Source organism: Virgibacillus tibetensis (genome assembly GCF_036026595.1).
Classification (GTDB): Bacteria; Bacillota; Bacilli; order Bacillales; family Amphibacillaceae; genus Virgibacillus_P; species Virgibacillus_P tibetensis.
Map to the genome: position 1 here is coordinate 403,700 of NZ_JARZFX010000002.1, position 230,686 is coordinate 634,385.

195 protein-coding genes, 11 pseudogenes and 1 other annotated feature (1 of these 207 only partly in view) are annotated in these 230,686 nt (G+C 37.0%); of the genes and pseudogenes, 47 read left to right on the plus strand and 159 right to left on the minus strand.

Annotation, left to right across the window (positions count from 1 at the left end; genetic code table 11):
- Both QGM71_RS06735 and QGM71_RS06740 read left to right on the plus strand, forming a co-directional pair.
- Window positions 1-1,016 carry the 3' portion of a mandelate racemase/muconate lactonizing enzyme family protein gene (locus QGM71_RS06735; protein ID WP_327606758.1) on the plus strand. 91 nt of this gene lie to the left of the window's left edge, so only the last 1,016 of its 1,107 coding nucleotides appear in the window; its start codon lies beyond the left edge, outside the window; it ends in the stop codon at window positions 1,014-1,016.
- 2 nt (window positions 1,017-1,018) lie between these two features.
- On the plus strand, window positions 1,019-1,726 hold the full coding sequence (locus tag QGM71_RS06740) for a GNAT family N-acetyltransferase (RefSeq protein ID WP_327606759.1): 708 nt from the start codon (window positions 1,019-1,021) through the stop codon (window positions 1,724-1,726).
- A 220-nt stretch (window positions 1,727-1,946) separates the two neighbouring features.
- Here the strand turns inward: QGM71_RS06740 and QGM71_RS06745 are convergent, their stop codons facing one another.
- From QGM71_RS06745 to QGM71_RS06810, 14 genes are all read right to left on the minus strand, one after another.
- Complete coding sequence (locus QGM71_RS06745; protein ID WP_327606760.1) at window positions 1,947-3,581, minus strand: M20/M25/M40 family metallo-hydrolase; 1,635 nt, start codon at window positions 3,579-3,581, stop codon at window positions 1,947-1,949.
- A 47-nt stretch (window positions 3,582-3,628) separates the two neighbouring features.
- A complete protein-coding gene (locus tag QGM71_RS06750) occupies window positions 3,629-4,501 on the minus strand; it encodes a dimethylarginine dimethylaminohydrolase family protein (RefSeq protein ID WP_327606761.1) in 873 nt (290 codons plus the stop codon).
- 121 nt (window positions 4,502-4,622) lie between these two features.
- The gene (locus QGM71_RS06755; RefSeq protein WP_327606762.1) at window positions 4,623-5,384 is read right to left on the minus strand and encodes a dimethylarginine dimethylaminohydrolase family protein; all 762 of its coding nucleotides are present in this window, start codon (window positions 5,382-5,384) and stop codon (window positions 4,623-4,625) included.
- 205 nt (window positions 5,385-5,589) lie between these two features.
- Complete coding sequence (locus QGM71_RS06760; RefSeq protein ID WP_327606763.1) at window positions 5,590-7,068, minus strand: alanine/glycine:cation symporter family protein; 1,479 nt, start codon at window positions 7,066-7,068, stop codon at window positions 5,590-5,592.
- 318 nt (window positions 7,069-7,386) lie between these two features.
- The gene (locus QGM71_RS06765; protein ID WP_327606764.1) at window positions 7,387-8,130 is read right to left on the minus strand and encodes an IclR family transcriptional regulator; all 744 of its coding nucleotides are present in this window, start codon (window positions 8,128-8,130) and stop codon (window positions 7,387-7,389) included.
- A gap of 119 nt (window positions 8,131-8,249) precedes the next feature.
- On the minus strand, window positions 8,250-8,744 hold the full coding sequence (locus QGM71_RS06770; protein ID WP_327606765.1) for a hypothetical protein: 495 nt from the start codon (window positions 8,742-8,744) through the stop codon (window positions 8,250-8,252).
- 743 nt (window positions 8,745-9,487) lie between these two features.
- A complete protein-coding gene (locus tag QGM71_RS06775) occupies window positions 9,488-10,408 on the minus strand; it encodes an aminopeptidase (RefSeq protein WP_327606766.1) in 921 nt (306 codons plus the stop codon).
- Window positions 10,409-10,429: 21 nt separating this feature from the next.
- Window positions 10,430-11,194: an IclR family transcriptional regulator gene (locus QGM71_RS06780; RefSeq protein WP_327606767.1), complete on the minus strand. Its 765-nt coding sequence runs from the start codon at window positions 11,192-11,194 to the stop codon at window positions 10,430-10,432.
- A 146-nt stretch (window positions 11,195-11,340) separates the two neighbouring features.
- Window positions 11,341-12,606 carry a M20 family metallopeptidase gene (locus QGM71_RS06785; protein WP_327606768.1) on the minus strand — a complete coding sequence of 422 codons (1,266 nt, stop codon included), beginning with the start codon at window positions 12,604-12,606 and terminating at the stop codon, window positions 11,341-11,343.
- Window positions 12,606-13,553, minus strand: a complete 948-nt coding sequence (locus tag QGM71_RS06790; RefSeq protein ID WP_327606769.1) for a DUF1177 domain-containing protein — start codon at window positions 13,551-13,553, stop codon at window positions 12,606-12,608. The genes QGM71_RS06785 and QGM71_RS06790 overlap by 1 nt, the downstream gene beginning before the upstream one ends.
- On the minus strand, window positions 13,553-14,542 hold the full coding sequence (locus QGM71_RS06795) for an ABC transporter ATP-binding protein (protein ID WP_327606770.1): 990 nt from the start codon (window positions 14,540-14,542) through the stop codon (window positions 13,553-13,555). The genes QGM71_RS06790 and QGM71_RS06795 overlap by 1 nt, the downstream gene beginning before the upstream one ends.
- Entirely contained in the window at window positions 14,517-15,548 is a 1,032-nt protein-coding gene (locus tag QGM71_RS06800) for an ABC transporter ATP-binding protein (RefSeq protein ID WP_327606771.1), read from the minus strand. Before QGM71_RS06800 ends, QGM71_RS06795 begins: the two co-directional genes overlap by 26 nt.
- Before the next feature lie 19 nt (window positions 15,549-15,567).
- On the minus strand, window positions 15,568-16,461 hold the full coding sequence (locus QGM71_RS06805) for an ABC transporter permease (protein WP_327606772.1): 894 nt from the start codon (window positions 16,459-16,461) through the stop codon (window positions 15,568-15,570).
- A 1-nt stretch (window position 16,462) separates the two neighbouring features.
- Entirely contained in the window at window positions 16,463-17,428 is a 966-nt protein-coding gene (locus QGM71_RS06810) for an ABC transporter permease (RefSeq protein WP_327606773.1), read from the minus strand.
- 243 nt (window positions 17,429-17,671) lie between these two features.
- On the opposite strand from QGM71_RS06810, the gene QGM71_RS06815 reads away from it, so the two are divergent.
- Both QGM71_RS06815 and QGM71_RS06820 read left to right on the plus strand, forming a co-directional pair.
- The gene (locus QGM71_RS06815; RefSeq protein WP_327606774.1) at window positions 17,672-19,288 is read left to right on the plus strand and encodes an ABC transporter substrate-binding protein; all 1,617 of its coding nucleotides are present in this window, start codon (window positions 17,672-17,674) and stop codon (window positions 19,286-19,288) included.
- A gap of 215 nt (window positions 19,289-19,503) precedes the next feature.
- Window positions 19,504-19,965, plus strand: coding sequence for a DinB family protein (locus QGM71_RS06820; RefSeq protein ID WP_327606775.1), 462 nt, complete (start codon window positions 19,504-19,506; stop codon window positions 19,963-19,965).
- Between the two features lie 115 nt (window positions 19,966-20,080).
- Here QGM71_RS06820 and QGM71_RS06825 read toward each other — a convergent pair whose 3' ends face one another.
- The 3 genes from QGM71_RS06825 to QGM71_RS06835 all read right to left on the minus strand — a co-directional run bounded on the left by QGM71_RS06825 (window position 20,081) and on the right by QGM71_RS06835 (window position 22,570).
- Window positions 20,081-20,395: a DUF3892 domain-containing protein gene (locus tag QGM71_RS06825; RefSeq protein WP_327606776.1), complete on the minus strand. Its 315-nt coding sequence runs from the start codon at window positions 20,393-20,395 to the stop codon at window positions 20,081-20,083.
- 133 nt (window positions 20,396-20,528) lie between these two features.
- Window positions 20,529-21,458, minus strand: a complete 930-nt coding sequence (locus QGM71_RS06830) for an LCP family glycopolymer transferase (RefSeq protein ID WP_327606777.1) — start codon at window positions 21,456-21,458, stop codon at window positions 20,529-20,531.
- 200 nt (window positions 21,459-21,658) lie between these two features.
- The gene (locus QGM71_RS06835) at window positions 21,659-22,570 is read right to left on the minus strand and encodes a DMT family transporter (RefSeq protein ID WP_327606778.1); all 912 of its coding nucleotides are present in this window, start codon (window positions 22,568-22,570) and stop codon (window positions 21,659-21,661) included.
- A gap of 418 nt (window positions 22,571-22,988) precedes the next feature.
- Between QGM71_RS06835 and QGM71_RS06840 the strand changes: the two genes are divergently transcribed.
- Together QGM71_RS06840 and QGM71_RS06845 are read left to right on the plus strand one after the other, a co-directional pair.
- A complete protein-coding gene (locus QGM71_RS06840; protein WP_327606779.1) occupies window positions 22,989-24,347 on the plus strand; it encodes an MATE family efflux transporter in 1,359 nt (452 codons plus the stop codon).
- Between the two features lie 110 nt (window positions 24,348-24,457).
- Window positions 24,458-24,910, plus strand: coding sequence for a hemerythrin domain-containing protein (locus tag QGM71_RS06845; RefSeq protein ID WP_327606780.1), 453 nt, complete (start codon window positions 24,458-24,460; stop codon window positions 24,908-24,910).
- Window positions 24,911-25,242: 332 nt separating this feature from the next.
- On the opposite strand, the gene psiE is transcribed toward QGM71_RS06845, so the two are convergent.
- Window positions 25,243-25,689: a phosphate-starvation-inducible protein PsiE gene (gene psiE, locus QGM71_RS06850; RefSeq protein WP_327606781.1), complete on the minus strand. Its 447-nt coding sequence runs from the start codon at window positions 25,687-25,689 to the stop codon at window positions 25,243-25,245.
- Between the two features lie 571 nt (window positions 25,690-26,260).
- Between psiE and QGM71_RS06855 the strand changes: the two genes are divergently transcribed.
- Genes QGM71_RS06855 through QGM71_RS06865 form a run of 3 tightly spaced genes read left to right on the plus strand, consistent with a single transcriptional unit; the run spans window position 26,261 to window position 28,815 of the window.
- Window positions 26,261-27,517 carry a M20/M25/M40 family metallo-hydrolase gene (locus tag QGM71_RS06855; protein ID WP_327606782.1) on the plus strand — a complete coding sequence of 419 codons (1,257 nt, stop codon included), beginning with the start codon at window positions 26,261-26,263 and terminating at the stop codon, window positions 27,515-27,517.
- A 24-nt stretch (window positions 27,518-27,541) separates the two neighbouring features.
- Window positions 27,542-28,333, plus strand: coding sequence for a DUF3100 domain-containing protein (locus tag QGM71_RS06860; RefSeq protein ID WP_327606783.1), 792 nt, complete (start codon window positions 27,542-27,544; stop codon window positions 28,331-28,333).
- Entirely contained in the window at window positions 28,330-28,815 is a 486-nt protein-coding gene (locus tag QGM71_RS06865; protein ID WP_327606784.1) for a hypothetical protein, read from the plus strand. Before QGM71_RS06860 ends, QGM71_RS06865 begins: the two co-directional genes overlap by 4 nt.
- A gap of 257 nt (window positions 28,816-29,072) precedes the next feature.
- Here QGM71_RS06865 and QGM71_RS06870 read toward each other — a convergent pair whose 3' ends face one another.
- Window positions 29,073-29,639: a DUF7686 domain-containing protein gene (locus tag QGM71_RS06870; protein ID WP_456119840.1), complete on the minus strand. Its 567-nt coding sequence runs from the start codon at window positions 29,637-29,639 to the stop codon at window positions 29,073-29,075.
- Between the two features lie 354 nt (window positions 29,640-29,993).
- Between QGM71_RS06870 and QGM71_RS06875 the strand changes: the two genes are divergently transcribed.
- Window positions 29,994-30,437 carry a DUF2663 family protein gene (locus tag QGM71_RS06875; RefSeq protein WP_327606786.1) on the plus strand — a complete coding sequence of 148 codons (444 nt, stop codon included), beginning with the start codon at window positions 29,994-29,996 and terminating at the stop codon, window positions 30,435-30,437.
- Window positions 30,438-30,574: 137 nt separating this feature from the next.
- Here the strand turns inward: QGM71_RS06875 and QGM71_RS06880 are convergent, their stop codons facing one another.
- The 8 genes from QGM71_RS06880 to QGM71_RS06915 form a co-directional block, all read right to left on the minus strand.
- Window positions 30,575-32,341: a TcaA NTF2-like domain-containing protein gene (locus QGM71_RS06880; protein WP_327606787.1), complete on the minus strand. Its 1,767-nt coding sequence runs from the start codon at window positions 32,339-32,341 to the stop codon at window positions 30,575-30,577.
- 14 nt (window positions 32,342-32,355) lie between these two features.
- Complete coding sequence (locus QGM71_RS06885) at window positions 32,356-33,204, minus strand: Yip1 family protein (RefSeq protein WP_327606788.1); 849 nt, start codon at window positions 33,202-33,204, stop codon at window positions 32,356-32,358.
- Between the two features lie 583 nt (window positions 33,205-33,787).
- Window positions 33,788-34,483, minus strand: a complete 696-nt coding sequence (locus tag QGM71_RS06890; protein ID WP_327606789.1) for a type 1 glutamine amidotransferase — start codon at window positions 34,481-34,483, stop codon at window positions 33,788-33,790.
- 42 nt (window positions 34,484-34,525) lie between these two features.
- The gene (locus QGM71_RS06895) at window positions 34,526-35,857 is read right to left on the minus strand and encodes an aspartate aminotransferase family protein (protein ID WP_327606790.1); all 1,332 of its coding nucleotides are present in this window, start codon (window positions 35,855-35,857) and stop codon (window positions 34,526-34,528) included.
- A 27-nt stretch (window positions 35,858-35,884) separates the two neighbouring features.
- Window positions 35,885-37,249, minus strand: a complete 1,365-nt coding sequence (locus tag QGM71_RS06900) for a glutamine synthetase family protein (RefSeq protein WP_327606791.1) — start codon at window positions 37,247-37,249, stop codon at window positions 35,885-35,887.
- A gap of 37 nt (window positions 37,250-37,286) precedes the next feature.
- Window positions 37,287-38,477, minus strand: a complete 1,191-nt coding sequence (locus tag QGM71_RS06905) for a M20 metallopeptidase family protein (protein WP_327606792.1) — start codon at window positions 38,475-38,477, stop codon at window positions 37,287-37,289.
- Window positions 38,478-38,492: 15 nt separating this feature from the next.
- On the minus strand, window positions 38,493-39,854 hold the full coding sequence (locus QGM71_RS06910; protein WP_327606793.1) for an APC family permease: 1,362 nt from the start codon (window positions 39,852-39,854) through the stop codon (window positions 38,493-38,495).
- Between the two features lie 31 nt (window positions 39,855-39,885).
- Complete coding sequence (locus QGM71_RS06915) at window positions 39,886-41,040, minus strand: amidohydrolase family protein (RefSeq protein WP_327606794.1); 1,155 nt, start codon at window positions 41,038-41,040, stop codon at window positions 39,886-39,888.
- A gap of 198 nt (window positions 41,041-41,238) precedes the next feature.
- Here QGM71_RS06915 and QGM71_RS06920 point away from each other — a divergent pair, with 198 nt between their 5' ends.
- Window positions 41,239-42,972 (plus strand): sigma 54-interacting transcriptional regulator, encoded by a 1,734-nt coding sequence (locus QGM71_RS06920; RefSeq protein WP_327606795.1) that lies wholly within the window; start codon window positions 41,239-41,241, stop codon window positions 42,970-42,972.
- A 327-nt stretch (window positions 42,973-43,299) separates the two neighbouring features.
- Here QGM71_RS06920 and QGM71_RS06925 read toward each other — a convergent pair whose 3' ends face one another.
- The 4 genes and pseudogenes from QGM71_RS06925 to QGM71_RS06940 all read right to left on the minus strand — a co-directional run bounded on the left by QGM71_RS06925 (window position 43,300) and on the right by QGM71_RS06940 (window position 47,611).
- Window positions 43,300-44,292, minus strand: coding sequence for an LLM class flavin-dependent oxidoreductase (locus QGM71_RS06925; RefSeq protein WP_327606796.1), 993 nt, complete (start codon window positions 44,290-44,292; stop codon window positions 43,300-43,302).
- A 255-nt stretch (window positions 44,293-44,547) separates the two neighbouring features.
- A complete protein-coding gene (locus QGM71_RS06930) occupies window positions 44,548-45,819 on the minus strand; it encodes a diguanylate cyclase domain-containing protein (protein ID WP_327606797.1) in 1,272 nt (423 codons plus the stop codon).
- Between the two features lie 377 nt (window positions 45,820-46,196).
- Entirely contained in the window at window positions 46,197-47,036 is an 840-nt protein-coding gene (locus QGM71_RS06935) for a pirin family protein (RefSeq protein ID WP_327606798.1), read from the minus strand.
- Between the two features lie 196 nt (window positions 47,037-47,232).
- Window positions 47,233-47,611, minus strand: a pseudogene (locus QGM71_RS06940) (winged helix-turn-helix transcriptional regulator).
- A 301-nt stretch (window positions 47,612-47,912) separates the two neighbouring features.
- On the opposite strand from QGM71_RS06940, the gene QGM71_RS06945 reads away from it, so the two are divergent.
- From QGM71_RS06945 to proC (QGM71_RS06955), 3 genes are all read left to right on the plus strand, one after another.
- The gene (locus tag QGM71_RS06945) at window positions 47,913-48,059 is read left to right on the plus strand and encodes a DoxX family protein (RefSeq protein WP_327606799.1); all 147 of its coding nucleotides are present in this window, start codon (window positions 47,913-47,915) and stop codon (window positions 48,057-48,059) included.
- A gap of 225 nt (window positions 48,060-48,284) precedes the next feature.
- Window positions 48,285-48,902, plus strand: a complete 618-nt coding sequence (locus tag QGM71_RS06950; protein WP_327606800.1) for a nitroreductase family protein — start codon at window positions 48,285-48,287, stop codon at window positions 48,900-48,902.
- 260 nt (window positions 48,903-49,162) lie between these two features.
- Window positions 49,163-50,005 (plus strand): pyrroline-5-carboxylate reductase, encoded by an 843-nt coding sequence (gene proC / locus QGM71_RS06955; protein ID WP_327606801.1) that lies wholly within the window; start codon window positions 49,163-49,165, stop codon window positions 50,003-50,005.
- Between the two features lie 36 nt (window positions 50,006-50,041).
- Here the strand turns inward: proC (QGM71_RS06955) and QGM71_RS06960 are convergent, their stop codons facing one another.
- A complete protein-coding gene (locus tag QGM71_RS06960) occupies window positions 50,042-50,341 on the minus strand; it encodes a type II toxin-antitoxin system RelE/ParE family toxin (protein ID WP_327607054.1) in 300 nt (99 codons plus the stop codon).
- 5 nt (window positions 50,342-50,346) lie between these two features.
- Complete coding sequence (locus QGM71_RS06965) at window positions 50,347-50,469, minus strand: hypothetical protein (RefSeq protein ID WP_327606802.1); 123 nt, start codon at window positions 50,467-50,469, stop codon at window positions 50,347-50,349.
- 540 nt (window positions 50,470-51,009) lie between these two features.
- Here QGM71_RS06965 and QGM71_RS06970 point away from each other — a divergent pair.
- From QGM71_RS06970 to QGM71_RS06985, 4 genes and pseudogenes are all read left to right on the plus strand, one after another.
- Window positions 51,010-51,216, plus strand: coding sequence for a helix-turn-helix transcriptional regulator (locus QGM71_RS06970; protein ID WP_327606803.1), 207 nt, complete (start codon window positions 51,010-51,012; stop codon window positions 51,214-51,216).
- The gene (locus QGM71_RS06975; protein WP_327606804.1) at window positions 51,213-51,527 is read left to right on the plus strand and encodes a hypothetical protein; all 315 of its coding nucleotides are present in this window, start codon (window positions 51,213-51,215) and stop codon (window positions 51,525-51,527) included. Before QGM71_RS06970 ends, QGM71_RS06975 begins: the two co-directional genes overlap by 4 nt.
- A 123-nt stretch (window positions 51,528-51,650) precedes the next feature.
- Window positions 51,651-52,079: pseudogene (locus tag QGM71_RS06980) on the plus strand (NUDIX hydrolase).
- 247 nt (window positions 52,080-52,326) lie between these two features.
- Entirely contained in the window at window positions 52,327-52,836 is a 510-nt protein-coding gene (locus QGM71_RS06985) for a YfiT family bacillithiol transferase (RefSeq protein WP_327606805.1), read from the plus strand.
- Window positions 52,837-53,404: 568 nt separating this feature from the next.
- On the opposite strand, the gene QGM71_RS06990 is transcribed toward QGM71_RS06985, so the two are convergent.
- The 37 genes from QGM71_RS06990 to gabT form a co-directional block, all read right to left on the minus strand.
- Entirely contained in the window at window positions 53,405-54,160 is a 756-nt protein-coding gene (locus QGM71_RS06990; protein WP_327606806.1) for an IclR family transcriptional regulator, read from the minus strand.
- Between the two features lie 41 nt (window positions 54,161-54,201).
- Window positions 54,202-55,506 carry a hypothetical protein gene (locus QGM71_RS06995; RefSeq protein ID WP_327606807.1) on the minus strand — a complete coding sequence of 435 codons (1,305 nt, stop codon included), beginning with the start codon at window positions 55,504-55,506 and terminating at the stop codon, window positions 54,202-54,204.
- Between the two features lie 59 nt (window positions 55,507-55,565).
- Window positions 55,566-56,648, minus strand: a complete 1,083-nt coding sequence (locus QGM71_RS07000; protein ID WP_327606808.1) for a tartrate dehydrogenase — start codon at window positions 56,646-56,648, stop codon at window positions 55,566-55,568.
- Window positions 56,649-56,659: 11 nt separating this feature from the next.
- Entirely contained in the window at window positions 56,660-57,454 is a 795-nt protein-coding gene (locus QGM71_RS07005) for an SDR family oxidoreductase (protein WP_327606809.1), read from the minus strand.
- Window positions 57,426-58,400 carry an NAD(P)H-dependent flavin oxidoreductase gene (locus QGM71_RS07010; RefSeq protein WP_327606810.1) on the minus strand — a complete coding sequence of 325 codons (975 nt, stop codon included), beginning with the start codon at window positions 58,398-58,400 and terminating at the stop codon, window positions 57,426-57,428. Before QGM71_RS07010 ends, QGM71_RS07005 begins: the two co-directional genes overlap by 29 nt.
- On the minus strand, window positions 58,397-58,876 hold the full coding sequence (locus QGM71_RS07015) for a PaaI family thioesterase (protein WP_327606811.1): 480 nt from the start codon (window positions 58,874-58,876) through the stop codon (window positions 58,397-58,399). The genes QGM71_RS07010 and QGM71_RS07015 overlap by 4 nt, the downstream gene beginning before the upstream one ends.
- Window positions 58,815-59,816: an NAD(P)-dependent oxidoreductase gene (locus QGM71_RS07020; RefSeq protein WP_327606812.1), complete on the minus strand. Its 1,002-nt coding sequence runs from the start codon at window positions 59,814-59,816 to the stop codon at window positions 58,815-58,817. Before QGM71_RS07020 ends, QGM71_RS07015 begins: the two co-directional genes overlap by 62 nt.
- A 660-nt stretch (window positions 59,817-60,476) precedes the next feature.
- Entirely contained in the window at window positions 60,477-61,664 is a 1,188-nt protein-coding gene (locus QGM71_RS07025) for a thiolase family protein (protein ID WP_327606813.1), read from the minus strand.
- A 5-nt stretch (window positions 61,665-61,669) separates the two neighbouring features.
- Window positions 61,670-62,827, minus strand: coding sequence for an acyl-CoA dehydrogenase family protein (locus tag QGM71_RS07030; protein WP_327606814.1), 1,158 nt, complete (start codon window positions 62,825-62,827; stop codon window positions 61,670-61,672).
- 14 nt (window positions 62,828-62,841) lie between these two features.
- Window positions 62,842-63,621: an enoyl-CoA hydratase/isomerase family protein gene (locus QGM71_RS07035; protein ID WP_327606815.1), complete on the minus strand. Its 780-nt coding sequence runs from the start codon at window positions 63,619-63,621 to the stop codon at window positions 62,842-62,844.
- A gap of 12 nt (window positions 63,622-63,633) precedes the next feature.
- Complete coding sequence (locus QGM71_RS07040) at window positions 63,634-64,479, minus strand: 3-hydroxyacyl-CoA dehydrogenase (protein WP_327606816.1); 846 nt, start codon at window positions 64,477-64,479, stop codon at window positions 63,634-63,636.
- On the minus strand, window positions 64,479-66,455 hold the full coding sequence (locus QGM71_RS07045; protein WP_327606817.1) for a TRAP transporter permease: 1,977 nt from the start codon (window positions 66,453-66,455) through the stop codon (window positions 64,479-64,481). Before QGM71_RS07045 ends, QGM71_RS07040 begins: the two co-directional genes overlap by 1 nt.
- 36 nt (window positions 66,456-66,491) lie before the next feature.
- A complete protein-coding gene (locus tag QGM71_RS07050) occupies window positions 66,492-67,493 on the minus strand; it encodes a TAXI family TRAP transporter solute-binding subunit (RefSeq protein ID WP_327606818.1) in 1,002 nt (333 codons plus the stop codon).
- 19 nt (window positions 67,494-67,512) lie between these two features.
- Window positions 67,513-68,163 carry a 3-oxoacid CoA-transferase subunit B gene (locus QGM71_RS07055; protein ID WP_327606819.1) on the minus strand — a complete coding sequence of 217 codons (651 nt, stop codon included), beginning with the start codon at window positions 68,161-68,163 and terminating at the stop codon, window positions 67,513-67,515.
- Window positions 68,150-68,836, minus strand: coding sequence for a CoA transferase subunit A (locus QGM71_RS07060; protein WP_327606820.1), 687 nt, complete (start codon window positions 68,834-68,836; stop codon window positions 68,150-68,152). Before QGM71_RS07060 ends, QGM71_RS07055 begins: the two co-directional genes overlap by 14 nt.
- A 404-nt stretch (window positions 68,837-69,240) precedes the next feature.
- A complete protein-coding gene (locus QGM71_RS07065; protein WP_327606821.1) occupies window positions 69,241-70,185 on the minus strand; it encodes an L-lactate dehydrogenase in 945 nt (314 codons plus the stop codon).
- A gap of 69 nt (window positions 70,186-70,254) precedes the next feature.
- On the minus strand, window positions 70,255-71,658 hold the full coding sequence (locus QGM71_RS07070; protein WP_327606822.1) for an NAD-dependent succinate-semialdehyde dehydrogenase: 1,404 nt from the start codon (window positions 71,656-71,658) through the stop codon (window positions 70,255-70,257).
- A 97-nt stretch (window positions 71,659-71,755) separates the two neighbouring features.
- A complete protein-coding gene (locus QGM71_RS07075; RefSeq protein ID WP_327606823.1) occupies window positions 71,756-73,135 on the minus strand; it encodes an aminotransferase family protein in 1,380 nt (459 codons plus the stop codon).
- A 24-nt stretch (window positions 73,136-73,159) separates the two neighbouring features.
- Window positions 73,160-74,746, minus strand: coding sequence for an amidohydrolase (locus tag QGM71_RS07080; protein WP_327606824.1), 1,587 nt, complete (start codon window positions 74,744-74,746; stop codon window positions 73,160-73,162).
- A gap of 13 nt (window positions 74,747-74,759) precedes the next feature.
- A complete protein-coding gene (locus tag QGM71_RS07085) occupies window positions 74,760-76,043 on the minus strand; it encodes a TRAP transporter large permease (RefSeq protein ID WP_327606825.1) in 1,284 nt (427 codons plus the stop codon).
- 12 nt (window positions 76,044-76,055) lie between these two features.
- Complete coding sequence (locus tag QGM71_RS07090; protein WP_327606826.1) at window positions 76,056-76,529, minus strand: TRAP transporter small permease; 474 nt, start codon at window positions 76,527-76,529, stop codon at window positions 76,056-76,058.
- A gap of 110 nt (window positions 76,530-76,639) precedes the next feature.
- Window positions 76,640-77,653 (minus strand): DctP family TRAP transporter solute-binding subunit, encoded by a 1,014-nt coding sequence (locus tag QGM71_RS07095; protein ID WP_327606827.1) that lies wholly within the window; start codon window positions 77,651-77,653, stop codon window positions 76,640-76,642.
- A 30-nt stretch (window positions 77,654-77,683) separates the two neighbouring features.
- The gene (locus QGM71_RS07100) at window positions 77,684-78,376 is read right to left on the minus strand and encodes a FadR/GntR family transcriptional regulator (protein ID WP_327606828.1); all 693 of its coding nucleotides are present in this window, start codon (window positions 78,374-78,376) and stop codon (window positions 77,684-77,686) included.
- Between the two features lie 21 nt (window positions 78,377-78,397).
- Window positions 78,398-80,029, minus strand: a complete 1,632-nt coding sequence (locus tag QGM71_RS07105) for a M20/M25/M40 family metallo-hydrolase (protein ID WP_327606829.1) — start codon at window positions 80,027-80,029, stop codon at window positions 78,398-78,400.
- A gap of 15 nt (window positions 80,030-80,044) precedes the next feature.
- The gene (locus tag QGM71_RS07110) at window positions 80,045-80,992 is read right to left on the minus strand and encodes a D-2-hydroxyacid dehydrogenase (protein WP_327606830.1); all 948 of its coding nucleotides are present in this window, start codon (window positions 80,990-80,992) and stop codon (window positions 80,045-80,047) included.
- A gap of 304 nt (window positions 80,993-81,296) precedes the next feature.
- On the minus strand, window positions 81,297-82,760 hold the full coding sequence (locus QGM71_RS07115) for a sodium:solute symporter family protein (RefSeq protein ID WP_327606831.1): 1,464 nt from the start codon (window positions 82,758-82,760) through the stop codon (window positions 81,297-81,299).
- A 13-nt stretch (window positions 82,761-82,773) separates the two neighbouring features.
- Window positions 82,774-82,938: a hypothetical protein gene (locus QGM71_RS07120; protein ID WP_327606832.1), complete on the minus strand. Its 165-nt coding sequence runs from the start codon at window positions 82,936-82,938 to the stop codon at window positions 82,774-82,776.
- 29 nt (window positions 82,939-82,967) lie between these two features.
- Window positions 82,968-83,732: a LamB/YcsF family protein gene (locus QGM71_RS07125; protein ID WP_327606833.1), complete on the minus strand. Its 765-nt coding sequence runs from the start codon at window positions 83,730-83,732 to the stop codon at window positions 82,968-82,970.
- An 11-nt stretch (window positions 83,733-83,743) separates the two neighbouring features.
- The gene (locus tag QGM71_RS07130) at window positions 83,744-84,691 is read right to left on the minus strand and encodes a 5-oxoprolinase subunit C family protein (RefSeq protein WP_327606834.1); all 948 of its coding nucleotides are present in this window, start codon (window positions 84,689-84,691) and stop codon (window positions 83,744-83,746) included.
- 38 nt (window positions 84,692-84,729) lie between these two features.
- Window positions 84,730-85,458 (minus strand): 5-oxoprolinase subunit PxpB, encoded by a 729-nt coding sequence (pxpB, locus tag QGM71_RS07135; protein ID WP_327606835.1) that lies wholly within the window; start codon window positions 85,456-85,458, stop codon window positions 84,730-84,732.
- Window positions 85,459-85,850: 392 nt separating this feature from the next.
- The gene (locus tag QGM71_RS07140; RefSeq protein WP_327606836.1) at window positions 85,851-86,660 is read right to left on the minus strand and encodes a carbon-nitrogen hydrolase family protein; all 810 of its coding nucleotides are present in this window, start codon (window positions 86,658-86,660) and stop codon (window positions 85,851-85,853) included.
- 24 nt (window positions 86,661-86,684) lie between these two features.
- On the minus strand, window positions 86,685-87,935 hold the full coding sequence (locus QGM71_RS07145) for a Zn-dependent hydrolase (protein ID WP_327606837.1): 1,251 nt from the start codon (window positions 87,933-87,935) through the stop codon (window positions 86,685-86,687).
- A gap of 38 nt (window positions 87,936-87,973) precedes the next feature.
- Window positions 87,974-89,413: a sodium:solute symporter family protein gene (locus tag QGM71_RS07150; RefSeq protein WP_327606838.1), complete on the minus strand. Its 1,440-nt coding sequence runs from the start codon at window positions 89,411-89,413 to the stop codon at window positions 87,974-87,976.
- A 5-nt stretch (window positions 89,414-89,418) separates the two neighbouring features.
- Window positions 89,419-91,062 carry an amidohydrolase gene (locus QGM71_RS07155; protein WP_327606839.1) on the minus strand — a complete coding sequence of 548 codons (1,644 nt, stop codon included), beginning with the start codon at window positions 91,060-91,062 and terminating at the stop codon, window positions 89,419-89,421.
- Between the two features lie 680 nt (window positions 91,063-91,742).
- Window positions 91,743-95,753, minus strand: a complete 4,011-nt coding sequence (locus tag QGM71_RS07160) for a gamma-glutamyltransferase (protein WP_327606840.1) — start codon at window positions 95,751-95,753, stop codon at window positions 91,743-91,745.
- A gap of 426 nt (window positions 95,754-96,179) precedes the next feature.
- Complete coding sequence (locus QGM71_RS07165; protein ID WP_327606841.1) at window positions 96,180-97,571, minus strand: NAD-dependent succinate-semialdehyde dehydrogenase; 1,392 nt, start codon at window positions 97,569-97,571, stop codon at window positions 96,180-96,182.
- Between the two features lie 65 nt (window positions 97,572-97,636).
- Window positions 97,637-98,938 (minus strand): 4-aminobutyrate--2-oxoglutarate transaminase, encoded by a 1,302-nt coding sequence (gabT, locus tag QGM71_RS07170; RefSeq protein ID WP_327606842.1) that lies wholly within the window; start codon window positions 98,936-98,938, stop codon window positions 97,637-97,639.
- 107 nt (window positions 98,939-99,045) lie between these two features.
- On the opposite strand from gabT, the gene gabR reads away from it, so the two are divergent.
- From gabR to QGM71_RS07190, 4 genes are all read left to right on the plus strand, one after another.
- Window positions 99,046-100,461 (plus strand): MocR-like transcriptional regulator GabR, encoded by a 1,416-nt coding sequence (gabR, locus tag QGM71_RS07175; RefSeq protein WP_327606843.1) that lies wholly within the window; start codon window positions 99,046-99,048, stop codon window positions 100,459-100,461.
- Window positions 100,462-100,783: 322 nt separating this feature from the next.
- Window positions 100,784-101,212 (plus strand): DinB family protein, encoded by a 429-nt coding sequence (locus tag QGM71_RS07180; protein WP_327606844.1) that lies wholly within the window; start codon window positions 100,784-100,786, stop codon window positions 101,210-101,212.
- A gap of 230 nt (window positions 101,213-101,442) precedes the next feature.
- Window positions 101,443-101,655, plus strand: coding sequence for a VOC family protein (locus QGM71_RS07185; protein WP_327606845.1), 213 nt, complete (start codon window positions 101,443-101,445; stop codon window positions 101,653-101,655).
- Window positions 101,642-101,824 carry a VOC family protein gene (locus QGM71_RS07190; RefSeq protein ID WP_327606846.1) on the plus strand — a complete coding sequence of 61 codons (183 nt, stop codon included), beginning with the start codon at window positions 101,642-101,644 and terminating at the stop codon, window positions 101,822-101,824. Before QGM71_RS07185 ends, QGM71_RS07190 begins: the two co-directional genes overlap by 14 nt.
- A gap of 332 nt (window positions 101,825-102,156) precedes the next feature.
- Here the strand turns inward: QGM71_RS07190 and QGM71_RS07195 are convergent, their stop codons facing one another.
- The 5 genes from QGM71_RS07195 to QGM71_RS07215 form a co-directional block, all read right to left on the minus strand.
- Window positions 102,157-103,470 carry a sigma-54 interaction domain-containing protein gene (locus QGM71_RS07195; RefSeq protein ID WP_327606847.1) on the minus strand — a complete coding sequence of 438 codons (1,314 nt, stop codon included), beginning with the start codon at window positions 103,468-103,470 and terminating at the stop codon, window positions 102,157-102,159.
- 70 nt (window positions 103,471-103,540) lie between these two features.
- Window positions 103,541-104,764, minus strand: a complete 1,224-nt coding sequence (locus QGM71_RS07200) for a Zn-dependent hydrolase (RefSeq protein WP_327606848.1) — start codon at window positions 104,762-104,764, stop codon at window positions 103,541-103,543.
- 12 nt (window positions 104,765-104,776) lie between these two features.
- The gene (locus tag QGM71_RS07205; RefSeq protein ID WP_327606849.1) at window positions 104,777-106,369 is read right to left on the minus strand and encodes a sodium:solute symporter family protein; all 1,593 of its coding nucleotides are present in this window, start codon (window positions 106,367-106,369) and stop codon (window positions 104,777-104,779) included.
- 24 nt (window positions 106,370-106,393) lie between these two features.
- On the minus strand, window positions 106,394-106,567 hold the full coding sequence (locus QGM71_RS07210) for a hypothetical protein (protein WP_327606850.1): 174 nt from the start codon (window positions 106,565-106,567) through the stop codon (window positions 106,394-106,396).
- A 16-nt stretch (window positions 106,568-106,583) separates the two neighbouring features.
- Window positions 106,584-107,855: a peptidase gene (locus QGM71_RS07215; protein WP_327606851.1), complete on the minus strand. Its 1,272-nt coding sequence runs from the start codon at window positions 107,853-107,855 to the stop codon at window positions 106,584-106,586.
- A gap of 371 nt (window positions 107,856-108,226) precedes the next feature.
- Between QGM71_RS07215 and QGM71_RS07220 the strand changes: the two genes are divergently transcribed.
- The gene (locus tag QGM71_RS07220) at window positions 108,227-108,577 is read left to right on the plus strand and encodes an FAD-dependent oxidoreductase (protein ID WP_327607055.1); all 351 of its coding nucleotides are present in this window, start codon (window positions 108,227-108,229) and stop codon (window positions 108,575-108,577) included.
- 220 nt (window positions 108,578-108,797) lie between these two features.
- Here the strand turns inward: QGM71_RS07220 and QGM71_RS07225 are convergent, their stop codons facing one another.
- The gene (locus QGM71_RS07225; RefSeq protein WP_327606852.1) at window positions 108,798-110,150 is read right to left on the minus strand and encodes an alkaline phosphatase; all 1,353 of its coding nucleotides are present in this window, start codon (window positions 110,148-110,150) and stop codon (window positions 108,798-108,800) included.
- A 285-nt stretch (window positions 110,151-110,435) separates the two neighbouring features.
- Window positions 110,436-110,633, minus strand: coding sequence for an abortive infection system antitoxin AbiGi family protein (locus tag QGM71_RS07230; RefSeq protein ID WP_327606853.1), 198 nt, complete (start codon window positions 110,631-110,633; stop codon window positions 110,436-110,438).
- Between the two features lie 272 nt (window positions 110,634-110,905).
- Here QGM71_RS07230 and QGM71_RS07235 point away from each other — a divergent pair, with 272 nt between their 5' ends.
- Window positions 110,906-111,964 (plus strand): alpha/beta fold hydrolase, encoded by a 1,059-nt coding sequence (locus QGM71_RS07235; RefSeq protein WP_327606854.1) that lies wholly within the window; start codon window positions 110,906-110,908, stop codon window positions 111,962-111,964.
- A 203-nt stretch (window positions 111,965-112,167) separates the two neighbouring features.
- Window positions 112,168-112,362: a PucR family transcriptional regulator gene (locus QGM71_RS07240; protein ID WP_327607056.1), complete on the plus strand. Its 195-nt coding sequence runs from the start codon at window positions 112,168-112,170 to the stop codon at window positions 112,360-112,362.
- Between the two features lie 307 nt (window positions 112,363-112,669).
- On the opposite strand, the pseudogene QGM71_RS07245 reads toward QGM71_RS07240, so the two are convergent.
- Window positions 112,670-113,466: pseudogene (locus QGM71_RS07245) on the minus strand (aldehyde dehydrogenase family protein); the annotation flags it as partial.
- A gap of 255 nt (window positions 113,467-113,721) precedes the next feature.
- Here QGM71_RS07245 and QGM71_RS07250 point away from each other — a divergent pair.
- On the plus strand, window positions 113,722-114,975 hold the full coding sequence (locus tag QGM71_RS07250; protein WP_327606855.1) for a SulP family inorganic anion transporter: 1,254 nt from the start codon (window positions 113,722-113,724) through the stop codon (window positions 114,973-114,975).
- Window positions 114,976-114,999: 24 nt separating this feature from the next.
- Here the strand turns inward: QGM71_RS07250 and QGM71_RS07255 are convergent, their stop codons facing one another.
- The 5 genes and pseudogenes from QGM71_RS07255 to QGM71_RS07275 form a co-directional block, all read right to left on the minus strand.
- A complete protein-coding gene (locus tag QGM71_RS07255) occupies window positions 115,000-115,209 on the minus strand; it encodes a hypothetical protein (RefSeq protein WP_327606856.1) in 210 nt (69 codons plus the stop codon).
- A 290-nt stretch (window positions 115,210-115,499) separates the two neighbouring features.
- A pseudogene (locus QGM71_RS21790) lies at window positions 115,500-115,672 on the minus strand (gamma-glutamyltransferase); the annotation flags it as partial.
- Between the two features lie 21 nt (window positions 115,673-115,693).
- Window positions 115,694-117,214: a tripartite tricarboxylate transporter permease gene (locus tag QGM71_RS07265; RefSeq protein ID WP_327606857.1), complete on the minus strand. Its 1,521-nt coding sequence runs from the start codon at window positions 117,212-117,214 to the stop codon at window positions 115,694-115,696.
- An 80-nt stretch (window positions 117,215-117,294) separates the two neighbouring features.
- On the minus strand, window positions 117,295-117,759 hold the full coding sequence (locus tag QGM71_RS07270; RefSeq protein WP_327606858.1) for a tripartite tricarboxylate transporter TctB family protein: 465 nt from the start codon (window positions 117,757-117,759) through the stop codon (window positions 117,295-117,297).
- 84 nt (window positions 117,760-117,843) lie between these two features.
- Window positions 117,844-118,839 (minus strand): Bug family tripartite tricarboxylate transporter substrate binding protein, encoded by a 996-nt coding sequence (locus QGM71_RS07275; protein WP_327606859.1) that lies wholly within the window; start codon window positions 118,837-118,839, stop codon window positions 117,844-117,846.
- 435 nt (window positions 118,840-119,274) lie between these two features.
- Here QGM71_RS07275 and QGM71_RS07280 point away from each other — a divergent pair.
- Window positions 119,275-119,442 (plus strand): annotated as a pseudogene (locus QGM71_RS07280) (transposase); the annotation flags it as partial.
- A 376-nt stretch (window positions 119,443-119,818) separates the two neighbouring features.
- On the opposite strand, the gene QGM71_RS07285 reads toward QGM71_RS07280, so the two are convergent.
- The 11 genes and pseudogenes from QGM71_RS07285 to QGM71_RS07340 all read right to left on the minus strand — a co-directional run bounded on the left by QGM71_RS07285 (window position 119,819) and on the right by QGM71_RS07340 (window position 134,424).
- A complete protein-coding gene (locus tag QGM71_RS07285) occupies window positions 119,819-122,305 on the minus strand; it encodes a tetratricopeptide repeat protein (RefSeq protein ID WP_327606860.1) in 2,487 nt (828 codons plus the stop codon).
- 11 nt (window positions 122,306-122,316) lie between these two features.
- Entirely contained in the window at window positions 122,317-123,300 is a 984-nt protein-coding gene (locus QGM71_RS07290) for a Gfo/Idh/MocA family protein (RefSeq protein ID WP_327606861.1), read from the minus strand.
- A 209-nt stretch (window positions 123,301-123,509) separates the two neighbouring features.
- A complete protein-coding gene (locus QGM71_RS07295; protein WP_327606862.1) occupies window positions 123,510-124,193 on the minus strand; it encodes a hypothetical protein in 684 nt (227 codons plus the stop codon).
- Window positions 124,194-124,691: 498 nt separating this feature from the next.
- Window positions 124,692-125,519 (minus strand): energy-coupling factor transporter transmembrane component T family protein, encoded by an 828-nt coding sequence (locus QGM71_RS07300; RefSeq protein ID WP_327606863.1) that lies wholly within the window; start codon window positions 125,517-125,519, stop codon window positions 124,692-124,694.
- Complete coding sequence (locus tag QGM71_RS07305) at window positions 125,510-127,222, minus strand: ABC transporter ATP-binding protein (protein ID WP_327606864.1); 1,713 nt, start codon at window positions 127,220-127,222, stop codon at window positions 125,510-125,512. The genes QGM71_RS07300 and QGM71_RS07305 overlap by 10 nt, the downstream gene beginning before the upstream one ends.
- Window positions 127,223-127,261: 39 nt before the next feature.
- Window positions 127,262-127,816 carry an ECF-type riboflavin transporter substrate-binding protein gene (locus tag QGM71_RS07310; protein ID WP_327606865.1) on the minus strand — a complete coding sequence of 185 codons (555 nt, stop codon included), beginning with the start codon at window positions 127,814-127,816 and terminating at the stop codon, window positions 127,262-127,264.
- 62 nt (window positions 127,817-127,878) lie between these two features.
- Entirely contained in the window at window positions 127,879-128,736 is an 858-nt protein-coding gene (locus QGM71_RS07315; protein ID WP_327606866.1) for an SAM hydrolase/SAM-dependent halogenase family protein, read from the minus strand.
- Between the two features lie 93 nt (window positions 128,737-128,829).
- Window positions 128,830-129,099, minus strand: a binding site (T-box leader).
- Window positions 129,100-129,615: 516 nt separating this feature from the next.
- Window positions 129,616-130,944 (minus strand): annotated as a pseudogene (locus QGM71_RS07320) (D-serine ammonia-lyase).
- 73 nt (window positions 130,945-131,017) lie between these two features.
- Window positions 131,018-132,622 (minus strand): N-acyl-D-amino-acid deacylase family protein, encoded by a 1,605-nt coding sequence (locus QGM71_RS07330; RefSeq protein WP_327606869.1) that lies wholly within the window; start codon window positions 132,620-132,622, stop codon window positions 131,018-131,020.
- A gap of 15 nt (window positions 132,623-132,637) precedes the next feature.
- On the minus strand, window positions 132,638-134,137 hold the full coding sequence (panF, locus tag QGM71_RS07335; RefSeq protein ID WP_327606870.1) for a sodium/pantothenate symporter: 1,500 nt from the start codon (window positions 134,135-134,137) through the stop codon (window positions 132,638-132,640).
- The gene (locus QGM71_RS07340; protein WP_327606871.1) at window positions 134,134-134,424 is read right to left on the minus strand and encodes a YhdT family protein; all 291 of its coding nucleotides are present in this window, start codon (window positions 134,422-134,424) and stop codon (window positions 134,134-134,136) included. The genes panF and QGM71_RS07340 overlap by 4 nt, the downstream gene beginning before the upstream one ends.
- A gap of 469 nt (window positions 134,425-134,893) precedes the next feature.
- Here QGM71_RS07340 and QGM71_RS07345 point away from each other — a divergent pair, with 469 nt between their 5' ends.
- A complete protein-coding gene (locus QGM71_RS07345; protein WP_327606872.1) occupies window positions 134,894-135,745 on the plus strand; it encodes a MurR/RpiR family transcriptional regulator in 852 nt (283 codons plus the stop codon).
- Window positions 135,746-136,630: 885 nt separating this feature from the next.
- On the opposite strand, the gene QGM71_RS07350 is transcribed toward QGM71_RS07345, so the two are convergent.
- The gene (locus QGM71_RS07350) at window positions 136,631-137,566 is read right to left on the minus strand and encodes an LCP family glycopolymer transferase (RefSeq protein ID WP_327606873.1); all 936 of its coding nucleotides are present in this window, start codon (window positions 137,564-137,566) and stop codon (window positions 136,631-136,633) included.
- Window positions 137,567-138,104: 538 nt separating this feature from the next.
- Between QGM71_RS07350 and QGM71_RS07355 the strand changes: the two genes are divergently transcribed.
- The gene (locus QGM71_RS07355) at window positions 138,105-141,419 is read left to right on the plus strand and encodes a glycosyltransferase (protein ID WP_327606874.1); all 3,315 of its coding nucleotides are present in this window, start codon (window positions 138,105-138,107) and stop codon (window positions 141,417-141,419) included.
- Window positions 141,420-141,798: 379 nt separating this feature from the next.
- Here QGM71_RS07355 and QGM71_RS07360 read toward each other — a convergent pair whose 3' ends face one another.
- Complete coding sequence (locus QGM71_RS07360; protein ID WP_327606875.1) at window positions 141,799-143,457, minus strand: M48 family metallopeptidase; 1,659 nt, start codon at window positions 143,455-143,457, stop codon at window positions 141,799-141,801.
- Window positions 143,458-143,575: 118 nt separating this feature from the next.
- Window positions 143,576-143,725, minus strand: coding sequence for a hypothetical protein (locus QGM71_RS07365; protein WP_327606876.1), 150 nt, complete (start codon window positions 143,723-143,725; stop codon window positions 143,576-143,578).
- Between the two features lie 274 nt (window positions 143,726-143,999).
- On the opposite strand from QGM71_RS07365, the gene QGM71_RS07370 reads away from it, so the two are divergent.
- Entirely contained in the window at window positions 144,000-145,211 is a 1,212-nt protein-coding gene (locus QGM71_RS07370; protein ID WP_327606877.1) for a DUF4317 domain-containing protein, read from the plus strand.
- Between the two features lie 1,274 nt (window positions 145,212-146,485).
- Here the strand turns inward: QGM71_RS07370 and QGM71_RS07375 are convergent.
- The 5 genes from QGM71_RS07375 to QGM71_RS07395 all read right to left on the minus strand — a co-directional run bounded on the left by QGM71_RS07375 (window position 146,486) and on the right by QGM71_RS07395 (window position 151,292).
- On the minus strand, window positions 146,486-147,376 hold the full coding sequence (locus tag QGM71_RS07375; RefSeq protein ID WP_327606878.1) for a lysozyme inhibitor LprI family protein: 891 nt from the start codon (window positions 147,374-147,376) through the stop codon (window positions 146,486-146,488).
- 36 nt (window positions 147,377-147,412) lie between these two features.
- Complete coding sequence (locus QGM71_RS07380; protein ID WP_327606879.1) at window positions 147,413-147,787, minus strand: hypothetical protein; 375 nt, start codon at window positions 147,785-147,787, stop codon at window positions 147,413-147,415.
- Between the two features lie 169 nt (window positions 147,788-147,956).
- Complete coding sequence (locus tag QGM71_RS07385) at window positions 147,957-149,210, minus strand: hypothetical protein (protein ID WP_327606880.1); 1,254 nt, start codon at window positions 149,208-149,210, stop codon at window positions 147,957-147,959.
- Between the two features lie 53 nt (window positions 149,211-149,263).
- Window positions 149,264-149,809 carry a hypothetical protein gene (locus QGM71_RS07390; RefSeq protein WP_327606881.1) on the minus strand — a complete coding sequence of 182 codons (546 nt, stop codon included), beginning with the start codon at window positions 149,807-149,809 and terminating at the stop codon, window positions 149,264-149,266.
- A 637-nt stretch (window positions 149,810-150,446) separates the two neighbouring features.
- Window positions 150,447-151,292 (minus strand): MBL fold metallo-hydrolase, encoded by an 846-nt coding sequence (locus QGM71_RS07395; RefSeq protein WP_327606882.1) that lies wholly within the window; start codon window positions 151,290-151,292, stop codon window positions 150,447-150,449.
- A 250-nt stretch (window positions 151,293-151,542) separates the two neighbouring features.
- Between QGM71_RS07395 and QGM71_RS07400 the strand changes: the two genes are divergently transcribed.
- Complete coding sequence (locus QGM71_RS07400; protein ID WP_327606883.1) at window positions 151,543-152,079, plus strand: ribonuclease H-like YkuK family protein; 537 nt, start codon at window positions 151,543-151,545, stop codon at window positions 152,077-152,079.
- A 524-nt stretch (window positions 152,080-152,603) separates the two neighbouring features.
- Here the strand turns inward: QGM71_RS07400 and QGM71_RS07405 are convergent.
- From QGM71_RS07405 to QGM71_RS07440, 8 genes are all read right to left on the minus strand, one after another.
- Window positions 152,604-153,359, minus strand: coding sequence for a putative hydro-lyase (locus QGM71_RS07405; RefSeq protein ID WP_327606884.1), 756 nt, complete (start codon window positions 153,357-153,359; stop codon window positions 152,604-152,606).
- 15 nt (window positions 153,360-153,374) lie between these two features.
- A complete protein-coding gene (locus QGM71_RS07410; protein WP_327606885.1) occupies window positions 153,375-154,649 on the minus strand; it encodes a TRAP transporter large permease in 1,275 nt (424 codons plus the stop codon).
- Window positions 154,646-155,098, minus strand: coding sequence for a TRAP transporter small permease (locus QGM71_RS07415; RefSeq protein ID WP_327606886.1), 453 nt, complete (start codon window positions 155,096-155,098; stop codon window positions 154,646-154,648). The genes QGM71_RS07410 and QGM71_RS07415 overlap by 4 nt, the downstream gene beginning before the upstream one ends.
- Window positions 155,099-155,171: 73 nt before the next feature.
- Complete coding sequence (locus tag QGM71_RS07420; protein ID WP_327606887.1) at window positions 155,172-156,164, minus strand: TRAP transporter substrate-binding protein; 993 nt, start codon at window positions 156,162-156,164, stop codon at window positions 155,172-155,174.
- 21 nt (window positions 156,165-156,185) lie between these two features.
- The gene (locus QGM71_RS07425; protein ID WP_327606888.1) at window positions 156,186-156,983 is read right to left on the minus strand and encodes a carbon-nitrogen family hydrolase; all 798 of its coding nucleotides are present in this window, start codon (window positions 156,981-156,983) and stop codon (window positions 156,186-156,188) included.
- Between the two features lie 11 nt (window positions 156,984-156,994).
- Entirely contained in the window at window positions 156,995-157,690 is a 696-nt protein-coding gene (locus tag QGM71_RS07430; RefSeq protein ID WP_327606889.1) for a DUF2848 family protein, read from the minus strand.
- A 36-nt stretch (window positions 157,691-157,726) separates the two neighbouring features.
- Window positions 157,727-158,395, minus strand: coding sequence for a GntR family transcriptional regulator (locus QGM71_RS07435; protein WP_327606890.1), 669 nt, complete (start codon window positions 158,393-158,395; stop codon window positions 157,727-157,729).
- Between the two features lie 396 nt (window positions 158,396-158,791).
- Entirely contained in the window at window positions 158,792-159,673 is an 882-nt protein-coding gene (locus tag QGM71_RS07440) for an AbaSI family restriction endonuclease (protein WP_327606891.1), read from the minus strand.
- A gap of 189 nt (window positions 159,674-159,862) precedes the next feature.
- Between QGM71_RS07440 and QGM71_RS07445 the strand changes: the two genes are divergently transcribed.
- Window positions 159,863-161,196 (plus strand): IS3 family transposase gene (locus tag QGM71_RS07445; protein WP_327606892.1). Its coding sequence is split into 2 segments (ribosomal slippage): window positions 159,863-160,247 and window positions 160,247-161,196, totalling 1,335 coding nucleotides; the frame shifts between segments, so codons are not numbered across the junction.
- Between the two features lie 333 nt (window positions 161,197-161,529).
- On the opposite strand, the pseudogene QGM71_RS07450 reads toward QGM71_RS07445, so the two are convergent.
- The 10 genes and pseudogenes from QGM71_RS07450 to QGM71_RS07490 form a co-directional block, all read right to left on the minus strand.
- Window positions 161,530-161,796: pseudogene (locus QGM71_RS07450) on the minus strand (DUF4062 domain-containing protein).
- 132 nt (window positions 161,797-161,928) lie between these two features.
- Complete coding sequence (locus QGM71_RS07455) at window positions 161,929-163,560, minus strand: DUF6119 family protein (protein ID WP_327606893.1); 1,632 nt, start codon at window positions 163,558-163,560, stop codon at window positions 161,929-161,931.
- Window positions 163,561-164,466: 906 nt separating this feature from the next.
- On the minus strand, window positions 164,467-165,042 hold the full coding sequence (locus QGM71_RS07460) for a 4-carboxy-4-hydroxy-2-oxoadipate aldolase/oxaloacetate decarboxylase (protein WP_327606894.1): 576 nt from the start codon (window positions 165,040-165,042) through the stop codon (window positions 164,467-164,469).
- A 170-nt stretch (window positions 165,043-165,212) separates the two neighbouring features.
- The gene (locus QGM71_RS07465; RefSeq protein ID WP_327606895.1) at window positions 165,213-165,446 is read right to left on the minus strand and encodes a hypothetical protein; all 234 of its coding nucleotides are present in this window, start codon (window positions 165,444-165,446) and stop codon (window positions 165,213-165,215) included.
- A 47-nt stretch (window positions 165,447-165,493) separates the two neighbouring features.
- Window positions 165,494-166,849 carry a TRAP transporter large permease subunit gene (locus QGM71_RS07470; protein WP_327606896.1) on the minus strand — a complete coding sequence of 452 codons (1,356 nt, stop codon included), beginning with the start codon at window positions 166,847-166,849 and terminating at the stop codon, window positions 165,494-165,496.
- A 67-nt stretch (window positions 166,850-166,916) separates the two neighbouring features.
- Window positions 166,917-168,119, minus strand: a complete 1,203-nt coding sequence (locus QGM71_RS07475; protein WP_327606897.1) for a CaiB/BaiF CoA transferase family protein — start codon at window positions 168,117-168,119, stop codon at window positions 166,917-166,919.
- Window positions 168,109-169,062: an HpcH/HpaI aldolase/citrate lyase family protein gene (locus tag QGM71_RS07480; protein WP_327606898.1), complete on the minus strand. Its 954-nt coding sequence runs from the start codon at window positions 169,060-169,062 to the stop codon at window positions 168,109-168,111. Before QGM71_RS07480 ends, QGM71_RS07475 begins: the two co-directional genes overlap by 11 nt.
- A gap of 11 nt (window positions 169,063-169,073) precedes the next feature.
- Window positions 169,074-169,754: a FadR/GntR family transcriptional regulator gene (locus QGM71_RS07485; protein ID WP_327606899.1), complete on the minus strand. Its 681-nt coding sequence runs from the start codon at window positions 169,752-169,754 to the stop codon at window positions 169,074-169,076.
- Between the two features lie 601 nt (window positions 169,755-170,355).
- A pseudogene (locus QGM71_RS21795) lies at window positions 170,356-170,400 on the minus strand (hypothetical protein); the annotation flags it as partial.
- Window positions 170,401-170,869: 469 nt separating this feature from the next.
- On the minus strand, window positions 170,870-172,525 hold the full coding sequence (locus QGM71_RS07490; RefSeq protein ID WP_327606900.1) for a sigma-54-dependent transcriptional regulator: 1,656 nt from the start codon (window positions 172,523-172,525) through the stop codon (window positions 170,870-170,872).
- 247 nt (window positions 172,526-172,772) lie between these two features.
- On the opposite strand from QGM71_RS07490, the gene iadA reads away from it, so the two are divergent.
- Both iadA and nhaC read left to right on the plus strand, forming a co-directional pair.
- Window positions 172,773-173,921, plus strand: a complete 1,149-nt coding sequence (gene iadA / locus QGM71_RS07495) for a beta-aspartyl-peptidase (protein ID WP_327606901.1) — start codon at window positions 172,773-172,775, stop codon at window positions 173,919-173,921.
- Between the two features lie 26 nt (window positions 173,922-173,947).
- Window positions 173,948-175,366, plus strand: a complete 1,419-nt coding sequence (gene nhaC / locus QGM71_RS07500) for a Na+/H+ antiporter NhaC (RefSeq protein WP_327606902.1) — start codon at window positions 173,948-173,950, stop codon at window positions 175,364-175,366.
- Between the two features lie 1,072 nt (window positions 175,367-176,438).
- Here the strand turns inward: nhaC and QGM71_RS07505 are convergent.
- Both QGM71_RS07505 and QGM71_RS07510 read right to left on the minus strand, forming a co-directional pair.
- Complete coding sequence (locus QGM71_RS07505; RefSeq protein ID WP_327606903.1) at window positions 176,439-177,572, minus strand: M20 peptidase aminoacylase family protein; 1,134 nt, start codon at window positions 177,570-177,572, stop codon at window positions 176,439-176,441.
- The gene (locus QGM71_RS07510) at window positions 177,547-178,392 is read right to left on the minus strand and encodes a MurR/RpiR family transcriptional regulator (RefSeq protein WP_327606904.1); all 846 of its coding nucleotides are present in this window, start codon (window positions 178,390-178,392) and stop codon (window positions 177,547-177,549) included. Before QGM71_RS07510 ends, QGM71_RS07505 begins: the two co-directional genes overlap by 26 nt.
- Before the next feature lie 156 nt (window positions 178,393-178,548).
- On the opposite strand from QGM71_RS07510, the gene QGM71_RS07515 reads away from it, so the two are divergent.
- The 6 genes from QGM71_RS07515 to menC all read left to right on the plus strand — a co-directional run bounded on the left by QGM71_RS07515 (window position 178,549) and on the right by menC (window position 185,411).
- Entirely contained in the window at window positions 178,549-180,135 is a 1,587-nt protein-coding gene (locus QGM71_RS07515; RefSeq protein WP_327606905.1) for an ABC transporter substrate-binding protein, read from the plus strand.
- A 106-nt stretch (window positions 180,136-180,241) separates the two neighbouring features.
- The gene (locus QGM71_RS07520) at window positions 180,242-181,192 is read left to right on the plus strand and encodes an ABC transporter permease (RefSeq protein ID WP_327606906.1); all 951 of its coding nucleotides are present in this window, start codon (window positions 180,242-180,244) and stop codon (window positions 181,190-181,192) included.
- A 16-nt stretch (window positions 181,193-181,208) separates the two neighbouring features.
- A complete protein-coding gene (locus QGM71_RS07525) occupies window positions 181,209-182,114 on the plus strand; it encodes an ABC transporter permease (protein ID WP_327606907.1) in 906 nt (301 codons plus the stop codon).
- Between the two features lie 59 nt (window positions 182,115-182,173).
- Window positions 182,174-183,190 (plus strand): ABC transporter ATP-binding protein, encoded by a 1,017-nt coding sequence (locus QGM71_RS07530; protein ID WP_327606908.1) that lies wholly within the window; start codon window positions 182,174-182,176, stop codon window positions 183,188-183,190.
- Window positions 183,171-184,172, plus strand: a complete 1,002-nt coding sequence (locus QGM71_RS07535) for an ABC transporter ATP-binding protein (protein WP_327606909.1) — start codon at window positions 183,171-183,173, stop codon at window positions 184,170-184,172. The genes QGM71_RS07530 and QGM71_RS07535 overlap by 20 nt, the downstream gene beginning before the upstream one ends.
- 114 nt (window positions 184,173-184,286) lie before the next feature.
- Window positions 184,287-185,411 carry an o-succinylbenzoate synthase gene (gene menC / locus QGM71_RS07540; protein ID WP_327606910.1) on the plus strand — a complete coding sequence of 375 codons (1,125 nt, stop codon included), beginning with the start codon at window positions 184,287-184,289 and terminating at the stop codon, window positions 185,409-185,411.
- A 17-nt stretch (window positions 185,412-185,428) separates the two neighbouring features.
- On the opposite strand, the pseudogene QGM71_RS07545 reads toward menC, so the two are convergent.
- The 3 genes and pseudogenes from QGM71_RS07545 to QGM71_RS07555 all read right to left on the minus strand — a co-directional run.
- Window positions 185,429-185,638, minus strand: a pseudogene (locus QGM71_RS07545) (IS5/IS1182 family transposase); the annotation flags it as partial.
- 193 nt (window positions 185,639-185,831) lie between these two features.
- Entirely contained in the window at window positions 185,832-186,650 is an 819-nt protein-coding gene (locus QGM71_RS07550; protein WP_407702997.1) for a nitrilase-related carbon-nitrogen hydrolase, read from the minus strand.
- Between the two features lie 24 nt (window positions 186,651-186,674).
- On the minus strand, window positions 186,675-186,866 hold the full coding sequence (locus tag QGM71_RS07555) for a hypothetical protein (RefSeq protein ID WP_327606912.1): 192 nt from the start codon (window positions 186,864-186,866) through the stop codon (window positions 186,675-186,677).
- A 505-nt stretch (window positions 186,867-187,371) separates the two neighbouring features.
- On the opposite strand from QGM71_RS07555, the gene proC (QGM71_RS07560) reads away from it, so the two are divergent.
- The 3 genes from proC (QGM71_RS07560) to QGM71_RS07570 all read left to right on the plus strand — a co-directional run bounded on the left by proC (QGM71_RS07560) (window position 187,372) and on the right by QGM71_RS07570 (window position 190,836).
- The gene (gene proC, locus QGM71_RS07560) at window positions 187,372-188,238 is read left to right on the plus strand and encodes a pyrroline-5-carboxylate reductase (RefSeq protein WP_327607057.1); all 867 of its coding nucleotides are present in this window, start codon (window positions 187,372-187,374) and stop codon (window positions 188,236-188,238) included.
- Window positions 188,239-188,423: 185 nt separating this feature from the next.
- Window positions 188,424-189,557, plus strand: a complete 1,134-nt coding sequence (gene proB / locus QGM71_RS07565) for a glutamate 5-kinase (RefSeq protein ID WP_327606913.1) — start codon at window positions 188,424-188,426, stop codon at window positions 189,555-189,557.
- 19 nt (window positions 189,558-189,576) lie between these two features.
- The gene (locus tag QGM71_RS07570) at window positions 189,577-190,836 is read left to right on the plus strand and encodes a glutamate-5-semialdehyde dehydrogenase (protein WP_327606914.1); all 1,260 of its coding nucleotides are present in this window, start codon (window positions 189,577-189,579) and stop codon (window positions 190,834-190,836) included.
- Between the two features lie 54 nt (window positions 190,837-190,890).
- On the opposite strand, the gene QGM71_RS21800 is transcribed toward QGM71_RS07570, so the two are convergent.
- From QGM71_RS21800 to QGM71_RS07585, 4 genes are all read right to left on the minus strand, one after another.
- Complete coding sequence (locus QGM71_RS21800; RefSeq protein ID WP_407703003.1) at window positions 190,891-191,055, minus strand: TRAP transporter large permease subunit; 165 nt, start codon at window positions 191,053-191,055, stop codon at window positions 190,891-190,893.
- 572 nt (window positions 191,056-191,627) lie between these two features.
- On the minus strand, window positions 191,628-192,839 hold the full coding sequence (locus QGM71_RS07575; protein ID WP_327607058.1) for a dicarboxylate/amino acid:cation symporter: 1,212 nt from the start codon (window positions 192,837-192,839) through the stop codon (window positions 191,628-191,630).
- Between the two features lie 112 nt (window positions 192,840-192,951).
- Complete coding sequence (panD, locus tag QGM71_RS07580; protein ID WP_327606915.1) at window positions 192,952-193,344, minus strand: aspartate 1-decarboxylase; 393 nt, start codon at window positions 193,342-193,344, stop codon at window positions 192,952-192,954.
- A 1,038-nt stretch (window positions 193,345-194,382) separates the two neighbouring features.
- Window positions 194,383-195,843, minus strand: a complete 1,461-nt coding sequence (locus QGM71_RS07585) for an APC family permease (RefSeq protein ID WP_327606916.1) — start codon at window positions 195,841-195,843, stop codon at window positions 194,383-194,385.
- A gap of 253 nt (window positions 195,844-196,096) precedes the next feature.
- On the opposite strand from QGM71_RS07585, the pseudogene QGM71_RS07590 reads away from it, so the two are divergent.
- A pseudogene (locus tag QGM71_RS07590) lies at window positions 196,097-197,444 on the plus strand (IS1182 family transposase).
- 113 nt (window positions 197,445-197,557) lie between these two features.
- On the opposite strand, the gene QGM71_RS07595 reads toward QGM71_RS07590, so the two are convergent.
- From QGM71_RS07595 to QGM71_RS07660, 14 genes and pseudogenes are all read right to left on the minus strand, one after another.
- Window positions 197,558-198,286, minus strand: a complete 729-nt coding sequence (locus QGM71_RS07595; RefSeq protein ID WP_327606917.1) for a GntR family transcriptional regulator — start codon at window positions 198,284-198,286, stop codon at window positions 197,558-197,560.
- 150 nt (window positions 198,287-198,436) lie between these two features.
- On the minus strand, window positions 198,437-200,092 hold the full coding sequence (locus tag QGM71_RS07600; RefSeq protein WP_327606918.1) for an amidohydrolase: 1,656 nt from the start codon (window positions 200,090-200,092) through the stop codon (window positions 198,437-198,439).
- A gap of 9 nt (window positions 200,093-200,101) precedes the next feature.
- Window positions 200,102-201,571: a sodium:solute symporter family protein gene (locus tag QGM71_RS07605; RefSeq protein ID WP_327606919.1), complete on the minus strand. Its 1,470-nt coding sequence runs from the start codon at window positions 201,569-201,571 to the stop codon at window positions 200,102-200,104.
- Between the two features lie 445 nt (window positions 201,572-202,016).
- A pseudogene (locus QGM71_RS07610) lies at window positions 202,017-202,898 on the minus strand (AbaSI family restriction endonuclease).
- 629 nt (window positions 202,899-203,527) lie between these two features.
- A complete protein-coding gene (locus tag QGM71_RS07615) occupies window positions 203,528-205,501 on the minus strand; it encodes a sodium:solute symporter family transporter (RefSeq protein ID WP_327606920.1) in 1,974 nt (657 codons plus the stop codon).
- Window positions 205,502-205,537: 36 nt separating this feature from the next.
- Window positions 205,538-206,296, minus strand: coding sequence for a cyclase family protein (locus tag QGM71_RS07620; protein ID WP_327606921.1), 759 nt, complete (start codon window positions 206,294-206,296; stop codon window positions 205,538-205,540).
- 37 nt (window positions 206,297-206,333) lie between these two features.
- Window positions 206,334-207,143, minus strand: a complete 810-nt coding sequence (locus tag QGM71_RS07625; protein WP_327606922.1) for a BKACE family enzyme — start codon at window positions 207,141-207,143, stop codon at window positions 206,334-206,336.
- Between the two features lie 111 nt (window positions 207,144-207,254).
- The gene (locus QGM71_RS07630; protein ID WP_327606923.1) at window positions 207,255-208,070 is read right to left on the minus strand and encodes a TrmB family transcriptional regulator; all 816 of its coding nucleotides are present in this window, start codon (window positions 208,068-208,070) and stop codon (window positions 207,255-207,257) included.
- Between the two features lie 397 nt (window positions 208,071-208,467).
- Window positions 208,468-209,280 carry a creatininase family protein gene (locus QGM71_RS07635; RefSeq protein ID WP_327606924.1) on the minus strand — a complete coding sequence of 271 codons (813 nt, stop codon included), beginning with the start codon at window positions 209,278-209,280 and terminating at the stop codon, window positions 208,468-208,470.
- 17 nt (window positions 209,281-209,297) lie between these two features.
- On the minus strand, window positions 209,298-210,695 hold the full coding sequence (locus tag QGM71_RS07640) for an APC family permease (protein ID WP_327606925.1): 1,398 nt from the start codon (window positions 210,693-210,695) through the stop codon (window positions 209,298-209,300).
- Window positions 210,696-210,914: 219 nt separating this feature from the next.
- Window positions 210,915-211,988 (minus strand): tartrate dehydrogenase, encoded by a 1,074-nt coding sequence (locus QGM71_RS07645; protein WP_327606926.1) that lies wholly within the window; start codon window positions 211,986-211,988, stop codon window positions 210,915-210,917.
- 45 nt (window positions 211,989-212,033) lie between these two features.
- On the minus strand, window positions 212,034-213,296 hold the full coding sequence (locus tag QGM71_RS07650) for a TRAP transporter large permease (RefSeq protein ID WP_327606927.1): 1,263 nt from the start codon (window positions 213,294-213,296) through the stop codon (window positions 212,034-212,036).
- A 2-nt stretch (window positions 213,297-213,298) separates the two neighbouring features.
- The gene (locus QGM71_RS07655) at window positions 213,299-213,778 is read right to left on the minus strand and encodes a TRAP transporter small permease (RefSeq protein ID WP_327606928.1); all 480 of its coding nucleotides are present in this window, start codon (window positions 213,776-213,778) and stop codon (window positions 213,299-213,301) included.
- An 88-nt stretch (window positions 213,779-213,866) separates the two neighbouring features.
- Window positions 213,867-214,886, minus strand: coding sequence for a TRAP transporter substrate-binding protein (locus QGM71_RS07660; RefSeq protein ID WP_327606929.1), 1,020 nt, complete (start codon window positions 214,884-214,886; stop codon window positions 213,867-213,869).
- Window positions 214,887-215,224: 338 nt separating this feature from the next.
- On the opposite strand from QGM71_RS07660, the gene QGM71_RS07665 reads away from it, so the two are divergent.
- Window positions 215,225-215,929: a FadR/GntR family transcriptional regulator gene (locus tag QGM71_RS07665; RefSeq protein WP_327606930.1), complete on the plus strand. Its 705-nt coding sequence runs from the start codon at window positions 215,225-215,227 to the stop codon at window positions 215,927-215,929.
- 437 nt (window positions 215,930-216,366) lie between these two features.
- On the opposite strand, the gene QGM71_RS07670 is transcribed toward QGM71_RS07665, so the two are convergent.
- From QGM71_RS07670 to QGM71_RS21805, 6 genes are all read right to left on the minus strand, one after another.
- Entirely contained in the window at window positions 216,367-216,534 is a 168-nt protein-coding gene (locus QGM71_RS07670) for a hypothetical protein (protein ID WP_327606931.1), read from the minus strand.
- The gene (locus tag QGM71_RS07675) at window positions 216,534-216,815 is read right to left on the minus strand and encodes a hypothetical protein (RefSeq protein ID WP_327606932.1); all 282 of its coding nucleotides are present in this window, start codon (window positions 216,813-216,815) and stop codon (window positions 216,534-216,536) included. Before QGM71_RS07675 ends, QGM71_RS07670 begins: the two co-directional genes overlap by 1 nt.
- Complete coding sequence (locus QGM71_RS07680; RefSeq protein WP_327606933.1) at window positions 216,785-218,290, minus strand: tripartite tricarboxylate transporter permease; 1,506 nt, start codon at window positions 218,288-218,290, stop codon at window positions 216,785-216,787. The genes QGM71_RS07675 and QGM71_RS07680 overlap by 31 nt, the downstream gene beginning before the upstream one ends.
- A gap of 24 nt (window positions 218,291-218,314) precedes the next feature.
- A complete protein-coding gene (locus tag QGM71_RS07685) occupies window positions 218,315-218,797 on the minus strand; it encodes a tripartite tricarboxylate transporter TctB family protein (protein WP_327606934.1) in 483 nt (160 codons plus the stop codon).
- Window positions 218,798-218,880: 83 nt separating this feature from the next.
- The gene (locus QGM71_RS07690) at window positions 218,881-219,855 is read right to left on the minus strand and encodes a Bug family tripartite tricarboxylate transporter substrate binding protein (RefSeq protein ID WP_327606935.1); all 975 of its coding nucleotides are present in this window, start codon (window positions 219,853-219,855) and stop codon (window positions 218,881-218,883) included.
- 386 nt (window positions 219,856-220,241) lie between these two features.
- Entirely contained in the window at window positions 220,242-220,388 is a 147-nt protein-coding gene (locus tag QGM71_RS21805) for an AMP-binding enzyme (protein ID WP_407702998.1), read from the minus strand.
- 205 nt (window positions 220,389-220,593) lie between these two features.
- On the opposite strand from QGM71_RS21805, the gene QGM71_RS07695 reads away from it, so the two are divergent.
- Window positions 220,594-221,376: a hypothetical protein gene (locus QGM71_RS07695; protein WP_327606936.1), complete on the plus strand. Its 783-nt coding sequence runs from the start codon at window positions 220,594-220,596 to the stop codon at window positions 221,374-221,376.
- Window positions 221,377-221,649: 273 nt separating this feature from the next.
- Here QGM71_RS07695 and QGM71_RS07700 read toward each other — a convergent pair whose 3' ends face one another.
- The 3 genes from QGM71_RS07700 to QGM71_RS07710 form a co-directional block, all read right to left on the minus strand.
- Window positions 221,650-222,255 carry an exodeoxyribonuclease VII large subunit gene (locus QGM71_RS07700; protein WP_327606937.1) on the minus strand — a complete coding sequence of 202 codons (606 nt, stop codon included), beginning with the start codon at window positions 222,253-222,255 and terminating at the stop codon, window positions 221,650-221,652.
- Window positions 222,256-222,392: 137 nt separating this feature from the next.
- The gene (locus tag QGM71_RS07705) at window positions 222,393-222,680 is read right to left on the minus strand and encodes a nuclease-related domain-containing protein (RefSeq protein ID WP_327606938.1); all 288 of its coding nucleotides are present in this window, start codon (window positions 222,678-222,680) and stop codon (window positions 222,393-222,395) included.
- Window positions 222,625-222,792: a hypothetical protein gene (locus QGM71_RS07710; protein WP_327606939.1), complete on the minus strand. Its 168-nt coding sequence runs from the start codon at window positions 222,790-222,792 to the stop codon at window positions 222,625-222,627. The genes QGM71_RS07705 and QGM71_RS07710 overlap by 56 nt, the downstream gene beginning before the upstream one ends.
- A 529-nt stretch (window positions 222,793-223,321) precedes the next feature.
- Here QGM71_RS07710 and QGM71_RS07715 point away from each other — a divergent pair.
- Window positions 223,322-223,582, plus strand: coding sequence for a hypothetical protein (locus tag QGM71_RS07715; RefSeq protein WP_327606940.1), 261 nt, complete (start codon window positions 223,322-223,324; stop codon window positions 223,580-223,582).
- A gap of 151 nt (window positions 223,583-223,733) precedes the next feature.
- Here QGM71_RS07715 and QGM71_RS07720 read toward each other — a convergent pair whose 3' ends face one another.
- The 7 genes from QGM71_RS07720 to QGM71_RS07750 all read right to left on the minus strand — a co-directional run bounded on the left by QGM71_RS07720 (window position 223,734) and on the right by QGM71_RS07750 (window position 230,027).
- A complete protein-coding gene (locus QGM71_RS07720; protein WP_327606941.1) occupies window positions 223,734-225,008 on the minus strand; it encodes a TRAP transporter large permease in 1,275 nt (424 codons plus the stop codon).
- Between the two features lie 2 nt (window positions 225,009-225,010).
- Window positions 225,011-225,454, minus strand: a complete 444-nt coding sequence (locus QGM71_RS07725; protein WP_327606942.1) for a TRAP transporter small permease — start codon at window positions 225,452-225,454, stop codon at window positions 225,011-225,013.
- Window positions 225,455-225,498: 44 nt separating this feature from the next.
- Window positions 225,499-226,206 carry a cysteine hydrolase family protein gene (locus QGM71_RS07730; protein WP_327606943.1) on the minus strand — a complete coding sequence of 236 codons (708 nt, stop codon included), beginning with the start codon at window positions 226,204-226,206 and terminating at the stop codon, window positions 225,499-225,501.
- 22 nt (window positions 226,207-226,228) lie between these two features.
- The gene (locus tag QGM71_RS07735; protein WP_327606944.1) at window positions 226,229-227,215 is read right to left on the minus strand and encodes a TRAP transporter substrate-binding protein; all 987 of its coding nucleotides are present in this window, start codon (window positions 227,213-227,215) and stop codon (window positions 226,229-226,231) included.
- A gap of 71 nt (window positions 227,216-227,286) precedes the next feature.
- The gene (locus tag QGM71_RS07740; protein WP_327606945.1) at window positions 227,287-227,613 is read right to left on the minus strand and encodes a DUF4387 domain-containing protein; all 327 of its coding nucleotides are present in this window, start codon (window positions 227,611-227,613) and stop codon (window positions 227,287-227,289) included.
- Window positions 227,614-227,615: 2 nt separating this feature from the next.
- Window positions 227,616-228,974, minus strand: coding sequence for an acyclic terpene utilization AtuA family protein (locus tag QGM71_RS07745; protein WP_327606946.1), 1,359 nt, complete (start codon window positions 228,972-228,974; stop codon window positions 227,616-227,618).
- A gap of 15 nt (window positions 228,975-228,989) precedes the next feature.
- Window positions 228,990-230,027 (minus strand): LacI family DNA-binding transcriptional regulator, encoded by a 1,038-nt coding sequence (locus QGM71_RS07750; RefSeq protein ID WP_327606947.1) that lies wholly within the window; start codon window positions 230,025-230,027, stop codon window positions 228,990-228,992.
- Window positions 230,028-230,686 lie beyond the last annotated feature (659 nt).

Sequence of the window (230,686 nt, forward strand, 5' to 3'; positions counted from 1 at the left end):
CAGTAATTGTTAAACTTACAACAGATGACGGCACAATCGGTTATGGCGAGGGTGTAGCTGATGAACATGTTACTGGCGAAACAGTAGATAGTATCTTTCATACAGTAACGAAAACGCTTGCCCCACAGATGATCGGCGAGAATCCGATGAACATGGAACGGATTCATGATGTCATGGACAAGGCTATTTATGGCGCACCTACCGCTAAGGCTGCTATCGATATTGCCTGCTATGATGCAGTTGGAAAAGCACTCGGGGTTCCAGCCTACGTTTTACTCGGAGGTCGTTACCATAAAAAATTTCCGATCACACATGTTTTGAGTATTGATTCACCGGAAAAGATGGCTGACGATGCGGAAAAACATGTAAACAAAGGATATACTTCTTTTAAAATGAAAGTCGGCTACAACGTTGATGAAGATGTCGAACGCATCAAAGCAGTAAAGAAACGGGTAGGAGACAAAATTGCTATTCGTGTGGATGTTAACCAGGGCTGGAAATCAGCAGCAGCTACATTACATGCTTTACATAAGCTGGAAAATGTAGCACTGGATTGGCTTGAACAGCCAGTTGTAGCCGATGACATCGATGCCTTGGCAGAGATTAAAGTAAAAGCAGCCATGCCAATTATGGTCGATGAAGGTCTTCGTGGTTTTAAAGAAATGCGTGAGATTATAGCTAAACGAGCAGCAGATAAAGCAAATATAAAACTGATGAAATGTGGTGGAATGTACCCTGCTGCAAAGCTGGCAGCAATGGCTGAAATGGCTGGAATTGACTGTCAGGTCGGCTCGATGGTCGAGTCATCCATCGGCTCTGCAGCAGGATTCCATGTAGCATTTTCCAAAAAGACGATTACAAGTGTGGAATTAACTGGCCCATTGAAATTTTCAAAAGACGTCGGTAACCTGGCGTACGATGTTCCATTTATTGAATTAAATGAACAGCCGGGGTTGGGAATTGATATTGATGAGTCGGTATTGAAAGAATTAACCGCTTATTCAAAGAAGGTGTAAAAATGAGTGATACTATTATAACAACAGGAAAACTTCAGGTATCCGGACAACCTTTTGACATCAGATTTCTGAAAGTCAGTGATATTCCTGAGATTCTGGATCTTCAGCAATTAGTAGACAAGAAAATGGAAGTTCCTGCATTTCTCCAGCCATTGAGTGAGAAAGAATACCAGAATATCCTGTCAGGGAATGGCTTTATGATAGGCGTCTTCGTCAATGAAAAAATGATCGCATTCCGGGCCATGCTCATTCCAGAAATCGATGAAGACGAACATCTGGGAATAGATGCAGGCCTTTCGAGAAATGAACGCGGGAAAATGATCTATTCGGAAATTTCCAATGTCCACCCTGATTTCCGTGGTAATCGGCTGCAAACGTACATGGGCGAACTCGTTATGGAACATGTTGACAAGGAACGTTTTCACTATGCAGCAACCACTGTCGCGCCACTCAATATACCCAGCATCAAAGACAAGCTCGTACTGGGTATGGAGATTATTGAACTGAAGGAGAAATATAACGGAAAGCTGCGATATATCCTGTTTCGGGACTTTACAGAAGATAGGAAGCCACCAAATGTTGCTGAACAACAAACCATCAGCATGGACAACATCGAAGAACAAGTAAAACTACTTAACCAAGGCTACAAAGGAGTAGCCCTTCAAGAAAAAGACGGTAAATGGCACGTTAAATACGTGGGCGGTGCTTAGTGCCTGTCAATTCCCGGTTTTTGTCGAATAATATTAGTTATCCCTTAAGTTAACAGGGGGTAGATATCCAATAAAACAAAAAATCGTTACACTGAGCGGGATGCTTGGTGCAACGATTTTTTGATACACAGATTTATTTAATGCTTCTTAAAAGTATATAGACATAAACACATTCTAAAGTGGAGTTACTCGAAATATAGTTGACAACTAAACTGGCAAGCTATTCGACAAAATCTGCCAAATGTCGGGGAGTGACAGGCACCCCCAGTATCAGCTCTTCTAATAGTGTGGGTATTTCTTCAAAGGCGTTTTTTATGTGCAGCCGCTCGGTTCGTTTATGTGCATCTTTTCCGTATGGTCCGATATTTAATACGGGTGCGTTCAATTTTTGCATTCCTTCGAATGGAATGGTGTAGCTGTCATTCCAAACAGGTGTATTTTCTTCAAACGCAGTCCACCCATCGCTTGATCCACTATAATTCACATAACTCAAATCACACAGCCCGTTAAAATAATGAATTCGTTCCATCGTAAGCCCATATTTTTCTTTCGCTCTTTCCATAACAAACTCAATGCATCCTTCAACTAGTTCATTCCCAGTTGAATTGACTGCAGGATAGTATGGCGGAGCAAATAATAGGACGATGGAAGGAGCCAATTCCTGGCATTGAATCATTAATTTATCAGCGATTCGCAACGATTTCTCACGCTCATCCCAATCTTCACGAAACTGAATATCCGCTTTAACCGTCTCAATAAATTCCGCCCCGAATTTGTTTCTAGCATAGTCAAGCAGATCATGATAGCGAATTACTTTAACACTCCCGATAGGTTCCACTTTATTTTTACGGCACACTCGAAGATAATCTTCATTACACTTTTCTGCTGCAACATCAGCGGTTCGTTCAAAAAGGTCAAAAATTTCAGAGGCGCTTTGCTTCAATAAAAAAACATTATAGAGCGCCACTGATCGGTAAGGTGTTTGTGTGGAATATTCCAGCCTCAAATCCCTTTGCTGTAATGTTACGGGAAGAGGTGTTGTTTCACCAAGCTCGGTTTCCTGAAAAGTATCGTTCCACTCCATTTCCTGTGTTAAAAAAGAAGCAATATAAGGGGAAGTCATCCCACTTAGAGGCTCCCCCGCATGTGTTTCTTTTCCATAAAAAAGGGCAGCAGGCATAATTTTACCCATTGTACCTGTATAAATATAATGACTCTCATCCTTAGGTTCTTGCGTAAAAACTGGTTCACTATTTAAAAATATTTTATAATACAAACCAAATTGCTCTGCCAAATCCAGCAGTACAGGAACAGCGCACCTCATACCGGAAGAATTTATTTCCTCATCTGGAACGGTCAGTAAGACTAAGTTAATTGGCCAGTTTTCAATACTAGCTTTTTCAATTAAATGCATATGCATGGCTAGTCCCATTTTCATGTCCATTGTTCCGCGCCCAAATAAGTATTCACCTGATTTTAAATCGCTGAGTACATCCTTTGGCAATTCATCCTGCCTCTCAAGTAAAAACTTCGTAAGCTCCTCAGGCTGTGTCGCCAAAGCTTCAAAGTCTCCATATTCTTCTGTATTTACTGTATCGAAATGGCTGATTAAACAAATGGTATCCTTTGCATCCGGATGCTTATACAACGCTGTTAAGAATTGCCTCCTTAAATCAGCATCGTGTAGAGCAAGCCTTTCCGGAAATTCCTGAAAATAGGCCAAATCTTGTAATTTAGCCTGCAACTTCATCGGAAATTGACGTTCCCCTTCTGACAGGGTCATGCTTTTCCAGCTGACAATTTCGGATAGCAAAGAACGAAGTGCATCCGGAGTCCCCCATTTTTGTTCACACATGTAAATTCACCTCATTAGTAATCTGTTAGAACAGTCTAATTCAAAATCTATTTTCTTACAACCGGGCACGTAAGACAAGTAGGCCCCCCGGTTCCTTTATAGGAGATTTCATTTCCTTTATACTCATAAACAGTAGCTCCAGCTTTCTCTAACTGTGATTTTATATCATCATTACCAGTAGTTATCATACAAACGCGTGGTGCTAGTGCTAATACATTACAGCCTAAATTCATGTATTCTCTCTGGCTGACTTCTATTAACTTAATTCCCCGTTCTATTAATAATTGGCGGAAAAATACAGGCATTAACGGGGAATAAACAACCGCCAGATTCTGATCAACCATGCTGATGAATGACATAAGGTGCAAACACTCTTCTTCTCCCTTATCATGCGGAAGGGCAACGACGATAAATTCATCCACCAATCCTGCTGTCATCTCTTTTAATTGACGGATAGCTTCATCATTTGTCCGATACCCGCGTCCTACCACAAGAGTCCGTTCATCCAGCCAAACAATATCTCCACCGTCCGCTACTGCATCTCCTGATAGTTCGCCGATGATTGGAATGTTCTTTCTTTTCAAATAGTGCTTATAGACATCCGCTTCCGGTTGTCTTAATTTCTTCCCTGACTTTAAAATGATGGCACCCTCGTTAGTAAATTTCACAGGATCATGAGCATATAACGAATCAAGTCCCGTCGTGCTGATTGCAGGTAAGAAATCAATTTGATCAACATGTTCCCCCAAAACAGTCAAAAACTGCTCATATTCCTTTAAGGCCTCTTCATAATCAGGCTCTTCAATATAATTGAATTCCTCCCATTTCTCTCTTAAATGATTTTGGCTAATAAATGCATCACGTGGATGTTTTACAATAACATGCTCCAATTTACCAACCATTGAATTACAATAGGTCATCATTATCAACCTTTCACTTCAGTAATAGTTTCATCTAAAAATCATTTTCAACGTAAGCAAATTATCCAACTGAATAAGAAGGAATAGAAATTTATTTACTAACCTTCTGCTTTAAAAAGGGTTAGAAACGCAATGACAGACAACTCAATCCACCATCATGCTTTTGAAATTCGGACATTTCTACTTCAATTGTTTGATATCCCGCATCATTCATTTTCTTTTTAGTAGCTGGATATCCTTCTGGGATAATGACAAAATCATTCACACGAATGCAGTTCGCTGAATATTCATCTTCATCCGGAATAATAATCTTTTCATACTGACTGAAATCCGGGTGATTCATGAATTCTCCTGCTGCCACGATCAGATTATCTCCAAGATACGCAATTCCTGTTTTTAAATGGAAAAATTCCTTTAATGGGACAATTGTTGCCTTATATTGAGAATTCTCAAGAATTTGCTTTAGCTGCTTTGCCCCTTCTTCATTTGTGCGCTCTGAAATGCCAATGTAGAAATGATCGTCAACCTGTAGTACATCACCACCATCAAGCGTACCAGGAGCATTTATATAGCGGATATCCTTGTAAAATTCTTTTAGAACAGGCTCCATTTCTGTAATTTCATCAGCCCGTGAATTAGCTCCTGGATTGGTAACAACCGCAAATTCAGGTGTTACAACCGCTGTATCTTCCACAAATGTTGAATCAGGAAATTCTTCACTCGCTGATAATTCTCTAACCTCCACATTACACTTTTTTAATGCTTCGATATATGCTTCGTGCTGGACGAGCAGTTTATCGAAAACAGGTTCACCTAGGTCACTAGTTGTTAATCCGTTTAAGTAGCTTCTTCCTGGTTTTTTAACAATGGTTTGCTTAAACATTTTAATTCCTCCATGTCTGTTTTTATTTATCTGAAAATACTGTACCATCGATTCGATGTCGTCAGTTATAAAGTGATTTTCCGTATTGTGGAATTATATTCCGTTAATAAGAAAAGGTAAATCAATTATAATCACTTACGTTATAAACTGTCAAACTATTTTGTAACCGCCAGCTGACTAACTGGCGGTCGTGAAATATACGGATTTAAATTTTCTTCTCTTTTTTATCTTCTGTTTCAACTGGGTCTATCTCATCATCGTAAAAAACTTTAAAATTCGGATCAACCACACCCATGCCCAGGTGGCGTGCTTTAAAATCTTTTAGTAGAGCAAAAAATTTGGGACTCAACAGCAGGATGGCTAAAATGTTTGCAAAAATCGGTAACGCTGTCGTCATATCTGCAAATAACCACACAACAGTACCTGGCATTCCTATTGATACTGCAATTAATACGAGTAAAAAACCCGGAATTGGATAACACCATTTATAAATCGTTAAAATCCTACCTTTTAATGGTGAATTACCTAATAAATAACGGAGAATAACTTCAATTTGCGCGTAGATACCAGATGAAGTAGTTAACCCGAATAATAATACACCTACCGCTATCACCATTCGTCCCGCCGTACCAATACCAGTTTCAAAAGCTGCCAGCGTAAGTTCGGCACCATCGAGCCCTGTGGTCCACGTATTCGTAATAATGATTACAAGTGAAGTAATACTGCAAATTATAAAGGTGTCTACGAATACTTCAAAAGCCCCTAATAATCCTTGACGTACAGGATGGTCTGTTTTTGCAGAGGCATGGATCATTGCTGAAGAACCCCAGCCTGCTTCGTTACTGAATACAGCTCGTGACATTCCTAATCGAATAGCCGCCGCCACTGCTGCTCCGGCAAAACCACCTACTGCACTGGTTGGATTGAAAGCGCTGTTAAAAATTAATGCAAATGCATCGGGAAGTAATTCAAAATTAATTCCTATAATATACACACCTGCCAGAATGTAAAATATAATCATGAACGGTACAACTTTAGCGGCAATTTTACCAAGACCGGAAAGACCGCCACTAATTAAGATATACAATAATATCGTATAAACCGCACTAACTAAAATCTGATTCATTGAAAATGTAGTGGCAACAGCCTCTGATACCGTATAATTCTGAACAGTTAATATAAATCCTGTACCAAAACCAAAGATAAAAATAAAGTTCAGTACTTTATATAGTTTTTTATGTTTCTTTTCTTCAAATAACCCTTTTCTGATGTAATATGTCGGACCACCGTAAATCTCCCCATTTTTATCCCGAGAACGGTAATGGACAGCAAGCGTAACCTCTGTCATTTTAATCAGCTTTCCAATAATGCCCGCAACCCACATCCAAAAAACAGCTCCAGGACCACCGAGGGCAATCGCCGCAGCAACCCCACCGATATTTCCCACACCAACCGTTGCACCAATCGATAAACTGATTGCCTCAAATGGAGTTAGTATCCCTTCACCCTTCTTATCACCTTTTGGTTTTTTCAGGTGTTTCGTGCTTTCCCTCATAATCAGCGGGAAGCGGAGAATTTGAAAAAAACCGGATCGGACTGTTAAAAACAGACCAACGACCAAGATAGTAACGATTAGCGGTATTCCCCATAATACCTCCCAAACAATAAATTCAACCCATGCCATATAATTAACCTCCTCCTATTTTTATTGTTGATTGATTCTGTTATTTTCCATTATACGGAAACAAATTCCTCTAAAAGAAAATGTTTTTTTAATTATAATCACATATCACAAAAACATCAAGAGAATTTTTTGATTTTTTTAAAAATAAAATTTAATTAATTAATGAATTTTATGAATTGAGAGGTTTGTCCTAAAGAATAGAAGTGCTGACTTTGAAGTAAATGGTAATTCCTGTAAATTAACGCGCGGTTTGAGGGGAAAACTGGGAGTTTAAAATTTTGGATAAAAAAAGGCAAACCGTAGTTCGCCCATAGAGTTCTATTCAAGTCGCTGATTACCAAATTTGATACTTATTTCTTTTGCAGCTAAGCATACATTTTTGATTAAAAAATCCGTTCGATCTTCCGTCAAATTAAAATTGACAAAGCGGATCCCAACTGCTCCCTGCACCTCTCCATGATGATTTGTAACTGGTGCAGCAACCGATGTCGTACCTTCTGTCAGCTCATTTTCACTCAAAGCGTACCCTTTCTCCCTGATTCTGTTTAAGTAATTAATAAATTTTTCCTGTTCCGATGGTGCTATAAGCGAACCGACTATTTTTTCCATTTCCCGCTGTTCCATAAATGCCAGCATTACATGATTTGATGCTCCAATGTGCATCGATATACGTGATCCTATTTTGTCATATACGCGAATTGCACCACTACTACTGTCAATTCGTTCAATAATTAACGATTCATTCCCCATAGGTTTATATAAGTACACGCTCTCATCCAGCGTCTTCATTAACTTTTCCAGTTCTGGTCGTGTTTGACTCACATAATCAATTGTGTCGTATATTAACAAACCATACTCAAGCCAAATACTGCCAATTCCGTAAAATTTAGTCCTCGGATCCTGCTCAATCAGCCGGTGTTTCATCATCGCTCGTAAAATACGATGCAAAGTGCTTATAGGCAGATCAGTTTCATTTGCCAATTCAGAAATAGACAGCTTATTTTCCGGAGATTTAGAAAGAAGAATATGTATAATGTTCATCGCTCTATCAATGGATTGCATACCAAACCAACTCTCTTATATAAAATAATAACCACACCAACATTATATCAGACTAGTGGTGCCTGTCACTTCTCGATATTTGTCGAATGTATAAGTCAGGGAAGTAACAGCACTTAACACTACAGTATTTCTGGTTTAAATCCACTTAAATCAATTTTATAGGGTTCGTCCTTAGAAGTTAGAGTAACAAGATAAATGTCCTCTTCTTCAGTAGATTCCATCTTTTCTATGGATTCTTTTTTCTTATCAAAGAATTCCTTCGCTTGCTCAAACGCCTGTGAGCTTCTCGGTACTTGTTTTACGGGTTTTGGTATTTGCTTGGTGTGGACTGACTCTGTATCTTCTCCTTCTGTTTGATTGGAATTTAATAGAAGATAATTTGTATAGCTAAGTTGAATCGCTTTTGAAATACCCAGCAATATAGCTCCCAGCACTAAGGAATTAAATACAGTAGCCATTGCTAATCCCAGAGTAATCGCATCCCCAAAAGCAAACTGCAGGTTATCATCGGTTCCGACAATAATCCCGCTGACAACCCCAAGACCAATTACTATATACCCTAAAACGTAAAGAACTTGAGCAAAAGCGTGTTGGCGATCCTCCACACCATCCACATAAACTCCCCCTTTTTTTATTTATTATAATGCACATGGTTTAGGATTAATAGGTAATTGTATGAAATTTCTGATGTTTAGTTGAGTGTTTGTTGCCAGGGGGAAAAAATCAGTAATTGAAGGTTTTATGAAATTTAAAGAGTCCTAGTAGGCTCCACCAGCTTCTATAAGCCCAGCTCACCACCCAATAAAATTCGACAAAAATCAGGGTGTGACAGGCACCCCTAATTCATAATACGCACCTATTTTAAAATGCATACATTGGTAGGTATAAGATAGGCTATCACTAACCAACTGTAAAGAATGCAAAAATGAATAACTGTAGATCTATCCTATATGAAAAAGCAATTTTCCACGTGTAAAAAATGAAAAGTTAATAGTATTTATAAGTATGGAATTTAAATTCGAACCGTTTGAAGGGAAATAAGGTCTACTACTGAATCTGAATCTGTCTATTTACCTTACTCGCTCCGCAATAACAGCTCGAGGAATTTTCCTGTGAACTTAGACTATCTGCTGCAGGCAGTCTATTAAAACGGATTGAGCACATCTATTCAAATTCACAAATCATTGGAGTAGTGAGGTTCCGCGCAGGACAGTGAAACCGGATAAATCGCAAAAAATACCACAAAAAAGCTGTTAGAACTCTTGCATATTCGTACATGCAATGTAATTCTAACAGCTTCTATAAACATGACATCTCATTCGACAGGATATGACAAAAATCGGGAAGTGACAGGCACCTAAACCCGCTTCTGGTCTATATATACGGTTGGGGATTTTACGACGCAGTCAATGTGGACGCCTGCTTCGGTGATGCCGCCAAAGGGTTTGTTGCTTCCGAAGGCGATATGGATGGTGCCAAACACTTTTTCATCTTCGAGGACATTTCCTGTCAGACGGGCTTTATTGTTCGTCCCGATACCAAATTCCGCAATCGTTCGGCCTTTTCCTTCACCAAGTAATTCCAGTAGCCTTTTTCCATTCTCGCCAGTGGCGGCGATGAGTCTTCCTTTTTCAACAGTCAGTTCTACCGGCTCATCTAGTACACCAATCCCCGAGATTGCTCCATCAATAACTATCCTGCCATTGGCGGAGTCCTCGAGCGGGGCAATATAGCTTTCACCAGACGGCAGATTCCCGGATTCCCCTTTATTGCGGAAAACACCGACGCTCGGAATGCTGCTTCTGCCTTTAATAGAAAAAGACAGTGATAGATTTTCCTTTACAATTTCCACGTGTTCTCCCTGTTCCAGCACCTGACAGTATTTCTTTGTCAGTTTCTCAACTTCTGTATAGTCAGCTGTGATAGCACCTTCTTCCAGCATGTCAAGGGTTATTCCCGGCATGGTGGCAACTCTCGCTCCAGCTGAGGATGCTGATTTTCGTGCCTGCGTATGTGTGAGTGAATGCTTCGTTATGCACAACACCACTTCTGACGATTTCATCGCTTCACTCACAGCTTCAGGTGGCTCTTCCCCCGATTTAGACCGGGGAGCCATCTCGACAAGCATCGTTTCATTACCAAGTTCCCTGCCTGCATAGCAGAAAATCTGTGCAATATTAGCTAGATCAGAATCTGTTACAATTAGCACCTGTTCTGCTGCTTTAACATTTAAGTTCTTTAACAGAACGGTTTTTGCTAAGGGAATATATTTTTGCATCCAATCATCCTTACAAACTAATTATAATTTCAGTTTCAATTGATATCTCGTAATCACTGCTGCCATTTGATCCCTTGCTTTTTTCAACAGTGTCAGGTATTCCTCAGTTTTATCCTCAGTCATCCTATAAGTTGGACCTGAAACAGTAATCGACCCAAGAATTTCTTCATGGTCAAATAAGGGAACAGCAAAGGCAATTACATCCGCTGTATACTCCCCCTTGCTAGTTGCCCAGCCCTGCTTGCGTATTCTTTCCAGCTCCAGTTGCAGTTCCTTCTTATCAACCAAAGTGTTTTCCGTGTATTTTTTTAACTGGTTCGGATCAAGTATCGCCTCTATAGCCTCTTCTGGCATAAAAGCTAAAATAGATCTGTAGGAAGCACCAACATAAAGTGGTGCTCTGCTTCCAGCTGACACTGTAAACTTCACTTTATTTGCAGGCTCGACCACTTCCAGAGTAACTGCTTCATCCTTATCCAAAATGGTTAAGAATACAGATTCACCCGTTTGTTCGCTTAACTCTTCCAAAATTGGACGGAGCAGCTGCTTCACATTAAGTCCATCATATTTAATCATACCAAGTTCCCATACAGCAATTCCAAGTGTGTATCTTTTTGTATCGGGATCCTTTGAGAGAAAATTATTATTATCCAGCGTTTCTAAAATACGATAGATTTTAGTATGATTCATTTCTAAGTCATTAGCCAGTTCCCGGCCGCCCCATTCAGGCTTTTGTCTCGTAAATTTATTAAGTACCTCAATCGCCAAATTCAGTGTCTTTAACATATATTAACTCCATTCTAAATAATAAACACAGCTAATCAGAACAATCATAACATGAAAATTTAATTTTTGAAATTATCAAGCGATAGATTGATAGTTTATGTTTACGATGATTACCTGTGTTAGAATTATCCTCCAGTTAATAATCATTACTTTGTGTAAAGGAAATCGACTACTGCAGCAATATAAACTTTGGCACAAGTGACAATCTGCTCTACTTTTACCTTCTCGTTGTAGCCATGTATACTTGGCAGATACGCAGGACCATATTGCAGGACAGGGATGTTATAGTCACGGAAATGACGTGCATCACTACTTGCCCATTGCATAACACCATATGATTCTTTACCAGTTACGAAAGAAATATTATCCGTAATTGCTTTACATACAGGATCCTGTGCATCTGTATAGTTCGCTGTGCTTCTAAATCCAAACGCCCTGATCGTGTAATCGATATTCAAAGCATTTAATTTCTCTTCTATAAAAGAAGTTACTTCTTCTTCCGAGATACCAAATGGAAGACGGCAGTCAACCTGCACCTTACAGCTTTCTGGAATGACATTGGATTTCGTTCCACCTTCAATAGTCCCAACATTTACAGTGACATGCTCCAGGACAGGCTGAAATTTCACACGGTCTTTCTCAACTTCTCTCATATAGCGCTGTGATACTTCAATTAAAGGTTTAATTTCATCTGGAACTTCAATTTCCAGCTCCCATAACTTTTCAATTTCATGAATTGCTTTTACGGCATCACTGATCGCATTCTTACCAGCTAAAGGAGACAAGCTGCCATGTCCTGGTTCGCCGAATACTTCCAGCTCGAACCAATAGGATCCTTTTTGACCAATCGTAGGATTTAATGGCGAAGATGGTTCCGCAATCAAACAGCCATCCCCTTCAATAATTCCGTTCTCAAGCAACCATGGCACACCGAAGTCCCCACCTGTTTCCTCATCAGGAACAATAGCCAATGAAAGTTTACCTGGTAATTGGACATTCAGACGCTTCAATAAACTAAAGGCAAAAATCAGACCCGTCAGGCCAGCTTTCATATCACTTGCACCTCTGCCAAGCATCCAGCCATCCTTTACTTCGCCTGAAAATGGATCAAAATCCCATTTCTTCAGATCCCCAGCAGGTACAACATCGGTATGACCACAATAAATTAAATGTTTTCCATCTTCATCTCCAATACTGGAAACAAGATTATACATTTTGTCACTTGACTCATGCCATTCGACACCCAAATCATATTTTTTTAAATAGTCCGCGACAAAATTACTTATCTCTGTTGAATCTCCAGGTGGATTTTCACTCGGAATTTGAATTAACGAGCTGCATAACTCTATTAGCTCATCCTTATTATTTTCCACCTCATTAATAAGCATTTGTTTCAGTTCGGTTTTATTCATTAGCTTAACACCTCTTTCCCTGCTGTTTGCAGATGAGTCATTTTGCCATAAAGGTTTTCTATATGAGCAAATTCCTTCTCATCATACAGGGAGCATTTGTTTTCGCCATAAAGCTTCGCAACTTCAATTACGAAACGGACAACCTGCTCGACATCAACTAAATGAGTCGCACCGGTACCACAGCCAGCAACAGCTGTTTCTGTTGTAATCGCAATCCCAACAACAGGCTTATCTGTTGCAACGGCAGGCTGCAAGATACTGTTCACATGGTATAAATCATTTCCGTATGGTGTAATATCTTGTGTAGTTATCGGCATGGTTACAGGAAGCTGACCCGTAGATTGTGTATATACATGCAGCAGATCAGTACTCACTTTTAAAATATATCCCTCTTTTACAGTTGGCGTAAGTGCAAACCCTTTATGGTTCGTAATCATATTCCCCTTCGTCGTATCAATCGAAAGAATAGCATCCATTTCAACGGTAACCTCATGGTTGTTCATTTCCAGAATATCTACTGGCGAGCTCATAAATGGCACAGGGTCATGTGGTAATGTTGGTGCTGTAGGGCAAATATGTGTTGTTAAAATTACATCCCCGTTTAATTGATCTCCTTTTGTCGTCATGTCCAGCAGTTTTGCAGCAGCTGCAATCGATGATAGCGCGCCGTCTCCATCAGAAACAAAACCTTTCAGTTCAGGACGAGCCCCGATTCCTCCAAGTCTGCCGATAATCCCTAATGTTGGTGCAGTTCCACCGCGGGATTTACCATTCACACCAGGTACCGTAATTTTAATGAAATCGGTTGATCCCTCTGGTCCACTGACCGTTTGCACACTTATATCACTTTCTTCATTAAAAGTAGATAAGTAGCTTTTCACATCTTCTCCTGACGCATAAATACTATCCAGTAAATCGTATACTTCCATAACATGTTTGAATGACATTATAATTCCTCCTGATTTTTATTAAGTAAGTGACAAGATGCCACACTTCCGTTTTCGACATCCTGCAGTTCAGGTACGATCGATTTACACATTTCCATCGCTACCGGACATCTTTCATGGAAATGACATCCAGATGGCGGATTAATCGGACTTGGAACAGAACCTTTAAGAATCACCCTGTTTTTATCATCATGCGGACTTTCCTTTGGTACAGCTGATAGCAATGCTTTTGTGTACGGATGCTGGGGATCGTTATACACCTCTTGATAGGTTCCCATTTCCACAATTTTCCCCAAATACATAACGGCAATTCGGTCACACATATATCTGACAACATTTAAATCATGTGAAATAAAAATATAAGTTAAATCAAATTCCTTCTGCAATCTCTTTAATAGATTGATAACCTGTGCCTGTACTGACACATCCAGGGCTGAAACCGGCTCATCACAAATAATGACATCCGGATTTAAGACGAGTGCTCTGGCAATATTTATCCGTTGACGCTGCCCGCCGGAGAATTCATGTGGGTATCTTTCCGCATGAAAACCCTCAAGCCCAACAACCTCCAATAAGTATTGCACACGCTTTTTACGTGAGGACTGATCACCTACATTATGAATAAGTAATGGTTCCGCAATCAATTCGCCTACCTTTTTCCTCGGATCTAAAGAAGCATAGGGATCCTGGAAAACCATTTGAATTGATTTTCGGGATGCACGCAGCTCCTGTGCATTCATTTCAACCAGATTGCTGCCTTTAAATTCGACAGTACCCTCTGATGGTGTGATTAACTGGTTCACCAGCCGGGCCATTGTGGACTTACCACAACCAGATTCCCCCACGACACCGAGTGTTTCACCAGGATACACATCAAAATCCAGACCATCTACTGCCTTCACACTTTGGCTTGATTTTTTAAAAGGAATCGGACTTTGCATGTGAAAATGCTTTTTCAAATTTCTAATTTTTAATAGCGGTTCGGTCATTGTATTTCGGCTCCTCTCTATTTAAACGGGATTCTTTCGTTTGAAAATGACAGGAGACAAAATGGTCCTTTTCCACTTCGATACTTTCCGGTTGCTTGGTCAAACATATATCCTGAGCAAAAGGACATCTGGCCGCAAATGCGCATCCTTGAATGTCCTGACTTAGATCAGGTGGACTGCCGGGAATGGTGGATAATTCCTTGTCATGGGATACGCCTTCGGTAATTTGCGATTCCAATAATCCCCATGTATATGGATGAAGCGAATTATCATAGATTTCAGTTACACTTCCCGACTCGACGACATTTCCTGCATACATGACCAGTACCTTCTCACAGGTTTCCCAGACAACGCCAAGATCATGGGTGATCATAATAATGGATGTATCAATCCTGTCCTGCAGGCTCTTCATCAAATCGATAATTTGTGCTTGTACCGTTACATCCAGCGCAGTCGTTGGTTCATCAGCAATCAATAGCTTCGGGTTGCAGGCAAGCGCAATGGCAATCATCACGCGTTGACGCATCCCCCCAGAAAATTCATGCGGATACATGGAAATTCTTTTTTCAGGTGCCGGTATGCCTACCAGCTCCAGCATCTCTATAGCCTGCCGCTTCGCTTCTTTCTTGGTAACATTCTGATGTGTTTTAATGGATTCAATAATTTGGTTACCCACTGTATAAACAGGATTTAAACTTGTTCCGGGATCTTGAAAAATCATCGATATTTCATTTCCGCGGATATCCCTCATCTGTTTATTGGATAATGCAAGTAAATCTTTATCTTCAAAGTAAATATGTCCTCCCGTAATCTTACCCGGTGGATTCGGAATGAGACGCAATATGGAGGTGGCGGTCACACTTTTACCTGACCCTGATTCACCAACAATACCAATGTTCTCTTTTCTGCCTAAGGTAAAAGAAACGCCTTTTACCGCTTTTGTCACGGCAGATCCCGAACGGAACTGTACTTCTAAATTTTCAACGCGTAGTAAAGGATCAGTCATTTGTTTCGCCTCCCTTAAATTAAAGTTTCATTTTCGGATCTAGTGCATCCCGCAGGCCATCTCCAAATAGATTAATACCGAGCACAGTAATTAAAATAGCCAAGCCGGAGAATGTCGCCATATGTGGACTCAGCACCAGGAAGTCCTTCCCGTCTTTTAAAATACTTCCCCATGAAGCCGTTGGTGGTTGAACACCTAAGCCCAGAAAACTTAAGGATGCCTCGGAAATAATAGCACCTGCTACACTCATTGTTGCGTATACAATTAATGGTGCGATACTATTTGGCAGCACATGCTGAAAAATAATTCTGCCATGTTTTGCACCAAGCGATCTCGTTACTTCTATAAATTCAAGTTCCTTTACACTCAGCACCTGACCCCTGACAACTCTTGCAAACCCAGGAATATTCGCGATCCCGATGGCAATAATAACGTTAATCAGACCTTGTCCAAGCACAGTCATTAAGGTAATTGCTAGTAAAATAAATGGAAAAGCAAACAGTCCATCCATAAAGCGCATAATAACTGAATCCAATTTTCCACCGAAGTAACCTGCTGCCACTCCAAGCAGCGATCCGAAAATCGCGCCAAATAATACAGCGGCTATTCCTACAATCAGGGAGATTCTTGCACCATAAACTATTCTGCTGAAAATATCTCTTCCATAGTTATCCGTACCCAGTATATGGCCTTGCTCCCCTGCCTTTAACAGAGACTTGGTAACATCCATCTGTGTTGGATTATGGGGTGCAATTAACGGGGCAAATATTGCGGTAATAATCAGAATTAATATTACAAATAATCCCACAGCAGCAAGCCTGTTTCGAATTAATTTCCTGAATAGCGATGGCTGCTTCTTTGCTTCTCTTGCCGTTACTTCTACAGTATTTTCAGTTGCTTGTAATGAGGTCATCTTAATTCGTACCTCCTTTATTTGTAGAATAGTTAATTTTAGGATTCACTACTTTATAAAGAATATCGACAACCAGATTTACTGCGACAAAGATAAACGCAATAAACAATACCGTACTTTGTACAACGACAAAGTCTCTCTTTTCAATAGCATCTATGATCAGCAGCCCCATTCCAGGCCAGCTGAATATTGTTTCTGTTAAAACAGCTCCACCGAGCATCATGGAAATCTGCAGTCCCATGACAGTGAGCAGTGGCGTAACTGCATTCTTGAATGCATGCTTACAAATAACAATAAATTCACTTAATCCTTTAGAACGTGCTGTCTTTATATATTCCTGTGAGATAACCTCAAGCATGCTTGACCTCGTAATCCGGGCAAACGTAGCTGTTGGGATAGTAGCAAGGGTAATACTCGGTAAGATCAAATGCTTTATAAATTCGCCGAATCCCTCATCCCACTGGCCCATCCCTGTTGCAGGAAACCAGCCTAAGTTAACACTGAAATAAAGAACGAGCATGACACCTAACCAGAAGACTGGCATCGACACACCTACTAAAGAAACAGTTGTAATAACATAGTCCACCAAGGAATTCTGTTTCGTAGCAGAAATGATTCCTGCTGGCACACCAATCATAATTGCGATGATCAACGCACTAACTGCAAGCACGACCGTATTAGGGAAGCGCTCCATAATCAAATCAGCTATTGGCTGATTATAAGCCAATGAAACTCCAAAGTTTCCTTGGAATAAACCTCCAATATACTCAAAGAACTGTATGTACAAAGGTTCATTTAATCCCAGCTGCTCTGTTAGTTTAGCAATGTTTTCGACACTCGCCTGCGGGCCAAGCATAACAGCTGCCGGATCCCCTGGAATCATCCGTGTTATCAAAAAAACAATAACTGCTACTATAAGTAGTGTAGGTATCATATTTAGTATTCTGCTAACAATAAAAGTTCCCATCATTACCCTCCTTTAACACTTTCATCCATATTTCACTATTTGAATCAGTGTATTACTATTTGAATTAAAAATAGTTTAGCACTACTTCTTTTATTTGTAAATACACATTTAAAGCAAAACTCTTTTTTATTGTAATAGTAAAAAAACTCTTTACTTTACATCAAAAGTTATGGTACTTTATATAATAATTCGATATTTGAATAGCTGGTTCACATTATGAATCATATCAAAGGAGGAAATTTTATGAATAACAAAGGGATAAAAAGACTATTCCTGATCTTTTCAATTATTACGATAGGATTGATCATTAGCGCCTGCTCATCTGACACGGGCTCTGACGATACAAACAACGAGGGTGACTCCGGAGCACAATCTGGGGAACCACAACAAGGCGGGATCTTAAATGTCGGACTTTCTTCCAATCCTAATACACTGGATCCTATCCGTTACACTGGTGTTTACGAATCTCAGATCATGCGTTCTATTGGAAATACCTTAATCGTATACAATAAAGACCTAAGTGGATTTGATCCTTCCATTGCTACTGAATGGGAGCCTTCAGAGGATTTAATGTCCTTTACATTTAAACTTAGAGATGATGTTTATTTCCAAGAAGGTGAATACCAGGATGGAAGACAAATGACTGCAGAAGATGTTAAATTCAGCCTGGAACGTTCTTCTGAAGAATCTGCATTGAACCGTTTAGCAGGTGTAGAAAGTGTAGAAGTAGTAGATGAATTTGAAGTGAAAATTCATTTGGAAGAACCAAACTCAGCTTTACTTGCCATGCTGACAGACCGAGGAAATATCATTGTACCTAAAGAAGAAGTCGAAGGTTGGGGCGATGCATTCGGTGCGAATCTTGTCGGTACTGGTCCATTTACACTTAAAAATTGGCAGACAGACCAACAAGTTGAACTCGTAAGACATGACAATTACTGGGGTGAAACACCTAACCTTGATGGTGTAACTTACAAAATCATCTCTGATCCAACGATGATGACAAACGCACTTCGTTCCAATGATATTGACATCGCGACCGACATTAAAGGTCAGAATAGAGAAGTTATTGAACAAGACCCTAATTTAGAACTACAATCAAAAAATGGACTTACTCTTACTTATATTGATATGAATAACCAAGAAGGTCCAACAGCTGATCCGAAAGTGCGTGAAGCTATCTATAAAGCAACAAATGTAGAAGAAATTGTACAAGGTGTGAACCAATGGGGCGGAGCTTCCGTGTCCTATGCACCAATTCCTAAAGAATCGTGGGCATACAGTGAAGAGCTTGAATCACTGAAGCCGGAATATGATCCAGAAGCTGCTAAAGAACTTCTAGCGGAAACAGATTATGCTGATGGGTTCAAGACAGAGCTTCATGTTCTAGAATCAAGAGTACCATATGCTACAATTTTCCAGAATCAAATGAAAGAAAACCTGAATATTGATGTAGATGTTAAAGTTTCAGAGTGGGGAACACTCAGCGACACGGCTTCAAAAGGAAATTCACCATTTTATATCGGAGGCTGGGCATGGTATCCAGATCCATACTTCTTCTTAAATCAGTTATACCATTCAGATCAAATTGGATCACTTGGTAATGGAAGAGGGTATGACAATTCGAAAGTAGATGAATTGCTTGATCAAGCCTTAACAGGTACAGCTGATCAAGAAGAAAGAACCGCATTGTATCAAGAAGCCATCGAGATTATGATGGGAGACTACTCCAGAATTGAATTGGACAACCTTGATACAACTGCTGCTGTTTCACCACAAGTTGGCGGATTTGAAATTATGGCGGATGGTTCGATTAACATTGTTGATCCAAACGGTACAAATGTATGGGTAAGCAGATAATGAAATGAATAACCATTTTTTGGAAAAGCAGAGCACAATATCTGCTTTTCTTTTTTTTGATAGGCTAACAAGGTTGCTGGAACCTGTGAATGACAGTGTTTTTCTTATACTCTGTTGAGGCAATCCCTTTCTATACAAGCCAGTTTATTTCCTCACTAAATAATTCGTTGCTATACTAGGGTACATAGTCTAGAAAAAGTGAGGGAATTTAAAATATGAGTAATGTTCTATTGAAACAGTTTGCATTTACCCGTAATGCCCTATTAAGTGAATTGGAAAAAATCGATGCAGAGCTTGTCGATGTACAGCCGGATGTTTTCAACAACACAATCCACTGGCAGGTTGGACATATTCTAACAGCAGCTGAGCAATTTTTATTTGGTTTTCCAAGTAAGACACAACACTTACCTGAAAATTATCCGGCGTTATTCGGTTATGGAACGAAGCCCTCGGATTGGCCGAGTGAGGTCCCATCTGTCGCTGAATTAACAGAGCAACTTCGGGATCAGCTGAAACGCGTCATGCAAATCCCTGAAGAACAATTTGAAGTTAAATTGGATAAAGCCTTTTTAGGACAAGAAACATTTGGTGGACTGGCAACACTTGCTGTCTTCCACGAAGCGAACCATTCAGGACAGATCCACTCCATGAGCCTTGTGGTGAAACGAACAAACTAAAGGGACGTTGAAAAGACTGGATCATCATATATCGATGATCCAGTCTTTTCTTTGATTCACGGAGTGGCTTGGCTGTTGGAGATTGGCGACCAACGGTGAACGGGCCCCCACCTGTTTAAAATGTGTCCAGATTAGATAGGTTATTTTCTTTAACGCCATCGGCTTCACTGCGGATGATGTCTCTGCCGTATTTATGAAAGACATCCACATGTGCCAACTTTCCTTCCTTCGCTTCATCCAGAGCCGTCATATAGTCAAGCTCTCTTCCGCTTTCTGTTTTAAAAGCAATGATATCACCATCATCATTTTTACGGACAGCCACTATCTGTTCTTGACTTGAATCTGCAGGTTGATCGATCTGGGTTTTTGCTTCACCTTCACCCTGGTTCTTGTATTCATTATAAATACTTTCAAAATCTTTATTAGTCATACGAACACCTCCCGAACTACGGTTAGTATGTTCGGGAGGTGTATATTTTATGCAACTGTACTAATTGCCACAGCTGCAGCCTTTAGCTTCAGTATTTCGTTTCGACAGGATGTCACAAAAAGCGGGAAGTGACCTACAAATTCATTTCTCCGATCATCCCATTCACTTTTTCTATTTCTTCTTCTGGCACAACAAGATAATAAATACCATCAATTGTAGTTCCCTTTCCTGTCATCTGGTAGCTAATGAAATTCTTTCTAGTATCTTTATAGCCTGAAAGCAATTTCTTCATGTCGTCAAAGTCCATGCTTGTTGCCATATTGTTTCCTAGAATATCTATCATACTGTCAATTTTTGTAATCGACCCAATAGAAGCACCTCGTTTAACAATCCCCTCCACTACCTGACGTTGGCGTGTGGTACGGCCAAAATCGCCGTTTGGATCTTGTTTTCGCATTCGGACAAAATGCATTGTCTTGTCGCCATCCATCTCAACTGGGCCAAGATCAAAATCATACTTACCATCATTCCAGGCAATTTCGTTGTTTACTGTAATAGTACCCAGTTCATTAACCAGTTCTTCAAGTCCATCCATATTCATACGAACATAATAATCAAGTTCAATGTCTAAAAAGTTCTCAACAGATGCAATCGACATACCAGTTCCACCAAATGCATAAGCATGGTTTATTTTGTCTTCAAATCCCTTACCAACAATCTGCGTACGTGTATCCCGCGGGATACTGATCAGCTGCATGGAATCATTTTTAGGATTTAAGGAAAGGATCATCAGTGCATCCGAACGCCCACTTTCACTTGAACGTGCATCAATTCCCAGCAGTAAAATATTAAGTGGTTCTTGGGCCTTTGTTTTTCCCTTCACTACCTCATCATCAATTGATTCAACAGGCTCATGCATCTTATCATTTACTGTCTGCTTCGCATTGTTGTATACGAAAAAAGCATAACTTCCACCACCAAGGGCCAGCAGCAGAATAATAATTAATGGGACTTTCAACCAAAGTCTTTTTGGCTTTTTACGATCAGTTCTTTTCATTCTCATGCTCCTTATAGTTTACTTTCAAACTATTAAAACATAGCCCTTTTTTAATAGTTAAATATTCCTATGTATTCTACTAGTATACATGACAATTAACGTAATAAGAACGATGTATATACAAATCTTTAAACTTTATTTTCCTTTTATGTCGTGAAAACACAATTACCTCCACCTCTTGTTCCGGATTACATACGCAGTGCCACCTACCTACCTATGTGCTCTTTCCCTCTTCTTAACAAAACATATTCTACTGCGCCGGTACCGATAAATACTCCGCTCAAGATCAATATGAATCCTACAACATGGTATTTCGTAATAATTTCATTTAAAAATACAGATGCACCTATGATGGCGAAAAGGGTGTTTAGATTAATAAATATGGCAGATTCAGCTGGCCCTACTTTTTTAATTGCATAATTATACGTCATATGACCGAATGCTGACGCTAAAACGGCACTGAATAGGAACACAGATCCCAGTTTCCAGTCAAACAAACTTGTAACTTCTTGAATCCCCGGATTAAAGATCTGACCGAACAAAAAGATAAATACTGCACCAAGCACCAGCATATAGCCAGTTGCGAGCCGTGGATCAAATGTCGGTTTCAACTTACTAATCAAAACAAAACTGAATCCTTGTACTACAACGGCTAAAAATACGATGAAGTCACCTAATGAAACGCTTGCTAACCCATCAGCACCTGTTAATGTTGTCACAACCACTCCAATAAATCCCAATATGAAGCCGGAAATTCTAATCCAAGAGATACGTTCCCGTAAAATGATCAGAGCCATCATCACCGTCACCAGAGGCATCATCCCCAGAATTAAACCACCATTTATGCCAGACGTTCTCTCTAAACCAATAGCGACAAGCGAATGGTGTAAGATCACATTAAATATAGATATATAAAATATGACAAGCCACTCATGCTTAAATGGCAGCCTGAAAATACCCATAAAATAGCAAACTATTAAAACAATAATACCCGCAGTCATAATGCGAAACGATGTCAATAGCATCGGATCAATGGCATCCACCAGCACCTTCAATGCCGAAACATTAAACCCCCACATCACCATAACAAGCAGCAATAAAATATAAATTCTAACCATCAATGATTCACCCAGCTTCCAAGTACTTCCTCTACTCTACAATAAGATGGGGTGCCTGTCACTTCCCGATATTTGTCGAATGAAATTTCCTGCATCAATGAGGTAAAACCCTATTCATTCGCCACCGTAACGTGACGATTACCTTTCACTACCAACGGCTTCCTCCTTGGTCCAAAACACGTAAATTAGCTTCTACAATAAAATTTTCTTTCCAATCTACTAAACTAGGTTTAAACTAAATAAAAGGTTTACGGTATATTTTACTGAATCAACGAAAGCCTATATCTTCACCATTAAAACAGTATATTGAAAAATTAACCTATAATTTCTTCGACAAAATATGATAAACCCCGGGAAGTGACAGGCACCTGCACAGAACAGGGCACCGCTGCACACCCTGGAAGGACAGGTGATAAAGATGACATCCAAGCAGACGAATAGTAATTTTTTAGAGACGGAGCCTGTTAGTCGTGTGTTTTTCAAGTATTTAATCCCTTCATTAATTGGGATGATGTTAATGGCGTTGAATATCGTGGTGGATGGAGTGATGGTAGGAAACCGCCTGGGTCCAGTCGCTCTTGCTGGTGTTGGAATAGCGTCACCTGTATTTACCCTTTTTCTTGCCATGTCACTTTGGATTGGGATAGGCGGAGCCACTTTATTTTCCCAAGCGATGGGATCAAAACAGACGAAACAGGCCAGATTTATTTTTACACATTCATTGGTGCTAATAATCGTATTCACAATAATCATCGGTCTAACTGCATTCATTTTTAGGGAAAAACTCGCTTTCTTACTCGGGGCAAATGAAGAAACGTTTCCTTTCACTATTGGATACCTAAAAGTCATGCTGCTCTTCGGCTTTATATTCACGCTAGAAAACGCACTGAGCATATTTGTACGGAACGACCAGAATCCCAACCTTGCAATGATTTCCCTTATTGTCACCTCCACGGCAAACATAGGAATAAATTATTATTTTCTATATGTATTAAATTTAGGAGTAGCAGCAGTGGCCGCTGGAACATTACTAGCAGCTTTTCTGGGAGTTCTTGTACTACTGATTCATTTTTTCAAAAAGGATAATAATTTACGTTTTGTACGTATAGCGTTTCAACGCCCATTGTTTATTAACACGATGACCGTAGGATTTCCAAGTTTCTTATCCGAGATCGGTATTTCTGTCTTTACTATAGCTTATAACGTTACTTTGGTTCGCATTGCTGGTACTGCAGGGGTGGCAGCTTTCTCTGTGCTCAACTATGTACACGGGGTCATGCTCATGATGTTTCTCGGAATGGCATCGGCGATCCAACCACTGATCAGTTATTATCATGGCGCGGGCCTGCCGGGAAGAAAAGAGCAGACGATCAAGATTGCCTTGAAAGTAGCAATCCTCGCTGGAATAGCAGCATGTTTAATTGGACAAGCAGGTGCGAGACAAATTGTGTCTATCTTCGGAGATTTCCCTGAAGACATAATGGAAATTGCTACTACCGGAATCCGTCTGTTCTTTATCGCCTACCTGTTTATGGGGATTAATTTTGTGATGATGACTTATTTCCAGTCAGTCGCCCAAATACGAATGGCTATTTGGATCACAGCGTCCAGAGAAATTATTTTTATGATGGTTTTTATACTAATTCTACCAGTAATTTTCGGTATAAACGGGGTATGGATTTCTGTCCCACTGGCAGAACTAGTAGTAATGATCACCGTGGCTATCCATGTGAAGCGTCATCGGGAATTTAAGACGTTATTTAAAGTGCGTAGTTAATAAATGTTGAAGTATCCGCTATCGTGTACAATTCGTTCCTGGCAAATGAAATGCTATAATAAGATTAATAATAGAAGTAGCGAGGATGGAACGAAGAAAGGGGTACTTAAATGACTAAACGAAAAGGCATAAAACGTCACGAATCACTGAAACCCTTATCACGCCACCATATGATAGGCTTACATTTAGCGCTTAAGCTAAAACGAGCTGGAACAGAGGAAAGCCGGTTAACCATAGAAGAAATATATAAAGAAACCAAAGAATTCTGGAATCCCAACGGCCAACAGCACTTCCGGGAAGAAGAGGAAATATTATTACCTGCATATGCCCAGTTCGCACAAATCGATCGCCCGGAATTAACCGAAATGCTGTTAGAACATGTGAAAATACGTTCCCTAATAAACGAACTTTTAGGGTCCCCCGAAGCCAATGTAGATGTAATGCATGAGCTGGGCAACCTGTTAGAAACACATATTCGAAAAGAAGAGCGTATAATTTTCCCAATGATCGAAAAAGCATTGCCCGAGGATAAACTTAAGGAACTTGCACCTTATTTACATTAGCGGTGCCTGTCACTTCCCGGTTTTTGTCGAATGATACTCCCTTTTTTTCACATATAGCACGTATGATTAAGTGTTTTATGTGGACTATGGGTTCTCACTTATAATTAGTAGGATTAGACATTATAAGCAGGTCATTGCACCTTAGTTATACTAGAACGTTAAGTGTTCCAGACAAGAAATTAAATTTAAAAAGCCCTCATCAAAATCGATAAAATGCCACTGGTCTACTGCATTTAAACCCTGCAGATATGCGCCAGCGGCATTTCGATTTATCTATATCTATTCGACATAATGTTCCAAAAATCGGGAAATTACTAGGCACCTCCTGCGATCTATCTTCTAAATAACCATTTACTTTCCGGGCGCTCCCGTGGTGTTAGATTCATTATGAAATAGCCAATAATCAGGATCAGGATAACAATCGAGTAGAACATCGTATGAAGCGCATCCTCATGCTCTACAATGATCAATCGAATCATTGCTGTTATTCCAATATAAAGAAAATAGCGAAGAGGAAAATGATAATTTTCTTTAAAATATTTTACAATCATAGATACAAATTCAAAATATAGAAAGAAAATCAAAATATTCGCTAGGTATAGTTGATAGTCGGAAGTCTCATTCTCAAGCACAATTCGGCTAAACAGAAATAACTCTTTTACCAGTAAAAAAGATAAAATAACTGCAAGAAATACCAATGACAGGTTCAATAAAATTTGAAGCAAATGCGGAAAGAAGTTAAGAAATACAACATAACTCTTTTTTACTGTATGTATCATTGGATCTAACCTCCTACCTGTATGAAGATGGCTTTTCATAATCATCTTATCATAGTCAAAACCTACTTCCCCCCGCATGAAGCAATCTTAACAAAAACTTTGCAATCATTTAACTTGAGGTAAATTCAGCCTATTCTATTCCACATCCTTTATCCTTATGGTTTTATTACGGGACTATAAATTCAACATTTTTTCCTTGGTATGTTCAAGTGCATCACGATTGATATCCTAGGCACTAACATCAAATCCGTGAAAAATTGTTTGATATGCAATTTGACTTCCTAATACTCCACTTCCTGCAACTAGAAAAAATTAAACGCTATACATTTTCAGTATACTTCTCCTATTCACCCCATTTATTCTCAGTCAACCGACCAATTATCTACCCAGACTGTATAATTATATGTAAAATTTCAAAAATCACCCAAAAAGCAAACGTTTACCAATTTATATTAATTAACATTCGCCATTGACTCACTTTTAACTAAGTGCTACTATAAATTAATAATATTTTTGCCAAAAACACAACTTTTTTATTTTTAACTATACATTCCACCTGGGGGTCTTAAGGTTGCAATTTAAAAAACAATACGATGTTATTAAAGATTTAGCAACAGATATCTACCATCATCCGGAACTGGGTTATAAGGAAACACGTACGAAACAGATTGTTATTGACCACTTGAAACATGTAAATCCAAACATCCAATTCGAGGAATTTAGTTTAACTGGATTTAGAACTAGCCTTGGTGATGGTTCTAAAGATCTTCATCTTGCATTTATTGCAGAACTCGATGCGGTTTACGCTCCAAGTCATATGTATGCAGATAAAGAAACTGGTGCGGCCCATAATTGTGGACATTATTCGCAGGTTGGAATTGCACTTGCACTGTACAACCACCTCTTTACCACTGGCGCTTATAAAGAGTTGAATTATAGGATTAGCTTTGTCTTTGTACCAGCAGAAGAATATTTGGACCTAGATTACCGTGATAATTTAATGAAAGAAGGCAAAATCACCCATTATGGTGGTAAGCCCGAAGCGATGAAACTCGGTGTTTTTGATGATGTTGATATGAGCATTTGTGTACATGCGATTGGTGGCGAGCTTTCCAAGCGAACCGTGGAGGTCAATTGCGATTTGGCAGGTTTCCTTTATAAAAAATACACATTTAAAGGAAAAGCCTCCCATGCCGGCTTCGATCCTTTTTCTGGAAAAAATGCATACAACATGTCCACCTTATTTAATACAGCAGTTGGCCTTGGCCGCCAGCAATTAGATGAAGCTGAACATGTCCGGATTAACCCGATTGTAATGGATTCAGATATGTCTACCAATGTGGTTCCCAACCATATTAAAGTAGGTACCGATTTGCGAACCAAGACGGTAGATTATCTGAAAAAGGCAGCAGTTAAACTAGATGATGCCGCCAAAGGAAGTGCCATCGCCTTGCAAGGGGAAGTTGATTCACACACGCAAATGGGATACTTGCCATTTGTACAAGACCGCTACTTATCCACATTTGCTATGGAGGCATTTAAGGAAAACAATGAAATCCCAGCTATTACTAATGATAACTTTATTAGTGCTGCAGGAGATATTGGAGACCTTTCCTATATGATGCCATGTATACAAATTGGCTACAGTGGATTTACAGGCACTATCCATGGAGACGACTTTATTGATATCGATCCTGAATTCATTTATGAAATTTTCCCGAGGTATCTTGCACAGACACTGAAAAAAATGAACGGAATTGATAAATCTCAAATTTATCGAAGAACATATGAGGAGTATGAGAACCTGATTGCTTCCATTATTGAATAAATCTAATTTGGAATGAGGATAAATATGAAGAAGAATTTTGTTTTGTTACTTATTTTTGTATTAGCAACCATTACGATAGCGGAAATGATCGGTTTTCAAAGCATTCCACTTGGGCCCGTTACAATCGGTTTGCTCCCACTGGTATATGCCATCCTGCTCACGATGATACTAGGTTTTCAAGTATTTAGAAAAGGGATCTGGAAAAAGGTATACAGTGAACGCAATGTTAATTTTGCTGGGAAATACCTTATTTTTATCATGCTGCCATTAATGGCAAGATACGGAGCAGATGTAGCACCGCAAATCCGGGAGATCTTGCAGGTTGGCTGGGTATTCATCATTCAGGAGCTCGGTAACCTTGGCACCGTGATTATAGGTTTACCTATTGCTATCATGCTAGGGCTAAGACGTGAAGCAATTGGAGCTACTTTAGGAATCGGACGCGAAGGTGAACTCGCATATATTTCGGAAAAATACACACTTGAATCGAAAGAAGGAAGAGGCGTTCTCTCTATTTATATTATTGGAACACTTTTCGGAGCCATTTTCTTCAGTGTATTTGCACCATTATTATTAGACTTCGGCTTTCGGGTAGAAGCTTTAGCGATGGCCTCAGGTGTTGGATCCGGAAGCATGATGAGTGCCGCATCCGCTACATTGGTTGCCCGGGTGCCTGAAATGGAAAGTACCATTTTGGCATATGCGTCTGCAAGTCAGTTAATCACCAGTTTTATCGGTACTTTTACGATGGTATTTTTAGCTGCACCTTTACAAAAACTTATGTATAAAAGACTCGTTAGGAGTGACAATAAATGAGTTCAAACAAAAGAAGATATATAAAATATGGGTTAATCCTTCTTCTAAGTGTTTTATTAATCTTATTTACTCAGGAAATTAAATTACTTAAAAACCCGGACTCCACACCAGTTACATGGATGACTGGGGCAGGACTTATTGTTTTATGGCTGTTTTCAATGATTGGCATTATGGTCTCTGATTTAATGCAGAAATCTCCTTTTAAAATTATTCGGGATTTTCCAATATTGGGGTGGGTATCAATAACTTCCCTTATACTATGTTTGGTTTCCGACTTTTTTGTACAAGCAATTCAGTCAGTTGATTTCCTTTCCATTACTACACCAATCTTAACATTTGCGGGGCTCTCAGTAGCGAACCGCCTAAAAGACTTGCGAAACACATCTTGGAAAGTAGCCATTGTAGCCGCATTTGTATTCACAGGCACATACGCCGGCAGTGCATTACTCGCCCAACTAGGGTTGTTCCTGGCGGAGAGGTAGACAAAAGGGGTGCCGCTTCCCGTAGAGGTAGGTGCCTGTCACTTCCCGGTTTTTGTCGAAAAATATTCCCTTGTGAACTAAGGTGCAGACTCACATACCCTGAATCAAGTAAAGTCACTTTGCACAGGTAAAAAGCAGACTTTAAATGCCCTTAAAAACCAAATGCCACTGACAATTATTGCAATAAACTCTGCAATTAAGCACCAGTGGCATTTGGTATCTATTTGACAAATACAGCAGAAATCTGGGATTGTACCCTAATTTGCGTCATCCGTCATATCAATAATATCCAGCCGAAACTGAAATCCTTCGTTGCTCATCAATATTTTGCCAATTTCATCCCATGTATAGGGTTTACCGTCAATAATGAGCAAAGGAACATCGCCTGTTTCCTCACTATACTCAATTCTACCGACAAGGCGATCACCAGTCATTGAATTTACCTTTATGCCATTTGGCATATGTACCTCTTTAATATAATTGCGAGCAACGCCACGTTTTACCTTACTAACAAGTTTTTGAAACAGCTGCTGCTGATCACATTCTAACTCTCCATGAACGCCATATTTGTACCCGTAGCCAATAGTCTCTACCGCTTCTAAGGAGATACCCATTGGGAATAATGTTTTTTCAACAGTGAAATGTCTGACGGCTCCATTTGCATCTTTTACGGTAAAGGATTTAGGCTGCTTCTCCAAAGGGATTCCTAATTCCACTGACAGATCCTCGTTATAGCAATCTTGGCAAAGTGCTTCCTGCTGCCCATCCTCCGTAGTTAACATGATTCTCGCGCTATTTTTCATACATTTATCGCACATATTCATATTGGTCTCAGTCCTTATAATAAAATAACCAAGAAGAGAGTAAACTTCTCAGTTTCTATGGATTACATTATAACTAGATTTTTCATTCCTGTTAATAGAAATACATAGAAAAATTTGAAAAATTATTCTTTATTACCAAGGTAGTGCCTGTCACTTCCCGTTTTAGTAGAATGATATTTCTATGTTGGTTCTATTTCTTTACACGATATAGAATGCGACTTGATTAATGATAATAATCCGTTTTTATTCCCATTTCTCTTTGGATACAGTGCGTTCAATCTATGCATTAACAATTTTAAATTTACATCTATATTTGTGGACAGCCTCATATATATATTTATGAGGTGATAAATTTTGGAATCATGGAGAAATAAAGTAACAGAAGATACACAGATAATGTTAGAAACACTCCTTGACAAGAAGAAAGAGACGGATGGATTATTTTCACGGTATGAACTCTATAATAATTTAACAATGATATTAGCTGTCTTATTTGTGATTTATACTCCCTTCTTTCTTTACTTCCAACACGAGGAAAACATACTTTTTCTTATAACAGATTTTATTATGAATATTTTCCACATCATTTGGTTTGTAATAATAGCTTATTTTCACTTAAAACAGTTGGGCTATTTGGCTAATGCAGAAAAGTTTAAAAAGAAGTTTGAAGCGTTACGAGTGGAAACTATCGAACACTTGAATAATACGTGGTACATAAATGAACATTCACCTACCAGAGACCAAATATCCAGATATATGGAACAATACGGAATTAATGTCAGGTACAAAAGCAATTAAAAACAAAGGAGGTGCCAGCCTTTCCTTAAGCTTTGATGGTTAAAAGCATTCGGAGGCTGGCACCCGCAATGTATTCAAGAAAATTCGACAAAAACCGGGAAGTGACAGGCACCCACCCCCCGGGGAATTGGCACTTCCTAAACTTCTTTTGTTTCAACTAATTCATAGACTTTGTATTCGTCATTTATTTTTTTCAGCACGACCTTTGTACGGAATGTTTTATCCTGGGAAGAATCGGGATTATAAATCGTAAAGGATTCGACCATCGTCACATTCCATGTGCTGTCATCTATCTTTTCCACTGATTCCAATTCTGTTTCCAGTAGATCCTCTGTAATCCCTTTTTCTTCTAGATAGTCTATATATTCCTCCGCTTCTTTTGCTCGTGGACTATCGTCAGCGATATAATCTTCCACATAATAGTAATTTCTGTAATTAATTGCATCAACACTTGATCTGGTATATGACTCCATAAAGCTGGCAATCTCTGCGTTCAGGATATTACTTTTCGCCTTAGCGACCGCCTCTTCATCTGGACCAAAGACCGTACCAGAACCCGACACTTTATCAGTAGGATCAAAATAAGTGTAACTATCATCTGTCATAGAAACAATTTTCCACTGCTTCTCATCCGTGTTATAAACGAGATTCATTCTTAGAATAAAGCTCACATCATAAAAATCCGGTGTTTCTTCCAATTCATGTACTGCTTCATTAAAGCTATATTGGCTTAGAATTTCAATTACTGGTGCCTTGGAGCTACTGTCCACTTGGATAGAGTTTTGGTCAATTTCTAATTGTTCAAATTTACCACTGTAAAACCAGTACTCATCCACCTCGTCATTAATCATGGATTGGAGATCTTCAGAAACCACTTTCAGCAAGGAAGCATCTTTTCCTGCAAGCGACTCCACATATTGTTCACCGAAATCTTTCAATGTATCTTTCAACCCGCTGTATTGTTTTTCAGATAGTACATCGGCAAAGACGACCATCTCTGCCTCCGTAATTTGAAAGGCTTCGGAAACGACCTCTCCCCATGGCATCGAGACACTTGTCTGAATTTGCTGGGAACCATCAAGAATAAATGGCCCAACAGCTTTTGTACTTCCATCTTCTTGGAGCGGTATTTTTTCCTCGCCAAGCTTTAGGAAGCTTTTCTCCAAATCAAGATCATTATAATTAGTGACGTAAAAAACAACCTTGGAGACATTGATATCCATATCCACATTTGTCGGATTTCCATAGGTGTCAGCCAATGTTATACGACCAGATTTTTTAGTCTCTCCATACTTTCCTGAGAATACTGCCTCCAGTTCATAGGAGCCAGGAATGAATGGACCATAAATCATTTCATCCTCTGCTGGTTGCTGTTGCGTCATTTCCTTTTCATTAAAAAGAAAGGACAACCCCTCAATCGGTTCCGTATAAACTGCATATTGATCTATTGCTTCCACTTTACGTGCTGTAAAGACAAAAAGAAATTTATCATGCGGTTGAACAGAAACCAAGTCTCCCACTACCGATGTTCCTTCTTCTTCAGCCAACTTAATCAATGCCTCGGCTTCTGCCTTTGTCGCAGATGAACCATCCTGATGGACTACTAGTTTCGTAACAGCCTGTTCGTCTTTCTCTGTAATTGCATTTACAAAACGCTTCTCTACGGAACTAGCGGACTGATAGGACTGGGCCCATAAAATAAATCCAATGGAAAAAATCGCTAACATACCAACTGCACTATACACAATCTTTTTCTTCTTAGAAAGAGGAGCTTTCTCAGATCGCTGCCTCTTTTCTTCCCCCACTTTGTTGTTCACGATAGTAGGAAGCTTCGTGCCACAATGAACACACATCTTATCTTCTGGATTTGCTTTTTTTCCGCATTCCTGGCAAAATCTTGTCATTCTAAGTCACCCCATTAATAGAACTGGTTCAACATACGACCGAATGTTGAATCCATCAGTACAACTACGAAGATTAAGAAGGCTACGCCCATTAATACTAAGTAAGTTAAATATCCATATAGCGGATCCAGGTTTTTAGACTGGCGTGTTAGTAAACTACTGATCAAGTAAATAGGAAAAGTCGTTACAACTAAACCAAATGATATAAGCAGTAAATATCCGCCAATTGTAAAAGACTTTAACAGGATTAGAAGAAATGCTGCAGCAATCACAATAATGACAGGTACAAGATGTGCGCCATATACACTAGTCATCTCTTTGAATGAGTATGCTGTTCCAAAAAGCTGATTAACCAAAAATAAAATGAATAGAATAATAACCATACTAACTGCAATGAATACTAACGTATAACCAAAGATAGAGAGCCCCGATGGACCATTATAATAATAAGCCATATCCATGAAACTGCCATAAAGCATCGCTGACGACACAGCCATCATGAATGCAACAATAGCCATACTAATTAAACCATTTTTAAAAGATTCTTCTCGATTGGTAAAGATACGGGAAGGATGTTTAAGATATTCCTTAAAAAAGGCCCAGTAATCTTTTGATGTATGCTTCACCTTTTCCATGGCATCTGTATTTGTCTGTTCTCCAACGGAAGGTTGAGTCTGGTTAGAATACGTATGATCTGTTGTTGCTAGGTGTTCTGTATGTACTGTTTCCCCAGTATTCTGACCTGGTACTTCCTCTCTTCTACTGAATTGCTCCTTATTTGTTTCCTCTTTAGGGATTGGAGCCCCACATTGCCCGCAAAACTTTCCAACTTCTTGTTCAAAACCACATTTTTCGCATTTCATTTTACCACCGCCTGTTATTTTTATGACTATGTACCTATATATGACATAATTCTATAAAATTATAGCATAATAGTATTAAATTTAGGTAAAATTCGGTAAAAAGGTAAGTTTTTTTGTTATTTATTATTTCCTTCAACTTTATTACGAGATTTTAGACTTGCCATTATTCGAAAAAAATTCGAATTTCAGGTATATAACTAGATTGGTTGCATAAAAAAACAAAGCACGTATTTAAGCTGCTCTGCTTTTTTGATCATTTTCTTCTATAGTAATAACCGATATCCTTTTACTTCTCACTAAATATTTTCAGTCTAGGAATACAAATAGTTTCTTGCATATTCATCACGCTTCGGTAAAGAACTGTCGAGTTCTTCTTCCCCATCTTCTTCTCCTCAACTATCGTATCGAACTTTATATTAAGTATACAATGCAGTACCTAATAGAAAAACTGCCATTGTACTGGCGGTTTTTCTATTTCCTATTAAAACTAGTGTTTACATTCCACTACTGCGCTCACTCAAGAGATGCCTCGTTTACCCACCCCTTCGACAAAAACCGGGAAGTGACAGGCACTCATCTCTTCTCATCTCGACTCAACCATGTTATCCAACAATTGAAACAGAAAATTTTTAGCTCCATCTATTAAATCATCTCTTCCATGGAACTCAGAAGGTACTTGTACATAGGGGCCAGCTTTAATCTCATCTCCGAATTCCCTCACTATATTATTCAAAATTGTATAATCAAACTCAGGATGAAATTGAAGACCTACGACCCTTTCTCCATACACAAATGCCTGATTTTTACAGCCTCTTCCCTCAGCTAGCAGTACAGCACCAGGTGGAAGATCAAATGTATCTCCATGGTAACTAAAAACAGTAAATTTATGCGATAGATGTCTAAAGAGCCTTTCACTTTTTCCTTGTTTTGTAAGCTGTAACTGTGACCATCCTATTTCTTGGTTGATATGCGGATAAGCTTTGCCACCTAAGGCCTCGGCGATAAGCTGTGCGCCAAGGCAGATACCAAGTACAAGTTTATTTGCTTGAGTGGCTTTCCTTATAAATTGCTTCTCCAGTTTAAGCCACGGATGTTTCTTTTCTTCATAAGCTCCCATGGTGCCACCGAGAATGATCAGCATATCAAAATTACCTATTTCCGGAAATTGCTCTTCTTTATATACCAATGTAGAGGAAGTCGTATACCCTCTATTAGCTACCCATTCTCCAATCAACCCTGGTGTTGAAAGAGGATGATTGATTAATGTATGAACTCGCATTTATTTCCCTCTATTCATCATTGTATTGAATACATAATTGATTTACCAACCACTGTATTTTCTAACTTTCTCTATATCAATTTTCTTCTCTTCCAAGTCTTTAAATGCCTGATCGAGAACTGATATTGAAAAATCAACTTCCTCTTTAGTAATGGTAAGTGGTGGGGTAATTTCTATCACATTGCTATGAATGCCGACATAATAAACCAATAAGCCCAATTCATAGGATCGGTAACATACAGCTGCAGTTTCTTCTATTGCAGGTGTTTTTGTCTCCCCGTCCTCTACAAGCTCTACACCAATGGCCAATCCTTTTCCGCGGACATCACCGATAATTTCATACCTCGCTTGCAGCTCACATAACTGTTGGGAAAAATACTCTCCTATCTCTTTTGCATTTCTGATTAATTTTTCCTCTTTAATGATAGAAAGTGTCTCCAGGGCAGCAGCGGAACTCAGGGGATTGCCGCTGGCTGTAAACATATGAACAGCTGTACCAGCATCCAATATATCCTTCCTGCCAACCACCGCACTGATTGGCATCCCACCTCCTAGTGGTTTTCCTAGAACCACTGCATCTGGCGCTACACTCGCATGATCAAACGAAAACCATTCCCCAGTTCGTCCTAGTCCAACTTTCACTTCATCCATAATAAGATATATATTATGATCCTCACATAATTTTTTTAACTCTGGAAGAAAATCATCCGGAGGAACAACAAGCCCTCCATCGCTTTGAATCCCTTCCACTACAATTCCAGCTGTATCTTCTGGTGGTGAAATGGTAGTAAATACTTCCGACTCAATAAAATCAATAATGTTCCCAGTTAAGTTTTCTTTTGACCCAAATAATGGTCTATATGGGTTAGGATAGGGTACTTTTACCACATTTCCACTACCGATGAACTTGGACTGAGCGGGATGCCCGGATAAGGACATTGAGCCCAGCGTTTGACCATGATATCCGCCCATAAATGATAACATCCTCGGCTTATTCTGTGAGAGCGGTACCAATTTAGCAATACATTCATTTGCATCAGATCCGGAATGGCCGAACCATACTTTCTTTTCAAAATCACCCGGGATGATGGATATCAACTTTTCAGCCAGGTGAACCATGTTTTCTTCTGGAGCACTTAACTGAGTGGTGAAAGATAAGGCTTCATACTGCTCCTGCAATTTGTCAGCAACTCGCTTATCTCCATACCCGGTGTTTGCAACAGCCCAACCTGCCGTTAAATCCAAATACTCCTTGTCTTGATGATCAATAATCTTCGTCCCTTTAGCCGCTTTTACTGTAATTGGATAAAAACGTATTTTCAAAGCATTTGAAATTATTTTTGAATCAGCTTGAAGTAATTCCTCACTATTCATCTATTGTCCCTCCAAATGTAAATATAGTTAATACATCTTGGACATCGTAGCTAGTTCCCAATCACTCACATGTTTACTATACTTTTCCCATTCATTACGTTTAACATTGATAAATTCTGACCAAATATCACGGCCAATCGTATCTGCCAATATAGTATCTTCTTCAAGGCTCTTTAATGCTTCATTTAGATTTCGGGGAACCCAGGAAACACCAAGTTCTTTTAATTCTATCTCATTAAGGTTGCTTACATCTTCCCGGATTGGATCACCTGGATCAATTTTATTTTGGATACCGTCAAGTCCGGCTGCCAATAAACTAGTACTAAGTAGATATGGATTACATGTCCCATCTGCACCACGGAATTCAAACCTTCTCTCCCGCCTCTTTTCAGGTACACGAACCAGAACTGAGCGGTTTGCGTCACCGTAGCATATATGCGCTGGTGCCCAAGAACCTGGAAGCATCCGTTTATACGAATTAAAGCTTGGAGCACCAATAGCCACAAGAGAACGACCATGCTTTAGAAGTCCGCCAATAAAATAGTATGCATCTTGGGATAGGTCAAGCCCCCTCTGATCTGTAATGTTTTCAAATAAATTCTCACCATCTTCATTGTATAAACTCATATGAACATGCAATCCACTTCCTGGCAGATGCTCGAAAGGTTTTGGCATCAAAGTACCAATCTTCCCTTTTTTTCGAGCAAGCTGTTTGAATAAATGAATGAATGTAACCTGATCATCTGTGGCTTTTAATGCATCCGTATATTTTAAGTTAATCTCTAGTTGCCCTGGTCCATATTCGCTTGAAATTTGTTCTGTTTCTACCCCCATCGCTTCCAGAGAATAAACAAAATCCTGTACAAAGTCTTCTTGGATATCGACTCCATCCGTTGAAAAACAATGACTATCGTCTGCAGGAGAAATTTGACCATTCTTTTCTTCTAATAAATATGCTTCTTGTTCATATGCCATATTTAACTTCCCACCCAAAATAGACTCTACTTTGTTCAAAAGTCCTTTTAAAGCATTACGAGGACAACCCTTCCACGGATCACCATTTTCATCGACTAGGTCACAAAGCATCCGTGCTGTATTTTTTCGATAAGGAATAACTGCAAACGTTTTTGGATCCGGGACCGCAAAGAAATCACCATCGTTTGAACCATACATACCATTTGGAATAAATTCATCAAACACATTAAAGCTCATGATTGCTGTACTGAAATTCACTCCTTTATCCATTGCACTCTTCAAACTCCCTTTTCGGATGGTTCTTCCCCTGGTAACTCCTGTGTAGTCAAGAAATTCAACTCGTATAAATTCGATATTCTCTTTTTCAACAATTTCCAGTACGGTATTTTTTGCTTGATCATTCTCTGTTGTAAACATAAAATCCTCTCCTTTAGTTTGAATGAACTATCTCTATTTAAGTTGTCTTTAAGCAATTAACAGCATAGTTTGTCAATACCTTTGATCCAATCGGAATAATTTCTTTATTAAAATAAAATTTTGGATGATGGAGATCATATATCTCCTTGCCTTCCTCTTTTATTCCCAACCGGAAATAAGTACTTGGAATCAATTCGGAAAAATAACCGAAGTCATCTGCTCCCATAGAAGGCTTTTCTAAATCATAGACACTGGTTACTCCCACTATTTCTTCAGCACTCTCTTTCACTTGCTTCGTTATTCCCACATCATTTATCACTGCCGGATGGCCATTAAAGAAATCAACTTTGACATCTCCTCCAAATTGTTTGGTGATTCCAGACACAAGTTCGATAAACTTGTCTTTCATTTTTTTTCGAACATCCGAAGAAATAGTACGAATGGTTCCTTCGATAACCACCTTGTCTGCAACGATATTATTTGCTTTACCACCATCAAACCTACCAACATGAATGATCGCTGGGTCAACCGGGTCACACCATTTTGTAGTGATAAACTTTAGAGCATGGACAACTTCAACCCCAATCGCAATGGCATCAATCGATTGGTGGGGGCGTGCTGCATGCCCTCCTTCTCCAGCGATCTCGATTACAAAATCATCACAGGCTGCTGTTACAGCTTCTGTTTTTAAACCGATAGAACCAAACGGAAGCTTAGGCCATAAATGAAGTGCAATAACACTTTCTATGTTCGGATTTTTCAACACGCCGTCAGCAATCATCTTTTTAGCAGCACCTTCCGCCTCTTCTCCAGGCTGGAAGATACATCTTACTAGTCCACTCAATTTTGATTTATATTTCCACAGGTGATTAATGGCTCCTAATAAAATAGTGGTGTGCCCGTCATGCCCACAAGCATGCATTACTCCTTTATTTTTAGATGGAAATGAAACATCAGATCTTTCCTCAATTGGGAGTGCATCTATATCTGCCCGTAAGGCTATATGCTTTCCATCTCCTTTTTCTCCCCATATATCAACTACTATTCCTGTGTCACTCATTTTCTGATAAGGAATCCCCCATCGTTCCAAGCAAGCACAGATATATTTTTGTGTGTTCTCTTCCTGAAATGAAAGCTCTGGATATTGATGAAGATGCTTTCTGATTCCATATAATTCATTATTTAATTCCTCATGCCATCTCCATGGCTCAGATTGTTTACTTATCATTTTAATCACATCCAATTACATTGGTTTTTCATAATTTTTTATCTCATTTTCTTGATTTGGTTTATACAATAATTTGAAGAGAATGTAGATTAATCCCATCCAGATTATGCCGCGGACGAGTGTCATTGGTGATCCGATAAATGATCCCACAAATACAATGATAATGCCTACGAATGCCAAAATAGGAAATAAAGGATACAAAGGCTGTCTCCATGGCAATCCTTTTATTTCTTCGGGATTCCTTCTTCTATACAGAACCGAAGCCATCAATGCCAATGTCCAAGATACCAGCCAAGCAAGTACTAATTGATTAGACAATTCTACATAAATTAAATGTGGGTTAATAGAACCAATCAAAATTAACGAAACAGACGCTGCCCATATAACTGCAATACTATAAACTGGTGTTTTTGTCTTTGGATGTATATACGAAAAGAATTTTGGTAAATATCCTTCCTTCGACTGTGCATAAAATATTCTAGATGCTGAATAAAGTGTACCCATTAGAATACATGTGGCTGCTGCAATCCATGCAGCAACATTTACGATGAATGCACCTGCAAAACCAAAAACCTGCTCTGCAGCTAGAGTAAAGGGTGAGCTATCAATCGAAACCTGTTCCCATGGAATAATCCCTTGTAATGTAAACTGTGCAGCAGAATACAAGATGATAAAAGTAATACTTGACCAAATCAAAGCTTTAGGAAGGTCTTTCGGTTTCTTCAATTCTCCTCCAGCTGTTGCTAAAGTTACTGCTCCTAAATATGCATACGTACCGAGAGGAATAGCTGACCAGAAACCATCTAAACCATGAGGCATCATAGGAGAAAAGTTTTCCATCTTTACATCCTTCAAGCCAATAAGCGCAAACAAAGCCATAATCGTAGTTAGAATCAGGACCATTATGAGTTGCGAACGTGCAGCAAGATTTGTACCAAATATATTCAACAAAGCGAATACGGTCAGAAAAAATACAGCAAAGACAATCTGCCAATAATCTCCGGTTAAATTGGGAAAGAACCACTGGGTGATTGTCCCAAGTGCTAAACCAACACTACCACCAACAATAACCCAACCAATCGCGAATAGAAATCCGCTCAAAAATCCCCATGAACTCCCCATAAAACGCTCTACCCACTTCGACATAGCACCAGCATTTGGCATACCAACTGCTAATTCCGCCAAAGCAACCATTAAGAATAGCTGGAAAATTCCAGCAATGATATAAGCAAATATTGCACTAGGTCCCGCGGTGGCGATCCCTTCCCCCATCATTAGAAAGATGCCATCCCCAATTACTGCCCCTACACCTAATGCCCAAATCATCCAAAAACCCATCGTATTTTTTGGTAAACTATCCAAACCCCTGTTTTTCAAATAATTCAACTCCTTTTATAATTTTTTTTCGTTAACTCCCTGACTTACCATAAACCGCTTCAAAATTACGATAGAGAACCATTTCACCAATTAGATAAGCCATATCCTTATCCATATAATCCAATTCCACCCACTCATCCAGGACCTGTTCAAAGCATTCCTTAAATAGCTTCACACCCAACCAGTTCATTTCAGGAATGGTAAACGAATCCGATCCATACATTACCTTGTTAAAGGGTGCAAATTCGAATACTTGAGAAATAATTCGTTTTACTCCATGCCCAGCAAACGGATTTTGCAAGGATATATCCAAATAAACATTCGGTAAAATACTAGCTATAAAACCAGCTTCATCCATCCACGGATAGCCACCATGTACTAAATGTACCTTCGTATTTTCATAATTTTTTTCTCGAAGCATGTCAATCAATAAACTCGGGCTCGACTTGGGCAAAACAACCTCCCCATCGCCTACCCCTGTGTGAATATGCATCACCTTATCCGTATGGGTACATTCCTCCATTGCAATATGCATACAATAATCTCTTAGTGATTTTGCAACAGCTCTTTCATTTTTTACGAACTGTGCATAATCTTGCTTTGCCTTCTTTTCATCTTTCGCTCCAATGTCAAGTCCACTACGATAAGCAATAATCGATTTCAAACCCACAACATGATTTGCCTCCAAAGCGCTTCTTAAATCCAAGCGATAATTATCAATAAAATCGGAAAAATTACTGTGCTCGTTTCGCAACTTATCCATTACAGGTTCAATGCGATAAATTTCCAATGATTCGAAACCAGTATTCTTTCGAAATTCCTGATGCGATATGTGTGGTTTTGGATACCCAAAGTCCACCAACAGTCCCTCTAAACGCACATCATCAAAAAGTTCTTGTGTATATAACGGAAAATCCTTCGCTAGTTCATTTCTCTTCTTGACTACTTCTTCCAATACAGGCTCACAAGAAAAATATTTTGCTAATTTCCGAATAGTAATTTGCATATACATGTTCATTCCTGGATAAACACCGTTACGATTCATATTTCCTGCTTTGAACATATCCGGAATGACTGATAGTGACAATACCCTCAAAAATTCCTCTTCCCTATAAGGTTTTTCATTCGCTATAAACGGGTGACAGTGAACATCAATTGTTTTTATTTCACCCAAATTAATACCCATGCTAATACCTCCCTCTTATTTACTTACTATTTGCAAAATTTGTGCCAACTTTTTATAATTTTAAAAAAGCCTATGTTCCTTGGTAATTATAAGAATACATAGTCAATTTAGAAGAAAAAAAACTTTCTAGGAAAAATAATTTTCGAAAAATTCTTTTCTTTATGTTATAATTTTTAAAAATTAATAGGAGGAAGGGAAATGAATACTATTATGTTAAAAGAAATGTGGAATATGTTATTCGAAGGCATTGTCCTTGCAGATCAAGATGGATATTTACTAGATATGAACCGAACTGCGAAAAGGATTTTTTCCATTTCTACATCCAGTATGGAAGGAACCTCTATTTTTGAACTCCTCCCTGAAAGTCTAAAAAAACGTGCTATCCCACAAAAAGAAACGACTGGAATTAATCTTACTTTTGGAACAGAAGAACTGCTGCTTAATATTAAGCCAGTCGAAGGAAATTTTCTCTACATATTCAAAAACATATCCCAGGAACATTTATTTAAGCTGGAAATAAAGGAAAAAAGGAAGGAGCTCAACAGCTTTCACCAAATTATTGATCAATTATCAGAAGGTATTTGCGCTATTGACCAAGACGGAAAGATTATTCTCTACAACAAAAAAATGGGGGAAATTGATGCCCGTGAACCTGATACAGTAAGAAACAAACTATGGACGGCTGCTTTTCCAGATACAGATAAAAACTCCAGTAAGCTCTTGAAAACATTACAGCTTGGAAAAAAACTGAATCAAAGAGAAACCAAGTTTACTAGTGATGGAAAAGCCCTTATAACGCTTTCCAACACACTTCCCCTTTATAACGGCAGCCAGCCTCTCGGTGCAGTACAGATTGACAAGGACATTACTAATCAAAAACATTTAGAAGACACCATCTTAAATATGAAACAAAATTCTAGTGAGCAACCGAAAAAGAATCAGGATCGAAAAAACAATACTGACTTTCATTTCAACCATATTATCCATAGAAGCACTGAAATGGAGCTGACTATAGAACAGGCAAAACGCGCATCAAGAACCCCCTCCAATGTTCTTTTAATCGGAGAGACCGGAACCGGTAAGGAGCTTTTTGCACAGAGCATCCATAATGAAAGCCCTCGTCAAGACAATAAATTTATTGCACAGAACTGTGCAGCAGTTCCAGAAAGCCTATTGGAGGGAATGCTTTTTGGAACCACTGCTGGCAGCTTTACTGGAGCAATTGATAGACCAGGTATTTTTGAACAAGCTGACAACGGAACCCTCTTGTTGGATGAAATCAATTCGATGGGGCCGGATCTACAGGCCAAGCTATTACGATTTATTCAAGATAAAAAAGTTCAGCGAATTGGATCTAAGAAAACAATAGGTACGGATGTACGTATTATTGCAACAATTAATGAAGATCCACATAAAGCAATTAAGGAAAAGAGACTACGTGAGGATCTCTTCTACCGCTTAAGTGTTGTCAACCTGGAGATTCCACCATTACGCAGCCGAAAAGATGATATTTCACTATTAATTGAAGGGTTAGTTGATAAACACTCCAAGATATTAAATATAGAGATTAACGACATCGATCCTGAAGTAATGGATTTTCTACTAAGCTATCACTGGCCAGGAAATGTTCGGCAATTAGAGCACACTATTGAGGGCGCACTTAATTTAATTGATGATGAGAAAAAAATATCTACCCATCATCTTCCCTTATTTTTCAAAAATGGAATGATAAAAACAAACGAAAGTTACCATTCAGATGACAATTCTCTACTGACCTCCCATGGCACTTTGGAAGAACAGAAGGCAATGCTTGAACGGAAATTAATTGACGAGGCTATTAAGAAGGCGGATGGCAATATAACAAATGCCGGAAAGATTTTAGGAATATCCAGACAAAATCTTAATTATAAGATGAAGAAGTTCGGATTTTAAGGACAATGTTACAAATAAAGAACTACTATTATAATGGATTATTAAGGTCCATAGTAATAGTAGCTTTTTTATTTAGCTGGTATCTCCAAAAGACACAACAGCTGCCGGACTGGGTGCACTGAATGAACATGGTGCTGGAATGGCAGCTATAGAATCATAAAATGTGCAGTTACCCGTTACTAAATAAAAAACAGAATAAATTAACCCTGCAGAAATAATACGGGGTTAAATGCTGTAAATAATTAAATTTGGTAACAAGGTAGTAAAATACCAATGATCGTATTGCAGGATTTCCACAACTAAGTGTATAGTCACCTATTAGCGCACCTATCCAAATGCTTCTGCCAATAATTGATACGATTTCAGCTTCATTTCAAAATCATGTATATTTGTAATAACCATAAATTCATCGGTCTGATACATATCACTTAAGCGGATAAGTTCTTTTTTTACTTCTTCAGGATTCCCTACAACACAGCGCTTTCGGTTCTCTTGCATAATTTCTATTTCTTCAGGACTAAATGCCTTTCTTTTTACTTCTTCCAATGTTGGTACTTTCGTATCTGCGCCTTTGCCAACACTTAGTAACCACTTATCTTGTGTCAAGGCCATTTCCTCAGCCATCTCTGTCGTCTCCGCACACACTACAAAAATACAAACAATGCTTTCAGGTCGATCCATACTCACTGAGGCTTGAAAGTAATCCCGATACGTTTCTAATGCCTGCTTTCCATTCGCAGGAGAGATGAAATGCCCAAAGACAAAGCCCGCTCCCAATTCAGCAGCATTTTTTGCACCACGTTCAGATAGGCCCAGCACCCATAATGGAGGAACCTTTTCCACTCTTGGTCCTGCTTTTACAAGACGAAAGTCATGTTCTCTTGGCAATGTATTATGCAGGAATCCCTGTAAATCTGCCAACTGACGAGGGAAATCAGCTAAACTTTTATTCGTATTATCTGTTAGCGCTGACCGTGTAAGCTGGGATCCCCCTGGCGAACGTCCCACACCCAAATCAATACGATCAGGGAAGAATGCCGCTATCGTTTTGAAATTCTCCGCTATTTTATATGGACTGTACTGGGGGAGTAACACCCCGCCAGAGCCCACTCTAATCGTTTCGGTAACAGACGCAATTCGAGTCATTATAATTTCCGGAGATGAACTGGCAAGCCCATTCGTATTATGATGTTCCGCCACCCAATAACGATGATAACCTAATTCCTCCGTCCATTTTGCAAGCTCCAGGGTCTGTTGCAAAGCTTCCTCGGGACTGGAGTGACGTGAAATGGGAACCTGATCCAAAACACTTAATTTCATGAAAAATTCCTCCTGCTCTTTCGCGCAATTTCTATGCTATCAGTGTAATAGGTGCAAAAGAGAAAGGGAAATAATGTGACTAGAACTCCCCGGGATGATGCGCATATGGATCGGTAATATCATGCAACTGTGCGAATGCACCAACTAATTCGAAACTTTCATCGTACATAGGAAATGTATCCAATAAACTAGTTTGATCTATTTTGTTTCCAACTAACACATGAACTTTTTCTATACAGGTTTGAACTCCTATGATTATTCACTGTAAAACTCAAAATGATTTCGTTTTTCTTTTGCCCTATAGAGTGCTTGGTCTGCTTTATTAATTAACTTTGATGAGTCATTTCCATCAACTGGATACATAGCAATGCCAATACTTGACGTTGAATGGATTTCATTACCTTCGATCATATAAGGCTCGTTAAAATTCGCCAGCATTCTTTTTACAATCATTTCTACTTTTCCCTTTTCGATATCCCTAAATAAAATGAGAAACTCATCGCCACCGACTCTACCAACCACATCCAAATCACGAATATTTCTACCTAGTCTATTTGCAAATTCAATAAGCAGTTCGTCTCCGACACCATGGCCAAGTGAGTCATTAATATGCTTAAACTTATCCAAATCAATATACAATACTGCAAACGTTTCCGCTGATTCATTTTCTTGTTCAATTACTTGATCCAAAGCCATAATAAATGAGTTTCTATTAACAACCCCTGTCATCGGATCATAAGTTGCCATATATTTTAACTGTTCTTCATAATATTTTCTAACGGTTACGTCTCGAATAATTGCCTGAATAACCATTTCCCCGCCATGTTTAACAGGAATCGCAATAATTTCTACCCATATTTTTGTCCCATCAAAGCGTACAAGTTTCTCAATCATCGGCTTGGTTTTCACTTTTTCTAAATCGTAAAAAATTTCCATAAAGTGCCCCTTATCATGTGCATGATTCGGTTCAATGAAATCACTGATAGTCTTTCCGATGATTTGATGAAGGCTTTCGGCACCCAACAATTTAACTGCAGCTGGATTCGCAAAGGATAACTGATCATCATTTTGAACTAAGATTGCATCCGGCGAATATTCCACTAATGTTCGGTAACAACTTTCGGCAATTCCAAGTTTATGTTTTGTACTCTTTTCCCCAGTGATATCCTTATACATCGCCACGGCTAATACATGATCTTTATTAATCGCACGGTAGGACGCCAGGACCTCTATTATAGTGCCATTCTTATGTTTTCGTTGCGTTTCGAAATTAGCGATGCTTTCTCCACGTCTCAATACATCAAGATGGCTTTGATGATTTTCCAGGGTGAAATCATCCATGAAAAAAGGAGGCCTTTCATACCCTTTAACCTCTTCCAAACGCCAACCTAAGATATCAGTTAGAGCTGGATTAGCTTGAATAACCGCACCGTCATTTCGCAAAATAAAGATTGCATCGTTCGTATTTTCCCAGATCATTTGGTATTCTTCTATTGTTGGTTCTAGTTCATCAACTGGATTATCCAATTCATACCACTCCCTTGCAGTAAATAACTTGCACAAAAACATCTTTAATTCGAGATAAACTCATTTATTCCCTTCTAATTTGTCAAGTAATGAGCAACAATTCACATATGATATAGATTAATCGTGTCACTAGAATTAGAGACTGAACCTACTCGTGAAAAATCAATGTCATCACGTCTATCTTACACGTTGTATCCTACGGCCATTTTAGGGAAACAAGTTTTCGAATCAAATTTGGGAATATGGGATTCTTTTTCATAAGGATACCCTTTCTGGTATTTGATTGCACGTACTTTCGTTTTACAAGAAGGATGTTTCTTTTTGTATTATATTGGATCTTTATGGTTAATCAACACGCTTGATATTGAATCCCTGAATTAATCCAAGAAAGTGCCGTTTCTATAATCAACGAAAGCTTTAAGAATCTCTTCCTCTGTGTTCATAACAAATGGACCTCTTGTTACTACAGGTTCACCAAGTGGTTCACCTGCATATAGCATAACATGCATATCTTCTGTTGCTTGAATGGAAACCGTACTTGCTTCAGCATCCTTATTTGAAGTAAGCCATAACACGTCCATTTCTTTTGCTGGTGTATTATCTACACCGAAAGTACCTGCTCCCTTTAAAATATATAAGAAACCGTTATAAGATCCTGGAATTTCACCGATTGTATGGCTGCCTGCTTTTATTTTAAACTCAACCATTGTCACTTGAGCATAATTGAGTGTCGGTGCAGTAAGACCGTTAAATGTTCCTGAGAACACTTTCGTTGAAACACCGTTTTCTATTTTTTTAGGCATTTCATCTTTTCGAAGGTCTTGATAACGTGGAGTTGTCATTTTATCTTTTGCTGGAAGGTTCACCCACAGTTGCAGTAAATGTACTATCTCGCCTGGTGCTGCATCTTCTAAATGTTCTACCCCTTTCCCAGTTGTTACCCATTGGGCATCTCCGGGATAAAGTACGCCTTCTCCACTTTTACTATCATAGTGGTTCAGTTTTCCATCAATCATATACGTAACCGTTTCAAAACCACGATGTGGATGTACTCCAAACACCCCTTTTTTCATGACATCATGGGCCATGATTAAGAATGGATCTGTTCGTTGCCATTCACCAGGCTCCAAGACAAAACCAGCTGTATGAATCGGACTATTTTGTTGTAAATATACTTTTCGTACACTGCTCACTGCCCTATGATAAATCTTACTCATTTTCTAAGCTCCTTTTACTAAAATGTTAGTTTGGGTTTTCAATATAGTTTGCCTATGCAACACTTGTTGTATAAGTTGAGTATAATACGAATAGTTCAAACTTCAATAAACAAAGTTAAACTGCATCCTCAAATGTTAGTTACAGCAAACAATTGGAGTGCAGATTTTTTATGACAAAATACGTGGATAACTCCCTTTACTTAATACATGCTATCGTTGTGTACTTTGTGAGTTCGGTTAGTTGCTGGACTTTTTTCATTTTACGAAGCATATGCACTATTCCCAATCATGCATAACTACTAAAATAGGCTCTAAACTATTTCCAGATACAGTAATAGAATACTCTACCTTTGGTGGCACCTGTGCATATACTTTGCGTGTAATAATATCCTCTTCTTCTAATCCGCGCAGCTGGTTCATTATCATTTCCTGTGTGATTCCTAGTACTCTTCGTTTTAGCTCAATGAACCTATGCGTACCTTCCCGCAATAAAACTACAAAATAATTGGTTTCCATTTCCCTACTAATATACCTAGCGTATCGTCCACACGGCATAACACTCGTTGCATTTCCATCAAATTTCACCCCAAGTATCCTTTGTATACTATGCCACTTTGAGGTGCGTACTTACATTTGAAACTCTTGCGGTTTATACTTAGATTATACAACAGAATTTGAATGGAGCAATGAACATGAAAGAACTTTAAATAGATATCTAAGTCCATGGAATTTGGAATCTATACATTAGGTGGCGAAAATCATCAGGAGCATTTTGTAGCTACTTCCACACACGTTATTCTTGGAGCTATCGTTAGTGTGACTAAAAATTAATAAGTGCATCCACTGTCTTGAGCATCTCTGATTCGGTTTGAGTGTATGTTTACTACCGCAGCAGTATCAAAAACAACTAATTCACAAGCGCTTGTAGACCAATTTGACAAATTGAACCTGCCACAATGGTTCAGAATTATAACGGGATGGGTAGAAGTAATCGGAGCGGTTTTATTTATCATTGGTTTATGAAGTTTGACAAGTGCAGTCTTAGGGGCTTTACTATTCATTGTAGTTGGGATTGGTGGCATCCTTTCGCATACCCGTTCGAAAAATAACATGAAAGGAACTTAACCCATTATTGAATTAACCGTCATAGCAACCATATTATTCTTTTTGCTTAGTTGACGATTAAAGAAAAATCAGAACAAAATTGCGCCAAAACCTGTTTGATAATAAAAGAGGAGGAAATAGGAAATGGAATTTAAAAAATTAATTGAAGCACGTCGTTCGGCGAATAACTTTCTTCCAGATGTTCAAATTACGCAAGAAGATTTGAAACCGATCTTTGAAGATGTAAAGCTAACACCTTCAGCTTTCAATTTGCAGCATACAGAGTATGTGGTTGTAATGGATGAAGAGATGAAAGAACAAGTTCATGTAGCTGCATATGGACAATATAAAGTGCAAACTGCAGCTGCCGTACTAATAGTATTAGCAGATCGTTACGCATATCGTCAAACCGAACGGCTAAATCAGGGCATTAGAGATTTAGGGATACTTAAAGATTATGAACTAGAGGAAAGGGTACATGTTAATAGCGAATTTTACGAAACGCGAGGCGAACAATTCATGAAGGAGGATGCGATTCGCAATGCATCGTTATCTGCCATGACGTTTATGCTCGCGGCGAAAAATAGAGGCTGGGATACATGCCCGTTGATTGGATTTGACCAAAATGAAATTCGGAAGCTGTTGAATGTACCTGGTACACATGAAATAGCATTAATGATAGCGATTGGTAAGGAAAAGGAAAGTAGTCGTCGTTTAAGAGGCTACCGAAAACCAGTGGGTGAGTTTGTATCGTATTATTAATAACAACATGAAAAAACAAGCAATCATTACTTAATAGAGCTAATCGGGAAGTAACAGCCCCCTCTTCCAATCTTCATATAAGGCGATTGGCAAGCGTTTAAGCATCTCTACACGCATGTGAACAATATATCTCTAAATAATAACGCTTACATTGACTATTTCGGCTATATACACCCGACATGTGTTTAAACCCTTGAAGTATAAACTGTACATGTTAAGCTAATTACGGTTAAGAAAACGTAATTAGGAGCGTATTGAATTTGAATAATAAACGAATTGCCTTTTTAGGTGCAGGTAATATGGCAGAAGCAATTATCTCAGGATTTATACAATCAGGAAAATTGGCTGCAGATCAACTCATCGTTACAAACCGGAACAACCATGAGCGTTTGGACGAATTAAAAAAGAAATACGGCATTGAAGCCGTAACAAAAGACCAGTTGGACTATACAACGATAGATATTTTTATTTTGGCAATGAAGCCGAAAGATATAGACTGTGTATTGGAGGATTTACGTGACAAGATCACCGCTGATCAATTACTCATTTCTGTGTTGGCTGGTATCTCCACTTCTTATATGGAAGAGAATTTAAACGATAGGCAGCAGATAATCCGTGTGATGCCGAATACATCCAGCATGATTCAGGAGTCAGCAACCGCAGTGTCTCCTGGTAAATATGTCGATATGGAGCAGGTCATGCTGGCGAAGGAACTGATGAAATGTATTGGGGAAGCATATATCCTTGATGAGGATAAAATGGATATTTACACCGGGATCGCAGGAAGTGGACCAGCTTACTTTTACAACTTGATGGAACATGTAGAAGAAGTCGGTTGTCAGGCAGGACTTGATCGTGAGCTTGTACGGGAAATCGGTGCACAAACACTTTACGGTGCTGCAAAAATGATTATGGAACAAGAAGAAACACCAAAAGAACTTAGAGAAAACATTACGTCCCCTAATGGCACAACAGCGGCCGGATTGGATGCCTTAAATGAGCATGGCGGCGGAATGGCCATAATCGAAGCTGTCAAATGTGCAGCTGCCCGTTCAAAAGCATTAAGTAAAAAACCAGAGAAAAAACTAGCCCTGCAGAGATAGATGCAGGGCTAGTTGCTTTGAATAATTGGAAACGCATTAAATAAAACCCTCGTACCTTTGCTTGCCATGTAGAACACGCATCACTACAACTACTTTATCAGTCTCATTAACCAGGTGAAAAACAATGAAATTATCAACAATAAGTTTACGATATCCTTTATCTTTTATCATTTCATCGTTTACAAAACTACAGGAAAACGGGAAGTCTCTTAGTCTCATGATGTTTACTTCTATTTTCTCCAACAGGTCATCTGCTGCTTCTTCATTGTAAAATTCATTAACAATATAACCATAAATCGAATTTAGGTCTTCATATGCTTTTGGTGTAACTTTAATTTTGTTTAGTTTTTTCCATGCTTTCTTTTTAGGTCTCTAAAGACCTCTTCCCCATCTAATAGTTCATCCCCATTTTTAATTTGTGCTTCTGCTTCAGCTAATTTTTGGTATAACTCTAACTTACCCAAAGTATTTTCATAGGCACCTATACGTGATAAGCATGGAATCATTACTTATAACTATAAAAACTGGTAAACTATATCATTATGCACTAATCTCTCTTATTTCTAGTCTAGCACCCCTTTATCGAATCTTCTATATTTCTTGGAAAGTTATCTCGCTGCACCCACTCCAAATCTCGATTCGTTAAATTATTTTTTATGCGTAAAATAGGATTTTTGGTTAAAAATCCATTTAAATTGTGTGTAAGTCTACATTTTGACTTACAAATTCATATGCAAATTGGCATACATAAATTTACCAATAATTTGGAAATTGGTCAGTTTTTGCTTGATTTAAAAGGTAATCTGAATATTTATGTAAAATTAAATATAGAAATTGTGAACGATTACATTAAACTAACGAAACAGGTTAGCACAAGTAGCAATAAGTGTAAAAAAGCCAAATGAGACAAAGAGGTGTAAAAAGTATTTGACAACCTATTTGTCTTATTTTATCATTAAGGTGTAAAAAGATTTTTACATATTATAATTGCGGAGGCATATTGGATGGAAAATAGAATTAAGGAGTACAGAGAAAAAAATACTCTGTCCCAAGGAAAATTAGCGGAATTATGTAATGTGAGTAGGCAAACAATTAACGCTATTGAGAACAACAAATATGACCCTACTTTACAATTAGCTTTTGATTTAGCAAGGAATTTAGGTGTTACAGTGGATGCATTATTTTTCGGAGGGAAGGAGGATAAAGAATGAATTTTTTTATTTCGCTCGCAATAGTTCTTGTATTTATAATTATCATTGGGTATTTTACTGGGAGTAAGGAATTCATATTGGGACCGAATAATGATGAACGGAAAAAATTAATAAAACAAAAATCCATCGTTCAAAGCTGGGCTACCATATTTCTATTCTTATTAACAAACTTCCTTTTTGATTTATTTAATTTGCACGATGAACGTTTGTCTGATACTACCTTTGTATTTCCAGAACTTTTCTATTTAATTATTTTGTTAGTGAGCTACTTTATTTTCCTAGTAATAAATAATAAAAAAATGAGTGCTTAATATTTTTTTATTTTTCCACCTAAATGGTGCGTTATTACAATAAGTGGCGACGAATTTTTAGTAACTGGCAGGTTAGTGAAAGAGTATCTCAGCTAATAAACAAAAAAGGAGAGTGTATTCTGAGTGCAAAAATGGTTTGGTTCGTCAGGTGTATGTATCAATGAAAACGGTGAATTGCTAATGGTATTACAAGGAAAGCCCGAAGAGGAGAAAACTTGGTCTGTTCCATCAGGCGGACAAGAAAAAAATGAAACTTTTGAATAATGTTGTATCAGGGAAATTAAAGAAGAAACAGGATATGTTGCGAAAGTAATTGCTGAAATAAAGGTAAAAAAGGGTGTTTACGAGGAAATCAATATATCTTTTGAGGTTCACTATTTCTTAGTAAAAATTGTTGACGGGGAGAGAAAAATTCAAGACCCTGATAATTTAATTTATGATATTGCTTGGAAAAGCATAGAAGAATTAAAGGAACTTAGTTTAAGTTTTCCTGAAGATAGAGACTTTTTAATAGACTATATAAGAAGCGATTATAGTCATAATTCTTATTAAAGTATTTGGTGCAATAATTTAAAAGGAGAAACGCAGAACTTCTTTTGTTGCTCCTTTTCATCTAAAATATATTCTTTAGAAATCTTGTCTGAGTCTTTCACTCAATTGAGCATAGATTCTAGTTGTTTCACTTTTTTCATGTCCAAGTAGGTTCTGTATTACATCAAGAGGTTTACAAGAACTAAGTAGATTAGTATATTATAGGTTAATGTCGAAATATACTGTCATAAGGAAAGAGGGATTGAAAATGGATGTAAGATACCCAATTGGCAAATTACAAGTACCGGAAAAGGTAACACTTGAAAATATTCAAGAATGGTTAAAGCAAATCGAAACGTACACGATTCGATTAAGAGAAACTGTCGACTCATTAAGTGATCAGGAATTAAGCAAAACTTATCGTGACGGTAGTTGGACAGTTCATCAACTTGTTCATCACATTGCAGATTCTCAGTTGATTATGTTTCAACGTTTGAAACTAGCTTTAACAGATGAGAATCCAACAGTACCAGTTTTCGATCAAGATAAGTGGGCTGTTCAACCAGATACAAAGCTTCCTATAGAAAGTTCTATTAAAATACTGGAAGGCATAAATGAGCGCATCGTATCTTTAGGAAATAGCTTAACTGAAGAGCAATTAGATCGCATCTTTACTCACCAGATAAACGGTAAAATAACAGCTGCCACAAAGATTGCAAAATTAGCTTGGCATGAAGAGCATCACTTGGCCCATATAAAAATCGCATTATCAAAATAGCATATATTTTAGGAACTGGTGCAAGAGTTGAATAAGGCAATCAGAATTTGATTGTCTTTTCTTTTTCTAATAATGTAAGGAACAGTCTGTTAATGCTAAATAAAAAGCTGTATATCTATCTGGCAGGTTAGCTAAAGTATGCGATCAGGTTATTTTACATGCATATACCAAGATTCAATCAAAGGCATTCTGAGAAATTAAAATCAGAATAAAAATTTCAAATCTGCTTGGAAATCAAATGATTTTATCTGGTACAACGTAATTATTATTAAAAAAATAAAATTTGGGAATGGTTCTTTTGCTTCCTCTTCTCAGTCAATAGAAGGGCATTCGTCAAAATGGAAAGCCTTTAATTCATCCAGAATCGTTTGTTGTCTACCTGTTATTTATATGACACTATTCTTATCGGGGTGCTAACCTCAGTAAATAGCCCCGCAGAATTAAATGCAGGGCTAAAGCTGTTTTAAAATATGGAGGTAAGCCGGAGTTAAAAACCGATAACCGAATTGCTCGTCACCCAAAAGTTATTCGACAAAATATGCTAAAATTCGGGAAGTGACAGGCACCCTTACCGATATCCCAGATCCTTCCATATGTTTTGTGCTGTTATTTTTAGTTTTTCTAATATTAGCTTCTCGTGTTTTTTGGAGTAATCTGTTACAGGGATACTAATTCCTAAGGCAGCAACAGTTTCTCCATTATAATTGTAGATTGGGTATGAAAATCCAATCGTATCTCTAAAGTGTTCAGCCCGACTAAAGGAGTAGCCTCTCGCTCTGATTTCCTGTATTTCATTTTTCAAATCCTCAATATTATCAATCGTATTCGTAGTGATTTTTTTTATCTCCAAATTACTTAGGTAATCCTCTAAAGATTGATCATCCATACTCGCCAGTAGTAATTTTGGTGCAGAACCAGCATAGAGTGGCGATCTTCTGCCTACCTTTACAATTAGACGAACTGGCTTTGTACTATCAATTTTTTCAACATAAACTGCTTCGTCACCTTCTAAGACAACCATATGTACCAATTCATTGATTTCCTCATTTAACTTTCTCATATGTGGAAATGCAACTTTCCGATATTCCAATTGTTCACTGACATGATTCCCTAATTCTAACATTTTCAGGGCCATACGATATTTTACGTCATGGCTGGTGTTTTTTACCTTAACAACCAATCCACCTTTCTCCAACGTAGATATAAGTCGGAAAACAGTGGTCTTTGGGAGGTTGGATAACTCGGTCAGTTCAATAAGTGATAATTCCGCCTTAGCAATAAAACAGTCTAATAATTTAATAGCCTTCAATACACTCTGACTCATATATAGCACCTCTATTAAGCATTAATAGCTTCCTAATTCATTCAAATACCAATAAAATCTAACAAATATACATAAACAAAAGCAAGCCCGGTTAATCCAAGGAAATAATTCCTGTTCCAGGCAAATGCCACTCGTAGCCCATTCGTCCTTACACATTGGCTGATAATAATATTTAAGGCATTCAGCGGACTGATGGAAGCCGATAACATCCAGGAAAATATACACATAAAAGCAGCAGCCAGCAAACTTACATTCACATCAGGTGAAGATAAAATAGTCAATATCAGTGGTATGACAATTATTTGATGAATTCCCATTACAGCCATCAACGTAACAAAACAGATAATGAATAAAAATAATAACAATACCGTTGCCTTAGATGACCAGATAATAGCCGTTCTAAGCATACTAACGATTGGTGTATGTATAAGAGCATTTCCAAATAGGCCCGCACTAAGAAAAAGACCCATTTCCATGTTGGAATGGTTGGTCACCTGTCTTTTATAAATCGTCATTTCTTCTCTCATTTCACTCCATTTATTACGAATAATCATCCACAAAAACGGAATAAACAGACAGGTAACACAAACTAACAGCAACATTGGCTGCTGTGTTATTGCTTCCAAGAAAATCAGCAAAGAGACAAGACATATTACAAAACCAACAAGCAAATAAATATTTCTTCTATCCTTACTATCAGCCTTTTTATCTCCTATTAATAATACATCACCATTATCCTTGGGACGAAACAAAAGTATTCCGAGTGTAACTTGCATAAAGGCAAAAAGGATCCCAACTAGCATGTAGGACATATAGGCAATCTCCGTCATATATAACACGATCCCTACAGAAGCAAAAAAAGGGGACCAGATTATTGCTGGAGTGAAACCGACATAGTACGCATGGGAAAGAATTTTTGGCGTTAGTTTTAATTCGTTTACAAATCCATGAACGATGCGGATAGCACCCATATTTAAAATGGGTGCCAGAATCATCATGAAAGAACTTACCCCATAGAACGTCTTCCTTTCGTTACTTTGCAGCTCTTCAAGCTTAGTAATAACAGTATGAATAATTCCTTCCTGCTTCAATGGAATTGATATAAGTGGCGCAAGTAGAATGATCGATAACAGTGCCAGATTTTGCGTTATTCCCTCAAACAGATCCAACCAAGTATTACCATATACAATATGAATGGATACACCGATTACAAACAAGCTACCTGTGAAAATTTTCCCATTCTTATTTAATTGATAAAACGCCAGAAAAAACACGACGATACATACAATAGTAAATAGTGTTATTAATGGCTCTGCTGGTATGATTTCCTGTAATATATATAACATACACATACTCATAATCAGAATAAACCGAAACATAACAAACCAGCTTTCATAGATTCTTTTTAATAAGTAATAGCATCCTGTCCTGTTAGCAGTTTAATAAATTGATTACCAAGTTCTTCCGTTGTAGCATTTCCACCAAGATCAGGAGTCAGGTGCTCATTTTCTTCAAGTAGTTCTTTAATTGTAGTAACAATTAATTCGCTCCACTTCTCTTCTCCAAAAAACTCCATCATTTGTGCAACTGACCAAATCGCGGCAATAGGATTTGCTAACCCTTTACCTGAAATGTCTGGTGCAGATCCGTGTACCGGTTCAAACATCGATGGGAATTCCCGCTCTGGATTAATATTTGCCCCGGTAGCCAGACCCATGCCACCTGTAATGGCTGCACCAATATCTGTAAGAATATCACCAAACAAATTGGAAGTAACGACAATTTCAAATCTTTCCGGCTGCTGGACAAAAAACATACTTGCCGCATCAACCAGATAAGAATAGGTCACTACATCTGGGTATTCCTTACCTACCTCATCAAACACTTCATCCCAAAATACCATCGAATAATTTAATGCATTAGCCTTACTAATACTTGTTAATGTCTTTTTCTGTTTGCGTGCTTCCTCAAAAGCATAACGAATAATACGCTCTGTTCCTTTACGGGAAAACACACCAGTTTGTAAGACTACTTCCTCTGGCTTCCCCTTGAACAACCAGTCACCCGCACCAGCATATTCTCCTTCACTATTTTCTCGGATGACCAAAAAGTCAATTTCCTTTTCCGTTTTATTTTTAAGTGGAGTTAATGAAGGATTCAGCAATGTGACTGGGCGTAAGTTTACATATTGATCAAATCCCTTTCTGATTTTTAATAGTAAATCCCACAGTGAAATATGGTCAGGTACACCAGGGTATCCAACAGCACCCAGATAAATAGCATCCGTATCCTTTAATTGATCAAGACCATTTTCGTCCATCATTTTTCCGTGTTCCAAATAATACTCGCATCCCCATGGATACTCGGTGAATTCAAAAGAAAGATTCGCATCCACCTGTTCAATTGCTTTTAGAACTTTAACTCCTTCTGAGATTACTTCCGGACCAATTCCATCACCAGGAATCAGTGCAATTTTCTTTTTCTTCATATATATACCTCCTATTGTTTTGGCCCTCCAGCTACATACAGCACCTGTCCAGAAACGAACGAGGATGATTCACTGGCAAAAAAGCAAGCAGCGTTAGCAACATCTTCTGGCGTACCTGCACGTTTCACTGGAATTTGGCTTATTTTTGATTCCTTTAACTCCTCAAACGATATATTCATACGTTCCGCTACTGCCTTAGTCATATCGGTAACAATGAATCCCGGAGCAATAGCATTAACGGTAATATTGTATTTTCCAAGTTCAATAGCCAGTGTTTTGGTAAATCCTTGAATGCCTGCTTTTGCTGCAGCATAGTTAGACTGACCTTTGTTCCCCAGTGCTGACACAGACGACAGGTTAATAATACGCCCGTAATTGTTCTTTACCATCCACTCTTGAGCATACTTACTGCATAGAAAGCTTCCTTTCAAATGGACGTCCATCACTTTTGTCCATTCGTTTGAAGTCATCTTATAGATTAAATTATCTTTGGTAATGCCGGCATTATTTACGAGTATATCAATTTTCTGGTGTTTGTCAGCTAGTTTAGAAAACACATATTTAACTTCCTCTTCACTTGTTATATCAACAATCGCATACTCATGAGAAATACCTGCAGAATCTAATAGCTCACCTGCTTTACGTAACGCTTCTTCGTCCTGGTCAAGAAGACAGACATGTGCCCCTTTTTCTCCAAGTTGACGTGTTATAGCTAGACCAATACCTTTTGCAGCACCTGTAATAACAGCAATTTTATGTTCAAATTCCCTCACAATGTTATACCAGTTCCTTTCTCTGCAAATCATTCAATCTCTTAAGCTGTGCCTCATAATCTGCAATAATTTCCTGGATAATTGCCTCTGCACTCTGAATCGAATCGATTAATCCAACCGTCTGACCAAGCGCAATAATCCCCGAATTCAGATCACCATCTCTAATTAATTTTGTATAGGATTCCCCATTTATATAGGGAAGGATTTCTTCCAAAGAGGCCCCCTTCTCTTCGATGTCAGCCAACTCTATAGAGTGTTCATTCTTCCATACACGTGCTGTTTTTCCAATGGATTTTTTCACAAGAATGGTACCATTTTCCTGCATACTTACAAGCTGTTTCTTTACTCGATTATGTAACACTGCTTCCTTAGACAGTAAAAAGCGTGTTCCCATTTGAACGCCCTCTGCACCTAATGCAAGGGCTGCGAGCATTGATTTACCTGTTGAGAATCCCCCTGCAGCAATCACCGGAATGGAAAGTTCTTTTACTGCCTTTTGTACGATAGTTAAACTTGTTGTATCTTCTTTTCCCGGATGTCCGCCGCCCTCATATCCATTAACAACAACTGCATCACAACCAAGGGATTCCGCCTTTTTTGCAAAACGGATCGAAGGAGCTACATGTACCACTTTAATACCTTTACTTTTTAATTGATCAATAAATGGCTCAGGATTATTTCCAGAAGTAAATACGACGGGGACTTCTGCTTCCATTGCTCCCTCTACGAATTCATCCATCGGTCTTCTAATTCCAATAGCTATATTGATACCAAAAGGCTTATCTGTCAGTCTCCGTGTAGCTTGAATATCATCCAGCATATCTTTCTTTGTATCAAAACTACCTGCAGTTATAAGCCCGAGACCACCCGCTTCTGAAACCTTCGAGACTAGCGGAGATCTGCCAATTCCCTGCAGCCCACCTTGTATAATCGGATATTGAATCTCAAAGAGTCTGGTAATCGCTGTTTGTATACTCATGAATTATCCGTCTTTACCATTCTGAAATTTCCGGTACAATGTGCAATTAAATTATTCTGTTCATCGTATAGTTTTCCTTCAACTAGTGCAGTGGATCGGGATTGGTTCAAAATACGTGCTTCTGATTTTATCGTCCCACTATTAACCGACTTCACATATTGGATATTCAATTGTAAAGTCGCTACTTCGTCATAACCAAGTGAACGAGCGGCCATTCCCATTGTGGTATCGAGAAGGGATGCGTAAATACCTCCATGTACCGTTTCCTTTACGTTTATAAAAGATGGCCTAATAGGTAATTTCAATTTCGCACAACCAACCTTTATATCATCCAACTCAAGACCCAAAAATTTCCAAAACTCACTTTCTTCAAAAGTTCTGCTGACTTCATCAAGTTCTACGGTCATCATCAAGTCAATTCCTTTCTCTACTAGTAAGTTGTTCCATGTTAGCAATTGTTGGCAGTTCTTCACCATGGAGCACTTTCACCAGGTTTTCTGCAATGATTACAGATGTGGCTTTTGCCGCTTCCAGGCTAATTCCCCCAACATGTGGTGTTAAAATCATTTCTTCCAGATCAAAAAAAGGATGGTCCGGAGGAGGTGGCTCTATACGAAAGACATCTACACCAGCACGAAGGAATTTCTTATTCTTCAAAGCCTCAACAAGATCGCTTTCATTAATAATTCCTCCACGTGCCGTATTAATTAAGACTGCCGATGGCTTCATGACGTCAAAGTATGTTTGATCAATTATCTCGTTCGTCTCTTCATTTAATGGAATGTGTAAACTGACCACATCACTTTCTTGAAAAACATGCTTCATGGAGGTTGTTAATTCTACACCAAGAGATTCTGCAAGCTTTTTTCTTTCTTCATGAATGCTTCTAACATATACCAGTACATCCATTTCAAATCCGAATTTCATAATTTTAGCTACTTTTTGTGCAATCGATCCAAAACCGATTAAACCGAGCTTCTTATTATGAAGCTCCCTTGTGTATTTTCCATCTCGGTAACTAAAGTTACCTTTTTCTGTTTCATTATGGAACATGGTAATATTCTTCATTGCAGCAAGAATTAAGCTGACGGCATGTTCTGCTGTTGCCTGACTATTGGTCTTAGGCGCATGAAGAATGCGAATGCCTTTTTTTGTAGCATAATCCACATCGATGTTATCCAGCCCAACTCCCGCTCCAGAAATAGCTGTGACTTGCTGACATGCGTCAATAATCGCTGGTGTGATCTTTGCTGGAGCACGCAGAATAATCCCATTCACTTTAGTTTCTTTTAGAAATGCAATAATTTCCTGTTCATCAAACTCATTAAACTTTGTAACACGCGCAAGTCCATTTAACACTTCCTCCCCATCTGGATGGTACATAGGAAGAATCTGTAAAACATGTAGTTCATTCAATTTAACTTCCCCCATTTTTAGTTATGGCTCTTTTCTAAAAGATTCTTGCTCTTCAATCTTAAGTAGTACTTGATATAAACTGCAACGTTAGTAGGGTTGATTTCCGCTACAGGCAGTCGCGTTTTTAGCCTTCCATCCCCACAACCCACTCTGCGGGGTCTTCAGACACGTGCTATTCCCGCAGGAGTCAACAGTCCTTCGCTCCAAACAACCATCATAATAGTGAAAACAGCTATATAGTACTGTTGCAAAACACAATAACAGCGAAAGAATACACGAAGACTCCTCGAAAATGGATACCGCATTTTCTTCGTGCGATGTATCGCTGCCGTAGATTTCCTTGTCCTGCGGGAGAAAAGTAATGAAAACCGTCCAATCTGGTACGTGTGCGATTCTACCGTCTTGGCATGACCGCTGCCCTACCTTCATTCAGCGATTGTTCCACTTTATCCCGCGTTTGGCTTGCTTATTCCCGCGTTCGGACCAGTTAATCCAGCGCTTGTTCAGCTTAATCCCGCGTTCAATCCGGTTTATTCAGCGATCAACCCTTTGAGCGAAGTGCATTTCCGTAGCGGTATGTTTGTTACCAGCAAACTACGCAAAAAAAGCCTTGGTTATTTAGAAAAGCCGGTAATGTTAGTTACCGGCTATCCCATGCATTTATTGGAGGTATTCGATGATTGTAGAGATACCTTGCCCTCCGCCGATGCAAAGTGTAACAAGACCGTATTTCTCTCCTCTTCTTTCCATTTCATGCAGGAGTTTAGTCATTAAAACGGCACCAGTAGCACCTATTGGGTGACCTAATGCGATGGCTCCCCCATTTACATTCACTCGATTAATATCCATTTTCGCTTCTCTAATAACAGATAATGCTTGAGCAGCGAAGGCTTCATTCAATTCGATCAATCCAATATCATCAATGGTTAATCCACATTGCTTCAATGCTTTAGCAGTTGAATCGACTGGTCCAATCCCCATAATTTCTGGTGACACGCCACTCACAGCTTGAGCAATAATCTTTGCTTTAGGTTTTAATCCATATTCCTTCACTTTTGCTCCATTCATCATTAAAACTGCTGAAGCTCCATCGTTCCTTCCACTTGCATTACCTGCAGTAACCGTTCCGTTTTCTCTAAAAACCGCACGTAACTTACCCAATTGTTCCATTGTAGAAAGTCGCGGATGCTCATCGATACTAAACGGGGTGGTTTTTTTCCGTTCCTTAACATCGATGGTGACAATCTCATCTGTAAAGCGGCCACCTTTGATTGCCTCATCTGCAAGTTCCTGACTTCGACGGGCAAAAACATCCTGTTCCTCACGAGATATATCGTATTTTTCTGCCAGGTTCTCTGCTGTTGATCCCATAGTTAAATTACCATATGTTTCTTCAGGTTGAGAACAAGGCTGGCTTTCTGTATTTGGATCAAGTAAAAGTCCATTTCCGGCTTGCAAACCATAGCGGGCATTTCGGATGTAGTATGGTGCCGTGCTCATACTCTCCGCACCTCCCGCAACCACAACATCTGAGAGTCCTAATTTAATCTGCATATCTGCATTATTGATTGCCTGTAAACCAGAGCCACATTGACGATGAACGGTATATCCGGGAACATCAACCGGCAAATCTGCCCGTAATGCAGCAAGCCTTGCCAGGTTTGATGTGTCTGCACTTTGTTTTGCTTGCCCCAAAATCACTTCATCTACGTTTACATCTGCATTTGATCGTTGCAAAACCTCACGAATTACTGCTTCCGCCAAATAATCTACGGTTACATTTTTTAATGATCCACCCATTTTTCCGATAGCTGTTCTTACAGACCCAACAATATATGAATCTATCAAATTACTCACCCCTTCTTCACTAATTCTCGAGTTAATTCTCCTGCAATAATGTTTCTTTGTATTTCAGAAGTACCTTCATAAATCTTTGTAATCCGAGCATCACGGAAGTAGCGCTCGATCGGATAATCCTTCATATAACCAATACCACCATGGATTTGAACTGCTAAATCTGCTACTTTATTGTATACTTCAGAACCAAAAAGTTTTGCTATAGCAGCTTCTTTAACAACACGCATGTTCTGATCCGACATCCATGCTACGCGATACGTTAATGACCTTAGAGCCTCAATTTGCATACTTATTTCTGCTAACATATGCTGCACTGCCTGCACTTCAATAATCGGTTTACCAAATTGCTCACGTTCTTTAGCATAGGACAAGCAATGTTCCAGTAATTTCTCACTTGATCCAAGATTTCGAGCCGCTAGTCCTGCACGTCCATTTGCCAATACCTTCAGAGCGTTTACATAGCCTCTTCCTTCTTCACCTAATACGTTCTCAACCGGAACTTCCATATCTTCGAAGAACAGTTCAGCTGAATGGGAGCCTCTTAATCCCATTTTCTGTTCAACACTACCTAAAACGAAACCGGGAAAATCCTTTTCAACAATAAACGATGTGATCCCTTTTGCACCTTTTGAACTGTCTGTAACAGCCATTACGGTAAAAACATGACCATCCACAGCATTTGTAATGTAATGCTTCGATCCATTTAAAATATACTTATCGCCTTTTCGTACAGCGGTAGTTTTCAAATTTGCAGCATTTGAGCCAGCACTGGGTTCTGTTAATGCAAAAGCACCAATCCATTCACCAGTTGCCATCTTCGGTAAGTACTTCTGTTTCTGTTCCTCAGTTCCCAATTCGACTATACCAACTGTTCCTATGCCCGTGTGAGCACCAAGAAGTGTTGTATACCCATTATGCGTTTTTCCCAGTTCTTCATAAATAGCACATTTACCAACCATATCAAGGCCCAGACCACCATATTCTTCTGGAATACTTAAGCTGAAAAGTCCCATATCCTTCGACTTTTGAACGATATCTTCTGGAATAAGATCATTTTCCTCTATCTCCATTGCACGTGGTTCTACTTCGTCCTTCACAAACTTTCTTACATTTGCACGTAAAAATTCAATATCCTCTGAGAAGTTAAAATCCATAATGACATCTCCTTTTATCTATTTTTGAAAGTAGCTTTTCTCTTTTCAATAAATGCTGATGTTCCTTCTTTTTTATCCTCTGTACCAAAGGCTACAGCTTGTGATAGTTTTTCAATCCACATCGCCGTACCTTCGTCGATATCATACCCTTTATGTACAGCGAATTTAGCTAATTGAATGGCAACAGGACCTTTTTTCGATATTTCTGCGGCAACTGCTTCTGCTTTAGCTGCAAGTTCTTTTTCTGAGGTATAATACGTAGCGAGTCCAATGCGTTCTGCTTCCTCGCCATCAATAATCTTTCCAGTTAAAATCATATCAAGAGCTCTTCCTTTTCCAATGATGCGGGATAGTCGTTGTGTTCCACCCGCCCCTGGGATAATACCGAGATTTAACTCTGGTAAGCCGAATTTTGCATTTTTCGCTGCAATGCGGATATCACAAGCTAGTGCCAGCTCACAGCCACCCCCAAGAGCGTAGCCACTCACTGCAGCAACTGTTACCTTTTTACAGTTCTCTATTTTATTGTAAAGTCCTTGCATACCAGGAACTAAAGCTTCAAGTGGCTTACGTGCATTCAACTGCTTAATGTCCGCACCTGCTGCGAATGATTTATCGCCAGCACCTTGAATAATAATAACTTTTACATTTTCCTCTTGTTCCGCTTCGTCAATGGCTTGATCTATCTCATTCAACATACTTGCATCAAGTGCATTTCTTGCCTCTGGACGGTTTAAAGTAAGCCAATAAACACCATCCTTAATCTCTATATCAAGGTTTTCATAGTTTTTCATGAAGTGCCCTCCTTACGTATATTCATAAAAACCGCTGCCGCTTTTCTTCCCTAGCCGACCTGCTTTTACATATTTAACTAAGAGTGGGCAGGGGCGGTACTTTTCACCTAACGTTTCATACAAATACTCCATATTTCGCAATCTAGTATCAAGTCCTACCAGATCTGCCAGTTCAAGAGGTCCCATCGGATGATTTAGTCCGAGTTTCATTGCCTTATCAATGTCTTTGGCACTTGCAACTCCTTCCATTAGCATGTTCATTGCCTCATTGCCAATTAAGCAGTTCATTCTGGATGTAACAAATCCTGGGAATTCATTAACTTCTACTGCTTCCTTATTCAGTTGGCTGGCAACTTCTTTAACAAACTGAACTGTTTCATCTGATGTTTCCAACCCTCGAATTATTTCAATAAGCTTCATTTTATGAACCGGGTTGAAGAAATGCATGGCCACTACTTTATTAGGACGTGATGTCTGTGCACCAATTTCTGTTGGACTCATGGTAGATGTATTCGTAGCTAGAACTGTTTCTGCTCCACATATCTTATCTAGCTTTTTAAAAATATCTATCTTTAAATCCATTTTTTCTAATACTGCTTCAATTACGAGTTGTGAATCTTTCGCTGCCGTTTCCAGATCAACTTCGTAATGTAAATTCTCTTTTGCACTAATGTAGTTTGCTTCTTTTAAAAATCCTTTTTCAAAGCTTCCATCAAGCAATCGATCAATAGCAGTTTTTGCATGTTGAAGAATTTCCTCATTTAAATCGTTTAAATAAACCTTATAGCCGGAAATGGCACAAGAATATGCTATGCCTTTTCCCATTACACCAGAGCCTATAATTGTTACTTGATTCATTAATACATCTCCTTCATCTCAATATCGTTAGCTAATAAATTTTTTCTGAAGTTTTTTTGAAATAAATAAATCATGATTAAAATGATGATCCCGGCAATATCTGTATAAATTCCCGGAAAGACCATGGTTACAGAACCTGCAAAGAGCGCTACTCTCTCATACCAGTACGAATGACGAAGAAGCCATCCTTCAGCCGCACATGCTATACCGACTATACCTATCATCGCTGTAATAACAGATAGTATGATTTGTGGTGCACTTCCTACCATTAAGAGTGTCTCACCATATACAAATAAATAAGGAACGATGTATGCCGCAAGTCCTAATCGAACAGCTGTCATACCTGTTTTCATAGGTTCTGATCCCGCTATCCCTGCCGCTGCAAATGCAGCAAGCGCAACAGGTGGCGTTATAGCAGAAATTGCCGCAAAGTAGAAAACAAACATATGTGCTGCAACTGGTGCAACACCAAGCTCAATCAATGCAGGTATAGTTAGTGGTACCTGGACAATATATGCTGCAACTGTTGGGAGACCCATACCAAGAATGATACTGGTTATCATCGTGAATATAAGTGTAAACAGTAAAATACCACCAGATAAGTCAATAATAATACTGCTGAACTTTAACCCAATGCCTGTTAACCCAATAATACCGATGATCATTCCGGCTGCCGCACAGGCAATTGCTGTTTCAAGTGAAGCCTTTGCACCAAGATCAAGTGCTTTTACAATTGTTTTAAATGAAAGACGCGTTACTTTCGTTAGTGCAGCAATAAGAATCGTGGAAATGATAGCATAAAGCCCAGCCTTCATTGGCGAGCTGCCTCCAACTAACATGACGACAATAACGATAAGTGGGATGAAAAACATAAATCCTTTTTTCAACACTTCCCATAGATTCGGTAAGTCTTCTTTTTTCAATCCCACAAGGCCAATTCTTTTTGCCCTCAAGTCTACTTGAATGAACAAACACAAATAGAAGAGTACTGCAGGTATGATGGCTGCAATTGCAACCTCCATATAAGGAACACCTAAATATGCTGAAATAATAAAGGCTGACGCTCCCATAATGGGTGGCATTATTTGCCCACCTGTGGAGGCTACGGATTCCACTGCACCTGCGAAATGTTTTTTATATCCTGTTTTCTTCATCAATGGAATCGTGAATGCACCTGTTGTTACAGTATTTGCAACAGCACTCCCCGAAATGGTTCCCAAAATGGAACTCGCAACAATTGCCGTTTTTGCTGGACCTCCACGATATTTTCCCATCCCAGCTACGGATAAATCGATGAAGAATTTCCCAGCACCAGACACTTCCAAAAATTTACCAAACAAAATAAATAGAAAGATGAAAGTGGCTGAAACACCAAGCGGTGTACTAAAAACACCAGTAGCTGTATAAAACAAATGATCCACGATCCACATCGTAGTGAATTCCCGGTGTGCAAGCACGCCTGACAGTAAATGTCCCCATATACCATAGATAAGGAATCCGATAATAATGATAACCAGGGTATTCCCAATTACACGTCTGGTTGCCTCAATAACAACAATCGCAGCAATAATGCCAATTGCGATTTCTAGCCCTGTCAATTTCTCGATGTAGCTCATTCTTGAAGCAATTTCCTGAGCATTAAACACAAAGTAGGAATACGCACCTATTGAAAGCAAAATGAATAACCAGTCATACCACGGTATTTGCTTAGATTTAGAAGCCTTTTTAGTGGGCTTATAAATCGCAAATATAAGTACTAACGCAAATCCTAAATGGGCAGATCGCTGCATGATTGATTCAAATACACCAAAAAAAGCAGTATACAAATGGAATAGTGACATCAGAATAGCGATAGATGAAATGACCTTACCAGCAACTCCAATTAGTGGACGCTTTCTCTTATTTAATATTTCATCAGCTAGTTCTTCCGTTTTATCATCTGTTTCTCTTAGATCAGCTTGATCCCTTTTTGTCATGAGTCCACTCTCCTTATTGGCCGGAAGAACTCCGAATTATTCCATGGCTCCTATTTCTTTGTAGTACTTTTCAGCGCCTGGATGCATGTTTCCTACATTGTTCTCAACAGAATACGCTGCATCAAAATCCTTCATAACAGTTGAAATCGTTGACCATGTATCCTTCTTCTCAACTAACATTTTAGTTAAATTGTATATATCATCTTCTGTCATCAAATCATCGTTAGCTAATAACACCGTATAACCAGCAACCGTATTAACATCCTCGTCTTGTTTTGGATAGGTTCCTTGCTCCACAGTGAATTGCATATAACCTTCATTCATTTCATGAAGCTGATCTACTATTTCATTTTCCAATGGAATTAAGCGAATTCCCAATGTTGTATCAAGTTCCTGAAAAGTTGATACAGGGGCTGCAATCATTCCTGTAATTGCATCGATGTGACCATCGCGTAATAGATCAGCCCCATCAGATGTACCAATATATTCAATTCCACCTAAATCATCATAAGACAAACCTGAAAGCTCTAATACATCCAGGAATGCAAGTTCGCCACTATAACCTTTAATACCAGGGCTTACTTTCTTTCCTTTCAAATCTTCAACAGAATAGATATCAGAATCAGCCCGAACTACAATATGAAATACATTTGGATAAAGTGTAGCAACGGTACTAACATTCTCAATTTTTTCTTCAAATGCACCTGTAGCGTTTAAAGCTTCTGGAACTGTTTGACCGTTACTGAAACCTATATGGAACGTACCTTCACCAAGTCCCAGTAAATTGGAAACGGAGCCACCTTCAACTATAGTTGTTGAAGAATCAGGATAAACATCATTCATTTCATCAGCCATAGCACCAGATAATGTATACCAAAAACCACCTACAGTCGCAGATCCAAATGTAATTTCTGAAGGTGTTTCAGTAGCACTCTCCCCCGAATCTCCATCGGCACCATCACTTCCTGCATCCGATGAACAACCAACTGCAAGCATCAATGCGACAGCAACTACTAATAATCCAAATAGCTTTTTCATTTATCTCTGCCTCCCTATTTTATGTACTGATTTTTTCATTACTGTAAGTAAATACTGCTCCTGTTATTTCTTTTAATTCATTTACACTTATATCAGACAGTATCTCAATAAGTTCTGTGCCATTATCTGTGAATTTAAATACTGCATGTTCTGTTACAAGCATGTCGGCTTTTCGAACTCCACTGCTTGGGAATGTCAGTTTCTCTACAAGTTTCGGACTATCGTCTTTTGCTAGATGTCTGGAAGCTATAACTATACGTTTTGCACCGGCAACTAAATCCATTGCTCCACCAACGCCTAAAATTGTTTTACCTGGTACTGCCCAGTTAGCAATCTCTCCATATTGATCTACTTGGAGTGCACCTAATACAGCCATATCTACATGACCACCACGGATCATAACGAAAGAATCCGAACTATCAAATAAGGAAGCACCTATCTCCATCGTAATTGGTTTCTTGCTGGCACTAATCAGGTCCATATTGATGTGTTCCTTATCCGGGGTTGGTCCTATTCCAAGCAACCCATTTTCTGATTGTAAAAATACCTTTTTATCACCAAGATAATCCGGAATCAAAGTAGGAATCCCTACCCCTAAGTTAACAACCTCACCATCAGACATTTCTTTAGCCACTCGTTTGGCAATTTTAATGCGTTCAGACTGACTCAACGTAAGCACCATCCTTTTTCACGTATTTATTTAGAACAATGTAATCTACATAAATATGTGGGGTAACAATTTCCAGAGGAGTCAATTCGCCTGCTTCAACTATTTCATCTACTTCAGCAATCACGATCTTTCCTGCTGTTGCCATTGCTGCGTTAAAGTTTCTTCCTGTATGATCGTAAAAAAGATTCCCCATTGTATCCGCTTTCAAAGCTTTGATAAGGGAAACATCACCCTTGATTGCCTCTTCAAGAATATACTTTTCTCCATCAAAAACCTTTTCATCCTTACCCTCAGCAAGTTTTGTACCAACTGCAGTTTTCGTGTAAAAGCCACCGATACCGGCACCCCCACAACGAATTGCTTCCGCCAATGTCCCCTGGGGCACAAGTTCTATTTCAAGATCCCCGTCACTCCATGCTTGAACAGCATCTCGATTAGTAGTGAAATAAGAACCTTTTGCTTTCTTTAAACAGCCGGACAACAATAATTTTCCAAGTCCCTTTCCTTCTTCACCTAAATTATTACTTACAATGGTTAACTCTTTTTTATCAGATGCTGCTAGTTCATCAATTAACGTAAGCGGTGTACCCGATAATCCAAATCCCCCAACTAGCAGTGTGTCACCGTTCTTGATGTGTTTTAAAGACTCAGTAGTGTTAATTAATTTTTCCATTTATCTTCCCTCCTTAGAAAACTTAGCTTTCGCCAAGCCTTTTGGCGAAGCCTTAGTTGCACTTATGCAGTAGAAAAGTTATATACTTTACTACCTGCCAAAAAGTACGACATGGAGCGTCTGATGAAGTATCGTTTGAAGAAGTGACATAGCATTTGTTCTAAAACAGCTTCATTCTTCTATGATAATTCCCGGCTAGTGAAACGCTTTCATTTTTCATTCCGTATATTGGAATGATTATTCTGTTTTCGTACTATTTTATTGTAATGGAAATTTTCCGTTAATGCAACAGTAATCATTAAATTTTCTGAATAACAATAAATTTTTAAAATTAAATCAGCTGTCTGGTAAGTATTTTCATTGGAAAAGGTGTAGAAAATTATTTATATTTTCTACACCTTTTATTAAAATTTTTTTGCTAATGTATTCTTTAAAAGTTCAATTGAATAGAATAACTTTTTCTTTTCATCTTCGTTTAGGTCCAATTCAACAATTTCACCTGATCCATTTCTGTTAATACTAGCAGGGAAACCTGCATAAATGTCCTTAAAGCCATATTCACCATTTAAGTATGTGGATACCGGTAAGATTATATTTTCATTTTTTAATATCGCTTTTGTCAATCTGGATAAACCCATACCAATTCCATAATAGGTTGAACCTTTACATTGAACAATTTTATATGCAACATCACGAACATATACGGATATATCGTCAAGTTCTTTCATACTGTATTTGCTACTGGAATTGACAATATCTACTATACGCTTTCCCCCAATTGTTGTAGAACTCATAGCAGCTACCTGCGTATCGCCATGTTCACCAATAATATAACCATTCACATCTTGTGAATTTACATTAAAGTATTCACCTAACATAAAGCGATATCTCGAAGTATCTAATAATGTCCCCGTACCGATCACTTTTTCTTTAGGTAAACCTGATAGTTTCCAAGTTATATAGGTCATAATATCTACAGGATTGGTTGCAATTATAAAAATACCATCAAAACCTGAATCCATTACAGGTTGAATAATTGACTTAAATATTTCAGTATTTTCTCCAACAGAATCTAATCTTGTTTTTCCCTGATTCTGATTGAGTCCTGCCGTAATGCAAACTATATCAGCGTCTTTACAGTCACTATAGTCACCAGCCCACACCTTGGTAGCTGTTGTGGAAAAACCTACTCCATGATTTAAGTCCATTTCCTCGCCCTTTGCCTTTTCTTCATTCAAATCAATTAACACAAGTTCTTCAGTTATTGCTTGATTAACCAAGGAATAAGCATAACTCGACCCAACAAATCCTGTTCCAATTACAACTACCCTATTAATACCACAAGCCAAATCATAATTCCCTCCTTCCTGTCTATCTCACTATTCCTCTAATTTTTGCTTGTTATAGTGTTTTAAATATTAGTTAGTAGGTACAGTATTTTTGAAACGTATAGAAATCATTTTCTCCTCTAAGTATTCGTCAATACCCTGATGGCCACCTTCTTTACCGACACCACTTTCCTTCGTGCCGCCAAATGGGGCTTGGACAGTGAATGGCAACGGATCATTAACACCAACCATTCCATATTCAAGTGCATCCGTCATACGAATAATCCGAGACATATCATTTGTGTACATATAGGATGCCAGACCATATTCCGCATGGTTTACTTGTAATAGCAGCTCTTCTTCATTTTCAAACGTAATAATCGGAGCAACTGGTCCAAAAGTCTCTTCTGTATATATGTTCATATCCTGATTTACATTTTTAAGAACGGTAGGTGCAAAAAAGTTCCCTTTAGCGAATTCATTCTCAGATAATCGCTTTCCACCTGTTAAAATGCTAGCACCTTTTTGAACAGCATCTGCCACCTGGGCTTCCACCTTAGCAATGGCCTGCTGATCAACTAATGGACCGACCTCGGATTCTTCATTTATCCCATTACCTACATGCAGAGAAGATACTCTGTCAGCTAGTTTTTGTGAAAACAACTCAGCGATTGACGATTGAACATGAATACGATTTGTAGCCGTACACATTTGCCCGGAACAACGGTATTTCGATTTTAGTACCCCGTCAATTGCGTCATCTATGTCCGCATCATCAAACACGATAAAAGGAGCATGGCCGCCGAGTTCCATGGAAACATGTTTCACTGTTTTAGCTGCACCTTCAAGCAATTGTTTCCCCACTTCTGTTGATCCTGTAAATGTAATTTTACGAATGGCTTGGCTATTCATCATTACATCTGAAACCATGGATGATTTTGCTGTTACAACATTCAGCACACCTGCAGGAATTCCTACTTCGTCAAATAGCTTACACAACTCTATTGCTGACTGTGGCGATTGGGAAGCTGGCTTTAAAACAACTGTACAACCAGCAGCTAGAGCTGGAGCTACTTTTCGTGCAACCATTGCTACCGGGAAGTTCCAGGGAGTGATAGCACCTACTACTCCAACTGGTTTTTTAATTACCATTGTACGTTTAGAGACATCATTTGCCGGAACTGTTTCCCCATAAACTCGTTTTGCCTGCTCGCTGAACCATTGGAAATAATCCGCGGCCATTTGTACTTCTCCTCGCGCATCGCTAATAGTCTTACCCATCTCTTTCGTAATCACCGACGCAAGAAACTCTTTATTATCTTTCATTTTTCCAGCAACTGCAGCTAGAAAATTTGATCGTTCAAGAGCTGTTGTTTTGGACCATTTTGAAAAAGCATCTGTAGCTGCCTGGATAGCCTGGTTAACATGTTCCTGATTTCCATAAGGTACCTCATATGCAATCTCTCCAGTAGCCGGATTTTTTACAGTTAGCACATCACTTGTTTCGATGAAATTACCATTAATATAAATAAGTCATTCCTCCCAGTAATTAAACTAATTCTAAGCGTTCCTTCTATTATATATACGTAGTTTAGCCATTCAGTTGCGATTCAACTACAGAAACTGCATCTGAGAAAATAGATACGATCTGTTCAATCTCTTCTTTTGTTGATATTAATGGTGGCGCTATCGCTATCGTATCAGTGCCTTCATACGTTATTGGCCGTACAATTAATTTTCTTTTTAAACATTCATCAACCACTCTTTTAGCAACACCTAGAGAAGGGTCAAACCGTTTTTTACTAGTACAATCCTGGTATAATTCAAATGCACCAAGCAAACCTTTGTTGCGTATACCACCAACTGACCAGTGTTTCTCTTCTAGTTTAGTTAATCCTTTTGATAATTCTATTCCTCTTTGCTCTGTGTTCTGGACAAGATTCTCATTCTCGATAATTTCAATATTCTTTAAGCCCACCATACATGCAGTAGGATGGCCACTATAGGTAAAACCGTGAAACAGCGTTCCTGTTGACAATTCAATAAGTTCCTGATGGATTCGATCACTGAAAATTACTGCTCCTAAAGGGATATAGCCGCTTGTTATTCCTTTAGCTACCGTCATCATGTCCGGAGTGACATCCCAATGTTCGACTCCAAACATTTTCCCAGTTCTTCCAAACCCTGTAATAATTTCATCAGCAATAAGTAGGATCCCGTATTTATCACATATTTCCCGCATTGCTTTTAAATAGCCATTTGGTGGAATAATCATCCCCCCTGCACCTTGAATGGGTTCCATAATAAATGCTGCAATTGTTTCCGGACCTTCTTTTTCTATTATTTTAATGGTTTCATCAATACAAGTTAGGTCAACGTCTTCAATTTCAGACCAGCTTCTTGCGTTTGGAGATGGTGCATAAACAAAGTCTGGTGCAAGTGAGGAAGTCATCTCATGAAATTCAGGAATGCCAGTTGCACTTGTTGCACCCATGGACACACCATGATACGCAAGTTTACGTGAAAGTATTTTTTTACGTTCAGGTTTTCCTTTCAATTTCCAATAATGACGCGCCATTTTTATAGCAGAGTCATTAGATTCGGAGCCCCCTGAAGTGAAGAAACAAACATTAAGGTCACCAGGTGTCAACTCAGATAGTTTCTTAGCCAATCGAATTGCAGGTTCATGCGAATACGTAGAAAAAGCCGAACTAAAAGCCATTGTATTCATTTGCTCGTTGGCAACACGTCCTAGCTCTTCTCTCCCATGGCCAATATTTACATTCCATAAGGAAGACATTCCATCTATAAAGGTTTCTCCTGAAATCTCTTCCAGATAAATACCTCTCCCTTTTACAAATATGTAAGCAGGACCACTCTCTTGCTGCATTTTAATTGATGATGTCGGGTGTAAAAAGTGTTTTTTGTCCAGTTCGGATAATTCCGACTTCAAATCTTTTATTTTTTCCATAATTAATCTCTCCATTTCTATTTATCATCTAGTAAACTTAATATCTCCCTCTATAACAGTCATCTCAACATTTGTTTCTCTCACTTCCTCTGCTGAGAAAGTCATAAAGTTTGGTGGAAGTATCGTTAAATCTCCTCTTTTACCAATTTCTATGGTTCCAACCTCGTTTTCTTCAAAAGCAGCATATGCTGCATTTTTCGTGTACATCTCAATAGCTTCTACTAGAGTTACTTGTTCACTAGAAGACACAATATTTCCATTCCTGGTCGCTCTTGACATTGCAGATGATATACCTAAAAGCACAGAACTTGTAATAACAGGGCAATCAGAACTACCAGCTGGTTTGAGCCCTTCTTCGATAAACGTTTTAGCAGGATAAAGCAGGTTCTTTAGTTTATCTGGAAGAACATCCATATAAACATCTCCGTTCAAATAAATAAATGCAGGTTGCGGAACAGGTATAACATGCAGTTTTTTCATACGTTTTATAATTTCCGGCGTGACTATCCCACAATGTTCAATACGATGTCTATGATCTTTACGCGGATATAATTCTAAAGCTTCTTCATAGGCAATTAAAACAAGCTCAATCGCTTTATCCCCAATTGCGTGAACGGCAACTTGAAACCCTTCTTTATGTGCAGCAATTATCCTTTCTTTCAGCTCACTGTTTGGCATCATCATCATTCCACGATTACTGTCTGAACCAGAATAATTCTCACTTATCGATGCTGTCTGACCACTTATAGTTCCATCAGAAAAAAATTTTATGGAACCTAATCTCAACTTTTGATTACCAAAACCTGTTACTAACTTTGCATCGGCTACCTCATTAAAAAACTGATCTAAAACCATACCATATACACGGATGTCTAAAGAGCCATTTAAAGAAAGCTTCTGAAACAACCGGAATTCCTTAAGTTCCCCAGTCAAATGTCCCATTCCCGCTTCATGAACAGCAGTAATACCTTGAGTTAAATAGAAATTATTTGCTGAGAAAATGGCTTCTTCAATCTCCCTGTCAGTTAAAGGTGGTATGGACGCTTTTACTATATCGAGTGCCTTTTCTCTTAGTTCACCTGTTAGCCTATTGAAGTTATCTTTAACAATCTCCCCTCCTTCAGGATTAACTGTTGATTCATTAATTTCCGAGACTATCAGCGCTTTCTGATTAACAACTGCTGCATGATAACAATACCTTGTGATCATTACAGGGTTTTCAATATGTGTGAAGTCCTCACGGTGAAGCATTCTATTTTCTTTAAAATTCGCCTCATTAAATCCTAATCCAATTATCCATTCATCAGGTTCAGCTGATTTCGCTTTATTTTCAATAGCTGAAACTACGTCGGATATAGATTCCAGATTACAGTCCACACATAATAATTTATATCCAAATTGAATCATATGCTGATGAGCATCAATAAATCCAGGGAGCACAGTCTTACCATCTAAATCAATTACCTTCGTTTCGTCGCTTATTAAAGAAGGTATTTTACTCGTATCCAACTCTAGTATCCTTCCATTCTTCATAGCGATTGCTTGATGTTCTCTCATTTCATCATCAAGTGTGACAATATGTCCATTTTCCAAAACTAAGTCTGCACCCATATGGTTTATCTCCTTACTTCGAAAGATTTGGTAACAATAACGAAAAAACAGGGAAATATGAAATAACTAATAAACATAGGATTAATGTAATAATTAGTGGTACCATCGGACGGACAATATCCTCAATAGAGATTTTGCTGATGGCAGAAGCAATGTACAAATTAACCCCTAATGGTGGTGTTACAAATCCAATAGCCAAATTGATAATCATAATAATACCAAAGTGAACTGGATCCACTCCGATACTAACCGCAACAGGTAGTAAGACAGGAGTTAGAATTACCAGCGCTGCTATCGTATCAACAAAAGTACCTATAATGATCAGAAAAATATTGATCATTATTAAAATAACAAAGGTATTTTCGGTTATAGAAAAAATAGTCGCAGCAATTGTGTCCGGAACCCGTTCTATCGTTAATAAGTATGCAAATGATATGGAAAGTCCAATCATATATAATGTAATACCTGTAATGTTTATTGTTTCGATAAAGCTTTCTTTTATCTCTTTCCATTTAAGTTCTTTGTGGATAAATATGCCGACAAACAAAGCATAAACCACTGTTACAACGCCTGCTTCAGTCGGCGTAAAAATACCCCCATAAATTCCACCTAAGATAATAACTGGAGCAATAATCGCCCATTTCGCATCATAAACTGCTTTAATAACCATTTTAAAGGAAATTTTTTCATTTGGAGCCTCAACATCTCCCTTTTTCCTGATAATAATATAGGAAGCTACCATAAGAGCCACACCAATTAAAACTCCCGGAATGATTCCCGCCATAAATAAGGAACTAATAGAGACTCCTCCAACTACGCCAAAAAGTACTAATGGGATACTCGGAGGGATAATAATACCGATCGCCCCTGCAGAAGCAGTAACAGCTGCAGAAAATCCTGCACCATAATTTTTAGCACGCATTTCAGGAATCATAATGGAACCCATTGCAGCAACTGTTGCAGGACCTGAACCAGAAATCGCTGAGAAGAACATACATCCCAGTATAGTCACCATGGCTAACCCACCGACGATCCAACCTACAAGGGTTTCTGCTAGATATAGTAATCTTTTGGAAACACCAGCTTTACCCATTAATACACCAGCCAGCATAAAGAAGGGTATAGCCATTAATGGAAAAGAGTCCAAAGATGTAAACACCTGCTGAGCTATCGTTGATACGTTTAAGTTCGTCGCTATCATAAAAGTTAATAGTGTCGATAATCCAATCGCAATTCCAATTGGCACACTTAATAATATTAAAAGGAATAAACTACTGAATAGTACAATTGTTACCATATGTACACTCCCTTACTGATCACTCTTAAATAGAAAATAAAACTGTTGTACTAATCGAATGGACATTAGTACCCCACCGAGGGGAATTGCTATATAAACAGCCCACATTGGTAAACCCATCGATGGACTTGTTTGTCCAGTCACTTGAATATTCATCACTAATTTAGTTCCTTCAATAGCTAAGAACATGGCAAAATAAAACCATAAAAGTAAAACGACAGCTTCAATCCATTTCTGAATTTTTACAGAAAATTTATTCTTGACCATTTCTATTCGAATATGTTGTTTTCTTCTAACTGCATAACTAGCACTTATCCATGCTATCCATATTAGGATATATCGGCCTAATTCCTCGCTCCAACCTATTGAATATGAAAAGACATAGCGAAAGATAACCTGTGCGAATATAATCGCAGTAAGGAGTATGAAACTTATAATCAGTACCCATTCCTCCAGCTTTTCATCTATAAACTGTTTTACGTTCATTGCACGTCCTCCTGCACTAGGGAGAAGGAGAGAATTCTCTCCTTCTACTTATGATAAAGTGAAGCTTCAATCAGTGGTTTTTTTCTTCCACCCTTCAGACGCGGGATAACCTATTCATTAAAACTTTGTGCTAAGTCGATTAAATCTTTGCCCAGAACTTCCTCATAGGTTTCGTAAACTGGTTGTAAAGCATCTAAGAAGACTTCTTTTTGCTCCTCTGTAACTTCATTAATTTCCAGTCCTTCTGCTTCTAGTTCATCCAAGTACTTTGTATCTTGTTCAAATGCTAATTCACGGTTTTCCACTGCGAATCGTTGACCAGCTTCTTCTACTATTGTTCTTAGATCATCTGGTAAACCGTCCATAAACTCCTTACTTGCAACAAAAGCTACCCCTGCATATACATGTCCTGTAAGTGACATATAATCTTGAACTTCATAAAATTTATTATTATAAGCTAATGCAACAGGCTGATCCATCCCATCATACGTACCTTGTTGCATTGCTGTGTACAGTTCACCAAAGGCTAAAGGCGAAGCGTTAGCTCCTAGTGTATTAAAAATATCCTGATACAGCTTGTTTTCCATTACACGTAATTTCAACCCCTGCAAATCTTCTGGTTTTGTTATCGGTTGTTTGTTATTTAACACGTGACGGAAACCATTTTCACCAATACCTAACCCAACCAAACCAACATCTTCCAGATCCCCATTTAGTCTTTCCCCTAATTCGCCATCAAAAGCTTTGTGTGCTGCTTCTCTTGTTTTGAATATAAATGGTAGATCTATAACCATGAAGCTTTCTTTAAATCCTGCTAATGAAGGAGTCCCTACTATTGCCATCTGAGCATTCCCCAGCTGGACTGCTTCAACAATTTCACGTTCTGAGCCATATAAACTACCGTTAGGAAATATTTCTACTTTAATCTGACCATCTGACTTCTCCTCTACTTCATTTTTGAAATCTACCGTATTAATATGTGATGACTGATCTTCTGGAACTACATGTGGAAGAGTAATAGTATATGTTTTCCCATCTGACGAACTTGCATCACTGCAACCTGCTAAAAAACCTGCAATTAAAACTATAAACCCCATTAAAATAATGTTTGAGAACTTTTTCATTTACGTTTCCTCCTAATAAATTTAATTACTTCATCCTATTATGTTTCTTTCTTTCAAAACTTTTATTTCCTCTCGTAAAACCTGCATGTGAGATATAATGGTACTTATCGCTAAATCTTCATCACCTTCCTCTATTGCTTTAATTAATGCCAAATGATGTTCCTGCGCTTGTACCATACTTTCGGGAATTAACCTCGTAAACTCAAAAAGTACGTGTTGTGTCATCTCCATAAATGAACTGAGTAAAACAGGATAAAGCGGATTTTTGGTAGATTCGGCTAAGCTGGTATGAAATTGTAAATCTAGTTTTGCGAATTGAGTGACGTTTGTTCTATTTTTTTCCATATCACGATAAATCTTATAAAGTATTTGCGAATCCTCTGAAGTTGCTCTCTTAATAACATTTTTAATGATGGATATCTCCAACCCTTCTCGAACTTCCAGAAGGTCTTCCAACGTTGTGTTATAATTTTTCATTATTCTTTCAATTGTTTCTGCAATCATCATTGGGTTGGGCTTCGTTACATATGCCCCCTTTCCTGCTTGTACCATTATTAGCCCTTCAACACGGAGTACACTTATCGCTTCGCGGATGACATTTCTACTAACCTCGTATTGCAATGCCAATTCTCGTTCGGAAGGTAACTTTTGGCCTTCCGGGAGAATATTACTGCTAATTTTACTTTTTAAATCTATTACTATATCTGCATGTAATGAGCTCATGGTTATCTCCTGTCTTCGTTTTTAATTGCCCAACATTTCTAACGTAACTCTTTCAATCATTTTTGGTAATTCCTGAAAAGCATATGGTTTATACACGCGTTCGGTCCATTTATGCGCATCTTTGCCCCACACACCCATAGTAATTGCAGGTATATCTAATCCTTTTATTTTTTCTACAGGAACGGGATAGAGTTTTTCCATTCCTGGAAAATTTACTTTTAACTGCTCTATTTCCTCATCTGAATCATCAATGGATAAATAGCTGCTATCCGATAGAAATGGGAAATAATTTCTTGTTTTTATATCTTCCTTTTGCTTTGAGATTCCCTCAATAATAGCCAATACATTCTTCTCATTATCATTTTTTCCTTTAACATAATTTCTCGGACAATAAGGCGTACAGAAAAACACAACAATGATGGGATCCTTATCGTCGATTAAATTCAGCAATTCCTGAACCATCCTGCGAGTTACTTCTCGAGGGTCTTCCTTTTCAGCATAGTGATTAAGTATTGCCGTTAAACGTTCGTCAACTTCATTACCATGACTTTCTACTGCCTGTTCATATAATTCGGAGTAAATCATTACGCGGGAATTCCAAGGTAAAGGCGTAAATTCTATACCTGTTTTTTCACAATAATCCTGGTACAATTCATTAAAATGTTTAACTGTATCGTCAAACACATCTTGAGCAATTCCCCTCAGCTGTTCTAAAACTTTATCTGGTGATTTACCATGAACAAAGTAATTAAAATATAAAAATGTTTCAATCGGTGTTTGCACATTGTACGTTGGTTTCAAATCCTTCATTTTAAGTACAGTAGGTGGAGGAGTATATTCCCCCGCATTGTAATCTGATAAGTTTGGATTAAGTTCAATCCGGCTGATCAGTTCCCCACCAAGGAAATTTGGGTCTAACCCTTCAAAGGGCTGTCCAACATGTGTCTCTTTACCACGAATTAAAAAGGATGGCAACAGTTTTCCGACTGATCCTAAATAAATATATTTTGAAAGGTCTCCTTTATAAAGAGGTCCAACAAAATCAGTATTGATAGCGCTTACAAAATTTGTATTATATGTTTCCTTCAACCGTACCAGTTCTGGTATTGCTCCAATAATACCTCCATGTGTTGTTTCTTCAATCGGGTTAATCATGAGTAATACATTTCCTTCAAACAGGTCCGTTTGTTCAGATAGGTACTTTATCACCCAAAAATGAGCTGCAATCCCACTTTTCATATCGACACTACCACGCCCAAACAACCAATCCCCCGAGTATAAATCATCTTTTATTTCCTCTGACAAATTCAGCTCCTTTAACTTATCTGCTAAAAGGTATGGTTTGGTAGCTAAATCTTTTAATCCTCCGAAATCCTCTATTGTTACAGTATCGCAGTGGGCATGGAGAATAACTGTTTTAGTTGAGGCAGTTTTTGTACCCTTAACAAGGGCAAAAAGATTTTTGCGATTTAGCGGATCATCACTAACATCCTGTGTCCATACATCATCAGTATGTTGCAAAAAATATGGCAGTTCCCGTAATTTATTCTCAAGGTAATAGATAATATCAATTTCTCCCTGTGTTCCGTTTATACTTGGAACACCTATTAACTCAGCAGTTAAATTTTCTATAAATTCTTCCGATTTTACCATGATCAATTCCCCCCCTTAATAAGTCCTTACTAAATCTATCTGGTTATGTAGTGGCTGGTTCTTCGAATAACGATCAAACTCAATCTGGAATTTCTCAATACAACGATCAAGAAAGTGAACTGATTTTGCTGCCACATGCGGGGTTATAAGTACATTTTCAAGCTCCCACAACTTACTATCTTTTGGTAATGGTTCCTCATGGAACACATCTAATGCGGCACCTTTAATTTCTTTATTCTGAATCGCAGAAATGAAAGCCTTTTCATTTATAAGTGGACCTCTTCCTATATTTATTAAATAGGAGTCTTTCTTCATTTTCTTCAACTCAGCTTCCCTAATATAATCTCTGGTTTGTTCAGTTAATGGTAAAAGTAAAATAACAAAGTCACATTGTCCTAGTAAGTCCATCTTTTGGTCCTTTGAAAACATTTTTTCGAAGTATGGCTTTGGAACTCCAGCTGTATTTAAACCATAAACTTTCATTCCTAGTAGGTGTAGCTTTTCTGCAATTTCCTGACCAATAGTGCCTGCTCCTATTATTCCTACTGTTTTATTGTAAGCTTCTCCTACAAGTTCTGTTCTGTCCCACACCTTATTTTCTTTGTTTGCTAAGTACTTAGGGAAATCTCTTGTAAAATAAAGAATTGTACTAATTACGAACTCTGACATCGGTATTCCATGAATGCCTACAATATTTGTTAAAAGAATTCCCCTTTTCTCCAATTCCTTAAATGGTATTCTTTCAACTCCTGATTGGAAAACCTGGATCCACTTTAAATTAGTACACTTTTCAAAAAACTGCTTATCTACTTGTTTTCCATATGTAATCAGAATCTCAACATCGGCGAAATTACATGCTTCATTATCTGTCAAATCTGCAATGAACTGAACTTCACGACCACAGAACTGGCTAATTTTATGCAGTTGGTCGCTTGAAAGGTCCTCGATATTAGTTATTATCAAACAAGATTCCTCCTTTTTAACAGACTTTTTAACATGTTTGGTATAACCGGTTCAACTGGTACTACCAGTAACTGCATTAACATTAACAGAAATATCACCCAATTTCAACTATTTACACTACCTATTTTTTATTTGTTTTCACCCTTGAAAACGGAAGATTAGAAAACTTGGCATTCGCCAAGCCTTTGGGCGATGCCTTAGTTGCACTTATGCAGAAAGAAATATGGTTATACTTTTTACTGCAAACAAAAAAGTTACCAGTTCCAGATACAGTCTCTGAAATCCAGCAACTTCATTGTATTATTTAACTAGCTTCTATATGATCTTTTTCTTTCCTTGATAATCTATCATAAAATTGGATCATTTTTTCATTTGGCTTTGTTACCTTACTAACAATTATTATCGTTAGTAACGAAATGATTAAAGTGGGAATCATTGGTTCAATCGCATTTGAGAATACGCCCATCAATTGCAGACTTCTCCAGCCTATTGCGATAGTTCCCCCTGCCAATAACCCGGCCCATGCACCCTCTTTTGTCATATTCCGATAGTACATGCTTAACAAAATAACGACGCCACCCGTACTGCCTGCTATCAGATAAGCTATGTTCATCATTTCCATAATATATGCAGGTCTCCAAATACCGATCGGTACTGCGAGAGCACCTAATAAAATTATGATTAGCTTCGTTATTTTTAATACATTTTGGTCTGAAACTTCTTTTTTCATAGTCTTTTGGTAGATATCCCTTCCCAAGCTGGTAGCACCAGCTAAAAGCCACGAATTTGCAGAAGATAAAATCGATGCAAACACCCCTGCCATCGCAATTCCAATTATGATAGGAGGCGTATAGTCATACATATATGTAATCCACACAACCTCTGAATCTGCTATGGTAGGGTACAATACTTTTGCAGCTGCAGCTGAAAAGAATACAATCCCATACACTGGAAGGTATAAAATAGATATACCAATACCAGCTTTAATAATTTCTCTTTCACTCTTTGCAGCATAAAAGCGCGTCAAAAACCCGGGATTACCCAAATAGCCAAAGCACCAAATAAAGAACCATGAAAAAGCCATCATTGCTGTCACTGTGCCAGTAGATGTAAAATACTCTGGCTGCGTTGCACTAATGGTTGAAGCAACCTCACCCCAGCCTCCTACAGAGTTAAGGAGTAATGGCAGTGCAATTAGAAGCGACACGGTTAATACTGCCATCGCTAATAGATCCGTATTCATTACTACTACCATACCACCAAATACCGTAAAGATTATTACAATTATACAAGTGAAAATGGAGCTTGTTGCATAATCCCACCCAAACATTTGTGAAAATAAAAGTCCGCCTTGTACATATAATGTTCCTAGCAAGATAACCATCCATAAAGAAACAATAATTGAAAACACTGGACGAAGAGCCGGACTATCAAAGCGTTCAGCTAGATAATCGGAAATAGTAACCTTCCCAAAACGGCGAAGCCTTGGTCCAACAAAGAAACATAGAATAAAGTAACTCCATGCTATACCTGCATTTATCCAGAATATTGGGACACCTAAATCAAAATAAAAAGCAACCATTCCAAAGAAGGCTGCCCCACTTATTCCTGATGCCAGTAATGAACCCACGATTAAATACCAGCCACTCCCTCTTGAAGCAATAAAAAAGGAAGATAAGTCTTTTGATTTTAAATGAGATATAACTGCAACAATAGCCATTATTATCATAACAAGAGAAAAGCCTATAATAATTAAAGTATTATCCATTTTTCACACCTCTTCATTTAGATATTTCCTGATCTTCCTCATACATAGTTGAACTATCATCAGATTTTTCCCATGGAAAACGTTCGTGCTTAAGCCAGTAAACTCCTAATAGTATCGATAAAACAGTAGGTAATCCCCCAACCAATAAAAGCAGCCATACATCTGCTATCCATCCCATTCACTCACCTCATTTCACTTAACAATAGCCTACACAGAAAATGGAGCAATTTTTATATTCATACTTTCGAGCTTTTCTTTAATCGTTTTGATCATTTCTAATGCAGTTGGCGTATCTCCATGTACACAAATACTGTCGCCTTCAATCGTAATCTCATCTCCATTTATAGTGGTGACTTTTTGTTCCATAACCATTTTTATGACTCTATTTGCCACTTCATCAGGGTCTGAAATAACAGCACCTTCGTATTTTCTGGAAACTAACGAAACGTCATTATTATACGCCCTATCTGCAAATAGTTCTAAAATGAATGGCAGCCCCTTTTCCGCAGCCACCTGATGTAATTGAGAATTTGGTTTGACCAGCACAGGTAAATCCTTCCGAACTGCAAGTACAGCATCAACAATATTTGTTGCCATTTCTTTATCTGAGTCAGCCATATTATTCATGTTTCCATGTGGCTTAACATGACGAAGTGAAACACCATGTTTCTGACAGAAAATATCAAGAGCTCCGATCTGATAGATTATCAGATTCATTAGATCTTTTCTTGAGATATCAACATTCCGGCGTCCAAATCCAATTAAATCCTGAAATCCAGGATGAGCACCAATACCCACGCCATATTTTTTAGCCATCTCTACTGTATGATCCATAATATTAGGATCTCCTCCATGAAATCCACATGCTACATTCACGGAAGAAATAAGTTTTATAACTTCATCATCATACCCAAGCTTGTAAACTCCAAAACTTTCACCCATATCACAATTTAAATCAATGGTTGTTCGCATCCTGCACTCTCCTAACGATAAGAATATGATCTCAATACAGAAAAATCTTTTTCCTCTTCCATTAATAATCGATGAGCCTCTTCTATTGTGACTCTTTCAAATGTTATACGATCTCCAGGTTTAACTTGCGCTAATTTTGGTAAATCCGAGGTTATTACGCCACCTATTTTGGTATATCCCCCTATGCTCTGTCTTCCTACAAGAAATATAATCGGTTGTCCATTTTTAGGAACCTGAATTGCTCCAAAGAATATTCCCTCCGAAACGATATCAGCACCTGATTTGTGTTTGATCTCGTTACCCTCTAACCTGCATCCCATACGGTTTGTGTCTTTAGTCACCTGATAGGAACTCGAAAAAAAAGTAGTAATCGAGTCTTCTTCAAATGCTTCTTCCTGTGGTCCAAGCAGCACTCTAACTCGAACATCACTAGTGTATTTAGGAATTAAATGGTGAGGTAGTGACCGCCTTATTCCTTGAAAATGATGTATTGATTGTTCTTCAAAAGGGATCATATCCCCGCGCTTGAGTGCTCTTCCTTCTACACCTCCTATTTTTCCAATAGTATCAGTAGACCTGCTCCCCAATACTTCAGGTACCGTAATACCTCCAACGACACTTACATATGCTCTACAACCAGATCTGCAACCGGTAAAGTTGATGATATCTCCCTTATCAACTCTGACTGCAGACCACATGGACGAATCTGTATTGTTTATAGTAAAGTTGAGGTCTCCTCCTGTAACTGCAATAACAGTAGGTTTATGAACCATCATCTTTAGTCCCATAAGTGTGACTTCCAAAACCGCTGCTGACTCAGGGTTTCCTACCAATATATTTGCCATTCTATGGGCGTGGTGATCTGCTGAACCAGAAACTGCTAAACCATATTTTTGATATCCATTCCTTCCCAGATCTTGCACGGTGGTAAACACTCCAGGTTTAATAATTTCAAACATAGTACCCCCCATTTCATATCCATCAAACAAGGTATCAACTAGTTTCTCTCTTTTACAGTTGAAACATAGCTTCCCTCTTCTACTCGCTTTTTAATATCGTTAAATTCATCATTCAAAATAACTCTAAATGTGACATAGTCTCCTGCACCAAGTAAGAATGGCTGTTCTTTTTTAAAGTTATACAATTGAAGAGGTGTTTGGCCAATTATTCTCCACCCGCCTGGACTTTCTACAGGATAAATACCAGTTTGGTCGTTGGCAATCCCTACACTGCCAGGAGCTATTGAGATGCGGGGACTATCCAATCGTGGAGTCGCAATTTCTTTGGACATTCCTCCCATAAAGGGGTAGCCAGGAGTAAAACCTAGAAAATATACCAGATAAGAAGCCTCTGAATGGATTTTAATAACTTCCTCTGGTGATAAACTATTCAATTGAGCTACACTATCCAAATCCGGACCATATTCTCCACCATACAAAACTGGAATTTCAATGTGTCTTCTTTCCTGTTCGGTACTGTTACCAGATACACTCTCTAAATACGTAAGTTTCTCAACGGCGGAATGATAGGATACTTTCAAAGGATTATATTGAACAAGTAAAGTACGAAACCCAATAATAACTTCTTCAAAGTAACCATCTGCATCACGTTCTATCCTATTAGCCAAACTAACAATTCTTTTATTCGTTTTTTCATTTATATCTTCATCAAGACTCATTAAAATTGCTGAATCACCTGAAGCTTTATAGTTAAACTTTCTTCCCACACCTATCAGTCCTTTTTAAAGGAAATATATTTATTATACTAATCCTACTTTTTATGAATTCAGCTACAAGTATATAGAAAGTTACGTCTACCAGAAACCGCTTTCAAATAAGCTGTAACTTATCGTTTCATTATGTAAAATGACATTTCTTTTTTAAGTATTTAGTATAGAATACATAGCTGTTTTCTAAAAGTCAACAAATTAACCGAAAATTTTTAATTGAATTATATTTTCAGTTTCAAACTTTCAAAACGTCTTATTTCCTAAGTTAAATCTCAAACCATAGAGGTATTAGAAATATAAAAACAATTACTTTAAGCACATAAAAAGTGTTATTTCCAATCGGGAACAACACTTTTTATGATACATACATTGTACTTGTGATAAAATTGTTACAATTTATAAACTTCTGGCTTCCGATGTGAAAAAGTAGGAATATTATTTCGTACCTGCTCAACAAATGATAAATCAATATCCTGCATAGTTATTCCTTCACCTTCGTGCGCCTTAGCTATAACTGTTCCCCACGGATCAATAATAAGACTATTTCCAAAGAAAACATTGCCATTATAGGACTTTCCATACTGCCCTGCAGCAACAATATAACATTGGTTTTCAACTGCTCTTGCCCTAAGTAGTGTTTCCCAGTACATTGAACCTGTATACTGAGGGAAAGCAGCAGGTAAAAAAATCATTTGACAGCCTTCTAACGCCAAAGATCTAAAAAGTTCCGGAAAACGAACATCATAGCAAATAGATAAACCGAATTTCCCAAATTCTGTATCTGCAGTTACTAGTTTGTTTCCAGGCCTGATGTTCTCTGATTCTTTACTTGTAAACCTATCCTTAAACGTAGCATCATATAAATGTATTTTACGGTATTTTGCAATAATTTCACCATTGGTATCAAACAGTAAACTAGTATTGTATGCATATTTACTGTCAGCAACCTCATAAATGCTCCCACAATTAATGTAAATTTTATGTTCCTTAGCTTTCTTTGAAAATACATCACTAGTTGGCCCTGGAATAGTTTCTGCTTGGTTTATTATCTCAGCAGTATCACCAAAAAAATTAACACACTCTGGTAAAAGAATAATATCAGCACCTTTTCCAGCTGCTTCGTCAATAAAGTGTACTGCTTTCGAAAGATTTTTACTTTTATTTTCACCAACGTTTAATTGAATTACTGCTACTTTCATAGATTCTCCTCCTTAATAGCCTTACTAACTTAGAGATTCTTTATAATTTGATAATTCTAGAACACTATGAAGTAATATATTTGCCCCTTTTTCAATATCACTATCAAGCGTTAACTCTGCTTCCACATGACTCTTCCCTCCAACACTTGGTAAAAAAATCATGCTAGTAGGTGCAATTCTGTTAATGTATTTAGCATCATGCCCTGCACCGCTAAACATCCGTTTAACTGAATACCCTAACTTCTTTGAACCATTACATATTAGGTTAACTATTTCCGGATGAAAAGTGCTTGTCTTTACTTCCCATAGTTTATTAAATTCTAGTTGTACTTTGTGCCCCTGAGCAATTTCTTTTAGTTCCTTCTTTAGTTCATCAATTAAACGTTCTCTCACATTATCATCAATATGTCTTATATCTAATGAAAATAATACCTCTTCTGGTATACAATTTACTACATCCGGTTTAACTGACATCCTTCCAATCGTTACACTCGTTTCAGGTCCCGATAGTTCACCTTTTTCTTCAATGTGTAAAATTAGTTTCGCCGCTACCATTAGAGCATCACGTCTCATAGCCATTGGGGTGGGACCTGCATGACCTCCCTCACCAATAACCCTTAATTCAAACCAAGACATACCTTTTATCCCTTCAACTGCACCGATAGAAATTTGTTCATTTTCTAGCACTGGACCTTGTTCTATGTGTAATTCTAGAAAGGAATGGATATCTTTTATCCTGTTTTCTGAATCACCCTTGAAGCCTATCTTTTCTAATTCCTCTTTAAATGTATTACCATTTCGGTCCATTCGGCTATAAATAAAATTACGGTCAAAAACCTCTGCTATCCCGCCTGAACCTAATAATGGTGGTTCAAATCGAGCACCTTCTTCATTTGTGAAATTTACAATTTCGATTGGCCTCATAGTTTTGATATCGTTATCATTTAATGTACGCAGAACCTCTAGAGCTGTTAAGACTCCAAGAATGCCATCGAACCTTCCACCATTTGGTTGTGTATCCAAGTGTGACCCTATAAGAACCGGGGGCAAGTCAGTTAACCCACTTCGCCTACCGTACATGTTTCCAATGTCATCAATTCGAATATCCAAACCACCTAGTTCCAACCATCGAACGAAGACTTCTCTCATTTGTTTATCATCATTACTTAAAGCCAGACGACGTAAGCCATCGTCTGGAATCTTTCCTATTTGTGAACTTTTATCTAGAGTCTGTTTTAAACGTTCAAAATTAACATGTATGCTAGATTTCTCCATTTCATTCACTCCTAAAATTGCATAAGCAATGGTAATTTTTATTTGGCTTCGGATAAATAGTTTTCTTCATCATTTTGCTTTGTTATAAATGAGGTAATAAGCAATGTTAAAATTGAGAGTGGCAAACCAATAAATACCGGATGTAAACCAAAAGGATGTCCTGTAACTTGCCAAATAACTGCTATTATTAATCCGAGCCACATTGATAAAACTCCAGCTGTTCTTGTTGCACCTTTCCAAAACAGACCAAACATTACTGGAGCTAGTAGACCGGATACCAACATGGCAGTACCAGTTACCCAAAGGTTAACCAACTCTGGAATGTAAAGAGCTAGAACTAAAGCGAAAACTGAAACAATAATTACTGAATATCGACTGTATCTTAAAAGTTTAGAATCTTCAGCTTCCCTTAATCTAGGTTTAATTATATCGTTTATAATTGAAGAAGACCCTGCCATAAAAAAGGAGTCTGCACATGAAATCACTGTTGCTAAAAGTGCAACAATCATAATAATAACTAGAGGAAAATTAAAAACATAACTTATCACTTCATAATAAATAAGTGTTGGCTCCGCGTTTTCCAGTCTTAATCCGTATCTACCAAAAACGCCAATTGCAATTACAAATCCCCCTATCAGAAAGCCGACTGCAACTGACCCCCAATATCCATACATCGTTGTTTTTAAATCTTTAGCAGCCCAAAATCGTTGCCAAAGATCCTGCCTGACAAATTGATAGGCTCCGATCGTAAAGAGATATATAAAAACTTCCGAAGGTGCTATACCGAGAATACTTAAATTACTACTTTCACCGAAAGAATTAGCATACTGAGACATACTAGTCCAGTCTCCTGCTACAAATAGAACCACAAAAAACAATACAAAAATCCCTAAAGTTTGTATCGTTCCATGTATAGCATCTTGCCATATTACTGACTTCAACCCACCAAAGTATGTTTTTAAAGTTAATAATATCCAACTTATAACAATACCAGTAGTCATGTTAATCCCGACAGTCAAATTTAAAATTGTTGCTATTGCGACGAATTGCATACCAGTAATCGCACAGTAAGCAACTAATATACTTATCACCGTAGGTATACGTGCTCCTTCTCCATAACGTAAAGCTGTAAAGTCGCCAATGGTAACCATATTATGTTTTTCTCCAAGTAGCCTAATCCGCTTGACCAATAAAGAAGCCATAAGAACCCCTGCAATAAGGCCGCCAATATTTAACCATTGTTGCCCCATACCTAACGAAAAACCATTTGTCATATATCCCAACAATGTTGCGCCACCTATTGCCGTACCAACAAACGTCAAAATTAACGGAATTAGTGAGACTGACCTTCCAGCAACATTGTAATCATCATAAGTTTTTATTTTTCTGTTGTTAATATAAAGCGAAACTCCAAAAAGAAAAACAAAATAAACAATTACAACTATACTTAATATTATTCGTTCTTGACCATTGAACATACTGATCACCCTCTCGTGATTTCTTTTGTCATCGATTCACTATAAATCAATCTTCCATTTATAAAAGTACTTTCCACATTTATATCTTTTAAGTTTTCAACATCTATATCAAACGGGTCATCAGACACAACGATAATATCAGCTTTGCCCAATGGTCTTATTACACCAATAGATTGTTCTTCAAATGAACTATAAGCCGCATCAGACGTATAAGCTTTAAGAGCATCAAATACTGATATGTTTTGAGTCTCGTCTAATACCTGTCCAGTCATAGATTTTCTAGTCACCGCTGCATATATTCCTGTCCATGGATTCCCACCGGTAACAGGTAAATCTGAATTCCCTGGTGCAACAATCCCATATTCTTTAAATGACTTATGAGGATAAACCCTCTTCATTCGTTCTGATCCTAAATTATTCAAATAACTGTCGCCAATATGATAAAGGAAACCGATAGAGGAACCAGCAATCAACTCCATTTTTTTCATTCTGCTTAAATGGTTTTCTGTAGGAAGTGCACAATGTTCAATTCGATTACGCATAGTTGAGATATCCATAGATTTGCTTGCTTCCTCAAAACCTTGTAAGGCTACTTCTATAGCTCTTTCTCCAATCCCATGAATAGCTACTCTAAGTCCAGATTCCATAGCTTGTTTCATATAAGGTGAAACATCTTTAACATCACAATACAATATTCCTTTATCATTACTATTTTCATAGGATTCGTTTACAGCTGCTGTTCTGCCTCCGACACTACCATCAAGCATAAATTTCATGCCTTGTATCTTCAGCATGTCATTCCCAAATCCACTTCTTAACCCTGTAGATAAAACTTCATTATGGAGTCCAGTCATGCCATTTTGATCTAGTGCCCAGATCCATGGACGTACTCTTACATCCAACTCATCATTTTCGAGAAGATATTGATAGACTTGTAATTCTGCAGTTTGTGTAGACATATCATGAACCGTTGTAATACCCCATTTAGCAAAGTCCTTTTGAGCAAGCTTCATTCCTTTAACAACATCTTTAAACTCGTAATGAGGGATAGACAGCAGACCTTGGGCTTTTTCCTGAAGTAAGCCGGTTATTTCACCTGAAAACTCATCATGTACGATATGACCGCCTTTTGGATCTTTTGTTTCCTTTGTAATTCCACTTATTTCTAACGCCTTAGAGTTAGCAACAGCTACGTGACTACAAGTTCTTTTAAGAATCACCGGATGATTGGGAGCAACCTTATCTAAATCCCAACGTGTAGGATTGCGTTTCTCTTGCAACTTTGAATCATCCCAACCCCAACCTCTGATCCATTGGCCTTCCTGCGTTTCTCCAGTTTGCTCCTGAACTTTAATGAGAATATCTTCAATTGATGATACTTGAGGGGTACGGCAATCTATTTCTAATAAATTTAATCCATACAGAGCAGGATGAATATGACTTTCTACAAATCCCGGCAATACAGTTTTCCCATTCAAATCCGTAATTTCTGTATTATCTCCTTGCCAGGATAATGAATCTTCTTTATCCCCTACAAAAATTATCAAGCCGTCTTTCACCACAACACTGTTAGCTTTGGGGAGTGCTTCATCCATAGTAATCACATTTGCATTTATCAAAATTAAATCTGCCTCTTTATAGTTTCCCACAATAACTCCTCCTATTTTTTAGCAATTATTATTACTAATCTCATTTCTCTATTTCATTTTCGATATTACTTCCTCGCAAATATGAATGCGCTTTCAATTTTGTTGTTTTTATCCACACTATTTTACACTCTGTCATGCGCTTGTCTATTCTTCTTTTTAAACCACTAAACAACAAACTATTCAATTCTCCTCTTTTTAAAAAAGGAATATAAAAAACCAGAATATAGCCAGGATGATAGGCATCTCCCGACGATATAACTGGTTTTTGATCTAAGGATTTGCTTTACTTATCAAGTAAAGTCAATTAGATTCGGCAGTTAATTTATTTATTATTTGTAACTTTAACAAAAGTAAAATAACTTGTCAATAATTTTGTGAACTGATACATAGAAAATTTTTCTGTAAAAGTACGTAATTTAAGATTTAGGACCTATTAAATTAGCCAAATAACTCTCTTCAATTATTCAATGAGGGTAAATATAATAATATGATGGAGAAAGATAGTGTGTTTGAAAAGATAAAAGATGCTACGAGACAAACTCTTAATAGAAGAGATTATGAATTTTAGTAAATAAATCAAATTATAAAAGATCAAGCACAAAAAAATGAACTATCCCCTGTCAATAAACAGGGGATGGTTCATAAATATAGGGATCATGATAAATTTTAATAAGAGATTTTCACTGCCACAGTCTGATTAAAATCTCAGCATTTTGAACAAGAACTCTCTTAGCATCAGATGAGATGTGTTCCTCCAAAGCTTTATTGTTAATATGCCTCAGGAAGTCCTCCATTTTTTCTATTGCCTCTTTCAGCTGACCTTCTTCAAAATGATGTTCCGCTTGTTTTAATTTGTTGTTTAACTGGATTTTGAGCGGGTCATTTAATTCGCCAGCTTTAGCATAATATTCCATTAAATCCTTTATATATCCGGTATTTATATCATAGGCCATGGCACTTCCGCCACCTCTGCGAACAGCTTCAGCAACTGGTTGCTTATTGCCATCAGCTGTAAACCCAATCCCGTTAAAGGAGCCTATGCCCTGCGTGAGATCCGATATTTCGAATTTATGACCCAATGTTTTTAATTCTTCGTATTCTTGTGTCTTTGTAAACTCTTTTTCAATAATTGTCTCACCGGATATTTTATTTTGTTGTGAAATTCTCGCCATTTCTACTACATCAGGTAAGTCTATGCCTCTGTCCAAGTAGGACAAGATAATCTGACTTACGGTTGTGATAATTGTAAGACTACCAGGAGCTCCCCCTGCAAAGACAGGCTTACCATCCTGCATGATGATAGTTGGCGCCATAGTACTTAACGGTTTCATATGGGGTGCAGCTCCATTCGGCTCTCCTTCAGCTGCAAAAGAACGTGTTCGATTAGCCAGGACATCGTTAAGCATAAAACCATAGCCAGGAACAACAATTCCGCTTCCACCAATTGATACGATCGTGTTTGTATAAGCAACAACGTTCCCATATGGATCTGCTACTGTCAAATTAATCGTTTCACTGGAACCTTCTTCTTCATCGGTGTTTTCTTCCAAATCTGCATCCTCGTTAACTAGATTATCCGTTTTCATGCTCTCCACATTAGCAGCCATATCTTCAACTCGTATATCTCCTATGTGAATGCCAGCACCGTCTTCTCCAAACTCATATGCACCAATCATCAGACTTCCTGAGGCGCTAACCGAGTCATCTTCTGCTACAACGTCCCATTCACTAGGTTCTTCTTCATTTTCATTCCATACTTTAACAGCTAGTTCATTTCCAACAACCTTAAAACGAAGCATCATTTCTTCATCTATAAATTCATAATCAATGTCATGTAACCACGTGTTATTTCCATTTTCTGATTTCACTAAACGAATTCGATCTTGTGCAGGTCTAACATCCACCCCATAACCGTTATATGGGGAAATAGTTGGAGAAGGATAATCAGCACGCAACCAGAATCTAAGATGTGGGTCTGAGTCTGTATTCAAATCTGAAAAATGAAAAGGTACAAGTAACTCAGCGTTTTCAGTTGCACTCATATTAGCAACAGCAGTTCCATATGATGTATTTGCTGGTAGTTCTATACTTCCATAACCGTCACCACTTTGTTCCATGGTTGAATTTCTTGTATAAAGTGTAAACTTATCACTATTCCATGGGTCACCAGCATCTCCAGTGAACTGATTAGAAAAACCTGGCTCTGTATACGCACGTTCATCTGTTTCTTCCACTGTGATAGATCCTATTTTAAATCCACCAGCACCCGCACCGTCTCTATGCTCACGTGCACTAATGAGTAAGCTGCCTTCATCGGTAACCGAATCATCTTCTGCGATCAGATCCCATTCTTCTGGTTCCTCTTCGCCATCTTTCCATACTTTAACAGACAATTGATCGTCTACGACCTTAAAACGCAGCCACTGCAATTCATCTGTGACATTGTGATTAAATCGGGCAATTTCTTCAAGTGAACCATCTACAGTTTTAACTAGCCGGATACTGTTCCATGCCGATCTAATGTCCACTCCGTAACCATTGCTCGGACTTTGAAGGTTTGTAAATCTATCCGAACGCAGCCAAAAACGCAGGTCCCTGCTTTCACCAGGTTCGATGCCAAAAGGAACAAGTAATTCCTGGTTTTCAGCTCTTTTCATTTGAGTTAATATCCTTGCAGATGACCTATTTTGATCAGCTAGTTCAATACGACCAAAGCCTTCTCCATCAAGATCGACCGTAGCACCATCTTGAGTTTCAATCGAAAACTTACGATCATCCCAAGCATCTCCTTCTTCTCCTGCAAAGTCATAGTCAAACCCTGGATCCAATTCAGGACTAAGTTCATCCGTTTCAACAACATTAATTGGTCCCACACCGAAAGAGCCACCACCATTTGTTTCCTGGAATTCTATCGTACTGATTAACAAGCGACCCGGATCAATAACCGAATCATCCTCTACAACAAGATTCCAGTACTCCGGTTCATCCTGACCATCTGCCCATACTTTTACGGATAGTTGGTTATCGACGACTTTAAATCGCAACCATTGCAATTCATCTGTCAAATCATGATCGAACTCTGCGAATACACCACCTTCACCCTCGGCTCTGTTAATTAATCGAATATCATTGTAACCAGAGCGAATTTCTACACCGTACCCATTATGAGGACTCGAACTTAAATTAAACCCATCGGCACGTAACCAAAAGCGTAAATAACGATTAGCTCCAATATCATTAATTCGAAAAGGCACAAGTAGTTCTTGATTTTCTGACCATTTCATTTGAGCCGTAGCTCGTCCTGCTGAATTTCTGCGATCTCCTATCTCGAAATGACCGAATCCATTTCCATCTAGTTTAAAATCCGTATCATAGGACGTATCTACAAAAAATTTATCTTGATCCCAATTATCCCCCTCATCACCGGCAAAGTCATATTCAAAGTTTGCTTCCAATTCTGGTAATGGATCAGGGATATGATCTGGATTTTCTTGATAAAGCCACGCATCTCCCGGAGCTATTTTTCCAACTGCAGCTGTTTCACCGATTCTTTGACGGCGATCTTCAGCAAATCTTTTTGACATCAGTCCATCCACTGGTACATCAACATGAACTGGATCACCATGATACTGACCTCGATCAGCAAATCCCAAACGGGAAGCCTCAATGAAATGATGGTAAAATTCAGTATCTGACATATCGGAGAGCTCATAACCTTCAAGAATATTTAATATCTCGCCAATTAACAGTCCACCACTCGACACTGGCGGCATTCCATAAAAATCATAATCTCTGTACGTGGTAGTTATTGGATCACCAGTAACTACATCATAAGCAGCAAAGTCTTCCATTGTCATATCACCAGCTAAAACTTCTGCGTGTGGGTTCTCAACTACCGGTGGCTGGTTCACCGCTTCTACTATGGCTTCTCCAATCTCACCATTATAAAAAATATCACTACCCTTTTCAGCAATCAGCTCAAATGCATGAGCTAAATCAGGGTTTTTCAATACACTTCCTGCCTCAGGAACATCTCCACTCTCTGTTAAAAAGATATTCGATGTAGATTCAAACAAACGGAATCGATCAGCATTTTCCGTAATTTCTCTAACTAAATTATCATCGATTACAAAGCCTTCTTTAGCCAAAGTAATTGCTGGTTGAAGAACGTCAGCTAATGTCATTGTTCCATAATCAGCTAAAGCTTCTTCCCAGGCTTTTACAGTTCCTGGAACACCAACGGATCGACCACCATCTCTACGCACTTCACTTGGATAAATCTCTCCATTTTCATCTTCAAAGGCCTCAATAGTAAATGATTCTGGAGACATGGAACGATGAGTAAGAGTGACATGCTCATCTTCCTCTTCATGGAAGATATTCATCATACCTCCGCCTCCAATTCCGCCAGAAAAAGGACGAGTTAAATTATGTACAGCTGCTGCCGCAATAGCAGCATCTATCGCATTACCGCCATTTCCCATAATATCCAAAGCTGCCTGTGAAGCTAATGGATGCTCAGACGCAACTGCTCCCCCATTCCCTAATGCACTAGGTTCTTGTTCATTGTAAGGGTTTTCAAAGTTATCATCATAGTCAAATCCGGTAGCCTGTCCAACCATAGTAGGTGATAAAACTATCGAAATACTTAATAAAATACATAATAACTGTTTGTGCTTCCACTTAGACATTAACTTCCTCCTCTTAAATGTTTTATTTTAACTTAGTTATACATGAACCCCTTTCCTCCCCCAATCCTTCATATTCAAGTGTTTATATATCATTGGATTGTTTAAAATTAATTCTATATTATAAAAATTTAAAAAACAATTCATTGTGATAAAATGAGTATGTAGATCTATTCGTTGCTTTTAGTGGTTCTTTTTACCCAACAGAAGAATGTAAACTGTATGTATTCATTTAAAACCAGAAAGTCATTTATTTACTCTTCGTATCAAAAAAATCCCCTGTAGAGATTCTACAGAGGATAGAGAATAAACCTTATTCGGTGTGTGTTCTTGCCTTCTCTCTAAAAGGTTGAACCTATTGCAATAAACGAGAGGGAAAAGTAACTATTGTAGTTCCCTTTGTTAATAGATCTTCAACCAAAGAATCTATTACAAATTTCCTATAGACAAATACTTCGTTTCCAGATACGGATCAATGCCTTCTGAGCCACCTTCTCGACCAAGTCCACTCTCTTTCATTCCACCAAAAGGAGCATGGGCAGCAGAAGGAGCACCATCATTCCAGCCGAGTATTCCAAAGTCCAGTTGTTCATGTAAATACGTGCCCGTTTTATAATTATTGGTAAAGAAATATGCTGCCAGGCCATATGGCGTACCATTTGCAATAGCTATTGCCTCATCAATTTCCTTGAAGGTTGAAATAGGTATAATCGGACCAAATGTTTCCTCCTGCATGATCTTCATATCGGAATCCACATTATTTAATACAGTAGGATGAACAAAGAAATAACCTTCATCTCTATTCGCATCGTATTCATTGCCGTGAAGAACTTCGGCTCCTTTTTCAATCGCATCATTCACCTGGGACACAATCTTTTCAAAGCCCTTTTCATTAATAACTGGTCCTACTTGCGTATCTTTTTCCAATCCATTGCCAACTTTTAATGCTCTGACTTTTTCAGTCAGTTTTTCAGCGTATTCTTCTGCAATGCTTTCATGCACAAGAACGCGATTCACACAAATACAGGTTTGACCAGCATTTCTGAATTTGGAAGCGACCGTTTGCTCTACAGCAAAATCAATATCTGCATCCTCTGCTATAATCATTGGAGCATGTCCGCCTAATTCCATGGAGACATGTTTAACCGTATCGGCACTATTTTTAATTAGTAATTTTCCAACAGGGGTAGAGCCTGTGAAGGTAATCTTTCGGACAAACTCGCTATCTGTAAATAGACTTCCAACCTCACTGCCTATTCCATTGACACATTGTAATACATCTGACGGAATACCTGCTTCGTATGCCAGTTCAACCAGTTTCATTGTTGTTAATGGGGTTTCTTCTGCCGGTTTAACGACAAATGTACACCCGGCAGCTAAAGCAGGTGCTGCCTTTCTAGTCATCATTGCTGCTGGAAAATTCCATGGTGTAATCGCCGCAACTAACCCAACTGGTTGGCGACTTACCATAATACGTTTAGTTTCTGAAGCAGCTGGAATCGTACGTCCATATAAACGCTTCGCTTCTTCTGCGTACCAGTCAATATAACTTGTTGCATAATCGACTTCACCCAGGGATTCCTGTATCGGTTTTCCGCTTTCAAGTGTCATCGTTTCTGCAATTACCTCTTTATTTTCCTGTATTTTCAAAGACCAGTTCTTAAGTAAACGAGCACGTTCGTGGGCATTAACTTTTGACCAGCTTTGAAAACTTTCGTGCCCTCTCTTTAATGCCTGGTTAATCTCTTCTTCCGTGTTCTTCCGTACCTCTTGAATTAATTGACCTGTCGCAGGATTTTTTACTTTAATCGATTTTGTCATCTTTTTACCTCCCTTTAGCAATACACACGTCTTATCTTTTAGCTTTCTTTTTCAATAGGTAAGCATTATGCAAAGGATTTTTCCAGTATGGATAAACCTTTGGCTAATTCTTCATCTGTAATGACTAATGGTGCCAGGAACCGAACAACATTTCCATGTAAACCTGCCGCTAGTAATAATAGACCATTGTCATTTGCGTTTTTCACGATCGCACCTGTTTTATTTTTATCAGGCACCTTCGTTGTACGATTATCAACTATTTCAATTGCAACCATAGAACCTAAGCGACGAATTTCTCCTGCATATTCATGCTTTTCCTGTAGTTCCTTTAATTTATCTTCAATTTTTTTCCCAAGTATTTCAGATTTAGAGAGTAAATCCTCTTCTTGAATAATATCAATTACAGCTAATGCAGCAGCACAAGCAACTGGACTTCCAGCATAAGTACCTCCTAGTTCCCCCGGATTCGCAGCATCTAATATCTCTGTTCTACCTACAACGCCACTTAAAGGTAGTCCGGCAGCTAATGATTTTGAAACCGTAATAAGATCCGGAACCACGTCAAAGTGCTCAATTCCAAATAATTTCCCTGTTCGTCCAAATCCTGTTTGAATTTCGTCAGCTACAAAAACAATTCCATGCTCTTTACAGAATTCACTTACGAACTGCACGAACTTTTTCGGTGGAATAATGAATCCACCTTCACCCTGAACAGGTTCCATGACAACGCAGGCAACCGTTTCTGGAGCTACTGTTGCTATAAAAAATTCTTTGAACTCCTCGATCATGTTGTCGATATATTCTTCTTCTGTCAAATTAGCTGGCTTACGGTATACATACGGATATGGTGCCTGGTATACTTCTGGAGAAAAAGGTCCAAACCCAAACTTATATGGCTTTACCTTACTTGTCATACTCATCGTCATATTCGTTCTGCCATGAAATCCTCTTACAAAAGATACGACTGCCTGTCTGCCAGTATATTTGCGGGAAACTTTAACTGCGTTTTCAACAGCTTCTGCCCCTGAATTTAGAAGTAAAGCCTGTTTATCGAAATCTCCAGGCGTAATCTGACATAATTTTTCTGCCAAATAAATATATCCCTCGTACATCATCACATTGAAACCAGGATGCAGGAATTTTTCTACTTGGTTCTTTACTGCTTCATTAACTTTTGGATGACTATGTCCCACATTTAATGTTCCAATAGCACCTGCAAAGTCGATCCATTCATTTTCATACTTATCCGTTATGGTTGCACCCTCTGCATGCTGAGCAATATTTAAATTGCCATTACTGACACCCTTAGGTATATATTTTTTTCGTTTATTTTGTAATTCTTCTGTTGATATGTGTAACGTTTCCATCTATTTACCCCCTAATTATGTAAGAATATAGACTAGTATGACAAAATATTGGTACAATAAAAAGCACCAGATTCCTATTTTTTTAGGTACCAGAAAGAGGGTTGCACATGTTTTTTTTAGAACTAGATAAGAAAGGGAAGTCGACTTATATTTACCAGCAAATCTATGAACAATTAAAAAGCTCTATTTTAGAACATAAATTAACAGAGAACGAAAAGCTGCCTTCCAAAAGAAAATTAGCTGATAGCTTGGATATTAGTATCAATTCTGTCTCAAACGCATATGAACAATTACTTGCTGAAGGGTATATCTACACAATTGAAAGAAAAGGATATTACGTTGAAAATATCACGGGGTTTATACATAATAATGACGGTGCCAAAAATAACTTACCAGTTGATTTAGAGGAAAGTTTCTATGATAAGGAGGGATGGCTCTCTCTATCCCATATGACTGCAAATATATCCATGTTTCCTTTTAAGGAATGGGTTAAATGCCAGAATAAAGCGATAGACAATTATAAAAATGAACTCTCTGAGATCGCTCACCCTCAAGGCCCTTATGTTGTAAGAAAAACAATTTCCCAAATGATTGCACAATCACGAGGCGTTAAATGTTACCCAGAACAAATTATTATTGGTACTGGAACACAACCCCTAATGTGGCAATTAATGAATTTACAAAAATTGAGTAGTAAAATTGCTGTTGAAGATCCGGGATATTCCCGCATTTATCAATTATTAAAAAGCATGAACTACGATGTATCACCTGTAACATTAGATAACAAAGGGATAGATATACATGAAATTGAAGCCATTGATCCAAACATTTTATTCATTACACCATCACATCAATTCCCAACCGGAACAATTATGCCGATTTCGAGACGGATTGAACTCTTAAATTGGGCGTCGACTTCCACCAACAGATATATTGTTGAAGATGATTATGATAGTGAATTTAAGTATGGAACAGATAATATTCCCTCTTTGCAAAGCTTGGATCAAAATCACCGGGTAATATATGCTGGTACTTTTTCAAAAACACTCTTACCAAGTTTCCGAATTAGTTATATCGTGTTACCTCCTGAATTATTAAGAGCGTATCAGAATTATTATTCCGATTGGGTACAGGGAAGTAATACACTCAGTTTATATACATTACATTACTTTATTAAAGGTGGAGAATACGCCAAACATATTAAGCGAATGAATCACCACTACGAAATGAAAAGAAAAACGTTGATCAAACAACTTCAAGCAACATTTAAGGATAATATCGACATTCAAAATGTCCCTGCCGGCCTTCATTTTCTTGCCCATTTCAAAACAGAGAAGAGGTACGGGGAAATTGAAGATATGGCAAAGAAAGAAAAGCTTGAAGTATATTCCATAAAACGATTTATGTTAAAGGAAAAAGAACTTGAAGGAAATAGCATTCAATTAGTAATAGGGTTTGCAAATATAAAAACTGAGGATATTGAGCAAGCTGTAGACAGGCTATACCGGATTATTAACAATTGATCAATTACTCCTATTGGAAAAGAAACCACAACGAATATTAAGTAGTTCCGTTTAGAAGGAGAAGCATCATAAACAGCATATTGAGTAGCATATCTAATAACAGAGTGAAAATGGTTATGATCATCTTCGAATTAGGTTGCTAATAATATTGCACATCGTCACGTTATTTTAACCCTTCCTAAAAAGTTACAAAGGGTAATTATTATTTTATGTTAAACTAAGTATATATGATTGTGAAAATTCAGTTCTTTTATAGAAGTAGTAGAAAAGTATAATAAAACTTAAATAACATAGATATAAATACGTATGGAGGATTGAGAGTGTGGATGTAAATGGATTTGCATATTCTGCAAGCTTGACTAATGCTTTGACGATTGAGATTCCAGAGAGTAAATGGGATATTCAATTGATTCCAGAGTTAGGTACATTGAGAAAATTATTTATACATATAGTTCGGGTAAGAGATGTATATAGTGATGGACTTAGAACTGGAAAAGTTGAATTTCCTGGCATATTACCATCAAATGAAAATATAATTGATGAAATGGAAAGAAGTATGGAAGAGTTAGCTTCAGCATTTAGACAAACAAAATTCAAACAAATAAAAATGGGTTCAGATTATTTGTCAATCGCTGAACTACAAGGTACAACAATACAACACGAAAGTATTCATCAAGGACAATACTATGTGGCACTTAAACAGTCAGGGGTTGGGTTACCTAAACAGTGGGTTCAGGACTGGAATATGTAAAACATTAGAAATGTAAAGTTTTTGATAATATGTACTTAAAGTAACGCAAGAGTTGAATACGATTACGTTTATAAGATCTATTAGTTCTGAATTAGCTGAAAAGCTGATTTTTGAGTTGAAACATTTTTTCATTATAAGTAAATTAAGAAAAAAGTAGGTTTTCCCAAAAATAGGCCAATAAAGGCTTGGTATGTATAAAAATGGTAGGTTCACAAGAGGAGGTATTATTAATGGAATTTACTCACACTCGGTTACTTGTAGACAATTATAAAGAATGTTTTCTATTTTATAGAGATGTATTGGGATTTGATGTTACTTGGGGAGATGAAAATTCTAATTATGCTGATTTCAAATTTAATGGTGCTACTTTAGGTATTTTTGAACGTAAACAGATGGTTGAAGCTCTAGGTGAGGAATATTCTACTGATATTGAAAAAAGCTGATAGAACAGCTTTAATTTTTAAAGTAAAAAGCGTGGAAGAGACATATCAAGAATTAAAAAGTAAAGTAAAGTTTATCACTAAACCGACTGAACAAAGAGATTGGGGCATCAAGGTAGCTCATTTTAGAGATCCTGCAGCTTCACTTATAGAGATTTACGAAAGCATCTAAAATAAACAACTCATATATATACATATTTTTAATTTTAACTGGTGCAATCCCTCAATAAGTTTCCTTTATGTAAGTTAATTCGGATATTACATTATATGGAAATACTAAAGACCGACTCAATAAAGTCGGTCTTTAGTATTTCTAATTACACTGTTAGTGGCGATTATGGTTGCTAATTGAGTGTCTTTTTGCATTTTCTCCACGTTATCTGAATCACCTAAACTTCTTCGAACACTTTACTGTGTCGAGGAATTACTGCCAGCTTTATGCCAGATAAATTTCCCTCTTGCCTGCTGATAAGTAGGTATTTCATTTTCAGGTCGTAGTCATAGCTATTGATTTATATACTTTTTTATTTTACGGATCGCCGATGACTGGCTAATACCAAGACTCTCTGCAACTTTATAGCTGGACTTGTATAAATCATACGATTCTATAATTAAATACCGTTCCAATTGCTCGAGTTTGTCTGGTAACGATTTAGCATGTGAAATGGAACCAGCTTTGATATTCGGTGGCAGCTGATCTAACTTAATTTCACTTGTATCGGAAGTAATTACTAATTTTTCTAATAAATTTCTCATCTCTCTTACATTTCCAGCCCATTCATATTCGAAAAAGGCATTCATAACAATTGGGGAGAGACTTACCGTTTGTCCATACTTTTCATTCAATTGATTTAAGAAGTAAAAGGCGAGCGGAGAAACATCTTCTTTTCGTTCCCTAAGAGGTGGAACTTTAATGGGAATAACATTAAGTCTATAGTAAAGATCTTCCCTGAATTTCCCTTCCTTTACGAGTTCTTCAAGGTTTTTTCGAGTAGATACCAAAAATCGAATATCCATCTCCACTTTATTATTTCCTTGTGTTACAAGTTGTTGATTTTCCAACACATTCAAGAGTTTGGATTGCATATCATATGGCATTTCATCTATTTCGTCTAAATATAGCGTACTCCCATTCGTAAGTTCAATTATCCCTCTCACTCCGTAATCCTTACTTCCAAATAACTCCATATCTAAAGCTAAGTTAGAAAGGTTTGCACAATTAACTTCTTTATAAGGGCTTTGATTTCGATGACTTAAAGAATGTATTTTTTTTGCCATCATATTTTTCCCTACACCGGTTTCTCCACTAATGAGTACGGTTGTATCTGTCCGTGCTATCTTCAATGTGAGCTTCAAGACATTTTTCATTGATTCACTTTGGGCTATAACATCTTTAAATTCCTGGTCTTGTTTATCTTGGTCATTTTCTTTTAATTGTTTTTCTAACAAGTTAATACGTTGCTGCAGCTCAGAGTTAATCGTTAAATCCCTAGCATAACTGATAACCCGAAGTAGCTTACCCTCATCATTAAAAATAGGTCTTGATTTTACAAATAAGCGCTTTCCACGAGTTGTTCTTTGCATGATCTCTACAGGACGCTCTCTTTTCAGAACTTCAATTGTTGCTGAAGGGTAAAACAAACTATCTTCCAGTTCTTTAATATTCTTCCCGATTAATTGCTCTGCTGGAATCCCATAGTTATATTCACATACTTCATTCACAAGAAGTACAGTACCCATGTTGTCCGTTACAAAAATTTCATCTGAGAAATGATCGACTATTTCTGTTAATAATTCGTTGTCATACTTTTCTTCCATAATATCACCTGCGTTGTTAAGTTATTAAAAGTATAACATTATTTACCGATTTGCATTTTCATACACTTTTTTATCGTACAGAGCTAGCTAAACGAACAACGGACTCTCCTAATACCTTTACAGATTTCTCAATATCTTCCCATGACGTTTCTTCTTCTTCACAGTGACTCTTACCGTTAACACTTGGGCTAAATAACATGACTGTAGGTCCTAAATTATTCATATACATCGCGTCATGCCCCGCACCACTGAACATTTCATGGTAACCAATGCCATGCTGCTGACAGCTGCTCTGTAACAAGTCAATTAATGATTCATCAAACAATACTGGCAGCATTAAGGACAAATCCTCACAAAGACTCTGTGTATCATCCTCAAGAGCTACTTCACGTATTAATGTTTTTGCCGTTTCAATGCGCCTTAACAGTACCTTTTTATTAGGATGACGGATATCCATTGAGAATGTAACTTCGCTGGGAATAACGTTAATAGTATTCGGTAAAGAACTAATCTTTCCGAATGTCACCAGGGTTTCATCACCGAGGTTTTCCACCCATTCTCCTATTCTCATAATGGCTTTGGCAGCACTTTGCATTGGGTCGCGCCTGTAAGATATTGGGGTTGTCCCTGCATGATCAGATTCTCCTGTGAACTGAACCGTATGCCATGATAAACCTTGAATACCTTTTACTAATCCTATAGGCAATCCTTGTTGCTCCAATACTGGCCCTTGTTCAATATGAAGTTCGAAAAATGCCTCGAATTCCTTTAATCGATTAGCTTTATCCCCCTTGTAACCAATACGCTCTAGTTCACTTTCGAATGTTATGCCGTCGTCATCAACCATATCATAGACATGTTGTTTTGAAAAAACACCGGAGATTGCACCGCTACCAAGCATCGGATTCGGAAAACGTGCACCTTCCTCGTTAGTAAAGACCACTACTTCCACAGGGGTTTCTAATGGCTCAATTTCAAGGAGTGATTCAAGAATTTCAAATCCCGCAAGCACTCCTAATGAACCATCATATTTCCCTCCTTTTGGAACTGTGTCAAGATGTGACCCAATTACTATAGGTTTTTTACTTGCAGTTCCTTCTTTTCTTACATATATATTACCAAAATCATCAATCCGAACAAGAAAGCCAGCTTGTTTCGACCAGTCTATGAATGTGTCCCTAGCTATTTTATCCTGATCTGATAATGCTAAGCGATGGACGCCTTCATTCTCCGTAGAGCCTATTGACGCCATCTCATAAAATCGTCTTTGTAGCCGTTTCATATTAATTTCCATGATACCTCTCCTTTATAACCCTAATTGTACAAAGAAATACCCCCAAACGATTATTGATATCCCAATGAAACTGATAGCAATTCCCATCGTTCTCTTATATTCCTTTTTAAGTTTAGCTAATCCATTTTCTTCCGCTAGAATGGTCTTTATTGTACTTGAAGAAGCTTTAGTTTGTTTCATTTCCTTGTAATACAACTGTTCGTGTTCCGTTGGTTTAGTTAATAATCCAACACCGACTAAAGATACAATAGCTAGTGTAAATGCAATCATCAAGGCATCAATATGAACTGGTAATGTAATCCATCCACTTTTCGCCAGTTCTGTAACGGTAACGAATGTTATAACACCCGTTAGCATACTTGTTATAGCAGCTTTACTGTTCATACGCTTCCATTCTAATCCTGCTACTACAGTAGGTAACCAACCTGCTCCAAAAATTGCACCGGCATAGATCGATATCCAATAAATAGCGGATGGCTGGGAAATTGCAATTACACAAACAACGACACCCACAAGAATTTGTGCCCATCTTGCCGCTCTGAGTGATTCTTTCTCACTTGTTGGCTTAGACCGTAAATTTTCATATAAGTCACGAGAAAGCGCAAAACCTACCAAAACAAATAGCGTTGATGCTGTTGACATAATAGACGCCATGAGGCCTGCTAGTCCTATTCCTCCCAAAAATTCTGGTACGTGATTTAAGAATCCAATAATCATAACATTATCAAGGTTTTCAATTCCTGGTTGAAGGAATCTCATTCCACCTGCAGCTATAAATACAATAACTTGCATAAGTGGTGCAAAGAATACACCAATTACAGCTGCTTTCAATATTACAAAGTCGTTCTTGGCCGGAAACACCCTCGAAACCAATGCAGGAGTACAAGAAAAGAATAATATCCAGACAAGAAATTGCGAAATCGACCATCCAAGCGGCTGCTGATTTGCACCTTCAATAGACCAATAAAAAGGAATAGTCTCAGCAAGCCCTTTTATTTCTTCAAAACCCGCTTTCCCTATGATCATAGGTGCGATAACAACTGATATGGCAAGCATCGTGAAAAACATCAAGGTATCTGTAATTACTACACCATACATTCCACCTAGAGCACAGAAAATCAATAATGCTACCGTGAAAAGTACAATCATAACAGGGAAGGAAATATTTGTAACTTGACTTAGTACTAAACCTGCACCAATAAGTTGAATTACTCCATAACCCAGAAGGCCAATAATCATAATAACTACAGCGATAACACTAACTGTTTTATTTTTAAACCGTTTTTCAAAAAAATCTGGCATTGTTTTACAACCTAATGCCTTCATCTTGCGTCCAATATAGACAACAGCTACCAACGTTCCAATCCATGCACCAAACGATCCCAGTGCTGCTATTACCAGCGGTCCTTCCGCATACGAAACCCCTGAAATACCAAGCACAGTAGTTGCACTTAAATACGTCGCAGCCAAAGTCCCTACAATTAGTAAAGTTGTCCCTTTTTCTCCCATAACATAAAAATCATCTCTACTTTTAACAAATCTGGTAATACCCGCACCAACTAATATATAAATTGCTAACATAATAAAAAAGATACTAGTAGTCATAATAGATAATCCCTCCTCTTTTAATTAACCTTTTTTCGATTTATCTATTTCCTCATCTTCTGAACTGTTAATTCCATTACCCTCCAGTTCATCGATTACTGGTTTGTATTCTTTACGTAAAATCCATATAACCACCGCTGACGATAGAACCGTAGTTAATATACAGTTAAAAAACAGAATAAACACATCTACATTCATATCAAATCTCCTCCTTTTATTGTTCTTCCTCTATTTCACACCAACTGATTAATGTTTTCGCAATAATAAGAGCAGTCTCAAAGATTTTTTCCAATTCAATATACTCATTTGGATAATGAGCCATGTTAGTAACACCCGGACCGTATACAACAACAGGGACTCCGGCAAGTTGACTCAACAAACCTCCATCGGTACCCCACGGCGATGCCTCTACAAGCGGCTTCTCTCCAGTTACATCAAAATGGGATTCATAAAGTGTTTTCATTAAAGGATGTTTCTCGTCTATCTCACCTGGAAGCCACCTCGCGCCAAACCATTCAACTTCAACGGAAGCATTCGCGAACCACTCATCCGTTTTAGGTAAACCAGCTAAGTGATCTTCTAGAGATTGACTTGCGTCTTTTGGCGATTCCCCGGGCGCAATTCCCATTCTTCCTTCTAATATCACATGGTCTGCTACAGAGGATGGCCAGTTTCCACCATTGATTTTACCTATATTTATCGGTATTGGTATGGGGTTATTTTTAAATAGGGGATCTGTTAAGCTATTATTGCGCTGTTTCTCTAATTCGAGAATAGCATCATGTACAATCATTGATTTTTCAATAGCACTCACTCCTTCATACCGCGTTCCTCCATGCGCAGATTTTCCATAAACATGGACTTTGAACCACATAGAGCCCTGTTGCTTTGGAAATATCCGCATGTTCGTCGGTTCTGGAATCAATGCAGCATCTGCACGATAACCCCGCTCAATTGCAGCTAAGGTTCCTGACCCACCACTTTCTTCTTCTACCACACTCTGAAATATGACGTCCCCTTTTAATTTAATTCCACTTCGTTGGATTGCCTCAACAGCTAATAAAGCCGAAAGATTTCCACCTTTCATATCCGTCGATCCTCGGCCATATAACTTATCATCAATCACCTTTCCGGAGAATGGGTCATCAATCCATTGATCTAAGTCTCCCTCGGGTACTACATCAACATGACCATTTAAAATAATGGACTTCCCAGTACCAGAACCTTTTAGAACACCCACCACATTTTCACTTCCTGCAAAATCGGAACGGGAAGCGCAAAAATACTCATGTTCGGATAATAATTCATAATCAAGCTTCCATTTATCAACCTCGAAGCCACTCTCCTCCAGGCGGTCTGCTATAAGTTGTTGAATTCCTGACTCATTCCCAGCTTTACTAGGCTCTTGTACCATTTGTTGTAATAGGTTTGTATATGATTTTTTATTTTTCTCAATATAAGACTTTATTTGTTCAATATGCTTCATATTAACCCTCCTAATTTTCTGAGTTTTTTATATTCACATATTATCAGAAAAGTATCGGTTTTTATAAGTTAATAGTGGTTTATGATAAGTCGGATTTGACTTACTACTAGTAATTGCAACCTAAATATAAGTTATGTAATTGAAAAACGAGATTACGTAAAAAAAAAGCAACCACAATGATGTGATTGCTTTTTCTAATAGGAGCGTTTCTACTATTACTGGAATGTATCCCTAAGTACAACGTATTTCACAGCTAGTACTAGTGGACATCAACCAATGCTACTCCACAATTACTAAAGTCCAACTCGGAAGCTAAATAAGCCGATAACAGAATTGCTAGTCCAGCAAATTATTCGGCAAAATTTGCTAAAATTCGGGAAGTGCACTCCTATGCTAGCGGAGAAGCATATAATTTAAATGTGGAACAGCTTACTGGAGTAAAGATGACAGAGCGTTTTAAAGGGTGGCAAGTACCAGACGATTATATTGCTTTCTATGAGCCTGATCCAGGATTTTTGTTCAGCGAAAATTGTATCCAGGCATACAAGGAACTCGCAGTACACCACGGAGCAGAGCTTTCATTTAACAATCCAATTAAAGACGTCCAGGCTTATGAAGATTCTGTTAAAGTGATTACAGAAAAAGAAATATTTACTTCAGATAAGTTAATTATTAGCGCTGGATCCTGGAAGTGCTTTACTGGAAGAACCAAAAGAGAATAAAGAAGAACCTTTGAAAGAAATAAGCGAAGCAACCTATCTAAAATTTGTAATTTAATTTCCCTATATTTCTTAAAACAACCGCTGTTGTTATACCTAGAGTTATTCTCTGGGTATTTTTTATATTTAAAAATAAAAAAACGCTAGAACTAATGAGCCTATGTATTTCCACTAGTTCTAGCAATTTAAATATCTTTATATACTTATACTTAATACTGGCCTATTATTTAAGCTTCATTGCCTCAGCAATGATCTTTGGAAGGTCCGTATTATCATGGAATCCAACAAATTTATCCGCTTTTGGACCGTATGCATAGACTGGAATATCAGCTCCGGTATGATTACTGCTTGTCCAGCCAATATTTGCACGATCAGTTACTACCTTATTGATAGCGAGCGAAGCATTTTCACCATCTTGAATCGTTTGAATTTCTTCATTTGTTAATTCTAATCCAGTATACATATCAAAAACTGCACTTACGTTAGTGCGACCTTCATTTAATTGATCTGCCATATAATCTCCTGTAGCAGTTACATCTCTTAGTACACTAGCATTCAAATCTAGTGAACCGTTCGATCCAGTTGTTATCCCACCAGTATCATGATCACCAGCAACAACTACGAGTGTCTTTCCATCTTCTTCAGCAAAATTAATTGCTTTTTCTACCGCCATTTCAAAAGCTGCAACTTCCGACATTGCCCAAGCCGCATCATTATCATGACCTGCCCAATCAATTTGACTTCCTTCAACTACTAGGAAAAATCCGTCTTTGTCTTCTTCCAATATATCAATTGCAACTTCTGTCATTTCAGCAATGCTCGGTTCTTCAGTTTCAGCACGGTGGAGTTCTGGAGCAAGTGCATCATCAGCAAATAATCCTAAAAGCTTTTCTCCCTTTTTAAGTGCTATATCATTATTTTCTAGTAATTCACTTCGAGTTTCAATAAATTCATAACCTTGTTCTTCAGCTTGCTCGATTAAATTAAGCTCTTCTTGATTTCCACCCTGAGAGGTTGGTAAGAAATTGTTCTTCCCTCCACCAAGTAATACGTCCACTTCATTAGCAAGTAATTGTCTAGCAATCTCAGTTTCGTTATTACGACTTTCAACATGAGATGCAAATGCAGCTGGAGTTGCATGTGTAATCGTAGAAGTTGCTACGAGCCCAGATGCCTTCCCTTCCTCTTGGGATGCTTCTAAGATTGTTTGAAGCTCATTCCCATCTGTATCCAGACCAATGACACCATTATTAGTTTTTTCTCCCGTTGCCATTGCGGTTCCTGCTGCAGCGGAATCAGTAATGTCAGAGTTGGCAGAGTATGTCGTGAACGCCCCCTTTAAGTGTGCATCCCATACAGCCTCTTCCCCTTTGTAGACGCGATAGTTACTTGCATAGTTAGCACTAAAACCATCAGGAATCATATAGATAACATTTTCTACTTTTTTATTATTCCCTTTACCCTTACTAACACTATCCGGTTTAGCAGCATCCACCGACCCTAAACTTAACCCTGAAAGTACAAGACCAGTACTAAGCGCAACAATACCAAGTTTTTTACCGACTTTGTTAAACATATAACCTCTCCTCTCAAATTTGTACTACAATTTAAGAGTAACCGGTAGATATTTAGATTTGGTTACGAACTAGTAAATTTATCGTGAATTTTTTTAGTTCGAAATAGCTAGTCGCCAATTTACTAATCCTTAGGACATGTGATGAAAGACCCTCTTCCCAATAATTACAGGGGGTCTTCTGTTTCGGAATCTATATTCTATTTACTGCCCTTATTTTCTAGCTACCCTATAGATACCTAATACTTAATCGTCCTTCACTCACTAAACGACACTTGCCCATTATACTCAGGTAATGATTCTCTCATTTTTTCCATATTTTTCAGGTATTAATATTCTTGTGATGTCTTGGAGGCTAAATTGCACATCACCGACAATACGCCATTCCCTTTCCAAATAATAATTCTCCTCATCTGCATCTGTTTTAGATGCATCGAATGGTTTTAAGTACACAAATATTTGTTTCATTAAAACGGAATCTAACATATCTAACCCATTAACCACATGAATCCAAGCTTGTTCATTTTCTGTGTAATTTCTTTCATTTGAGCCATTAAAGAAATATACTGCCTCATATTGGTTTTAAAGCAATCTTCTCAGTTCTGATTGACTGGTCTTCCGTTCGCTTCTCAATCATCCTATTCGTCGCGATTTCAAATTTTGTAGTTGACTTATCAAAATAATAAAACTATTATAAAATTAGATTCCCCGCATAGTAGACAACCATCACATTCAATTCTAGAAAGGAGATTTTATTGATGATCAATAATACCTTTTACTCCCAAGAGAATCATGGTCCTTATGAACTTTACGATTTAGGAGATTTTGAATTAGAAGATGGTGGTAAAATCCCGGATTGTAAATTAGCTTATAGCACATACGGAGAACTGAACGAAACAAAGGATAATGCTATTGTCGTCCCTACATGGTTTTCTGGAACAAGCAAAGATTACGAGACTTACATTGGAGAGGGTAGAGCTCTTAATCCAACAAAATACTTTATCATCGCTATCAATCAAATTGGAAATGGTCTGTCTACCTCACCACATAATAGTCCAACCCCAAGTGACTTCCCGAATGTAAGAATAGGTGACGATGTCCGTGCACAGTATCAACTCATTACTGAAAAGTTTGGAATTAAGGAATTAGCACTTGTCGTGGGAGCCTCAATGGGCGCGCAGCAAACTTATGAGTGGGCTGTAAGATATCCGGACATGGTAAACCGTGCAGCACCAATTGCTGGAACTGCTAAAAATACACAACATGATTTCTTATTTACTAAAACGTTAATGGAAGCGATCACTTCCGATCCAGGTTGGAATGAGGGTAATTATCAGTCCAATACAGAAGTAGCAGATGGGTTAAAAAGACATGCAGACATTTGGGCAGTAATGGGATTAAGTACCGAGTTTTATCAGCAAGAGAAATGGAAACTTTTCGGTGTTGAAACGCTGGACGAATTTATTTCCGGATTTCTTCAACCTTTATTTCAAATGATGGACCCTAATAATTTACTTGCAATGGCATGGAAATGGCAGCGAGGAGATGTCAGCAGGAATACAAACGGTAATTTGCAAGAAGCACTAGGTAGAATCAAGGCAAAAATGTTCGTCATGCCAATAGACGAAGATATGTTTTTCCCTCCAAGAGACTGTGAAGCAGAACAAAAATTGATTCCAAATAGTGAACTAAGAGTGATTTATAGTATTGCTGGGCACTTCGGTTTATTTGGTGGTGAAGGTGCATATTATCATGACCAAATCGATAAGCATCTTAATGAATTACTTGCTACTTCAGTTGCTGATAAAGTATTGTAATAAAATGGGACATCCTAAGGACTAAGGCTTGAACGATTTTTCGGGAGACATGATTAATTTTGGTACATTTGTGATTACTGATTATTTCTAATAAGAAACCGAGCTGTCTGAGTGTAAGCAGCTTGGTTTTTTATGCCACCACATCAACTACAGAATGAGTACGGTTTTAAATCAACCTCAACCTTTTCTGCCAAAGCAACTTTATAACCTATTGTGAGACGAATATGAATACAAGTAAAGCAGCAAAGAAACTTTTTATCCATCGCAACACACTTACTTATCGTTTACAAAAAGTCGAAGAAATAACAACGTTTGATACAAAATGCTTTGAGCACTGTATGTTGCTGTATTTAGCATTGAAAAACCAGTTGTACTATATTCCATGTATCCTCACCTGATGAGAACGATATTTTGTAATGTTCTCATTTTTTGCGGCAAATTTTTCAGATACAACTGTTGTCATAAATCCCTTTTTATACACAATTAATGCGTTCAATACTCTATTTAGAGTTCATACATGAAATTCATTTTTAAAAGACGAATCCCTTATTCTCTGTTTATGCCATCTATTCTTCACACACCTTTCACTTTGGGAACGGAATATATTTTTGAAAGCAAATAGATAGGTTACTTTATTTCAAGGTCCTATGGTGAAGGAGGACCAGGTAGCGAAGTAGGCATTCTAGGGGGATTATTTGTGGGTAAAGTGTTAAGGCTGTCAAAGATGGTAGGTCCCACTAAATAGTCTTCTTGTTGTGCAGCATCATCTTGACGACCATCACTGACAAGTTTTGCTCCTTCTTTTTCTCCAGTTTCAATATAGCTTAGTGTACGTTTCTTATAGTTGTCGCGAATAACTGGTCCAAGGAAAACTCCTTCATCCAAACTATTCCCGATTTGAATATTATTTACTTTTTACAGTTCAATAAACTCATCTGCAATTGATCCTTCTACGGCTACAATTGAATCCGCCATGCAGCGTTCATAATTTGTGTGGTTGCATTATCTAAATTTGCATCACTCAATACGATCCAGTGATTTTTTGCACCAGCAAGTGCTTGCACGCGTTTCAGATTATCAGTACCGCGTTTGTAAACGTACTGCGACAGGCTGAGAACCAACAAAGGAAATAGACGCTGTTTGTTTATGATCCAACAAACCGTTTACAACATCATGCGCCACATGAACAATATTGAAAACACCGGCTGGTTGACCTGCCTCTTCAAATAATTCTGCTAAACGATTTGCGAGCAACGGTGTGCGTTGCATGGTTTCATCACAAAAGTGGTTCCGGTATCAATTGCCATTGGGAACATCCAGCATGGTACCATCATTGGAAAGTTAAATGGCGTAATCCCAGCAATAACTCCGATTGGATAACGATATATTCCAGATTCCAATTCCGTGGCAACCGATGGAAGTGATTCACCCCTCATAAATCTAGGCGCACCCGCAGCAAATTCCACATTTTCAATCCTACGCTGAACTTCTCCATATACTTCGTCTATTAAATCGTCACATTCCAAGATCAAAAAATGAAAATGGTGCTTAATATGTAGTAAGAGTTACTATTTATATATCCATTCAAACTTTCCGACTCAATCAAGTTATTGGGCAAATAAAAAAATCAAAAGTGCATGCAATCTAAAAATGGTAGGGATAAGGTCAAGACAAATAAAATTAATGGAATACCTGTTTCAATTAATCAATATAGTACAAGTATATGTTTAAAGAAGATTTAAGGAGGCACCAATATTGTGATTTTTAAATTAATGCCTGGATTAAAGCACCTTGTACAGTATAATTATGATAACCTGACCGGTGATCTTTTCGCAGGATTAATTGTTACATTTTTATTATTACCTCAAAGCATGGCCTATGCAATCATTGCAGGAGTACCCCTTGCTGCTGGTTTATTTGCTGCAACCTTTCCTTTAATCGTTTACGCATTATTTGGAAATTCAAAGTATTTATCCGTGGGGCCAGTTTCTGTTGTTTCTCTATTAGGCTTTTCTGGTATCTCCAGCATTGTTCAGCCACATTCTTCCCAATTCCTTGAGTTAATGATTCTTCTCGCATTAATTGTAGGGATTGTTCAAATATTTATGGGATTGATAAAGTTTGGGTCTATTTTTGAGTATGTCTCTCTCGCATTGATTAGTGGTTTTACATCTGCTATTGCGATTATTATCTCAGTAAATCAAATAAAATCAATAATGGGGGTCTCACTGCCGGGGTATAATAATTTTTTAAATTATTCTATCGAAGTTCTTAAACATCTACCCAAGGTAAATATTATTACAGTTGTGATCGGGTTAGGAAGTTTAATAATCTTACTAGCATTAAAAAAGAAATTTCCTGTTTCACCTGGACCATTGATAGTTATTATCGCATCGGTGCTAATTGTTAATTATTATGATTTAAACAAAATAGGTGTCGACATCGTTGGGGAAATTCCCCAAGAATTACCGGTTATTTCTATTAATATACCAGCGTTTGATACATTTTTAATATTAATTCCAATAGCTTGTATGATTGGGTTTATATCATTTGTTGAATCTTATGCCATTGCGAAAACGTTATCGAATAAAGAAAATGAAATACTGAACCCAAATCAAGAGCTGATTGGATTAGGTCTGGCAAATATGACTAGTTCATTCGTTGGTGCTATCCCAGTAGCTGGAGCCATCTCAAGATCGGCTGTAAACCATCAATCCGGCGCAAAAAGTAATCTTTCATTGTTAATAGCAGCATTTTTTATGCTATTTTCGATAATTTATCTAACTCCTTTATTTTACTATTTACCGAAAGCCACACTCGCAGCTATAATTATAATTGCTGTCTCAAATCTCATTAACTTAAAACAAATTATATATTATTTTAAATCTACATCTGTAGATGCTTTGATTTTTCTAGCTACTTTCATAGCTACATTAATGATTGACATTTTTATTGGACTAATCATCGGTTTTTTCTTCTCTTTCCTAGTTAAAGGTTTTAAAAAATGCTAACAGAGTATCTTGAAATTTCGGTGTTTAAACGCAAAAACTAGATAAACTTTGAACTAATCCAACTTCTCCAGTAATAATAAGACCGGGGATTACAGCACCAACTGACTTTTCATCAACTTTAATAACAGGAATACTTGTAGTATTTGTAATAAAATATACATCTGCAATTAATATTTGCTGTACAGTAAATGCTTTTAGTTTCGTATAGGTATTTAAAGTTGTTGCAAATTCCAAAACCTTATAATTAGTAATGCCATTCAATATTAGGTTTTTGGTTAAAATGGGTATATAAAACATCCACTTTTACGAATAATTAAATTGCTAAAACTGTCTTCTAGTCACGCATTCACCCTAATGTTTAATAGCCTCGTAACAACTCATCTTTTTAGTGTCCATCAAATCAATAGAACCACGAATTTCCATTCATACAAGAACATGGATAGGTAGAATGGTAGCTTTATAAAATTCACCGAATGGCCTGTTTTATCTTAAATTGATCTATTTAAGTTCAATATTTAGCAGGACTCCAAAACGGGTAAGCAAGCTGATTTGGAATAGCAGCATCGATTGCATTACCGCCCTTTTTTAACATTTCTAATCCAGCTTGAGTAGCTAATGGCTGTGATGTAGCCACAATTCCATTCCTGGCATAAATGGTCATTCTCTGAGATGAGTATGGATAATAAAGTGAATTAATATTCACTTATTATCCATACTATTAAGCTACTTTATCTTTTTTCTCCATTTTTTTCTTAACTTTATAACTTTGCCAAATTGCAAATATTATAGAAGCTACCATTAGAATAACCATGGTCCCAGATATTGGCCTAGTTAAAAAAGCAGTCCACTCCGGAGACAATTCCAAAGCTCTAAACAAATTCTTTTCAAACTCAGACCCTAGCACCAACCCAAGTACAAGTGGGGCTAACGGAACTCCCCCTTTTGATAACAAATACCCTACGATACCAAAAATAAATAGAGTCCAGATATCAAATAGGCTATTATTTAAGGCGAATGACCCTACAGCAGCTAACATTAATACTGTAGGAACGAGAATAGACTGTGGAACTTGAGCAATTTTGGTAAATACTCTAATTAAGAAGAACATTACAATAACCAGGACTATGGCAGCTACAAGTAAACTGACATAAATGCTTCCCACTAACACAGGTTGTGTACTGAATAGCATCGGACCTGGTGTTATTCCGTGCAAAATTAGCACACCCATCATAATCGCCATTGGAACATTTCCAGGTATACCTAGAGTCAAAGTTGGTATAAAGGCACCGCCAACAACAGCATTATTCGATGACTCTGATGCAGCTACTCCTGCCGGATCCCCTTTCCCAAATCTCTCCGGATTTTTTGAAAACTTTTTTGCCTGGTCATAGCTGACAAAATTGGCTGCCGTCCCCCCAGCTGCTGGAATAGCACCAATCAGACTTCCAATCAGACTTGACCGTAAGATGTTTAACTTTTGTTTCCACACATCTTTTATGATTAAAGCGTACGGGATATGTACATTCATATTTACCTTCTTTGCTTCGTTGCCTTGCTTTTTATTTTCTTTCATTTGTTCGATATTCTCCAGCATTTGCGAAAAAGCAAAGGCACCTATCAAAACCGGCAAAAGTTGAAATCCAGCGGTTAGAGCTTCAAAGCCAAAGTTAAAACGAACCTGCCCCCATGCACTGACACCAGTAGTAGCAATTAATAGGCCTATCGCCCCTGACATTAGACCTTTGATCATTGCTCCTTCGGATAGACTGCCCACCAAAGTCAAGGCAAAAAGAATTAAGGTAGCTATTTCCCAAGGACCGAAATTTAAACTGAATCTAGCTACAAGGGGTCCTATTGTTGTAAGAACGAAAACACTTAATATCGTTCCTATGAATGATGAAGCAACACCTATGCCTAAAGCTCTTCCTGGTTCTCCCCTTTTAGCCATTGGATATCCATCATATATTGTAGTAATGGAAGAAGGCGTCCCAGGTATTCCAAGCATAATACCAGAAATTAGACCACCTGAATATCCACCAACTAGCACAGCACTCATCAAAGCTAGCCCGCTAATGGCATCCATCGCAAATGTAAATGGAAAAGCAAGAACAATTCCCATAGTAACTGTAAAACCGGGTATTGCTCCGGAGATAATTCCACAAATAGTACCTATTATAATAAGTGACAAAACACTCCAATTTAAAATTTCCTGTGTAGCCAATAAAAAGAAATTATCCACAATTCACTCTCCTCTCTCCAGTTACTTACAAGTTTACATACAGATCTCTTTTTTACTGTAATTAAAAATATATCCCTTGTTTATGGCAGCATAATACTGAGCATTTCTGTAAAGGTAAAATAAACGAAGAATGTTAATACCGTTGTTACAGAGATATTGGTAATAACAGATTTGAGCCTCTTCAAACCCATCAGTAAAGCCTGACTAGCAAACATGAATAGTAACGTTGAAATAATAAAGCCGACGTTCGATGAGAGTAGAAATACGTAAAAACCGAAAAACAGAAACAAAAGTATAATCTCTCTGTATTTATTCCAAAATTTCTTAAAGTTAAAAACTATAGCTTGATTTTTATCAGTCTTTGTAAAAAAGGATTGAATCAATATAAAAATTGAAAAACCAGCAATGAAATATAAAAGAAACCTCGGATACGCAGCAGGACTAACCACCTGTACACTTGTTTTTTCACCAAACTTAAACGTCTCCATATACATGACTAGACAGACGATAAGGGTGCAAATTGAAAGTATGCGATTTTTCACCATGATCTCTTCCTCCCTCCGTGTTGTAATGAAAAGCTAATGAAGGGCATGTCCACCATTAGCTCGTTAGCTTTCTGTTTAACCAAACTAGAAATCCATATTTTTAGCTAGATTATCCAATCTCTCCTGTAAATCATCAAGCCATGACTTATATTCGTCATGGGGTTTAAAGTAAACAATTGACCCAAGTTCTGCTATTTGTTCTTGGACCTCAGGATCATCTAGAGCCTTTTGAAATGCTTCTTCAATTTTTATAATCACCTCTTCAGGAGTTCCTTCTGGTGCGAATATTCCTCGACTTGTTGCATTTTCCATATCAATGCCTTGTTCTGCAAAAGTAGGGATATTTGGTATACCTTCCAATTTTTCTTCATATGCAACACCTAAAGGTACAAACTCATTTCCAAAATAAGCTTGACCTGATGTATAGTTTGTCATTGCACTGTCAATTTGTTTAGCCAGTAAAGCGTTAATTTGTTCACCCGTGCCTTCATAACCAATCAATTTAATTTCATCTTCCTCAAGGCCCGCCGCATCCATCAACTGAGCTATAAAGAAGTGATCCGTTGTACCAGGATAATGACTATATTTTACCTCTCCAGGATTTGACTTTACATAGTCCAAAAATCCATTAATGTCTTTCCAACCTGAATCGGCGTGAACAGTTAGAATGTTCGGTGTTTGCGTAAGTAATGCAATCGGTTCGAATGCATCGAAAGAATAATCTACAACTCCAGCAAGATGGGCTGTGTGTATAACATCATGGCTTGCAAGAATCGTATATCCATCTGGGGTAGAATTTTTTACCTGTCTTGACCCATTTGTAGAACTTGCACCTTCCATATTAACTGGCACAATCGTTTGCCCTAAATACTGTTCTGCATGCGAGGCAATTAAACGGAATATAATATCAGTTGCACCACCAGGTCCATAAGGAATAATCATTTTAATTTGTTGTTTTGGATAATCCCCTGAAGATGCCGTTTCAGAATCATTTGATTCAGTTGACCCAGCTGATGAACTACAGCCTGCAACAATTATTAATAATAGTACGAGTAATAGAAAGTTGATTTTTTTCATCATTATTAATTTCCTCCTAAATTTAGTAAAGTAATCGCTTACAAAATTATAAGCGTAAACACTAGCCGAATAATTCCACCTCCGCTTTACTTATAACAACACACAACCTTACCAATATGATAGTCATTAATTAGTTTTAACTACAATAATAAGTATATACATATATATATCCCTTCATTTTGTATTATTATATAGAATCATTTTCACTTTGTCTACAGGTATTTACAATTTTTAAAATTTAATTACAATTATAAATAAGCTGAATTATTCACACATGGATAGTTAGATCATTGATAAAATCCAGAATTCATATTTTCCTGTTCCATTGAAAAACATCTCGGCAATTTGGCTGTTTGAAAATTGTTTTTAAAATGAAAGTTTGAAAATAGACGATTTTTGGGCAGACTACTCCCTTGTCTAAATTGAATTTTAAGTTTACTCCAGCTGCTTTGTTTTCCAGACGAACAAAAGAATATGCAAATAGAAACCCTACGAACAAGGATCATTTTAGTTTCCATCATATTAGTAAAGTCTGGACGATCCCTTTACTTCAATTTATCCTCAAGTTTCGTGTATAGGGATTTCTTCTGGAAAGAGCTCCAGTGAGTCCAAATTTATAAGAAAAAACCGCCACTCAGTGATTAAAGAAAATTGTGACTCTAGCTTGAAAAATTATGTGTTTAGGTATTATGTCCCTAGGGATTTACGTTTGGGTCCACTATATTAACTATTTTGAGATGGGTAACTCCCTCAATAACATAAAATCTATAAAGGAGTTATTGTGCCAGTCCCCCGCTTCCACATTAAGTTGTTACTTTTTATATAGCCCTTATTCATCAGTTTGTAAATGTCAATGATAATCTGTACATTTTTAATTGTTTAATTTGCCTGTATTTCCGAATTAAAAAAAGCTGCCAGATTCAATGAAAACTCTCCATTGAACTAACAGCTTCTACAAGGCAGGGAAGCCCCCACCTCCATCCTATTTCACCACTTCTCCTTCTAAAAACATTTCAATAGTTGCTAGAGTCGTTTCTGGTTCGAGCAACTTTATGTTTTGTATTAGATCACGCAACTCCACTTGTTTATTGAGCTTAATTAAGAATGGTAGTTGCAGAAAAGAATATACTTGTAACTCATCAGTCATTTTCACTATTTTCCCCTGGTATTCCTCCACATTATGGCTGCTTTCTTCTCTAATTGAAAGAATTCCCTTTGCGACAACACCGAATAAGACACCTGATTTATAACCTACCTTTTCTTGCATTTTTATAGACTCATTTGCATAATGAACACTTTTATTTTGGTCTTCCTTACGATAACAAACTGCAGCTGCTGCATAGACTTTTCCTAATTCTATCGTTGAATCTAACATCTCATGTATTTCAGTAGCCTTTTCAAGATAGCTCAAACCCTCTTTTGGTCTTTGCCAACATAAGGTTTCAATCAGGTTCGTATATACTTTGCCTTCCAAGCCTATAAGGTTAGATTGTTTTGCAATCTCTAGTGCTTTCTTATATTCATTCTCAGCTTCTTTAAAAAACCAATTAAAACGATAAATGTGACCTATTATTCGATGCGTTTCAGCAAGCTCGATGGGACTAACATCGTGTTTCAGTAATTCTTGAAGCATTTTTAGCGCTTTTTGAAAGTCACCCTGCAAAAACTTTAAGTCCGCATATTGTCTTTGAACCTTTATAAAAAAAGAACTGTTTCCTTCTTTCTTTTGAATAATAGCTAGTAGTTGGTTATAAAGGTCATTTGCTTTATTATAGTCACCTGATAGTCGTATGATATTTGCCTTTTGAAATAAAGCTACTGTATAAACTTCACCAAAATATTCTCTGGTCATGTGAACAGAATTTAAAATTTCCAAAGCAAAATCAAGATCCTTCGTTCTTCTCCAAAATACGGACTTAATTAGATTACTCGCATTAATTAGTTTGTCAGATTTTTGCTTCGTACCATTTTCTTGAACAAGGTTACCAACATCAACCCAATTCCCTCTTTCAATGAAATAAAAAGATGCTTGAACAAACTTTTCTACATAAGAAAGAGAAGGAAATTCAATCAAGTGTTGTATATTACATACTCTCCCATATAATTTTAAAAGTACGTCATCGGAATAGTTACGTGAATTTTTCAGAATATACTCCAATGCTTCATCCAAAACTTCTTCCACGACATCAATGTCCATTTTTTTCAAAATATAGGTGTTGATACTTTCATCTAATTTATATAATTTTACATTTTCGTCAATTTTACTTACTATCGATTTTTCTACAAAGTCTGTAAACATTGACGTTGGATAGCCTATAGAGAATGCTTGAATTATATTTTTAAAGTAATCGTAATCAAAAATACCCATTACAGAAAGCAGCTTGACCAGCTCTTGCTCTTGCTTCGACAAATGTCTGAGGAACCTTTCAATCACTTCATGTTCAGCGATATTAAAGTCTTCTGCGTTCAATTTTTTCCCTTTGGCTTTTTTAGTTTCATAAATCGTTACACATAAATCAAGATACAAAGGAACACCCTTCGCGGACTTTATAATTCCATTTCTAATATCTTGTTCTACTATTGGAACAGAATTTAAATAATATGCAGCATCTATCTCACTTAATCTTCCTAAAATATGCTGATCTAAGTAATTTGACCACTCTGGGTTCTGTTCTCCCCATTTAATATATTCTCGACTACCAATCAAAAATAGCCCTTTCTCACTGGCACCAATTAATTCCTTTATCCATTCTTCAGGTGATTGAGAAATAGCTTTATCTTCAAGCTTCCTAAGCATTGTTTCATAAGCATCAAAGTAAAATATATGTTTTATGCCTTTCTTTTCATAAGCGTCTTCAATAGCTAATCCAAGAAAGTAGGGGAGCATTTCCCATAATTTCATTGGATCTGTACTATTAATCTGTTCAATTTCAAATTTATACTTGGAAAATGTAGCATAATATTTATCTTGCAAACTTGAAAAAGACTTGGAAATTAATCCTACTGGTATGACTCCACCGCTTAAATTCGATCCATAATCAAGAACGCCCCAAACCGGACTGTCTTCACGTAATCTTTTTTTAATATCAATGGACGATTTCCCGATTGCTGACCAATACTTTACCAATGCGTAGTCAAACAAAATAGCTGGGACTTTTAATTGATTTCTTATTGCTAAAAGTATGTCTGTCGGAGAATTGAACTCAAACGAGTCTAAGCTGATAAAAACAGAATGTACATCTTTGATATTTTCATCTGAGGTTTTTCTATGTACTAATTCTTTTAATTCATTTAATAATTTTGTTTTGCCGATACCACCAAAGCCATAGTATACAAGCACCTTGAATTGATCTGATTCATTGAGTAATCCATCAACAGAAGAGTTGAATACTTTTGTTGGCTCTACTCGATCAGTAAACTTTCTTACAGCTTGGAAGTTCCCTGGTTTTTTAAATTTACTTAATGACATGCCGCGCCCCCTTAAGTTAATGAATACGGTGCATATAAAAGCCGATGTAATCGTAGAGACATAGGAAGATTATTCGTTCCATTACTCAAATGATTATAAAACTCATTAAAAACGCCATCATAATGATTGACTAAGCGGGTATTCTCATTCGAAAAATCCTGTAATACAGAAGTAGTTTGATCCGGATCTACCTTTATAACTTGCTGTTTTGAATGTTCGAGAATAATAGATTGATTTGTATCATCAAAATATAATATGGTTTGTTTACTGTTTTTTCCTAAAGTCCAATTTGTATCAATTTGTCCCCTTCCAATTTTTCTTGTGCCTTGAATTGGAAAAGTAAAGTCAACACTTCCTTGGACCTCTTTACATGGAATTCCCTTAATTTCACTTAGTCGACTATCTACTATATGTACATGTTGAATTGGCAACAACTTTTCTAAAACGCTTAATGCATTAATACCGCTATCAATCCAGCTTCCCTGTAGACTAATGGCATGAGTCTGCAAATCACCGTTGATCAGATAAGGATCATAAAATTTACAGTGAAAACCAGTTATCGGACCAAATTTCTCTATCCCGTTTGTTTTATATTCCTCTAAAAACCACAATAAATCTTTTGCAAAAGAAGCATGGTAAGCTATGGAAAAGATAACATTTTGCTCTTCTGATATATGTTTCAACTTACGCAATAGTTCAGTACTAGGAACAGCAGGTTTCTCTAGTAAAACATGTTTACCTTTTAAGAGAGCATACTTACAAATCTCATAGTGTGTTAAATTTGGTGTAGAGATCAGTACAGCATCTAAATTTTCAGCAAGAAGGTCCTGATAGTCATCATAAAAAGGAACTTCTAAATGAAATTGTTTTTCCTTATTTCTATCACTATCACATACGGCAGCGATTTCATACTGTTCTACTTTTGCTAAAGCTTTCATCTGATCCCTCGCAATGTGACCTAATCCTATGACACCAATTTTCACAGGCGTACCCATTGATCCACCTCCTACTATTTATTCTAAATGTTACTAAGGAAAATTGAGGGCCTGAAAAAAAATCCCTCTTAGTAGTACTGGATGCCAGTAATGACCCCGAAATAAATAATAACTATCGAAAAGAACTCAAAATGAATTATGACCAGAATGGAAATGAATTGGCTAACTGCCAGTGTCCCAATAAGTCATCACAAAACCGGGAAGTGCACCTACAAATCACTCACACCGGAATTTGTTTTTATATATTTCTCTATAGCCAGATAGTCGGCTGTATAGGATATATAGTCCTCACCGTTGAAGTAGATCTCTGTTCTTCCTGTGTACCATCTGTAATAACCTTCATTTTCATATGGCGGCTCTCCGTATGTATCCATTAATGATTCCAGAAGCTCTTCACTATCTTTTTCATCCAAATTTCTAAAATAGTAATCTCCTTCTATTAAAAGGTAGTCATCAAATACAAACGTATCCGGCATATTTTCTATCTTTTCAATGTTTGCTTTATTCTTCTTTTCAAATTCATCATTCAATTGTTCATATTCTTCATCGCTTAGCGAATCATCACTCAATTTATTAAAAAACTCCACGCCGCCTTTGTAGAAGGTTTCTGGAAAAATCACACTATAGTTATCCACTTCACGGTAAAATGTATAAACTACATCAGCTTCTTTCCCATTGATGAACATATCGTCATATCTGAGCTCCATGCCACCACCATATGAACTTGAATCCTCTTCATATAACGAATTACTATTGGATTCTTCGAGTTGAATAACCTCATCCATCGTCATTCCCCACTGGGCATCTTTAAAATCCCTTTCTGCTTGCCCTCCACAGGCTGCCAGTAAAAATAATACTAAAAACAATACAAAAAATACCCCTTTTTTTCTCATTCTCTTCTCTATCTCCTTCTTTATCTAGGTATAAATAACCGCCTCTATTTTACCATAAAAATTATTCATAATACTATATTTTCTGCATCAAAAAAACGGGAGTGCAGACTCCCGTCCATTTTGGGAAACCAAAACCATCTAGCGATTAATTATCTTTAATTTAATATATAAAGAAAGATAATGTTTCTAAGATCTACTCCAATGTATTAAAATAAAATAATTATATTTCTATACTATAGAGAGTTAAAGAGTTTTACCTATCTCTGATCTGAATGATATTGATTTATATGAAGTCATTAATGTAATTGAAATATAAGAAACTCCACGAAACCGAGAAGGGACAGAGGGGAATAGTTCACTGGCCCAATCTTAAAAATGGAACAAGAAACCTGTACCTGCGGGAACCAAGGCATATAATAGTGTGCACACTGCACTCTAACAATTTTTTAAACCAGCGGCCCTATTCAACAAAATATGATAAAAACTGGAAAGTGACACCTAAAAAGGATTATAAAAGCGGCTGCCATCGTAAAAGGTAATAATGAGTGAACCTGTTAATAGTAAGGCGCCTACAATAATTATTATGTAATCAGAGCGTCTAAAAGGCTTTTCATTATACCATGTCCGTTTTTTATTCTTGCTGAAACCTCTTAATACCATCGCATTACTAATCATTTCAATTTTTTCTAAGCTGGAAAAAATTAATGGAAAAATAATGGAAGCGAAATTTTTGATCCTTGTAACTAGTTTTTCGTTCTTGGATAAATCAATACCACGCGCTTGTTGAGATTGAGCAATCGTACGAAAGTCTCGTTGAATATCTGGAATAAAACGTAATGCCAATGAAACAGAATAGGCAACCTTATAATTTACACCAATTCGATTTAACGATGAGGCAAATTCACTGGGATGCGTAGTAACAATAAAAAGCAATGCAGCGGGTATCACAACAAAGTACTTCAGCGTGATATTAAACTGGTAAAACAACTGCTCCCATGTCACATTATATCTACCTGCAATTTCAAACAATACATGGCTCGAACCGTATAGCTTTACACCCTCTTGTGGCGAGAAAATATAAATGGCTATATTGTTTATCACTAAAAAAATTAGAATGAAAATAAGAACAAATGCAATATCACGAATCTTTGTTTTTGAAATAATAAAGATGATTATACTCATTACAAATAAAAATAGTAAGACCCGTGTATCATACGTAAGCATGGCTGCAGTTGACCACATCATAAAAATTATAAGTTTCGTAACCCCCGATAAATAATGGACTGGTGTTTTTCGCTCAATATAGGAAAGCATCTCTATTGCCATTTCTTTCGAACCTCCTTATCGAAGGCAATAAACCGGGCAACAAACTCTCTTGATTCATCAATTTCTGCTCGTACAGCCAATTCGTATAATGATGTCTTCTTTAAATTTGCCTGATGGATAACTGATTCATCGGTTAGGACATTTACAGCAGATTCATCAGCGATTACTTCACCGTCTGCAATAACAATTGCCCTTGGCGTGTATTCCTGCATTAAATGCATGTCATGAGTTATCATAATAATAGTAACACCTTGCTGATTTAATTGGACTAGGAACTCCATAATCTCCGTATAATGACGGAAATCTTGTCCTGCAGTTGGCTCATCAAGGATAAGAACTTCAGGATTTAATACTAGAATAGATGCAATCGTCACTCGCTTCTTTTGTCCAAAACTCAATGCTGAGATTGGCCAATTTCGAAATGGATATAAACCGCAAATCTTCAACGTTTCTTCAACACGTTCTTTAATTTCTTCTTTCGATACTCCGCGCGTCACAAGTCCTAACCCCACTTCATCAAAAATCATGTGCTTTGAAATCATCTGGTTGGGATTTTGCATCACCATTCCAATTCGCTCCGAACGCTGACTAATCGTATCATTAGTAATGTCTTTATTATTGAAAATGATGCTTCCTGAATTTACTTTTTCAAAGCCACAAATTAACTTCGATAGCGTTGATTTTCCAGCTCCATTTCTACCAACAATACTTAACATTTCTCCTTTACCAATTGAAAAGCTAACATTTTTTATCGTTTCTTTTCTTTTCATATATCCAAATGTGACATCTTTCAACTCTAATACTGAGGATGATTTTACATAATGAGTACTCGGTTTGATTGATTCAAACCATTTAAATAGATTATCCTTACATACCTCGATTGCTAACGTATCCAGGTGAGCTGGCCTGATTTCAGCTGTCACCTCACATCCAGCGTATTTTATCGCCTTCACGTATAAAGGCTCCCGGATATTACTGGATTCCAAAACCGATGAAGCTAGAAGCTCGTCAGGAGTAGAATCACTCACTACCCTGCCGTCATCTATAACGATTATACGATCAACATGACAATATAAAACATCCTCAAGCCGATGCTCAATAATAATTACGGTTGTGTCTGTATCTTCCTGAACACGGTCGATTAAACGTATAGCATTTTCACCCGTTGCAGGATCAAGATTTGCCAGTGGTTCATCAAATAGTAGAATATCCACATTATCAACCATAACACCCGCCAGAGAAACACGTTGTTTTTGTCCTCCAGAGAGATCATGTAGTGAAGAATCTAAATAATCGTTCATATCAACCAATCTAGATACAGATGCAGCTTGTTTATGCATCTGTTCTTTTGGAACACAATCATTTTCTAATGCAAAAGCAATATCCTCTCCAACCGACAAACCAATAAATTGGCCATCCGGATCTTGCAGAATAGTTCCAACTATCTTAGATAACGTAAAGATATCAAGATTCTTTGTTTCTTGGCTATTTATCTTCAGACTTCCTTCTATATCCCCTTTATATGAGAAAGGGACCAGCCCATTAATACAATGAGCTAGTGTACTTTTTCCAGAACCTGATGGTCCGACTATCAAGACTTTTTCCCCTTCATATATGGTTAAATTTATATCATAAAGTGTAGGATTAACTTGACTTCTATGTTTGAATGTAAAATTTTCAAATTGAATAACTGGCTTCTTCATATCAAGAACTCCTTGAATTCCAAATCTTAACAAAATTACTTATTCTTTAGTTAAACTACCAGTCTGACTACGTGTTTTAGCGTATGTAATCAGCAGGATTGTTCCAATAATACCAACTGTTAATATGTTCGATACACCTGCAACAATTCCTTGTAAGTAGACTTTATTTGCAGGCTCCGCATAAATCCATATATCCAATGTAGGTGCAATGAGGAACCAGCCAACGCTCTGCGTTATTGCTTGTGTAATATTAAATTGTATAATTTGTTTTGTTCCAAAAGTTCCAGCCTCTATATTTATTTTATTGGATATTAATCCAATACCAAAGCCGACAATTAATGAAACAAGTACCCAGCTCCACCAAACAGAACCGTAAGACAATGCATCATTCAAAACATGACCGATAAAACCAATTAGCGCACCTGCAATAGGTCCAAAAACCACAGCCATTAATGCCAAAAATGCATACGCTGTTTGAACTGTAGTATTCGGTATCCCGGTAGGTATCGCTGCAAATTTAGCCAGAATTGCAAATACAGCAGATCCAATTCCAATAGCAACAATAGTTTTAATAGATAGACCACCATTTCTCATTTTTACATTCCCCTTTAAATTATTATTTTTTTATTATATTATTATAGTAGCGAGCTAATAGTTTAATTACTACTAAATTTCGGAACTTTCCGAATAATAATTTTCCAATTAGCACCTGTCTCAATATGATATGCTTTTGCAAATGAGCCCTGATTAATTGCTACACCTAATTTATCCAGTGAATTTACATATAAGAGTGGCTCTCCTAAATGGCTGTCCGCAAAAGAACGCCCATAGGTCATAATATTTTTATATACCTGGTGTGTATTATTTGCTATTGTCACTTCAAGAGAATCACCGTATTCAAAAGCTGCTTGTATGAATAACTCACGGTTTATATTCGTCCATAAGTTACCAAATCGTATATCAAGAATATCAATGTTTCCGTTAATTTTCCCTTGATCGATAGATGCTTCTGGTTTTAATAATTCAACAATGTCATCTACTTCAATAAGAGGTCCCACCTCTTCAAATGAAATGACATTTGCAGCCAGCCTTCCAGCAGTATAAGTATAAACATCGCGACCATGAAATGTATACGATTCCCCTGACTTTGGCAGGCGGTTGACTTCCTCATCAATGATTCGAGCTTCCACAATTCCTATATCCTGCTTTATATGTGTTAATGTTCCATTATCAGGTGTAATAATATATTGATTATCAATTGTTTTTACTACCACACTTAGACGGGAAGTGCCTACCCCCGGGTCCACAACAGAAACAAACACAGTTTCATCAGGCCAATACGTAATTGTTTGATAAAGACGATAGGAAGCCTCCCAAATATTATACTGTGGTATTTCATGGGTCAGATCGAATATCCTAATTGACGGATCAACAGAAATTGCCACCCCATACATGGCACTTACTGCCCCATCACCAAGTCCAAAGTCTGATTGTAAAACCAAATTTTTACTCATGTAAATCCTCCTCATTTTTTCTGTTTTATAGTTGCTTCTTCTGTTTACTCAAGTAAAGTTGGAAACAAAAAACCACGCCCTTACCGAATAAACGATAAGGACGTGGTTGGATAAACGTGGTACCACCTTACTTTACTGCATGCTCACACATACAGCCTCATCAAGTACGAAAGCCAATAGACTCTTTATACTGTGGTATGGATAACGAGTACCAAATCTCGTCGTAACCTAATAGTATCCAGCGATACGTTCAGCACGAGACTCAGAGGCCATTGTTCAGATTCCTATTTATACTTCTTCTCAGCTACCGAAGCTTTCTGTAAAAAATAGCTAAACCCTACTTTTTCTCTTCAACGTCTTTTCAGAAAATTATATTCAATTTCTTATTAAAGTTATTATACGTAACCGTTTTTTAAAAAGCAAGTAATTTTTTTAGAAAAATAAAAATTACTTGCAGGACCACTAAATATTGACTAATTAGGCTACATATATCCAAGCTTCATTTTGTGGCGGCATCCTTCTGCTAATGATTGATTGCTTAAATGCTTTGGTATGTTTAGCCATTGTCGCTTCCGTTTAGTTGGATTTGTTCAATATTGTGTCTTGATTGGGAATAGTTTGCTCTAAATTACTTTATTTCCTCAAACGTTAAATTTGTTTTTGTATCTTCTTTAACCATTAAATGTACCCAAGATCCAAGCTTCTCTTACACAGTATGAATCCCAGCCTGTAACTTTTCTTCATCGTATGCAAAACGATAATTACCAGTAAAATATACTGTACATAGTGAAAGCCAATAAACATAATTATGAAAAGCACTAATGCCCAAACAAAGAACCCGAATAAATCATAAAAATCAGTGACTGGATTTGGTCGCCATTATATTTTCCCTTTTTGGTAAAATAATTCCATCTCTTCCCGAGGAACAAGTCCACCACCGGTAGCCCATGCTATATGCGTGGCTGATTGTGGATCTATATTATTCTTTTTCATATAATCCGATTCTGTAATTTTATATGGACCAATGATTCCACCTGTTGCAGATGGTTCAAGATAAATCCCTTCCGTATCTGCGAGGAGTGTAAGTAACTCAAATAAGGTTACATCCTCTAAAGTATATATCCCACTCACCAGTTTTTCACTAAAGCTACTGGCAAATTTAGATGGCCTCCCTACAGCCAATCCATCCGCTTCAGTTACATTGTCAATTCCAAAATCTTGTACACTTACCTTCTCCTTTTCCCCAGTTAAAAGTCCTAACAATAAGGAAGGTGATTTTACAGGTTCTATAAAAAAGCAATGAACGTTATCGCCAAATACTTGCTTCAATCCAAAAGTAATCCCTCCTGGAGCTCCACCAACTCCACATGGAAGATATACAAATAAAGGGTGTTCTTCATCAACAGAAATATTTTGCTCTTGCAGTTGTTTTTTCAAACGAAAAGCAGCTGTACTGTAACCTAAGAATAGATGTTTCGAATTCTCATCATCTACAAAGTAACCAGTTGAATTTTCAAGAGTTATCTTTCTGCCAATTTCCACAGCCTGACTAAAATCACCTTCAAATTCAAATACTTTGGCTCCTTTTTCTCTTAGTAGATTCTTTTTCCAGGCTTTTGCATCCCTTGACATATAAACTGAAACATCAAAGCCTAATTTTGCACTCATTATTCCTATACTAAGCCCTAGATTACCAGTTGACCCAACCCCAATAGAATGTTGTTTAAAAAGTTCTTTAAACTCTTTATTAGAAAATATTTCGTAACCAACTGTTTCACCATTAATCAAACCTGCGTCTTTTGCCAAGCTTTCAGCATGGTAAAGAACCTCATAAAATCCTCCCCTAGCTTTAATAGAGCCAGCAACTGGCAAATCATTATCGCATTATAAATATATATTTTCGACAGTATTAATTCCGAGTTGCTCGGCTAATTCTTCATTCATACCACTTAATCTCTTTAATGGTGATTCGATAATTCCATTTGTTTTTTCTAACTCTGGAAATTCCTTTTTAAAAAATGGCATAAATCGATTCCATAGCTCTTCAGCTTTTAACATATCTTCCTTATCCAATGGCAAGAATTGGATTTGATTAAATTTGGTTAACTTCGAATTTATCCAAAGTGATGGCTTTAGATTAAGTGTATTGTCAAGAAAAGGATACAGTTTTTGGTACTTTGAAATTCTTTGTTGAGTTAACATTTTTATTCCTCCTTACATGACTGAGATTCCTATTAAAAGAAGATTAATAGGAATCTCAGTCCATACCTAAAATATAGCTCTACACAGTTGCTTTACTAGTTTTAGAATCTCTTCGTAATACTTTACCGGCAGTTTCATTTGTATACTTACCTTCTTGTACAGTTAACACTCCATTGACGAAAACATATGAGATACCACTCGGTAATTGTATTGGATCTTCATAAGTAGCATTATCGCTAATAGTCTTAGGATTAAAAATAACTATGTCTGCCCAATACCCTTCTCTTAAATAACCTCTGTCCTTCAATCTAAGCAACTGAGCAGCTGCCCCTGTCATTTTCCTTATCCCTTCAGAAAGTGTGAAGATACCCTCATCTCTAGCGTATCTGCCAAGTACTCTGGCAAAAGTACCATAAAGCCTTGGATGTGGTTTACTACCAAAGATACCGTCAGAACCCACCATTTGAACAGGATGTTTCATTCCATAAATTAAATCTTCTTCAACTCCCCAATGAATTGTCATAGTTATTGCGCCTTTTTCTTCAACTAATAGATCTAAAGCTGCTTCATCAGGTTCCTGTCCGCGTATCTTTGCAATCTCAGTCATACTTTTCCCTTCAAATACCTTATTCTCTTCTGTAGATACTGTATTAATAAAAATATTTTCCCAGCCGCAATTATAAACCCAATTTTCATAACTATCGTTTTCTTTAATTTCCTGCTTAATTTGGCTTCGTACAGTTGGATCTTCTAACCTCTCATGCATTTTCTTGGCCCCACCTGAGTGCATCCAAGGTGGCAAAATACTATGGAACACGGTAGATCCTGCTGTATACGGATATTGATCAAATGTTACCTCTATTCCTTCTTCCCTAGCTTTATCAATATTTTCTAAGAATTTCTTAAACTTATCGCGATTATACTGACCTGCTACTTTAAAGTGAGAGACATGTAATCTTATTCCGGTTTGTCTTGCTACACCCACTACTTCATCTAAAGCCTCGAGGGACTTACTGCTCTCATTTCTTATATGAACAACAAATATCCCATCATACTTTGCTGCGCCTTTACAAATTGCTATTAGCTCTTCCTTATTTGAATAGACATTAGGGGGGTAAATTAATCCGGACGATACACCTACTGCCCCTTCTTCCATACCTTTCTTTACTAATTCAGTCATTTGTTCAAGTTCTTCTTCTGTTGCCGCTCTTTCTTCAAATCCCATAACAAGTGTCCTTACATTCCCGTGTGGAACAAGGTGCATAATGTTACCCGCAGTAGGGATATTTTCTAAGTATGTCAAATAGTCTTCAACCGATTCCCACGGCCAGTCACCAATATCTCCATCTAATGCCTTAAGTTGTTCTTGCCATAGAGGTTTAGTCTCTGAATTAACAGGAGCAATTGAGATTCCATCTTGCCCATGTAACTCTGTGGTAATTCCCTGTAATAATCTAATTTTGTGTATCTCAGGTTTCGTACACAACAAATCACTGTGTGAATGCGTATCAATAAAACCTGGAGAGACTGCCAACCCTTCTGCATCAATTTCTGTTTCTGCTTTAGACAAATGAAGCTGTCCGATTTCAGCTATCTTTCCATCTTTAATACCAAGGTCTACTTTCGTTGATGGATTTCCACTTCCATCATATACTTGTCCATTCTTAATAATCATATCAAACATATAAACTCTCCTCATTTATTTGGCTATATTTTTATTGACTTGGTTAATATTCTTAGAAGGGGTAGCTCCCCAAAACTTATTGATTATTTCTGCACTTGGTTTTTCTGTTAAGTAACTAAATACAATCATGCTAGCAATATTTAAAAATAGAGAGATAGCAATCGGATGCATTCCAAATGGATTTTCAAACATCATTGTTGCAACAATATATGAAACGAATCCGATACACATTGAAAAGATCGCTCCCCATTTATTTGCTCGTTTCCAATAAAGACCGAAAACAATTACTGCAAATAAGGTAGCTTCGAGTCCACCAATGGCAAAAATTACAACAAACTGGATAAGCTCAGGTGGATTCAATGTAATAAGAAGAACAACAATACCAATAATTAAAGTTGAATAATAGGATAATTTTGTAATAGATTTTTCAGATGCATTGGGATTTATATAGTTTAAGTATAAATCTTTTACTATCGTTGAACTTGTAACTAGCAACATGGAATTTACTGTGGATATTATTGCTGCTAAAGGTGCAGCTAAAATTATCCCAGCTAACCAACCGGGTACTAATTCTATTATTAATAATAGAAGTGCCATATCTGGTACTTCTACCTCTGGTAATAATACTCGAACCATCGGTCCTAGTGAGGCAAATCCAATCGAGAAAAGCCCCATAATTATAACCGCATAAACCATCCCTTTATGCATGGACTTAGAATCTTTGAATGTCATACCACGTACAGCAGCGTGTGGCAGACCTATCATCGCAATCCCAAATAATAGAAAAAACGAAAATAATAGAGATGGGGTAGCACCACTTGCTCCAGGTAATGTCACTAATTCCGGATGATCTAAGGTTAGCCGGCTAACAATTGCACTAAATCCATCGGTTTTCACCATAACAATGATCCATACTAAAATTCCACCAAGTATCATTGCCAATCCTTGAATCGCGTCCGTGATTGCCACTCCTCTGTATCCACCCAAAACAGTAAGTAAAACAACTACTGATCCAAAAATAAGTAACCCCCAATGGTAAGGTAAACCTGTAACAGATTCTAATATCCTTGCACCACCAGCAAACTGAGCAACCATATACGCACTGATAAATATTAAAATCCCGATTGCACTACTGATGATTACCGCATGACTTTGATACCTTTCTTTCAAAAAATCTGTAATCGTTACAGCACCAATCCTTCTTGAGATAATTGCAAACTTTTTCCCTAATATCCCTAATATATAAACACCCATTGCAGTTTGAGCAGCAATTATTAATGGCCAACTAAAGCCTTGTTGGTATCCAACACCAGTAGCCCCAATAAATGTACCAGCGCTTGCTGCAGATGCAACCATAGTAAATGCCAATACCATTGGACCTAAGCTTCTACCACCAACAAAGAACTCCTCATTAAAGTTCGATTTTTCTTTTTTTAAATATTTATGAAAATAACTACCAATTAGTAAAGTAGCTAATAAATATAAGATAATCGGAATTAAAATATCTAACCTCACTCTTCATCCTCCTCTATATAAGCATCCAATGACATATCTTTAAAAAGGAGTTTAACCATTATATAGGTTGAAACACATAACAGCGCCGTTGCAATAATCACTCCATAAAAGTACCATTCTGGGAAGCCTGCAATTAGTTTAATCTCACTTGCCTCAACGTTATATCCGAAAGAAAATGCCAAACCAAAAACTAATATAATATTAAAAATAAAGAGCCCAATTGTATACAAGACCTCTTTATTACATTGTTTAAATCTCTTATCCTCTTTAATATCTTCTATCTTCATAAAATCCTCCCCCAATTTGCTATTATTATGTGGAACACTTTAATTATTTATAATTTTTTGTTCTGAACAAATATTCCGAAATATTTGTTCGTAGAATTCCAATTGAAAGTTGCAAAGAAATAATATTACATCTATGAACAGAAAGATCTCTTAAATTTAATTCTGTAGAGTGCCAAATAAACTTTAAGGACTATTTCCATTTACGTTATTTTTACTATTTCTTATCTATCACCTGCTTTTCTTAACTTTTGAAGCAAGAGCTTCATTTATAAATATATTAAAAGCCTAACCTTTATAAGAAAATATACAGTATTGATAATTTTAAGTCAACATAAAATAACGAAAGATAATTATTTATCTGAATATTAAATTCATACCTAAAATGATATAATATCCATAATCATTGTAAGCGCTTTAAATATAACTAATGTATAGTATAAGCTTCATAATAGGATAAGGAGGTATTGATTTGGAACAAATATATAAAAAAATTTCAGAACAGCAATCTAGTTTTTCAAAGGGGTTCAAAAAAATAGCCGAATACTTTTATAGAGATCCTCAAGTTTTTGCTATGAATTCTGCAACACAAGCGGGAAGAAAGATTGGTGTTAGCGAAACTACAATCATTCGATTTGCATATCAGCTTGGTTACTCTGGGTATAGCACATTACAAAGAGATGTACTAGAACAATTATTCAAGAAAAGCAGTTTAACAAATTACACAGATGAAAAGTCAAATAATATTAAAGAGCCCATTAAAGGGTTGATGCAATATGATATAAAAAATATCCAAAGAGTATACAGTCACATTTCAGAAGACGACTTAAATAGTGTAGTGAGTAAATTAAGAGATGCTGATTCTGTTTTAGTTAGTGGTGTTCGAGCTTCTTACGCTTTCGCTAATTGGTTTGCCTATGCACTAGATATAGTGAGAGGGAATGCTAGGCTTTTTCATCCAAATATAGATGATATATTACTACGAGTAAGTGAAATGACTGAAAAAAATGTTTTGGTAAGTTTCTCATTTCACCGATATGCCAAGGAAACAATTAATATTGCAAAATTAGTTAAACAAAGTGGAGCTTCGATTATTGCAATAACAGATTCACCATCTGCACCAATAAGTCATTTTGCAGACATTGTTATACCTGTTCAAACGTATAGTAAATCTACATTGGACGTAACACCAGTAGTGTTTTCTTTATTAAATAGTATTGTTTCGACAATTTCTATAAGAGATTCTCATTCTTTTCAAAAACGCACAGAAAAGTTTGATTCTATTGATGCAGAAGATTTCTTTTTCAAAGGTTATTTTGAGTAGAGGTTAATAATGATTGAAATTATAAATATTCAGGTTAATCGGGTGCATAAGTAAGAACGCACATATTAATAAATCTAATATGTGCTTTATAAGGTATCTATCTATTTATTGTGCAATTTTCACTATTGGTTTAAGTGTTACACCAGTTTTAGACTCTTCAAAGGCTTTGTTAATGTCTTCAAAGTCGTAGAATTTTACTAATTTATCAAATGGAAATTTACCTTCTTTATAGTATTGAATTTACTTCGGAATGTGCAATTGCGGAACAGAATCTCCTTGAACCGTACCCATAACTTTTTTCCTTCAATTAATATAAAGACAGGATCTTTCTCTTCTAGCTGTAATAACTTTGCTTGTACTTTATCAAGGAATATCGCAGTAAAGTTTTAATTCCATAAGGCTTTTTTGGAGTTTATACTTTTTCATTGCCTTGAACAAGCTTATCTTTTCAAAATCTCCCTCTTCTATCAATGTTTTAATAAAGCTGGTTCATTGTTAATAAACCGTACTCTATTTAAATATAGAGCTAAGCCAAATCGATCGATATCCAGTCTTTTTTGGATAAAGGAGCTTGGTTAGAGTACGGGGTGCCCGTTTATCACCGTATGCGCTACGCCCGCGTATCACGATAGGGTCAACATTTCCTGGACGTGGCTAGATAGCGCTTTTTCAGTCACAGAGTTTTATAGAGCTAAATTCTATCTGTTAAAAAATAACCGTCACCCCGCAGGATGACGATTATCCACACTATATCTATTAAACTAGGCCTCGACCACGTTCAACTCCTGCAACAAGTAATCAAGAACTTACCACATTCGACAAAATCCCCCAAAAACCGGGAAGTGACAGTGATCAGCCTCCTATGTATGCAGATGTAATCGTAAACTACTCAATGCCCAAGTGTTTTTTTAGCGTCTCCGACTGCTTTGTCCGCTCTTCCTTTGACACTAAGTAATAAAAGACATCCTCTTCTTCCTTGCCGCTTCCCTCTAGTTGGATCTGCTCAATATTGTGTCTTGATTGGGAATAGTTAGCTCGAATTTCCTTCATATCATCAAACGTTAAATTGGTTTTGACATTGTCGCCAATCACTTCTAATATACTTCCATAGTTAGTGAGAGTTTCGATATGCACCGCTTTTTTGATAAATCCTTGAATGATTTTACGCTGGCGTTCTTGTCGGCCCAAGTCCCCCTTTGGGTCTAGAGAACGCATACGAGAATACTTGAGGGCCTCTTCACCGTTCAATGTAAGCTCACCGACAGGAAAGTCTGTCCCGTCATAAAAAAAGTCCAAGGTGTTATTGACAGTCACACCATCAACAGCATCTACAAGTTCTTTAAAACCATCCATATCTACTTCCACGTAGTAGTCAATCGGGACATCCAGGAAGTTTTCAATTGTATTTATAGAGATGTCAACCCCTCCATATGTGTACGAATGATTGATCTTATCCTTTGTTCCTTTGCCGGTAATTTCAGCGTAAGTATCACGAGGTATACTTAACATTTTAACCGATTGATCTTCTGGATTTGCCGTTAATAGAATCAATGAATCTGGGCGTCCGCGGTCTCCTTCGCGCTGGTCCACCCCAAACAATAAAATGGAGATGGGATCTCCCTCTGATAAATCAATCACACGCTGGTCAGCTTCTGCCCGTTTCAGTGGTTCATGTGTTTTTTTGAGTGTTTCGGTAACAGAGCTATATACGGAAAAACCATAAACTCCTACACCTAAAATAACCAGGAAAATGACTCCAAGTGTAATTTTAAAGCCTAGCTTCCTTTTTTTTGAGGAAGGCGATGTGCTTTTCTCTTTCATTCGAACACTTCCTTTTGCATTGATTTCATTTTATTCTAGCATCTAAAAAAATAGAAGGGTATTAGACAAAATGCCCAGAGATTCGACAACATGTCGATTTTTCCCTCAATCGGTACAATAGACCCGGTTAGTAGGAACCCCTTTTTGTTACCAATAGATTTCTTCTATATTAAGTTTTGTTAAAACAACATTAAATCAGCTGTAATGACACTGGTATTTCCTTCGTTAAACACTAAAAAAGAGTATCCCAAAGTGCATAAAGGGCTAGAAAACTAGCTTATTAGGTATTTATGCGGGGAAGAACCCTTGGATGTTGGATAGAATAGCATATTGTTTCATTTTAACCCACTTGTTACACTTTAATAGGAAAGATTGGCAGAACCTACGTCCTTTGAAATCTACGGTTTTCCTTCCAGCTGGAAAACAATATAAGCTATTGTGAAATACGCACAAAGTATTTTTCTTCCATAAGAAATAGGTAGATTCTTGTAGGTTTTACATATGTAACAATAAAAAATAATATGGGGTAGATAACAACATGAAAAAAAGCATATTCCACAGCGGAAGTAAAAAAACATATTTGCACCCTGAAACCGGTCAAAGGGATTTTATTTTTAAAAACGTATCTGGTAAACGATGGAATTTTTTGATGCTTGTATCCGTTATTTTAGCTGTTATAGTTGCACTGGTCATCGGTTTTTTAGGTTTAGGTCTTTATGCTAATCCGCAGCTTCCTAGCTTGGAAACAAAAGAAACGGATGAATTTGCACAAATCAGTCCATCAGGAACCATGACTTCAAATCAGAGTGAATTAGCAACCACCACTACGGATGAGGAATTCCTCCAACAAGCAGTTGGCTATAAAGATGATGTTTACGCATTCTATGTGAATTGGGACAGCAACAGTGAACAATCGCTTAGGGAAAATATTGATACCATCGATGTTTTGATTCCGCAATGGTTGAGTTTAAATTCTGAATTGGAGCTTGAAAGCGATATTCAGCCGGAAATCATAGAGCTCGCAAAAAAGAATGATGTGGAGATCGTACCGTTAATCCATAACATAGAGAATGGCAAGTGGAATCAGGAGACAGTTCATCAACTTTTAAATTCTCCGGAAGAACAAGAGAAATTCATTAAAAATCTGCATGAACTAATAAACGAGCATGGCTTTGACGGGATCAATATTGACTTTGAGAATTTAAACAAGAACGACCGGGATTTATTGACCAAGTTTATAAAGAAGCTGTACTCGACCTTTCATGCTGATGGTCTTTCCGTTTCCATCGCTGTACCAGCTGCTCATGAAGCGTTTGATTACAAAGAGCTGGAGAAGTATGTGGATCAGATGATTGTGATGGCATACGATGAGAATGTGGACAACCCTGGCACCATTGCTTCTTCCACGTGGTTTAAAGAAATTCTCTCCAAATTACCCAAAGAAAAGCTGATTGTCGCGATTGGTAATTATGGATATGACTGGGAATGGGAAAGCCAAGAGCCGGGAGAACCCGTGTCCTTTGATGACGTAACAAGACTGGCCGAAAAAGCAAACCTGGACATTCAATGGGATGATATGAGCCAAACGCCATACCTAAAATATATGGAGAACAACAAACTGCATGAAATATGGTTTCTGGACAGTGCAACCTTCTACAACCAATTGAAGATGTCTGCGGATGCCGGAGCACAAGGAATTGCACTCTGGAGGCTCGGATCGGAGGACCCATCAGTTTGGGATGTTCTTAAAGGGAATAAAACGGAAGAATTGCTAACTGTCAAAAATGGAGGAAATATCTACAGCACAGGTGAAGGGAATATCTTCCGGGCGACAGAGAGCAGGAAAGAAGGAAAACGCAGTCTTCAGTTTGATGACTCTGGTTTCATTACGGGTGAAACGTATGTCGCCAACCCCGTAGCCTCCGAGTTTGAGCGATTAAGCCAGCCGGGGGATCAGGAGATTGTGCTAACTTTTGACGATGGACCAGATCCTGAATATACGGAAGACATATTAGATATCCTGAACCAATACCAGGTGAAGGCTTCGTTCTTTGTGATTGGCAATAAGGCCGTCAACCATCAGGATATTGTGGAACGATTGTATCGGGAGGGCCATGAGATAGGCATTCATACGTTTTCCCATCCAAAAACAAATGAAATGTCCGGTGAACGGCTAAAGTTTGAGCTAAATGCTTCTCAACGCGTCATTCAAGGAATTACTGGACAATCCACTTCACTGTATCGATCTCCATATGGAGATGAAGAGGCTAAGTATATGCCGTCCCATTTCCAAAGATTGCAGGATGTGACACAAATGGGGTATGTCACCGTCAATTATGATATCGATTCAAGAGACTGGGAGCTGCGCGATAGTGAGGAAATTGTCGATAATGTCTTGAACCAGGCATCCAGCGGCGATATTATTTTGCTTCACGATGGCGGAGGAGATAGGCAGGCAACACTTGATGCACTGCCTGAGATAATTGAACAGTTGCAGAATCAAGGATACACGTTTGTAACGACAAGTGAACTAATGGATCAAAGCAATAGTACTATCATGCCTCCTGTTACAGAGGCGGAAAGTCCAATCATGCAAAGCTATAAAGTAATGCTGTTCAATATAGCAAACTTTAAGGATGGTATTTTCATTTTGCTTTTCAGTGTGATTTTCATTTTAATTCTGCGCCTGTTGGTTCTGGGAAGTTTAGCTTTGATACATAAAAAGCGGGCCAGTCATCCGTCGGAGCATTCTACTCCGCCGTTTGTCAGTGTCATTATCCCGGCTTACAATGAAGAGGATGTCATTGGCAGAACTATCGAATCGATTTTGAAAAGCAATTATCCAAACGTGGAAGTCATTGTGATTGATGATGGTTCCAAAGACCAGACATCTCTCGTTGTATCCCGTAAATACGATGCGAATAATAAGGTATTTCTTTTCCACAAAAATAACGGAGGGAAAGCTTCAGCCATTAATCTGGGAGTCAGGAAAGCAAAAGGGGATATCTTTATTGCAATTGATGCGGATACAATTGTTTCACCTGATTCGATTTCGATGCTTATTCGGCACTTTTCGGACAAAAATATTGCGGCGGTATCCGGAAATGTGAGGGTTGGAAACAAGAGAAACCTGTTAACTTCCTGGCAGCATATTGAGTATGTAACTGGATTTAACTTGGAGAAGCGCGCGTTTGCCACGCTTAATTGTGTTCCAGTTGTTCCGGGAGCTTTCGGGGCATGGCGCAAAGAGGTGGTTGAAGAGTTAGGTTATTTTTCCGATGAGACGCTTGCGGAAGATACAGACTTGACATTAAAAATTATCCGCCAGGGTCATAAAGTAGTGATTGATGAACAGGCATATGCCTATACAGAGGCACCGGCGACGATTAGAGATTTCTTAAAACAGCGGTTCAGGTGGACATTTGGAACGTTACAATGTTTTTGGAAGCACAAGAAAGCCTTTGGGGGAATAAAGCATAAATCACTGGGATTCATTGCCCTTCCTAATATGCTGCTATTTCAATTTATAATTCCTTTTTTTGCTCCGCTTATTGATATATTGTTTATTTTGGGAATCCTGGCAGGGGCTGCCGACAAGGCATTATTGATTTTTGCTAGTTACTTACTGGTCGATTTTCTTGTTTGCTTCGTTGCATTCAGGATGGAGAAGCTAAGCTTTAAACCGCTAATTTCCTTGTTTCTGCAGCGAATATTCTACCGCTACTTATTACTATGGGTAACCTGGAAATCCTTTTTCGCTGCACTGAAAGGAACACGAGTGGGCTGGGGAAAATTAAAGCGATCAGGCGATCTGAAAGTAGAAACTGAATTAAAGGGAGAACGTATCAGCTAGATTTCTGAGGGACGCAACCAGGTTCAGAACTCGATCTATTACGGTTTTACATCTAGCTATGCTTTGAAGCGATAAATTAATTAAGAAATGCAGCTGCAATGATATTTTTCGTTGCAGCTGTTTTGCATTGTTAATATTAATAAATTCTAGCAAGCACTCGTATTAATAGAGATGGGGTAATGATAATAACCGCATGGGGAAGATCACTATTAATTTTGTTTGTTAGGTATCAACTGGATTTCCCCTGTGGGATCAACTCTTTTCCTCCTATTTATCCTCTCCCAATTAAATTTTATCAAAGTTCTTACACAACGGTAATTATTGACAGTATTGAAATCCAGTCAAATTAACTTAGGGTACCGATAAATATAATGAATTTCTATATTTTATTGAGATAGTCGATCCTCTTCTCTAAAGAAGGATGCGACTCTCTCCATTCTTTTCTTCGGCTAGGTTCTATATCATCATCGTGGAGTTTCGTTATTTTTTTTAAAGCATTTATATATACACGCTTATCCTCCATTAAACGAATTACATAAGCATCCGCTTTATGCTCTAGTTTTTTACTAACAAAATTAGGAATCCACTGTTGAATTAAAAATCCAAGCATAATAACTACGACAAAAACAAATAGATAATGATACCATCCTGAAGCTAGACTAATTTTTCTACCCAAAAATATAATCATTCCTGTTAAGAGAACGGTCGCTGAAGACAATAACATGACATATCGCATATGATGTAATTTTATATGCCCAATTTCATGGTAGATTATAGAAGTTATCTCTTTTGTATTAAATTCCTTAAATAACCCCTCCGTTACGTATATGTGAAGACGCTTATCCATAAGTGATTTCATAACGTAAACCCAAGCATTGTACTCATCTTTTGTATCCTTTTTAACCATTAAATGTACCGAAGATCCAAGTCTCTCTTCCACAGTATGAATTCCAGCCTGTAACTTTTCTTCATCGTATGCAAAACGATAATTACCAGTAAAATACTGTACATAGTGAAAGCCAATAAACATAATTATGAAAAGCACTAATACCCAAACAAAGAACCAGAATAAATTATAAAAAATCAGTGACTGTATTTGAATCGATAAGACATATTTCGTTACATAGACATCCATTATAAGGAATCCTACTATAATTAAGTTTCCTATTTTCTCCCTCTTGGTAAAGAAGACAATCTCCTCATTACCATACTCGCCTTTGTTGTCGTCCTCATCTTTTTTCTCATTTTTAAGCTGATCTAAATAATGTTTTTGGTAATAATTATCTGCTAATATTGTTAGCTTTAATGCTAAGACCACAGGAACTATTATAGAAAGTAAAAGACCTATTATATAAGAATTTGTTAATAGTAATGCTGAGCCAAAAACAAAATAATAGTTAAGTAGTATCGGCATGAGGAAAGCTAATAGATATGGTACCAAAAGTCTAATAAACAATTCTAACAAAGAAAAATTGCTATTAGGATTTATTTTTACATAAGTAATATTTATTACTAATAAATATACTGCCGGAGAAAATAATACTACTACGAGTATTATTATAATCCAGAGGAGTGAAAATTCTGCATGTAAATCTAGCGGAACAGCTAAATTATCCTCCCCAAGTTGCACCTCATATCGATTAAATAACAAATTACTACTTTTTAATGTAGTTTCTGCCCCCTCACCGAATGAAGCAACAACTCCCTTTCTTGTAACTACATCCAACTGTTTACCTACAATATTTGGATTAACTTGTTTTAAGTCTTCTAAATTATAATAGTTGTATAACGTGTTCCCGAGAGTGATTTGAACCGGGGATCGCCCATTTATAGAATCCGTTTCCCCCACATCTAAAAAGTAGTCCCCTTGAATTCCGGCATACCCCGTCAAAATTTGTTTTGTTGAATTGGTTGAGTTTTTAGCATCAAATAATATGAATGGTGATGTTACTACAGATCGTATTCCTGAATCAAATACAATAATGGCAAATGCTACAATCATCATTATAAAAGCGTATTTTATTTTATTCTTCAACACACACTATCACACTCCTTCTACATAGTAGAATCAATAATTATTCATAACGTGGACAGTTATCAGGTCAATCTAGCATTTCATCGTCTCGCTCTTCATTGAACTCTTTTTCAAACAAAGCTTATTCTAGTTCTATTTCCGTCAATCTTTGTTTGAACATGTTTTGTTCATGTTCTTCTTCAATTGCTTTAGTTGCTTCTTTACTTCCTATAGTTATTGCTAACTCTTTTTCTTTCTCATGGATAACATCGTTTCTTCGTTGAATATCCATAAGCTGTATTTGTAAATTCTTTAGTGTAAAATATTTACTCTTTTTTCTTGAATCTAATTGACTACTATTATAACTAAATATGGAGATCTTTTCTCAACAACATCACCCGGTTAAATCAAAATCTCATCAATACCTCCCTTTTCGCTTCTTGCATTTCCGAAGAAAAGTATTTAGTAAAACCACTGCGCCTCATTATTATGTTAAAATGGGGAAATGTGAGACAGCCAAGGAATTGCGAGGGCTAAAGAGAAAAAGAACTGGGAGCGAAACCATTTTGAATAAAAAAGACATAGCTGACATCAAGAGACAATTCAAAGTAGATAATGATTTATTGAAATTCAGTGACATTTTTAATGTGTACATTATGAAAGAATCGAGTGATATTTACCATCACCAAAGTACACCATTTGAGATGCTTGAGCTGGAACAGCAAGAACTATTTATGATGAACTTTAAGAAAGTCCTGACAGGCCAATTAGATCAAAAGTTATTCGAACTGAAATTTAAGCGTGATATAGAAAATAGCAGCCAGCTTATTCTTCATCAAGGGATCCTAACGAATGATACGGAAGAATGGAAAGGCCGTATGCTGCAAATCGTTGAAAAAATGCTAAAGGATAAGCAATACGATATGGATATTGTTATTACCTTTATCCGCGGCGAATACTTGAAACCGACAAAAAGAAGTAATGAAGAGACAGAAGAAAGCGCAAGAGATACGGTTTATTCCCATTCCTTCATCTTATGCAGTATTAATAAAACGCAGGATCCGAAAAAGGAATTGCTATTTGATTATGTAACAAAGGAATTTAAGTATAATTTTGTTGTCGATCCGGTTATTAATCTGAAAGCTCCCATAGGAGGATTTTTATTCCCATGCTTTACTGATCATGCTGCGGATGTAAATCATGTGCTTTATGCTGCTGGGAAACCGTATGAGCTGGATTATCATTTTGTTGAAGAGGTCTTAAATGCCGAAGACGCAATGACTGCAGAAGACGATAAAATTGTGTTTGAAGAAATTGTAAAAGATGTTGCAGGAGAACAGATCAATACATCCACCCTTTCGAATGTATACGAAGAAATCCATCGGGTCGTCGTAGAGAATGAAGAGGAAGACGTACCAAAATTAGATTATCGAGATGTAGAAAAGGTATTGAAAAGCAGTGGAATAGAAGGTGTCAATTCTGAAAAGGTGGAATCTGCTTTTAAAAAGATAATCGATGATGAAAATTTTGAGTTAAAAGCAACGAGCATCATACCGAAATACGAATCCAAGTCTATTAAAATCAAAACAAAAGTTGCCAATATTACCGTCAGTCCACAAGATTTACGATATATGCGGCAGGTTCATATAAATGGAAAGCTTTGTTTAATGATTGAATTAGACGAAAATACGATGATTGAAGGCTTTGAAATGATTCCAGAATCATTGATTCATAAGGTAGAAAAAGAAGAAGAACAGGAAGATGTAGAGGAATCATAGAATAGGGACAGGTTTAGTTGATAAGCCTGTCTCTTTTTATTTATTTCGTTTACTAATTCAATCCCTTAATTCCTGTTATTTTTACATCACAAAGCAATTATAATCAGATAATTATTAGAATTAGAATTTTTACATAAAAAAAACGCAATCTACATATAAAGTCAAGAACGTTCGTTCTGGGATATTTTCACTAAGGCAAATCTGTCCATTTATTCTAGCAATGACATAACGCAGTGGGGGTCTGACCCCAGATACACGGAAAAGAACAGCCCCCATGCTTCCTTCCTTTGTATATTATGTTATGAATCTTAATTATGATATGGTAATATAAGTCCAGGATGTGTTAGATACGTCCTCCATAATTTTACAATCCAAGTTATTTTACTAAAGTCATAGTTGTTCACTGTTAAAGGAGAGATTGCATAATGAAGTGGAGACAATGCCCTCGATGTAATAGCCATAGAGTTAGAGTGAGAAATGTAAAACGAAGTACACCTGGATATGGATGCTTGGGTATCGTGATGATACTATTACTTTGTTTTTTTCTTTTTTCTATTAGTTTACAAGTGTTTTACAATCGCTTATTGTCACTTCAATCCATAGTACTTATTATCATTAGTAGTTTCATTTTCGTTTATTTGAGAAATAAACATAAGGCTAACCGAAAAGCAAAAACAAGAGAAAAAGCAACTACCTATTTACACTGTAAGGATTGTGAGCTTCGTTTTCATACCGTAGACAAATCGTAATGAATATACAACACAATTCCTATACCTTCAAAATATGATAAATAAGGATTCCTGACGTATAGATTTCTTTAATACAAACGTCAAGATTAGATACAACCAGGTGATCCAATAACGTTTGGTGAAGTTGTTTGGCGAATTCGCAAAGACTTACTGTCTACGCTTAAGGACGCGGGTTACCCTTTGATCTCCAAGACTCGCTACGAATGAATGGCTAGATCTTGCTCGACGGGAATCCCACCCGTTATATGTTGCGATCTCGGTCGATCTGACAGGCACTGACAACTATTTGCCGTATTACCATTTACTAGATGTATCGAGAGGCAAGGACAGGCCTCTCGTGCCACCCCCTAACGAAATCTCCCAGCATGGCTGCTCCCATAAGAATGTTTTTTATGGTAAATAATCGCTTTGTACAGGTTATCCTTAATTTCGTATTATTTTCTCCCACTAAGCAACGATATAACCATGCCTAAGTGTCTATATTCAGGCTGCACCGACTTTCCCCCATTTGGTTTTTATCACTAGTTAATCCAAATAATTCTCAACCAGATAGTAGATTCTGTCTTTCGTTTCAAATGCGAGATAGTCCATTCCTTCTGCTCTTGCTGAAGCTGTTTCATCTGACATTTCACCAAAAGCCAGCTCTTTCATTTCAATCCATTTAATTTGCTCTGTCTTTAATTTTTCAAACGCCTTTTTTGGAATCGTATCTTCTAATTCATCCCAAACGTTTTGTAATAAATCATCCCATTCACCATAGTATTGACCATAGAAACCAGAGCGCATGTCTTGTGCATGAGGATATGATTCTTTGAGTTTTTTCATTATCTTACCCTCAAGACCATCACTTTCACGTAAATACTTCTGTTTCAAATCACTCCCCCCGGCAGCTAGTTTTGCTTCCTCTGCTTCCTCTTCTCCCTCTTTCTCGATGGCTAGTTGCTTCGTTTTCTCTTCTTCTTTTATTTTGGCTAGTTGTTTCGTTTCCTCTGTTTCCTCTTTTTCTTTTACCGCTTCTTCTTTCTTATCTTTTTCCATTTCTTCTGATATACTATCGACTCTGATTAATCCATTATTTCCCTCTCCGCCATTTGGAGTGTCTACAATTTCCACTGTATCTTTATTTACAAAGTGACCTTCAAAGAAAAATTCATTTATGCCACTTTCCGGATTGACAACCTCTATGATGAAGTTGTCATCTTCGGTTTCGGTTAGTATGTATTCAGCGGTCATTGGATTATCGTTTGATTCTTGTCTGTTTACTATTCTATCTTCACCTACTTCCAGGTATGCCTTTACATCATAATCAGTAACTACTTTCCAGTTTCCTATTATTTTACTTTCGATAGAACCACAAGCTGCTAAAAATACACTTAACATAAGTACACCTAAAAAGATTGTAATACAACGTTTCATATAATACTCTCCCCCGTTTAGTCATATTCCCCTATATCAAACCTCTAGCTCATCATCATCGTCATCATCTGTGTCTTCTTTATCTTTTTTCACCGAACCATCTTCTTTATATAAAGTTTCCAAATCAATATCATCAATATCTAATTCTTCTTCATCGCAGCCAAAATCCTCTTCCATATCCTCGGATATTTTCCCTTCCGTCTCTAATTGCTCCAAAAGTTTATTTTCCCAATACGCTTCATCTGCTTTAGTTTGCTTATTATATAAATCCTCCTCTTGTTCTGATAGCGTCTTGTCTTCATTATTAGGAATTAACCAATATTCATCATTCGAATCTTGAATTTGTTCTTCGTGCTGTCTTCTTAATTCTTTTTCTGTCATACTGTAATCACCGTTTTCCTTTTTACTCATTTCGTTGTCTTCCTCCTTTGAATTGTTGACTAGTAATCTCCATATTTACTGTTTTAAGAATACAGAATGAGTATCTGTATTACTAGAGTCATCGCAATCAGTATCCTTATCATAACAAGTCGTTAAATATTCGATTACTGAAATAAAACATTGTCCCACATCTTTTTATTTATTTATGTTTGATCCATGTAAATCCGTCATATTTTGTAATGATTGCAACATCTATTGGACCGCCAACAGTCTCGAGTGACTCTGATATTTTCTTTTTAAATGATGTCATATTTACTAATACTTCAGCCATTTCAGCTAACTCTATTGTCGGCAAAGCACCTACAATATCCATAATCGGTGCGATAAATTCTTTTTGTTTAAAATGATATAGTTTTTGATGAAATTCTCCATATAATTTGATCAATTCTTTGTGCATGGCTTCTTCTACACCTTCAAAGCTCGTGTCTGCTTTAAAATGGTCTTTTAAATTTTCAGTTAACGTATTTGGTATTTGTTTTAAGTTCTCTTCCAAATGTGCCAGCAAACTGTCCTCCATTTTTTCATGGATGCCTGTCATAAAACTTATGACCATGTCACTTTGGGCAAGCCCAAAAATGTATCCCAAATTATCCACTTCAACTTGTCCACTTTCTTTAGATTTCTTTCGATACTTCAGTTTTCCATTAATGTACCTCTCTATTTGAAGCGTGACAGTCGCCGGGCGTAATTCTTTGTTTCCAAATCCAACAAACACTACTCCAGAATATTGCTCGTCAAATCTTTTAAACAGTGAATTAAATGTAATGATTAATGCATATTTAAACAAATGCTTTGTAATCAGAAAGCTAGCAAAATTTTCTTTCATATACTCCATTAATGTATCGATGTATTTTTCACCGATCAAATTAAAATCAGTTTCATCGAAAGGAGGGATCAGCTCTTTTTTATGGTACGTGGCAACTAATTCATCTAACCACCCTTCCACATGCTGTGTATAGATATCTTGGATTTCTTCAATTGTTTTTTCATCTTGATATTCCAGATAAATATCTCTATGCATGCTTTTGCAACGATGATGGATAGAATTTAATTTTGAATGCAAAAAGTCCTTAATAAATAATTCTTCATTTCTGGTTGACGTTAACTCTACAAATTCATTCCGGTTTAGGAATTCCAAAAAAGCATCTGCATATTCTCCTAATGTGTCTAACTGTTGATCCCCTAATTTATTGCCAAATAGTTTGATGATAGTTTCCCATGGCACATTCATAAAGTGTCCGCTTCCATAAACCATAACGCCAACTGGATGATGTTGGGTAAGTGGAAACAGCTTATCCGCTGAATTATATACTTTTTTCCCATGAATAGTTACTGCACTATCTGCTGCAAGAGCAGCTCCTCTTGCGTTCATAACAACCACTTCTGCTGTCATAAAAATCCCCCTTTAATTCTGCTTCATCATCCAAGCTATTTTAAATGATCTTTTTATTCTTCCATTTCAAAAAATGGATCTCTAACCATAAGTCCTTTTTTATACAATCTCTGGTATTCCTCTGTAATTAACTTTTCAACGAAGCTACTGTTTGTTTCCTTGCCTTCTTGTAACATTAATTCCAAATACCAATTGGCCTTTTCTGAAAGATATAATTTCTTTTGAATCTTTTTGTTATCATTTGATTCTTTTACAACTATTTCCGGGAAATACTTGGCAATCATTTTCTTTTCTAACTTGGAAACGGCCGAAATCTCACTTGAAAATTGCAAAGCTTCTTCATAGGAAACAGGAATTATTTTTTCTTCCGTCACTTCTTGATCTTCAAATCTTGGATCAATATCATCATTGTTCACTACAACATGAGTAGTAAATTCACTTTTTACGTAGAAGAAGAATTTATTACTTTTCGTTTTATATAATTGCTGTAGTTGCTTTACGACTGCACCTTTTTCGTGATTTGATTCTTCAGATGATCTTTCACAAATTTTTTTTGCTGTTTCCGTATTATAAACAGATCCTTCGATAACTTTTTTCATATTTACATCTTCCTCTTTTAGACTTAGTACTAACTCATAAATCAATAATAAATCATTTTTAGTACTAAGTCAATTGTTCTATAGGAATTAAACAATAGTTTTGGAAAACAAACAGTGGTTATTCAACTACAATCAATTCCGGGAAATAAAAGAACAATCGGGACAGGCGGCACAGCTCCCACCAGCTTTATGCAGTCAGTCTCCCGTATTGCCTGCCCTTTTCGAATCAACGTATATTTTTTATCGACAATAGGAGTAGAACCAATGTAACCCGGTTTCAAATCCAACTTCCTGGATTAGTATCATTTTGCTCTTCAACCATATCCGTTAAAGTAACTTGTGTTGATTCCAGATTCACTCAATGACAAAACTTGAACAAGTGCTTTACTTACAAGGGACTGCAAAAAAATAGACTCTTTCACTTAATTAACCGTAAAAGGCTTCGATTAAGTGGAACCAATAAAGCTAAAAAACGCCATTTTAAGCAAATGACGTCTTCTCAATCATATTCTCTTTGTGCAATCTTTAATATAAGCTGTTCGTAAATGACATCCAGTCGATTGATTCTCAAAGAGATTCTACTAAAATGGTTAAGTTATTCGGTAAAAACCGGGATCCGCAACTGCCCTCAACTGCACTACTTCTTCTGATTACCAGCCACAAAGTTACCAATAAATTCAAGTTGGTCCTTTGTTGGTTCGATCTTTCGTGTCAACTGAAATCGCTCCACAGCTTTCTCTGGTGAGGTTTCGTCGCCAACAATTTCACCGACATCCAGCAACTCATCAAGGAAATGCCACAATTCATCATATGATTTTGGACTCTGATGACCGAGCACATAATAACGTACATCATATTTTTTTATTTTTTCCAATAGGATCTGCAGTTCCTTAAGATCATAGCTCCATTCTCCGCTATAGAAATCCTGATAGATACAGTCTCCTAGAAACATCACCTTCTCTTCCGGAATATAGACGATGGATGAATCCCGTGCATGTTCCCCGCCGACGTGTTCCATCACACAAGTGATTCCACCAAGATCAATTTGCATGGTATCCTGGAACGTTATATCCGGGGCCTGCAGCTCCAGATAGTCCCGCACAGGCATCTCCCGCTTCATCATATCCCGGCAAAATGCAATCTCTTCTCCATTCTCCACCCGTTTATCAAGGGAGGCATCATCCCATTTCAAGGTTTTTAGATACTCCAGCTGACGCTTTGTATCCTGATGACTTATCGTCAAACGACCCACCGTTTTCATACCAAAAATATGATCCCAGTGCCAATGAGTTATTACGGCAAGTTTTATTGGTGTAATATCCATATTTTCAGCTAGATCGAGGAAATCCGTCGCATGTGCAGGTGAATTACCAGCATCAATGGCCAAACTAAAATTCTCCCCACAAATCAGCCCCAATGCCGGTCGGTCAGTTTCCGCATAATGTGGCATATAGTAGACATTTGTTGCTATTTGTTTCAACATGTAGTTACCTTCTTTCCTTTTGTTTATCGTTTGTGTTAATTTCTAGTGGGTTAATCCTTTTTCTATCGTTTGCTGGCTTTTATTTTACATGAAAAATTCATGATAATATACTTTTCGCAAATAAGGGCATAATTGGACAAGAGAACCCTCTCCTGCACAATTATTTACAGTTACTTTCACAACATCTTCACGCATAACATAAAATAGGCTTAGAAGCAGATCTCTAAATTTTAAAAGTGGGATGTGCCATATGGAAAATGTATCGGATCAACACTACCGGTTTCAAAATCTGCAGGAAAAACATATGACATTTAATCAAGTCTTTGAACATATTGTGAGATTTATGCGTTCGCGGCCAACAGGGAACTACCGTCTAATCGTAGGGACAGATTCACAAGTTCACTCTCAAATGACTATATTTATAACTGGAATTGTTATCCGTAATAAAGGAAAAGGTGTATGGGCGTGTATACGAAAAGTGATTATTCCAAGAAGGATGTTGCATCTGTATGAGCGGATTTCCTATGAGATGTCTTTCTCAGAAGAGATTGTTTCCTTGTTTACCGCAGAAAGGAAAGAACAACTAATCAACATTATCCTTCCTTACATTTATCAAGGAGCTTCGTTTAAGATGGAGGGTCATATTGACATTGGGGCTGGAAGTAAGAATAAAACACGTGCATTTGTGGAAGAAATGGTTAATAGAATGAAAGTTATTGGTGTGGAACCAAAAATTAAGCCGAATGCTTTTGTAGCTTCAAGTTATGCAAATCGATATACAAAATGAATCAGGGCGTGAATTATTTGGGGATCTATGAGTGGATGAAATTTAGCGAGTCGGCACCCTTCTGAATTTTATCCACTTTTTCCTATTACAGGATATTTCTCTCTCGGAATTTAGTATGTACATTTTAGTTTTAATGGTCAAATTCAACCTGTCCCAATCAAGCATGTCTAACGCTCAGCTCTAGTTCTTAATTCCGGATTTTTTTATGCCATGACAATAGATTTAAGATCTGATCTTCATACTTCTCCTTCATTTGGTCAAGAGCTACTTTCCGCCATTGACGTGGTTGTCAAGAGCGATGGCGTTCACTGGGAATTTTTAATAAAAAAGCGATATTATTAAGGGTTTATTGGATAAGCAAAAAGCTAACCAGGTTTAAAAATCTGGTTAGCTCAAACACATTCTTCTAAAAACGGTTCTATACAGTACTTTTACTTTTGACTAAATCGTAAATCTATTTCCAAAACTAACTAGTAAAAAATCTACAAACACCAAAACCAGGAACTGATAAGTACTCAACCAATTTATCCTTCTAACTTATCCGTTATCAGCATATGCCCTGGTGCGTGAGAGATCATTACCTCTGGTTTCGCACTCAAACATATGTTTTGTGGAGTTACACCACATGGCCAAAATACCGGAACTCTTTCACCTTCATTGAAGTTAATACTCTCACCATAATCTGGTTTAAATATATCTTTTATGCCTATTTGTTCAGGATTCCCGATATGAATAGGCCCTCCATGTGATGTTACAAATTGAGAAGTAATATTAACGGCCCTATCAATCTCCTCTTTTAACAACGCTCGCATACTTACTACCATATTCCCTTGAAATCTCCCTGCCTTTTTACAAGGAATGTTTGTATTGAACATTGGTACTACTCTATTTTGATCTTGATGAAGTAATTTAATCCCATCGTCTATTAGTGCTTTTTCGAATGTGAAGCTACAACCTATTAAAAAGGTAACAAAATCCTCCCTCCACTCCTCCACAACATCCAGTACCTCTTTTATAAATTTTCCATTCCTGTAAATTCGATATTTAGGTAAATCTGTTCTAATATCGGCATCTGCAATTGCAGGTTGAGTCTTGCCTTCTTCTAAAACATCAACAATTGGGCATGCTTGTGGATTACGTTGACAAAATAATAAAAATTCAAATGCGTAATCCTTTGGAAGCGTAATTAAATTGGCTTGTAAATAATTATCACATAACCCTGAGGTTGTATTCGACTGTTGGTTCTTTCTATATTTCAAACGTTGTTGTTTCGGATCCATTCGTAGCACCCCTTTCTATTCAAATAACCCAACAGGGAATAGAACGATTTCAGGTATATAGGTAATGAGTAATAAAATGATAATCAATATTGCTACTTGTGGGATGAGATACTTGAACATTGTTGGTACTTTAATTTTTGCAATAGATGATGTTACAAATAAACAAACCCCAAGTGGCGGTGTAACCATTCCAATTGTTAAGTTTACTGCCATTACAATCCCAAAATGAACCGGATCAATACCCGCTACTAAGATTAACGGTAGGAACAATGGGGTGAAAATAGATACTGCACTAATCGTGTCAATAAAAGTTCCAGCGAGCAACAGGACGATATTTATAATAAGTAATAATAGAATTGGATTATCTGAAATGGGTCCCATCATTTCAATTAATTGGTTCGGAATCTGATTAAATGATAAGAACCATATAAACAATGACGCTGATCCTATTAAAAATACGATCGTAGCAGTAGTCTTTGCTGTGCTTAACATGATTGGCCATAAATCCTTTATAGAGATTTCTCTATAAACAAACAGACCAATGATTAATGCATATACAACTGCAATTACGCCAGATTCAGTTGCTGTAAATATACCCGAAACAATTCCACCAATTATAATTATTGGCATAATCAATGCCAGAACAGCATCCTTTGCGCCTACTACTATTTCTTTGAAGGTAGCTCTTCTATCACTAGAGCGATACCCATTCTTTTTCCCAACGTAATAACTATATCCCATAAGGCCAATTCCCATTAACAATCCAGGTATTATGCCTGCGACAAATAAATCACCAATGGATACACTTGCCATTACTCCAAATAAGATGAGAACAATACTAGGAGGAATAATTGGGCCAATCGTAGCTGACGTGGCAACAAGACTAGCGGAAAAACGTTTATCATATCCTTCCCTATCCATTGCTGGTATCATCATTCCACCAATAGCAGCTGCAGCAGCAATAGCCGTCCCAGTTAAGGCAGAAAAGAAAATACTTGCCAAAACCACAACCATTGCTAGCCCACCTGGCAACGGCCCTACAAGCGTTTTCGAGAAATCAATAAGTCTTTTCGAGATTCCTCCTTTTGTCATAATTTCACCAGCTAGAATAAACAATGGAACAGCAACTAACGTGAAGTTATTAATTCCACTAAAAACATTCCGCGGAACATTTATTAATAGATCAGGGTTAGTTAGCACAATCCCAAGAATTGACACAAATCCTAAACCAAAAGCAATTGGTACCCTTAACATAATCAGTATGAATAATAAAACGACTAACCAAATCATGAGAACACCTTCTTAATATGGAAATATAGCATAAATAATGCACTAACAGGTAAAGCGAGGTAAACGTATGCTTTTTTAACAGGAAAGATCCCTATTATTTGCCCTGATTTAAAGTTATCCATTACCAGAATATATCCATAGTAAAGAAGTACGACAATCATCGTTCCAACTACAATAAATTCAAGTGTTTTTAATACAATCGAAAATAGCTTAGAAACATTTTCGTACAAATCAACCGTTAAGTGTTCGCTATTCTTGATAGCCAGTGCTGAACCAAACAAAATGCTATATACAAAGCTAATCATTAGTACTTCTTGAGACCAACTGAGCGGCTGTTGTATGACATATCGAAAAACTACCTGTAGTAAAGTAATAAATACCGTAGCCGATAAACAGATTGTAGTTATGATTTCTAACAGTTTACCAAGAAGTGAATCTATTTTGGCCATAGTGGTTCACCCTTCCTTAAATAAAATTGTCTCACAGGGATAATCCGTATGAGACAACCTTATGTTCAATGTATTAATTTTCTTCAATTCTTTTAATGAGATCTTCTGGAACCTCTTCGCTTAAAGCATCTTTAACACTTTTTGTTTTTTCCTTGAAAGCCTCTCTGTCTGGTTCAGTAATTGTTATACCATTTTCTTTCATCTTATCGATAATTTCTTCTTCTTTATCAGCAAGAAATTGTCGTTGATATTCGGTAGTTTCATCAACTGCTGCTTGTATTGCTTCTTGATATTCTTGACTAAATTCCTCCCATACTCCTTCATTCAGCAATACTACAGCAGGTGTATAAGCATGTGCAGTTAAAGCTATAAATTCTTGAACTTCATAAAATTTCATAGAGTCAATGGTTGGAAGAGGGTTTTCCTGGCCATCCACAACTCCTTGATCAAGTGCTGAATATAATTCATTAAAATCAACAGGTGTTGGGCTGATACCAAGAGCATTCATATGGGTTTCCCAAACAGGAGCTGGTTGCACACGGACTTTTAGACCTTCTACATCCTCAGGAGTTAAAATTTCCCGTTTATCATTTGTTAAATGTCTGAATCCAACCTCCCAATATCCTAAACCTTTCAAGCTTTGATCTGCTCCAAGATTTAAAAGTTCCTTACCTATTTCTCCATCAAGCACACCGTAAACATGTTCCCTATCTTTAAATAAATAAGGAAGACCAAAAACATTCATTTTGGGAATTGTATTTGCAAGGGAACTATCAGCAGCTACTGTTGTCATTTCAACTGATCCACCCATAACTTGTTCAATAACGTCCCCTTCACTTCCAAGTGTCCCATTTGGATGAATCTCAACCTTAATTTCACCATTTGTTTTTTCCTCTACTAATTCTTTAAACTTTTCAGACGCAATATGATACTGATGTGTTTCAGAGCCAACATGAGCTAACTTAAGTGTAGTACCTCCGCCCTCACTACCACTTGATTCAGAACTACAAGCTGTTACCACCAAAACTAATACTGTAAATAAACTAATTAAAAAAGTATTCTTCATTTTAACTAACCAAACTCCTCTCTATAGTCCTTGTTTATATAGATGTGGTACCCTACTACTAAAAATAGGCACTTCGTTTCTTGCCTGTTTAACATCTCCTAGATCAAGCTGGATTGCTAAGGTTTCTTCTATCTCGTCTGAGCCCTCTTTTAAAATATTTCCCCAAGGGTCTATTACCATCGAGGTTCCACAAAAACGCACTCCATCATAAGATCCAACTCTATTAGAAGAAATAACATACATTTGGTTCTCAATTGCTCTTGCTAATTGAAGGTATCTCCAGTGACTTGTTCTAGCATCAGGCCATTCAGCAACTATATGTAATACTTCAGCCCCTTCAAGTGCTAATGTTCTGATAATTTCAGGAAAACGTAAATCATAACAAATGATTAACCCCATTTTTACACCTTCAAGTTCAAACACTTGAGGGACATGTGCACCCCCAGTTAAAAAGTTATGTTCATTTAACATTGGCACAAGGTGAACTTTGTCGTATTCATAAACTAGATTGCCAGTGCGGTCAAAAACAAAAGAGGAATTATAAAATTTACCACCAACTTTATTTGCAACAGACCCCCCTATTATATTTACATTTAATTTCACCGCTAAATCTCTTAAAAAGCTTTTAGTAGATGTTCCATTAATATCAGCAACTTGTTCCAAAGAGTTTAGCGTATAAGCAGTTGTCCACATTTCAGGCAAAACTACTATATCAGGCTTATTCTTTTTAACCTCTAATTCCATCCACTCTTTAACTTTCATCCTATTTTTTTCTGGATTACCAGGATAGATATCCATTTGATAGATTGAATACTTCATCAGATCACCTCCTAATTAATAAGATTTTTAATCTCGTATTCTGCTGTAATAGTATCTTCATTAACAGGATCAGATAATGTCATTCTGAATTTTTCCCCAAATTTGAATCCATCAACCAATGGAACGGTACCTGAAAAGACAATACTATAGGTTAAAGGTACTTCTTTCTTCTTAAGATATGCTTTTATATTATCTAAAGAGATAATTGCAGATATTGCATTTTTTTGATATGGTTGCCACTTTCCTTTAACGGAGACTTCTGAAGATAACTCCAATTGATCCCAATGATCAATCACATCACCGATCACCCATGCCTTCTTAGCAAACGGTTTATCACATACTTGTTTCGACTTATTTATATCAACTGTTTCTAAAGACCGGTCAGTATGATCACTCCCAACACTTAGGAAACACTCGTCTTCTGATTCTCCAAATATTAATACAATTTCAGCTTCCCCACTAGTTTGACCACCAATAACCTCTATTACTTCTTCCTGGTTTAAGTTACTAACGCCCACAGGATATAACGATGGCACTTCAGTTGGTTCGGGTACCCCAATTTCAGCAAGTTCCTTTATATGTTCAAGTGTTTTATCTCTGTCTCTACCTGTATACCCGATACAATAAGCTCTATTAATTGTAAGTTCTTTCTTTTCTCCATTTACCTCGAGCTGATAAGAAGAATTCTTTAAGTATGATTGTTCCAAAATAAAACCTCCTATTTATTGGCCTTTCCAAAAAAATTACTCATCTTTTTCAAGTTTTACATTTGCCTTTGTAATCTCTAGATGTTTCTTGAGTAAATCGGCAGCTTCATAACCATTATTGTTCTCCAATGCATGTATAATTTCTGTATGTTCTTTAATTACTTCAACCATTCTTCCTTCCTTCATTAACGCGTTATGTCCTATTAAGCGTGTAAGGTTATACATTTCCTGCAGAATTTGATCTAATAAATTTTGATCTGAATACTTCATAATTTGCCGGTGAAAATCCTGATCCAATTCTACATATTTTACTCGATCATCATTCTTAATTACTCGCTCTTGTTCTGATACAATTTCTTTAAGTTTTTGAACTTGCTCTTTTGTAACCTTTCCAGCTAGTTGTCTTATTCCTTCTGTTTCAACTGAAATCCTCAAATAAATGATTTGGTTTTTCTCATTTTCTGTGATTTCACGTACATGAAACCCTTTTCTAGGAACATGTACTAATAAACCTTCTTTTGTTAAATCAGCTACTGCTTCCCGGATAGGTGTTCGCGATGTCCCTAATATTTCAGAGAGCATCGTTTCAGTAAGTAATTTTTGATTATCTATTGATCCGTTAAGAATAGCCTTTTTCAACTCATCATAAACAATTTCTTTTGTTGTTTTTTTCTTTGCAAGCGGTTTCATATTTATTTTCTTCATTTTTAGACCTCACTACAATGTATAGTGTATACATTGTACATTGTAGTTATTTGAATTGTCAATATAAAACATTGTTTTGTTCGAAAAAATGGACAAAAAATTTTGTTGCTAGTGAAGAAAGGGTGAATTTAATAGTAATAATATTATAAGAATAGCCTAGTAGACAGGCGTCGTTACAATGGAAAAACTGACTAACTTTGAGTTTACCTACAAGTAGATTTATTGAAGGCTGAAGGCAATCCACTAATAAAATCTGCACTCATAACTAAGTCGACATCCGTTAAAATTCCATATATGCCCAGAATAACGCAAAAACAAAACACTCCCTAGAAAGGAAATGAGCCTGATTGCTTCTCTTCCACTTAGTAATAGCCAACTTTCATGGTCCTCAAAAGTTTATATAATGTGAACCCGATCCTTCACCCGGTGATACCGAATACTTGTAGGGTCATCCGGAGCCAGCCCTGAACATTTGAAAATGCCAATGAAGCGGTACCGGTTCTTGCCTAGGTTGTCTTTGTACTTGGCGAATACCGCTCTTTGTTGATTCTGATCGACTTCTTTCTGAAAGAGCGTTTTTCGGCTTTCTACAATCTCAGCGGATTCATGCGATTCATCGATATACGACCAGTCTGGAGCTAACGTATTAATCCAGCCCTTCGCCACAGATTTTTTCACTCCATCAACTTCTATCGACAACTTTGGGCACCATAGCCACGTATTATCATACACTCTGAAATAACTCTTTTGATACCGTTGCGCCTGTTTTCCAAAAATGGTATTTGCGATATCTTTGATGTCGTTAAACGAGATCTCATTATAAATGCTCAGAACATCGCTCTTCTTCAGCTCCGCAAGTTGTTCCTCATACGTGAGCCAGTGCAAAACTTTTTTCGATGCATGTTCCCGGATTGTTTTCACGACTTCATTAATCTCTTTATCAATAGCTTCAATGGATTGTGTCGCATCTACTCTTAAACAGAGAAAATCATCAATGACCTCTTCTGAGATAGATGCAATGATATCATCCATTCTGAGCTCATCCGCTTCTGTCTGTTGTTTGTGGTGTGCTTCATCCACTTCAACTTCGATATGTAATTGAGGAAAGTAAAGATCCATTAATGCAAAGGATCCGTTCGCACGTTTGACGTACTGTTGACTTACAGGGAAGATATTCAAGTTATCAAGTTTATGCCAGATGGCGGTTAATATATAATTCTCATAGTCTTTTCGTTTTGTCCGAGAAAAAGTCCGTACTAAATAATCGCGTTTGTTCATCCATGGCCAGCCCCTTTAACGTTCAATATACTGATTTCTATTATACTATGTAGCACTCCTTTCCCTATCATGCCTTCAAAAAAAGAAACCTGCCATTAATAAAATGTACCCTATAGAGTAGACACTTAAAAATGTCTATCCTATAGGGTACTTTTGTTTATAATAGAGAGATGCTAGGGAGGTTGAAATATGACGAAGAAATTATTTAGTAAACAAGAACAGAACCAGCTTGCATGTAGTCCTTGTGTAGTGGCTGTTAGTGAAAAGGGAATTACTTATAAAGATGAATTTAAAAAACACTATATTGCAGAAAATGAAAAAGGAAAAGGTACAAGAGAAATCTTTGAAGAGGCTGGTTTAGATGTAGAGCTAATCGGCTTAGTTCGCGTTATTTCTTCTGGAAAGCGTTGGCGAAAAACATATCGTGAAAAAGGCATCAATGGATTAGTAGATACACGGAAAGAGATGTCAGGACGACCCTTAGAACGAGAATTGAGTTTAGAAGAAAAGTATGCACGGTTAGAGGCTAAAAATCGATTATTACAAGCAGAAAATGAACTATTAAAAAAGGTCGATCTACTCGAAAGGCAGATGATGAAAAAGAAATCCAACTCATAAAGGAACATAAATTCCAATTGATCCATGACACTATCGAAAAATATCAATTAAAGCGAATGGTTCACTTCCTATGTAAATTAATTGGTGTATCTCGCTCTGGCTACTATAACTATTATACAGAAAAGGCGAAACAAAATCGTGCAGCACAGGATCAAGTAGATGAAGAAGTTAAGAATATCATTTTAAAGGCGTTCCATTATCGCCGTCGGAAGAAAGGTGCTCGTCAAATTAAGATGACCTTAGAAAATCAATTTAATATTACATACAATCTAAAACGGATTCGTCGTATAATGAAAAAATTTCATATTATTTGTCCTATTCGAAAGGCAAATCCATATCGTAAAATGGCAAAAGCAACAAAGGAACATCGTACTTGTCCAAACATCCTTCAACGTCAATTTAAACAAGGTATAGCCGGAAAAATATTATTAACCGATATCACTTATCTGACCTATAAACAAAGTAAACGTGCCTACTTATCTACGGTGAAAGACGCGGAAACAAATGAGATTTTAGCCTATGATGTATCCGACAAAATTACGCTCGACATTGCATTAAATACTTTACATAAACTGAAACGAAATCACCCACGTTTAGCTGAAGATGCGTATATCCATTCAGATCAAGGGTTTCATTATACAAATCCAGAGTTCCAAAAGCTTGTGAAGAAAATAGGTTTAGGTCAATCCATGTCACGTCGAGGAAACTGTTGGGATAATGCGCCTCAAGAATCATTCTTTGGACATTTTAAAGATGAGACAGATATAAAGGAATGCGAAGTACTTGAAGATGTGAAACGAGAAGTAAAAAGTTATATGACATATTATAACCATTATCGTGGACAATGGAATTTAAAAAAGATGCCTCCTGCAAAATACAGACAGCATCTTCTTCAAATTGACTAAAGACTTTTTTACAAGTGTCCTTTACAAAGGGTACATTTTATAAGACAGGTGCGCAGTCAAAGTACTTTATGGTTTTATGAATCGATAATAAATCGATAATGATATAAATATTTCAGCTCATTCGGCCGTGGCGATGAACAGTTTCATCTCCCCTTTCTTCATTAATGGTTTGATGACCACATTATCCAAGTGCGCGATGAAATAAACATTCGTTCATTGATGTAATTTTACTATACTTTTTGCCTTATAAATAAATGTTTCTAATTTCCCTTGTAATTCCCGATCACTCTCTTTCAGAAGGTTTTGTAGCAGATTCTCTATCCTTTATGAAGGCTAATACAGCACCCCTTTCTCACGCGCATAGTCATACTCCTTTTCCGTATAAGCAATCCCTTTGTTAGTAACCGAACCATATCGATGACCTAGTATTAAAACATAATAATCACTAATATCTATAGTTATCTTAATAACAGTCCACTGATCATCATCACCAGCACTAAACATTCCCATGCCTATGGGAAATTGATACATTGATTATATTGTTTCTGTAACTCTATTCCGTGCTTCCATTAAATCTGTATACGTAGAACTAATAAATATTTGGTACTCTTATTAACATCCATAAGACACCTCACAATCAATACTTATATATGACTTTTATATTCCATCAAAAATACACCTGTATTCTAAAGTAACAGGGTCTAACACCTATCATCAACAAAACTAGTTTTTTTATTTGTTCCTATAATTTATATACACCAATGGATTATATCCAAGTATTCTAACCTCTTTTTTCCAAATATCTAATTTATTTTTCAGCATCAACATCTCCAGTTCGTTTATGTTTGGTTTTCCGCTTGACATCCCTAACTTAGTCTTCCTTTCTAAAACAAACCAAACAGCCACGTTCTCTATTTTAGGCATATTTTTTAATGAGTCATGCTTATATAGCCTTAAAGAACTTATTGATTGATCTACAGCATAACAAAGTTTAGCGGATGTATTACCAATCTTCACCGCATACATAGTATCATCTCTATACAAATCCATAAGTTCTACTTTAGATTTTCCAACCCTCTCCTCTTCTCTATCATAATTTGTAAAACCATCACGTTCTTCTCTTATCGTGTTAAAAACACGCTCAACATAGTATTTCTGTTTTAGTCTTTTCATAATATCCTGTTTTTCCATACCCTCGTAATCTACACTGGTATTTTCCTCTACGTACCTTTCATATAAAAATTCCTCATGTATATCTGCTGTGAAATCATAATTGGTATTATATGTCACATCAATTTCCGAAATAGAGTCTTCCAAATACTTTTGGTAATCGTCATTAAAGTAGTACCACTCCCCTTTCGAGAGGATACACCTACGTTCATCATTAACATAATCTATTAGATTGCGAATTTTATCAGTTCGAACTGGGGCACCATTAAAATGACTTACTACTTTTATATCTAATAAAATATCGAGCATATTTAAATTGTTTTCCCTAGTGAATATCTCTATCTCTTCGTGACTTAATGTAGAAACTGTTTTAAGTGCTAGATTATATTCAATAGTAAAAGTCGTATCATTATTGTTGAATATTTCTGTGGCTCCAATAATATCAAATTCAGAAATATTGATAGTTGCAGCCCCTTGCTGTATCTTCTCTTTTAACTCTTTATCTAATGCTTCTAACAATTCTTTATCTGAAATTTTACTAAAAACAGGTATTTTATATATATCTTCTCTCTTTAATACATCAATAATATGTAAAATTAAATTACAAATACTCTGTATACTTTTTTCCTTAAGTGTAAACTTTAGCGAATTTCCAACTTCAATCAATTCACTATACAAATCGAAATCTAATGACTGACTTACTTTCGCCTTTAGCTTTGTAAAAGATTCCCCGCTATCAAATTCCAAATTACTATAATCAATGTAAGTGTTAATAGTTTTATTCCTTTGAGAGTTTGGTGAGGTGAGAGCTGTTGTTTTTATTTCTTTATAGTCCATTTTTCTTGCGAAAGAAAAAGCAAAGTTACGATCGCAATACTTATCCACTAAAAAGTATGAATGACCAAATGTTAATGCGTACATTTCATCGTCATACTCAACCACTACAACAGCTCTCGGTTGAACTATGGTTTGTAAGATATTGTCTTCAAACACTTGCAAAATCCACTCCCAAGAAACATTTTTATTCATACTTTCTCTAGATCTATACAAAGTAAGTACCATTTCACAATCAAGATTTTTAACTTCGTCCTGACTAATTATTCGGTTTTGGCTTAGAGCTAATCTCTCAGCCATATTCTCTTCGAAAGCCCTACGTCTACTTTCTTCTATTTTATAAATATTTACTTTCGCCAATTGTTTTCCTCCTCTAGAAAATCTTAGATTATAACTCATTTATTTTACCAAATAATTTACTGAATTATATAAATTTATAGACATATTACAATAATACCAATGAAACAAATGTTACACAATAAAACAGCCAATTTCTTATGTAATCTTTTTCCAAATAAAACATATGTATACTCAGATTACCAAGCGCGCCAACCAGCTACTTGGTTGGACTTCCTGTTCACTTGTACAGTTATCCGCCTATCATGTCATCATGATTACTTCACAGTCAACACACTATTTGACAGCTAATGCTTACCGGCTGCATAGCGCATCGAAACTTTCACACCTGTAATGTATGTGCTTCCACTCGCAAAAGAGGGATACTAAACTAACATAGTATCCCTCATACTTAGCATCCAAAATGTGTTCTATTCTTATTAGCTGCATTTGTACGTTGTTTCTGGTTTATTCTAAAATAGTTTGTGTGAAAACAATTCACTTGATGCGAGGCATCTTTATCGATAATAAAATTCTGTTTTAATGTAGTGGGGGGCTGACATCGATACTCATGATCCTGCTACATCTAATTCTGTAAAAAATAACTCTAATAAAACCCACATAACTTAATCATCTATCTGTTTTTGATTAAAGCTGTAACTAAGCAATATTACTCGCGAATTTTTGTCGAATTCTGATTTTTATTATAAAGAGCTGCTATCTTAAATTAAGGTAGCAGCTCAATCCCAAAATAATAGCGTTATTTCAAGGTACTATAACCGTTAAACATATTAAGTTTAACTCAAATTTAATCGTAATCTACCAATCACAGAATAGACAAGAACAATAATCTCACTTGATGAAATATTTTTATATTAATAACTATACTAGCTTTCTATTTAACATTATTTATTCCAATGCTATTCTATCTTATTCTTTTAATTTTTTCCTATCTTCAGAATCTTTGTAGTAAATTACACCATTTTGCTCTAAGACTTCTCTCAATTTATAGAAATCCAAACTTAATTCTCCATTTTCAATTCTATTCTTCGTATATTCTTCTTTGTTCATTCTTTGTTTTGATGACTTAATAGTATTGTTTAAATTATCTTTCTCAACAACAACTACACCGTCATCATCTGCTAAAACTATATCCCCCGGATTTACTTCTATCCCACCACAAATCGCAGGGGCATTTACCCAACCACCTTTATATTTCGAAGTTCCTTCTGCAAATATGGCTTTTGACCACACTGGAAAGTTTAATTCTCTGATTTTAGCAGAATCTCTTATACCGGCATCTATAATTACTCCTAGTACTTTCCTTTTTCTTAAAGCTTCTACAATTAATTCCCCAATCATCCCTGACGCACTCTCTCCAATCGTAGTGATTACTAGGATATCACCTGGCTTACAAACTTCTATTGCAGCATGAACCATTAAGTTATCTCCTGCATAACAAATTGCTGTAACAGCAGATCCACAAATTGATTTTCCAATTTGCACAGATTTTAGCCTCTTGCTCATTAACCTCGTTCTGAAGCTTCATAAACAGTTGCCACATCATAATTTGCGAGCAAAGAAATTTTTTCAGATTTAATTCTTGAAACATTTTTTATAACATATTTTTCCATTCTGAACATTCACTCTCCTACTTCTCCAATCTGGTAAGAATATTAATATTCTACTTCCTCATTATCTTCTTTTTTAATATAGTTCAATAGAAACCCCAGAATGGCTGCTATTGCACTTAAAATGAATGTTAAAGGGGACAGTACATCGTATACCGCGATCATAAATTGCCCGTTGACGATAATTAAACCTACTAATTGACCTAACACTAATAATATCCCTAAGAAAACAAATAATATTAAACTAGTTTTAAAACCTATTTTTATGATATCAAACATTAAACTACCTCCCTGAAATTAAATTATCTTCTAATAAATTGTCAGACTTATAGTATTGGAATTGGTAAGATTCCCATAAGTATCAGCCAACCGATCAGTGTAATTGGTATTACATAAAGAAAGACTAACGGTTTGAAAGTCTTAACCGGATTCACTCTCGCAATTCCGGATGCTATGAAAATGGGCGCTGCACCTGGAGGTGATGCACCCTCAGTTGAAGCAAATACCAATATAGCCACTGCTGCTATAACAGGCTCAATACCCACCCCTGCCAATGATTCAAATGCTACTGCTCCTATAGCTGTAACTGTTGCTGTTGCTGTAAGTGGAGTTGCCACAAGAACAATTAACAGTCCCACTAGTAAAGCTACTAACCAAACTGGGAGAGTTAATGAATTCATAATTATTCCGAGTTGTTCTCCCAACCCTAATTGTTTAAGGATTTCACTTGCAGAGAAAGCAAATAATAAAATAACGCCTATAACAGAAAAAGCTGGTAGTGCTCCTTCAACATAACTAAACCACTCTTTTGGTTTTTTCGGTATTTCTTTCCATGCACTAAGCAAACTAATAATAATAATTAGAATGGGCACCCATACAAGAATTGAGATAGACCCTATCCCTTCGGCACCTATTCCTGCAACTGTCTCAAGGGTCTCTGAGATTGGCCCTATTGTCAAAACAACTGGTATTAATATACCTAAGAAGATAATTAGTGATGGCCAACCTTTTCCTATGGAGCTTTTAAAAGGCAATATATCTTCTTTTGGAAGCGCTTCAATTTTATGGATCCTAACAAACCATGCTACAACTAATAACCTATAAATAAGTGTATATACTCCTGCAATTAACAATGCAATGTACAACTGGCTTTCTGTTACAAGAGCGCTAACAGAAGCGGCACCCAAGAGAATAAACATGGTACCATTAGGAGGAAAAGAGATCCCCATTCCAGCATTTCCCGCGACAACTGTTGCTGCATCTTCTTTTCTCCAATTTGATTTTAGCATCCAGGGAATTGTAATAGCTCCTACTGTGGCAGTATTACCTGATCCAGATCCTGAAATCAATCCAAAAAGTGCAGAAGCAATTGTATCAACATATCCCGCACCACCACGTACTCTACCTAAAACAGAATTCAAAATATTAATTAACTTTTGTATTAAACCTGTTTTTTCTATTAAGTACGCCATGAACACAAATGCCATTGCTGCAAACAATACTTCGTGTGTCGCACCAAACACTAAGCCAGCCCACATGAGACTTAAGGCGTCCTTTCCACCAAACAATGCCATTACAATAAAACCTACAATCATAGCCTCTCCAATATTTCTCTTTAGTACAGCTACCCAAGAGATGATTATTAATATATATAATAGTAATGCCCATACTGCTATTCCCATTATCATTCCTCCTAATTAAGCTAATAAGATGCATAGCGGATAATTGGGTCTACCAATTATCTAATATTTATATAATTTTGTTTTCCGTCAGAAGTTCTAACTCTTCTTGTGATATATTTAATAACTCACTATAAATCTCATTGTTATGCATCCCTTTTTTTTGGCCTAAACTCTTTACTTTCCCAGGTGTCCTGGAAAATTTGGCAACAACATTCGGCACATGCATTTCACCTAGTTCCTCATCTTCTACAGTTACAAATGATTCTCTATAAATATAGTGTGGATCTTCGTACAATTGACTTACATCATACATAGGACCTATAACGGCACCAGCGTTATTAAATACTTCGACTACTTCTTCCAAATTTCTTTCCTTTATCCAGCCCCCTATCAATTTATCAAGTTCCTTAACATTCCTCATTCGATTTTCATTTGTTGAAAATCTTTCATCATAAAACAATTCTTCTTTACCAATAGCCTTAAAAACATTCTTAGTTACTGATTGTGAGGCACCTGATAGTGCAACCCATTCTCCACCTTTTGTTTGATATGCATTTCTAGGTGCAATTGATACACTACCGTTTCCAACTCGTTCTGCAACATCTCCTAACTGATCATAAGCCATTAGATGCGCTTCCATAAATCTCATTAAAGGTTCATAAAGAGATATATCAATATTTTGCCCTCTTCCTTCAGGGTTATTTAACTTTTCAAATAAAGCAATCATTATAGAAAGAGAACCAAAGACACTACTTACACCATCTGCTAACGCTAAACCTGGAAGAGTAGCTGGACCATCACTTTCTCCATTAATGGAAGTAAAACCACTCATTGCTTCAGCCACAGTACCAAATCCTGCTCGTTTCGAATACGGACCTGATTGACCAAATCCTGTCGTACGCAACAAAATCAATGATGGGTTAATTTCTTCAAGAACATCCCAACCTATGTTCCACCTTTCTAAAGTTCCAGGACGAAAATTCTCAATTACGACATCAACGTCCTTAACCAATTCTTTAAATATTTCTTGTCCTTTTTCCTTACTTAAATTAAGTGTAATAAATCTCTTGTTACGATTTAATGTTTTCCAAAACAAAGGAACTCCCTTCTTTTGTTTACCATAATTTCTCGCATGATCTCCATATTCAGGATGCTCAACTTTTATAACATCTGCCCCAAAGTCAGCTAAATATGTACTTGACCATGGTGCAGCCACCATCGTAGATATATCAAGTATTTTCAAGCCTTCCAAAGCCATCTTATTTGTCATGATAACAACCCCTTGCTGATTTTCTGTAACTTTTCTTTTTCAATTCGAATTCTTGAATTTTGTTGTATCTATTTACAATATTTTGTGCCTTTTTATAATGAGGATAATCAACCATTTTCCCATCTAAGGACATTGATGCTCTCCCCTGAGTTAAGCTTTTCTCAAAACTCACAATTAGTCTAGAAGAATATTCATATTCTTCTACTGTTGGTGTAAAACATTCATTTAAAATTTCAACGTTAGACGGGTGAATACAGCTAGCACCAAGAAATCCATGTTTATATGCAAGTGTTGCATTCCTATAAATACTCTCTAAATCGTTATAGTCTGCAATGCTACTTAGTAGCCCAAGAGGTATTTTCTTATGTGCTCTTGCTAAAAATAATGTCTTCATTCTTGGAATCATTAAGGCAGAAAGTGTTTCATCGGAAATTTCTATACCTGAGTCTAGTGAGAAGTCCTCAGCTCCCAATGTTAATGAATCTATTCTTTCACTCGCATTGGCAAATTCCTCTAGATTCAGATACCCTTTTACTGTTTCAATGATAAGTCCTATTTTAATCTGACCATGGGGAACACCTTTTTTTTCCTCTAGCTTACTTATTAAAGAATCAATTTCAATTATCTGTTTTTTTGTTTCAACCTTTGGAATATACAAGCTATGCAGTTTTGGGTCAACTGCTGCCTCAATATCACCTACAATTAACAATTCTTCGTTATTCACTCTTACAATAACATCACTTCCGCCCTTTGCAGCAAGGTGTATTGATTCACTTATATAATTTCTGGCCTGTTTTTTTTCAGAATCTGGTATACTATCTTCAAGATCAAGAACAATAGCATCCGCATTTCTTAAAAATGCTTTCTCAACAAACTTTTTTTTATTTACTGGCATAATCAACCTTGATCTTCTTATGACTTCATCGGCAAAATTTATCGACATTCTCACACCCCTTAATTAATGTTTAGCCGTTTACGTATATTAGAAAAATGTAGTCTCATTTTTTCTTTAGCTAACGAAGAATCTCTACTTTTAATTGCTTCCAAGATATCAATATGTTCTTTTTGCGCTTCATTAAAATTTGATTTATTTGAGAAGTTTTTTTTCCTTGTTTGGTTTATGAGTTCCAGGTTCAAATTAATATACTTTATCACGACGATATTTTTACTAGCCTCTGCTAACGCATGGTGAAAGTAATAATCTATATCTTTTTCCTCTAATTCATTTCGCTTCGAGGTATTAATTAATTTTTCTATTCTATTAACATCCTCCTCATTAACTCTCTTGCACACTAACTCCATTAAACCAACTTCTAATATTTCCCTAGCTTCTAACAAGTCCAAAATTGCGACATTTTTAAGATCCTCTATTATTGATTCTCCTTTGAGTGCTTCTTCTTTCAAGTTTTTTCGTAAATATCTTCCTCCTCCTGGCTTAGTTTCAATAACACCATGAGACTCAAGAACACGGAATGCATCTCTTAAAGTACCTCTACTTACGCCAAATAAAACTGCCAATTCTCTTTCAGGTGCTAGTTTATCACCTAAGTTTAATTTACCTTCCTGAAATTGTTTTTCTATACTTGTAATAACTTTTTCGTATAACCTAACATGTTTTATCTTTTGATTCTCCATTTTTTGGCTCCTCATTGTATATTTTTAATCCTTGTTATAGATCCATTATATACTATTGATCTGAGGCCTTAAATAAGTGTGCTATTTGCAATTAAACTTAATTGGTCTATCCAATATACCAATTTTTAAAATTATATAATTATTATTATATTTTGTCAATTGATATCGCTTTCATTTATAATAAAAGAACTGGAATAATTATTACTTTAGTTCTGTAGTTCACTTATTAATGCTCTACCAATTTTGCTTATTCCTCTTAAAGCCTAACACGAATCAAAAGACCCGGAAGCAGAGGAAATAGAGGAGTTGCTGTTGAAGTATGCGAGTAGTGCAGGAATGAGTTTGAAACACCGTGGGTTAAGAAAAACTGCCTGATTCAATGAAAACTTCATCGAACTAACAGTCTCAACAAATTATAATTCTTTAACTCTTTATAGCGGTGAGGAACTCAAACCAGTTTTCCAATCCTGCCTTTACAGGATTTTAATGAATGTACTTAAGGACTGTTAACATACCCATCCGATCTTCAATCTGACCAGAAACCCAATTATCATAAACCGTAATCTGTTTTGGTAAGCACTACAATAGAAATACTTTGATCCTAAATGACCACACACGGACATGGATTCATGGCACCAATCAGTAAAAAATCTGCAGGGTATGTTACGGTAGTTGTGTACGGCTAATTGTAACCGATTTGTTTCCATTGGCTGGCGTAGCATATCTAATGTTTGCTTGGGGGAATTCGGCCATTTTATCGAGAAAAAGCACGCTATGATACTAGTTAGATAAAAGCAATATATAGATATATAATTTAAATAAATACCACTTTGTATCTACCTATCTTTTTTATCTATTTATAATGATGTTTTTACAAAATTGAACACTATGTGGTTTAGATATTATTTTAATAATGAACAAACCCTAGCAATGTAAGTTGCAGTATGAAGGGAGGACAGGGTCGTCGGTCCAATCATCTCACCTCGTGCGCGGAGTCTGACCCCAGCATTCATGAACCAATTCGACAAAACCCGGAATGTGACACAGGCCCCCCGGAATTCCCCCTAACGACAGCGCCTCCTAATAAAAAGAAGCACGAGAACCTTCCCCCTGCTTCACCCATCCAACAACTCCAAAAATGTCTCTCCCTTGCTCGAAATGGTCGTACCCCTCCTGCCCTTCTGAACATTTAATAGCCCATGTTTATTAAGTACTTCTATTCTCAGTCTTAACTGCTGATCAGTTAGCGGATAATTCTCTTGCAGCAACAGTTCCTTCATCTTCCGTCTTCCATAGGATTTATGTTTACTTTTTCCCTCTTTATATAAGCTTAATAAACGGATACTCTCCGATAGGAACCCATGGACTTCAATTTGACTAACAATATACTCTGCATCTGCCTCAGTAAGTGATTCAGCATCGCGCTTTTCCTGGTTCCCTCGAAAGTAAAGTGGTAAGGAATCGGGTGTTATATACATACTGTCCAGACAAACACAATAAGAAATCACATTATATAGCTCTCGTATATTTCCTGGCCATTGATATTGATAAAATGCTTGTATCGCTTCCTCTGAAAAGGATAATTCCTTTTTATTAAAGTGGGTTTTAAATCTTTCAATTAAATACTTGATATCTTCTTTTCTTTCCGAAAGTGATGGGATTTTTAAAATGCAAGATGAAGCATAGGAATAAATAGCAGTATGTATGATTCCATTCTTCTGCAGCTCATCCAAATTAGGAATCGTCGCTGTAATGATGCGAATCTTTTTTCGGTTCGTATTAAATTTGATGAACTCCAACAAATCTTCCTGAAGGGAATATGGAAGCCGCTCCATATTTTTCACATATAAAGTTCCACCAGTTGTGTAGTCTATGACCCCTTTGATCCTTCCGTCCGTTGAGCCAAATAACTCCTCTTGTATTGAACTGGATTCACTGTCTGAACAGTTATACACATAAAAAGGCAGGTGAGAATAGGAAGATTCATTATGTATCATCTCCGCAATCATCTGTTTTCCAGTTCCTGCTTCGCCTTGAACGTGGACAATTGTTGAAGTTTGAGCGATTTTAGCTGCAATTTCTAGAGTTGATTTCATTAAAGCTGATTTAGTACTTAATTGGCTAAAAGTCCGGTTTAGATTTTGGTCACTGATAGATGAAGTTGGATCGTATTTTATTCCGTCATTGGCTAAAAGAATCATTGCTTTTATATAACGTTGAATTAGTAGCTCATTGTTTAATTGGAAATGAAAATATTTTTTTATGCTGCTTAACGTTTCTATGGAAATAACTCTTGGTCCAATATCGATAATATCCGTAAAACCTTTCGGGATCAGGTTTGTTTCCCCAGGTGTCACAATGAAGTCAATGTTCTTTGGAATCGGCTGATGGCCTGAATACCCGCTGTAATTATGCCCTGGAGCAATCTGTTTTAGCGAATCAACGGTTTCTGCGGTACTATTTTCGTTATCATTGATAACCAATAGATTCTTCTTCGATTCCAAATAAAAAAGCTGTTTTAAATTTGCTGTATTTTCGGTTCTTTCGGCAACGATACATACAGATTCTGCAGGCAAAAACGGCTTGATCAACCCTTGTGTTTCCGATCCTGCCAGTAAAACAACGTCACTTGGGAAGATAGAATCCGATTGTATTTCTTTTAAAGTTATACATTTAATCGTAATAAGAGATTCAAAAATATATTCCAATTGTTTTGTTAGATGAAAAAGATTTTCCTCCTGAATCCCGATAACAAGTAATCTTTTCTTCATGACTATCCCCCCATTACATCTCTATTCATCTATTTTACCTTATAATAAATTTATTTCCTATTGCAAGATTGTATAATTGGGGTGTAATGGGTTGTATTGGTATAAAATATAGTTTATAATTCTATTAATTATTTAGATGATGGATAATAGTAGGAATATTATACTTTGTCGGTTAATTATGGAAATACTATTTTTCATTAATAGCAGCAGGACATCCAAAACATATGAGATGGAAAGGAGCATCATTGTGTTAACACTTATAAAAAACGGGGAATTGTATGCCCCGGATTATCTCGGTCAGCAATCCGTTCTTATTGCTGGTGAAAAAATATTGAAAATTGGAGAAATAAATGCAGATGAGCTAACGGGCTTGCCATTTGATGTTGAAGTAATTGACGCCACTGGTTTAATTATTGCCCCAGGATTAATAGATCCACATGTACATCTGATTGGTGGAGGAGGAGAAGGCGGTTTTGCCACAAGGACACCTGAACTCCAGCTGAGCGGAATTATCAAAGCCGGTATAACAACTGTTGTCGGCTGTTTAGGTACTGACGGGACAACAAGACATATGACTTCTTTATTGGCAAAGGCAAGGGGCTTGGAAGAAGAAGGGATTACTGCGTATATTTATTCCGGAAACTACCATATCCCTACTCCGACAATTACGTCTTCCGTAAAAGACGACATCATTTTAATTGATAAGGTAATTGGTGCAGGAGAAATTGCAATTTCTGATTCGAGGTCAGCACAGCCATCTATTCATGAAGTTGCCAAATTAGTTGCCGAAGCTCGAATCGGTGGTTTATTAAGCAAGAAAGCTGGCGTTACCCATTTCCATGTAGGAATCGGAAAAGAACGACTGTCATTTTTACATGCTTTACTGGAAGATTACGAGATTCCTCCAGCTAACATTTACGCAACACATATTACACGAAGCAAAGAACTAGTCGATGACGCAATTGCATTAGCTAAAAAGGGCGCATTTGTAGACATAACAGCTGATAAAGAAACAGGGAAGTGGATTCAATACTACTTACAGAATAATGGAGATAGGAACCAGCTGACCGTATCTTCTGACGGGAATGGTAGTCTACCTAAATTTAATCAAAAAGGTGAGCTAATCGGGTTTGGAGTAGCGTCACAGCAAACATTACACGAACAAGTGGTATCTGCTGTGAAAGAATATGACTTGCCACTTAGTGACGTTTTGGCACTGGTAACACAAAATCCGGCTACAGCACTTCGCCTGACGAATAAGGGAATCCTGAAAGAAGGAATGGATGCCGACATTATTATGATGAATAAAGATACATTTGAAATGGAACATGTTTTCGCAAAAGGGCAGCACATGCTGGAAAATAAAGATGTTGTTGTGAAAGGAACATTCGAATAACTTTTAAATTGGAGAGGAAGAAGTTTATGAAAAGGAAACCGACATTACTGGAAGCCTTGATACCAATCGTTGCCATGCTATTGCTATTGGCGGTTGGATATGGTGTATATGGATTAAGTCCAGAACCGCTGCTGATATCAGCGTCAATTGTTGCCGGGATTATCGCTCTCCGTGTGGGTGTTAAATGGGATGAAATGATGCTCGGAATCCGCGAGAAGCTTGATATGGCAATGCCTGCCATTTTAGTGCTGATATCCATTGGTATTTTAATCGGCAGTTGGATGATTGCGGGAACGATCCCAATGATGATTTATTATGGACTGGAGCTAATTAATCCGAGATTTATTGTACTCATTGCATTCATTGTATCTGCAATTATCGCTATTGTAACCGGTACATCCTGGGGCTCCGCGGGAACTGTTGGTGTAGCGCTTATGGGTATCGCAATCGGGTTAGGTGCATCCTTACCCGCTACAGCAGGTGCTATTGTGGCGGGGGCTTATTTCGGTGATAAATTATCGCCACTTTCCGATACAACGAACCTGGCACCGATCGCTGCAGGAAGTGAGTTATATGAACATATTAAACATATGCTTTATACGACCGTTCCAGCTGCAGTAATATCGATGATTATTTATACAATCGTTGGATTCAATTTACCTGCCGAAGCTGTTTCAACCCCGGAAGAAACAGCTATCATGCTAGAAACATTAGCCGCAATGTTTGATTGGAATCTTTTGCTGTTATTACCAGCAGCTATCGTTCTTTACGGTTCCATCACCAAGAAACCAACATTGCCAACAATTATTTTCTCATCGGTTGTCGCTGGTCTGCTAAGTAAGTTTTATCAAGGATTTTCCGTCGTTGATATTTTCGCTTCTACTGTTACAGGATTTGACGTCAGTATGGTCAACAAACCAGGCTTCAATGCTGAAGGCGTGATTTTCGAAGTAACCAGACTTGTGAATCAAGGTGGAATGCAGTCCATGACGAGTGTCATTCTAATTGCTTTTAGTGCCTTTGCTTTTGCAGGAATTATTACGAGAGCCGGTGCATTGGAAGTAATAATGGAAGCATTGTTAAAAGTTGTCAAAAGGACTGGTGACCTGATTTTATCAACAGTTGCCTCATGTATCACAATGGCTCTGGTTACCGGTAACTCTTACTTGTCCATCATTGTTCCAGGTGAGCTTTTTAAAGATACGTATAAAAAGAAAAAACTGCATGCTAAAAATTTATCGAGAACTTTGGAAGACTCAGGCACAGTTATTGTGCCACTGATTCCCTGGTCATCTGCAGGTGTGTATATGGCAGGAGTGCTTGGCGTTTCCACATTAAGCTATGCACCATGGGCGATTCTTTGTTATGCAGGTTTCATTTTCGCAATTATATTGGGATATACGGGGATTGGGATTAAAAAGATAGAGGAAGAAAGTAGCAATTAAGTAGGTGCACCCCCCCGTTGTTTGTTCCCCCTGCCATAAAGGGGTAGTGAAGATTATATTTCTTTGTTAATTTAAAAGGCTGCTAGTTTCAGTATGCAATCTATGCATATCTAAAACTAGCAGCCTTATCTAATAATGGTATTTTTATTCGACAAAAAGTGGGAAGGCACTATCTAAGTGACGCTTTACAATACTGATGCTTTGAGATATATGCGTTATAGAATTATTTCATAATAAAAAATGCCCACCTCCGGTTAAGGTGATGAGCTCGAGTCGACGTAGTCGCTCAGGAGCGGCGTATTTAGTCGATTTTCCCTACCGCACAAGATAAAGGAAACATGCCCCTTCATAGGGGTATGCCGGCGCCTGAGCACAGGACCGGTTTTAGTCGGCCTTCCTTATCCGTATGCGAATCGATGTTGAGTTAGATTAAGGAGGTTTCCGGAAGGACAATAGGTGATGGGAGCTGGAGCTGGACGTGGCTAGATAATTTAATTCGTTATCCACAGCCCACAAAATTTTCTAATACAACAAGAAAAGCACTTTGAATGGTACGATGTATATCAAAGGTGCTCCTATTAAAAAAAAAATCGCCACCGCAGGATGACGATTACTACACTTTCACTATTAAATAAAGTCCGACTATGTCCAACTCCTGCAACAAGTAATCAAGAATCCTCCCCTCATTCGAAAAAATCCCCCAAAAAAAGGGAAGTGACAGGTACCCCCCAACCTTAAAAACGATCTATCTATGGTCTAATAAGGGTTTTGGTTTGAATGAAAGAACAACGAATAAACTCGGTTATCATTATCAGGATGGAGAAGGCATGCTTCCCCTTCATCGTCATAGGCTATGTCTTATTTACCAACAATGAGAAGTCAATCTCACGTAGACACTTATATGGAAAAGTCTTATTGTATTCTTAATACAGTACGCTTCCTTCTTCGATTCATGTTTCTGTCGCTTAATTCCCGGAATTCCCCGCTCTATTTGGTGCTTCTGTAGGAAGTAAGAGAACCCTCCCCATACTTCCATTTATACGGGAAATGCCCGACACGGCTCCTGAGCCAATTAAATATCATACGTATTCAAAATAGCTCTATATAAAATATCTATCCCATTTATCAATGCACCTTCATTAAAAGACATATGCGGATGATGCAGTCCTGGTTTGAGATCACATCCTAAACCTAGCATGGAAGCTTTTAAGGAAGGCTTTTTAATCGTATAAAAGTGAAAATCATCGCCTCCAGGAGTTATTAGAGGTTCATCAAGATTTTCAGTACCAAGCGTTTCAACAGTAGATTTAGTTAAAATATCAATTGCTTCTTTATTCGTTTCGGCTGCGACTATTCCATGGATTTTTTTTATTACAATATCTACATCGTATAGATTTTTAATTGAATCGAGAATATCAATTACTTTTTTTTCTAATTGGTCCATTAGTTCATTGTTTTGAGCCCTAAGGTCTAGTGAAAAGGAAGCGCTTCCTGGTATAATATTTGTATTTTTTCCGCCAGCTTGAAATTGAGTCATCTTGACTGAATGTGGTACGCGTGGATCTAAATGGATTTGCCCAATCATATTTACAATGTGTGCGCCAATTTCAATTGAATTATGATTTAGATGAGGTCTAGCACCATGTGCATCGTCTCCCTTAATTACTGCTTCATACATTTTTGCAGCCCCGTGTACAATAATCGGTGTTGCATGGCCCATTTTAGTTTCTTCGATTGGTCTCAAATGTACACCGAATAAATAATCAACATTGTCTATCACGTTTTTTTCCACCATTTTTAATGCACCATTACCTTTTTCTTCTGCTGGTTGGAAAATAAACTTAATTGCTACCTTTTCAGATAACGCTGGGTTCTCCCTTAGCTTCCACAAAACGCCTAATACGATAGACATGTGCGCATCATGGCCGCATGAATGATTTGCTTGAAATTTGTTATTAACTTCTTGCCATAATGCATCCATATCAGCTCGAATTCCTATTACGGGAAGATTCTTGTTAAAACTCCCATATTCTCCAATTACCCCTGTACAATCATCAAAAGTAGTTACCTTACATCCACTTTCCTCTAACATTTTTTTAATATACTTTGTGGTTTCTACTTCTTCCCAACTGATTTCTGCATTCTCATGCAAGTAGTCAAATGTGCTAATCACTTTTTGTTCAATAGTACTGGTCGTCTTCATCATAATTCATCCTATCATTTATAAAATATTTATATGTTGTTGGTTTAATCCCGGTTTTATCTAATTGTCTCACAACTTCATGCAAAATAGAGTTAATGATTGATAAGGTTATAGGTCCTTTTTTAAGGATTGATTCATTTATTAAATTTAGTTGGACCGTACTATCTGCGAATTCTACTATCGGAGAGACTCGTGAATCCGTAATTGCAATTACTTTTATCCCTCTCTTTTTTGTCTCTTCAGCAATTTTAATTGAGTCTAGTGAATAACGATAAAAGGAAAATACGATAAGACAAGATTTCTTTGGCATGGTATCAAGTAATCTACCATCTACTTCTGGTCGGTATAGATACGCATTTTCAAGTATGTAGTTTAGGTTAAAAAAGAGCCAGTATGCAAAAGAGAAAGACTGATAATACCCTGCTATCACCACCTTTTCACTGCTAATAATAGAATCAACGATGGATTGGAAGGTTGTAACATCTATATTTTGTAAGTTGCTTTCTAATAGATGGGTGTCATCCTCTATATTTTCTACAAATTTATTCGACACATCATCAATCGTTTTATAATTGCTGGTTTCTTTTAGACTTAACATATGCTTTCTGACATCATCTTGTAACTCACTAAATCCATTATAATCAATTGAATTGCAAAAACGGATTACCATTGTTTCACTTACCCCGATAATGCTTCCGATTTTCTTTGCAGGGTGAATGGCAAAGATTATTGGATCATTAATGAGATACTTAGCCACTTTCTTTAAACCCTTTGTTAAATGAGAAAAGGACTGCTCTGTCTTAGTAATATAATTGGGAATCATCTTATCACCCTTTTGAAGTATTCATAATATTTTTACTTGAAATAAATTATACACTTTATTATAATGTAAGACAAGTGATAATTTTCTAAATATTAAAAAGAGGTGATGATTAGCTATCTATACTAAATACAAAAAAGCAAACAGGAGGAATTAGTTATGAAATTTGAAAAGAAAGTAGTCGGCCTTTTGTTTCTTTTGATGACTCTCGTTATTATGGGATGTAGTTCAGAAGGTACAAGTTCTACCACAGAAACAAATAACAATGATTCAGAGACTACGGAAGAAGTTCAAACAGGGGGCACACTAGAAATTGCTTACCCAACACAGCCTCAGTCAATTGATCCACATCAATCAACTGCAGAAGCGACTCGTGATGCAGCAAGGGTGATTTACGAATCATTAGTAACGCTAAATGGAAATTATGAGGTAATTCCTCAATTAGCTGATTCTTATGAAGTTAGTGATGATAATACAAAAATCACCTTTTTATTAAGAGAGGGTATTACATTTCATAACGGAAAAGATTTGGTTGCAGAGGACGTTGTCGCTTCTATGGAAAAATGGGGAGTTAATAAACCGGAGTTAGGTGAACATGAATGGGTAGCAGTAGAGGATTATACCGTTGAATTAAATTTATCTGAACCATCAGCGTTAATCATGTTTTTCTTAGCTGATCAAGGTAATATGGCTGCAATTATGCCTAAGGAAGTTGCTGAAAGTGCTGATTCTACTGGTGCAACTGACTATATAGGTACTGGACCGTTTGAATTTGTTGAATGGAAACAAGATGAAGTTATCCGTTTTAAGAAATTTGCTGATTATCAGCCAGACTCTGACCCTGCCGACGGTTTAGGAGGAAAGAAAGAGGCTTTAGTAGATGAGATTAATTGGAACTTTGTTCCTGACTCATCCACTCGTGTTAATGGTCTTATGAGTGGTCAGTACCACTTTGCACATATGATTAATTATGATTCTATTCCACAATTGGAGAGTAATCCGCAAATTGTAGTTGATGTATGGCCGTATGGAATTGAAGGATTAGTCTTTAATAAAAAAGAAGGCTTATTTACAGATGTTAAGGCACGTCAAGCAGTAAACTATGCTTTAGATATGGATGTTATTATGAGCTCAGCATTCACAGGTGAGGAATTTTATGATTTGGATCCAAGTTTGTTTTTGCCTAGTCAAACAGATTGGTACACGGAGGCAGGAATAGAAAACTACAATCCGAAAGATGTGGATAAAGCAAAAGAGCTTCTAGATGAAATTGGGTACAATGAGGAAGAAATTGTTATTCTTACCAGTCGTGATTATGAACATCATTATAATGCTGCTGTTGCAACACAGCAACTACTAGAGGAAGTCGGGATGAATGTTAAGCTTGATGTTTACGACTGGCCAACATTATTAGAGCGCCGAGGCGATTCATCGGCATACAATATCTTCTTTACTGGTTTTTCAACGGTGTCTACACCACATCAATATGTATTTTTAGATTCGGAAACGCAATGGCCTGGTTGGACGGATAACTCAGAAATTGATCGACTGTTAGAAGAAATTAATGTTGCAGCTACACAAGAAGAAGCTAAGGAATTATATAGTGAACTTCAGCAAATCATGTGGGAAGATTTACCTGTAATCAATACTGGTAAAAACTCCCGGGTCTCTGGTCATTTGGAAAATCTAAAAGGTTACAAAAATCTATTAGGACCTAATTTCTGGAATGTAACCATTAGTGAGTAGGTTAGACTAAACTAATCCTCCTTAACTACAGAATAACCTCCTCCTATATTATTGAAGAATGTAGGGGGAGGTTATATTATCATTCAAATGAGAGGGGTGTACCTTTTTGAAAGCATATATTATGAAACGGCTATTGTCTATGATTCCAGTACTCCTCATCGTAGCGGTATTTGTATTTTTTCTTATTCATTTGATCCCTGGTGACCCTGCATCTGTGATATTGGGCCCTGATGCAACTCCAGCAGAAGTTGCACATTTACAAAATGAATTAGGGCTAAACCTTCCTATTTACGAACAATTCTTCCATTGGTTTACAGGTGTTATTCAAGGAGACTTAGGTACATCTGTTTATATGAACATGCCGGTGTTAAAAGCCTTTATCGAACATATTGGTCCAACACTCTCACTGGCTATTCTTGCACAGGGAATATCCATTTTAATAGCCATTCCAATAGGAGTAATCGCTGCAAGGAGAAGGGGAACAAATATTGATAGTGTGTTTATGATCCTTGCCATGCTAGGCATGTCAATCCCTAGTTTTCTACTAGCACTATTATTAATGTTGGTATTCGGTGTACATTTAAATTGGCTACCTGTTGCCGGCTATCAATCATTAAGTGCAGGATTATGGAACTTTGCTAAATATTTAATTTTACCAGCCATATCACTGGGAGCAATTCAAGCTGCGGTAATTTCGAGAATGACTCGATCATCCATGATCGATATTCTTAGTATGAATTACATAAAAACCGCTAAGGCAAAAGGTGTTAAGCAAAGAGCAGTTATCTACAAACATGCCTTCAGAAATTCGCTTATCCCAATTTTAACCATTCTTGGAGAAACTTTTGGTTCGTTAATCACCGGTGCCGTAGTAACAGAAACAGTTTTTAATCTACCGGGTATAGGTCAATTAGTTATCAATGCTATTACACGTCGAGATTATGCCGTCATCCAAGGCACGATACTGCTAGTTGCAGCTACGTACCTCGTATTAAATCTAATTATAGACCTAATGTATGGTGTTGTTGATCCGAGGGTTCGATTAAATCGTAAATAGATTGGAGGGATTGAGCTTGGAAGTAAAATCTAACATCACCATTAGTGATATATCTACATTAAAAAAAGACATAAAAAAAGAAAGGCGTCAATTGCTAGTGAAACGATTTCTTTCAAATAAATCAGTGGTAATGGGTAGTGTTACCCTTTTACTTTTAGGGTTATTTGCCCTTATTGCACCGTTAGTTAGTCAATTTTCACCACTGGAATTGGATCCTGCAAATCGTTTGCTAAAACCTTCATCAGATCATTTATTTGGAACAGATAATTTTGGTAGAGATTTATTTAGTAGAGTTGCACACGGCGCACAAGTTTCGTTGGGCGTAGGTATTTCTGTTTCTATCCTGACAGGTATTATTGGTACGGTAGTTGGATTATATGCAGCATACTATTCTATTTTAGACCATATTCTTATGAGAATTAGTGATGCGCTAATGGCCTTTCCTGACATTCTTTTAGCTGTGGCTATTATGGCTGTTTTGGGTCCTCAACCAATGAATGTTGTTATTGCGGTAACCCTTGCTAAAATTCCAGTAGTAGCAAGAATTGTCCGATCTTCTGCTTTGGTTGTAAAAGAACAAACGTACATCGAAGCTTTAAAAGCGCAGGGTGCTGGTTCGTTGCGGATCATTTGGAAACATATCTTACCAAATACCGTATCTCCATTAATTGTGCAGATAAGCTATGTATTTGCAATTGCGATAATTCTTGAAGCTTCTCTTAGCTTTTTAGGCGCAGGTATCCCTGCACCTGATCCAAGTTGGGGGAATATTTTATATGATGGGAAGATAGTTATTTATAATGCTTGGTGGATGACTGTATTTCCAGGTGCTTTTATTATCTTTGCCGTTTTAGGATTAAATTTATTCGGTGATGGACTTCGTGACCTGTTAGATCCCCATTCAAATAAATCGATCAAATAGGAAGTTGAAATTTTTGAAAACGACTAGAATACACTACATTTTACGAAGGGGGATTGATCATGGAGGAGCATCCATTACTAGAAGTGAATGAACTAAAAACCATTTTTTCCTCTGAAAAAGGAACCATTACAGCGGTAGATGGCGTAACATTTCATGTTAATTATGGTGAGACATTGGGGATTGTAGGAGAATCTGGATGTGGTAAAAGTGTAACCGCTGAATCAATTATGCGTTTATTAAATGAAAAAACGACAAAGTATGAAGGTGAAGTTATCTTCAAGGGTCAGGATTTACTTTCCCTTTCTGAAAATAAAATCCTAAACATTCGTGGCGATGAAATATCCATGATATTCCAGGATGCAATGACCTCTCTTAATCCAGTGTTTACAATTGGAAACCAAATTGCAGAATCTATTATTATTCATCAGAAATCAAGTAAAAAAGAGGCTATGAAAAAAGCGGTCGAAATGTTAAAACTAACAGGAATTCCTTCTCCTGAAGAAAGAGTGCATGACTATCCGCATGAACTATCTGGTGGAATGAGGCAGCGGGTTATGATTGCAATGGCTCTTTGTTGTCAACCAAGTCTACTCATTGCGGATGAACCAACTACCGCTTTAGATGTAACCATTCAAGCTCAGATATTAGAGGTTATCAATGATTTGAAGCAGGAACTGAATATGGGTGTCATCATGATTACACATGATTTAGGAGTTGTATCTGAAGTATGTACGCGAGTGGTTGTGATGTACTTGGGGCAAGTGATTGAGGAAGCTAATGTCGATAATTTATTTGATAAACCTCTTCACCCTTATACAAAAGGATTACTAAAATCGATTCCCAAAATTAATGGGAAAAGAGATAAAAAGTTACATTCGATTGAAGGTATCGTACCTTCTTTAGATAATATACCTAAGGGTTGTCGTTTTGCTCCAAGATGTCCTTTCGCTGATTCCAAATGTTTAAATGAAGTACCAATACTTGAAAGAGTTAATAACGGGCAAAAGGTACGGTGTTGGCATCATGAAAGAATAGAAAAACAGGGGGGGACAGTACATGTTAAAACAACAAGTTGAAAAAGAAATAGTGAATCAATCCATGTCTCTTCTTCAAGTTAAAAATCTAAAAAAATATTTTCCAATTACTTCTCCATTTGGTCGTACAATAGGACAGGTTAAGGCTGTTGAAAATATCGAATTTAATTTGCATGAAAGAAGGACCCTTGGGCTAGTTGGGGAGTCTGGGTGTGGAAAGAGTACGACAGGTAGAGCCATTTTACGGTTAACCGAACCAACGAATGGGTCTGTTATATATAAAGGAGGAGATGTAGCTAAACTAAAGAAGAGGGAATTCAAGAAAGTAAGAAAAGAAATGCAAATGGTTTTTCAGGATCCACACTCCTCTTTAAACCCTAAAAAACGTATTGGGGAAATGATTGAAGAACCTATGGTGATTCATCATATTGGTAACAAAAAGGAAAGAATGGAAAGAGCAATGGACCTGTTAAGAAGAACAGGGATCAGAGAGGATCAATATTTTAGATTTCCGCATGAATTTTCTGGAGGTCAAAGACAAAGAATTGGGATAGCAAGAGCCTTAGCCGTAGATCCTACCTTGGTTGTTCTTGATGAACCGGTATCTGCTCTTGATGTGTCTATTCAATCTCAAGTCATTAATTTATTGGAAGAAATTCAAGATGAATTTAAATTAGCCTATCTTTTTATCTCTCATGATTTAAGCGTTGTACGGCATATAGCCGATGAAATAGGTGTCATGTATTTAGGGCATATGGTGGAGAAGACTTCAACAGACGAATTATTTTCTGAACCACTTCATCCTTATACGAAGGCATTATTATCTTCCATACCGGTTCCAGATAGAAAGATTAAGAGAGAACGCATCATTCTTAAAGGAGATGTTCCCTCACCAATTAATCCGCCAACAGGATGTGTATTTCATACAAGATGTCCTTATGTGATGGATCGGTGTATTGTAGAAAAACCCGTATTACATGAAAGGTATTCAGGACATGAAGTAGCCTGCCATCTTTATGATTAATAGATAAAAAGGATAGATAGAAGAATAAAAACCTGCTATTAATATGAATACAATTCATTGAATATTATTTATATTGATAACTATAGGATTTTAAAAGTAGGAAGGATGGAAGACATGAATATTAATAATGTCGTTTTAAGAAGAATGCAGTTGGAATTAAAATCGCCTTTTCAGACAAGTTTTGGGACACAACAGGAAAGGGAGTTTTTCATTGTAGAAGTACATGGTGATGAGCATGTTGGATATGGAGAATGTGTCGTTAATTCAAGACCCCTTTATAATGAAGAGACAGTTAAAACAGCATGGCATATAGTGGAGGATTTCTTAATCCCTGCAATTTATGACAAAGGAGAAATTAAGCATCCTGATGAAGTAAGTGAAATTTTTAAACCTATTAGAAGAAATAACATGGCTAAATCCTCCATTGAAGGAGCTATTTGGGACCTATATGCAAAAGAAAATAACATTCCATTAGCCAAGGCACTAGATGGAACGAAAACGCAAATAGATGTTGGCGTTAGTATTGGTATTCAAGAATCTCTCAATGATTTAATAGATGTGGTAGAAGGATTCGTTCAGGAAGGGTACAAACGAATGAAAATAAAAATAAAACCAGGAAAAGATGTTTACATGTTAGCAGGAGTTAGAAAAAAATTCCCTAATATTGAGATCATGGCGGATGGTAATTCGGCTTATACACTACAAGATATAGATATATTTAAGAAATTAGACGAGTTAAACCTAATGATGATTGAGCAACCGTTGGCACATGATGATATTATCGACCATGCTAAATTACAACCAGAAATAAGTACTCCAATTTGTTTGGATGAAAGTATCCATTCCTTAGAGGATGCAAAAAACGCTATTGAATTGGGTAGCTGTAAAATAATCAATATTAAAATTGGAAGAGTTGGTGGATTAACCGAGGCCAAGAAAGTTCATGATTATTGTGCAGAAAAGGGAATTCCAGTTTGGTGTGGTGGCATGCTTGAATCAGGTATTGGCAGAGCACATAACATTGCTATTACGAGTCTCACTAATTTCACGCTACCTGGAGATACAGCTGGTTCTTCTAGGTATTGGCATGAAGACATCATTTCTCCCGAGGTAGTGGTTAACAATGGAATAATCACGATTCCAGAGTCTCCTGGTATCGGCTACGAACCTGTTGAATCTTTAATGGATAAATATACATTAGAGAGAAAAGAATTCTTAAGAAATGAAGTGGAAATTTAACGTAGATTTATACTTCCGTTTAAGAAATATTGAAGAAAAAGCAACTTGCACATCATTTCTGGTTCTTTTACCGGTCGTCCAAATTGTTTGCAGTAGCTATCCTCTAGTAATATATTAATAAAGCTGAAATCTACTACGGCAGAAATTTTTTTAAGCAAATGATTTTCTGGAATTTTATCGTATAATACGGAGTGAAAGCTTGATTGCTTAGGGTCAAGTCGAAGCATGAAAAACCCCCTAATGGTGTGTGGTGTACCAATCATACCATTAGGGGGTCTTTTTTTGTGGTTGAATCCCATATTTTTTTGAGCCTGAGGTTCACTCCATTAAGACTTTTTCACTGGTCTCGAACCTTCCCCATGCTTCTTAACAGCCTCAATTTTTCTCTAGAACAACCGAGTCTTTTCAATCATACTAGTCTTATCTGTCCGTTAATAAATTATAAATAATCGGCTTACGATCGCGTAAATAAGAGATTTCCGTACGATATTTCGCGATATCACCAAGATCAATTTCTACCACTTCTACCACTTCTTGATCACTTGGCAATTCTTTTATAATCTTTCCTCGTGGATTACAAACTTTACTTTTGCCAAATAAATGTAAATCATGCTTTTTATTAACCGCATTAACACCAACAGTAAAGAATAAATTCTCCAATGCACGCTGTGGTAAATTCAAATCCCACATATCCTCATCTTCAATTCTCCATGCTGATGGAACAAACACAATATCTGCTCCTTGCAAGCACAGACTTCGCGATACTTCGGGAAAACCAGCATCATAACAAATCGCAATACCGATATTTCCATGTTCTGTTTTAAAAACCGGAAATTCAGACCCTTCCTTAAAATAGAATCTTTCTAAGGCCCATAAATGTGTTTTTGCCATGCTTCCCATCAAACTTCCATCTTTATCGAACACGAGTGCGGAGTTGTATGCTACTCCATTTAACTCTCTTTCTTCCACGATTGGTGCAATAATATATACACCATATTTTCTAGCGGCTCCACTTAATGTTTCTACTGTTTCATCAAAATATTTCATGCCGAGTTCATTTGTCTTTTCTTTTAAATATGCTAAATGATATCCAGTAGAAAATAACTCAGGGAAACAAACAATATTACTTCCTTTTTCCACAGCTTCTTTGATCATTTTTACCGCTTTTTCCAGATTCGCTTCTACATCTCCAAGATGGGATTCCATCTGAATAATTCCAATCGATACTTTTTTTGACAATACCTTCACTCCATTTCCACTATCCTATGCAACATTTTTTTCTATTTTAGAGCCAGCTGTTTTTTCAAATATCAAGTATAACAATCCAACTACAATAATAGAGTTAATCGGTGGAATACCAAAACCAATTTGAGTTGAATAATATGAGGCGGCATTCCCACAACGTGTACCTGTTAATCCAATATAGGTATCACAGTAGTCATCGCCTTGCTCCACTCATACAATTTTTCATTTATATATAAGATAAGTTACTTCTATGGATAAGTCAAGAACATATGATCTGCTGAATATTACATAAAATGAAGATTTTATACGGTAAATCTCTTGAAAATTCAATTCTTCCTCCTCTTTTCCACAACGGCCCCATTCTTTAAACAAAAGAATACGAAACAAAACATAACAGAGAACCAACCAATACCTGGAGACGCAATTTGCTTCTACCAGGAAAACTCACTTAACTGGTAATATCTGAAACTCCTCTTCCATCCACTTCCTTAATTCAAACTCACTTTTTTTCTTAACTTTATCAAATCCTCATTTCTCCAAATTTTCAACTCCCATATACAGCGTTGAAGCCGGATTTGGGCATTTCTAAGCGCATGTGAACAATATATCTCTGAATGTTAACGCTTACCTTCACTATTTCGGCTATATACACCCAACATGGCTTCAAACCCTTGAAGTATGAATCATACGTGTTACGCTAATTAACGGTTAAGAAATCGTAAATAGGAGCGTATTGAATTTGAATAATAAACGAATCGCATTTTTAGGTGCAGGTAATATGGCAGAAGCAATTATCTCAGGATTTATACAATCAGGAAAATTGGCTGCAGAGAAACTCATCGTTACAAACCGGAACAACCATGAGCGTTTGGACGAATTAAAAAAGAAATACGGCATTGAAGCCGTAACAAAAGATCAGTTGGACTATACAACGATAGATATTTTTATTTTGGCAATGAAGCCGAAAGATATAGACAGTGTATTGGACGATTTACGTGACAAGATCACCGCAGATCAATTACTCATTTCTGTGTTGGCTGGCATCTCTACTACGTATATGGAAGAAAAGTTAAACGATCGTCAGCAGGTCATCCGTGTGATGCCGAATACTTCCAGCATGATTCAGGAATCAGCAACTGCAGTATCTCCTGGTAAATATGTCGATATGCAAAAGGTCATGCTAGCGAAGGATTTGATGAAATGTATTGGGGAAGCGTATATTCTCGATGAGGATAAGATGGATATTTACACCGGGATCGCAGGAAGTGGACCAGCTTACTTTTACAACTTGATGGAACATGTGGAAGAAGTCGGTTATCAGGCAGGGCTTGATCGCGAACTCGTACGGGAAATCGGAGCACAAACGCTTTACGGTGCTGCAAAAATGATTATGGAACAAGAAGAAACACCAAGAGAGCTTAGAGAAAACATTACATCACCAAATGGCACAACAGCAGCCGGTCTGGATGCATTGAATGAGCATGGTGGCGGAATGGCGATTATCGAAGCAGTAAAATGTGCAGCTGCCCGCTCAAAAGCATTAAGCAAAAAACCAGAAAAAATATTAGCCCTGCAAAAATAATGTAAATCTAACGTTAAGTGGACGTTTCTTTCCCACCGCTTAGTGTTAGTTGAACGAATCGGATATTTACTGCATATTCTCCACCTACGCTTGAATTTTTGAGGTGGGGTGTACTGCCAGTTACATGAACCCAGTACTAAAACGCAGTTAACAAGATGGAATGAAAATATAATAGGAGTGATGGAGTGACACCTGGTACAGACACGAAACGTATCGTAATCAAAATTGGAAGTAGTTCATTGACAAGTATGAACGGAGAAGTAAGCCGCAGAAAGCTGGAAAAATTAGTCGAGGAAGTTGTTCGATTAAAGGATGATGGCCACGAAGTATTGCTTGTTTCTTCTGGAGCAGTAGCAGCTGGATATCGTAAGCTAGGCTGCCTTACCCGCCCGGATTCTTTATCAGAAAGACAAGCTGCCGCATCCATTGGACAAGGGGTATTAATCGAAACGTATTCGGATCTCTTTATTTCCCACGGCTATGTGGCTTCACAAATTTTAATCACCCGCAGTGATTTCTCTGATGAGAACCGCTATAACAATGCAAGAAACACGATAAATGTTTTACTGGAACGTGGCATCGTTCCAATCGTAAATGAAAATGACACGATTACGATGGATTTCCTAAAGTTCGGTGACAATGATACACTTTCAGCAAAAGTAGCTGGTCTAGTTGATGCGGATCAATTAATCATCCTTTCTGATATTGACGGACTGTATGATAGTGATCCACGTAAAAATGAAGACGCAAAGCTTCTTACTAAAGTAAATGAAATCACCCCTGAGATTGAAGCAGCGGCTGGTGAACCTGGTAGCGCCGTCGGTACAGGTGGAATGAAGTCAAAAATCGAAGCCGTTAAGATCGCGATGGCATCCGGTATTTCTTCCTTTTTAGGAAAATCCAGTACCAACAGCATCGTCTATGATGCTGTTTATAATAATGCAGTCGGCACATACTTTGAACCACAAGAAGACATGGAAGAACTCAATCAAAAAAAGCAGTGGATTGCGTTTAACTCCGGACCAGAAGGCGAAGTTACCATTAAGCCATCTGCCAAAGAAGCAATTCTTGAAAACCATACCAGCCTGGAACCGTCAGCTGTCTACAGTGTCAAAGGTCGGTTTAAAAAAGGCGCAGTTGTGAAGATATTTGATGGAACTGGCGAGGAAATTGGTCTTGGTGTGGTGAATTACTCATCCAAAGCACTGGATCAATTAATAAATAAGATTGACGTCGATTTGGAAAAATACGAAAAAGCAGCCATTGAAAGTGAACAGCTCGTTTGTCACCTGGATACATCCGTGCTCACAACTGTATAAACATTTTAGGAGGAATATAATGACAGTCATAAACAAAGTGAACGTTGAAGAACAAGCCATTCAAGCCAAGAAAGCAGCCAAGACCTTATCTTTACTGACAACCGAAGAAAAAAACGCAGCACTTCTTACATTGGCTGATGAGTTAGACACAGAATATGAAACGATTTTAACTGCCAATAAGGCAGATTTGGAAAAAGGACGCAAAAAAGGCTACGACGCAGCATATATGGATCGTTTGACGCTTTCCAAAGAACGTGTGGAGGAGTTCGCTCAAGGATTACGTGACGTAGCGAAGCTTGAAGTTCCAACTGGTATAGTGGATTCCGATTGGACACTGGACAATGGGTTAAATGTTCAAAAGGTAACCGTCCCTCTTGGGGTCATCGGTATGATTTATGAAGCGCGTCCCAATGTAACGGTTGATGCAACTGGATTAGCGTTAAAGTCCGGAAACGCGATTGTGCTGAAGGGTGGTTCATCTGCGATTACATCCAATAAACAGATTGTCGAAGTGATGCATCGTGGATTGGAAAAGACAAAAATACCAAAAGAAGCCGTACAATTCATTGATAGTACCGATCGGGAAGCAACACAGCAGTTATTCACGATGAAACAGCACATCGATGTGCTTATACCTCGTGGTGGTGGCTCGTTGATTCAGGCGGTCGTCAACAATGCAACTGTTCCTGTTTTAGAAACTGGTGTGGGAAATTGTCATATTTACATTGACGCAGAAGCGGATGTGGAAAAGGCTTTAGCTATTCTTGTCAATGCGAAAACAGATCGTCCCGCCGTTTGTAATGCGGTCGAAACTGCCATCATTCATAAAGATTGGCTAGAAACAAACAAGGATGCGTTGATCCAGATATTTAACGAAAATAATATCAGCGTTCATGGTGACCAGGCTGCTGTACAGGTTATTCCTGGCGCTGTTCTGGCAGGAGAAGATGACTGGGCTAATGAATATTTAAGCACAGACATTGCTGTCAAAACGGTAAACCATCTGGATGATGCTATTGACCACATTGATACCTATGGAACCAAGCACTCGGAAGCAATTATCACGGAGAATGTTCAAACTGCCGAGACATTCATGAAACTAGTCGATGCAGCCGCATTGTACCACAATGCTTCCACTCGTTTTACCGATGGAGGCGCCCTTGGCTTTGGTGCTGAAATAGGAATTTCCACGCAAAAGCTGCACGCACGCGGCCCAATGGGATTACCTGCTTTAACAACGATTAAATATATGATGAACGGGAACGGACAGATTAGATAAATATAAATTGAAACCCCAGGATTGCCTGATATGATAGGCAGGTACTGGGGTTTTTTAGTAAGGCGGTTTATAAGCTGCAGTAGTTCGCATTCCCATACCCAAAATAATACATACAATCATTGCTAAAAATAATGAAAGCATTGCTGTTCCACTTAAGCTCAAAATGAAATTGGATAACTTAATTCCTATACCTGTAATACTTAACAATCCTACAATGATTTGCGTAGTTCCAGCAAATTACAGCTATAAGTATAAGTCCCTTACCTACTTCAATTAACATACCTATTAAATCAATAACCCTTTCCTTTACCACCGATTTTAATAAAAATAAAACTATACATAGTAATCTGGCTATAAATCCTGATCTTGCAGCAGAACTTCCACTAAACAGACTTATAATTAGGACTGTTACTAGGTAAAACTGTTATTATTACATTTGACATTGAAATGTTTCCTTTTGCTTAGAATTTTTGATTTATCTAACGATTTTTATCCTAAAGTGGAACTCTTCCGATGAACACTAAAAAAGAGTCTAACATAATACAAAATTGTTGGATAATCGCTTCAATAACGACATCAGTATAAGGAACACCTATTATTCAGCCATTAGAAATGAACCAGCCCCCATTAGGGGTGGGGTTAATTGTCTTATGCGATAGACCATAATTCATATGTTACAATTCATAAAGTTCAAGAAATTATTCGCAAAGGATATAAAGGTGTTCTATTAAAAAAATTTACTTTTAAATATATCGATAAATATTGTTATAACCTCTTGGCATTTTCGTCATTTAAGCTGTCTCTCTCAGCCTTTCATTTTCTAGTCTATCTGACTTAGAAAGAATCACTGCAGCAGATGCGTCACCTATCACATTTGTGGAAGTTCGGAACATGTCTAGGATCCGATCTATTCCAGCAATTAATGCAATACCCTCAAGAGGTAAGTTAACAGAAGCTAATACCATCGTTAGTATAATCATTCCAGCGCCTGGGACTCCAGCTGACCCAATTGAAGCTAGTACAGCTGTGAAAACAACTGTTAGATACTGAATAATCGTTAAATCAAACCCATATACCTGCGCGATGAATAAGACTGCAACTCCATGATATATAGCTGTACCATCCATATTTATAGTCGCACCTAAAGGCAGCACGAAACTACTCACTCTCTTTGGAACTTTAAGGTTTTCTTCAACGTTTTTAATTGTTACTGGAAGTGTCCCTGAACTACTGCTTGTACTAAATGCAACTAATGCAGCTGGCGATATACCTTTAAAGAATTCAATAGGATTCATTTTGCCAAGTTTTGAAACAGCAAGAGAGTAAGTAATTATTACATGTATTAAACATGCCAACGCCATAGCTATTAAAACTTTTATCAGTGGTAGTAATACAGAAGCACCGTTCGTACCAACTACCGGAGCAATTAATCCAAAAATGCCAATTGGCGCTACTTTAATTACAAGATTTGTTATAGCGTACATAACTTCTGCAAACCCATCGAAGAATTGTTTAACTTGTACAGCTTTTTCTCCAACAATAGTAATACCAATCCCTACAAAAATAGCAAAGAAAATGATTTGGAGAATATTCCCTTCAACTAAAGAGCCAATTGGATTTGTTGGAATGATAGCTAAAAGTGTTGCTAAAATTCCTTCCGTTTCGTTAGGGTCTACTGTCGTTTCACCTACGTTCATTGATACGCCGGTACCAGGTGAAATGATTAGTGCAATAACAATTCCAATCGTAACAGCAAATAATGTTGTACATAGAAAATAGAGTATTGTTTTACCACCGAGCTTACCAAGTACATTAATATTTCCCGTGCTAGCTACACCTACGACTAGCGTACTAAAAATTAGTGGGATCATGATGAATTTTATGAGACGAATGAATAAATCACCTAATGGTTGAACATATTCCGCTTGAGGACCAAGAAGTAAACCAACAATAATTGCTAAAATAAATGCAATTAACATTTGCTTGAGTAAATTTCCTTTTATTTTCATTGCCTTAATTCCTCACCGTCCTAAAATTTAACAAATTTAAATATTACGTTAATTTTTTATGAAGTAAATCCTACTGATGTATAGCAGTTGGATTTATAAGTAACAGTTATATCTTTACACCCTCTGGCCAATGTAAATCATGCTCTTCTACACTGGTAATCTCATTAGTTTCATCAACAAATACTACTCTGGGTTTTAGATCTTCTATTTCCTCATCTGTCATGAGTCCCAGACTTAATATAATGACAATATCCTTTGGTGAAAATAAATGTGCGGGTGGTCCATTTAAGCAAATACGTTTTGAACCTTCTGGCGCTGGTATAGCATAAGTCTTCCATCTCGCTGCATTTTTCAAGTTTGTAACTTGTATCATTTCATACGGTTTGATATTTGCTTCTTTCATTAATTTATAATCAATTGTTATACTACCCACATAGTCAAGTTCAGCCTCTGTCACTGTAGCTCTATGTATCTTTCCTTTACACATTAAGCGTTGCATTAGACTTTCCTCCTTATAGAAATATTTATTAATATTTTACCAAGTATAAAATAAAATAAATCAATATACAATGAGGTACCAATGTTCGTACCAGTTGCTAAGTTATTCAATGCATACATCGAATAGTCTTAAGGCCATTCAGGAAAATACAACCATAGAAACTGTGAGAAATGTTGGGGGAAGCATACATGAAAGAAACTTTTTTTCCAAGGAGATTCTTAGTTGGGTCAACAACATGGGGAAACCGCTGGTCCTGCATTCGATGAAACTCGCTCTTGAACAGGGTAAAACAACTTGGTGCTATGTAAAGTGTAAAGGGCATCTTGAAAGCCAGGGCGAAGAAAGGTATCACATCCATTGATGAAGTAAGATCCGAGGAAAGCTTATCATAACCAGGTTTCGCTAAAATCCTATCCTGCTCATGGGCGCTTCATGCTGAAATTATTCCTGATTGGTTTCTGAGAGCAAAAACAACAGAGGGCCAAGCATTCAGAAAGGGAAACAGGAACGATGAACTTCGAAATGGAAGCGAAAGAACTGAAGGAGTTGCTTGCGAAATACGTGAATGGTACCAGGTCACGGAAAAATGGTGTGACTGCTTAGGTTCGGGAATTATAATAACTCGGGGGGTGACTAAACGCATCAAAACAAATAGCATAGAAAAGTTTTGATCGGTGAGGGTCTTGAGATAATACTCATAGTACTAATTCTGTAGGTGTTTTCAACAACTTAAAAACAAAAAAGTATATATTCTTAAGCAGTTGGGCACCAGTATAAAAGTTAAAGACTGACCCAAAAGTCAATGACTTTTGGGTCAGTCCCCTATAAGTATCCATGAGTAACTGGTTGGAGACAATCAAGGTCGAAGAAACAATTAGCTGTTAGGTCCACCGAACTAACAGCTTTTAAAAAAATAACTTAAATTGACTTAAGGCTTTAAAGCAGTAGGTTCCTGACATAAGGTTTTTTATTAAATATCTACCCTTTATTTCTTATTCTGCCAAGTATTGTCTCTTGAGCTATTTAACTCCCTTTTCATTACTTTCTATTCTCAGCTACAATCTCTTCCTTACCTAAGATATGATAACTCATTTCCTTATCTGTAATTCTATTATAATCTTTGCGTTTAAACAGGTAGAATAAAATACCAATTATAACCCAAATAGCAAGAGCTATTCTGGACTCTATCCCTAGAAATGCTGGAGATCCGGGTATCAGTAAAAGCCCAAGGAACACAATACTTGCTACAATTCCAAAACCTGCAAACACCTTTTTCAACGGGGAAACAACATGCATTTTATCGTTAAAACCAGCGTCTTTTTTCCACTTAAATAAACTAAAAGCAGTAAAGCATGTATAAAAATAAGCAATCGTAACACCTATGGAGGACATATCTACCACCCAACTAAGAGCTTGACGGCCGAACCATGGAGCAATCATTGCAACAATGACCGTGAAAATAATGCTAATATATGGTGTTTGATGTTTTGAATGCAATTTTGAAAAAGCATTTGGTATGAATTTAGCACGTGACATAGCAAACAAAAGACGGCTGGTTGAAATAATGAAACCATTCAGCCCTGTAAATATTCCCATTGTCAGCGCAACAACCAAAATCACGACCCCCATTGTTCCTAGAAGCTCCTGGATTGCTACACCTGTACCCCATATATGGTTTGCTGCGACTAATTCTTCCCAAGGGAAAGCCATTGCTGTAGCGAAAATCATTAAACAATATAACAGTGTCGCAAATAGGATAGCAAAGATAATTAGATTAAATGCTTTTTTAGACGAAAAATTGAATTCTTCTGCAGCCTGGGGTACGTTATCAAATCCGACAAATGCCCATGGTGCAATCGCTACGATTGACATAATAGCCGCAAATGCAGTTGTATCTGTTGGAAAGGATGGTTTAACATTTGCTAGTCCAGCTGCAGGATCTATTCCTACCATAAACGTAATCGCTACAACTCCCACAATCATGACGATACAAAATACAAACTGCATGCTCCCCGAAAAGAGACCACCTTTAATATTGAAATAGCCAAATATTGCGAGTGCCATTGATGCAATGATTATTTCCATCCCATAGACGTCCCATCCAGCTACCTCATATAAGTATATATTTTCCAGAAGTGCTGGAAAAACAAATTTAAACATTAGTGCAAGTGCTGAAGCATTTAAAGCAACAATACATATATATCCTAACGTCAAAAACCATCCACTGATAAAAGCATGTTTGCGACCAAGACCAATGAACGCGTATGCAAACTCACCACCCGAAACGGGGAAGCTTTTAATCAGGAAACCATAACTGATTGCAATCAACATCATCAGCAAGCCGCCAATCATAAAACCGATGATCGCACCCAGTGGTCCCGCTGTGCTCATCCAGTTTGTGGGCTGAACAAATGCTCCCCATCCAATCGACGATCCAAGTGCTATTGCCCATACCCAGTGTGGCTTAAGCGTCTTTTTGAGAGTAGTACGTTCTTCCATATTAATCCCCTATCACTACTTATAGTTATTTTTTATACTTGTCTATTTTACTCCATCCATTTTGCAAAAGAAATATTGTTATAATGTCCGTACCAGTTATCAAAAGGTTAAATCTTTTCCAAAATAAAAAGACCTTCATCAAGGTCTCAGGCTGTCGAGAAACTCTCGACAGTCTTTATTATTCTCTAAAACTTTATCAATTCACCGCGTTAATTTGTTATAATATATGTAATAATAAAAGGCGGTGGTTAGGTTGTTTCAAACAAGGAAAAACACCCAAAATGAATTAGAATTTGTATGTCTGGAAGATTTAGTTCCCCAAGATCTTCTTCTTCGAAAAATTGATAAATATATTGATTTCACCTTTATTCTTGATAAGGTTAAACCTTATTATAGCGAGGATAACGGTCGCCCTTCTGATCCCCTTATCTTATTTAAAATGATGTTTATCGGTTATTTTTTTGGTATTCGTTCGGAACGCCAGCTTGAAAAGGAAATTCAAACAAACATGGCTTATCGTTGGTTTCTAGGCCTAAGGCTAACTGATCCTGTTCCTCACCATTCCACAATTAGTTGGAACCGCCGCACACGCTTTAAAGACACAGCTATTTTCTAAGAAATATTTGATGAAATTGTACTCCAAGCGATGAACCACCGAATGGTTGGTGGAAGAGTATTATTTACCGATTCAACCCACTTAAAAGCTAATGCGAATAAACATAAATTCACGAGAGAAAACGTAGAAGTGGAAACGCGCGAATACATAGAAAAATTAAATCAAGCCATCGAAGAAGATCGTGAAAAACATGGAAAAAAGCCTTTAAAGGAACGAGAGGAAGTGAAGAAGGTGAAAACAATACGAAAAAGTAAAACAGATCCTGACAGTGGATTTATGTCTCGACAAAAACAAGAAATGTTTTGTTACCTTGATCATCGCACAACTGATATGAAGTTTAATATCATTACGGATGCTTTTGTCACACCTGGAAATGTTCATGACTCTGTTCCTTATCTTAATCGTTTAGATCGCCAAGTGGAGAGATTTGGTTTTAACGTAGAAGCCTGTTGCTTTGGATTCTGGTTATCTAATAGTTCCAATTTGTAAAGGGATTTCAGACCGAGACATATTTGGGACGATTGCGCACAGAAGGTATCATCCAACACAAGGACTTTTTCCAAAATGGAAGTTTAAGTATGATGAAGATCAAAATGTCTATGTTTGTCCAAACGGAGAAATATTGCCATATTCAACGACTAGTCGAGACGGATATCGTGAATATAAATCCGACCCTAAAAAATGTGCAACGTGTCCGCTTTTAGACCAGTGTACACGATCAAAAAATCATCAAAAAGTCGTCACTCGCCACGTTTGGGAAGAATACAAAGAAAAGGTTCGATCGAACCGATTATCTATATCAGGAAAGTTACTTTATAAATATAGAAAAGAAAAAGTTGAGCGAAGCTTCGCAGACTCAAAAGAGCTGCATGGGCTTCGCTACTGCAGGTTGAGGGGATTGCACAATGTAGGTGAACAAGTTTTACTCACCGCAGCGTGCCAGAACATGAAGAAGATTGCCACACACTTAGCCAAGCTAGGCTAAGTGTGTGGGAGTCTATTTTCATTAAAATTAACCACGATAAAACACCAATTTAACTGAATAAAAAAAGCTTATAGAGAAAAAACACCTACTTTCTCTACAAGCTGAGACCTTCATCAAGGTCTGTTATTTTTTTTTGCTAAGTTGATTTTAAATGAATACATGTCTGCCCGGTAGTATGCCTGTTCAAATTCGACAAAATTATCATTCAGGTCTAGTAATTTTCGATCAACGTTTAGCATAGTAGATTTTGTAGGAATATCTAGTAATGCAGCATCTTGTCTTAAAACCGTACCTGCCCGAATGACTTGCTCCGCTTCTTTTGTATGCACTTCAAGCTTTAATTCGAGCACGTCGTAAAGTGTAATATTATTGAGATTAAACTGGCTTAACTTTTTTCCTAGATTAACAGGATAATAGCTGTTTTCTATGCCTATTGGAATGTGATCTGCATATCGTATCCGCCTGATATGAAATGCACTTGTTAAACCAGTTATTTGCTGAAGGTGGGGGGACAGAGCAGACTCTTCTGCTTTAAGAAGTTTAGCACCTGGCTCCATCCCCATTTTTCCGATTGTCTCAGACGTACTGCTGAGATTGCCTAGCCAGTCATCAATTGGTTTTAGAGAAATAAAAGTACCTTTTCCTGGCCTTCTACTCAAAACTCCTTCATCAACTAGTTCCTTAATTGCCTGTCTAACCGTACTCCTACTTACATAGAATTCATCTATAATTTCCCGTTCACTTGGTATTTTAACCGTATATGTCCCATTCAGAATTTTTTCTTCAATTTTTGCTTTCAATTGCACATATAGTGGAATCGAATTATTATATTCTAGTACCATATTTTCTCACCTGTTTATTTTTATATTATTTAGTAAAATTAGAATAACATAAAGGTAGAACTTTAGCGAGATGTTTGTAACAGTTAAGCGAAAAATAAAGTGCAATATATCCTCTACAATAAAAACAAGAGTATATTGCACTTTTTAAAATTAACTTATCACTACTTCTCCCGTACTGTATACTAGCCTTCCGCCAATATATGTAGCTGTTACAGCAATGTCTTTAATTTCTTCTGAATCTATCTCTGTTGGGTCTCTATCCAAAACTGCAAAGTCTGCCAATTTTCCGACCTCTAAACTTCCTATATTATCCTCGTCGGAAATCAATTCCGCTGCATAAGAAGTCATGGATTTTAAGGCTGTTATAACATCAATACGTTGCTCTGCTCCTAATATTTTTCCACTGCTTGTTTTTCTATTTACTGCAGCCCATATAGAGAACAAAGGTGAAATAGGTGTTACTGGACAATCAGAATGCAGGGTAAACAAAAGATTATGTTTTACTGCATCTGCTAATGGACTTATTCTTCTTGCACGTTTAGGTCCAAGAAAAATTTGTTCGTGTCGGTCACCCCAGTAATATACATGGTTAATAAAAAAAGATCCAGCGACATCTAATTTTGCCATTTTTTCAATATCCTGTGGAGTAGCCGATTGAACATGCTCAATCCGATGTTTGTGTTGATCGCGAGGATATTTTTGCAGTGCCAATTCATAAGCGTCCAAGATCGATCCAATTGCACGATCACCGTTTCCGTGTGTTGTGATACGAAATCCGCGATGATGCAAATCGAGTACTTCCTCATTAAAGTCATCCTGGTCATGGATTAAACTCCCATAGGTATCAGGATTTTGATGGTAAGGTTCTCTTAGAGCACCTGTTAAACCTTGTATAGATCCGTCTTGAAACATTTTTGCACTATCCAGACGTGCGAGTCCATTTGAATGTTGTTGAAGTCTCTCATCTAATTGGGACGGACTATATCCCTCAAATGGGCCCCCTTCTCGAAGAAGAAAGTGCATAATCATCAGTTGCGTACGCATTGGATTCACACCTTGTTTTGCTGCTTGTAGATGTACCTCTAGATCCTCTAGCTGAAATACTGCTGCGTCTGTATTTGTCGTAATACCCTGTGCCATATATGTCTTAGCAGCCTCCCCCAGAACTTCTATCATCTCTTCCTTTGCTCTTTTGGGAAGTAAATTGTGAGTAGGCTCCATTGCAGTTGCTTCATATAAAACGCCATTAAGGTTTCCATCTTCATCACGACCATAATAACCACCAGAAGGGTCCGTTGTTTCATTTGTCAGGCCCGCAAGCTCCAGTGCAATTGAGTTGGCAACAGCAAGGTGACCAGAAATATGAGAAATAATAACAGGGTGATCAGGTGCTACATGATCTAGATCATGACGAGTTGGATGACGCTTTTCGTCTAAAAGTGTGTCATCATAGCCATATCCCTGTATCCACTCCCCAGCTTCACTGTCTTTCACTTTTTGCTCAATTGCATGAGCGATATCTACTATCGTTTTATTCAGAGGTGTACTACAGTTTACTTGTTTGCTCAATAATCCATACATCAGAATATGATTATGTGTATCAATGAAACCTGGAATAAGTGTCTGCCCTTTCAAGTCGGCTATGGTTGTATCTTCGGTTATTCTTACTGCACCTTCTGGTGGCTCAGGCGTTTTCCAGATCCCAGTTATTCGCCCTTCGGATACTGCAATTGATCCTGCTTTTGTATTTTCATTGTCTAAGGTCAATATATTTGCATTCTTAAATAAAATTTCTGCTATATTCATTGTTTAACCTCACTTTACATTTTGGTATTGTATTCCTTGTTCATTTCCATTTTCAGCTGTCGGATCTTCTACCTTTCGCATGGAGAAGAAATACGCTTCCACCTGTTCTTCAGATGAATGGTTTGTAGCAAGGCTCACCACAATCAACAGGATAATTGATGCAAGTAGTCCAGGTGCAATTTCATGTAAGCCAAATGGATTGCCTGCGACTGTCCAAATTATTGCTACAAGTAGTGAACCAACAACACTTGTAATCATTCCTTTTTTGGTTGCCCTTTTCCAAAACATTGCAGCAACGACTGGAGCAACCATCGTAATCGCTGACAATGACAACGCGTAGGTGTAAATAAGAATAATATCTGTAATGAACAGTGCCACCAGCAAACCACCAACTGCCATCAGCCCAACGGAAAACCGCGATACACTTAAAACGTTTTTGCTGTCGGCTGTTGGATTAATCCAGCCCTGATAGATATCCTTGGATATGTTCATTGCGCCACTTAATAAGAAGGACGTTGCTCCCGTTAGTACTGCTGCAAAAAGCGATACCATAAAGAATCCCCCTATTACCGGTGGGAATACGGACGTCAGAAAACTTGTATAGACAAGATCAGGGTGTGTACCAGCGGGGACTGCCTGTCTTGCTACAATGCCTATACCTAATGCAAATATAGAGATAAACCCAGTAATGATAAATCCTGTTGTAACAGCCCTCACTGCTATTTTTTCTGTTTTTGCAGCAGCAATTCGTTGCCAAGATGTTTGCCAGACTAGATAGAATGGTCCAAAGATAAGCAGGTAGTTCAACATCTCTGTTGTACCTAAACTAAACATATTAAAAAATTCAGGTGGGGTTTTATTGACAACTTGGTCAACACCACCTACATAATTGATTCCTAGAATAAACATAAGTATAAGTCCTGCCAAAATAAGAACGGACTGCACAGCGTCTGTCCAAGCAACACTCGGAAGACCGCCCATCAATGTAAAAAGAACACAGATAAAAAATCCAATTAGCATTGCTGAAACAAATGATATATCTATAATCGTCGTCAAAATAGATCCCATTCCTACAATCTGCATACCAAACGTAGGAGTCATATAAAGTATACTAATAACTAAAGCTGGGATAATACCCGCGGCTTTACCAAAACGTCTAACAAAAAGCTCAGGTAACGTATAGAGCTTCAGCTTTCTAATGGTAGATCCAAGAACGATAGCAAGAAATAAGGAGAAAAATATCATTGGCAAACCTGTTATAAACCATGCAAGACCAATTTCAAATCCTTTACCAGACGCACCTATAACAGCCGCAGAACCCAATGATGTTGCGATGATACTACCTGCAATTGGGAAGAACCCAAGGCTAAAGTTTGCCATTGTGTAATCATCTGCTGATTTTATTTTTCTAGAATAATAAATTCCAACTGCCAGAATAGCAACGAGAAAGCCAACAAGCCACAAAACATACCAGTTCAATTAATTCACACCTTCCTTAGATAAAAAAATCAAAAAACTTTTATAAGATTTTGTATCTTTTCGACTTATTTTACTAGAAGGTGTCGATTAATAAAATGTTGTTATAATGTTCGTACCAATTATAATAATCAGTTATTAAAGTTTATAAAAAATTGTTGTCGACTATACGAGATTCCTCGAACCCAATAACCACAAGGGCACGGATTCATCACACCAATAAACAGAAACTATAATCCTGGACAGATTATTACACCGTAGTGAATTCCATCCCCACTTTTAATAATGAGGCAACCAGTATATCGAAAAGCATTATTTGGAGCATCACCTGTTGAAAACTTATTTGTGATAAACTGTTAAGTTTTACTTGATGGTTACAACTGCTCAGGATACATAACAGTTGAGGCAGTTCAACTAGTAATAGCCAACTTTCATGGTCCTCAAAAGTTTATATAATGTGAACCCGATCCTTCACCCGGTGATACCGAATACTTGTAGGGTCATCCGGAGCCAGTCCTGAACATTTGAAAATGCCAATGAAGCGGTACCGGTTCTTGCCTAGGTTGTCTTTTTACTTGGCGAATACCGCTCTTTGTTGATTCTGATCGACTTCTTTCTGAAAGAGCGTTTTTCGGCTTTCCACAATCTCAGCGGATTCATGCGATTCATCGATATACGACCAGTCTGGAGCTAACGTATTAATCCAGCCCTTCGCCACAGATTTTTTCACTCCATCAACTTCTATCGACAACTTCGGACACCATAGCCACGTATTCTCATACACTCTGAAATAACTCTTTTGATACCGTTTCGCCTGTTTTCCAAAAATGGTATTTGCGATATCTTTGATGTCGTTAAATGAGATCTCATTATGAATGCTCAGAACATCGCTCTTCTTCAACTCCGCAAGTTGTTCCTCATACGTGAGCCAGTGCAAAACTTTTTTCGATGCATGTTCCCGGATTGTTTTCACGACTTCATTAATCTCTTTATCAATAGCTTCAATGGATTGTGTCGCATCTACTCTTAAACAGAGAAAATCATCAATGGCCTCTTCTGAGATAGATGCAATGATATCATCCATTCTGAGCTCATCCGCTTCTGTCTGTTGTTTGTGGTGTGCTTCATCCACTTCAACTTCGATACGTAATTGAGGAAAGTAAAGATCCATTAATGCAAAGGATCCGTTCGCACGTTTGACATACTGTTGACTGACAGGAAAGATATTCAAGTTATCAAGTTTATGCCAGATGGCGGTTAATATATAATTCTCATAGTCTTTTCGTTTTGTCCGAGAAAAAGTCCGTACTAAATAATCGCGTTTGTTCATCCATGGCCAGCCCCTTTAACGTTCCATATACTGAATTTCATTATACCATGTAGCACTCCTTTCCCTATCATAATGACAGGTGCGCAGTCAAAGTACTTTATGATTCTATGAATTGATAATGATATAAATATTTTAGCTCATTCGGCCGTGAAGCTTTTGACAGTTTCATCTCCCCTTCTTTCATTAATTGTTTGATGACCACACTTTCCAAGTACGGCGATGAGATAACCATTTGTTCATTGATGTACGCCATAATTTCTCGCCAAATGCGTGGCTCTTGCGATATTACCGTAACTCTCAATAATTGTCTTTGTTACACACCTTAGAACATTTTACAATCCAATTGAATATAAATTTTTACACCATATAACAATTGTCTAGTTTAGTGTTGATATTCCAATCATAAAAATGAACCAAGGAACCTCTGCCCCTGTGGGCCTTTAAGCTAACATTGTTGTTAGTACAAAAAACTGTTAGAATTAATCGCAAGTATTGCCTTGCAATCATTTCTAACAGCTTCTACATTGCGGCTAAATACACCAGAATAACGTTGTGCTAGAGAAGTTTAACCAGTAATTAATACTAGACATTTGCCTCTATGCAGATCTGGAACCTTTAGTTTCAAGTCGTTATCCTATGTTACTTTTACTATTCATTTCATTAATTATATTCTTAGCCTTATCAGATAAAAATATCTGTCGTCTCCATAAACCTTTTTCCACTAAGTACTCCTGCTCTTGGAGTTTTGTAAAGATTGCTGATACTCTTAAAGAATCCAGTGCGTTTTCAACTATATAATTATTAAACACATCTTTTCCTTTTCCTATCTTCAATATAAATTTTAATTCCTCACTCGTGAGTTCATCTACCTCAAAAACTACATTCTTCTTAGCTATCTCTTCACCCTCGTCTGTTAAAGTGAAAGTATAAAATCCAGGACCAGCTAATTTTTCTCTTGTAAGCAATCTTTGTTGATCAAGTTTTTCCACGAGTTTGTTACTTACTGAGGAGTCTACTCCTAACATATCACTTATTTCGGACATTGTACTATAATTTCTATAAATCAGTTCTAGTACGATTTTTTCTTCATTAGATACTGAGTACGACTTTCCTTTTATAGGTCCATCATTTAATTTCCAGTCTTCGGCACCATAATAGTTAGGTTTAGATAGCAAACTTACGGCAACTGTTGTAATTAACGTAAAAACTAATCCAATAACTCCCACATGAGTATAAGCGCTAACTGTGAAAATCTGCATAAGATCAAGAATTGTAACAATGGAGGTAACTGTTATCCCTACGACAGCTCCAACAAAAGCACCTTTTACAGTTGTTCCTTTCCACCACATTCCTAAAAAAACAAGTAGTGATGGCGGTCCAAGCCATGCAGCAGAAAATGCAAACAAATACAGTGGTCCACCAGGATAAAAAGTTAACAACCAAACCATTAATCCTAATATTAACGTTATTACTTTGGCGGGTGTAACTAACTGCTGTGATGTTGCCTTTGGTTTAACAAATTTTTGATATATATCTCTTACTGCTGTACTGGATGCTCCCATTAAAGCAGTTGTTGAAGTAGAGATTGATGCAGCTAAAGAACCAACCAACGCAAGACTTGCAACTCCAATAGGAAGCCCTGCAAGCACTACCCCATATGCTGCCATCGGATCCCCATCTCCAACTGGTGCAAATGTTTCGTAGAAATAGGTACCCGCATACACTCCTACTAGTGATAAAATTAAATATGGGCCAACTGCTAATAGAATTGCAGCATAAACAAAAGATTTTTTTGCAACCTTTTCACTACGTGAAGAAGACACACGCAACCAATAATAATTGTTCCCCCAAACTAAGAAACAACCAAATAAAATAATAAAGGTTAACATACTTGGATATTGGAATGATAATATAGGTAGTTGACCATCATTAACGCCGTGAGTTAAAAAACTATTAGCTCCTGGCCAATTTCTAGTTATATCACCTATCCCACCGTGCTTTGTAATGATAGATATTATTAATACTGGCATAGCTATTAACCCGATACACATCTGAATAAAATCCGTTAAGTTAACTGCCCAAAATCCACCAATATAAGTGAATAACAAAAATATAAAAAATATACCTGCTAACGTCCACATTAGTGACCAACCAGTAAAACCTGTTGTTACTATTGCCATGGAAACAACATTATTAGCCATAATACCTAACAATCCAAATATTGACGTGAAGGTTATCAATACTCTTGTTCTCGAATCGAAGCGCATTTCCAGCCATTCTGGCAAAGTATGGGCTCCTGATCTCCTAATATAAGGAGCAAAAAAGATCCCATATAGCGCCAGTCCACAGAATAAAAATGCAAACCCAAAGCCATATGATCCCCAGAACCCATTCAAAACTGCCAAACCAGGGCCCAAAGTAATAATCGTGCCTGCAAAACCTATCGCAGCAACCCCGAATATATTAACAACTAGTCCTACTTCTCTTCCTGCTAATAAATAATCATTTGAACTTGATACCCATTTTTTTGTAATAAAGGCTCCTAAAATTAGTATTATAGAAAAAACTATTATATATGCTAAAAATACCATATTAAAACTCATTTACTCACCCCTTTATATTTTATAAGCGCTTACATTTTAGTTGTTAATTATTGCTACAGGTCTTGCCCACCCAGCACTACCTCCTTCCACTTTTATGGGAAAGGTAGCAACTTTAAATCCATGTGGGATTGGAAGTTGGTCTAAATTAGCTAATTTTTCAATTTGGCAATATTCAAAGTCTTTTCCTACAAAGTGTGCTGCCCATAAAACGCCATCTCTTGGTTGTTCACGGTAGTCTTTTGCTTGTAAGTTAAATGGAATGTCCCACCCCCAACCGTCTGTTCCCATTACCTTAATTCCTTGTTCTATTAACCATTTAGTTGCCTCGGCCGAAACACCTACATGAATATTTGCATACTGTTCATTGTAAATATGTTTATCAGCATCAGATCTAATAAGAACTATATCAAACGGTTTCAGTTTATATTCAATTTCCTCTAATTTATTCTTAATATCAATAGTCTTTAGCTCATATCCTCTATCCTTATCAGAAAAGTCTAACAGAACTCCATCTCCAAAAAACCATTCAAGTGGCATTTCATCAATAGTTCTTGCTTTTCTTCCCTCAGAGGTTGGCCAATAATGCCATGGAGCATCTACATGTGTACCAGTGTGAGTATTCAACGTTACATCTTCGACAGCCCAGGCCTTACCATCTGGAAAATCCTCTGGTTTTAAACCAAACAACCCCGCTGCCTGTATAGCTCCTTCGTCATGCATTTTATAACTAATTTTGGGTGGAAGTGGCTCTTTTACTTTATTACTTATTGGAACACTAAGATCGATAATTTTCATGTCTATTCCCCTCGCTTAAGATAAATATTAATTCTGTTTATAATCCTAATATTTTTCTAGCTTCATCTGGAGTTGCAACTTCCCTACCATATTCCTCAGAGATTCTAACCATTCTTTTTACAAACTGTGCATTTGAAGTTGCTAATTCATGAGGCTTGTAATATACATTGTCCTCCATCCCTACTCTTACATGGCCACCCATGGCGATTGCGAGAGTATTCATTTGTAGTTGATATTTTCCTATACCAATTGAGGACCAAGTAGACCCCTCTGGAATGCTCTCCACTAGATGCAATAAGTTTTTAGGATTAGCTGGCATACCACCTGGTACTCCTAATACAAATTGAAAATGAAATGGCGGATTAATTAATTGCTTTTTCGCTAACATCATAGCGTTATTAATCATACCTGTCTCAAACACTTCTATTTCTGGCTTCACATTATACTTCAGCATGTATTTAGATAATTTAGCTAAAAAATCTGGACTGTTTACAAATACTGATGGACCAAAGTTAACCGAACCAGCATCTAAAGATGCGAATTCAGGTTCTAGCTCACAAACTTTCAGCCTATCTTCTTCCTTCAAATTTAACCCTCCCGAAGAAGTCAAATTAATGATGATATCACATTTTTCTTTAATTAACTTAACGGTTTCACTAAATTTCTCATAGTCCATCGAAGGTTTACCATCGTCATCCCGAACATGAATATGAGCGATGGACGCTCCTGCTTTCCATGCTTCATAAACTTCTTCGGCTATTTCTGTTGGAGTAGTTGGTAAATGAGGTGAATTTTCTTTTGTTGTTACTGCTCCTGTTGGGGCTACCGTAATTATTAATTTTTCCATTAAATCTCCTCCATTTTTAATATTGACTATAGTGTTTTTATTCTGATAATTATAGATGCAAAAGGGTACAGTACACCTTTATGTACATATACCTTTTTTTAAGCTATGCTATTAAAAATCATTAATTAAGCCTTCTAAATTGGAACCATAATACTTGAGCATTTCATTTTCGAAGTCATAGATTATTCTATTCACATAAATATCATGTCTAATATAATTTAATGTGGTAGATATCATAACTGGATGACTGGAGACCACCGAATGAGGTGATTCATCTAATGAGTGGAGCAAAATTGTTTTTTTGTTATCTACTACAAGAGCTAATTCACCAATATGTCGACCAAGAGCCAACTCCTCGTTGTAATGACTAAAGTTTACCCATGGAACATCAACTTGAGTTTCATCAAAAACCATTGTGATAATGTTTACCCCTCGTTTATGAGCATTCCTTAGTGGTTCTTCATATAAATTAAACTCTTTCTTCCAACAACTAAGAACTAATTCAGATTTGCTTTCAGCAATAGCAGAGTGAACAACTTCAATCGATGCTGAATATCCCTCTATAACAAACAGTTCAGACCAATCAGTATCATTAATAGAAGAAATTTCTTCAAAAGAATCATCTAGATATTCAATATTATTCATAAATAAATCTTTTTTTGTTTTCAGTAATTCTTTATAAGGTAGAGGACTGTATCGAATCTGTTTGCCTTTATTCCCTCCTGAAACAATGAACACTAAACCCTGTTCTTTCATTTTTCGTAATGCTGCATATACCTTTGGAGCTGGAACTCCTGATAAATTTGCAATAGTATTACCATTAGAAGGCTGTGTACGTATCAACGAGACGTATATTTTAGCTTCATATTCAGTTAATCCAAATTCCTTCAGTGTGCTAATAATACCTTCTATATTTACTTTTTTCACCCCCTTATAATATACTACCTAGGTAGTAATATTAATTACAAAAAATTATACTACTCATGTATTATAATTGTCAACGCTTTCATTTGATATTTTGTGGTCTTATTTAAAGTTACCTTTTCGGACAAGTTTTGGGACACAACAGGAAAGAGAGTTTTTCATTGTAGAAGTACATGGTGATGAGCATGTAGGAAATTGAAATTGTGCCGTAAATTCAAGACCCCTCTATAATGAAGAGAAGTTAATACAGCATGGCATACAGCATAGGACTTCATAATCCCTGCAATTTATGACAAAGGAGAAATTCGACAAAAACCGAGAAGCGCACCTCCAAAAGAAAGCTGTTAGCCTAGATGCAAATGCACACTAGAACTAACAGCTTTTAAACAAAAAAAACATTTTAAATTGGTATTTCCTGATTTCGAAGTTCTACTTCAATATTCTCCTCACAGTAATTTATAAACTCTGAGATATTAGCAATTAGTGCTTCATGATATTTCTTTCCTTTTTCCTTTGTTGCCAATGTAGCATCTCCCATAATACCGATACCTTTAGTTGCATCTTTATATGTGGCTACATCACTTACAGTAATCATCTTATCCCCAATTACATGAGGATCGTGTTGCATAAAGCGGTGATTGTTTTTTGGTATATTTTTAGCGGATTTAGACGGTTCGCATAAGTCGGGAAACAGATGGTACATTTGTGATGCTTCTAATTCTTCAGCATGTCCGATTCCACCTTCCTCCACTTCACTCAGTTCCTTCCCTTTTTCAGCATTAATATAAAAGGGATCTGCAATTGCTAGAAAGGCGCCAGTTTTGTTTCTTACTTTAGTCATCCCGATTTTAATTGGTGGAAGATTTGCTTCACGGTGCCCATTAATCAATATTATTTTTTCAAACCCATGATATATGAGACTTTCACACATATCTTGAACTATACTTGTCAGTGTTTCTGGCTTTAGTGTGATTGTCCCTTTATATGCCATATGGTGCGGAGCCCAACCTACCCATACTGGCGGGGCAATAAGTGTATTTGTTTCTTTAGCTACATCTACAGCAATCTGTTGTGATAAGAAAGCATCTGTACCTAAAGGAAGATGTTGCGCATGCTGTTCGACACTTCCAAAAGGTATAATAATCGTTGTTTTCTTTTTTAGATAATCTTCTACATCTTCCCATTTGTTTTCCTGTAGCCATACGTTTTTCATAAACGATCCCTCCGTTATTAATATTCTTCATTAGATTTTGCTATGATTTCCATTTCTTTTTCATCAAGAAATTCCCATCTGTTTTTTGCGTATGCGAAATACCAAATAGTTAGGATTACAATCCAGGAAAATCCTATGAGTAAAGGTAATGGCTCAATGTAAGTAAGTATCCATAAACAAGCAAATGTTGCAAAAACCGCGAGGACAGGTATATTTTTAATGTTTACGGGATATCGAAATGTTGGCTTAAGGTCTTTTCTGGTCACTCGTACAACAACCAATGCAATATTTATTATCGCCATCATTAACCAATTAGCAAACACAGCCGCACTTACTAACAAACCAATAGCGGTTGCATAACCAATAATACTGGTTAGCGTAGTAGCCAATGCAATTATTCCAGTAAAAATTATTGCATTTGTTGGAACACCAGACTTCGCACCTACCTTTGCAAAGATTTCTGGAAATGCCTTTTCTCTTGCTCCAGCGTAAAGCATTCTTGATGAGCCCAATAAACACCCAATCGTAGATGTTCCAGTTGCTGTCAAAGCAGCAATTGCTATTAATATTGCACCTATTCCTGGTAATACATTATCAACTGCTAAGGATAATGGAGCACTTGATTCAGATAGATCAACAGGAGAGGAAGATGCAACAACCCCATATCCAGTTATTACATATAATATAACTACCGTAACCAGCGCTGATACCTGAGCCAAAGGTAAATTTCTTCTCGGGTTTTTAGCTTCTTCTCCCAATGTTAATACTGCTTCGACCTGCATTTGTCCAAATGCTATTAATGCGGTAGCAGCAAATACACCTGTCCAACCGTTTGGTAAGAAGTCAGCATGCTCAAACGGACCCATAGGATTAGAAAATATCGCAATTAATGCTATAGCAAATAATGCAACCACTTGAATGATAGAAAAAAATGTATTAACCTTCCCAGTAGCCTTAATTCCTACTAATAATAAACCAGTAATAATAACCGATACAATAGGAGCAACAATAACTGGAGAGAGCCCAGGAAATATAAAATTAAAATACCCTGCAAACCCCAAATTTACTGCACCAGCTGCAAATGCAAAGGATAAAAAATATAAACCAGCACACCATAAAGCAACAAGTTTTCCTAAGTTCGGTGAAATGGTACTAAAAGCGAATTTAGAATATGCATAGGATGCCCCTTGATACGGCCAGATGGATGCTAACTCCGCATAACTCAGTGAAGATAAAATAGCAACGATACCTGCAATAACAAACGCAATAAATAGTGCTGGACCAGCTTGTGCGACTGCAGGACCTATAACGGTAAAAATACCGCCACCGATTAACGCACCTACACCAATGCTCCATAAATCTACAAAACCTAAACCTCTTTTTAGTTTACCTGAAGTGACTGCAGATGATTGCATCCGTTACTTCCTCCGTTTCTTAATTTTAATTTCCATTATATTAAATAGTTAGACAAATTTCTACATATTTTTAGGGAAAATACCTGATTAATTTATAAGTCATTTAGGGACAGGTTCACTGGCCCAATCATAAAAATGGACCAAGGAACCTGTTCCTGTGGTCCATCCATGATAAGTATCTTCCCAAGAGTACAAGACAATTAGGTCTAAACCCATCTCTTATAATCCAAGCTTATATATCTGCGACACAATGGCATTTCCCATGTCCTCTGTACTATTCTTTCCTCCAAGATCAGGTGTTTTTATAGCTGTATTTTCCAACACTTCCTCAATGGCATTTACTATTAGTTCACCTAATTCAGGCATTTGTAAATGATCCATCATTAAACTGATACTCCATATCTGTGCAATTGGATTTGCAATTCCCTTACCAGCTATGTCTGGGGCTGAGCCATGAATAGGTTCAAACATGGAGGGATATTTTTTTTCTGGATTTATATTCCCTGATGGGGTTAAGCCTAGACCACCTACAGTTGCGGCTCCTAAGTCGCTTAATATGTCACCAAATAAATTGCTAGCTACAATTACATCAAACTCTTCAGGCCTACTTATAAAGTATGCTGCTAAAGCATCAATATGGTAAAGCTGTGTTTCCACATTATAATTTGTTCCAACTTCCTTAACAATTTCATCCCAAAAAGGCATTGCATAATTGATTGCATTGGACTTCGTGGCAACTGTTAATCTCTTTTTTGAACGCTTTGCAGCTAGATTGTAAGCATATTTAATAATTCTTTCTGAGCCATAGCGCGTAAATATATTGTTTTGAACCGCTAATTCATAAGGAGTCCCTTCATGCGTTAAGCCGCCACTATTTGAATACTCCCCTTCCGTATTCTCCCTTACAACAACAAAATCTAAATCTTGATGAGATTTATACCTTAACGGGCTTTCTAAACCACGCAGGAGTTTTACAGGTCGTAAATTAACATATTGTTCGAACTGCTTACGGATTGGCAGGATCAGCTCCCATACTGAAACATGATCTGGAACAGCTGGATCGCCAACTGCACCAAATAGGATAACGTCGTGTTCTCTTAATTGTTCTAGGCCATTCTCTGGCATCATTCTTCCATTTTTCAAGTAATAGCTGCAATTCCAGTCAAATTCCTTAGTTACAAACTTTAGTCCTCCATGAACATCTTCCATTGCTTTCAATACTTTTAAACTTTCATTAACTACTTCCGGCCCTATTCCATCCCCAGGAATAACGGCTACCGAATATGTTTTCAAACAAAACACCTCTATTTCATTTCTATTGATGGTTGACTTTTTATTCTACAAAAGCAGTAAGGAAATTTGCGGAAATAATACGATTAGTAGTAATACAAAAATAAACACAAAGTAAAATGGTAAAACTCCCTGAATAACAGATTCTATTTTTTCCCGTGTAATTCCACTAACAACAAATAAATTCATCCCTAAAGGCGGTGTTATTAATCCAATTTCCATGGTTACTACCATAATTATTGCAAAATAGAATAAGTTAATATCCAATAATAAAAGAATTGGTAAGAATATAGGTAATGTTATTAAAAGCATAGCTGTAGCATCTAAGAACATTCCTAGAACAAAAAGAAGTAAACAAACGATTAATAAAAATGTCAGCGCATTAAAATCATTTTCTACGATCCATCTTGCAAAAGTTTGTGGTACTTGTTCTAAACTTAAATACATTCCAAAAACGGAAGCTGAGGCTATAATTAAAAATATCATGGCTGTTGTATTCACCGAATCTATCACAGCTTGTTTAAATGTTTTCCAATCCATTTCTCTATAGACAATAAACGATATTAGTAATGCGTACAGTACGGATAAAAATGAAGCCTCTGTTGGGGTAACAAACCCGCCATAAATACTACCAAGAATTAGAATTGGAAATATAAATCCCCAGATTGCCTTTCCTGTAGGTTTCCACCTTTTGGACAGAGGTACTTTTTCCAGCCCACCATAGCCTTTTTTCCTGGCAACGATAATAGCAAATGCTATTAGCATAGAACTTAATAATAAAGCTGGTATAATTGCTGCTGTAAAAAGATCTCTTACAGAAATTTCGGCAATTGAACCAAATATAATCAATGGAATAGATGGAGGCATTAAAATACCTAATGTTCCTGCTACAGAAATTAATCCCATCGTATATTTTTTGTCATAACCTGCACTTATCATGGCAGGGATCATTATGCTTCCAACTGCAACAGCAGTAGCTGCACTTGACCCGGATATTGCAGCAAAAAGCAAACATGTTAATACAGCTATGACGGACAGCCCGCCTCTTGTATGACCAATCCAGGCGGTCATTGCTTCTACTAAATATTTTGCAATTCCACCACGAGCCATCAGAATTCCTGCAAAGACGAAACCAGGAACTGCCATTAGCAAGGGCTTACTTGTAGCTGTATACATTCTAAGTATGACCGTTTCCATCGAAAACCCAGTTAGCCATAATACAAAGATACTTGAAAAACCAATACTAATTGCTATTGGTACTCTCAAAAAGGCTAAGGAAAAAAGCAAGAGAAGTAATAGTATTGTAAGCACTTTTATTCTTCATCCCCCTTGCTTTTTAATTTTGAGATTAAACCATATCCCTTTTCTATAAAATGAATGAGTAGTAAACCACCTGCAATAGGCAAAATCAAATAGGTAATCCATACATCGATACCTATATCGGGAGTAGTAATTCCTTGATTAAATGCCGTTATTGTAAGCTGTAACCCTTTCACGATAAAAAACAGACTAAAGATTGTACCAATAAAGATGGTGAAAAAATCTATGATTATTTTCCATTTTTCATTAAACTTATCATACAAAATGTCTATACTAATATGGACATTATCTCTCAAAGCTGTTCCAAAGCCGATGAAAACAGCAGTTAACAAAAGGAGTGTATACGCTTCGGTCGTCCAAAATTGAGACGTGTTCGTAAAATATCTAAAGAACACGCCTATCAAGTTTACGAGAACACCTAAGAGAAAGAGAATTATCATTGCAAAATTTTCGACTTTTCTAATTATGCCCACCTTGAAACCTCCTTTTATGAATGGTTAGGAGTTTAGTTATATACTTCGTGTTAAAATTGCACACTTGATCTAGGATAATGGGCGTGTGCTAATTTCTATTATTATAGATTTCTTCAAGGTGCTTTTCTCCAATTTCAGGTGCCCACTTATCATATAAAGGTTCGAACGTCTGTCTAAATACTTCAATCTGATCCTCTGTTAATTCAATTATCTCTACGTTTTCTCTTTCTACTAATCTTTCAAATGATTCTTCGTTTAATCGATCTGACGTTTGAACAGCATACTCCGTCGCTTCTTTTATTCCATTTTCAATTAATTCCTTGGTGGGTTCGTTTAACGAATCCCAAAACTCAGTGTTTGTCTGAAGCACATAATCAATTCTGTTATGACCAGTAACCGTTAAATAATCTGTTACTTCATCAAAATTAAATGATTCTAAAGCTCCAAACGTATTCTCCAGTCCATCTACAACACCCGTTTCAATCGATGTGTATAATTCATCAATACCCATGCTCTGAGAGTTTGCATTTAATGCAGCATATGTTTCATTCAACAGCTGGCCACCTTGAACACGTAGTTTTAATCCGTTAACATCTTCTGGAGAAGTAATAGCTGTACCATTATTCATTATATGTTTTGTTCCATTTGGCCAAACAGCCAACCCTTTTACGCCATCCTTTTCAAAACTCTCCAGGATTTCCTGGCCAGATTCGCCTTGCCAAAATTCCATAGAAGCTTCATTACTATCAAATAAGAAAGGCAATGATGGAATATTAAAAGCAGGATGAACATCAACCATTCTACTCATATCGGAAATGATAAATTGAGTGTTATTAGAAGCAACATTCTGATATTGATTTGCAGTATCAAACAATGTATTATTCCCGTAAATTTCAACGGTAATTTTGCCATCTGATTCACTTTCAATATACTCTTTAAACTTTTCCGAAGCTTGGTGTTTAATATGTGTATCTGGAACATCATGAGTTAGAATGATCGAGTGCTCTTGTATTCCATCTTCCGACCCACTAGTTGAATCTTCACTCCCGCAAGCTCCAAGTACAGCTATTACTACTAGAACAAACAATAGACTTATTATTTTTTTCATTTATAATTCCCCTCTCGTATCGTTAAAAATAGTCCCGTAAAGCTTGAATACCTCAATAAAAATAAAACACTTTCAACTTAAGTTATAAAAATTAACTATGTAGCCTCCCCATTCACGGTTTCTCATAAAAATCCCAACTCCAAAACGATTTGTGATTTCAAAGTCTATTAGCCTCTTATATGGAAATAAATGTCTATAAAAGGTTTACATACTACGTACGATGTAGTATGTTTTACTTATGCTAACAAATTAAAAGTTGTTTGTAAACTTAATTCACATTATTTTTTGACTATTTGTAGCATACTCATTTAAGATTTATGATAAGGGAGATGATATCAGTGGTATTTTCAATTGAAAAAATGAATGTAAACCGTACTATTTCCTCTCAAATTGTATCCATTATTAAAGATAATCTTCTCAACGGATCCCTAAAGCCTGGTGATAAATTACCTACAGAAAAAGAGTTGATGGATCAATTAGGTGTAAGCAGGACACCCGTTAGGGAAGCAATAAAGATTTTAGAAGCTATTGGTGTAATACAGATCAAACGTGGAGAGGGTATGTATATTACAAATAATCTTTCCCATTTTACATTAAACCCGTTAATATTCAGTTTGATTATGCACAGTAATAATATGGAGCAGCTCATCGAATTCCGCCAGCATTTTGAGGTTCTATTAATGAACATGATCATTACAGGTAAGCAGAAGAATTTAAGTGGGATTGAAGAAGTCTATCAATCTCAACTAGAAAGAATGAAGCCTGCCCTAAGTCCCGAGGAATTAGCTGATATAGACCTTGAATTCCATTATGCTGTTCTGGAAGCAACTAATAATCCATTTGTAGTCGAAATCGGAAAAACAATTTATGAAATTATCAAGCCGAATATGATTCATTTTAAACGCGCAAGTAACATCGAACGTACATTAAGTACCCATAAATTCTATCTGGAATTATTGCGTGGCAATGCTGATTTCAACTCCAGCACTGTGGTTGAACATATGATTAAAAATAATGAAGAAATGGTAGAGGATTACCTTTAAATAAAAGCCTGTCATCAGAGCTTGATATTATATATTGTTGGGAGCAATGAGCACTGACACCATTGCATTCGTTTAGTTACGATAAGTGAGTGGCACTCCGAGTTTTTTGATTGTCCATTTACCAAGCAAAAAAAGAATAAGGACTCTTACATTCTCCTTATTCCTAATTTGATTTTGTATTTCACTACTTCTACAGAAGCTCCCTAATCAACCCAATAAACCTCTCTTGCTCCTCAACACTCTATTCGAGCCACTTGACAAGCATAGTCCGTAATTCAAACAAAAAGCTGTTAGATCTAATGCAAATAAACGCAAATTATCCAGTAGTTACTATAAGTCTATTAAACTAAAAACTTTGCCTTACTCACGTCTGCACTATAAAGCTTTAAAGCGGTGGGGACTTGACACTGGGACTCGACGAAGTAGTTCCCTCTCTTTCATTCGGAACGAACGTAGTCAGGTTCAGTGTAATTTGCTTTTCTTTTATAAACAACTTCTGTATCGCTTCGTCGTACAGCTCCTCGAGCTGGTCTTACTGCTTTACCGACTTTGTGTGAGCTTTTATCTACCCGCTCTTTTGTTAAATGCGGTGGGTTTTTCTTCATTAAGCATCACCTCCAAAGATATGATTAGCTACCCTTAGTAGTTCATGGTTGTTGATGAATAAGATATCTATTTCGTCTTCACTTAACTTTCTTGAACCACTCAAATGGATAGTGGCAACTAAATTCTTTCCTATAAGATAGCATAATAAGTATGTTGCTACAACGTAGTTATCCTTGAGAATGACTATATCTTCACTATTAAGGAAACTATTGACAACATGTATTTTCTCTTCCTCTGGCATTCCAACGTTTACCTCGCACCAGCTTTTCTGCTTTGCCATATGGTGAACGCAATGGATAAGACACCGAGTATTAGGAAAGTCAATGAAATTGGACGTGTCAGGAATAGCGTCCAATTGGGATCTGACATAAATGCCCGGCGCAAGTTCACTTCAGCAATTGGTCCAAGGATAACTCCAATAATGATAGGAGCCAGTGCGAATTTATATTTCGTGAAAAAGTAGCCGACAATTCCAATTATAAACAGCAAATATATATCTGTTATGCGATTATTTAATACAAACGTACCTGTTACACATAACACCATAATCAACGGAACTAGTATTTGTGCCGGTATCTCCGTGACTCGAATAAAGTACCGAATACCCAGGAACTGTGTAATTAGCATGAAAAAGGATGCCACTAAAAAAGCTAAGAAGATACCCCCAACAATATTTGGCTCATTTGTAATAAGCAATGGTCCTGGATTTACTCCATGAACCATCAAGGCCGATAATAATACTGCTGTCACCGCTGAACCTGGTATACCTAAAGCAATAGTAGGGATTAAATCCCCGCCAACAGTAGAGTTGTTACCCGCTTCGGAAGCAACTACTCCTTCTTCATGACCAGTACCAAACTTCTCCGACTCTTTCGACCACTTTTTTGCTTGATCGTATGCAATTATATTAGCAATACTTCCTCCAGCACCTGGAATAGCACCAATAATGGAGCCGATAGCGGAAGAGCGAATGAGATTGACTGGTTTCCTTATTATAGAAATGAATGTTTCTTTCGGTTTCAACACAAACTGAATACCTTTTACTTTATCTTCCTGTTTTTGTTGAATATCCCTATCCAGTTCAGACCGTTCCACCGAATTAAGCAATCTTGAAATAGCAAACATACCAATCAATACTACTAGGAAAGGTATACCAGCACGTAGCACTTGCATGTCAAAAGAAAAACGGGTAATACCAGCAATTGGATCTGCACCAACTGTCGCAATTAACAAGCCAAATAAACCAGCTATCAGGCCTTTTAGAATCGAATCCCCTGTCACACTTGCTATGATAGTCAAGGCCGCAACAATTAAGGAAAACATCTCCCATGGACCAAACTTAAGTGCCAGATTGGCAATTTGGGGTGCAATGGATACGAGTAGAAAAAGACTGATAATCGAACTTAGAAAGGATGCCCAAATACCAAGAGATAAGGCTTTCCCCGGCTGTCCTTTCCGAGACATTGGATAGGCATCAAAAGTAGTTGCTACGGAAGAAGGTGTTCCAGGAATTCCAAGCAAAGCTGCTGTAATAAGCCCACCAGACATACCACCAACAAGAACACCAATCATTGCTGCCACACCAGTAATCGGCTCCATTCCAAACGTTAATGGCAGGGTTAGTACGATTGCCATCGTCACAGTAAACCCGGGAATTAATCCAGCTAAAATACCTGCGATAACCCCTAACAAGATGACTACTAAGATGTGTAATTGAAAAATTTCACTTATTCCGAGCAATAATAAATCAAGCATTTTGCATCATCCCCTTACTTGTAACTAAAAGAGTATCCCATTTGGAAATCTGACGTACAACACATTTTCAAAAAATAAATAAACCCCAAAGGTGATTACGAAAGAGATAAGACTGATGACCATTACATCTTTTTTCTTTCGTGGACCAATCAATAAACCAGCTGCTATGATGAAAGCGATACTGGAAATGATGAATCCAAGTACATTCATTAATAAGATATATAATGCCAAAATCACTAACGTATAAACAACCAAGTGGTATTCTTTCCATTGTTTTTTCATAAAGTCCTTAAAACCTGAATCGAAGCTGATTGTATTCGACTTCAGTAAACGTACTGTCTTCTTTATTATCAGGATCAGCGATAACAAGATTAATAGTAGGGCAATCAGTTTCGGGTAGGACCCAGGATCCAAATGGGTTTCATTAAGCTGCGGGAAGTCTCCCGAATTAAAATATATTAACGCACTGAAAATGATTAATAGAATTCCAATCAAAATTTCACCCATGATAACCTCCTAGATTCTTTTATTTTAGAATAAAGTAGAGGACGATTCTTCATTTCGCCCTCCATCTTATAGCTATATTATAGTTACTCTTCTGCATTAATTTCGGAAATGGTTTCTTCTATTATTGCATTCTGCTCCTCTAGATACGTTGCGTATTCTTCGTGATCCATAAAGTTTACACTTGCGCCAAGTGCTGTAATTTCTTCAATAAATGCATCACTAGTTGCAACCTCTTCGAATTTTCCACTTAGAAGTTCAATGATTTGTTTGTCGGTGCCACCTGGAGCCACGTATCCACGATTTATTCCCATCGTTATGTCAAAGCCTGCTTCCGCAAACGTCGGTATGTCTGGTAATGCATCTGATCGTTCCTCTGTCCCAATAGCCAGGAATGTCATGTGACCCGCCTCGACGAACTCAGCGGCTGATGGATAATCGGCAATTACAGCATCAACATGACCTCCGGCCAGTGCTTGAATTGCTTCACCCAGGCCCTCGTAACTAACGAGGTTATAGTTGATATCCAATGTCCTACCAATCTGTTCCACCCAAACACGTGGTATACCACTAACTGTTCCTCCAAAATTAATTTGATTCTCTTTCCCGTATTCAACAAATTCTTCTAATGAGTCAATACCCAATTCACTTGATACTGTAAGAATTTGATCAGAGGATGACATAGATGCAATCGGCTCAAAATCATCATAATTAACATCTGTAACGTCTGTGTGGTGAGCTACAAGATGACCTTCATGGATTTGTCCCAAATGATATCCATTCGCTTCTTTTTGTAATAATTCTTCTGCTCCAATTGTACCGCCCACACCTGGTATGTTCACAACAACCATCGATTCACCTAAAACTTCTTCCACATGATCGACGACTACACGCCCTTCGATATCACTGCCGCCACCTGGATCCCAAGGAATTACCATCTCTACCTCACGATTAGGATAATTTTCAGCAGATTCTTCTTCATTCCCACATGCCGCCAGTATCATTACGACAGAAGTAAATAAAAGAAATGTAATGACTAAACGCATTCTCTTTTTTCCCATAATTCCAACTCCCCCTATTTACATTCCACCATTTATATATGGTTTAAAATTAATCCAGATGATTTATTACTTACTTTCTAATATAGAAGGCAATTAATAATAATCTGAATACTTCATGATATTATAATTCACTTTTCACTTACAGTCAAACAGAATTTTGCAATATTCGACTTCTTTTTGAATATATATGTATGACATGACTTCCATTTTGTAGAAATAAAGAATACAGGGAAAGGTGGCTGAAAAATATTATTTTTTTTTAAAAGCTTAATTATCTCAATCGTAGTCAATACTAAACAGTCCATGTTTTATTAATTAAACACTATATTATTAACACATAAAAGTTCAACTCCTCTAATACGAATTGAACTTTGATAATGTTACTTTCAGATGGTCTCCCGCAGATGTAATTTCTGTATTATACCGCTTGCAGTTTTCTGTAATTCATTCATAAAAGTAATCTTGTTTGGACATTTAAAATGAGCAAGATGCTTCCTGGAATAATGGATTAGCTCCTTTCTGTTAGGATACAACCTTCTCTTAGTACAATAATGGCATGTGAAGTTTCTCCCTATTATTTACCGGGGGTTGCAACTACGGCTACCTTCTTGAAGCACACGAACCGTCCCCATGCTTTTAGAAATCCCGCTGGCTCTGATAGGAACCGGAAAGTGGTACTTTAAAGGGAATAGGACATACCTCATATTTCATAGGTTATATAAAAAGGACTGACAGCCTGTGATTACCAACCCTAATATGCCTCCTAATGTAATTTTATATGTAAATCTAGGTAGCTTAGAACCTTTTGTCAAGTCGTTGGATATCCCTAAAAGACAGTTGGAGCGTGAAATTAAAAAGATTTCAGTTGAAAACTATTCATCATATTTTCCTGAGGTAGTATTTAATCGAGATACCGGTAAGTATCTTGTTGTCGGGAATTATATAACATTTAATGCATATAGATTCCTTTATAAGCCCAATTTACTTATTCCTTGCAAAGCTTTTTATAAACTAGAGGAAGATGAACGTTACTTACTAACTATTGATTGGATGATGAAAAATAATGTGAACAATTGGTATGACCGACATAGAATCTTTACTAAACTAATTACAGATTTTGAATACTCGAGGTCAGACTTAGCAACTTTTCTTAATAAGGAAAAAAGTGATATCCAGTTCTACTTAGATCCGCCTCCAAATGTGAGGAATGAAACCGTCCGTCAAAGTGAAGAAAAAATTATAAACAAAATCTCCCTTCAAGCTTTCAAGAATAATCATAACAAAGACTACCTTTATATTCTCATCCTATATCAAGGATTAACTATAACCTATGAACATCTAAAATATATTTCATGGTTAAGAGGAAATGGTATAAAATTTGAGGAATGTAACCTTACCCTTGAGCAAGAGCATCAACTGATTGATAAAGCAATACATCTTAAAAGAGATTTTCTAGATGAAATAAGAATGGCTATTAGTGACATGCAAATGAAGAATGGCAATAGTGGTCCAATTACCTAAAAATATACTTGCATACCTATGTGAAGTTAGTAATAAGGAGCCCCAACAATAACAGAAGTGTCTAGACTCCAATGAACGTAAGGTTCATTGGAATACATTGTAGGTGATTCTCACTAATGGAAAAACCTCTATGAGAGAATGACAGGAATGGTAAAGGGAAAATAAGCCACTAATATTTAGGTAGTGGCTCACGATTTATCGCTCTAATACGCGGTGGGGATCTAAGTCTTTAGCCATTTATGAGTTCTGACGTTATATTCCGTTTTTTTCCAATCAGTCGATTACAGTACGAACCCTTAACTGAATGCTGCCTTCATATTCTTGTAGTGTACCTCTAAATATGTAAGAGTCGCCCTCACTAATATACGAAACATTAGTATTTTGGAATATGACTGCTTCAATCTTCTCTTTGTTATCAGCTAATGTTAGGAATTTTGTTCCGCTCTCTTCATCGTAATAAAACTTGGAAACCTTAGCCTCAAATTCAACATTATCACCTGGATGGCTAACCGCAACTGTTTTACTTAGATCTACTTTATTAGAAATAAAGTGATTGTAAGAAAAAAGGGTACCTATCAATAGAATAGCAAAAATAGGAATAAAAATGCCTTTTTTGAATTTTTTCGAATTCTGGTTACTCGTAATTATTGGTGGTTTGGCATGGTAGGAATCTACACTCTCATTTACCTTAAGTAGCTCATTAGTTTTCTTCTCTAATTCTTTTGTTCTTAGGTCTAAAGCGTGAGTTGTTTGATACATCTCTATATCACTTTCAGATACGCTATTATCGGCAATTCTAAAATCTTGCACAACCTCTTTTATAATGTCTTTGGTTAGAATATTACGTACAGAAAAATAAGGGTACTTTGTTGCTGCCATTAATAGTTCATCTAGTCCATCGGTCAATTGGTCTTTAAATAGGTGAAACTTAAAGTATGTATTGAATTGAGTTTTTTCCCAATGCTCGGTTGTAAATCTTGATTTAAATTGCTGACTTGTAAAACTATAATGAATTACTACACAGCTATAGATTTATATAAATTAGGAAGCTGTTCGTAATAAGAAGTTAAATAGCCATTTAAATCATCTACAAACTTTCTTGCCTGAAACAATGGATTTTGTACTTTTTTACCAATAGTCAATCCTCCGCTAGTCTTCGCTGTATTGATTGGATTAAGTGACCAATTTTTTACTTCAATTAATCTAAAACCATACTTTGGTGAAATAACTAGGAAATCAGGCTCATATTTACCAATTTGCGGGATGAGAAATAATATATGTATCATATGGTAAATGTGCTGCAAGTAGTTCTCCTACATTAATTTCACCTTCTAAACCTTTTGCCTCGTTACGCGAAATTCTCTGTAAATTACTCTTCCTGTCTAACAACTGCTCTTTTCCCATAAATATTCCCATTTTAATTCTCCTTAGTATCACTATAAACAAAGTATAGCAATAAATTCCAAACAATATAAAGGTTTCTATTAAAAATTCAGAAAAAGTATAACGTCTAGATAGTAAGGAGCATTAATATATTACATACAACAGTATATAACGAATTCTATTGCCCTATGTATGTTACTTTGGATTTAAAAAAATGCTGATTTGATGTACATCCCTCCTATTAGGAGATAGTGTTAAATTTAGTTTAGCGTATGAATGCACTTGTAAATTTCTTATTTGTTAATTATATAAAAAGAGGTCTAATCTATTTGTCACAAAGTTAAAATAATGCTTCGATATAAAATTAGTATATACCTTAAATGAAATTTTCCCTTTTAAGACAGCTGAATATTTATAAAGTGGTGGCCTCTCTTATCAACAACAACCATTCCCACAGCATAAACTACAATCGCAACAATCTTGCCTTTAACCACAATAACCTCATAAGACGTGTACCATCAATTCTCTTACAAGGATAATATTCTTGAAAAGAGGGATTGGAGTGGACGAGACGAACTTTAATAGGCGCTTTGGTCAGCAATTACGGAAATACAGAAAGCAACATTTATCAATATTAGAGGAAGTAGCTGAGAAGAAATTGCCATTCAGGAAAATACCAACTTTAGAAGCGGTGAAAAGCTGGGGGAAGCAAGCAGGTAAGTTCGGTTCAATACCATTCACCCACCCAACTATGGAGAGACTTCAAGTTCATTCTTCAAGTATTAGGAGATTGCAGAATAGAATAAGGCTAACGTCTCAGTAAACACTGATAAACTAGCCCATTATTCTACTAAACGTTGTAAATCAACACTTCAATTGACGTTACTATAGGTAAATGCAGTGGAAACAAAAGAACCATCTATACGCTTCTCGATAATTCTTGCCCTGGTCTGAACGTAGAATTTTAACACTAGCTAATTAATAAATAAATTTGGAAGCCATAATGATATTTGTGGTATTAGTATCAAAAGTACGATACACAGCAACAAAGCAACGAAAAAAGGTAAGGATGCCCTTACAAATTCTACAATAGATACTTTAGCTAAATTAGAAGACATATACATTGCCAGACCAACAGGTGGCGTAATACTACCAAAACCTAGCGCAATAATAAATACAATACCAAAGTGAATTAAGTTAATATCATAAGATTGCAAAATAGGCATTAAAATTGGAATCATAATAATTAATGAGGTCGTTGCGTCTAGGAATAGACCAAGTATAATACCAATCATAATTATTAAGATAAAGATAACTAATGAACTATCCGTAAAGGATGTGAAGAATTCTAACATTATTGGACCAATTTTTTCCTTAATTAATATCCATGAAAAGAGATTAGAAACTGCTAGTATAAACATTACAATTGATGTTGTAATGACAACCTCATGAGCAATCTTTGGAAGATCATTCAGTGAAATTTCACGATATACTACACCTAACAGTAATGCATACAAACAAGCAATTACCGATGCCTCAGTTGGGGTTACGATCCCCAGCAAAATACCCCCAACAATAATTAGTGGAGTTAGCATTGAAGGTAGAGCTAAAAAAAAACTCTTCACCAAATTAACGAAGGAACTTCTTTGCTCAACTGGAAATTTATACTTTATAGCTAGAAGGTAAATTGTAACCATTAAAAAGAGTGCCATAATAATTCCTGGTAATGCACCTGCAATAAAAAGAGCGCCAATTGATGCTCCCGTCAATCCACCATAAACGATAAATAATATACTCGGCGGAATAATTGGACCAATCAACGAACTAGCAGCTGTAATAGCAGCTGTAAATGGTGCACTAAATCCTCTGTTTTTCATTGCTTTTATCTCAATCTGGCCTAACCCACCAACATCGGCAACAATTGAACCAGACATTCCGGCAAAAATCATACTTGCTACAACATTTACATGTGCCAATCCTCCTTTAATATGCCCTACTAATAAATTAGCAAATGTAAATAAACGATCAGTTACACCTGAATTATTCATAATAGCTCCAGCCAAAATGAAAAGAGGAATAGCTAACATAGTAAATGAGTCAGTACCTTTAGTAATCCTTTGAGAAACAACAGCCCACTCTAAATCATTTAGGAGAAAGTAAATAATTGATGGTATTCCTAGTGAAAATGCAACGGGTAATCCTATGATTAGTAATATCATTACTCCGAGAATTAATAGTATTAACGTCATAATTATCCCCCCCTTTTCTTTTCATGTTTAGTAAATAGTAAAAAAATCATTAATGTGCCTGCGACTGGCAACGCTATATGATAAAAAAACATTGGAATTTGTGAACCGGGTAAAATCATACTTATTGTCGAAGAAACAATTAGTACGCCACCATATATTACGGCTAAAAGAAATACAATAATTATAATTTGTTGAAGTTTGATAATGTGCTTTTTCCATTTTTCAGAAAATTTATCGAAGAAGTATTCAACTGTTAAATGTTTCTGTTCTTGTAACGCCAGTGCAGAACCAAGAAATACCAACCAAATAAATAGCAACCTTGCTACTTCCTCACTCCATACAAGTGGTTGATTCAAAGCGTACCGGAAAATTATCTGCATTAGTACTACGATAACGATTGCAAGCAAGGTTAATTGTGTAGATATTCTTAGTAATTTATTAATCACAAGAAAAAAACTCCCTTCTAACTAGAGGATTTTTACAATGTTGACTAATACATTAATTTATTAGTCTTCTGGATTGCCTCTTCTGTTGACCAAACTTCACCAAACATCCTAGCAAATATTTTTAGTGTTGCATCGTGTGAATACTGATCAAAACTAGCACAAGCATCCTCTATTAATACACACTCATATCCTCTATCTGAAGCATCTCTTGCAGTAGTTTCAACACACGTGCTAGTGGATACTCCCGTCATAAACAACCCTTCTATTCTCATGTTTCTTAAAAACTGATCAATAGCAGTTGAATTAAAGGCACTTGAAGAATTTTTATTTAATACTAATTCACCTTCAAGAGGTTTTAAGTCTGGATGAATTTGTTGTGGTTTCGATCCTTTATAGAAAGTGAAGTTGACACCTGTGTCACTTGTCATTGTATTATCTCTTCGTTTACGACGGGGAATTTGATCGCTACCATCTTTTAACTCAGCTCCAACTGTGACATGGATAACAGGTAGATTGTTGTCCCTAAAAAAGTGTAGCAGTCTAACATTATTTGGAAGCACGATGTCATCGATTCGATCGTAATAATAATTAAACATACTTGGATAATTTTTCAATGAATGTGCTAATCCATAATTTCGACTAGTATCATAGAGTTGCATATCTATAATGATTAAGGCTAGTTTATCTATATCAAGTTGGACCGAGGGAAGTTTCCTCGGCCACACATTTAAATCCTCTTTCCAACTACTCATGTGAATACACTCCTAAACTATTTTATTGCAAGTTTATTAATTTCTCATAAAACTCAATATTAACTCCATCTTCCAATAGAATCTTATGTCCTTCTTGTGCAGCAATTTGGAACGCCTCTACATCTGGTTCAACGATCGTCATCCCTGCATCCTCCAACAGTTGCAGGAGTTCTTCTTCAGATGCAATTCCTTCTGAAGTACCCATTGCAGTTGCCTCATCCATTGCTTCGAGTACAATCTTTCTGTCTTCTTCTGATAATGACTGTAACCTTTCGTTATTCATCGCATACCAATATGGGTTAACTAAATGTTGTGTAATCATCAAATAGTCTTGTACTTCAGCAAGGTTCGCACTGTGTATTAAATCTAATGGATTTTCCTGCCCTGCTATTACTCCTTGTTGTAATGAAGTATACACTTCCCCCCAATCTAATGGTGTTGGGTTTGCTCCAATTTCTCCCCAAACAGCTAGTTGTTGCTCATTATTTGGTGTTCTTAACTTAAACCCTTCCATATCAGATGGGGTTTTAATTTCCTCATTTGCTGTTAAGTTTCTTGCTCCTCGTTGACTAATGCCAATAATTTGAACGCCAGAGTTATCCAAAACTGCTTGGTTCATTTCTTCTCCAAGTTCTCCATTTAGAGCTTTATCGATGTGATCCCAATCTCTAAACACATACGGCGCACCAACAATACCATATTCGGGTGCAAAATTATCAATAAGTGAAGATCCTGTAATTATAATATCTGTACTTCCTAATTGAACAGCTTCTTGTAATTCAGGATCGTCTCCCATTTGTCCAGCAGGGTAAATATCTGCCGTGATACGTCCGTCTGTTTTCTCAGTAATAATTTTATTAAATTCTTGGATAACCTTATCTGGAATAGAATCTGCTGGATAAACATGCCCCACTTGAAGTACTACATTGGATTCTGCGCCGGTGTTCTCAGAACAAGCTGAAACTATTAATACCGATAATAAAAACAATACATTTATCATTTTTTTCATTTACAAATCCTCCTAAAATTATTTTTATACACCGATTTTCAATATTTACTTTTGGGGTATCTCTAAATTTTTTACCAGTTTGGCAGCTCCAAGTGCAACAATGGAACATGTTGTTGCACTCCATATATATCTGTATCGCCAACACTACCAGAAGGGATACCTCGCTTAATCGTCGTCTTAAAAGCCCTGGCATTATCATAAAACAAACATTCTATTACTTTTTCTAATTCTATCTGATAAAGTTCTGCTATTTTTCTTTTTGATACGTAGTTACCGTTTTTAAACTTATCGTAGTCTTCTTGTTTACTAAAGATAATATCTAGTGTTATTAAAAATGGTCCCGCATTTTTACTTCGAACTATTTTTGCAACGTCATTAACCCTCTTTTTTATTTCCACTTTCATTCACCTACTTCTTTATACTCAATCGGAAATATTTCTGTTGGATCTTCAACCTGTAAAAGATGATAAATACTAAACTCATATGCTGGTGGTCCTGGAAATTCAGCAGGAGTATATAAGAATGCCAGGTTGCCTGCATTTGCTTTACGGGATTCATAGCCAGTATGAAGCATTGCAGATCGAGCTAAGGCACTTATCGTATTAGCCAACTCTTGAGTTTTGGCCACTATTTCGATGATCAAACCTATCTCAGGAGAATTAATTTGCTCAGAAATTTCTTCTCCCATAACTGCATTCTGCCCATACTTGTAATGGAGAAAAGTGTATTCATTTTCATTAACTATGTCCTTTAAGTCCCTTCTGAGTTTTGCTTTTACACGCTCAATCACTCCCTCAAGATTTTTAATCATATATGGATCCCGTATGCCCGAAATACATATACTTCTATAACCTACAAATGCAGCCCCTTCTAATTTCACTTTGTATGGCAATGGCTCAAACTTGCTTCCATCTACCTTAACTGTTCTCTCATCTAATTCTGTAAAATTACAGTTCTCTAGGTTCAACTTGCCACCAGGAACGTGTAAATGAACTGGATTTGTTTTTTCATATAATGTATGGGCAGCAACTAGCTCTTTTGAAGTTGTTTTTAATGGATCTGCAGGTTCAATTGTAAAGTCATTTTTAGAAATAACTCCAATTGCCCCGTCAGATTCTCTAGGCACTGCAATTGCAGAACCGCACTCTAATATTTTTCCCATATGGTATGATAATCCTTTACTAAAACCTTTCATAATAGGAAAGGCAGCCATTAGAGCAGCATCATAAGCCCTTCCTGCAATTACTACATCCACATCGTTTTTTAACGCATTAATAATAGGTTCTACTCCCATTTGTGCAACTATATAGTTACTTCTATCAATATCCTCCGAAGTAATCTTCTTTCCCATTTCGAAATCCTCGATCTTATTCGAATCATTTGCAAGATTTAAGAAATCTTTATCGATTTCAGAATGTATTACTGCAATTTTGAGTGAAAGTTTATTTTCTTTTACTACCTCTTCAAACACTTCTAAAAATGAATTAAGATGCGGGGTAGCACCTGACCCTCCAACCGATCCAATAATTAAAGGACTATTTATTGAAATCGCTTCCATTAATATCAATGATAAGTCCTTTTTAACCATAGTACGTGATGTAAACGAATTGCCTACTCCTAAATAATATGGCCCAGGATCAGTAGAACCGGCATCAACAGCAATTACATTCGGTTTTTTTGCTATTGCATTTTTTAATGAACGCTCTGGAAATCCGTAACCTAACATTCCCATTGGTGTGTATATTGAAACCCTTTCCATCTTATCAAACCTCCTCTACATTTTATTACATCCGCATGAATTTCTAATGATAAGCTCCGTCTCTAGTTCAAAAGCATTTTGTTTTCGCTCAATACCTGAAATTTGTTGAAGTAATACTTCAAGACTAAGTTCCGCCAACTTTTTAGCAGGTTGATGAATAGTAGATAATGGTGGTTCAAGTAAGTGACTAAATCTCATCTCACTAAAACCAATAAGAGCAATATCTTCTGGACATTTAAGATGCAACTCCTTCAACGCACTTAACACGCCCAAATACATTAATGAACCTCCAATAAAAATTGCCTCTGGCCTCTTATCTTTTCCCATTAAATGTTTTAATGCTTTATAACCACCTGCAAATGATGAATTTCCGTGGATGATCCATTCATTCCGAACCGGAAGTCCAAAACTATTCAATGCATGAACGAAACCATCATACCTATCCTTACTTAATAACGTTTCAACCGAGCCAATTACTGCACCAATATCTCTATATCCATGAGTTTCAATAAGATGGTTAACACATCTTTCCGCGCTATGTCTATTGTTAATCTTTATTATAGGTATACCCTCAACATCTAACTTTCTGTTAAGCAATACAATAGGCATTGAATTCTCTTGTAAAACATAATATAAATGTTCATTTTCCCCTGGAGCAGGAGCTAAAATAATTCCATCTAATCGTTTAGATTGTAGCAATTTTAAATAATTTGTTTCCTTTAAAATGTCATCCTCACTATTACAAATAATTACACTATACCCTTCTGAATATGCTTTTTCTTCAATGGCTCTTGCAATTTCTGTATAGAATGGATTTTCTACATTAGAAACTATTAATCCAATCGTATATGTTTGATTAGAACGTAAACTTCTAGCAATATTATTGGGACTGTATCCTAGTTCATCTACAGCGTTTAAAACAGAGGATTTTAACTTATCGCTAACATAACGTGTATTATTGATAACATAAGAAACTGTAGCCGTTGAAACACCAGCGTGTTTTGCTACTTCTTTAAGGGTTACTCGTTCCCCCTTTCTCTTCACTGAACTCATTTCATACTCTCCTTTGATTTAATCGTTTAGATTTAATCGTTTAGATGGACTTTCTTTTGTAAAACATATTATATTATTCATTATTAATAGTCAATACTTAATAATCAGATTTTTAAGTGGTTTACCTTTTTTCTATAATTTAAAGTGCCTCCCATGGCTTAACATCTTATCTATAATGATTTTAATTATATATTTTACAATAAAAAAACTTTTAAAACCATACTAACAATTCTAATAGCTTACATAGTTATTTCCCGATAACTATAAATAACCTTTTTCTATTAATAAACTCATACATATTCCATAATTAATATACTTAACATCATCAACAGGAATGCGCAATACATTTTTAGAATCAAAAAATCTAGCATTATTCATAGGTGAGAGCTTACCCCTATCTAATACTTTAAATTCATTGTGATCCCTAAGGTTTTCTACCAAAATGAGTTATTAAATGGGTAAATTAATGGGGATGCATTTATTACTAACGCAAAGTAAAATGGATATTCCCCTTCAAAGAAAAAATTGTAAAATTATGGGGACTAATACCACTTTGGTTTTCACATAGAACGCAAATTATCCAACAGTTACTATAAGTCTATTAAAAAAATCCGCCTCACTCACGTCTGCACTATAAAGCTTTAAAGCGGTGGGGACTT

What these genes read in the sequence shown, in the direction of transcription:
- QGM71_RS07205 (WP_327606849.1), bottom strand. Translation starts at nt 106,369, where the DNA reads ATGACTACTAGTATCTTTTTTATTATGTTAGCAATTTATATATTAGTT.
- QGM71_RS06905 (WP_327606792.1), bottom strand. Translation starts at nt 38,477, where the DNA reads ATGATAAGTAAACAATCTGAGCCATGGAGATGGCATGAGGAATTAAAT.
- QGM71_RS07380 (WP_327606879.1), bottom strand. Translation starts at nt 147,787, where the DNA reads ATGAGTAAAAAGGAAAACGGTGATTACAGTATGACAGAAAAAGAATTA.
- QGM71_RS07120 (WP_327606832.1), bottom strand. Translation starts at nt 82,938, where the DNA reads ATGGGATGGATAGCAGATGTATGGCTGCTTTTATTGGTTGGGGGATTA.
- QGM71_RS07310 (WP_327606865.1), bottom strand. Translation starts at nt 127,816, where the DNA reads ATGAGAAATGGTGGTCTATCTATTAAAACTATTGTTGCTATTGGAATT.
- QGM71_RS06945 (WP_327606799.1), top strand. Translation starts at nt 47,913, where the DNA reads ATGTTTACTACCGCAGCAGTATCAAAAACAACTAATTCACAAGCGCTT.
- QGM71_RS06995 (WP_327606807.1), bottom strand. Translation starts at nt 55,506, where the DNA reads ATGTTATATATATTACAGGAAATCATACCAGCAGAGCCATTAATAACA.
- QGM71_RS07485 (WP_327606899.1), bottom strand. Translation starts at nt 169,754, where the DNA reads ATGGAGAATCAAAAGATAAAACATGTTAGGTTATACGAAAAAGTTATT.
- QGM71_RS06830 (WP_327606777.1), bottom strand. Translation starts at nt 21,458, where the DNA reads ATGAGAATGAAAAGAACTGATCGTAAAAAGCCAAAAAGACTTTGGTTG.
- QGM71_RS07600 (WP_327606918.1), bottom strand. Translation starts at nt 200,092, where the DNA reads ATGAATATAGCAGAAATTTTATTTAAGAATGCAAATATATTGACCTTA.
- QGM71_RS07415 (WP_327606886.1), bottom strand. Translation starts at nt 155,098, where the DNA reads ATGGCCAAAATAGATTCACTTCTTGGTAAACTGTTAGAAATCATAACT.
- QGM71_RS06950 (WP_327606800.1), top strand. Translation starts at nt 48,285, where the DNA reads ATGGAATTTAAAAAATTAATTGAAGCACGTCGTTCGGCGAATAACTTT.
- QGM71_RS07375 (WP_327606878.1), bottom strand. Translation starts at nt 147,376, where the DNA reads ATGAAACGTTGTATTACAATCTTTTTAGGTGTACTTATGTTAAGTGTA.
- QGM71_RS06755 (WP_327606762.1), bottom strand. Translation starts at nt 5,384, where the DNA reads ATGTTTAAGCAAACCATTGTTAAAAAACCAGGAAGAAGCTACTTAAAC.
- QGM71_RS07745 (WP_327606946.1), bottom strand. Translation starts at nt 228,974, where the DNA reads ATGGAAAGGGTTTCAATATACACACCAATGGGAATGTTAGGTTACGGA.
- QGM71_RS06815 (WP_327606774.1), top strand. Translation starts at nt 17,672, where the DNA reads ATGAATAACAAAGGGATAAAAAGACTATTCCTGATCTTTTCAATTATT.
- QGM71_RS06810 (WP_327606773.1), bottom strand. Translation starts at nt 17,428, where the DNA reads ATGGGAACTTTTATTGTTAGCAGAATACTAAATATGATACCTACACTA.
- QGM71_RS07275 (WP_327606859.1), bottom strand. Translation starts at nt 118,839, where the DNA reads ATGATGAAAAAAATCAACTTTCTATTACTCGTACTATTATTAATAATT.
- gabT (WP_327606842.1), bottom strand. Translation starts at nt 98,938, where the DNA reads ATGGAAACGTTACACATATCAACAGAAGAATTACAAAATAAACGAAAA.
- QGM71_RS07475 (WP_327606897.1), bottom strand. Translation starts at nt 168,119, where the DNA reads ATGACAAATAAGATGGCTTTGGAAGGCTTGAAAATACTTGATATATCT.
- menC (WP_327606910.1), top strand. Translation starts at nt 184,287, where the DNA reads ATGAATATTAATAATGTCGTTTTAAGAAGAATGCAGTTGGAATTAAAA.
- QGM71_RS07195 (WP_327606847.1), bottom strand. Translation starts at nt 103,470, where the DNA reads ATGGAAGAAAAGTATGACAACGAATTATTAACAGAAATAGTCGATCAT.
- QGM71_RS06990 (WP_327606806.1), bottom strand. Translation starts at nt 54,160, where the DNA reads ATGAGTCAGAGTGTATTGAAGGCTATTAAATTATTAGACTGTTTTATT.
- QGM71_RS06880 (WP_327606787.1), bottom strand. Translation starts at nt 32,341, where the DNA reads ATGACAAGATTTTGCCAGGAATGCGGAAAAAAAGCAAATCCAGAAGAT.
- QGM71_RS07505 (WP_327606903.1), bottom strand. Translation starts at nt 177,572, where the DNA reads ATGATGAAGACGACCAGTACTATTGAACAAAAAGTGATTAGCACATTT.
- QGM71_RS07090 (WP_327606826.1), bottom strand. Translation starts at nt 76,529, where the DNA reads ATGAACGTAAAACAGTTTATAGATGAAAAGCTGGAGGAATGGGTACTG.
- QGM71_RS07750 (WP_327606947.1), bottom strand. Translation starts at nt 230,027, where the DNA reads ATGAGTTCAGTGAAGAGAAAGGGGGAACGAGTAACCCTTAAAGAAGTA.
- QGM71_RS07100 (WP_327606828.1), bottom strand. Translation starts at nt 78,376, where the DNA reads ATGAGCTCATTACATGCAGATATAGTAATAGATTTAAAAAGTAAAATT.
- QGM71_RS06870 (WP_456119840.1), bottom strand. Translation starts at nt 29,639, where the DNA reads ATGAATATGTGCGATAAATGTATGAAAAATAGCGCGAGAATCATGTTA.
- QGM71_RS07290 (WP_327606861.1), bottom strand. Translation starts at nt 123,300, where the DNA reads ATGGGTACGCCTGTGAAAATTGGTGTCATAGGATTAGGTCACATTGCG.
- QGM71_RS06775 (WP_327606766.1), bottom strand. Translation starts at nt 10,408, where the DNA reads ATGCAAAAATATATTCCCTTAGCAAAAACCGTTCTGTTAAAGAACTTA.
- QGM71_RS06840 (WP_327606779.1), top strand. Translation starts at nt 22,989, where the DNA reads ATGACATCCAAGCAGACGAATAGTAATTTTTTAGAGACGGAGCCTGTT.
- QGM71_RS07115 (WP_327606831.1), bottom strand. Translation starts at nt 82,760, where the DNA reads ATGGATAATACTTTAATTATTATAGGCTTTTCTCTTGTTATGATAATA.
- QGM71_RS07225 (WP_327606852.1), bottom strand. Translation starts at nt 110,150, where the DNA reads ATGTTTAACAAAGTCGGTAAAAAACTTGGTATTGTTGCGCTTAGTACT.
- QGM71_RS07585 (WP_327606916.1), bottom strand. Translation starts at nt 195,843, where the DNA reads ATGGAAGAACGTACTACTCTCAAAAAGACGCTTAAGCCACACTGGGTA.
- QGM71_RS06765 (WP_327606764.1), bottom strand. Translation starts at nt 8,130, where the DNA reads ATGCAATCCATTGATAGAGCGATGAACATTATACATATTCTTCTTTCT.
- QGM71_RS07570 (WP_327606914.1), top strand. Translation starts at nt 189,577, where the DNA reads ATGACAGTCATAAACAAAGTGAACGTTGAAGAACAAGCCATTCAAGCC.
- QGM71_RS07125 (WP_327606833.1), bottom strand. Translation starts at nt 83,732, where the DNA reads ATGCGAACAACCATTGATTTAAATTGTGATATGGGTGAAAGTTTTGGA.
- QGM71_RS07675 (WP_327606932.1), bottom strand. Translation starts at nt 216,815, where the DNA reads ATGGCAAAGCAGAAAAGCTGGTGCGAGGTAAACGTTGGAATGCCAGAG.
- QGM71_RS06790 (WP_327606769.1), bottom strand. Translation starts at nt 13,553, where the DNA reads ATGTCATTCAAACATGTTATGGAAGTATACGATTTACTGGATAGTATT.
- QGM71_RS06985 (WP_327606805.1), top strand. Translation starts at nt 52,327, where the DNA reads ATGGATGTAAGATACCCAATTGGCAAATTACAAGTACCGGAAAAGGTA.
- QGM71_RS07005 (WP_327606809.1), bottom strand. Translation starts at nt 57,454, where the DNA reads ATGATTTGCAGAGAAAGGAACTGGTATAACATTGTGAGGGAATTTGAA.
- QGM71_RS07095 (WP_327606827.1), bottom strand. Translation starts at nt 77,653, where the DNA reads ATGAAAAAGTTCTCAAACATTATTTTAATGGGGTTTATAGTTTTAATT.
- QGM71_RS07215 (WP_327606851.1), bottom strand. Translation starts at nt 107,855, where the DNA reads ATGAAGCATATTGAACAAATAAAGTCTTATATTGAGAAAAATAAAAAA.
- QGM71_RS07140 (WP_327606836.1), bottom strand. Translation starts at nt 86,660, where the DNA reads ATGAAAGTAGCAGTAATTCAATTAAACGTTGGTGAAAATAAAAGTAAA.
- QGM71_RS06975 (WP_327606804.1), top strand. Translation starts at nt 51,213, where the DNA reads ATGAATTTTTTTATTTCGCTCGCAATAGTTCTTGTATTTATAATTATC.
- QGM71_RS07685 (WP_327606934.1), bottom strand. Translation starts at nt 218,797, where the DNA reads ATGGGTGAAATTTTGATTGGAATTCTATTAATCATTTTCAGTGCGTTA.
- QGM71_RS07330 (WP_327606869.1), bottom strand. Translation starts at nt 132,622, where the DNA reads ATGTTTGATATGATTATTAAGAATGGACAAGTATATGATGGAAGTGGA.
- QGM71_RS07355 (WP_327606874.1), top strand. Translation starts at nt 138,105, where the DNA reads ATGAAAAAAAGCATATTCCACAGCGGAAGTAAAAAAACATATTTGCAC.
- QGM71_RS06750 (WP_327606761.1), bottom strand. Translation starts at nt 4,501, where the DNA reads ATGACCTATTGTAATTCAATGGTTGGTAAATTGGAGCATGTTATTGTA.
- QGM71_RS07295 (WP_327606862.1), bottom strand. Translation starts at nt 124,193, where the DNA reads ATGAGAAAAAAAGGGGTATTTTTTGTATTGTTTTTAGTATTATTTTTA.
- QGM71_RS06895 (WP_327606790.1), bottom strand. Translation starts at nt 35,857, where the DNA reads ATGAATAGTGAGGAATTACTTCAAGCTGATTCAAAAATAATTTCAAAT.
- QGM71_RS07185 (WP_327606845.1), top strand. Translation starts at nt 101,443, where the DNA reads ATGGAATTTACTCACACTCGGTTACTTGTAGACAATTATAAAGAATGT.
- QGM71_RS07015 (WP_327606811.1), bottom strand. Translation starts at nt 58,876, where the DNA reads ATGGTGAAGAACTGCCAACAATTGCTAACATGGAACAACTTACTAGTA.
- QGM71_RS07075 (WP_327606823.1), bottom strand. Translation starts at nt 73,135, where the DNA reads ATGGAAAAAATAAAAGATTTGAAGTCGGAATTATCCGAACTGGACAAA.
- QGM71_RS06925 (WP_327606796.1), bottom strand. Translation starts at nt 44,292, where the DNA reads ATGAAATTAAGTGTTTTGGATCAGGTTCCCATTTCACGTCACTCCAGT.
- QGM71_RS07045 (WP_327606817.1), bottom strand. Translation starts at nt 66,455, where the DNA reads ATGACAAAAAGGGATCAAGCTGATCTAAGAGAAACAGATGATAAAACG.
- QGM71_RS07230 (WP_327606853.1), bottom strand. Translation starts at nt 110,633, where the DNA reads ATGTTAGATTCCGTTTTAATGAAACAAATATTTGTGTACTTAAAACCA.
- QGM71_RS07595 (WP_327606917.1), bottom strand. Translation starts at nt 198,286, where the DNA reads ATGGTACTAGAATATAATAATTCGATTCCACTATATGTGCAATTGAAA.
- QGM71_RS06805 (WP_327606772.1), bottom strand. Translation starts at nt 16,461, where the DNA reads ATGACCTCATTACAAGCAACTGAAAATACTGTAGAAGTAACGGCAAGA.
- QGM71_RS07425 (WP_327606888.1), bottom strand. Translation starts at nt 156,983, where the DNA reads ATGAAGTATTCAATCTATCAAATGGATATCTATCCTGGTAATCCAGAA.
- QGM71_RS07680 (WP_327606933.1), bottom strand. Translation starts at nt 218,290, where the DNA reads ATGCTTGATTTATTATTGCTCGGAATAAGTGAAATTTTTCAATTACAC.
- QGM71_RS07700 (WP_327606937.1), bottom strand. Translation starts at nt 222,255, where the DNA reads ATGGCAGCAACAAAGTACCCTTATTTTTCTGTACGTAATATTCTAACC.
- QGM71_RS07490 (WP_327606900.1), bottom strand. Translation starts at nt 172,525, where the DNA reads ATGAAGAAAAGATTACTTGTTATCGGGATTCAGGAGGAAAATCTTTTT.
- QGM71_RS06890 (WP_327606789.1), bottom strand. Translation starts at nt 34,483, where the DNA reads ATGCGAGTTCATACATTAATCAATCATCCTCTTTCAACACCAGGGTTG.
- QGM71_RS06760 (WP_327606763.1), bottom strand. Translation starts at nt 7,068, where the DNA reads ATGGCATGGGTTGAATTTATTGTTTGGGAGGTATTATGGGGAATACCG.
- QGM71_RS07625 (WP_327606922.1), bottom strand. Translation starts at nt 207,143, where the DNA reads ATGGAAAAATTAATAATTACGGTAGCCCCAACAGGAGCAGTAACAACA.
- QGM71_RS07080 (WP_327606824.1), bottom strand. Translation starts at nt 74,746, where the DNA reads ATGGGTGCAGACTTAGTTTTGGAAAATGGACATATTGTCACACTTGAT.
- QGM71_RS06795 (WP_327606770.1), bottom strand. Translation starts at nt 14,542, where the DNA reads ATGACCGAACCGCTATTAAAAATTAGAAATTTGAAAAAGCATTTTCAC.
- QGM71_RS07160 (WP_327606840.1), bottom strand. Translation starts at nt 95,753, where the DNA reads ATGTCTAAGTGGAAGCACAAACAGTTATTATGTATTTTATTAAGTATT.
- QGM71_RS06740 (WP_327606759.1), top strand. Translation starts at nt 1,019, where the DNA reads ATGAGTGATACTATTATAACAACAGGAAAACTTCAGGTATCCGGACAA.
- QGM71_RS07390 (WP_327606881.1), bottom strand. Translation starts at nt 149,809, where the DNA reads ATGAAAAAAGTTATCGAAGGATCTGTTTATAATACGGAAACAGCAAAA.
- QGM71_RS07470 (WP_327606896.1), bottom strand. Translation starts at nt 166,849, where the DNA reads ATGGGAATAGCAGTATGGGCATTACTATTATATATATTAATAATCATC.
- QGM71_RS07620 (WP_327606921.1), bottom strand. Translation starts at nt 206,296, where the DNA reads ATGAAAATTATCGATCTTAGTGTTCCAATAAGTAATAAAGTAAAAGAG.
- QGM71_RS06865 (WP_327606784.1), top strand. Translation starts at nt 28,330, where the DNA reads ATGAGTTCAAACAAAAGAAGATATATAAAATATGGGTTAATCCTTCTT.
- QGM71_RS07270 (WP_327606858.1), bottom strand. Translation starts at nt 117,759, where the DNA reads ATGGTGAAAAATCGCATACTTTCAATTTGCACCCTTATCGTCTGTCTA.
- QGM71_RS07480 (WP_327606898.1), bottom strand. Translation starts at nt 169,062, where the DNA reads ATGTCGATAAATTTTGCCGATGAAGTCATAAGAAGATCAAGGTTGATT.
- QGM71_RS06915 (WP_327606794.1), bottom strand. Translation starts at nt 41,040, where the DNA reads ATGGGTATTAATTTGGGTGAAATAAAAACAATTGATGTTCACTGTCAC.
- QGM71_RS06800 (WP_327606771.1), bottom strand. Translation starts at nt 15,548, where the DNA reads ATGACTGATCCTTTACTACGCGTTGAAAATTTAGAAGTACAGTTCCGT.
- QGM71_RS07530 (WP_327606908.1), top strand. Translation starts at nt 182,174, where the DNA reads ATGGAGGAGCATCCATTACTAGAAGTGAATGAACTAAAAACCATTTTT.
- QGM71_RS07165 (WP_327606841.1), bottom strand. Translation starts at nt 97,571, where the DNA reads ATGACAAAATCGATTAAAGTAAAAAATCCTGCGACAGGTCAATTAATT.
- QGM71_RS07105 (WP_327606829.1), bottom strand. Translation starts at nt 80,029, where the DNA reads ATGGTAAAATCGGAAGAATTTATAGAAAATTTAACTGCTGAGTTAATA.
- QGM71_RS07395 (WP_327606882.1), bottom strand. Translation starts at nt 151,292, where the DNA reads ATGTTGAAACAAATAGCAACAAATGTCTACTATATGCCACATTATGCG.
- QGM71_RS06820 (WP_327606775.1), top strand. Translation starts at nt 19,504, where the DNA reads ATGAGTAATGTTCTATTGAAACAGTTTGCATTTACCCGTAATGCCCTA.
- QGM71_RS06745 (WP_327606760.1), bottom strand. Translation starts at nt 3,581, where the DNA reads ATGTGTGAACAAAAATGGGGGACTCCGGATGCACTTCGTTCTTTGCTA.
- QGM71_RS07200 (WP_327606848.1), bottom strand. Translation starts at nt 104,764, where the DNA reads ATGGAAATTAATATGAAACGGCTACAAAGACGATTTTATGAGATGGCG.
- QGM71_RS07510 (WP_327606904.1), bottom strand. Translation starts at nt 178,392, where the DNA reads ATGATTCCCAATTATATTACTAAGACAGAGCAGTCCTTTTCTCATTTA.
- QGM71_RS07145 (WP_327606837.1), bottom strand. Translation starts at nt 87,935, where the DNA reads ATGGAGAAATCTAGCATACATGTTAATTTTGAACGTTTAAAACAGACT.
- QGM71_RS07635 (WP_327606924.1), bottom strand. Translation starts at nt 209,280, where the DNA reads ATGAAAAACGTATGGCTACAGGAAAACAAATGGGAAGATGTAGAAGAT.
- QGM71_RS07400 (WP_327606883.1), top strand. Translation starts at nt 151,543, where the DNA reads ATGGAAAATGTATCGGATCAACACTACCGGTTTCAAAATCTGCAGGAA.
- QGM71_RS07405 (WP_327606884.1), bottom strand. Translation starts at nt 153,359, where the DNA reads ATGGATCCGAAACAACAACGTTTGAAATATAGAAAGAACCAACAGTCG.
- QGM71_RS07210 (WP_327606850.1), bottom strand. Translation starts at nt 106,567, where the DNA reads ATGAATGTAGATGTGTTTATTCTGTTTTTTAACTGTATATTAACTACG.
- QGM71_RS07085 (WP_327606825.1), bottom strand. Translation starts at nt 76,043, where the DNA reads ATGGTAACAATTGTACTATTCAGTAGTTTATTCCTTTTAATATTATTA.
- QGM71_RS07040 (WP_327606816.1), bottom strand. Translation starts at nt 64,479, where the DNA reads ATGAATCAAGTAACAATTATAGGCTCTGGTGTAATGGGAAAAGGCATA.
- QGM71_RS06825 (WP_327606776.1), bottom strand. Translation starts at nt 20,395, where the DNA reads ATGACTAATAAAGATTTTGAAAGTATTTATAATGAATACAAGAACCAG.
- QGM71_RS07720 (WP_327606941.1), bottom strand. Translation starts at nt 225,008, where the DNA reads ATGACGTTAATACTATTAATTCTCGGAGTAATGATATTACTAATCATA.
- QGM71_RS07365 (WP_327606876.1), bottom strand. Translation starts at nt 143,725, where the DNA reads ATGGATATTCAACGAAGAAACGATGTTATCCATGAGAAAGAAAAAGAG.
- psiE (WP_327606781.1), bottom strand. Translation starts at nt 25,689, where the DNA reads ATGATACATACAGTAAAAAAGAGTTATGTTGTATTTCTTAACTTCTTT.
- QGM71_RS07420 (WP_327606887.1), bottom strand. Translation starts at nt 156,164, where the DNA reads ATGAAGAATACTTTTTTAATTAGTTTATTTACAGTATTAGTTTTGGTG.
- QGM71_RS07030 (WP_327606814.1), bottom strand. Translation starts at nt 62,827, where the DNA reads ATGGATTTTAACTTCTCAGAGGATATTGAATTTTTACGTGCAAATGTA.
- QGM71_RS06860 (WP_327606783.1), top strand. Translation starts at nt 27,542, where the DNA reads ATGAAGAAGAATTTTGTTTTGTTACTTATTTTTGTATTAGCAACCATT.
- QGM71_RS07305 (WP_327606864.1), bottom strand. Translation starts at nt 127,222, where the DNA reads ATGAAGAAGCCAGTTATTCAATTTGAAAATTTTACATTCAAACATAGA.
- QGM71_RS07670 (WP_327606931.1), bottom strand. Translation starts at nt 216,534, where the DNA reads ATGAAGAAAAACCCACCGCATTTAACAAAAGAGCGGGTAGATAAAAGC.
- QGM71_RS07515 (WP_327606905.1), top strand. Translation starts at nt 178,549, where the DNA reads ATGAAATTTGAAAAGAAAGTAGTCGGCCTTTTGTTTCTTTTGATGACT.
- QGM71_RS07130 (WP_327606834.1), bottom strand. Translation starts at nt 84,691, where the DNA reads ATGTTTGAAATTATTAAACCTGGAGTGTTTACCACCGTGCAAGATCTG.
- QGM71_RS07660 (WP_327606929.1), bottom strand. Translation starts at nt 214,886, where the DNA reads ATGAAAAAAATAATAAGTCTATTGTTTGTTCTAGTAGTAATAGCTGTA.
- QGM71_RS07735 (WP_327606944.1), bottom strand. Translation starts at nt 227,215, where the DNA reads ATGAAAAAAATGATAAATGTATTGTTTTTATTATCGGTATTAATAGTT.
- QGM71_RS06885 (WP_327606788.1), bottom strand. Translation starts at nt 33,204, where the DNA reads ATGAAATGCGAAAAATGTGGTTTTGAACAAGAAGTTGGAAAGTTTTGC.
- QGM71_RS07315 (WP_327606866.1), bottom strand. Translation starts at nt 128,736, where the DNA reads ATGAGTAAAAATTTGGTTTTACAATCAGACTTTGGACTTGGTGATGGG.
- QGM71_RS07300 (WP_327606863.1), bottom strand. Translation starts at nt 125,519, where the DNA reads ATGGCAATAGAGATGCTTTCCTATATTGAGCGAAAAACACCAGTCCAT.
- QGM71_RS06970 (WP_327606803.1), top strand. Translation starts at nt 51,010, where the DNA reads ATGGAAAATAGAATTAAGGAGTACAGAGAAAAAAATACTCTGTCCCAA.
- QGM71_RS07285 (WP_327606860.1), bottom strand. Translation starts at nt 122,305, where the DNA reads ATGTCATTAAGTAAATTTAAAAAACCAGGGAACTTCCAAGCTGTAAGA.
- QGM71_RS07435 (WP_327606890.1), bottom strand. Translation starts at nt 158,395, where the DNA reads ATGAAGAAAATAAATATGAAACCGCTTGCAAAGAAAAAAACAACAAAA.
- QGM71_RS07710 (WP_327606939.1), bottom strand. Translation starts at nt 222,792, where the DNA reads ATGGGAATATTTATGGGAAAAGAGCAGTTGTTAGACAGGAAGAGTAAT.
- QGM71_RS07060 (WP_327606820.1), bottom strand. Translation starts at nt 68,836, where the DNA reads ATGGAAAAATTAATTAACACTACTGAGTCTTTAAAACACATCAAGAAC.
- QGM71_RS07050 (WP_327606818.1), bottom strand. Translation starts at nt 67,493, where the DNA reads ATGAAAAAGCTATTTGGATTATTAGTAGTTGCTGTCGCATTGATGCTT.
- QGM71_RS06920 (WP_327606795.1), top strand. Translation starts at nt 41,239, where the DNA reads ATGAATACTATTATGTTAAAAGAAATGTGGAATATGTTATTCGAAGGC.
- QGM71_RS07440 (WP_327606891.1), bottom strand. Translation starts at nt 159,673, where the DNA reads ATGAACAAACGCGATTATTTAGTACGGACTTTTTCTCGGACAAAACGA.
- QGM71_RS07035 (WP_327606815.1), bottom strand. Translation starts at nt 63,621, where the DNA reads ATGAAAAACTATGAAAACCTTGATATAGAGATTAAGGATGGTGTTTAT.
- QGM71_RS06935 (WP_327606798.1), bottom strand. Translation starts at nt 47,036, where the DNA reads ATGAGTAAGATTTATCATAGGGCAGTGAGCAGTGTACGAAAAGTATAT.
- QGM71_RS07690 (WP_327606935.1), bottom strand. Translation starts at nt 219,855, where the DNA reads ATGGGAAAAAAGAGAATGCGTTTAGTCATTACATTTCTTTTATTTACT.
- QGM71_RS06900 (WP_327606791.1), bottom strand. Translation starts at nt 37,249, where the DNA reads ATGTTTACAACAGAGAATGATCAAGCAAAAAATACCGTACTGGAAATT.
- QGM71_RS07385 (WP_327606880.1), bottom strand. Translation starts at nt 149,210, where the DNA reads ATGACAGCAGAAGTGGTTGTTATGAACGCAAGAGGAGCTGCTCTTGCA.
- QGM71_RS07465 (WP_327606895.1), bottom strand. Translation starts at nt 165,446, where the DNA reads ATGTTTGATATCATAAAAATAGGTTTTAAAACTAGTTTAATATTATTT.
- QGM71_RS07340 (WP_327606871.1), bottom strand. Translation starts at nt 134,424, where the DNA reads ATGAAGATAGAAGATATTAAAGAGGATAAGAGATTTAAACAATGTAAT.
- QGM71_RS07615 (WP_327606920.1), bottom strand. Translation starts at nt 205,501, where the DNA reads ATGAGTTTTAATATGGTATTTTTAGCATATATAATAGTTTTTTCTATA.
- QGM71_RS07730 (WP_327606943.1), bottom strand. Translation starts at nt 226,206, where the DNA reads ATGAGTAGTTGGAAAGAGGATTTAAATGTGTGGCCGAGGAAACTTCCC.
- QGM71_RS06785 (WP_327606768.1), bottom strand. Translation starts at nt 12,606, where the DNA reads ATGAATAAAACCGAACTGAAACAAATGCTTATTAATGAGGTGGAAAAT.
- nhaC (WP_327606902.1), top strand. Translation starts at nt 173,948, where the DNA reads ATGAAAAGGAAACCGACATTACTGGAAGCCTTGATACCAATCGTTGCC.
- QGM71_RS07235 (WP_327606854.1), top strand. Translation starts at nt 110,906, where the DNA reads ATGATCAATAATACCTTTTACTCCCAAGAGAATCATGGTCCTTATGAA.
- QGM71_RS06835 (WP_327606778.1), bottom strand. Translation starts at nt 22,570, where the DNA reads ATGGTTAGAATTTATATTTTATTGCTGCTTGTTATGGTGATGTGGGGG.
- QGM71_RS07535 (WP_327606909.1), top strand. Translation starts at nt 183,171, where the DNA reads ATGTTAAAACAACAAGTTGAAAAAGAAATAGTGAATCAATCCATGTCT.
- QGM71_RS07410 (WP_327606885.1), bottom strand. Translation starts at nt 154,649, where the DNA reads ATGATTTGGTTAGTCGTTTTATTATTCATACTGATTATGTTAAGGGTA.
- QGM71_RS07000 (WP_327606808.1), bottom strand. Translation starts at nt 56,648, where the DNA reads ATGAAGAAAAAGAAAATTGCACTGATTCCTGGTGATGGAATTGGTCCG.
- QGM71_RS07350 (WP_327606873.1), bottom strand. Translation starts at nt 137,566, where the DNA reads ATGAAAGAGAAAAGCACATCGCCTTCCTCAAAAAAAAGGAAGCTAGGC.
- QGM71_RS06845 (WP_327606780.1), top strand. Translation starts at nt 24,458, where the DNA reads ATGACTAAACGAAAAGGCATAAAACGTCACGAATCACTGAAACCCTTA.
- QGM71_RS07640 (WP_327606925.1), bottom strand. Translation starts at nt 210,695, where the DNA reads ATGCAATCATCTGCAGTCACTTCAGGTAAACTAAAAAGAGGTTTAGGT.
- QGM71_RS07010 (WP_327606810.1), bottom strand. Translation starts at nt 58,400, where the DNA reads ATGAGTATACAAACAGCGATTACCAGACTCTTTGAGATTCAATATCCG.
- QGM71_RS07150 (WP_327606838.1), bottom strand. Translation starts at nt 89,413, where the DNA reads ATGTTCAATGGTCAAGAACGAATAATATTAAGTATAGTTGTAATTGTT.
- QGM71_RS06780 (WP_327606767.1), bottom strand. Translation starts at nt 11,194, where the DNA reads ATGTTAAAGACACTGAATTTGGCGATTGAGGTACTTAATAAATTTACG.
- panD (WP_327606915.1), bottom strand. Translation starts at nt 193,344, where the DNA reads ATGCAACGCTTAATGTGTAAAGGAAAGATACATAGAGCTACAGTGACA.
- gabR (WP_327606843.1), top strand. Translation starts at nt 99,046, where the DNA reads ATGTTTTTTTTAGAACTAGATAAGAAAGGGAAGTCGACTTATATTTAC.